The organism is Micromonospora trifolii (genome assembly GCF_050516465.1).
In the GTDB taxonomy this organism is placed as follows: Bacteria; Actinomycetota; Actinomycetes; order Mycobacteriales; family Micromonosporaceae; genus Micromonospora; species Micromonospora trifolii.
The window spans coordinates 1,368,105-1,598,790 of the sequence record NZ_CP191526.1 but is presented as its reverse complement, the minus strand read 5'-3'; the positions used below and the strand labels follow the sequence as shown (position 1 = coordinate 1,598,790).

The 230,686-nt window shown below is 70.0% G+C and carries 195 protein-coding genes, 1 tRNA gene, 3 rRNA genes, 2 pseudogenes and 1 riboswitch (2 of these 202 only partly in view); of the genes and pseudogenes, 77 read left to right on the top strand and 124 right to left on the bottom strand.

Going from position 1 to position 230,686, the window contains the following annotated elements:
• The 3 genes in view from ACQRWP_RS07260 to ACQRWP_RS07250 are tightly spaced (each overlapping or abutting the next) and all read right to left on the bottom strand, a layout consistent with a single transcriptional unit that may run on beyond the window.
• Positions 1–677 carry the 5' portion of an ABC transporter permease gene (locus tag ACQRWP_RS07260; RefSeq protein WP_430501373.1) on the bottom strand. Its footprint begins 223 nt before the window's first position, so only the first 677 of its 900 coding nucleotides appear in the window; its start codon is at positions 675–677; its stop codon lies beyond the left edge, outside the window.
• On the bottom strand, positions 674–1,786 hold the full coding sequence (locus tag ACQRWP_RS07255) for an ABC transporter ATP-binding protein (RefSeq protein ID WP_430501372.1): 1,113 nt from the start codon (positions 1,784–1,786) through the stop codon (positions 674–676). The genes ACQRWP_RS07260 and ACQRWP_RS07255 overlap by 4 nt, the downstream gene beginning before the upstream one ends.
• Positions 1,783–3,003 carry an ABC transporter substrate-binding protein gene (locus ACQRWP_RS07250; RefSeq protein WP_430501371.1) on the bottom strand — a complete coding sequence of 407 codons (1,221 nt, stop codon included), beginning with the start codon at positions 3,001–3,003 and terminating at the stop codon, positions 1,783–1,785. Before ACQRWP_RS07250 ends, ACQRWP_RS07255 begins: the two co-directional genes overlap by 4 nt.
• A 184-nt stretch (positions 3,004–3,187) precedes the next feature.
• On the opposite strand from ACQRWP_RS07250, the gene ACQRWP_RS07245 reads away from it, so the two are divergent.
• Entirely contained in the window at positions 3,188–4,270 is a 1,083-nt protein-coding gene (locus ACQRWP_RS07245; protein WP_430501370.1) for a LacI family DNA-binding transcriptional regulator, read from the top strand.
• 148 nt (positions 4,271–4,418) lie between these two features.
• Positions 4,419–7,880 (top strand): alpha-glucuronidase family glycosyl hydrolase, encoded by a 3,462-nt coding sequence (locus tag ACQRWP_RS07240; RefSeq protein ID WP_430501369.1) that lies wholly within the window; start codon positions 4,419–4,421, stop codon positions 7,878–7,880.
• 245 nt (positions 7,881–8,125) lie between these two features.
• Here the strand turns inward: ACQRWP_RS07240 and ACQRWP_RS07235 are convergent, their stop codons facing one another.
• Positions 8,126–11,122 (bottom strand): glycoside hydrolase family 95 protein, encoded by a 2,997-nt coding sequence (locus ACQRWP_RS07235; protein WP_430501368.1) that lies wholly within the window; start codon positions 11,120–11,122, stop codon positions 8,126–8,128.
• A gap of 294 nt (positions 11,123–11,416) precedes the next feature.
• Here ACQRWP_RS07235 and ACQRWP_RS07230 point away from each other — a divergent pair, with 294 nt between their 5' ends.
• Both ACQRWP_RS07230 and ACQRWP_RS07225 read left to right on the top strand, forming a co-directional pair.
• Entirely contained in the window at positions 11,417–11,722 is a 306-nt protein-coding gene (locus tag ACQRWP_RS07230) for a hypothetical protein (protein WP_430501367.1), read from the top strand.
• A gap of 78 nt (positions 11,723–11,800) precedes the next feature.
• Complete coding sequence (locus tag ACQRWP_RS07225; protein ID WP_430501366.1) at positions 11,801–12,808, top strand: DUF3800 domain-containing protein; 1,008 nt, start codon at positions 11,801–11,803, stop codon at positions 12,806–12,808.
• Here the strand turns inward: ACQRWP_RS07225 and ACQRWP_RS07220 are convergent.
• On the bottom strand, positions 12,781–13,623 hold the full coding sequence (locus ACQRWP_RS07220) for a helix-turn-helix domain-containing protein (RefSeq protein WP_430503149.1): 843 nt from the start codon (positions 13,621–13,623) through the stop codon (positions 12,781–12,783). The two genes, ACQRWP_RS07225 and ACQRWP_RS07220, sit on opposite strands and share 28 nt — an antisense overlap.
• Before the next feature lie 183 nt (positions 13,624–13,806).
• Here ACQRWP_RS07220 and ACQRWP_RS07215 point away from each other — a divergent pair, with 183 nt between their 5' ends.
• From ACQRWP_RS07215 to ACQRWP_RS07205, 3 genes are all read left to right on the top strand, one after another.
• Positions 13,807–14,151 carry a DUF1330 domain-containing protein gene (locus tag ACQRWP_RS07215; protein ID WP_430501365.1) on the top strand — a complete coding sequence of 115 codons (345 nt, stop codon included), beginning with the start codon at positions 13,807–13,809 and terminating at the stop codon, positions 14,149–14,151.
• A gap of 112 nt (positions 14,152–14,263) precedes the next feature.
• On the top strand, positions 14,264–15,139 hold the full coding sequence (locus ACQRWP_RS07210; RefSeq protein ID WP_430501364.1) for an alpha/beta fold hydrolase: 876 nt from the start codon (positions 14,264–14,266) through the stop codon (positions 15,137–15,139).
• Positions 15,140–15,280: 141 nt separating this feature from the next.
• A complete protein-coding gene (locus tag ACQRWP_RS07205) occupies positions 15,281–15,679 on the top strand; it encodes a hypothetical protein (RefSeq protein ID WP_430501363.1) in 399 nt (132 codons plus the stop codon).
• Between the two features lie 6 nt (positions 15,680–15,685).
• Here the strand turns inward: ACQRWP_RS07205 and ACQRWP_RS07200 are convergent, their stop codons facing one another.
• The 5 genes from ACQRWP_RS07200 to ACQRWP_RS07180 all read right to left on the bottom strand — a co-directional run bounded on the left by ACQRWP_RS07200 (position 15,686) and on the right by ACQRWP_RS07180 (position 22,602).
• On the bottom strand, positions 15,686–16,855 hold the full coding sequence (locus ACQRWP_RS07200; RefSeq protein ID WP_430501362.1) for a hypothetical protein: 1,170 nt from the start codon (positions 16,853–16,855) through the stop codon (positions 15,686–15,688).
• Positions 16,852–17,367 carry a SigE family RNA polymerase sigma factor gene (locus ACQRWP_RS07195; RefSeq protein ID WP_430501361.1) on the bottom strand — a complete coding sequence of 172 codons (516 nt, stop codon included), beginning with the start codon at positions 17,365–17,367 and terminating at the stop codon, positions 16,852–16,854. Before ACQRWP_RS07195 ends, ACQRWP_RS07200 begins: the two co-directional genes overlap by 4 nt.
• A gap of 147 nt (positions 17,368–17,514) precedes the next feature.
• The gene (locus tag ACQRWP_RS07190; RefSeq protein WP_430501360.1) at positions 17,515–20,061 is read right to left on the bottom strand and encodes a hypothetical protein; all 2,547 of its coding nucleotides are present in this window, start codon (positions 20,059–20,061) and stop codon (positions 17,515–17,517) included.
• Positions 20,058–21,383, bottom strand: coding sequence for an SWIM zinc finger family protein (locus tag ACQRWP_RS07185; RefSeq protein ID WP_430501359.1), 1,326 nt, complete (start codon positions 21,381–21,383; stop codon positions 20,058–20,060). The genes ACQRWP_RS07190 and ACQRWP_RS07185 overlap by 4 nt, the downstream gene beginning before the upstream one ends.
• A 40-nt stretch (positions 21,384–21,423) precedes the next feature.
• Positions 21,424–22,602, bottom strand: a complete 1,179-nt coding sequence (locus ACQRWP_RS07180) for a MalY/PatB family protein (protein WP_430501358.1) — start codon at positions 22,600–22,602, stop codon at positions 21,424–21,426.
• Positions 22,603–22,884: 282 nt separating this feature from the next.
• On the opposite strand from ACQRWP_RS07180, the gene ACQRWP_RS07175 reads away from it, so the two are divergent.
• A complete protein-coding gene (locus ACQRWP_RS07175; protein WP_430501357.1) occupies positions 22,885–23,931 on the top strand; it encodes an SMP-30/gluconolactonase/LRE family protein in 1,047 nt (348 codons plus the stop codon).
• A gap of 51 nt (positions 23,932–23,982) precedes the next feature.
• Here the strand turns inward: ACQRWP_RS07175 and ACQRWP_RS07170 are convergent, their stop codons facing one another.
• On the bottom strand, positions 23,983–24,621 hold the full coding sequence (locus ACQRWP_RS07170; protein WP_430501356.1) for a hypothetical protein: 639 nt from the start codon (positions 24,619–24,621) through the stop codon (positions 23,983–23,985).
• Entirely contained in the window at positions 24,618–24,779 is a 162-nt protein-coding gene (locus ACQRWP_RS07165) for a hypothetical protein (RefSeq protein WP_354947746.1), read from the bottom strand. The genes ACQRWP_RS07170 and ACQRWP_RS07165 overlap by 4 nt, the downstream gene beginning before the upstream one ends.
• A 73-nt stretch (positions 24,780–24,852) precedes the next feature.
• On the opposite strand from ACQRWP_RS07165, the gene ACQRWP_RS07160 reads away from it, so the two are divergent.
• The 5 genes from ACQRWP_RS07160 to ACQRWP_RS07140 all read left to right on the top strand — a co-directional run bounded on the left by ACQRWP_RS07160 (position 24,853) and on the right by ACQRWP_RS07140 (position 32,968).
• A complete protein-coding gene (locus ACQRWP_RS07160) occupies positions 24,853–28,935 on the top strand; it encodes a tetratricopeptide repeat protein (protein ID WP_430501355.1) in 4,083 nt (1,360 codons plus the stop codon).
• Positions 28,936–29,774: 839 nt separating this feature from the next.
• Positions 29,775–30,290, top strand: coding sequence for a hypothetical protein (locus tag ACQRWP_RS07155; RefSeq protein ID WP_430501354.1), 516 nt, complete (start codon positions 29,775–29,777; stop codon positions 30,288–30,290).
• A gap of 2 nt (positions 30,291–30,292) precedes the next feature.
• On the top strand, positions 30,293–30,865 hold the full coding sequence (locus ACQRWP_RS07150) for a hypothetical protein (protein WP_430501353.1): 573 nt from the start codon (positions 30,293–30,295) through the stop codon (positions 30,863–30,865).
• A gap of 7 nt (positions 30,866–30,872) precedes the next feature.
• Positions 30,873–32,111 carry an MAB_1171c family putative transporter gene (locus ACQRWP_RS07145; protein WP_430501352.1) on the top strand — a complete coding sequence of 413 codons (1,239 nt, stop codon included), beginning with the start codon at positions 30,873–30,875 and terminating at the stop codon, positions 32,109–32,111.
• Positions 32,108–32,968: an oxygenase MpaB family protein gene (locus tag ACQRWP_RS07140; protein ID WP_430501351.1), complete on the top strand. Its 861-nt coding sequence runs from the start codon at positions 32,108–32,110 to the stop codon at positions 32,966–32,968. The genes ACQRWP_RS07145 and ACQRWP_RS07140 overlap by 4 nt, the downstream gene beginning before the upstream one ends.
• Positions 32,969–33,007: 39 nt before the next feature.
• Here the strand turns inward: ACQRWP_RS07140 and ACQRWP_RS07135 are convergent, their stop codons facing one another.
• On the bottom strand, positions 33,008–33,385 hold the full coding sequence (locus tag ACQRWP_RS07135) for an Imm32 family immunity protein (protein ID WP_430501350.1): 378 nt from the start codon (positions 33,383–33,385) through the stop codon (positions 33,008–33,010).
• A gap of 165 nt (positions 33,386–33,550) precedes the next feature.
• Between ACQRWP_RS07135 and ACQRWP_RS07130 the strand changes: the two genes are divergently transcribed.
• Both ACQRWP_RS07130 and ACQRWP_RS07125 read left to right on the top strand, forming a co-directional pair.
• Positions 33,551–33,892, top strand: coding sequence for a hypothetical protein (locus ACQRWP_RS07130; protein ID WP_430501349.1), 342 nt, complete (start codon positions 33,551–33,553; stop codon positions 33,890–33,892).
• Between the two features lie 23 nt (positions 33,893–33,915).
• Positions 33,916–34,581: a hypothetical protein gene (locus ACQRWP_RS07125; protein ID WP_430501348.1), complete on the top strand. Its 666-nt coding sequence runs from the start codon at positions 33,916–33,918 to the stop codon at positions 34,579–34,581.
• A gap of 41 nt (positions 34,582–34,622) precedes the next feature.
• On the opposite strand, the gene ACQRWP_RS07120 is transcribed toward ACQRWP_RS07125, so the two are convergent.
• The 5 genes from ACQRWP_RS07120 to ACQRWP_RS07100 all read right to left on the bottom strand — a co-directional run bounded on the left by ACQRWP_RS07120 (position 34,623) and on the right by ACQRWP_RS07100 (position 44,006).
• Complete coding sequence (locus ACQRWP_RS07120; RefSeq protein ID WP_430501347.1) at positions 34,623–38,426, bottom strand: eIF2A-related protein; 3,804 nt, start codon at positions 38,424–38,426, stop codon at positions 34,623–34,625.
• A 174-nt stretch (positions 38,427–38,600) separates the two neighbouring features.
• Positions 38,601–40,925 (bottom strand): glycoside hydrolase family 3 N-terminal domain-containing protein, encoded by a 2,325-nt coding sequence (locus ACQRWP_RS07115; RefSeq protein ID WP_430501346.1) that lies wholly within the window; start codon positions 40,923–40,925, stop codon positions 38,601–38,603.
• Positions 40,926–40,963: 38 nt separating this feature from the next.
• Entirely contained in the window at positions 40,964–41,830 is an 867-nt protein-coding gene (locus tag ACQRWP_RS07110) for a carbohydrate ABC transporter permease (RefSeq protein ID WP_430501345.1), read from the bottom strand.
• Entirely contained in the window at positions 41,827–42,825 is a 999-nt protein-coding gene (locus ACQRWP_RS07105) for a carbohydrate ABC transporter permease (protein ID WP_430501344.1), read from the bottom strand. Before ACQRWP_RS07105 ends, ACQRWP_RS07110 begins: the two co-directional genes overlap by 4 nt.
• Positions 42,822–44,006, bottom strand: a complete 1,185-nt coding sequence (locus ACQRWP_RS07100; protein WP_430501343.1) for an extracellular solute-binding protein — start codon at positions 44,004–44,006, stop codon at positions 42,822–42,824. The genes ACQRWP_RS07105 and ACQRWP_RS07100 overlap by 4 nt, the downstream gene beginning before the upstream one ends.
• A 262-nt stretch (positions 44,007–44,268) precedes the next feature.
• Between ACQRWP_RS07100 and ACQRWP_RS07095 the strand changes: the two genes are divergently transcribed.
• From ACQRWP_RS07095 to ACQRWP_RS07085, 3 genes are all read left to right on the top strand, one after another.
• Positions 44,269–45,273 (top strand): LacI family DNA-binding transcriptional regulator, encoded by a 1,005-nt coding sequence (locus ACQRWP_RS07095; RefSeq protein ID WP_430501342.1) that lies wholly within the window; start codon positions 44,269–44,271, stop codon positions 45,271–45,273.
• Positions 45,274–45,418: 145 nt separating this feature from the next.
• Positions 45,419–47,266, top strand: coding sequence for a glycoside hydrolase family 15 protein (locus ACQRWP_RS07090; protein WP_430501341.1), 1,848 nt, complete (start codon positions 45,419–45,421; stop codon positions 47,264–47,266).
• A gap of 128 nt (positions 47,267–47,394) precedes the next feature.
• Positions 47,395–47,949: a hypothetical protein gene (locus ACQRWP_RS07085; RefSeq protein WP_430501340.1), complete on the top strand. Its 555-nt coding sequence runs from the start codon at positions 47,395–47,397 to the stop codon at positions 47,947–47,949.
• A gap of 80 nt (positions 47,950–48,029) precedes the next feature.
• Here the strand turns inward: ACQRWP_RS07085 and ACQRWP_RS07080 are convergent, their stop codons facing one another.
• Complete coding sequence (locus ACQRWP_RS07080) at positions 48,030–48,797, bottom strand: hypothetical protein (RefSeq protein WP_430501339.1); 768 nt, start codon at positions 48,795–48,797, stop codon at positions 48,030–48,032.
• Positions 48,798–48,995: 198 nt separating this feature from the next.
• Here ACQRWP_RS07080 and ACQRWP_RS07075 point away from each other — a divergent pair, with 198 nt between their 5' ends.
• Positions 48,996–51,251: a HelD family protein gene (locus ACQRWP_RS07075; protein ID WP_430501338.1), complete on the top strand. Its 2,256-nt coding sequence runs from the start codon at positions 48,996–48,998 to the stop codon at positions 51,249–51,251.
• A gap of 961 nt (positions 51,252–52,212) precedes the next feature.
• Entirely contained in the window at positions 52,213–53,205 is a 993-nt protein-coding gene (locus tag ACQRWP_RS07070; RefSeq protein ID WP_430503148.1) for a DUF1152 domain-containing protein, read from the top strand.
• Between the two features lie 106 nt (positions 53,206–53,311).
• Here the strand turns inward: ACQRWP_RS07070 and ACQRWP_RS07065 are convergent, their stop codons facing one another.
• Positions 53,312–54,085, bottom strand: a complete 774-nt coding sequence (locus ACQRWP_RS07065; RefSeq protein ID WP_430501337.1) for an alpha/beta fold hydrolase — start codon at positions 54,083–54,085, stop codon at positions 53,312–53,314.
• A gap of 329 nt (positions 54,086–54,414) precedes the next feature.
• On the opposite strand from ACQRWP_RS07065, the gene ACQRWP_RS07060 reads away from it, so the two are divergent.
• Complete coding sequence (locus ACQRWP_RS07060) at positions 54,415–55,023, top strand: TetR/AcrR family transcriptional regulator (RefSeq protein WP_430501336.1); 609 nt, start codon at positions 54,415–54,417, stop codon at positions 55,021–55,023.
• A 177-nt stretch (positions 55,024–55,200) separates the two neighbouring features.
• Here ACQRWP_RS07060 and ACQRWP_RS07055 read toward each other — a convergent pair whose 3' ends face one another.
• From ACQRWP_RS07055 to ACQRWP_RS07035, 5 genes are all read right to left on the bottom strand, one after another.
• Positions 55,201–56,640 carry a dihydrolipoyl dehydrogenase family protein gene (locus ACQRWP_RS07055; RefSeq protein WP_430501335.1) on the bottom strand — a complete coding sequence of 480 codons (1,440 nt, stop codon included), beginning with the start codon at positions 56,638–56,640 and terminating at the stop codon, positions 55,201–55,203.
• A 1-nt stretch (position 56,641) separates the two neighbouring features.
• A complete protein-coding gene (locus ACQRWP_RS07050) occupies positions 56,642–57,199 on the bottom strand; it encodes a hypothetical protein (protein WP_430501334.1) in 558 nt (185 codons plus the stop codon).
• 77 nt (positions 57,200–57,276) lie between these two features.
• Entirely contained in the window at positions 57,277–57,576 is a 300-nt protein-coding gene (locus ACQRWP_RS07045) for a hypothetical protein (RefSeq protein ID WP_430501333.1), read from the bottom strand.
• 278 nt (positions 57,577–57,854) lie between these two features.
• Positions 57,855–59,090, bottom strand: a complete 1,236-nt coding sequence (locus ACQRWP_RS07040) for a low temperature requirement protein A (RefSeq protein WP_430501332.1) — start codon at positions 59,088–59,090, stop codon at positions 57,855–57,857.
• 412 nt (positions 59,091–59,502) lie between these two features.
• Entirely contained in the window at positions 59,503–60,012 is a 510-nt protein-coding gene (locus ACQRWP_RS07035) for a hypothetical protein (RefSeq protein WP_430501331.1), read from the bottom strand.
• Positions 60,013–60,226: 214 nt separating this feature from the next.
• Between ACQRWP_RS07035 and ACQRWP_RS07030 the strand changes: the two genes are divergently transcribed.
• Entirely contained in the window at positions 60,227–61,504 is a 1,278-nt protein-coding gene (locus ACQRWP_RS07030; RefSeq protein ID WP_430501330.1) for a PQQ-dependent sugar dehydrogenase, read from the top strand.
• Positions 61,505–61,828: 324 nt separating this feature from the next.
• On the opposite strand, the gene ACQRWP_RS07025 is transcribed toward ACQRWP_RS07030, so the two are convergent.
• A complete protein-coding gene (locus tag ACQRWP_RS07025; RefSeq protein ID WP_430501329.1) occupies positions 61,829–63,061 on the bottom strand; it encodes an RNA-guided endonuclease InsQ/TnpB family protein in 1,233 nt (410 codons plus the stop codon).
• Between the two features lie 25 nt (positions 63,062–63,086).
• On the opposite strand from ACQRWP_RS07025, the gene tnpA reads away from it, so the two are divergent.
• Positions 63,087–63,503 (top strand): IS200/IS605 family transposase, encoded by a 417-nt coding sequence (gene tnpA / locus ACQRWP_RS07020; protein WP_112625638.1) that lies wholly within the window; start codon positions 63,087–63,089, stop codon positions 63,501–63,503.
• A 281-nt stretch (positions 63,504–63,784) separates the two neighbouring features.
• Positions 63,785–64,318 carry a hypothetical protein gene (locus tag ACQRWP_RS07015; RefSeq protein ID WP_430501328.1) on the top strand — a complete coding sequence of 178 codons (534 nt, stop codon included), beginning with the start codon at positions 63,785–63,787 and terminating at the stop codon, positions 64,316–64,318.
• A 275-nt stretch (positions 64,319–64,593) separates the two neighbouring features.
• Here ACQRWP_RS07015 and ACQRWP_RS07010 read toward each other — a convergent pair whose 3' ends face one another.
• Both ACQRWP_RS07010 and ACQRWP_RS07005 read right to left on the bottom strand, forming a co-directional pair.
• The gene (locus ACQRWP_RS07010; protein ID WP_430501327.1) at positions 64,594–65,169 is read right to left on the bottom strand and encodes a hypothetical protein; all 576 of its coding nucleotides are present in this window, start codon (positions 65,167–65,169) and stop codon (positions 64,594–64,596) included.
• Between the two features lie 170 nt (positions 65,170–65,339).
• Complete coding sequence (locus ACQRWP_RS07005; RefSeq protein WP_430501326.1) at positions 65,340–65,822, bottom strand: GNAT family N-acetyltransferase; 483 nt, start codon at positions 65,820–65,822, stop codon at positions 65,340–65,342.
• A gap of 172 nt (positions 65,823–65,994) precedes the next feature.
• Between ACQRWP_RS07005 and ACQRWP_RS07000 the strand changes: the two genes are divergently transcribed.
• Both ACQRWP_RS07000 and ACQRWP_RS06995 read left to right on the top strand, forming a co-directional pair.
• A complete protein-coding gene (locus ACQRWP_RS07000; RefSeq protein ID WP_430501325.1) occupies positions 65,995–66,597 on the top strand; it encodes a DinB family protein in 603 nt (200 codons plus the stop codon).
• Entirely contained in the window at positions 66,594–67,256 is a 663-nt protein-coding gene (locus ACQRWP_RS06995) for a class I SAM-dependent methyltransferase (RefSeq protein WP_430501324.1), read from the top strand. Before ACQRWP_RS07000 ends, ACQRWP_RS06995 begins: the two co-directional genes overlap by 4 nt.
• Here the strand turns inward: ACQRWP_RS06995 and ACQRWP_RS06990 are convergent.
• The 3 genes from ACQRWP_RS06990 to ACQRWP_RS06980 all read right to left on the bottom strand — a co-directional run bounded on the left by ACQRWP_RS06990 (position 67,250) and on the right by ACQRWP_RS06980 (position 69,493).
• Positions 67,250–68,071 carry an alpha/beta fold hydrolase gene (locus ACQRWP_RS06990; RefSeq protein WP_430501323.1) on the bottom strand — a complete coding sequence of 274 codons (822 nt, stop codon included), beginning with the start codon at positions 68,069–68,071 and terminating at the stop codon, positions 67,250–67,252. The two genes, ACQRWP_RS06995 and ACQRWP_RS06990, sit on opposite strands and share 7 nt — an antisense overlap.
• A 19-nt stretch (positions 68,072–68,090) precedes the next feature.
• Entirely contained in the window at positions 68,091–68,660 is a 570-nt protein-coding gene (locus tag ACQRWP_RS06985) for a DJ-1/PfpI family protein (RefSeq protein ID WP_430501322.1), read from the bottom strand.
• 89 nt (positions 68,661–68,749) lie between these two features.
• The gene (locus ACQRWP_RS06980; protein ID WP_430501321.1) at positions 68,750–69,493 is read right to left on the bottom strand and encodes a GntR family transcriptional regulator; all 744 of its coding nucleotides are present in this window, start codon (positions 69,491–69,493) and stop codon (positions 68,750–68,752) included.
• Positions 69,494–69,886: 393 nt separating this feature from the next.
• Between ACQRWP_RS06980 and ACQRWP_RS06975 the strand changes: the two genes are divergently transcribed.
• The 9 genes from ACQRWP_RS06975 (at position 69,887) to ACQRWP_RS06935 (ending at position 79,991) form a co-directional block, all read left to right on the top strand.
• Positions 69,887–71,251: an extracellular solute-binding protein gene (locus ACQRWP_RS06975; protein ID WP_430503147.1), complete on the top strand. Its 1,365-nt coding sequence runs from the start codon at positions 69,887–69,889 to the stop codon at positions 71,249–71,251.
• A 101-nt stretch (positions 71,252–71,352) separates the two neighbouring features.
• Positions 71,353–72,198, top strand: a complete 846-nt coding sequence (locus ACQRWP_RS06970; protein ID WP_430501320.1) for a carbohydrate ABC transporter permease — start codon at positions 71,353–71,355, stop codon at positions 72,196–72,198.
• Positions 72,198–73,109, top strand: a complete 912-nt coding sequence (locus tag ACQRWP_RS06965) for a carbohydrate ABC transporter permease (protein WP_430501319.1) — start codon at positions 72,198–72,200, stop codon at positions 73,107–73,109. The genes ACQRWP_RS06970 and ACQRWP_RS06965 overlap by 1 nt, the downstream gene beginning before the upstream one ends.
• Positions 73,109–74,176 (top strand): ABC transporter ATP-binding protein, encoded by a 1,068-nt coding sequence (locus ACQRWP_RS06960; RefSeq protein ID WP_430501318.1) that lies wholly within the window; start codon positions 73,109–73,111, stop codon positions 74,174–74,176. Before ACQRWP_RS06965 ends, ACQRWP_RS06960 begins: the two co-directional genes overlap by 1 nt.
• Complete coding sequence (locus ACQRWP_RS06955) at positions 74,176–75,252, top strand: ABC transporter ATP-binding protein (RefSeq protein WP_430501317.1); 1,077 nt, start codon at positions 74,176–74,178, stop codon at positions 75,250–75,252. Before ACQRWP_RS06960 ends, ACQRWP_RS06955 begins: the two co-directional genes overlap by 1 nt.
• A 277-nt stretch (positions 75,253–75,529) precedes the next feature.
• Positions 75,530–76,990: an NAD-dependent succinate-semialdehyde dehydrogenase gene (locus tag ACQRWP_RS06950; RefSeq protein WP_430501316.1), complete on the top strand. Its 1,461-nt coding sequence runs from the start codon at positions 75,530–75,532 to the stop codon at positions 76,988–76,990.
• A 266-nt stretch (positions 76,991–77,256) separates the two neighbouring features.
• Entirely contained in the window at positions 77,257–78,510 is a 1,254-nt protein-coding gene (locus ACQRWP_RS06945; protein WP_430501315.1) for an iron-containing alcohol dehydrogenase, read from the top strand.
• 442 nt (positions 78,511–78,952) lie between these two features.
• Positions 78,953–79,189, top strand: a complete 237-nt coding sequence (locus ACQRWP_RS06940; RefSeq protein ID WP_430501314.1) for a hypothetical protein — start codon at positions 78,953–78,955, stop codon at positions 79,187–79,189.
• A gap of 433 nt (positions 79,190–79,622) precedes the next feature.
• On the top strand, positions 79,623–79,991 hold the full coding sequence (locus tag ACQRWP_RS06935; RefSeq protein ID WP_430501313.1) for a nuclear transport factor 2 family protein: 369 nt from the start codon (positions 79,623–79,625) through the stop codon (positions 79,989–79,991).
• A 288-nt stretch (positions 79,992–80,279) separates the two neighbouring features.
• Here the strand turns inward: ACQRWP_RS06935 and ACQRWP_RS06930 are convergent, their stop codons facing one another.
• Both ACQRWP_RS06930 and ACQRWP_RS06925 read right to left on the bottom strand, forming a co-directional pair.
• Positions 80,280–82,499: an NB-ARC domain-containing protein gene (locus ACQRWP_RS06930; protein WP_430501312.1), complete on the bottom strand. Its 2,220-nt coding sequence runs from the start codon at positions 82,497–82,499 to the stop codon at positions 80,280–80,282.
• Positions 82,500–82,576: 77 nt separating this feature from the next.
• A complete protein-coding gene (locus tag ACQRWP_RS06925; protein ID WP_430501311.1) occupies positions 82,577–83,044 on the bottom strand; it encodes a hypothetical protein in 468 nt (155 codons plus the stop codon).
• Positions 83,045–83,186: 142 nt separating this feature from the next.
• Between ACQRWP_RS06925 and ACQRWP_RS06920 the strand changes: the two genes are divergently transcribed.
• Positions 83,187–83,330, top strand: a complete 144-nt coding sequence (locus ACQRWP_RS06920) for a hypothetical protein (protein ID WP_430501310.1) — start codon at positions 83,187–83,189, stop codon at positions 83,328–83,330.
• A 134-nt stretch (positions 83,331–83,464) separates the two neighbouring features.
• On the opposite strand, the gene ACQRWP_RS06915 is transcribed toward ACQRWP_RS06920, so the two are convergent.
• Complete coding sequence (locus ACQRWP_RS06915; protein ID WP_430501309.1) at positions 83,465–84,529, bottom strand: trypsin-like serine peptidase; 1,065 nt, start codon at positions 84,527–84,529, stop codon at positions 83,465–83,467.
• 296 nt (positions 84,530–84,825) lie between these two features.
• Between ACQRWP_RS06915 and ACQRWP_RS06910 the strand changes: the two genes are divergently transcribed.
• Positions 84,826–85,383 carry a trypco2 family protein gene (locus tag ACQRWP_RS06910; protein WP_430503146.1) on the top strand — a complete coding sequence of 186 codons (558 nt, stop codon included), beginning with the start codon at positions 84,826–84,828 and terminating at the stop codon, positions 85,381–85,383.
• On the opposite strand, the gene ACQRWP_RS06905 is transcribed toward ACQRWP_RS06910, so the two are convergent.
• Positions 85,346–85,708, bottom strand: coding sequence for a hypothetical protein (locus ACQRWP_RS06905; protein ID WP_430501308.1), 363 nt, complete (start codon positions 85,706–85,708; stop codon positions 85,346–85,348). The two genes, ACQRWP_RS06910 and ACQRWP_RS06905, sit on opposite strands and share 38 nt — an antisense overlap.
• A gap of 662 nt (positions 85,709–86,370) precedes the next feature.
• On the opposite strand from ACQRWP_RS06905, the gene zwf reads away from it, so the two are divergent.
• Complete coding sequence (zwf, locus tag ACQRWP_RS06900; protein ID WP_430501307.1) at positions 86,371–87,864, top strand: glucose-6-phosphate dehydrogenase; 1,494 nt, start codon at positions 86,371–86,373, stop codon at positions 87,862–87,864.
• Between the two features lie 1,557 nt (positions 87,865–89,421).
• Here the strand turns inward: zwf and ACQRWP_RS06895 are convergent.
• From ACQRWP_RS06895 to ACQRWP_RS06885, 3 genes are all read right to left on the bottom strand, one after another.
• Positions 89,422–89,961 (bottom strand): DinB family protein, encoded by a 540-nt coding sequence (locus ACQRWP_RS06895; protein WP_430501306.1) that lies wholly within the window; start codon positions 89,959–89,961, stop codon positions 89,422–89,424.
• 478 nt (positions 89,962–90,439) lie between these two features.
• Positions 90,440–91,024: a LuxR C-terminal-related transcriptional regulator gene (locus ACQRWP_RS06890; protein ID WP_430501305.1), complete on the bottom strand. Its 585-nt coding sequence runs from the start codon at positions 91,022–91,024 to the stop codon at positions 90,440–90,442.
• A gap of 47 nt (positions 91,025–91,071) precedes the next feature.
• Positions 91,072–92,457, bottom strand: a complete 1,386-nt coding sequence (locus tag ACQRWP_RS06885; RefSeq protein ID WP_430501304.1) for a sensor histidine kinase — start codon at positions 92,455–92,457, stop codon at positions 91,072–91,074.
• Positions 92,458–92,605: 148 nt separating this feature from the next.
• Here ACQRWP_RS06885 and ACQRWP_RS06880 point away from each other — a divergent pair, with 148 nt between their 5' ends.
• Complete coding sequence (locus tag ACQRWP_RS06880) at positions 92,606–93,343, top strand: ABC transporter ATP-binding protein (protein WP_430501303.1); 738 nt, start codon at positions 92,606–92,608, stop codon at positions 93,341–93,343.
• The gene (locus ACQRWP_RS06875) at positions 93,337–95,811 is read left to right on the top strand and encodes an FtsX-like permease family protein (RefSeq protein ID WP_430501302.1); all 2,475 of its coding nucleotides are present in this window, start codon (positions 93,337–93,339) and stop codon (positions 95,809–95,811) included. Before ACQRWP_RS06880 ends, ACQRWP_RS06875 begins: the two co-directional genes overlap by 7 nt.
• A 358-nt stretch (positions 95,812–96,169) precedes the next feature.
• On the opposite strand, the gene ACQRWP_RS06870 is transcribed toward ACQRWP_RS06875, so the two are convergent.
• Positions 96,170–96,457: a hypothetical protein gene (locus ACQRWP_RS06870; RefSeq protein ID WP_430501301.1), complete on the bottom strand. Its 288-nt coding sequence runs from the start codon at positions 96,455–96,457 to the stop codon at positions 96,170–96,172.
• 1,054 nt (positions 96,458–97,511) lie between these two features.
• Complete coding sequence (locus tag ACQRWP_RS06865) at positions 97,512–98,123, bottom strand: hypothetical protein (protein WP_430501300.1); 612 nt, start codon at positions 98,121–98,123, stop codon at positions 97,512–97,514.
• 45 nt (positions 98,124–98,168) lie between these two features.
• On the opposite strand from ACQRWP_RS06865, the gene ACQRWP_RS06860 reads away from it, so the two are divergent.
• The gene (locus tag ACQRWP_RS06860; protein WP_430501299.1) at positions 98,169–98,300 is read left to right on the top strand and encodes a hypothetical protein; all 132 of its coding nucleotides are present in this window, start codon (positions 98,169–98,171) and stop codon (positions 98,298–98,300) included.
• Positions 98,301–98,381: 81 nt separating this feature from the next.
• Positions 98,382–99,008 (top strand): TetR/AcrR family transcriptional regulator, encoded by a 627-nt coding sequence (locus ACQRWP_RS06855; RefSeq protein WP_430501298.1) that lies wholly within the window; start codon positions 98,382–98,384, stop codon positions 99,006–99,008.
• Between the two features lie 241 nt (positions 99,009–99,249).
• Here ACQRWP_RS06855 and ACQRWP_RS06850 read toward each other — a convergent pair whose 3' ends face one another.
• Positions 99,250–99,705: a DUF1772 domain-containing protein gene (locus ACQRWP_RS06850; protein WP_196926089.1), complete on the bottom strand. Its 456-nt coding sequence runs from the start codon at positions 99,703–99,705 to the stop codon at positions 99,250–99,252.
• Positions 99,706–99,900: 195 nt separating this feature from the next.
• Between ACQRWP_RS06850 and ACQRWP_RS06845 the strand changes: the two genes are divergently transcribed.
• The 4 genes from ACQRWP_RS06845 to ACQRWP_RS06830 all read left to right on the top strand — a co-directional run bounded on the left by ACQRWP_RS06845 (position 99,901) and on the right by ACQRWP_RS06830 (position 103,585).
• Positions 99,901–100,521: a TetR/AcrR family transcriptional regulator gene (locus tag ACQRWP_RS06845; RefSeq protein WP_430501297.1), complete on the top strand. Its 621-nt coding sequence runs from the start codon at positions 99,901–99,903 to the stop codon at positions 100,519–100,521.
• Positions 100,484–100,996 carry a KAP family P-loop NTPase fold protein gene (locus ACQRWP_RS06840; protein ID WP_430501296.1) on the top strand — a complete coding sequence of 171 codons (513 nt, stop codon included), beginning with the start codon at positions 100,484–100,486 and terminating at the stop codon, positions 100,994–100,996. The genes ACQRWP_RS06845 and ACQRWP_RS06840 overlap by 38 nt, the downstream gene beginning before the upstream one ends.
• Positions 100,996–102,153, top strand: a complete 1,158-nt coding sequence (locus ACQRWP_RS06835; RefSeq protein WP_430501295.1) for a TIR domain-containing protein — start codon at positions 100,996–100,998, stop codon at positions 102,151–102,153. Before ACQRWP_RS06840 ends, ACQRWP_RS06835 begins: the two co-directional genes overlap by 1 nt.
• Before the next feature lie 676 nt (positions 102,154–102,829).
• Complete coding sequence (locus tag ACQRWP_RS06830) at positions 102,830–103,585, top strand: formylglycine-generating enzyme family protein (RefSeq protein ID WP_430501294.1); 756 nt, start codon at positions 102,830–102,832, stop codon at positions 103,583–103,585.
• A 712-nt stretch (positions 103,586–104,297) separates the two neighbouring features.
• On the opposite strand, the gene ACQRWP_RS06825 is transcribed toward ACQRWP_RS06830, so the two are convergent.
• From ACQRWP_RS06825 to ACQRWP_RS06815, 3 genes are all read right to left on the bottom strand, one after another.
• Positions 104,298–104,708, bottom strand: a complete 411-nt coding sequence (locus ACQRWP_RS06825; protein ID WP_430501293.1) for a hypothetical protein — start codon at positions 104,706–104,708, stop codon at positions 104,298–104,300.
• Positions 104,709–105,356: 648 nt separating this feature from the next.
• Positions 105,357–105,515 (bottom strand): hypothetical protein, encoded by a 159-nt coding sequence (locus ACQRWP_RS06820; protein ID WP_430501292.1) that lies wholly within the window; start codon positions 105,513–105,515, stop codon positions 105,357–105,359.
• On the bottom strand, positions 105,509–106,099 hold the full coding sequence (locus tag ACQRWP_RS06815; RefSeq protein ID WP_430501291.1) for a transposase family protein: 591 nt from the start codon (positions 106,097–106,099) through the stop codon (positions 105,509–105,511). Before ACQRWP_RS06815 ends, ACQRWP_RS06820 begins: the two co-directional genes overlap by 7 nt.
• Positions 106,100–106,400: 301 nt before the next feature.
• Between ACQRWP_RS06815 and ACQRWP_RS06810 the strand changes: the two genes are divergently transcribed.
• The 4 genes and pseudogenes from ACQRWP_RS06810 (at position 106,401) to ACQRWP_RS06795 (ending at position 110,956) form a co-directional block, all read left to right on the top strand.
• Positions 106,401–108,089, top strand: coding sequence for a hypothetical protein (locus ACQRWP_RS06810; RefSeq protein WP_430501290.1), 1,689 nt, complete (start codon positions 106,401–106,403; stop codon positions 108,087–108,089).
• A gap of 51 nt (positions 108,090–108,140) precedes the next feature.
• Positions 108,141–108,767 (top strand): annotated as a pseudogene (locus tag ACQRWP_RS06805) (IS5 family transposase); the annotation flags it as partial.
• A gap of 1,341 nt (positions 108,768–110,108) precedes the next feature.
• Positions 110,109–110,522 carry a PH domain-containing protein gene (locus ACQRWP_RS06800; protein ID WP_430501289.1) on the top strand — a complete coding sequence of 138 codons (414 nt, stop codon included), beginning with the start codon at positions 110,109–110,111 and terminating at the stop codon, positions 110,520–110,522.
• Positions 110,523–110,683: 161 nt separating this feature from the next.
• Positions 110,684–110,956: a hypothetical protein gene (locus ACQRWP_RS06795; RefSeq protein WP_430501288.1), complete on the top strand. Its 273-nt coding sequence runs from the start codon at positions 110,684–110,686 to the stop codon at positions 110,954–110,956.
• 11 nt (positions 110,957–110,967) lie between these two features.
• Here the strand turns inward: ACQRWP_RS06795 and ACQRWP_RS06790 are convergent, their stop codons facing one another.
• Entirely contained in the window at positions 110,968–111,489 is a 522-nt protein-coding gene (locus ACQRWP_RS06790; protein WP_430501287.1) for a DUF2716 domain-containing protein, read from the bottom strand.
• 751 nt (positions 111,490–112,240) lie between these two features.
• The gene (locus ACQRWP_RS06785) at positions 112,241–116,113 is read right to left on the bottom strand and encodes a ThuA domain-containing protein (RefSeq protein WP_430501286.1); all 3,873 of its coding nucleotides are present in this window, start codon (positions 116,111–116,113) and stop codon (positions 112,241–112,243) included.
• A 913-nt stretch (positions 116,114–117,026) separates the two neighbouring features.
• Here ACQRWP_RS06785 and ACQRWP_RS06780 point away from each other — a divergent pair.
• The 3 genes from ACQRWP_RS06780 to ACQRWP_RS06770 all read left to right on the top strand — a co-directional run bounded on the left by ACQRWP_RS06780 (position 117,027) and on the right by ACQRWP_RS06770 (position 118,646).
• The gene (locus tag ACQRWP_RS06780; RefSeq protein WP_430501285.1) at positions 117,027–117,422 is read left to right on the top strand and encodes a hypothetical protein; all 396 of its coding nucleotides are present in this window, start codon (positions 117,027–117,029) and stop codon (positions 117,420–117,422) included.
• 229 nt (positions 117,423–117,651) lie between these two features.
• Positions 117,652–117,858: a hypothetical protein gene (locus ACQRWP_RS06775; RefSeq protein ID WP_430501284.1), complete on the top strand. Its 207-nt coding sequence runs from the start codon at positions 117,652–117,654 to the stop codon at positions 117,856–117,858.
• A 425-nt stretch (positions 117,859–118,283) separates the two neighbouring features.
• Positions 118,284–118,646 (top strand): VOC family protein, encoded by a 363-nt coding sequence (locus ACQRWP_RS06770; RefSeq protein ID WP_430501283.1) that lies wholly within the window; start codon positions 118,284–118,286, stop codon positions 118,644–118,646.
• A gap of 1,078 nt (positions 118,647–119,724) precedes the next feature.
• On the opposite strand, the pseudogene ACQRWP_RS06765 reads toward ACQRWP_RS06770, so the two are convergent.
• From ACQRWP_RS06765 to ACQRWP_RS06740, 6 genes and pseudogenes are all read right to left on the bottom strand, one after another.
• Positions 119,725–120,021, bottom strand: a pseudogene (locus ACQRWP_RS06765) (LuxR C-terminal-related transcriptional regulator); the annotation flags it as partial.
• A 173-nt stretch (positions 120,022–120,194) separates the two neighbouring features.
• Positions 120,195–120,578 carry an NB-ARC domain-containing protein gene (locus ACQRWP_RS06760; RefSeq protein ID WP_430501282.1) on the bottom strand — a complete coding sequence of 128 codons (384 nt, stop codon included), beginning with the start codon at positions 120,576–120,578 and terminating at the stop codon, positions 120,195–120,197.
• Positions 120,579–120,981: 403 nt separating this feature from the next.
• The gene (locus ACQRWP_RS06755) at positions 120,982–125,013 is read right to left on the bottom strand and encodes a hypothetical protein (RefSeq protein ID WP_430501281.1); all 4,032 of its coding nucleotides are present in this window, start codon (positions 125,011–125,013) and stop codon (positions 120,982–120,984) included.
• Positions 125,010–125,627, bottom strand: coding sequence for a hypothetical protein (locus tag ACQRWP_RS06750; protein WP_430501280.1), 618 nt, complete (start codon positions 125,625–125,627; stop codon positions 125,010–125,012). Before ACQRWP_RS06750 ends, ACQRWP_RS06755 begins: the two co-directional genes overlap by 4 nt.
• Positions 125,620–125,910 carry a hypothetical protein gene (locus ACQRWP_RS06745; RefSeq protein ID WP_430501279.1) on the bottom strand — a complete coding sequence of 97 codons (291 nt, stop codon included), beginning with the start codon at positions 125,908–125,910 and terminating at the stop codon, positions 125,620–125,622. Before ACQRWP_RS06745 ends, ACQRWP_RS06750 begins: the two co-directional genes overlap by 8 nt.
• Positions 125,907–126,896: a hypothetical protein gene (locus ACQRWP_RS06740; protein ID WP_430501278.1), complete on the bottom strand. Its 990-nt coding sequence runs from the start codon at positions 126,894–126,896 to the stop codon at positions 125,907–125,909. The genes ACQRWP_RS06745 and ACQRWP_RS06740 overlap by 4 nt, the downstream gene beginning before the upstream one ends.
• A gap of 1,044 nt (positions 126,897–127,940) precedes the next feature.
• On the opposite strand from ACQRWP_RS06740, the gene ACQRWP_RS06735 reads away from it, so the two are divergent.
• Positions 127,941–128,522, top strand: coding sequence for a tyrosine-type recombinase/integrase (locus ACQRWP_RS06735; protein WP_430501277.1), 582 nt, complete (start codon positions 127,941–127,943; stop codon positions 128,520–128,522).
• 1,212 nt (positions 128,523–129,734) lie between these two features.
• Here the strand turns inward: ACQRWP_RS06735 and ACQRWP_RS06730 are convergent.
• The 3 genes from ACQRWP_RS06730 to ACQRWP_RS06720 form a co-directional block, all read right to left on the bottom strand.
• Entirely contained in the window at positions 129,735–130,520 is a 786-nt protein-coding gene (locus tag ACQRWP_RS06730; protein ID WP_430501276.1) for a hypothetical protein, read from the bottom strand.
• A 265-nt stretch (positions 130,521–130,785) separates the two neighbouring features.
• Complete coding sequence (locus tag ACQRWP_RS06725) at positions 130,786–131,955, bottom strand: hypothetical protein (RefSeq protein WP_430501275.1); 1,170 nt, start codon at positions 131,953–131,955, stop codon at positions 130,786–130,788.
• A gap of 555 nt (positions 131,956–132,510) precedes the next feature.
• Positions 132,511–133,767 carry an XRE family transcriptional regulator gene (locus ACQRWP_RS06720; RefSeq protein ID WP_430501274.1) on the bottom strand — a complete coding sequence of 419 codons (1,257 nt, stop codon included), beginning with the start codon at positions 133,765–133,767 and terminating at the stop codon, positions 132,511–132,513.
• 219 nt (positions 133,768–133,986) lie between these two features.
• On the opposite strand from ACQRWP_RS06720, the gene ACQRWP_RS06715 reads away from it, so the two are divergent.
• The 10 genes from ACQRWP_RS06715 to ACQRWP_RS06670 all read left to right on the top strand — a co-directional run bounded on the left by ACQRWP_RS06715 (position 133,987) and on the right by ACQRWP_RS06670 (position 141,823).
• The gene (locus ACQRWP_RS06715; RefSeq protein WP_430501273.1) at positions 133,987–134,835 is read left to right on the top strand and encodes a hypothetical protein; all 849 of its coding nucleotides are present in this window, start codon (positions 133,987–133,989) and stop codon (positions 134,833–134,835) included.
• 90 nt (positions 134,836–134,925) lie between these two features.
• A complete protein-coding gene (locus ACQRWP_RS06710; RefSeq protein WP_430501272.1) occupies positions 134,926–135,372 on the top strand; it encodes a single-stranded DNA-binding protein in 447 nt (148 codons plus the stop codon).
• A gap of 11 nt (positions 135,373–135,383) precedes the next feature.
• Complete coding sequence (locus ACQRWP_RS06705) at positions 135,384–136,223, top strand: FtsK/SpoIIIE domain-containing protein (protein WP_430501271.1); 840 nt, start codon at positions 135,384–135,386, stop codon at positions 136,221–136,223.
• The gene (locus tag ACQRWP_RS06700) at positions 136,220–136,546 is read left to right on the top strand and encodes a hypothetical protein (protein ID WP_430501270.1); all 327 of its coding nucleotides are present in this window, start codon (positions 136,220–136,222) and stop codon (positions 136,544–136,546) included. The genes ACQRWP_RS06705 and ACQRWP_RS06700 overlap by 4 nt, the downstream gene beginning before the upstream one ends.
• A gap of 90 nt (positions 136,547–136,636) precedes the next feature.
• Positions 136,637–137,041, top strand: a complete 405-nt coding sequence (locus ACQRWP_RS06695) for a DUF6197 family protein (RefSeq protein ID WP_430501269.1) — start codon at positions 136,637–136,639, stop codon at positions 137,039–137,041.
• Entirely contained in the window at positions 137,038–137,718 is a 681-nt protein-coding gene (locus ACQRWP_RS06690) for a hypothetical protein (RefSeq protein WP_430501268.1), read from the top strand. Before ACQRWP_RS06695 ends, ACQRWP_RS06690 begins: the two co-directional genes overlap by 4 nt.
• Entirely contained in the window at positions 137,715–138,779 is a 1,065-nt protein-coding gene (locus ACQRWP_RS06685; protein ID WP_430501267.1) for a hypothetical protein, read from the top strand. The genes ACQRWP_RS06690 and ACQRWP_RS06685 overlap by 4 nt, the downstream gene beginning before the upstream one ends.
• The gene (locus ACQRWP_RS06680; protein ID WP_430501266.1) at positions 138,776–140,344 is read left to right on the top strand and encodes a replication initiator; all 1,569 of its coding nucleotides are present in this window, start codon (positions 138,776–138,778) and stop codon (positions 140,342–140,344) included. The genes ACQRWP_RS06685 and ACQRWP_RS06680 overlap by 4 nt, the downstream gene beginning before the upstream one ends.
• A gap of 55 nt (positions 140,345–140,399) precedes the next feature.
• Positions 140,400–140,624: a helix-turn-helix transcriptional regulator gene (locus tag ACQRWP_RS06675; protein WP_430501265.1), complete on the top strand. Its 225-nt coding sequence runs from the start codon at positions 140,400–140,402 to the stop codon at positions 140,622–140,624.
• A gap of 173 nt (positions 140,625–140,797) precedes the next feature.
• Positions 140,798–141,823 (top strand): tyrosine-type recombinase/integrase, encoded by a 1,026-nt coding sequence (locus ACQRWP_RS06670; RefSeq protein WP_430503145.1) that lies wholly within the window; start codon positions 140,798–140,800, stop codon positions 141,821–141,823.
• Between the two features lie 26 nt (positions 141,824–141,849).
• On the opposite strand, the gene ACQRWP_RS06665 is transcribed toward ACQRWP_RS06670, so the two are convergent.
• The 9 genes from ACQRWP_RS06665 to ald all read right to left on the bottom strand — a co-directional run bounded on the left by ACQRWP_RS06665 (position 141,850) and on the right by ald (position 150,536).
• Positions 141,850–141,923: transfer RNA gene (locus ACQRWP_RS06665), tRNA-Pro, on the bottom strand.
• A 212-nt stretch (positions 141,924–142,135) separates the two neighbouring features.
• Positions 142,136–143,548: a ribosome biogenesis GTPase Der gene (gene der / locus ACQRWP_RS06660; protein WP_430501264.1), complete on the bottom strand. Its 1,413-nt coding sequence runs from the start codon at positions 143,546–143,548 to the stop codon at positions 142,136–142,138.
• Complete coding sequence (gene cmk / locus ACQRWP_RS06655; RefSeq protein WP_430501263.1) at positions 143,545–144,225, bottom strand: (d)CMP kinase; 681 nt, start codon at positions 144,223–144,225, stop codon at positions 143,545–143,547. The genes der and cmk overlap by 4 nt, the downstream gene beginning before the upstream one ends.
• 195 nt (positions 144,226–144,420) lie before the next feature.
• Positions 144,421–145,191, bottom strand: coding sequence for a pseudouridine synthase (locus tag ACQRWP_RS06650; RefSeq protein WP_430501262.1), 771 nt, complete (start codon positions 145,189–145,191; stop codon positions 144,421–144,423).
• Positions 145,178–146,254, bottom strand: a complete 1,077-nt coding sequence (gene scpB, locus ACQRWP_RS06645; RefSeq protein ID WP_430501261.1) for an SMC-Scp complex subunit ScpB — start codon at positions 146,252–146,254, stop codon at positions 145,178–145,180. The genes ACQRWP_RS06650 and scpB overlap by 14 nt, the downstream gene beginning before the upstream one ends.
• Positions 146,247–147,272: a segregation and condensation protein A gene (locus ACQRWP_RS06640; protein WP_430501260.1), complete on the bottom strand. Its 1,026-nt coding sequence runs from the start codon at positions 147,270–147,272 to the stop codon at positions 146,247–146,249. Before ACQRWP_RS06640 ends, scpB begins: the two co-directional genes overlap by 8 nt.
• A 41-nt stretch (positions 147,273–147,313) precedes the next feature.
• Positions 147,314–148,237 (bottom strand): ParA family protein, encoded by a 924-nt coding sequence (locus ACQRWP_RS06635; RefSeq protein WP_410819150.1) that lies wholly within the window; start codon positions 148,235–148,237, stop codon positions 147,314–147,316.
• Between the two features lie 179 nt (positions 148,238–148,416).
• Positions 148,417–149,382: a site-specific tyrosine recombinase XerD gene (locus ACQRWP_RS06630; RefSeq protein WP_430501259.1), complete on the bottom strand. Its 966-nt coding sequence runs from the start codon at positions 149,380–149,382 to the stop codon at positions 148,417–148,419.
• Between the two features lie 38 nt (positions 149,383–149,420).
• Complete coding sequence (gene ald, locus ACQRWP_RS06625; RefSeq protein WP_354947341.1) at positions 149,421–150,536, bottom strand: alanine dehydrogenase; 1,116 nt, start codon at positions 150,534–150,536, stop codon at positions 149,421–149,423.
• Between the two features lie 292 nt (positions 150,537–150,828).
• Here ald and ACQRWP_RS06620 point away from each other — a divergent pair, with 292 nt between their 5' ends.
• Complete coding sequence (locus ACQRWP_RS06620; protein ID WP_238687158.1) at positions 150,829–151,104, top strand: TM2 domain-containing protein; 276 nt, start codon at positions 150,829–150,831, stop codon at positions 151,102–151,104.
• An 83-nt stretch (positions 151,105–151,187) separates the two neighbouring features.
• On the opposite strand, the gene ACQRWP_RS06615 is transcribed toward ACQRWP_RS06620, so the two are convergent.
• The 9 genes from ACQRWP_RS06615 to recN form a co-directional block, all read right to left on the bottom strand.
• On the bottom strand, positions 151,188–151,793 hold the full coding sequence (locus ACQRWP_RS06615; RefSeq protein WP_430501258.1) for an NUDIX domain-containing protein: 606 nt from the start codon (positions 151,791–151,793) through the stop codon (positions 151,188–151,190).
• A gap of 73 nt (positions 151,794–151,866) precedes the next feature.
• Positions 151,867–153,618: a CTP synthase gene (locus ACQRWP_RS06610; RefSeq protein WP_430501257.1), complete on the bottom strand. Its 1,752-nt coding sequence runs from the start codon at positions 153,616–153,618 to the stop codon at positions 151,867–151,869.
• A 163-nt stretch (positions 153,619–153,781) separates the two neighbouring features.
• On the bottom strand, positions 153,782–156,205 hold the full coding sequence (locus ACQRWP_RS06605) for a hypothetical protein (protein ID WP_430501256.1): 2,424 nt from the start codon (positions 156,203–156,205) through the stop codon (positions 153,782–153,784).
• A complete protein-coding gene (locus tag ACQRWP_RS06600) occupies positions 156,205–157,374 on the bottom strand; it encodes a glycosyltransferase family 4 protein (RefSeq protein WP_430501255.1) in 1,170 nt (389 codons plus the stop codon). The genes ACQRWP_RS06605 and ACQRWP_RS06600 overlap by 1 nt, the downstream gene beginning before the upstream one ends.
• Positions 157,371–159,059, bottom strand: coding sequence for a murein biosynthesis integral membrane protein MurJ (gene murJ / locus ACQRWP_RS06595; protein WP_430501254.1), 1,689 nt, complete (start codon positions 159,057–159,059; stop codon positions 157,371–157,373). Before murJ ends, ACQRWP_RS06600 begins: the two co-directional genes overlap by 4 nt.
• Before the next feature lies 1 nt (position 159,060).
• Positions 159,061–159,927 carry a hypothetical protein gene (locus ACQRWP_RS06590; RefSeq protein ID WP_430501253.1) on the bottom strand — a complete coding sequence of 289 codons (867 nt, stop codon included), beginning with the start codon at positions 159,925–159,927 and terminating at the stop codon, positions 159,061–159,063.
• 67 nt (positions 159,928–159,994) lie between these two features.
• The gene (locus ACQRWP_RS06585; protein WP_430501252.1) at positions 159,995–160,936 is read right to left on the bottom strand and encodes a copper transporter; all 942 of its coding nucleotides are present in this window, start codon (positions 160,934–160,936) and stop codon (positions 159,995–159,997) included.
• 27 nt (positions 160,937–160,963) lie between these two features.
• Positions 160,964–162,142 carry a putative cytokinetic ring protein SteA gene (steA, locus tag ACQRWP_RS06580; RefSeq protein ID WP_430501251.1) on the bottom strand — a complete coding sequence of 393 codons (1,179 nt, stop codon included), beginning with the start codon at positions 162,140–162,142 and terminating at the stop codon, positions 160,964–160,966.
• Between the two features lie 119 nt (positions 162,143–162,261).
• Positions 162,262–164,019 carry a DNA repair protein RecN gene (recN, locus tag ACQRWP_RS06575; protein ID WP_430503144.1) on the bottom strand — a complete coding sequence of 586 codons (1,758 nt, stop codon included), beginning with the start codon at positions 164,017–164,019 and terminating at the stop codon, positions 162,262–162,264.
• A gap of 89 nt (positions 164,020–164,108) precedes the next feature.
• Here recN and ACQRWP_RS06570 point away from each other — a divergent pair, with 89 nt between their 5' ends.
• A complete protein-coding gene (locus ACQRWP_RS06570) occupies positions 164,109–165,128 on the top strand; it encodes a helix-turn-helix domain-containing protein (RefSeq protein ID WP_430501250.1) in 1,020 nt (339 codons plus the stop codon).
• 92 nt (positions 165,129–165,220) lie between these two features.
• On the opposite strand, the gene ACQRWP_RS06565 is transcribed toward ACQRWP_RS06570, so the two are convergent.
• From ACQRWP_RS06565 to ACQRWP_RS06545, 5 genes are all read right to left on the bottom strand, one after another.
• Positions 165,221–168,940: a S8 family serine peptidase gene (locus ACQRWP_RS06565; RefSeq protein WP_430501249.1), complete on the bottom strand. Its 3,720-nt coding sequence runs from the start codon at positions 168,938–168,940 to the stop codon at positions 165,221–165,223.
• 158 nt (positions 168,941–169,098) lie between these two features.
• Positions 169,099–169,983: an NAD kinase gene (locus ACQRWP_RS06560; RefSeq protein ID WP_091407282.1), complete on the bottom strand. Its 885-nt coding sequence runs from the start codon at positions 169,981–169,983 to the stop codon at positions 169,099–169,101.
• A gap of 109 nt (positions 169,984–170,092) precedes the next feature.
• Entirely contained in the window at positions 170,093–170,953 is an 861-nt protein-coding gene (locus tag ACQRWP_RS06555; protein WP_410819171.1) for a TlyA family RNA methyltransferase, read from the bottom strand.
• Between the two features lie 37 nt (positions 170,954–170,990).
• The gene (locus ACQRWP_RS06550) at positions 170,991–171,173 is read right to left on the bottom strand and encodes a hypothetical protein (RefSeq protein WP_430501248.1); all 183 of its coding nucleotides are present in this window, start codon (positions 171,171–171,173) and stop codon (positions 170,991–170,993) included.
• A 125-nt stretch (positions 171,174–171,298) separates the two neighbouring features.
• On the bottom strand, positions 171,299–171,874 hold the full coding sequence (locus ACQRWP_RS06545; protein ID WP_430501247.1) for a phasin family protein: 576 nt from the start codon (positions 171,872–171,874) through the stop codon (positions 171,299–171,301).
• 111 nt (positions 171,875–171,985) lie between these two features.
• Here ACQRWP_RS06545 and ACQRWP_RS06540 point away from each other — a divergent pair, with 111 nt between their 5' ends.
• Positions 171,986–172,324: an SCP2 sterol-binding domain-containing protein gene (locus tag ACQRWP_RS06540; RefSeq protein ID WP_430501246.1), complete on the top strand. Its 339-nt coding sequence runs from the start codon at positions 171,986–171,988 to the stop codon at positions 172,322–172,324.
• A gap of 13 nt (positions 172,325–172,337) precedes the next feature.
• On the opposite strand, the gene ACQRWP_RS06535 is transcribed toward ACQRWP_RS06540, so the two are convergent.
• Together ACQRWP_RS06535 and ACQRWP_RS06530 are read right to left on the bottom strand one after the other, a co-directional pair.
• Complete coding sequence (locus tag ACQRWP_RS06535; RefSeq protein WP_430501245.1) at positions 172,338–173,369, bottom strand: HAD-IIA family hydrolase; 1,032 nt, start codon at positions 173,367–173,369, stop codon at positions 172,338–172,340.
• Positions 173,366–174,361, bottom strand: coding sequence for a tetratricopeptide repeat protein (locus ACQRWP_RS06530; RefSeq protein ID WP_430501244.1), 996 nt, complete (start codon positions 174,359–174,361; stop codon positions 173,366–173,368). Before ACQRWP_RS06530 ends, ACQRWP_RS06535 begins: the two co-directional genes overlap by 4 nt.
• A gap of 210 nt (positions 174,362–174,571) precedes the next feature.
• Between ACQRWP_RS06530 and ACQRWP_RS06525 the strand changes: the two genes are divergently transcribed.
• Complete coding sequence (locus ACQRWP_RS06525) at positions 174,572–176,047, top strand: hypothetical protein (protein WP_430501243.1); 1,476 nt, start codon at positions 174,572–174,574, stop codon at positions 176,045–176,047.
• Between the two features lie 423 nt (positions 176,048–176,470).
• Here ACQRWP_RS06525 and rrf read toward each other — a convergent pair.
• From rrf to tyrS, 4 genes are all read right to left on the bottom strand, one after another.
• Positions 176,471–176,587 (bottom strand): 5S ribosomal RNA (gene rrf / locus ACQRWP_RS06520).
• An 85-nt stretch (positions 176,588–176,672) separates the two neighbouring features.
• A 23S ribosomal RNA gene (locus ACQRWP_RS06515) occupies positions 176,673–179,782 on the bottom strand.
• A 379-nt stretch (positions 179,783–180,161) separates the two neighbouring features.
• A 16S ribosomal RNA gene (locus ACQRWP_RS06510) occupies positions 180,162–181,676 on the bottom strand.
• Together the 16S, 23S and 5S rRNA genes form the textbook arrangement of a ribosomal RNA operon.
• A gap of 643 nt (positions 181,677–182,319) precedes the next feature.
• A complete protein-coding gene (gene tyrS, locus ACQRWP_RS06505) occupies positions 182,320–183,612 on the bottom strand; it encodes a tyrosine--tRNA ligase (protein WP_430503143.1) in 1,293 nt (430 codons plus the stop codon).
• Between the two features lie 100 nt (positions 183,613–183,712).
• Between tyrS and ACQRWP_RS06500 the strand changes: the two genes are divergently transcribed.
• On the top strand, positions 183,713–184,102 hold the full coding sequence (locus tag ACQRWP_RS06500; RefSeq protein WP_430501242.1) for a PaaI family thioesterase: 390 nt from the start codon (positions 183,713–183,715) through the stop codon (positions 184,100–184,102).
• 22 nt (positions 184,103–184,124) lie between these two features.
• Here the strand turns inward: ACQRWP_RS06500 and ACQRWP_RS06495 are convergent, their stop codons facing one another.
• The 5 genes from ACQRWP_RS06495 to ACQRWP_RS06475 form a co-directional block, all read right to left on the bottom strand.
• Positions 184,125–185,462 (bottom strand): hemolysin family protein, encoded by a 1,338-nt coding sequence (locus ACQRWP_RS06495; RefSeq protein WP_430501241.1) that lies wholly within the window; start codon positions 185,460–185,462, stop codon positions 184,125–184,127.
• A gap of 203 nt (positions 185,463–185,665) precedes the next feature.
• Positions 185,666–186,307, bottom strand: a complete 642-nt coding sequence (locus ACQRWP_RS06490) for a hypothetical protein (RefSeq protein WP_430501240.1) — start codon at positions 186,305–186,307, stop codon at positions 185,666–185,668.
• A gap of 9 nt (positions 186,308–186,316) precedes the next feature.
• Positions 186,317–186,817: a GNAT family N-acetyltransferase gene (locus tag ACQRWP_RS06485; protein WP_430501239.1), complete on the bottom strand. Its 501-nt coding sequence runs from the start codon at positions 186,815–186,817 to the stop codon at positions 186,317–186,319.
• A gap of 46 nt (positions 186,818–186,863) precedes the next feature.
• Positions 186,864–188,339, bottom strand: coding sequence for a serine hydrolase domain-containing protein (locus ACQRWP_RS06480; RefSeq protein ID WP_430501238.1), 1,476 nt, complete (start codon positions 188,337–188,339; stop codon positions 186,864–186,866).
• 50 nt (positions 188,340–188,389) lie between these two features.
• The gene (locus tag ACQRWP_RS06475; protein ID WP_430501237.1) at positions 188,390–188,893 is read right to left on the bottom strand and encodes an ArsR/SmtB family transcription factor; all 504 of its coding nucleotides are present in this window, start codon (positions 188,891–188,893) and stop codon (positions 188,390–188,392) included.
• Positions 188,894–189,020: 127 nt separating this feature from the next.
• On the opposite strand from ACQRWP_RS06475, the gene ACQRWP_RS06470 reads away from it, so the two are divergent.
• Positions 189,021–189,893, top strand: a complete 873-nt coding sequence (locus tag ACQRWP_RS06470) for a universal stress protein (protein ID WP_430501236.1) — start codon at positions 189,021–189,023, stop codon at positions 189,891–189,893.
• Here ACQRWP_RS06470 and ACQRWP_RS06465 read toward each other — a convergent pair.
• The 5 genes from ACQRWP_RS06465 to ACQRWP_RS06445 all read right to left on the bottom strand — a co-directional run bounded on the left by ACQRWP_RS06465 (position 189,886) and on the right by ACQRWP_RS06445 (position 193,915).
• Positions 189,886–190,521, bottom strand: coding sequence for an FMN reductase (locus tag ACQRWP_RS06465; RefSeq protein ID WP_430501235.1), 636 nt, complete (start codon positions 190,519–190,521; stop codon positions 189,886–189,888). The genes ACQRWP_RS06470 and ACQRWP_RS06465 overlap by 8 nt on opposite strands.
• Positions 190,518–191,660 carry an LLM class flavin-dependent oxidoreductase gene (locus ACQRWP_RS06460; RefSeq protein WP_124771200.1) on the bottom strand — a complete coding sequence of 381 codons (1,143 nt, stop codon included), beginning with the start codon at positions 191,658–191,660 and terminating at the stop codon, positions 190,518–190,520. The genes ACQRWP_RS06465 and ACQRWP_RS06460 overlap by 4 nt, the downstream gene beginning before the upstream one ends.
• Positions 191,661–191,822: 162 nt before the next feature.
• Positions 191,823–192,098: a ubiquitin-like small modifier protein 1 gene (locus ACQRWP_RS06455; protein ID WP_430501234.1), complete on the bottom strand. Its 276-nt coding sequence runs from the start codon at positions 192,096–192,098 to the stop codon at positions 191,823–191,825.
• Between the two features lie 2 nt (positions 192,099–192,100).
• Entirely contained in the window at positions 192,101–193,186 is a 1,086-nt protein-coding gene (locus ACQRWP_RS06450) for a WD40/YVTN/BNR-like repeat-containing protein (RefSeq protein WP_430501233.1), read from the bottom strand.
• A gap of 87 nt (positions 193,187–193,273) precedes the next feature.
• A complete protein-coding gene (locus ACQRWP_RS06445; RefSeq protein ID WP_430501232.1) occupies positions 193,274–193,915 on the bottom strand; it encodes a DNA-3-methyladenine glycosylase in 642 nt (213 codons plus the stop codon).
• A 101-nt stretch (positions 193,916–194,016) separates the two neighbouring features.
• On the opposite strand from ACQRWP_RS06445, the gene ACQRWP_RS06440 reads away from it, so the two are divergent.
• Both ACQRWP_RS06440 and ACQRWP_RS06435 read left to right on the top strand, forming a co-directional pair.
• Complete coding sequence (locus ACQRWP_RS06440) at positions 194,017–194,442, top strand: DNA-binding protein (RefSeq protein ID WP_430501231.1); 426 nt, start codon at positions 194,017–194,019, stop codon at positions 194,440–194,442.
• A 77-nt stretch (positions 194,443–194,519) separates the two neighbouring features.
• Positions 194,520–194,873 carry an MmcQ/YjbR family DNA-binding protein gene (locus ACQRWP_RS06435; protein WP_124818781.1) on the top strand — a complete coding sequence of 118 codons (354 nt, stop codon included), beginning with the start codon at positions 194,520–194,522 and terminating at the stop codon, positions 194,871–194,873.
• A 43-nt stretch (positions 194,874–194,916) separates the two neighbouring features.
• Here ACQRWP_RS06435 and argH read toward each other — a convergent pair whose 3' ends face one another.
• The 17 genes from argH to ACQRWP_RS06350 all read right to left on the bottom strand — a co-directional run bounded on the left by argH (position 194,917) and on the right by ACQRWP_RS06350 (position 212,182).
• Entirely contained in the window at positions 194,917–196,380 is a 1,464-nt protein-coding gene (gene argH, locus ACQRWP_RS06430; RefSeq protein WP_430503142.1) for an argininosuccinate lyase, read from the bottom strand.
• A gap of 14 nt (positions 196,381–196,394) precedes the next feature.
• Positions 196,395–197,600 carry an argininosuccinate synthase gene (locus tag ACQRWP_RS06425; protein WP_430501230.1) on the bottom strand — a complete coding sequence of 402 codons (1,206 nt, stop codon included), beginning with the start codon at positions 197,598–197,600 and terminating at the stop codon, positions 196,395–196,397.
• Positions 197,597–198,112: an arginine repressor gene (locus ACQRWP_RS06420; RefSeq protein ID WP_430501229.1), complete on the bottom strand. Its 516-nt coding sequence runs from the start codon at positions 198,110–198,112 to the stop codon at positions 197,597–197,599. The genes ACQRWP_RS06425 and ACQRWP_RS06420 overlap by 4 nt, the downstream gene beginning before the upstream one ends.
• Positions 198,109–199,092, bottom strand: a complete 984-nt coding sequence (gene argF / locus ACQRWP_RS06415) for an ornithine carbamoyltransferase (RefSeq protein WP_430501228.1) — start codon at positions 199,090–199,092, stop codon at positions 198,109–198,111. Before argF ends, ACQRWP_RS06420 begins: the two co-directional genes overlap by 4 nt.
• Positions 199,089–200,318 carry an acetylornithine transaminase gene (locus ACQRWP_RS06410; RefSeq protein ID WP_430501227.1) on the bottom strand — a complete coding sequence of 410 codons (1,230 nt, stop codon included), beginning with the start codon at positions 200,316–200,318 and terminating at the stop codon, positions 199,089–199,091. Before ACQRWP_RS06410 ends, argF begins: the two co-directional genes overlap by 4 nt.
• On the bottom strand, positions 200,315–201,220 hold the full coding sequence (argB, locus tag ACQRWP_RS06405) for an acetylglutamate kinase (RefSeq protein WP_430501226.1): 906 nt from the start codon (positions 201,218–201,220) through the stop codon (positions 200,315–200,317). Before argB ends, ACQRWP_RS06410 begins: the two co-directional genes overlap by 4 nt.
• Before the next feature lie 55 nt (positions 201,221–201,275).
• The gene (argJ, locus tag ACQRWP_RS06400) at positions 201,276–202,448 is read right to left on the bottom strand and encodes a bifunctional glutamate N-acetyltransferase/amino-acid acetyltransferase ArgJ (RefSeq protein WP_430501225.1); all 1,173 of its coding nucleotides are present in this window, start codon (positions 202,446–202,448) and stop codon (positions 201,276–201,278) included.
• A 55-nt stretch (positions 202,449–202,503) separates the two neighbouring features.
• The gene (gene argC / locus ACQRWP_RS06395; RefSeq protein WP_430501224.1) at positions 202,504–203,505 is read right to left on the bottom strand and encodes an N-acetyl-gamma-glutamyl-phosphate reductase; all 1,002 of its coding nucleotides are present in this window, start codon (positions 203,503–203,505) and stop codon (positions 202,504–202,506) included.
• A gap of 185 nt (positions 203,506–203,690) precedes the next feature.
• Positions 203,691–206,237: a phenylalanine--tRNA ligase subunit beta gene (gene pheT / locus ACQRWP_RS06390; RefSeq protein ID WP_430501223.1), complete on the bottom strand. Its 2,547-nt coding sequence runs from the start codon at positions 206,235–206,237 to the stop codon at positions 203,691–203,693.
• 40 nt (positions 206,238–206,277) lie between these two features.
• Positions 206,278–207,345 carry a phenylalanine--tRNA ligase subunit alpha gene (gene pheS, locus ACQRWP_RS06385; protein WP_030335722.1) on the bottom strand — a complete coding sequence of 356 codons (1,068 nt, stop codon included), beginning with the start codon at positions 207,343–207,345 and terminating at the stop codon, positions 206,278–206,280.
• Between the two features lie 219 nt (positions 207,346–207,564).
• The gene (locus ACQRWP_RS06380) at positions 207,565–208,362 is read right to left on the bottom strand and encodes a TrmH family RNA methyltransferase (protein WP_430501222.1); all 798 of its coding nucleotides are present in this window, start codon (positions 208,360–208,362) and stop codon (positions 207,565–207,567) included.
• Between the two features lie 83 nt (positions 208,363–208,445).
• Positions 208,446–208,838, bottom strand: a complete 393-nt coding sequence (gene rplT, locus ACQRWP_RS06375) for a 50S ribosomal protein L20 (protein ID WP_030488429.1) — start codon at positions 208,836–208,838, stop codon at positions 208,446–208,448.
• A gap of 32 nt (positions 208,839–208,870) precedes the next feature.
• Positions 208,871–209,065 (bottom strand): 50S ribosomal protein L35, encoded by a 195-nt coding sequence (gene rpmI / locus ACQRWP_RS06370; protein WP_007458415.1) that lies wholly within the window; start codon positions 209,063–209,065, stop codon positions 208,871–208,873.
• A 20-nt stretch (positions 209,066–209,085) separates the two neighbouring features.
• Positions 209,086–209,736: a translation initiation factor IF-3 gene (gene infC / locus ACQRWP_RS06365; RefSeq protein ID WP_238686767.1), complete on the bottom strand. Its 651-nt coding sequence runs from the start codon at positions 209,734–209,736 to the stop codon at positions 209,086–209,088.
• Between the two features lie 544 nt (positions 209,737–210,280).
• Positions 210,281–210,754 (bottom strand): PH domain-containing protein, encoded by a 474-nt coding sequence (locus ACQRWP_RS06360; protein ID WP_430501221.1) that lies wholly within the window; start codon positions 210,752–210,754, stop codon positions 210,281–210,283.
• Between the two features lie 269 nt (positions 210,755–211,023).
• Entirely contained in the window at positions 211,024–211,869 is an 846-nt protein-coding gene (gene hisG / locus ACQRWP_RS06355; RefSeq protein WP_030488425.1) for an ATP phosphoribosyltransferase, read from the bottom strand.
• Positions 211,870–211,918: 49 nt separating this feature from the next.
• Positions 211,919–212,182: a phosphoribosyl-ATP diphosphatase gene (locus ACQRWP_RS06350; protein WP_030335709.1), complete on the bottom strand. Its 264-nt coding sequence runs from the start codon at positions 212,180–212,182 to the stop codon at positions 211,919–211,921.
• Positions 212,183–212,315: 133 nt separating this feature from the next.
• Here ACQRWP_RS06350 and ACQRWP_RS06345 point away from each other — a divergent pair, with 133 nt between their 5' ends.
• From ACQRWP_RS06345 to ACQRWP_RS06335, 3 genes are read left to right on the top strand one after another with little or no spacing between them, the layout of a single operon-like run.
• Entirely contained in the window at positions 212,316–213,179 is an 864-nt protein-coding gene (locus tag ACQRWP_RS06345; protein WP_430501220.1) for an ABC transporter substrate-binding protein, read from the top strand.
• A complete protein-coding gene (locus tag ACQRWP_RS06340) occupies positions 213,176–214,021 on the top strand; it encodes an amino acid ABC transporter permease (RefSeq protein WP_430501219.1) in 846 nt (281 codons plus the stop codon). The genes ACQRWP_RS06345 and ACQRWP_RS06340 overlap by 4 nt, the downstream gene beginning before the upstream one ends.
• Positions 214,022–214,024: 3 nt before the next feature.
• The gene (locus ACQRWP_RS06335; protein WP_430501218.1) at positions 214,025–214,768 is read left to right on the top strand and encodes an amino acid ABC transporter ATP-binding protein; all 744 of its coding nucleotides are present in this window, start codon (positions 214,025–214,027) and stop codon (positions 214,766–214,768) included.
• A 28-nt stretch (positions 214,769–214,796) separates the two neighbouring features.
• Here ACQRWP_RS06335 and ribH read toward each other — a convergent pair whose 3' ends face one another.
• From ribH to rpe, 7 genes are all read right to left on the bottom strand, one after another.
• On the bottom strand, positions 214,797–215,297 hold the full coding sequence (ribH, locus tag ACQRWP_RS06330; RefSeq protein ID WP_091401939.1) for a 6,7-dimethyl-8-ribityllumazine synthase: 501 nt from the start codon (positions 215,295–215,297) through the stop codon (positions 214,797–214,799).
• A gap of 2 nt (positions 215,298–215,299) precedes the next feature.
• Positions 215,300–216,565, bottom strand: a complete 1,266-nt coding sequence (locus tag ACQRWP_RS06325) for a bifunctional 3,4-dihydroxy-2-butanone-4-phosphate synthase/GTP cyclohydrolase II (RefSeq protein ID WP_430501217.1) — start codon at positions 216,563–216,565, stop codon at positions 215,300–215,302.
• 70 nt (positions 216,566–216,635) lie between these two features.
• Positions 216,636–217,325, bottom strand: coding sequence for a nicotinamide riboside transporter PnuC (gene pnuC / locus ACQRWP_RS06320; RefSeq protein ID WP_430501216.1), 690 nt, complete (start codon positions 217,323–217,325; stop codon positions 216,636–216,638).
• Entirely contained in the window at positions 217,325–217,969 is a 645-nt protein-coding gene (locus tag ACQRWP_RS06315; RefSeq protein WP_430501215.1) for a riboflavin synthase, read from the bottom strand. Before ACQRWP_RS06315 ends, pnuC begins: the two co-directional genes overlap by 1 nt.
• A gap of 1 nt (position 217,970) precedes the next feature.
• On the bottom strand, positions 217,971–219,032 hold the full coding sequence (gene ribD / locus ACQRWP_RS06310; RefSeq protein ID WP_430501214.1) for a bifunctional diaminohydroxyphosphoribosylaminopyrimidine deaminase/5-amino-6-(5-phosphoribosylamino)uracil reductase RibD: 1,062 nt from the start codon (positions 219,030–219,032) through the stop codon (positions 217,971–217,973).
• 165 nt (positions 219,033–219,197) lie between these two features.
• A riboswitch (FMN riboswitch) is annotated at positions 219,198–219,368 on the bottom strand.
• Between the two features lie 78 nt (positions 219,369–219,446).
• Positions 219,447–220,403 (bottom strand): response regulator, encoded by a 957-nt coding sequence (locus ACQRWP_RS06305; RefSeq protein ID WP_238679549.1) that lies wholly within the window; start codon positions 220,401–220,403, stop codon positions 219,447–219,449.
• Position 220,404: 1 nt separating this feature from the next.
• Entirely contained in the window at positions 220,405–221,085 is a 681-nt protein-coding gene (rpe, locus tag ACQRWP_RS06300) for a ribulose-phosphate 3-epimerase (RefSeq protein ID WP_238679548.1), read from the bottom strand.
• A gap of 254 nt (positions 221,086–221,339) precedes the next feature.
• Here rpe and ACQRWP_RS06295 point away from each other — a divergent pair, with 254 nt between their 5' ends.
• A complete protein-coding gene (locus ACQRWP_RS06295) occupies positions 221,340–222,230 on the top strand; it encodes a septum formation family protein (protein ID WP_430501213.1) in 891 nt (296 codons plus the stop codon).
• A gap of 82 nt (positions 222,231–222,312) precedes the next feature.
• Positions 222,313–223,203 carry a septum formation family protein gene (locus ACQRWP_RS06290; protein ID WP_430503141.1) on the top strand — a complete coding sequence of 297 codons (891 nt, stop codon included), beginning with the start codon at positions 222,313–222,315 and terminating at the stop codon, positions 223,201–223,203.
• Between the two features lie 55 nt (positions 223,204–223,258).
• Here the strand turns inward: ACQRWP_RS06290 and ACQRWP_RS06285 are convergent, their stop codons facing one another.
• The 6 genes from ACQRWP_RS06285 to ACQRWP_RS06260 all read right to left on the bottom strand — a co-directional run.
• On the bottom strand, positions 223,259–224,695 hold the full coding sequence (locus ACQRWP_RS06285; RefSeq protein WP_430501212.1) for an RsmB/NOP family class I SAM-dependent RNA methyltransferase: 1,437 nt from the start codon (positions 224,693–224,695) through the stop codon (positions 223,259–223,261).
• Entirely contained in the window at positions 224,692–225,618 is a 927-nt protein-coding gene (gene fmt / locus ACQRWP_RS06280; protein ID WP_430501211.1) for a methionyl-tRNA formyltransferase, read from the bottom strand. The genes ACQRWP_RS06285 and fmt overlap by 4 nt, the downstream gene beginning before the upstream one ends.
• A gap of 5 nt (positions 225,619–225,623) precedes the next feature.
• Entirely contained in the window at positions 225,624–226,181 is a 558-nt protein-coding gene (gene def / locus ACQRWP_RS06275) for a peptide deformylase (protein ID WP_112584591.1), read from the bottom strand.
• Between the two features lie 45 nt (positions 226,182–226,226).
• Complete coding sequence (locus ACQRWP_RS06270) at positions 226,227–227,495, bottom strand: cytochrome P450 (protein ID WP_430501210.1); 1,269 nt, start codon at positions 227,493–227,495, stop codon at positions 226,227–226,229.
• 93 nt (positions 227,496–227,588) lie between these two features.
• Positions 227,589–228,572 carry an AAA family ATPase gene (locus ACQRWP_RS06265; RefSeq protein WP_430501209.1) on the bottom strand — a complete coding sequence of 328 codons (984 nt, stop codon included), beginning with the start codon at positions 228,570–228,572 and terminating at the stop codon, positions 227,589–227,591.
• 257 nt (positions 228,573–228,829) lie between these two features.
• A protein-coding gene (locus tag ACQRWP_RS06260; protein WP_430503140.1) for a primosomal protein N' crosses the window boundary here: on the bottom strand, positions 228,830–230,686 show its 3' portion. 117 nt of this gene lie beyond the right edge of the window; the window shows 1,857 of its 1,974 coding nt (coding positions 118–1,974); its start codon lies beyond the right edge, outside the window; its stop codon occupies positions 228,830–228,832.

The window sequence follows — 230,686 nt, the reverse complement described above, 5'->3', positions numbered from 1 at the left end:
ACGAACGTCAGGCAGAAGGTCGTGGCGAGACCGGGCATCAGCAGCGGCAGGGTGATCCGGGTGAACCGACGACGCCAGTCCGCGCCCAGCGTCGCGGCCGCCCGTTCCAGGGTCGGATCGATGCCGGACAGGTACGACAGCACCAGCAGGAACGCGAACGGAAAGCCGGTGATCACCAGCGAGAAGAACACGCCCCAGTAGTTGTGGGTCAGCCGCACCGGCTCGTCGACGAGGTTGCTGGCCAACAGGATCCGGTTGAACCAGCCGGTCGGGCCGAGGAAGTTCAGCAACCCCTGCGCGGTGAGGACCGTGCCGAGCGTGATCGGCACGACCAGCAGCGTGGTGACCAGCCGCTTGCCCCGGAACCGGCCACGCATCCGGTACGCGATCGGCACCGCGGCGAGGACGTTCAGGAGCGCGGCGGGCAGCGCGATCCGCAGCGTGATCCAGATCGTGCCCCGCTCGTAGGAGTCGGAGAAGAACCGGGCGTAGTCGCTGAACGGCCCGCCGCTGGTCGGCTGGAACGAGAGCGTCAGTCCGTAGAAGAACGGGTAGAGGAACAGGGCGATGACGAACACCAGGGCCGGGACCAGCAACCAGAGCTGACGATCGACGCCCCGCTCGGCGAGACGGTGCCGCCAGTGCGCCAGTGGCCTCCCGGGCCCGGCGCCGCTCACCGCGTCGCCTCCGAGGCGTCCGGGAGGCGGTCGGGCTGCGCCGACGCGTCGGCGGGATAGACGAGCAGCCGCTGCGGGTCGACGGCGAGCTTGACCTGGTCGCCCGGCGCGATCCGCTGCTCGGTCCGCAGGTGCAGCAGCAGCCCGGTGTCGGTGCGGGCCTCGGCCGCCAACTCGCGGCCCTGGTACTCCACCACCTCGATCGTCGCCGACATGGCGTTGCGGGTCTCGCCAGGGCCGTCGACGCGGATGTCCTCGGGGCGTACCGCGACCACGACCTCGGCCCCGGTCTGGAGGCCCCCCACCACCTCGCCGAGCAGGCGATGGCCGGACGACTCGACGGTGGCCCGGGCGCCGTCGGACTGCTCCACCCGCCCCCGCCACAGGTTGCGGTAGCCCATGAAGTCGGCGACGTGCCAGTTCGCCGGCCGGGTGTGCAGCTCACGCGGCGAGCCGATCTGCTGCACCCGCCCCTCCCGCAGCACCACCAGCCGGTCGGCCAGGGAGAGCGCCTCCTCCTGGTCGTGGGTCACGTAGACGGTGGTGAGCCCCAGCGACTGGTGCAGCCGACGGATCTCGGTCCGCATCTCCAGGCGCAGCTTGGCGTCGAGGTTGCTCAACGGCTCGTCCATCAACACCAGGGACGGCTCGAACACGACGGCGCGGGCGATGGCGACGCGTTGCTGCTGGCCGCCCGAGAGTTGACCGGGCAGCTTGTCGACGTGGTCCTCCAGTCGCACCAGCCGCACCGCCTCCTCCGTACGCCGGCGCGTCTCCTCCTTGGGCAGCCGCCGCATCCGCAGCCCGAAGGCGATGTTCGCCCGGACCGTCAGGTGCGGAAAGAGGGCGTAGCTCTGGAACACCATGCCGAAGCCGCGCCGCTCCGGTGGCAGCGTGTCGATGCGGCGCTCGTCCTGCCAGATGCTTCCCGCCGTCAACGGCAGCAGCCCGGCCAGGCAGTTCAACGCCGTCGACTTGCCGCAGCCGGACGGGCCGAGCAGGGCGATGAACTCCCCCGCCTCGATCGTCAGGTCCAGCTCGGTGAGCGCGGCCTGGCCGCCGAACCGGCGGGACACCCCGTCCAGCCGCAGCTGGGTGAAGGCGCTCATCCCTGCTTGACCTTGCCGCCGCCGATCTCGCGGTCCCAGCGGCTGAACGCCGCCACCAGGCTCTTCGCGTCGAGCGGGACCTCAGTCGGGTTTCCGGCGATCAGCGCGTCGTACTCGGGGCGACCGAACTCCCGGATCGCGTCCTGGCTCTTCTGCGGCGCCGACGAGAGCTGGACCTCCTTGATCGCCGGGCCCGGGTAGAAGTAACCCTCGTCGTACGCCTTCGCCTGCTGCTCAGGGGTGAGCATGAACGCCAGCAGGGCCAGCACCGCGGCCTGGGTGTCGGTCGACACGCCCTTGGGCAGGACGGCGTAGTGCGCGTCGGTGACCCAGTGGAAGCCGTCGATCGGGGTGATCCTGGCCTCCTTGGGCACCGTGCCGAGCACCCGCGGGTTGATGTCCCAACCGGTCGTGCTGACGATCAGGTGCGCGGTGCCGTTGGCGAGGTTCTTCATCGTCTCGGTGGTGCCGGACGGGTAGTAGTCGACGTACTGGCCCAACTCCTTGAGGAAGGCCCACGTCTTGTCCCAGCCCGCGGTGGGGTCCTTCGGGTTCGAGTCGCCCAGGATGTAGGGCAGACCCATCAGGAACGTCCGGCCCGGGCCGGAGTTGGCCGGGCGGGCGTACTGGAATTTCCTGGGGTTGGCTCTGGCCCAGGCGAGCAGCGCGTCCGCGCTGGTGGGTGGCGTCGCCAGGCGGGACGGCAGATATTCGAGCAGCGGACCCGACGGGTAGTAGGTGACGGTGACGCCCGCGTTGCCGGCGAGCTTCTGCATCGCGGCGGCCGGCTCCAGGTAGTTACTCATGCCGCCGAGGCGGTCCTGGAACGTCGGCAACACGTCGATCCAGAGACCCTGCTCGATCCCGGCGGCCAGGCCGTCGACGCCGGTCAGCACGAGACCGATGTCCACCCGGTCCGCCCCCTGCTGGGCCTTGATCTTCCCGGCCAGCTCGGGCGCTGGCGCCTTCGAATAGGTCACCCGGGAGATCACGTCGGGGTTCTTCGAGACGAACTCGTCGATCATCCCCTGGGTCAGCTGGAGGTTGCCCGCCACGTCGAGGACGTTGAGCGTGACGGCCTTACCGGGCCGCTGTGGCACCTCGCCGGTGCTGTCGCCCTTGGAGTCGCCGGGGGCCTCGGGTGCCCCACACCCGACCGTGCCCACCAGGAGCGACGATGCCGTGACCAGGAGAGCGCCGCGCCGCGAGATACCCATGAGCCGTTCCCTCCGCCAGGTGTCATCCCCGCTGATTGAGACAGCCGGCCCGCCGCGGCGGCAACGGGTTGCCATGTATTGCCTCGCGCGAATGCGATCGGGCTGCTGGATTGTTGCGAGGGCATTGCCGAGTATTCACGGCCGCCATAGCATGATCACGGCGCTAGCCGGGAGGAGCATGAAGATGCCCGACCACACCAGGCCGCCGGGAAAGCGAGTCACGATCTACGACGTCGCCCTCGAGGCGGACGTCTCACCGTCCACGGTGTCCCGCGCCTTCTCCCGACCGAGTCGCGTCAACTCCGAGACCGCCGAACGGATCCGGCAGGTCGCCGAGCGGCTGGGCTACCGGACCAACCCCCTCGCTCGCGCCCTCACCACGTCCCGTACGCAGATGATCGCGCTGGTCATCGCCGACATCACCAATCCGGTGTACGCGGAGATCGTGCGCGGCGCGCAGGAGGTGGCGGCCGACGGCGAATACACCACAGTGCTGATCGACGCCCAGGAGTCCGACCGGCTCGAACGGGCGGCGGTCGAACGCACCATGTCGACCGTCGACGGCATCGTGCTGGCCAGCAGCCGGATGTCCGACTCGGCCATCCGGATGGTCGCCAAGCAGCGGCCGGTGGTGGTCCTCAACCGCGCTCTCGCCGACGTGCCGTGCGTCGTCACGGACGACCCTCGTGGGGTGCGGCGGGCCGCCGAGCACCTCGGCGAGCTGGGGCACGACCACATCATCTACGTCGCGGGGCCGCAGGCGTCCTGGCCCAATGGCGTGCGCTGGCGCTCGCTGCTCGAGGCGGGCATGGAGCTGGAGATCAAGGTTCGCCAGATCGGGCCGTTCAGTCCCACGATGGCGGGCGGTGAGCGGGCGGCGCAGGAGCTGTACGCGCGTCCCGCGACGGCGGTCCTGGCCTTCAACGACCAGATGGCCATCGGGATCATCCGCGGTCTCAGCCGGATGGGCGTCAACGTTCCGGGCGACGTCAGCGTCGTGGGCTTCGACAACATCCTCGCCGCCGACATCGTCACGCCCGGGCTCACCACTGTCGCGGCACCGCTCTACGCGGAGGGCTCGGCCGCTACCCGGCACCTGCTCACGATGATCGAGGGGGCGCCCGGGCACACCGGCCGGCCGATGGTCCTGCCGGTACGCCTCGTGGTCCGCGACTCGACGGCCGTGCGCAACCTGAGCCCCGGTCGGGCCCGACCGTCGTGGGTACGGCAGCGGCCCGTTCCCGGCCCGGCGGCCCACCTGCCGTGAGGGCCGCACGGCCCCGCGACAAGAAACGACAACTCGTTGCCGAGGCGGAGCGACGCCCGGAAGGATCGACGCGCATCCATCCAGCAACGTCGTTGCGCTCGCCGGACGGGCCGAACGGCGTCTCCAGCGGACGAACGAGGAGATGGCGATGAACCGAGCTTCGGTGCCCCGGCTACGGCGAACCCTCATCGTGCTGGGCACGGCACTGGCCACCGTCGCGGCCACCCTCACGGTCGCCACCACCACGCCGGTCGCCGCGGCCCCGTCGCCGGACGACTACAGCGGCTCCGACCTGTGGCTGCGGTACGTGCCGGTCGACGACGCGAAGCTACTGCGCGACTACCGCCGCGCGGCCACGGCGATCGTGGTCGAGAACGCCGACACCACGAAGGTCCACCGGCACACGACGGACCTCGCCATGGCCCCCGGCTCCACCGAGAAGCTCGTCGAGACCACGCTGGGCGCCGCCCGGGACGAACTGGTCCGCGGCCTGGGCGGGCTGCTCGGTCAGCCGACACCAGTGGCGACGGTCGACGGCGACGCGGTCCCCGACGGCGCGATCGTGGTGGGCACGCCGACGAGTTCTCCGCTGGTGGGCCGCACCATCGCGACCCGCGACCTGGCCAAGGTGGGCGACGAGGGTTACCTCGTCCGCTCGGTGTCGAAGGGCAGGTCACGGTTCACCGTCATCGCCGGCAACACCGACCTCGGCGCGCTGTACGGCACCTTCGCCTTCCTCCGGCTGCTACAGACCCAGAAACCCATCGACCACCTCCGCGTCGCCGAGTCACCGAAGATCAAGCATCGGTTGCTGAACAACTGGGAGACCGAGCGCCTCTACGCCGGTAACAACGCCTCCGGAATCGGCGGGCTGAACGGGGAGAGCGGGGCGATCTTCAACTTCGCCGCGACCGGTGCCAGCGCCGGCCGGAACCTGCCCGTCATCCTCGACCGCTACCTCGTCATGGCCCGCGCGTTGGCGTCCCTGGGCATCAACGGCATCACCATCAACAACGTCAACGCCGACAACGCGTACCTGACCAGCGCCCGCATCGCCCAGGAGGCCGCCCTCGCCGACGCGCTGCGTCCGTACGGCATCAGGCTGGGCCTGTCGATCCGCTACACCGCGCCCACCGACAGCCGGTTCGCGCCGGACACGCTGACCAACAGCCAACTCGATCCGTACGGCGCCGATTTCCGGGGCTGGTGGCACCGCCGGGCCCAGCAGATCCAGGCCGCGATCCCGGACTTCATGGGCCTCACCGTCAAGGCCAACTCCGAGGGCCAGCCGGGGCCACAGGACTTCGGGTACGACCACGGTGACGGCGCCAACGCCATCGCCGCCGCGGTGGCGCCGCTCGGGATGACAGTGCACTGGCGGACGTTCGTCTACAACGCCGAGGTCGACAACGACCGGCTCAAGCGGGCCTACCTGGAGTTCGGGCCGATCGACGACGAGGTCCAGCCGGACGGCAGCCGGGGACGCTTCGCCGACAACGTGTTCCTCCAGACCAAGAACGGGCCACTGGACTTCCAGGCCCGGGAGCCCATCCACCCGATGTTCGGCCGGATGGAGAACACCAACCAGGCCCTCGAACTCCAGATCACGCAGGAGTACACCGGCCAGAACTGGATGCTGGCCTACCTCGGCCCGATGTACGAGGAGATCCTCAAGACCGACACGTACGCGACCGAGGCGAACGGGAAGCTGCTCAAGAAGCGCCTGGTCGGCAACATCGTCGACGGGACCGCCCAGCACCACCCGGACACCGCCATCGTGGGTGTCGCCAACCTCGGCAACGCCGACAACCTGACCGGGCACCACTTCGCCCAGGCGAACCTGTTCGCCTTCGGTCGCCAGGCGTGGGACTGGACGCTCGACTCGACGGACATCGCGACCGACTGGACGCGGATGACCTGGAGCAACGACCGGCGCGTCGTCGACACCATCCGCGCGATGATGATGGGGTCGTGGGAGTCGCTGGTCAGCTACCAGACGCCGCTGGGCATCGGCCACCAGTTCGCCGAGGGCGTCCACTACCGCCCCGACCCCGCCGACTGGGCGGGCCGCGACGACTGGAGCCCGATCTACTACAACAAGGCCGACAGCGTCGGTCTGGGCTTCGACCGCTCCCCCACCGGCAGCAACCTGGCCGCCCAGTACTTCCCCCGGTTGCAGCAGCGCTACGGGAACATCAACTCGGTCCCGGAGAACCTGCTGATGTGGTTCCACCACGTGCCGTGGGGCCATCGGATGGACAACGGCCGGACGTTCTGGGACGAGCTGGTCTACCGCTACCAGATGGGCGTGCAGTACGTGACCTGGATGCGGGAGACCTGGGACGCGCTCCAACCCGACATCGACGCACGCCGGTTCGCTGAGGTACGCGCCAAACTGGCGGTGCACGAGGCGGACGCCGCCGACTGGCGGGACACCTCGGTGAACTACTGGAAGGAGTTCAGCGGGCGGGACGTCCCGGTCGACGACGCGCCACTGTCCGCCACGATCGTCGTGAACGGGAAGAGGTTCGGCGGCTTCAACCTCTCGGACACTTCGTACACGATCCCGGTGCCGGCCGGGGCGTCGCCGACGATCACCAAGGTGCGGACGGCCGACCGGAAGGCCCGCTACGAGATCATCCGCCAGGCGGCCGGCGTACCCGGTCAGGCGGTCGTCAAGGTCACGACGGAGAGCTTCTTCGGCCCTCTGGTGAAGAACTACGTCTTCAACCTGGTGCCCGACACGACGCTGACGGCCCTGCGCGTCGACGGCAAGCGCCTGGCGTCCTTCGCGCCGACGGTGCTGCGCTACAACGCCCTCGTGCCGGCCGGCACCACGACCGTGCCGACGGTCACCGCCAGCGCCGCCGACCCCGCCGCCACGGTCGCGGTCGAGCAGGCGACCAGCCCCACCGGGCAGGCCCGGGTCACCGTCACCAACGGCGCAGCCTCGTCGACCTACACCGTGGACCTGAACACCACCATCACCGGCAGCGACGAGTTCGGCTCGACCCAGCTCGGCCCGCAGTGGCAGTGGGTCCGGCCGGACGAGAGCAACCGACGTCTGGCCGACGGGTCCCTGGTCGTCACCGCGCAGCAGGGCGACCTCCAGGGCAACGCCAACACCGCGAGGAACCTGGCCCTCCAGGACGTCGACGGCGACTGGACGGCCGAGTCCAGGGTCGTCTTCTCCCGCCCACTCGCCACCAACAACGAGCAGGGCGGTGTGCTCGGGTACGCGGACGACAACAACTACGTGAAGCTCGCCTGGGAGATGGGCAACGCGACCGCCGCCGTCAACAAGACCCGGATCGTCTTCCTGCGCGAGCAGAACGGCACCGCGTCGACCCTGGAGATCACCGGTGCCGACGCCCAGCGGATCGTCGGGGCTGACGGCGCCATCTGGCTGCGACTGACCAAGATCGGGGACAGCTACCGCGCCTACTACTCCAACGACGGAAGCGTCTACCGCTACCTCGGCTCCCAGACGCTGAACGTCGAGCCGACGAAGGCCGGGCTGCTGGCCTTCAACCGCGCCGGCACCTCCACCGACCTGGACGTCGCCTTCGACTACTTCCGGATCGAGAGCCGCGGCGAGCGCATCCGCTAACGAGTAAGTCCTAACTGCGTGTTGGCTGGCCCGGCATGCGGATGTGCGGTTGAGCGGTATACCTCAGAGTCATATTCATACCTCTGAGGTATATCGCTCAATACCGCGTCCGCCCCGACGGAGGCGACCGACGCCGGGACCGGCCCGGCATGCGGGTGTACGCGATCGTGCCCTGACACCGCGACCGGGCCCGTCCCCGGTTGGGACGGGCCCGGTCGCGCTCCCCCGAGCAGGATCCGTTGCCGTCAGCCCCCGACCGCGATGGCGAAGATGTGCATGGTCGGCACGTTCGTGGCGGGCCGGGCGCTGATGTTGGGCAACACGACAGAGGCCACCGCCTTGCTCTGCAACGCGACACCCACGTAGTAGATGCAGGCGGCGGTGGCCTGGCGGCCGTTGTTGGGCCGGTTCTGGTACGCGGACACGATGGCCGCGGTGCCCCCGGAGTGCGGCCCGCCGTACCAGTCGGGCGTGCTCAACGTGAACGTCTGGCGGGTGCCGTCGGCGTACACCACCGTGCCGGTCCCCGACACCGCGCCGTAGGTGCCGGTCAGCAGGAAGCCGAGCGTGCTGCCGGTGCCGGTCACGCCGATGGTCTGGCCCGAGGCGATGGCGTTGTCGGCGGACCCGGAGCTGACGTTGGGCCAGCGGAAGTTGACCCCGTTGCGGCTCACCGTGCCGCCCGGGCTCGCACCGGCCTGCGCCAGGGCCTGCGCGGAGAGCGAGGCCCCGCCGCCGTCGAAGTTGCCGACGTTGGTGTTGCTGTCGCTGGTGATGCCGACGTTGCTGAAGCTCTGTTCCAAAGTCGGCGTGGTGGCGCCGGAACTGGTGACCCGGTAGGTGCGTCCGGCCTGCACCGTGACGTCGATCAGGTCGGACTCGATCCGGGTGGTCCGGGCCGCCGTACCGTCGGCGGTGTCGACCACCGTGACGGTGCCGGTCAGGATCCGCGAGCGCAGGCGGACGGTGCCGGCCCGGTCCGGTCGGACGAGGATCTCGGTGGCCAGACCGCTCGCCCAGGTGACGCCGACGGTGTGCCCACCCCGACCGCGCAGGCCGGTCACCCGCCCGCTCGGCCAGGCCGGCGGCAGTGCGGGCAGGACGTGCAGCTCGCCGGCGTGGCTCTGCAACAGCATCTCGGCGATGCCGGCGGTGGCGCCGAAGTTGCCGTCGATCTGGAACGGCGGGTGCAGGTCGAACATGTTGGGCGCGAGTCGCGCGGTGGTGGCGAGGTAGCGGATCAAGTCGTGGGCCCGCTTGCCCTCCTCCATCCGAGCCCAGAAGTTGATTTTCCAGGCCAGTGACCAGCCCGTGCCGTCGTCACCGCGCAGCGCGAGGGTCCGCCGGGCCGCCTCGAACAGCTGCGGGGTACCGCGCTTGGTGATCTGGTTGCTGGGGGCCAGCCCGTACAGGTGCGAGATGTGCCGGTGGTTGGGCTCGGTCTCCACCCAGTCGTAGAGCCACTCCATGATGTTGCCGCGCGAGCCGACCTTCATGGGCGGGAGCCGGTCCCGGGTAGCGCGAACCTGCGCCCGGAAGGTGCTGTCCACGTCGAGGATCTCGCTGGCCCGGGCGCACGCGTCGAACAGGTCCCGCAGGATCTGGTTGTCCATGGTGGGGCCGGCGCACACGCTGGCGTTCGCGTGGTGGCTGAGCTCCGGCGAGTTCGACGGGTTGGTCACCAGGTAACCGAGGGTCGGCTCGGTCACCAGGGTGTTGAGGAAGAACTGCGCCGCGCCCTTCATGGCCGGGTAGTTCGTCCGCAGGAACTCGATGTCGCCGTTGAACAGGTAGTGGTCCCAGATCAACGTGGACAGCCAGGCGCCGCCGGTCTGCCACATGCCCCAGAACGCGCCGTCCACCACCGCGGTGGCCCGCCACGCGTCGGTGTTGTGGTGGGTGACCCAGCCACCGGCCCCGTACTGCACCTGGGCGGTCCGCGCTCCGGCGACGGCGAGATCTCTGACCATGTCGAAGACCGGGCCGTGACACTCGGCCAGGTTCGTGGTGTTGGCCGGCCAGTAGTTCATCGGCAGGTTGGCGTTGATCGTGTACTTCGAGTCCCACGCCGGGGCCAGCGAGTCGTTCCAGATGCCCTGGAGGTTGGCCGGCTGGGTGCCGGGCCGCGACGACGAGATCAGCAGGTAGCGGCCGTACTGGAACAGCAGCGTGGAGAACTGCGGGTCGTTGACGCTGTTGTGTTGGGCGATCCGGACATCCGTCGTCTGGTCGGCCGCGGACGTGCGGCCCAGATCGAGAGTGACCCGGCCGAACAATGCCTGGTAGTCGGCCACGTGCCGGCTGCGCAGCTGGTCGTAGCTGCTGGCCCGCGCGGCGGTAAGGCGCTGCCGGGCGATGCCCTGGTAGTCGCCGCCGACGTTGCGGTAGTTGACGTAGCTGGAGCCGATGGAGATCAGCAGGGTCACGCTGTTGGCGTTGGTCACCCGCAGGGTGCCGCCGGAGCTGGACACGCTGCCGCCGCTGACTGTCGCGTTGGCCAGGGCGAGGAGACGGACCGCGCCGGTGACGCCCTCCATGTTCCCGGAGACGCCGTCGAGGCCGATCGTGGTGCCGTCCGGGCTGGACACCGTGGTGCGCTGCGGGCTGTCGAACGTGGCGGTGAAGCTGATCGAGCCGGCGCGGTCGGCGGTCAGTCGTATCGCGATGACCTGGTCGGGCGCGCTGGCAAGCACCTCCCGCTGGTGACGAACGCCGTTCAGCACGTACGACGTCGTGACGGTGGCGGTGGTGAGGTCGAGCGTGCGGTCGTACTGCGACGCTCCACTGGCGGAACCGAAGGCCAGCCGGAGGTTGCCGACGGTCTGGTAGGCGAGCTGACCCCCGGGGTTGCCCATCATGGTCTGGTTGATCAGATCCTGGGCCTGGGTCCACTGGTTCGCATTGACCAGCCGCCGGATCTCCGCGAGCGCTCCCGCGCCTCGGGGGTTGCTGGGGTCGTGCGGCCCACCGGCCCAGACGGTGTCCTCATTGAGCTGAAGTCGCTCGGTGTCGACGTTGCCGAAGACCATGGCCCCGAGCCGGCCGTTGCCGATCGGCAGCGCCCGCAACCAATCGGTCCCGGCCCCTTCGTCGTACCAGAGGGCGAGGTCCCCGGCGGCCAACACCTGCGGCGGCGCCGCCGAGTCCGCTCGCGCCACGGCGGTCCAAGGCACCGGCAGGAGAGCACCGCCCGCGCCGGCCGCGCCGACCTTGAGGGCCTGCCGTCGGGTCAGGTCTGACATCGATCCTCCAAACGGTGACCAGTCCGGCCACCCCGAAGCGTGACAACTATGGGACTCGACATGGGGATCCGCTTGGTGGAGCCAACCGGGACCCTGCCTGAGCAGGCCGACGCCGGGCCTTGGCGAGCCAGACATCTGATGTGTTTCGGGAAGGTTACTCCGGGGCCGCAGAATAGGCAACGGTCGATCGATGCGTGGACAGCGCGGCCCACTGGCCGGTCAGCAAGACGCACGGGCGGGTGAGCAGCGGCGCACCGACCCGGCACAACACGGTGATCCGTCAGAATCACGCCGATGATCACCCACCCGGATGGACATACATCAGATGTACGGAGGCGGACGGCCGAGTCAGCGACCCTGCAGGCCGCATCGGGATTGCCCAGCACCCACCGGATCGACCCGGATCACATCAGCTGCGCGAGGCAGTGGGCCACGGCCGGCGTGCTCGCCGTCGACCCCGGGATGCAGGGCGACGGTGTGCTGGTGTTCAAGCACTCGGACGGCAGGTGGCAGAAGCTGGGCGAAGGCAGTGCTCTCGAATGCACCCCGTTCGGCATTCCGCCGGAGATCGGCGACCAGGTCGGCTGTCGCGACCGCTGAGCAGCGGCTCCCGTACGCAATCAGGTTGTTCTCTGCCGGCGCACGGGTGACCATGGGCGGCATGGCGGGAGCTCGGGGATGAGATCGCCTCTGCAAGGTGGACTACCGCCCGGCGGCGCGGTGGTGGTCGGGGCCGTCGTGGAGATCGCCTGCGACGAGTCGGGATTCTCGGGTACGAACCTGCTGCACTCGACCGCCCCGGTGATCACGCACGCGAGCGTCGACCTGGTCGTCAACGAGGCGGTCGCGCTCATCACCGCCCTGCGGTCCGGGTTCCGGTTCGCACCGCACGAGCTCAAGTCCGGCCGGTTCCTGCGCGGCTCGGGTGCGCAGGAGGCACTGGAGTGGTTCCTGGCGGCGCTCGCCGGCCGCGCGCACGTCCACCTCATCGACAAGGAGTTCTTCCTCGTCACCCGAATCGTGGACTTCCTGCTGACCGAGCCGTCGTACGCGGCGGGCACCCGCCTGGCCCGCGAGCACCACCCGGCGGCTCTCGCCCTGCACGAGGCCGGGCGCTCGGCCGGAGGCGACTGGGGCGCCTTCCTGTCGGCGTTCGTCGATCTGGTCCGGATGAAGCGGCGGCTTCCGGTCGAGCAGACCGTGCAGCGGTTCTTCCAGACCCGGGACGCGCTGCGGCGACACGGCCTTGGCACGGTGGCCGACGCCGTCCTCGACGGGCTCAGCCCGAGCCACGTGCGAGCAGTGGTGGCCAGGCTCGACGTCGACGACCGCACGGTCCCTCCCCCGCTGGAACCGCTGCTGCCGGCGCTGGCGGAGACAGTCCTGTCCTGGAGCGGCGGCCAGCGGCAGGTGTTGGTGACCCACGACGAGCAGAGCGCCCTGACGGCCGACCGGCTGACCCGCCTCCAGCGGGTGCTGGCCGTCGATGGCCACCCACGGTCGGCCGGCGGCGACCGGGCCGGGGCGTTGCCGAACGGGGTGTCACCCCTGGCGGGGCTGGTGATGGTCGACTCCCGCGACGATCCGCGCGTGCAGGTCGCGGATCTCCTCGCCGGAGTGGCCCGGCGGATGCCCGGCATCATCGACGACGCGTTCCGTCAGCCGCCGCCCGCTCCCGCAGGGTGACGGGCAGCAGCCGAGTCACGATCGGCACGGGCTCGGAGGGCTTGCGTGGTCGCCGAGTCGGCGGGAAAGAACGCCTCGACGGCCAGCCCGGCGACTGTGACATCCCGCGGCGTACCGAAGAGGGTCGTGGTGCTGACGAAGGACAGCTCCTGGTCGCCGTGCCGGTATCGCAGCGGCACGAGAACACGGGAGAGGGCATCGCTGACCGGTGTCGTGGCGACGTCGTCACCGGGGTAGCCGCGAAGCTCCTCGTGCAGGTCGTACAGGATCGGGTCGTTGGTTGACGCCGCCTGCTGGTGCAGCCGTTTCAGCAGGTGGGCGCGCCACTCGGGCAGGTTGACGATGCGCGGTGCCAGACCGTCGGGGTGCAGGCTGAGGCGCAGCACGTTGATCGGTGGGGTGAGCAGGTGCGGCTGCGCGTCCATGGTGAACAGGGCGACGGCAGGGTTGGCGTCGACGAGGTGCCAGTGCTGGTCCACGAGCAGCGCGGGGTACGGGCGGTGACCGTCGAGGATCTGCCGTACGGCGGCACGTACCGGCGCCAGCTCGGGGTCGCTCAGTTCGTGGCGCGGGTAGGCGGGCGCGTACCCGCCGGCCAGCAGCATCGTGTTGCGCTCGGCCAGCGGCATCTCCAGGTGTTCGGCCAGCCGCAGGATGAGGTCGGGGCTCGGCCGGGATCGCCCGGTCTCGACGAAGCTCAGATGCCGGGTCGACACTCCCGCCTCGATCGACAGGTCGAGCTGGCTCATTCCGCGAGTTCGGCGCCAGTCACGCAGCAGCTCCCCCACTGGTCGCCCCGGCCGGGTCGAGATCATCACTCAGCGACCCTAGTTCCGCGCCGGCACCCGGGCCATTACCTGCGAGGTAATCGACAGCCCACCAGGACAGCGGAGATAGTTCTTCCGGCACGACCGATCCGGTGCCGTGACGTGGCGGCCCACGCCGCCCGCCACCACCGCGACCCAGGGCAGAAGACCGGACGCAAAGGACAGGCAATCATGACCGCGTACGCACTCGCACACCTCCGCAAGGCACCCGTCCACGCCGAGGTGCTGACGTACCTGGAGCGAATCGACGCCACCCTCGCGCCCTTCGCGGGCCGGTTCATCGTCCACGGCGGCGCCATCGACGTCCTGGAGGGCGACTGGCCCGGCGATGTGATCGTCATCGAGTTTCCCGACCTGACCCAGGCCCGCTCCTGGTACCAGTCCAGCGACTATCAGGAGATCAAGCCCTTGCGGACGAGGCACCTCACCGGCGAGGTGATTCTCGTCGACGGAGTCGAGCCCGGCCACGACTCGTCGCAGGTGGCCGCGGCCATCCGCCGCGCCACCGATCGGTAGCCCCAGACCCTCGCCCCGCGCGGGCCGACACACGAGCGCCGTCCCGAAGAACCGGGTGGCTCGCCGTCCTCAAGGCACCCCGACTCAGGTCAGCCGGCCGTAGTCTCATCGGATGCAGGACATCCAGACGCACACCCTCGTCATTCCCGGCGTCGACCTAGTCTACGACGTCCGCGGCCCGCTTCCCCCCGCTGGCACCCATCGTGCACTACTCATGATCGGCCAGCCGATGACGGCGGAGGGCTTCACCGCGCTCGCCCCGCACTTCACGGACCGCACGGTCCTCACCTACGACCCGCGTGGCCTGGGCCGCAGCGTCCGCAAGGACGGTCGGTCCGACCACACGCCCCAGCAGCAGGCCGCCGACCTGCACGCGCTCGTCCAGGCGCTCGACGTCGGTCCGGTCGACGTGTTCGCCAGCAGCGGCGGCGCGGTGACCGCGCTCGAGCTGGTCGCCACCCACCCCGACGACGTCGCCACCCTGGTGGCGCACGAACCGCCGATCAACGCTGTGCTCCCCGACGCCCCGGCCGCCGAGCGCGCCCGAGCCGGCTTCTATGAGGCGTACCAGGCGAAGGGCTCGGGTGCGGGGATGGCCGCGTTCATCGCCATGACGTCCTGGCAGGGCGAGTTCACCGATGCCTACTTCGCCCAGCCCGTTCCCGACCCGGCGATGTTCGGCATGGCCGCCGACGACGATGGCCGCCGCGACGATCCACTGCTGTCGCAGAACTCATGGGCGATCACCGACTACCGTCCCGACGCGAGCGTGCTCACCGCCGCGCCCACCCGGATCCTGGTCGCGGTCGGCGAGGAGTCCGCCGGCACGTACACCGCTCGCACCGCCCTGGGCCTCGCGGCGCTGCTCGGCCAGGAGGCCGTGGTGTTCCCGAGCCACCACGGCGGGTTCCTCGGCGGCGAGTTCGGCTACGCGGGCAAGCCCGAGGAGTTCGCCGCGCGGCTGCGGGAGGTGCTGGACGCCGGCTGACGTCCGCTCAACGGGTCGTGTCGGGGTAGACGCTGGACGTCGGATCTCGTGCGGCTGTCCGACCAGCCGTATCGTGAGACGCGGAGACGGCGATCCGCCGCCTTCGATTGAACGCCACCTGCGGCGGTCGAGGAGAACGAGATGACTGGTCTGGCGACCGTCGGCGCAATCGTGGGCGTCCTGCTCGTCGGTCTCGTGGTCCTGGTCGGCAAGCCGGCCGACAGCCGGTCGGTGCTCAGATGGTCGGCCCTGGCGATCACCGCCCTGGTGGCCGCCGCGCTGGCTCCCTTCACCGTGGACGACTCGGGCGCCGCGGCCAGCTATCTGCTCGGCGTTCCCGTCGTCGCGGCGCTGCTGCCCGTTCTCGCGCAGCGGGTCGGTCGGCTGACCCTGGTCGCCGATCTGGTGGCCGCGCTCGTCCTCACCGGATGGGGTCTGCTGCTCGGGCTGGGCATCGGTGTCGCGTTCCTACCAGCGGTGATACTCCTGATCGCCAGCGCCGCGGGCACCTGGGCGCCGCGACCGTCCACCACCACGTGAAGCCCCTCAGCGTGTGCACCGCCAGACCAGCGGCCGGTATGCCTGGTTCTCGTAGACGGCCCCGACCACCGTCAGACCGTCGTCGCTGATCCCCTCGGCCATGTACGTGCCCGCCTCGGTCGCCCGGACCTCGGGTCGGCCCGGCAACCAGCGGGAGGTGCCGTCCGGGGCCACGACCAGCGGCGCACCGTCGGCGACCAGCACATCACCATTGCCGGCGATGCCGCTCGCCCCCGGGAAGGGCAACAGGCTCACCGCTCCGGTGGCGAGATTCCACCGCACCGGCAGCATCTGCACGGCGCCGTTCCGCCGGCCGCCGGGAACCATGCCGATCGCCCATTCGCCCCGCGCCGAGTCGACCGACGCCCGCGGGTAGCCGTCGGGCACCGTCAGCGCCGCCCCGACGCCCTGCGGCGTCCACCGGTAGGGCCGTTCGCCTACGTTGCCGACGATCGTGCCGTCCTCGGTGATCCCGGTCGCGGACGACCCCCGCTGGCCGACCAGCCGGTGCTTCTCGGGGTGGTCCGTCGACCACAGCACAGCCTGGTGGGAGTCGTCGGACCTGCGCGCGGTGCCGACGATGTCGCCCCGGCCGTTGACCGCGTGCACGAGCACCGCCTCGTAGCCGGGCGGGGTGTCCAGGAAACGCAGCTTCCCGTCCCGGTACAGCCAGCCGGCGCCGTCGCCGTTGGTGCCGACCACGTCGCCGCTGGCGTTGACCGCCGCCGCGTGCCGCGCGGCAGCCGGCAGGACTACCGGCCGGCCGTCGGTCCACAGCACGACCCGTCCGTCCTCCCGCCCGGTTCCGATGTCGCCGACGATGTGCCGCCCGGTGGGGTCGACTCGGTTGGCCACCGCTACCGGACCGCCGACCGGCTGCGGCAACCACGACGCCTGGCAGGTGACCGGTGGGCGCGGGGCGGCCGACCCGGTCCCCGCCGGTGACACCGCGAGCGGCGGCGTGGTGGGAATCGGCGGGCTGGCGGTCCCGCCGACCTGGACGGCACCCACGACACCGATCCCGGCCAGCACCGTCAGCGCGGCGATCCCGCCGACGCGCCGACGCTGACGGCGCCGCCGGCCGTCGCGGACCGCCCGGCTCAGGTCGACCCGCGGCTCCGGTACCGGCACCGACCGGAGCAGCTCGGCGATCCGCTGATCGTCTTCCATGGTCATCTCGGACTCCTCACTGACATCTCGGTGACGTCGAGCATCTGGCGGACGGCCGCCAACGCCCGAGCCGTCTGCGACTTCACGTTGCCTTCGGAGCAGCCCATCGCGGCGGCCGTGTCGGTCAGCGACAGGTCGCACAGGAAGCGCAGGACCAGCACGGTGCGCTGGCCGCGCGGGAGGCGGGCGAGCGCGGCGAGCAGGCTGTCCCGCTCGGCCAGGTCGTCGTGCGGCGTCACCGGCGAGCGCTCCGGCTCCGGCACCGCCCCCAGCAGCCGAACCTTCGCCCAGCTCAACCGCTTCTCATCGACGAGCTTGTGCACCAGCATCCGATGTACGTACGCGTCGACGTTGTCGGCCCGGCTGACCCGGCGCCAGTTCACGAAGAGCGCCGTGACCGTCTGCTGCACCACGTCGTCGGCCAGATGGGCGTCGCCGCACATCAGGAACGCGGTCCGATGCAGGCTCGGCAGTCGCGCGGAGACGTACTCCACGAACTCACCCTCGGCATCCACCATCGAGGCTCCCTCCTCCGCAAGCTCGACGGGACCGGACGACCATCAGGTTGCGTCCCCGCCGAAGAACGCTGGGGAGCCCTGCCGCTCGGCCGCCGCGGCCGGGCTGGGGGTGTCCCGCCCGGCCGCGGCGGCGAACGGATCAGCGGGTCAGGCGGCCAGTGCGGTAGCGAGTCGGCGAGCTTCGGTCGCCAACCGACTCGTGCCGCCGCGGGCCACCACGTCCGCCAGCCCCGGCACCTCGATGCGCACACCTGTGGCCCTGGCCGTCTCGGCTCCCAGGGCCAGCAGGTCGGGCGTGCCGCGAGGCGGGGCGGGTGCCGCCAGCATCGGTGGCAGCGCGGCGGCGAGCAATCGCCATACGCTCAGCCGGGCCCCGGCGGCGATCGCGTCGCGAAGTGGTGTGACCACCCGGGTCGGCGTCACCTGGCCGTCGGCCGCCAGCGCGCCCAACTGGCCGCCGACGCCCGGCGGATCGAGGTCACCCGCGGCCGCCAGCATCAGCAGGGCGTCGAGGGCGGCCACCCGGTCCACCTCGTGCCGGGCGCACAGCCCGTAGGCCAGCGCCAGGTCGAGCGCCGGACCGCCCGATCCGGCGCACTCGGCGAGTACCGGCAGGATCGTGGCGGCATCCTGGGCGTCCTGCTGTGCCGCGCTGGCGAACTCGGGCAGCAGGTGGGCCGCGACCAGCCCCCGGTGCCCCGGTAGCAGCGCCGGCCACAGGTTGCTCGAGTCGCCCGGCCCTCGTCCGATCGGTTGCGCGCGGACGGTGAGTAGCCCGAGCGGATCCGCCGCGCCTTCGGGCGGGGCTGTGGTGACGAGGGTGCGCCGCACGGGTAGTTGGTCGTAGCCGAAGTCGTAGGTGTGTCTGCGCTCGCGCCGAGCGACAGTGACCACCTGGTGAACCGTTGCCGGTAGGGCGTCGCCGCGCAGCCAGCCGGCCAGTTCGTCACCGGCGGGGGTGCCGAGCGCGGCGGCCCGGCTCGCCAGCGCCTCGTCCACGCCGACGGGCAGTCGCAGCAGGGCCTGGGTGAGATCCCATCGCCACACCGGGCGGTCACCGAGGGCGGCCAACCGTTCGTAGACCGCGGCGGGTTCGAGGGCCCCGGTGGCGCAGGTCGGGGCGGCCAGCAGCCCGGGGTCGTCCCGCCCGTCCAGGCGCTGGCCGATCTCCGCGAGCCGGGCGCTGTAGACCAGCGTGAGCGGGGACTGGTGGGGCGGGTCGACGGCCGACCGGCCGCGGAACGGGCGCAACGTCCGGGTCAGTAACTGGCTGAGGACGCTGGACCACTGGTCGCGGCGGCTGGCCGCCTCGGGCGGCGCGGCGGCGGCCAGCAGGACGCCGTTGAGTTGGACCGTCACGTTGAACTGGGACCACATGTGGTCCCAGGAACCCACCTGGCCCCGCCGCAGCACCGGCAGCAGGGCGGTGGCCAGCCGGTCCCGATCGGTGGTGGTCAACCGGACCAGCCCGTCGAGGACCCGCTCCAGAGTCGCCGCGGGCCAGCGCGGGGTGAGCAGCCCGAAGACCTCCTCGACCAGCTCGTCCACGTCGGTGATCGGCGGCGCGGCGAGCGCGGGCGACACCGGCGGGGGCAGCTCGTCGCCGGCCACCTTCACGGTGACCGTGGCGACCGGTCGATGGCCGTACCGCTGCGCCAACGCCGTCGCGCGGTCGCGCAGGTCGGCGGCCGGGTGTTCGGCGCCCGAGGCGAGGACCTCGGCGATGTCGGCCGCCCGCTCGGGGTTCTGCCGGGCCAACCGGTCCAGCCAGGACAGTTGCGCCCGCACCAGCGCCTTCTCCGGCCGACCCAGCACGACCCGAGAGGTGTCCAGCAACGACTCGAACTCCACCGGCCGGCCCGTGTCGCGTAGCGCTCGCTGCGCGACGCCGGCCACCGGCCCGGGCCCGTCGGCGAGCAACCGCAGGTACCCGCTTGCCCGCGCGGCCACCTCGTCCGGGCCGGGTCGGAGCTCTTCGTGCAGGGCGAGGAACGGACGCAGCGCGCCCGGCCGGTCGCCGCGCAGCAGCCGGCCGAGCACCCCGTCCACCAGCATGGCCCGGTCGAGCCGCCCCTCCGCCGCCAGCGCGGCCAACGTCGCGGGCACCGGCTGCCCGGCGCCGCTGAACCCCAGGTCGACACCGACCCCGTCGACCTCGAACAGGCGCGGCAACAGCACGTCCAGGAACGGGTCGGCGCGCAGTCGGTCGAGCAGCGGCCCCTGGCGGAGCCCGCCGGATGACCGTTGCCACCACATCGACTGCGCCCAGCCGACGACGAACGCGTCCCCGCTCGGCGGCGGCACCTTCTCCGCCAGCAGAAGCTCCGCGATGAAGTGCCAACCGTCCCACGCTCGACTGCGGGGCAGCCGCTCGGCCAGCCGGTACGCCAGGTCGGCCAGCCAGGGCACGCCCCGCTGTCGTGCTGCGGCGACCACCGGCTCGGGGTCGGCATCCGCCAACATGATCGACCGACGACCGAGCAGGGCCGCGGTCTTCGTCGCGGTGCTCAGCGTGCCCACTGCGGCCACCGCCAGCGCGGTCGCCGTGCTCCCCCACCACACCTCGTCCCGCCGACGGACGTGGGCGGTCAGTTCGTCACCGAGCGCCCGTCGAGCCGGATCGTCCAGGGTGTGCAGCATCGCCCCGACGGTCGTCACATCACCGCGGCCCAGTGCCCTGAAGAAGTCCGTCACACCGTCACCTCCGCGAGCATGGACACCGCGAGGGCATGCTTGCACGGGCCGCGCTGCCCCCGGTACTTCGCCCACCACCGACAGGTGCAGGTGAGGTTCCCGTCGGGGAGCCGGCGAACGCGGTACTCGTCGTCGTCGCTGCGTACCGTGGCGTGATCGCCGTCCCGGCGGACCGCGCCCTGCTCGACCAGCGTGCGCGCGCCGACCAGCCGGGGGTTGTCCCGCTCGGCCCGACCGGCGTCGTGCGGCATGACCCGGTGGAAGTACCCGGCGTCAGCAACGTCGTAGCCGACCCGCCCGGCGGTGCCGAGCTGGGCCAGGGCCGCGCGAACCCGGTCGTCGGACAGGCCGGTCGCGTCGGCCAGCGCGGCGACGTCGATGGTCGGATCCCAGGAGAGCAGGGCACCGACCAGCTCCGCGTCGTCGATCACCTCGTCACCGGCGAGCGCGAGCAACGCCGCCCCCTCGCCGGAGAAGCCCCGGTACGGCTCGGGCGAGAGGGTCAGCGACAGCCGCAGCGACCCGGTGTCCAGTTCCCACGTGCTCGGCACGGCCGGTGAGCCGGCGCGCACCGCCGGCCCGTACACCCGCAGGGTGCGGGCGTGCCGGAGCAGCCCGCGCAGCGCAGCGAGCCGCCCCGCACCGGCCAGACAGACCGCCCCCGGCGTCGGGCGCGAGGTCAGCCGGAGGGTACGACCGGCCGGCACCGCCCAGAGCACCGAGCGGTCGCTGCTCCCGGGCAGCCGGCGCAGGAACGCCGTGGCCTCGGCGGCCGGCACCTCAGCGCGGGGCTCGAACCCGGCGGTGAGCACGTGCACCTCGGCGAAACCGCGCATCCAACGCCCCGGCAGCGGGACCTTCCGTTCCACCACCGCACCTTCCATGGTGGAGACGGTGAGGTCGTCCGGGCCGACGGCCAGGTGCAGTGGCTCGATCCCACCCACCCGGGCGAGGGCTTCGCGCAGCGGCGGGTTGACGTCGACGTTTGTGGTGCCGTGCCCGGCGATCTCCCCGTCGAAGCCGGCCGGGACCACGTCCATGCGGGCGTACACCCCGCAACAGCCGGAAAAGGACTCGAAGCGCAGCCGCTCCCGGCTGCCGGTCACCACCGGATCGAGGCTCGCCGGGCTGACCGGCTGGTGGTAACGGGTGCGGGCCACCTCGGCCACGGCGAGCAGCCCGGCCGCCGCGGACGCCGGGGTGGTGAGAAACCCGGAGAAGAAGCGCGGATTGGCCGCCGGGCCGCCGCTGGTCTGGAGGTCGAGACCGGCGGCACGCAGAGTGGACGGCTGGAGATATCGGTACGTCTGGACGGCGTTCACGGGCACACCGTAGAGCCACCGACCGACACCCGTGCCGGTCTCAGCCGACGGCGCTGGTCATCCGGCGTACCGCCTCGGTGATGAGCTCCGGCGCGGTGGCCAGGTTCAATCGGACGTGCCCGACGCCGCCGGTGCCGAACGCCAGTCCGGAGTTGAGCGCCACCCGGCCACGGTCGAGGAACACTGTGGCCGGGTCGTCGCCGAGGCCCAGAGCGCGGCAGTCCAGCCAGGCCAGATAGGTGGCCTGACCGGGCTGGTAGCGGATGGCCGGCAGGTGCTCGGCGAGCAGCGCGGCTAGGAGCCGACGGTTGTCGTCCAGGCCGGTCAACACCGCGTCGAGCCACTCGCCGCCGTCGCGGAAGGCGGCGGTGTGGGCGATCACGCCGAGGTGGCTGGTGCTGACGCTGACCCCGAACGGGACGCGGGCGAGGTCCTCGGCGGCGGCCGGGCCGGCGACGAGGAGCCCACCGCGCAGGCCGGCCAGGTTCCACCCCTTGGAGGCGGACATCAGCGACAGGCCGTTCTCCGCGCCGGGCACCGAGAGGTACGGCACGAACCGCGCTTCCGCAGCCACCACCGGAGCGTGGATCTCGTCGGCGACCACCCGTACCCCGTGCCGCTGGGCCAGACCGGCGACGGCGGTCAACTCGGCCGCGCTGTGCACGACACCGGTCGGGTTGTGCGGGTTGCAGAGCAGGTACGCCGCCGGCCGTCCGTCGGCGCGAGCCCGCCGGAACGCATCCTCCACCGTGCCGAGGTCGATTCGCAGGTCCTCGCCGAGCGGCGCCTCCACGATCCGGCGGTCGGCGTGCGCCACGGACTCGTAGAACGGCGGGTAGACCGGGCAGTTGACGATCACCGCGTCCCCCGGCTCGGTGACCAGTCGCAGCGCCTCGACGACGCCGTGCATGACGTCGGGCACCAGCGCGGTGCGCTCCACGGCCAGCCCGTCCCAACCCCACCGCCGCGCAGCGAACTCGGCCACTGCCTGCGGGTACGCCGTGCCGGCGGTGTAGCCGGTGTCGCCGCGCGCGACGGCGTCGGTGATCGCCCGTGCGACCGGCTCGGCCAGCGGCACGTCCATCTCGGCCACCCAGAGCGGCAGCACGTCGTCGGGGTACTCCCGCCACTTGAGGCTGGTCCGCTGCCGGAGCTGGTCGATGGTGAGCTGGCGGAGGGGGTTGACGGCGGTTGGGGCACCACTGAGCAGGCCAGTCATGACCCGAGCCTATTCCCCGCGTCCGGCCCGGCGACCCGGGCCACCGCTGCTCTGTCCACTGTGGTCGTACCGGAAGGATTTTCCGACGCTCTTTGGCATTGACCAGCGTCTTTGTGTGTGAGCCCGGATCCGTTTCGGAATCAACGGCGAAAGATTGCTGCGGGCCGCCAGTTCATAACCTAGGCTCCCGAATGCCCACACCGACGGCCCGCCCTCACGCCGTGCCAGCCACCGACCTCGCACGCCGGCCATCGCAACCCTCGACGCCGATTGGAGTATTCGATGACCTGGCGTCCAACCATTGCCGCACTGGCCGGCCTGTGCCTGGCGGTCAGCGCCACCCCATTGCCCGCCGGTGCTGCCGCCGACGCTGCGCCTGTTAGCGCTCACGCCGCGCTCGCCGGTCCGCCCGGCGCACCGCCCGGGGCCTGCCCGACGGGGGCCAGTTACGGCTCACCGCTGCCGGCCAGCACCGTGACGGCCCCGCGAATCCAGGGTGGGTTCACGTTCCTCGAGGGGCCGGTCTGGGTCGCCGACGGCGGCTACCTGCTGCTGTCCGACATGGCCGCCGGCACCGGGCCGTACAACGTCCAGCCGTCGACGATCCGCCGGTTCACCCCGCCGGCGACCTTCGACACGTTCATCGCCGACGCCGGCAGCAACGGCCTGGCACTCAGCGCCGACGGCCAGCAGCTCGTCGCGGCCACCCACGACCAGCGGAGCGTGTCCGCGTACCGGCTGAGCGACCGGGCCCGCAGCACCATCGCGGCGAACTACCAGGGCCGGGCGTTCAATTCGCCGAACGACGTCGCGGTCCGATCCGACGGCGTCGTCTACTTCACCGACCCCAACTTCCAGCGCGGCAACCGCCCGGACCAGATGAGCGGGCGTACCAGCGTCTTCCGCGTCTCCAACGGGCAGGTGTCGCTGGTCGACGACCGGTTGCGCCAGCCCAACGGCATCTCGCTCTCGCCGGACGGGTCCGCGCTGTACGTGGGCGCCTACTCCGAGAACAAGATCTACAAGTACGCGGTCCAGCCCGACGGCAGCATCGGCGCCCGCAGTGTCTTCGTGAACTACATCGGCGGCCCGGACGGCGGCACGATCGACTGCGCCGGCAACGTGTACTGGACCTCGGGCGGGGATTCCCTGGTCCACGTCTACTCCCCCACGGGCACCCAGCTCGGCACGATCCGGTCCGGCAGCTCCGGCACGACCAATGTGGCGTTCGGCGGCCCCGACCGGCAGACCCTCTTCGTCACGTCGGGTCGGTGGGGCGACTCCGGGCTCTACAGCGTGCGACTCAACATCCCCGGATATCCGTACTGACCGACGGCTGGATGGCGCGCCGCTTCCGTCGTAACCCGACGTGGCGGCGCGCTATCCAGCCGTCGCGGCGATGAACACCACTGCCCCGACCACCACCAGCGCGGCGGCCAGGAAGGTCTGCCGGCGGGCCCGGCGCAACGCCTCCCGGACCTGCCAGGCGTGCGCGGTGGCGAGCAGCCAGCGCAGGTACGGGTCGGTCCGGGCGATGTTGCGATGCGCGGTGGCGAGCCCCGCCCGGAGGGCGGCCCGCTCCTGTGGAGGGGCCGTCGACAGGCGGCCGGTGATCTCTGCGGCGATCCGGCGATGCCGCAGCAGACCGTCGACGTCACCGGCGTACCCGCCGAAGTGGTACCAGGGCTCGGCCTCCAGCCGCTCGCGCAGGCCGCGCAGCTCCGGCCCTCTGAGCGACGCCGGCGTGGTCATCGGCGGGACGAGCACCTCGCTGGTTCGCCAGATCGCCCAGGCCACGCCGAGCAGCGTCACCAGCAGACCGCCGCCCGCCCACGCCGCGTGAACCCAGTCGGTGACCTTGCCGGCGGCGATCAGCGGGCCACCGCCGAGCAGCAGCGCGCCCACCGCGCCGGCCGAGGAGATGATCCACCGTGCCGCGGCCCGGCTGTCCGCGACCGAGTCCAACGGGGACGGCAGCGCGTCCAGCCCCGCGCCGCTCGTCGGCGACTCCCCGATCATCGGTGGTCGTCGCGGAAGACGACACCCAGCGGGCCGTGCTCGTCGTCGGGCAGATCGGTGTACGGCACCCAGCGCTGGCCGTCGAAGAACTCCAGCTCGCCGCTGTCGTTGATCCGCACGGCGTTGACTTGCGCAAGCTCCTCAGGATCGTCAGCCATGGATACAGTATCGGTCAGTCCGGCAATCCGCCCCGGCGTCGGGTCGTCCGCCGGGCGACCGCAGGGGGCGTCTGTGATCCGGTTGACCGTCAGCGCGACCGACGTGGTCCTGGCTGTTCGGGGCGACCGGCGCCGGCACCCGGTGGGCCCGGCCGATCAACGCACCGCCGACCTGCTCTGGAGGCTGCGCGGCGGCCCCTCGGTGGAGCTGTCGTACGAGGTGGGCGTCGCGCTCGGCCGCCGCTTCCTCGCCGCCCCCGGCCCGGCCCTGCGCGCTGAGCTGGCCCGGCCCGGCCGCCACCGGCTCGGCATCGAGGTCGTCGACCCGGCCCTGGCCGACCTGCCCTGGGAGACCCTGGTGCTGCCCGGCGAGGAGCTGCCGCTGGCGCTGCACCCCGACATCGACGTCTGCCGGACCGGTCCCGACGCACCGGCACCCACGGTCCGGGTGGACGGCCCGCTGCGGATGCTCGCGGCGATCGCGAGCCCGGACGACTCCACCCAGCCACTGCTGGACCACGAGCGGGAACTCGGGCGGATCCTCGGCGCGGTGGAACCCGGTCACCGGCACGGGGTGCGGGTGCGCGTCCTGGAGTGGGGCAGCGCCGCCGCGATCCGGGCCGCCCTCGCCGAGGAGCCGTTCCACGTCCTGCACGTCTCCAGCCACGCGCGCCCCGGCGCGCTGCTGCTGGAGACCCCCACCGGCACGGAGGATCGCGTGGACGCCGCGCGGTTCCTGGCCGAGGTGCTGCCGCCGGGCCGGACCGTGCCGTTGATAGTGCTGGCCGGCTGCTCCACGGCCCGGCAGGATCAACGGGAGCTGCCCGGTCTGGCCGGCGCGCTGCTGGCCCACGGTGCGCCGTCGGTGCTGGCGATGAACGGAACGGTCAGCGACGAATACACCATCGAGTTCTGCGCTCGGCTCTACGAGCGGTTGGCCGCCCGCGGCGAGCCGGAGCTGCTGGCGGAGGTTTCCGCCGTACGCCGCGAGCTGGCCCCGACCGCCGCCGAGTGGTGGATGCCCACGCTGTTCGTGGCCGACCCCGGGCTTCGACTGGCCGGCGGACGCGACGGCGCTGCCGTCGCCGCGCCGCCCGGCCAGTCGCTCGTCAGGGAAGGCGTGGTCCGCGCACCCACGGACTTCGTGGGCCGCCGGGAGATCCTGCGCCGGCTGTCCCGGGGAAAGCTACGGGTGCTCGTCCACGGCATCGGCGGGATCGGCAAGACGAGCCTCGCCGCGGAACTCGGGCAGCGGTTCCGCGACGCGGGCGGCACCGTCGTGGCGACCCACGGCGACGCCACCGTCGACGGGATCCTCGACGAGCTGCGCCGCCAGGTGGAGGGCCGATGCGCGGGGGCGGCCCCGGACGACCCGCTGCGGCGATGGCTCGTCGCCCTCGCCGAGCCGGGCCAGGACTGGCGGCGACGGCTGGACGCGATCGGCACCGGCGGCCCGCCGCTGCTGCTCGTCCTCGACAACGCCGAGGACGCCCTGGACGCCGAGCACCGGTTGGCCGACACGGACCTGGCCGCGTTCCTCGCCGCCTGGGCGTCCCGCCACGAGCTGGTCGTGACCAGCCGGCACCCCTTCGCGGTCGCCGGTCTCGAAACCTGTCACCTCGGTCCGCTCACCTGGCAGGAGACCCGCAAGCTGCTCTGGCGACTGCCGGGCGTCGGCCAGCTGACGCCGACGGAACAGCAACGGATGTGGCACCGGCTGGGTGGCCACCCGCGCGCGCTGGAATACCTCGACGGCCTGCTGCGCGGTGGCAGCACCCGATCCGACGAGGTTGCCAGCCGGCTGGCCGCAGCCGGCGGTGGCCGGGACGCCGGGCCGGCGGAGGTCGGCACGCCGCTGGCCGAGGCCGGCGCGCTGGCCGCCGAGGATGTGCTGCTGCCCCGGCTGCTCGCCCGCCTGGAGGCCGTCCCGGCGGCCCGTCGGTTGCTGCTCGGCGCGGCGGTGTACCGCACCCCGGTAGACCGGAACGGCCTCGCCTGGCAGCTCGCCGATCCGGCGGACGGCGGCGACCCACCACCGGAGCCCACGGGGCTGGACGAGTCGGTCGAGACGCTGTCCCAACTGGGGCTGCTCGCCCCGGTGACCGGAGGCCACCTGGTGCACCGGTGGACAGCGGCGAGTGTGCTGCGGATCGCTGGCCGCGACGCGGTGGTGGACGCGCATCGCCGGGCGGGTCGTTACTGGGGCTGGCGGGCCCGGTCCAGCACCGACCAGCACGACTTCATCCGCCGGGCGGTCGAGGCGCGGTACCACCACCTGGCCGCTGGTGACACCGACGACGTCGTCACCTACTCCGAGCTGGCCTGCCAGGAGTTGCACGCGGCCGGGCACTGGGCCTGGGAGGAGAAGATCTGGCGGGAACTGCTGCCGATGGTGCCCCCGGGCTCGGCGCGCTCGGCGAGCTTCCTCAAGGGACTCGGCGACGTGCACCTCAGCCGGGGCGAGTACCCGCAGGCGACGCGGCGCTACGAGGCGGCGCTGGCCGTCTACCGGGATCTCGGCGACGACAGCGGGGTCGGCAAACTCCTGCACCAGTTGGGCCTGGTCGCCGACAACCGGGGTGACCGGGCGACCGCGGACCGGCTGTTCCAGGAGGCGTTGACGATCCTGAGCCGGCTCGACGACCGCTCGGCGGTCTCCCGGACCCTGCACCAGCTCGCCGGCATCGCCCGCGGCAACGGCGACGCCGAGCTGGCCATGTCGCGTTACCTGGAGGAGCTGGCGATCGCCCGGGACCTCGACGACCTGGACGGGATCGCGGCGAGCCACCACCAGATCGGCATGCTCGCCTTCGAAGCCCGGGACCTCGTGAAGGCGGAGCAGTGCATCCGGGTGGCCATCGCCACCTACGCGCGGATGGGCGTCCGGGTCGAGCAGGGCAGCGGACTGGTGATGCTCGGGCGGATCGCCCTCGCCCGCTTCGCGTACGACACTGCCGAGTCCCGGGTCCGGGCCGCCCTGGAGATCTTCGAGGAGGTCGGCAGCAACGGCCGCATCGCGGAGTGCACGCTGCTGCTCGGTCACCTCTCCCGCGACCTCGGCGACCTCGAATTCGCCGAGAGCTGCTTCGCCCGCGCCCGGACGATCGTCGCGGCCCTCGGCGAGGACCCGCTGCTGCGCCGCTGCGACGAGCTGCTCGGCCACGTCCGGACCGTCCTCGGGCGCGCCGCCGAGGCGGTGCCACACACCCTGAACGTGAGCGGCGGGAACGACGTACCGCCGTACCCGTCAGCCCTGGAATGGCTGGGCGTGCAGCGCCTGGAACTGGGCGCGCCGGCCTTCGCCGACCTACTGGCCCGGCACCTCGACCCGGCGCAGGCGGCGCACCGGGCCGAGCGGGTCGAGGCGTACCTTCGGTTCCGGTTTTCGGATTCCCACCCCACTCCGCTCGGCAGCGGATACGTCCTGCTCGCCATCGCCGCCGCCCAGGCGGGCGAGTTCGGCACCGCCCGGATGTGCCTCCTGCGGGCGTTGCCGATCTGTGCCGCCGCCGGCTACCGGGCAGGCGTCGCCAAATGCCACGAGGACCTCGGCATGGTGGCACTGGAGACCCGCCAACTGGCCGAGGCCCGGTCCCGCTACGAGCAGGCGCTGGAGGTCTACCGCGCGCTGCGCCACGAGCCCAATCAGGCCATCGTCCTGCACCAGCTCGGCCGGGCCTGCGAGGAGCAGGAGGATCTCGCCGGCGCGGACGGGTTCTACCGCCGCTCCATCGCGATCAAGAAGCGGCTCGGAAACCAGTCGGGCGTCTCCAACAGCACCTTCCACCTCGGCCGGGTCGCCGGCCTGCGCGGCGACCGGGCCCTGGCCGAGCGGTGCTACCGGACCTGCCTGCGGATCGACCGCGAGCAGGGCAACTGGGAGGAGGTGGCACTGGACCAGGTGGCGCTCGGGCAGCTGCGCGTCGAGCAGGGCCACCCGGCGGAGGGCATCCCGCTGATCGTCGAGGCACTGAGCATCGACCGGCAGATCGGGTCGACGAACGCGGCGCTCGACCTCAACGCGCTGCGCGAACTGCGGGCCGGGCTCGGCGACGAGGCGTTCACGGCCATCCTCACCGACGCCTTCGGCCCGTCCCGCGCCGCCGAGGTGCTCGACCTGATCGCGGTGCTACCGACCACGGCCGAGCCGGCCTGAACCCACCCGGCCACCCGTACACTCGGCTGATGGCGAACCGCCCGCGGCATCGGGGTCGGTAGATCGATGAGGGCGTCGAGCCCAGGCACCGTGATCTGCGATTTTGACGGTGTACTGCTGCGCGGGGACGCACTCGGGCTGTTCCTGCGACGCACTGCTTTCGCGGGCGCTCGGCTGCCGCTCGCCGTCGCCGCGCTCGCACTCCTCGCGCCCGCCGCGGGGTGACCAAGATGGCGCAGCTCGCCGCCCAGGGGGTTGCGCCACCGTGGCGGGTGGCCTACAGCGACTCGCTGTCGGATCTGCCCATCCTTCGCGCCGCCGAGCAGCCCGTGCTGGTAGACGGGAACGCGCGTCAGGTCGCCCGGGCGCGCCGGTTACTCGGCGCCCGGCGGACCACCGTCACCTGGACGGGTGGCCGGGCACCGGGGAAGAATCTGACGCCGTCAGCCTGCCGGGGTGACGCCTTCCGGCACTGTCGCTGGGCCGCTGGCAGACAACGTCATCTGCCGGAGCGGCCCAGCGACCCCCCACCAACAAGCGACGGCCGGGCAGGGGGCGGTCTGCCGCCACCGGCCCAACACGCGAGCCATGCCGCGGGAGGAGCCCCCGTTGTGCTCCCCGCGGAGCTGACCCCTCCCACCGATGGCCCCCCGGGTTCGGTCGGCCGGACCACATGCTCATCCGGCGCGCAACGGGTGTTGAGCCACTTGAGATCACGCTTAACGCCCGTTGCTCCAAACAGGAGCGAGCATACGCTCACGTTCCGTGCACGTGTCAACATCTGTTTGCCGCACCGCACATCTGCGACACTGTCGTTTAGCGGCTGGAGGGTGAAGATCATGGTTGACGATTGGCACGCAGAGCAGGAGCTGCCACCCCTCGACACGCTGGCCGCGAGGCTGGAATACCTGTTCGACAAGATCCGCCCGACGCCCGACGAGCTCAGCGACTCCGACGAGCCCGGGCGCAGGTACACCAACAGGGAGATCGCCGACAAGATCAACGTGGTGGCCGCCGAGACGGGCGTGACGATCAGCGCCGCCTACATCGGAGAGTTGCGCCGCGGTGTGGCCAGCGATCCCCGTACTTCACACGTCCGCGCCCTGGCCGCCGCCTTCGGGGTCAACTCGGGCTACTTCGTCGACGACGCGGCAGCACGACGAACAGCGGACCAGCTCACGCTGCTCAACGAGCTACGCCAGATGGATGTCAAGCAGGTGGCGCTGCGCCAGGTGCTCGCCGACAACGGGCTCTCCGCCACGGACACGCAGCTCATCGAGCAGATGGTGGCCCGATTGCGAGCCGTGGCGGCCAGCACTGGCACGACCAGTTCCGCGCCGGCCGATCGCGGCTAGCCGTGCAGATCCTTCGGTGGCAGTACACCGACGAGCGGGAGAACGCTGACGTGAAGTTGCACCGACTACGTAGGCGCTGCGAGCAGATGGTCGCCGAGCTTGAGGTGCCCGAACCCTTCGACATCCAGAAGCTCTGCGACGCCCTCGGCGAGCGGCGCGGTCGGCCCATCCACCTGGTGCCGATCAAGCTGCCGGCACACACCGTGTGCGGGATGTGCGTGCCGACCGGCGACTTCGACGCCATCTTCTTCGAGCAGGACACCTCGCCGCTGCACCAGATGCTGATCATCGGCCACGAGTTGGGTCACCTGCTCGCCGGCCACCAGGCCACCGAGGTGCTGGACGCGGACGCCTCCCGGCTGCTGCTACCGGACCTCGACCCGCAGCTGGTCCAGCGCAGTCTCGGCCGCAGCAACTACGCCGCAGCCGAGGAACGCGAAGCCGAAATGATCGGTTCCCTGCTCCTGCGGCGGGCCCGCGGCAGGAGCAGCGACGTGGACGACGCGCCGCTGACCGACCAGGACGTCGAGCTGTACGGCCGGCTGCGGCACTCACTCGAACATCCCCACTGGTAGCGGCGCGATGGACACCGTCCTCTACGCCGTCTGCGCCGCAGCCGGCTGGATCGCCCTCGGGTACATGGTGCGACTCCAGCGCCGGCACCCCAGCCACGCCCGCCGGGCGATCTGCTTCGGTCTCGGCGCCTTCGCGGCCGGGATCACGGTCGCCATCCCACCCATCGCGACGGCGATCGACCAGATGTCGGGGCTACCCAACCTGGCCAAGGTCATGGCCCACGCCGGCGCGCTGACCATCTCGGCGAACGCCGAGATCATGCTCCTGCACTTCGCGCTTCCGCCGGCGACGGCCAAAGCCCGGGCCCGCAAGTGGATCTGGGTCACCGCGTGCGCGTTCCTCGTCATGGTCGGCCTGTTCGCCTACACCCTCACCTACGACGACCCGGTGCTCCTGACGGTCGAGTACGCGACGGACCCCGTCGTCACCGCCTACCTGCTGATCTTCCTGTTGCTCGGCTTCTTCGCCTACTGCTACGACATCACCCGGCTGTGCTGGGGCTTCGCGAAGATCTGCGGGCGACCCTGGTTGCGCCGTGGCCTGCGCATCACCGCGGTCGGCGCCGCCTTCGCGCTGCTCTACAGCACCAACAAGATCGGGTATCTCGTCGGCTACTGGGCCGGCTACCAACCGGCCGGGGAACGACAGATCGCCGCAGTCCTGGTGACCATCGGCGCTCTGCTCATCACGATCGGCCTCACCATGCCGGCGTGGGGGCCCACCCTCAAGATCACGCGACGGTGGGAGGACTACCACTCCTACCGACGACTCGAACCACTCTGGCGCGACCTCGTCGCGGCATTCCCCGAACTCGAACTCGAACCCGCCCTGCGCCGACGCCGCACGGCCGTCCGCGACACCGACTACGCGCTGACCCGCCGGGTGGCCGAGATCCGCGACGGCCGCCTGGCGCTGCGCCCGTACACGGAGATCGGTGTGACAGCGCTGGCCGCACAGTTCGCCGAGCAGGCCGGGCTGACCGACGACGAGCGGCAAGCGTCCATTGAGGCCGCCCACCTGGCCTGCGCCCTGCATCGCCACGGCGCCGGTCTGGTAGCCACGGCCCCGCAACCGGCCGACCAACTACACCGCCCGGACGGCGGCTACGCCGGTGAGGTCGCCTGGCTGACGCTCGTCACCGAGGTCTACGCCCGCTCGACGGTGGTGGCGCAGACGATCGCCGCGACCCGAGAACTCACCGCCCCGGGCACCCCCCATCACAGCGCTGGAGACGCCCGCCGATGAGACGCCGTTACGACAACCTGACCCGTACCCGTGCTCTCGACCCCGAGCGCGACTACCTGCACATCTACCAGACCATGCTGCGCTACGAGTTTCCGTGGGACATGAAGCTCGGGCTCAACCTCGCCTTCAACCGGTCGTTCTCCATCCCCGCCATCGCCGCGGTGCACACCGCCACCGGCGAGCTGACCGAACGCACCCAGAAGCGGATCGACGACACCGGCCTGCTGATGTACGAGATGGTGCTCAACGGCTTCGAGCAGCCTCGGGGCCGCGACGCGTTGCGGCGCGTCAACCAGATCCACCGCCCGTACGACATCAGCAACGACGACTTCCGCTATGTCCTCGGCTGCCTGGTCGTGATCCCCACCCGCTGGTTGCAGGAGTACGGCTGGCGCCAACCCTGCTGCCACGAACGTCACGCCACGTACCTGTTCTACCGGGAACTCGGCCGACGGATGGGCATCACCGACATCCCCGGGTCGTACGACGAGTTCGAGACCTGGTTCGACGCGCACGACGCAGCTCACCTTCAGCCCAACGACGACGCCGCGGCCATCGAACGTGCCACCCGCATGCTGATGCTCACCCGGATCCCCCGGATCTTCGCGCCACTGGGAAACGCACTGGTCAGCGCCCTGTACGACGCGCCGCTGCGGCGCGCAACGCGGGTCGACACACCGGCCTGGCCGGTCCGGGCGGGGTTGCACCTGGCCTTGCGGACGCGCTCGCGGTTGCAGCGGTGGTTCGGGGCGCCACGGACGACCGCGTTGTTCGCCGACGGGATCAAGGCCAAGAGCTACCCCGACGGGTACGAGATCAGCCAGCTCGGCCCACACCAGGACCGCGTGCGCGGGTAGCACGTCGCTAGTGCTGCGTTCCGGTGTGGCCTCGCTTGGTCAGCGGCGAGGCATCCCGCCGTGCGGACTGTTGACGATGAGCGGCACGTTCTCCGGCACCAGGAACTCGTGGCCCTCGACGTACTCCAGATGAACGTGACCGCCGTCATCCATGTTCGCCACGTCGCGTAGCAGCTCGGCGAGGAGCGACCGGCCTTCCGCGCCACCGCGGATGGTGAGGTAGCTGCTCTCCTCGACACCGATGGCGACGCCGCCCTGCGCCTCGTCAACGCGGACACCCCGCAGGTGCCGGGGGTGGGCGGACGACTCGAGGCTCAATTCACCTCCGCCTGCGACCAGGTCAGCGAGGTGACGAAGGTCTGCCTGGGCACTCGCGATGTCGACGCCTTCGGCGGTCGAGTGGTACTCGAGCCTCATCGCGCAACCGTACTTGGGCCAGCCGTAGACGACTCCGCCGCCCGGGAGTTGTCCGACGTTGTTTGTCCGACCCCTCGATGACCTACCGGCCAACCAGCCGGCACCCCACGGTGGTCGTGGCACGAACCCAGTGCACGAGCCCAATGAAGCACCGAGGGAGTTCTCATGAGACGACGGTTCGCAGGAGCATGTCTGGCGGTGGTGGCGGCGGCCACGCTGTCGGTCACCGCCGGCGCCACGGCCGCGTACGCGGACCAGGGCTGGATCGGCCAGTGCTACCCGCACGCGTACGGCGGCTGGTGTGACGGCAACGGCCCGGGCTGGACCTACGAGGGGTACGTCCGGTGCGCCGCCCAGTCCAGCGGGAGCATCGACTACCCCGGCCCGTCCCGTTGGGCCGGCGACCGTCGGGGCTCCACCGCCAAGTGCTCGCTGGGCACCTCGTACAAGTCCGGTGGCGTCAAGGTCTTCTACCGCGGCGTCCTCGTGAACACCCACCCGAACTGACCCTCCAACGGAAGGAGTCCCCGGTGGGGACCAGAAAGAGAATGCTTCGTGGCCTGCTCGCCGTGGCTGTCGCGGCGGTGTTCGGCTTCGCCGCGCAACCGGCGGCACCTGCTGCGGCAGCGGCACCGAAGGGCAACTGCTACCTGGCTGGTGACCAGCAGTTCGCGCAGTTCAGGGCGCAGATCAATGCCTTCGAGAAGGAGGGCAGGCTGAGCCGCGACGTGGCCGACGCAGTGACGTGCGACCCGCGCACCGCCCAGCAGTACTACACCTATGACGTCAAGGTCGAGCAGGTCGCGGCGCCGATGTGGCTTTCGGGCTGCAAGCAGAGCACCAAGTGGACCATCACCTGGAGCCTGGGCGGCGAACTCGGCGGGCACAGCCAGAGCTTGAATTGGTGCTGGAGCCAGGTCACCCACAAGGTGTCCGACTGGAATGGCATCTGCAGCGGCTACACCACCGGTTGGGGCACGACGAACGGGTGGCGGTGGGAGGGCTGTAGCCGCGACACCTTCAACCCGTACACGATGGACGGCTACTACCCGGCCGGCATCCACCACTCGACACAGGGTCACTGGTCGAACCTCGTGCCATGGACCACCGACAAGTACCTCAACCTCGATATCTGGGGTCACTGGGACGGCACCTGCGACACCAAGTACAACTCCACCATCCGGAACTACTGCTGAGGTGTGGGTGGTGCCCCGACATCGGGGCACCACCTCGCGGTTCAGCGCCGCGACGACGGGTCACACGACGGCCGGTAGGGCGCCGACGGCAGGTTGGCCGCCCACTCCCGCGTGGTCAGGGTGCGGCCGGCCGCCTCGCAGACGTGCGCCCTGGCCGCTCGGACGTCCAGCGCCCAGGTGATGATCCGACCGTCCTCGGCCCCGGAGATGAGCGTTTCGGGGGCGAGGAAGGCCAGGCCCCGGACCCGGGCGGTGTGTCCGGTGAGGGTCGCGATCCGCTGCCGGGTGACGACGTCCCAGAGGACGACCGTGTGGTCGTCGCCGGCCGAGGCGAGCGTGCGGCCGTCGCCGCCGAAGGCGAGGACCTGGACGGGGGCGGTGTGGCTGTCCAGTAGCGCCGTCTGACGGTAGGTGGCGGCGTCCCACACCTTGACGGTGCGGCTGTCCCCCGCGGTGGCGAGCAGGCGACCGTCGCCGCTGACCGCGACATCCTGGATGGCGCCCTGCTCGGTGTCGATCCGCTCCAGCAGCTCCCCGGTCGCGACGTCCCAGACGTTGAGGAAGCCGCCCACGCTCGCCCCGACGAGCCGGCGCCCGTCCGGCGTGAAGAGCAACGAGGTGACGATGCGCGACGGGTACGCCGAGGTCAGCTCGGCCGGCCGTGCTGGATCCCGCACGTTCCAGACGTACGGTCGGAGCGCGGCCGTCGCGACGAGGCTTCCGCCGGGGTCGAACGCGACGTCCGTCGAGGCGGCGCTGGTCCTCGACTGGAAGGGCCGCATCGCGTGGCGCCGACGCTCGACGTTCCAGATGACCACCATGTTGTTGCGGGTGACCGCCGCGATGAGGCGTCCGTTCGGGCTGAAGGCGATGGCCTCGACCTGGTCGGGGTGCCCGCCCAGGGTGGCGGTCCACCGCCCGCGCCGGTCCCACAGCCGGACTGCCCGGTCCTGGTGCGCGGACGCCACCGTGTTGCCGTCCGGGCTGACCCGGACATCCTTCACCTGAGCGGTGAAGCCCCCGAACGCGGCGTCCGGCACCTCGTGGACCACGATCGTGCCGTTGAACCCCGCCGAGGCGAGCATCGTCCCGTCCGCATTGAGCGCGACGGCGACCGTCTCGGTACGGCCCCGGTCCTGGTATCTCTGGACCGGCTCGCGGCGGTGCAGATCCCAGACCGTTACCGTGCCGCTCTCATCCGCCACGGCCAGCTTGCCGCCGGCCGGCGCCGATACGGCCCAGGCATAGTCTCCGGGCGGCGGCAGCGGCGCAAGGGCGACAGCTCGGCCACCGTCGAGGTTCCACAGCTGCGCACCGTGCCCGTCCGCGGCTCCCGCGAGAAGACGTCCGGTGGAGCCGAAGGCGACCGAAGCCACCCCCTCGCCCCGCAGATGAGCCGTCGGCCTGGCGGTGGCCACGTCCCACACGATCGGGTGCTCGTCGGCATTGGTGGAGGCGAGGAGCCCGCCGTCGTGGCTGAAGCTCAGGGACGTGACCGGGATCCGATGCCCGCGCAGCAGTGTCCGCGACCCGGTCGGCAGGTCGTAGAGCGCGACGTCACCGGCTCTGGTGCCGGTGCCGTTCGGGTCGGCGCCGAGTGCGACAGCGATCTTCGTGCCGTCGGTGCTGACGGCCATGCCGGCTGCGGCGCTCTTCTCCGCGAAGGAGGTCACCTGCTGCCGGGTACGGGTGTCCCACACGATGACGGAACCACTGGCACCGTCGAGGCCGAGCGTCACGAGCAGTTTTCCGTCGTCGGCGAAGGCGACCCGGGCGGCGCGGCCGGCATGACCGGCGAGCGTGGCGATCCGCTCTCCCCGCGTCGGGTCCCACAGGCCGATGGTGCCGTCGCCGGCGGCGGCCGCGAGCAGCGAGCGGTCCGGGCTGAACGCGACCGCGTAGATCGACGGTCCGCCGACGTTGAGCGCACGCCGCCGGGGCGCCGCCGAGGCGCTGAGCACGGCGCCCCGGGTGTCGGCGTCCGGGTGCAGCTCGTGCGCCTCGACGGCCAGCAGCCCGGCCAGGTCGGGGTCGGTGACGAGCAGCGAGCGGGCGCGCAGCGCCAGTTCACCGGAGAGCGTGACCTGCTGCTGACGGCGGGCGTCCTGGCGCTCCCGGACCGCCTGACCACCGGCGAGCACCGCGACCACGAGCAGCACGGACACGCCCACGACGAGTCGCTTCAGCACCCGACTCTGGCGGCGGGCGCGGTCCTCCTCGGCCGCCGCCAGGGTCGTGCTGGCCTGGAGGAAGGAGGCTTCGAGCAGGTTCAGCTCCTCGGGGTGGTCGTCGGCCCAGGCCCGGGCGGCCAGCAGTTGCGCGCCCCGAAACAGCGCGCCGGTGTCCCGCCGCAGCGCAGACCAGGTGTGGGCGGCATCGGTGATGCGCCGGTGGAGGAACAGGTTGGCCCGGTCGTCGGTGAGCCAACGATGCAGCCGGGGCCAACCCCGGATCAGCGCCTCATGGGCCACCTGGACGGTGCCGTCGCCGAGGACGACGAGACGGGCCTGGGCCAACCGGTCGAGGACCGTGTCGATGACGTTCTCGTCGGCGATGCCGTCCAGCTCTATCCGGGAAATGGGCCGCCGGGTGTCGTCGGTACCCTCGCCCAGCGCCGTGAGCCGGAGAAACATCCGGCGTGCGGCCTGGCGCTCCGGCCGTCCGAACTCGTCGTACACCCGCTCTGCGGTCTGGGCTATCGCCCCGTGTACCCCGCCGCTCGCGTGGTACGCGGCCAACGTCAGCGTCGCCGCGCTTCGGCGGTGCCAGACTTCCTGGAGGACGTGCGAGACGAGCGGCAGCCCGCCCGGCTCCCCGTCGGCGTCGGCCAGGATCGTGGTGAGCAGTTCCGGTTCGACGCTCATCCCGGCCAGCGCCGCCGGACGGGTGACGATCTCCCGCAGGTCGGTCGCGCTCACCGGCCCCACCAGCACCTGCGCGTCCGCCCCCACCGCGTCCGCCAGTCCCGGGTACCGCGTGAGCTGGGCCAGGAAGTCGGCGCGCAGGCCGATCACCACCGTGGCGCGGCGGTCCTCGCCACGGCTCGCGTCAAGCAACGCCGCGACGAACCGAGCGCGCTCGCCCTCGTCGGCGCAGAGCGTGAAGACCTCCTCGAACTGGTCGACCACCAGCAGGACCCGCGCATCACCGGGCCCGGCGGCCAACACCGTGCGCAGCGCGATGTCCAGGGCACCCGGCTCGTTGGCGAGGTCCTCGAGTACGAGGTGGACATCCCTGCCGGACAACTTCGCCACCTGCTCGGACAACGCCCTGAGCGGGTGCTCGGTCGGCGTCATCAACATGGCCCGCCACCGTCGCGCCGCCTGCGGGTCGCTGGCGATCGTGCCGAGCAGCCCGGCGCGCAGCAACGACGACTTGCCGCTCCCGGACGCCCCGAACACGCCGATCAGCGATCCCCGCTCGACGTGCCGCAGGAGTCGGTCGACCAGGCGAGCGCGGCCGAAGAACCACTCGGCCTGCTCGGGCTGGAACGAGGTCAGGCCCTGGTAGGGGCAGCGCTGCTCCACGTCCGCTGGCCCATCCGACACGTTCGTCGCTGCCGCGATCGCCGTCCATCGCGAACGCCACTCGTCGATGTCACCGTCGCACGCCGCCACGTACGCCAGGGTCACTTCCAGGGTGGCCAGCCGGTCGCCCTTGGCCGCCTCCGCCAAGGTGCTGGCCGAATAGTGGGCCCGCTGCGCGAGTAGGCGGTAACTGGGGTTGCCCGCCCGTTCCCGCAGTTGGCGTAGTTGCCAGGCCAGCTTCTGGATCGGCCCCGACGCGGGATCGAGGGGCTTCTCGGGACGACCCAACGCCGGCACCTCCGGGTCTGATGTCCGCACGACGTGCGGATCCGGACCAGAGGCCGCGCGCCCGTGGTTCCGCACTGGATTCTAGGAACCCATCGAACGGTCTGATCGCCTCGGTCGGGCGGGATCAGCAGCACCGTCGGGAACCGGCACGCGAGTGCAGCCGGCCCGCCGACTGTCCGCTGGGGACGATCGGCGGGCCGGCTCTCAGCGCACGTCGGTGGTGGTCCAGCGTGGGGAGGCGTTGGTGACCGGGACGGTGTCACCGACCAGCGTGGTCAACGCCTGGGCGTCCCGCCGCGCGCTGGTGCCGACCCAGAGTTCGACGTCGCCAGGCTCCACGACGCGGGTGAACGTGCGGTCGGAGAAGGCCAGGCGGGTGGTGGGCACCGTCAGCTCGACCGTGACGGACTGGCCCGGTTCCAGGTGGACTCGCCGGTAGCCGAGTAGCTGCGCCACCGGTCGGGTCACCGAGGCGACCAGGTCGCGACCGTAGAGTTGGACCACGTCGTCGCCGGCGACCGCGCCGGTGTTCGTCACTCGCACGGTCACCTCGACCGCCCCGTCGACGGGCACCGTGGTGGGCACGGTGAGGTCGCCGTACGCGAATGTCGTGTAGGACAGGCCGTGGCCGAACGGCGCCACGGGCGTCGCCGGCAGGCTGGTCACCTCGTTGCCCGCACCGAGGGTGGGGTGCAGGTAGGAGTACGGCTGCGCGCCGGCCGACCCGGGCAGGCTGACCGGCAGCCGGCCCGACGGGTTGACCCGCCCGGAGAGCACCCCCGTGATCGCTCCGGCGCCCTCCTCGCCCGGGAAGAACGCCTGCACCACCGCCGCGCAGCGCGAGAGCGCCCAACCGATCGCGTACGGCCGGCCGGTGAGCAGCACGAGGACGACGGGGGTGCCGGTTTCCAGCACCGCCTCGACCAGTTCGCGCTGGACGCCGGGCAACTCCAGGTCGTCCCGGTCGCAGCCTTCGCCGACCGTCCCGCGCCCGAAGAGGCCGGCGTGGTCGCCGACGACAAGGACGGCCACGTCCGCGCCGGAGGCGGCGACGACGGCCTCGTCGAAGCCGGATCGGTCGTCGTTGTCCACGTCGCAGCCGCGTGCCCAGGTGACGAGGTCGCCGCCGAACTCGGCCCGCACGGCGTCGAGCACCGTCGGCACCTCGATGCCGGTCTCCACGCCGGGGTGCTGGACGAGGACGTGGTTGAGGAACGAGTAGCACCCGAAGAGCGCACTCTGCCGGTCGGCGTTCGGGCCGATGAGAGCCATCCGTCGCCCCGCGGGCAGCGGCAGCGCGTCCCGGTTGGCGACCAGCACTATCGATTCCTCGGCGAGCCGGCGGGCGATCGACCGGTGCTCGGGCGAGTCGAGGTCGATCGTCTGGGGCGGCTCGTCGCTGAAGGTCGCGTCGAGCAGACCCAGGTCCTGCTTCTGGCGCAGCACCCGCAGCACCGCGCGGTCGATGAGCGCCTCGTCCAGCTTGCCCGCCCGCACCGACTCCCCCAGGGTCAGATAGGCGTCGCCGGTCGGCAGTTCGACATCGAGCCCGGCAGTCAACGCCTGCCCTGCCGCGTCCGCGTGATCGCTCGCCACGTGGTGCAGCAGGTTCAGGAACGCCACCCCGTAGTAGTCGGCCACCACCGTGCCGTCGAAGCCCCACTGGTCGCGCAGGATGCCGGTCAGCATCGTCGGGTCGGCGGCGACGGGCACCCCGTCGATCTCGGCGTACGAGTGCATGACACTGCGGGCGTCGCCGTCGATGATCGCCATCTCGAACGGGAGGAGCAGCACGTCGGCCAGTTCCCGGCGGCCGATGTGCACCGGCGCGAAGTTACGCCCGGCGCGCGAGGCGGAGTAGCCGGCGAAGTGCTTGAGAGTGGCGTGCACCCCCTGCGACTGCAGGCCGCGCACGTACGACGTGCCGATGGTGCCGACCAGGTACGGGTCTTCGGCGATGCACTCGTCCACCCGACCCCAGCGGGGGTCACGGATCACGTCGAGCACCGGAGAGAGCCCCTGGTGCACGCCCAGAGCCCGCATCGAGGCGCCGATCGCCGCGGCCATCTCGGTGACCAGGTCGGGGTCGAACGCGGCACCCCAGGCCAGCGGGGTGGGGAACGTGGCCGCCTTCCACGCGGACAGCCCGGTGAGGCACTCCTCGTGGACGATCGCCGGGATGCCGAGCCGGGTGCCGGTCACCAGGTCCCGTTGGAACTTCCACAACCACGACGCGCGTTCCGCCGCGTCCACCGGGCGGGTGCCGTAGGCGCGGGTGAGGTGACCGAGCCCGTGCCGGGAGAAGTCCTCGAGCTTGAAGGCGTCGCCGAACTCCCCCTGCAACGGTGCGACCGCCTCGCCGTCCTCCTTCTCCCAGAAGCCGACGAGCTGGGCGATCTTCTCCTCGATCGTCATCCGGCCGAGGAGGTCGCGTACCCGGGCCTCGCCGTCCTGCCCGTCCGGTCGTCCGTGCGCCGTACCTGCCTGAGCCGGTGCCGGCCCGCCCACCACCGCGTGGACCTCAGTCATGCTGTGCCTTCCTGTGGTTGTGCTCGTGCCGCTGCCGCTCAGCCCTTGACCGCACCTTGCAGGCCACCGACGATCTGCTTCTCCGCGAGCGTGAAGAAGAGCAGTGCCGGCAGCATCGCCAGCGAGGTGAAGGCGAGTACGCCGGCCGTGTCGGTGGTGTACTGGCTGGAGAAGTTCTGCACGCCCAGCGGCAGGGTGTGCAGGTTGACGTCGCTGAGCACGAGCAGCGGCAGCAGGAACGAGTTCCAGCTCGCCACGAACGCCAGGACGCCAACGGTGACGAGCGCGGGCCGCGACAGCGGCATCGCGACGCGCCAGAGGAAGCCGAGCCGACTCGCACCGTCGATGGCGGCGGCGTCCTCCAACTCTCGCGGGATGGCCGAGAGGAAGGGACGCAGGATCACGATCGTCAGTGGCAGTGAGAAGGCGACCTGCGGCAGGATCACCGCGTAGTAGGAGTTGATCAGATTCAGGTCACGCAGCATGAGGTAGAGCGGCAGGATCGCCGCCCCGGCCGGAAACAGCAGACCGAGGGTGAAGAAGGTGTAGAGCCCTTCCCGCCCGCGGAAGCTGTAGCGGGCGAGCACGAAGGCGGCGGCCAGTCCGAGTACGACCACGGCCAGCGTGGTGCCGAGGGCGATGACCGCGCTGTTGAACGCCTGTTGCCAGAAGTTGCTCTGGGTCAGCACCCTGGCGTAGTTGTCCCAGACGAACGGGTCGGGCAGGCCGGCCGGGTCCGCGACGATCTGCGGTGTGGTGCGGAAACCGCCGATGACCACGTAGAGGACCGGGGCGATCGACACGGCCGCGATCGCGAGGGCGAGCGCGTAGGTGAGCGGTGTGCCCCAGGAAACCTGACGACGCCCGGTGGACGGGGGGAGAACCGAGTTCACGGCCATCGTCACTTCGCCCTTCCGGTGATGGCGCCCTGGATGTCGCGGCGGAGCAGGAACCGCTGGAACAGCAGCGCCGCCACGAAGGAGATGACGAACAGGATTACCGCCACCGCGTTGCCGTAGCCCCACAGCCGGGCGAAGAACCCGTTGTCCACCATGTATGTCGCCATCGTCGCCGATGCGCCGAGGGACCGCACCGCGGGCACCGAGGTCACCCAGATCATGTCGAAGATCTGCAGCGAGCCGATCATGGACAGGAACATCCAGATCCGGATCGTCGGGCCGAGCAGCGGGATCGTGACGTGCCGTTGGATCTGCCACCAGCTCGCGCCGTCGATGGCGGCCGCCTCGGTCAGCTCGTCGGGCACATTGGACAGTCCGGCGAGGAGCAGGATGATGGCGAAGCCGACGTACTTCCAGGTCAGGACGGCCAGCAGGGTCCAGATGACCACATCCAGGTCCGCCAGCCAGGCCTGCACCAGGCCGCCCATTCCGAGGGAACGCAGCAGCGCGTCGACAGTGCCGTCGCCGGTCAGCAGCAGCTTCCACATGATGCCGACGGTGACCTCTGCCAGCACGTACGGCACGAACACCAGCAGGCGGAACACGGCCCGCCCACGGAAGCGACGGTTGAGCAGCAGGGCGACGCCCAGGGCGATCGGGCCCTGGATCAGCAGCGACCCGAACACGATGATCGCGTTGTTGCGCAAGGCGTCGAGGAAGATCGGGTCCTGGAAGGCGAGGGTGTAGTTCCGCAGGCCGACGAACTCGGTGGGAGGGCCGACCCCGCGCCACCGGAACAGGCTGTAGTAGACCGCGAAGCCCATCGGCACCAGTACGAACATCACGTAGATCAGAACGGCCGGCGTGGTGAGCCCGATGATCTCGTACCACTTGCGGCGGTTGTCGGCTCGGCGGGCGGACTCTCGCCCGGCCCTGTGGGGGCCCGCCGGCGACGCGGAAGCGCCGCCGGCGGGCATACGGATCTGGTTGGCGGAGGTCACTTGCTTGCGGCCGCCTTCATTGCCGAGACGACCTTCTCAGGCGTCCCGTTGCCGGCGAAGATGGCGACGATCGCGTCGTTCATCGCGTTGCCGACGGTGCTGCCGTAAGCCGTGTCCAGCCAGAGCTGGACGTAGCTCGCCCCGGAGGTGGCCTCCAGGATGGACTTCAGCGCGGGGTCCTTCACGGCGTCCGCCGCGCCCTTGGCGACAGGCAGGCCGGTGCCGGTCTCGGCATAGCCCTTCTGCACCTCGGGGCTCACGAGGTACTTGAGGAACTCGACGCACTCGGCCGGGGCGTTCTTGGCGCAGGAGAACCCGTCGCCACCGCCGAGAGCCGCCTTCGGGTCACCCGGGGAGCCGGAGATCGCCGGCACCGGGAACCAGCCGAGGAACGACGCGAGCTTCGCCTTGTCCGTGGTGACGGTGTCCAGCGTGCCGCGGTTCCAGTCACCCATGAGCTCCATCGCGGCCTTGCCGTTGGCGAGCATGCCGTTGGCGCTGGTCGGGTCGTTCTGGCCCGGCGTGGCAATGAAGTTGGGCTGGAACGGCTTGGTGTCGATGAACGCCTTCAGGTCCTGGCCGGCCTTCACGAAGCACGGGTCGTCGAAGTTCTTCTCCGCCGATGCCTTCTTGAGGGCGTCGACCGAGCAGGCGCGCAGCGCCATGTTGTACCACCAGTGCGCGGCCGGCCACTTGTCACCGGCACCCACGGCGATCGGAATGACGTTGGTCGCCTTGAGCTTGGTGACCGCGGTGTTGAGCTCCTCGAAGGTGGTCGGCGGAGCCGCGATGCCCGCCGCGGCGAACATCTCCTTGTTGTACCAGATGCCCTCGATGCCCATCCGGAACGGCAGGCCGTACTGCTTGCCCTTGACCTGCCAGATCTCCGCGGCGCTGCCGATGTCACCGACCTCGGTCTTGGTCTGGTCGGTGATCTCCTTGAGGTAGTCGGCCTCCACCTGCTCGCTCATCTCGCCGCCGCCCCAGGCCTGGAAGATGTCCGGCGGGTCGCTGCTCAGCAGCGCGGCAGGGAGCCGGGTGCGCTGGAGCTGGTTCGTCTCGATCGCCTCGATCTCGATCTTGACGGTGGGGTGTAGTGCGGAGAAGTCCTTGGCGACCTTCTCCCAGTAGGTCTTGCCGGGCCCGTCCTGTGAGGCGTTGTGCCACCAGCTCAGGGTCACCGGGTCCTTGTACAGCTCGCTCTGAGGGGCCGCCTCTTCGCCGCCGCCGGAACACCCGGCGAGGACGACAACACTTGTCATTAACAGTGCCAGGACGGCACTCGCACGCCGCTTCGTTGCCATCGATGTCTCCTCGACTAGTCAGTCGCGGTACTCGGCCTGCGGCGAAGTTTTACAGTCATGTAACTTGATGTCAATCGGTATCGATAACGTTTTCGAGTCGCTGGCGACGCACCCCCGGCGGGGCCCTATCATCATCGACGTGGTGTTTCAGCAGCGCGTCAAGATGTCGGATGTGGCACGTACTGCCGGCGTCTCGGTCGCGACCGTGTCGAAGGTTGTCAACGGCCGCTACGGCGTGGCCCAGGCAACCGTGGAGCGCGTCCAGCAGGTCATCCACGAGCTCGGCTACGAGGCGAGCCTGGGAGCGCAGAGCCTGCGCAGCCACCGCACCAACGTGCTCGGCATCCTGGTCGCCGAGTTCGAGCCGTTCTCTACCGAACTGCTCAAGGGGGCGTCGCAGGAGGTCGCCGGGAGCGGATACCAGCTGCTGGCCTACTCCAGCGGTGACGGCGAGGGTGCCGCCGTGGGGTGGGAGCGGCGCTCACTCGCCCGGCTCTCCGGCACTCTCATCGACGGCGCCGTGATCGTCACGCCGACCGTGGTCGAGACCGAACACAGCTTCCACGTCGTGGCCGTCGACCCACATACCGGGCCGTCCGACCTGCCCACCGTCGATTCGGACAACTTCGCCGGCGCCGTGCTGGCGACCAACTACCTGCTGTCCCTCGGCCACAAGCGGATCGGGCACATCAGTGGACGCACCGACCTGAAGTCGGCGCAGCTGCGCGAGGCCGGCTTCCGCAGTGCGATGGGCGACGCGGGCGTGCCGGTGGACGAGCGGCTCGTTCGCGTCGGCGGGTTCCGGATCGAGAGCGCCGCCGGCACGGCCGCGGAGCTTCTCGCCCTCAGCGACCGGCCGAGCGCGATCTTCGCGGGTAACGACCTCTCCGCGATCTCCACGATGACCGTGGCCCGCGACATGGGCCTGTCGGTGCCCGACGACCTGTCGGTGATCGGCTTCGACAACGTACCGGAGTCGGCGCTGGTCAACCCGCCGCTGACGACCATCATGCAGCCGCTGCAGCGGATGGGCGCCGAGGCGTTGCGCCTGCTCATCGACCTGATCGCCGGCGTCGAGCGTGACACCCACATCCGGCTCCCCACCGAGCTGGTCATCCGTTCCTCCTGCCGCCCGCTCCACTGACGCCCAAGGCCAGACAGCGCGGCACCCCGGCCGTCGCCGTGGCACGTGGGGGCACGCGACAGGGTGGCGGAACGTGAATCTCACCTAAGCCAACAATTCCTCCCCTAGGTTCGGTGCGCAGGACGCAGCCGAACCGGGGAGAGACGTGGACAGCTATCCGGCGATCGAGGATCACGGGCTCATCGGCGACCTGCAGACCGCCGCGCTGGTGACGTGTGACGGGACGGTCGACTGGTTCTGCGCGCCGCGGTTCGACTCGCCGAGCATCTTCGCCGCCCTGTTGGACAAGGAGAAGGGCGGCTACTTCCAGATCGCACCGCACGACGTGCGGTACGTGACCAAGCAGCTCTACCTCCCCGGCACACCCATCCTGATCACCCGGTTCATCAGCGCCGACGGGGTGGCCGAGGTGATGGACTTCATGCCGGTCACCGGCGAGCGGGCTACCGACGCGCACCGGCTGGTCCGCACCGTCACCATGGTCCGAGGCAGCATGCGCTTCCGGGTGGAGTGCCGGCCGCGCTTCGACTACGCCCGCGAAGAGCATCAGCTGGAGCGCCACCACAACGGTTACGTCTTCCGCAGCCGGTCGGCGACGCTGACGTTCAACCCGGTCGACCCCGTGCGGCGGTTGATCTCCGAACAGGGTGACGTCCACCTTGAGGGCGGCGACCTGGTCGCGTACGGCACGCTGAACGAGGGCGACACCGGCGGGGTGGTCCTGGAGACGGGCGGCGCCGAACCGCGCATCTTCGCGCCGGAAGAGATCCAGGGCATGTTCGAGTGGACCCGGGACTACTGGCGGCGCTGGCTCGAACGTTCCCGCTACACCGGCCGCTGGCGGGAGATGGTCGAGCGCTCGGCCATCACGCTGAAACTCATGACGTACGCGCCGACCGGCGCGATGATCGCCGCGCCCACCGCCGCGCTGCCCGAACTGGTCGGCGGAACCCGCAACTGGGACTACCGCTACACCTGGGTACGCGACACGTCGTTCTCGGTGCACGCGCTGCTCGGCCTGGGCTTCACCGAGGAGGTCAGCCGGTACATGAACTGGCTGGACGAGCGGATCCGCGAGGCCGGCGACCACCAGGACCCACTGAAGATCATGTACCGGGTGGACGGCTCCTCCGACCTGCACGAGGAGGTGCTGGACCATCTGGAGGGCTACCGCGGCTCCCGCCCGGTGCGGATCGGCAACGGCGCCGCCGACCAGCTCCAGCTCGACATCCACGGCGAGGCGCTCTACGCCATGCACCTCGCCGACGAGCAGGGCATCCGCGTCTCGCACCAGGTGTGGAAGAGCACCGTCCGGCTGGTCGACTGGCTTTGCCGCAACTGGGACCAGCCCGACGCCGGCATCTGGGAGAGCCGCCACCACCCCCGCAACTACACCTTCGGTCGGGTGATGTCCTGGGTCGCGCTGGACCGGGCCATCCGGCTGGCCACCCGCACCGGCCGCCCCGGTGACATGGCCTGCTGGACCGAGCAGCGCAACCGCATCTACAACCAGGTCATGGCGCGCGGATACGACCGGGCCCGCGGCACCTTCGTGCAGGCGTACGACGAGAACGTGCTGGACGCGGCACTGCTCGCCATGCCGGCGGTCGGTTTCGTCACGCCGAGCGACCCACTGTGGCAGTCCACCCTGCAGGCGATCGAACGCGAGCTGGTCTCCGACAGCCTGGTCCACCGGTACGACCCGGTCCACTCCCCCGACGGTCTCCCCGGCCACGAGGGGACCTTCAACATGTGCACCTTCTGGTACGTCGAGGCGCTGGCCCGTTCGGGTCGCCTCGACGACGCCCGACTCACCTTCGAGAAGATGTTCACCTTCAGCAACCACCTCGGCCTCTACGCCGAGGAGATCGCCGCAACCGGGGAGCAGATCGGCAACTATCCCCAGGCGTTCAGCCACCTCTCATTGATCAACTCAGCGCTGACGCTCAACGACCTGCTCGACACCGAGGCCGACGCCCGCCGCCGCCGGTAGCGCCAGCATCTTCCGACCAGCCGCCGCCAACGCGGAGCCGACGGCGGGAAGAGCTTGACGTGCCCACGTCCATCGCGCATGGTCGACATGCATCGACTATCTCGAATGTATTGACGCGGGGAGAACCGATGAAGGCCTTCATCACCACCGTCTCGGCTGCGACCCTGCTGCTCCTGGCCACGGGCGGCGCATCCCACGGGCAGCCGGCGGCCGACCCGCCCTGCTCCGGGCAGATCCACCCGAACCCGGGGTTCGAGCGCGGCACCACCGGCTGGACGGCCGGCCCCCGCATCGTCGTGGTCGGCGACGAGACCCGGCCCGCGCACACCGGCCGCGCGTACGCCACCTTCGCCGGGCTGGACGTGACCCGTGCCGACCTGCTGCGCACCACCGTCACCGTGCCGGCCAACTGCGACCTGACGGTCCGTTTCTGGGTGCGGACCACCACCACGGAGACCAACCGCGGCGACTACCTGAACGTCGGAATGGCAGTCACCGGGATACCCCCGAAGACGAGATTCTCGCTGGCCTTCGACGGCGGGGCGCAGTGGCGGCAGTACGTCATGTCGAGCGGCATCGCGACGACCGAACGCACCGCGACGGTCAGCTTCCTCGCCAGCGAGACGGCCGGCAACGGCGCCACGACCTTCGACGTCGACGACGCGTCCTTCACGTTGAGCTGACCTGCGCGGGCCACCCGTCCGCCGCCGCGGTGATCGTCCTCGCGCCGCACGACCTCGGCCAACGTCCGCCGCAGGTCGGCTCAGCGGGGTTGAGCGGGCCACACCACCGTCTCGAGAACGGTGTGGCTCTTGACCGCCTCGACCAGTTGCTCGGACCCGCTGACCTTGGTGCCGAACAGGTCGTAGTCCGTCCAGATGAACCAGGACCGGTCCGTGGGCCACAGATTCGTCGGTGAGAACGGGTAGGGCCCTCCACGTTCTTCGATCAGTTCGGGGACTGCCGACAACGGTCCCCGCCACACGTGCGGGTCGTCGAAGTCACCGGCCGGCAAGGACGCGTAGAAGGCGACGCAGTCGGTCCCGGGGCCGTCGAGCGAAAAACGGCTCAGGGTGTCCAGTAGGGCGTCAAGGCTCTCCTCGTCGAGGGACCCTTCGGGCGGTGGCTGGACGGCGACGGGCCAACTGCGGTGTGGGAACCAGCGGTGGCATGGCGGGTAACTCCGATCCGATGCCTGCCCCTCGGTGAGATGCTGCGACCAGAGCGCCCGTCGCCAAGGGTTCTCCGGTCGGACAACGAAGCCCAGGGGAATACCGGTGTTGGTGGTGTCCTCGTCGAGGTTTATGCCTCCGATGATCTCCGGCGCGAGGTCGCCGGATTCGAGCCGGTGGCGATGCAGCTCGTCGTGAGTACCCAGACCCGCAAGGCCGGGGTTCTCGTACATCGCATGAAGAACCCAGGTCGACGATTGCCAACCAGCGGCGTCGTAGCCGGTGGTCGCCTCCCGAACAGGACGGTCTGCAAGCCAGGTCAGCAGCGTGGCCGGAGCCTCAACGCGTTTCATCGACACGCCGCCATCGTGCCGCACCCAAGGCCCCGAGGCCGAAGGGCACCCACACTGCTCGGAACGCCCCCGCAGAACAGATGAAGACTGAACTGTCAATATGCGAATCAAGATTGCGAGGTCACAAGCAACCCCGGAACTGCAAGGCATTGAGATTCCGATCTCTGCCGGCGAATCTTCTGGCCGGTGAGGGAAACCAACTCTATGCTTGCCGCCGGATGCGCTGCGGCTCGTCCGAGCCGAGGTTTACCCCGATACAAGGATTTGCGAATGCACCGGAAGTCTGCTCTGAGCAACGGCACTGCTGGCCCCGGCGAAGTAGCACCTGACGGCCAACTGCCGGCCTCTACCGCCGAGGGTGCCGCGCGCCGATCCGCGGTCGCCGAGGAACAGGCATTTCTGGATTTGGCCACGGCCCGGCGCGACAGGCTGGCCGATCACCTGCAGGTCGAGCTTTCGACAGAGGCAGTGGACGCGTTGGAACGGGCCCGGCAGCGCATGCTCCGGCAGCAGTACGACGAGCTACGGCGAGCCGAGGAAGGGTTGGTCTTCGGCCGCCTCGACGGCCTTGATGGCACCGTGCGCCACGTGGGCCGTATCGGTCTTCGTAACGACGGCGAGGGCGCTGAGCCACTGCTGGTGGACTGGCGCGCTCCCGCAGCTCGGCCGTTCTACACCGCGACGGCTGTCGACCCCCAGGGTCAGGCACGGCGCCGGCACATCCGTACGACGGGATCGGCCGTCGTCGGCGTGGACGACGAGCCTCTGGACGGGACCGCAACTGCGGAACTCGTCGGCGAAGGCGCCCTACTGGCCGCCCTCGACCAGCGGCGCACCGGTCACATGTCGACGGCGATCTCCACCCTGCAACGCGAGCAGGACGACATCATCCGGGCTGAGGCGACCGGCCCGCTGGTCGTCCAGGGCGGTCCCGGCACGGGCAAGACCGTGGTTGCCCTGCATCGCGTCGCGTACCTGCTGTTCACCCACCGAAAGCTGGCGGACCAGGCGGTCCTGGTTCTGGGCCCCTCGCCGCGGTTCCTCCAGTACATCGCCCAGGTGCTGCCCGCGCTCGGTGAGACCGCCGTCGTCTCGGCGACCTGCGACACCCTGCTGGCCGACGTCCACGTGGGCCGCGACGAGAGCCGGCTTCTCGCCGAAATCAAGGGCCGCGCCCTCTGGCAGCCCGCGCTCGAAGGCTACGTCGCATCGCTGCTCCCCCGGCCGCGCGAGCTGAAGCTGCGCTGGGAGGGCGATTTCTACGTCATTCCGGCCGCGACGGTGGCGCAGGCGCTCGCCTCGGCGGTGCAGGGACGCACGTACCACCGCGCCCGCGCAGCGTTCGCCGAGCAGTTGCACCACCTCCTGGCCGATGTCGTCGCCGAGCAGCGCGAGACGCTGATGGAGGAGATGGAGGAAGGTTTCGAGGACATCCTCGCCCGCGTCGACAGGGGCATGGGGCAGGACCACCCCTCCACCCGGACGTCCACCGGCAGCGACATCGACGGGTTGCTCTCCGAGGAGGAAGTCGAGCAGCTTCGTTGTCGTATCGCCGAGAACGCCACCATCGCCCGGTTCATCGAGGCATGGTGGCCCACCCTCGACTCCGAAACCCTGCTGGGTGATCTCCTGACCGACAGCACCCTGCTGGCCCGGTTCGCCCCGCAGCTGTCCCCCGAGGAGATCGCCGCCGTCGCGGCCGAGCCCGCCCCATGGGCATCAAGCGACATCCCGCTGCTCGACGCCCTCGCCGACCTGCTCGGCGAGGTCGACACCCCGCAACCACAGGGCGAGTTCCTCGCCGAACGCGCGCGCCGCCAGCGCGGCTGGGTGTACGGCCACGTCGTCATCGACGAGGCGCAGGAGCTGTCCGAGATGCAGTGGCAGATGATTCTCCGGCGTTGTCCCAGTCGCTCCATCACCGCCGTCGGCGACATCGACCAGGCAGAGGCAGCCCACCGGCACACCTCGTGGGCACAAGCGGTGCAGGCTGCCTTCGGAGACCGCTGGACCGGCGCGGAACTCACCATCTGCTACCGGACCCCGCGCGAGGTCATGGACCTCACCGAACCGGTCTTGAAGAAGGCTGGCAGCCACAACACGCCGCCACGAGCGGTACGCTCCTCCGGCATCGCCCCCTGGGAGCTCGCGATCACACCCGCTGAGCTCGCGGGCGCCGCGGTGGAAGCGGTGCGGCAGTTGCAGCAACGGTGGCACGGCGGCACGGTCGGCGTCGTCGCCCCCGCGGACCGCATCGCCACACTCCAAGCCGTGCTGAGTGATGTGCCGGTGCTCACCGCGACCCAGTCCAAGGGACTGGAATGGGACGCGACGCTCCTCATCGACCCTCAGGGCATCGCCGCCGAACCGCGCGGCTGGAACGGCCTCTACGTCGCGCTCACCCGATGCACCCAGGAACTCGGGCAGCTGACACTCACGCAGCAATCGTCCCACCCGTGACGTCTGTGACCGCTGGTAACCGTCGCCGACGTCATGACGCGTATTCGAACAAGCCCGAACAAGCCCGTGAGCAGCCCGGACAGGCGCGCTTGTGTTCGGGACAGCCATCGACGGTAGCGACCGCCCATTCAGCGCCCATACGCTGAACTCCAATCACCCGTGGCGCTGGCGAATAGAAGTTGGGAAAGAATTTCGCCCACACGGGTGCGGACCTCGGACATGTTCGGCCAGCCGTCATCGCTGCCGACTTGTTCAAATGGCAGCCGCGCAGAAAGTGAGGCAAGATCTTGAGGAGATCACTGCTAGCGATGGCAGCAGCCATCGTACTTCCGCTGAGTACGCTGGCCGTGCCAACTCCCGCGCTTGCTGCGGGTTGCACGACTACCGGGTACATACAAATGCGGTTCGCGGAGGCCCCCTGGCGCTACGGCTACAGCAGTTCGTCCAAAGTGGCAGGTTACGCTTATCCCGAATACACCTACACGATGGACGGACGCTGCATCAGCGCAGCCGGTCTCTTGTGGTACCGAAGGGCAGCCGATCCTGTCGTGGTCTACATCTACAGCGCGCACCGAATCGACTAGTCGCGCGCCTTCGGGGAACGCCTCGGTGATGTGGTCACTGCGTCGAAGCGCCCTTCGTGCCGGGATGATTGGCCTTTCGCGGGTCGTATCGTTCCGCTACGCGGGGCGCTTTCCCGACGCACTGCTTGGGCGCGGGGTAACCGCTTGAGCACTGAACCACGGCTTCGACGGTGATCCCACCCTGCTCGACCCTCCTTTCGTTCCCGTCATCCAGCAGCGTCGCCGGTGTCCACCGCGGCGCTCCACTGCCCGAACGTTCGGCGCACCACGCCTCGTAGAGTCGGCGGCCCCCGGTCAGCGGCAGGTGCGTAGAGCCGATCGGTCTCGGCGGGCCAGGGCTGCTTGGTTGCACGAGCATCAGTGATCATTGACCGGTGATGACCCCTGCGGCGCCGCCGGCCGACTCCAGTGCGTTCTCGTTGGCCGTTCCGCCACTGTTCGCCGCGTTGGCTCCGGCGCGGAGCATCCTCATCGCCGGAGCGGGCGGGGGTTTCGACGTGTACGCGGGCCTGCCCCTGGCGTTCGCCTTGTGGCGCGCCGGCGCGCAGGTGCACCTGGCCAACCTCTCCTTCTCGGAACTCGAGTTGATCGACCGGGACGCGTGGGTGGTGGAGCACGTCGCAGCGGTTCAGCCGGATACCACCAGCTCCGACTGGTACTTCCCGGAGCGAACGCTCGCCCGATGGTTGGCGTCTCAGCAACTGCCGTCGACGGTGTACGCCCTTCCGCCGCTGGGTGTCCAGCCGCTGCGGACGGCGTACCGGCACCTGGTGGAACACCTCGACATCGACGCGGTGGTGCTGGTCGACGGTGGCACCGATGTGCTGCTGCGTGGCGATGAAAGCAACCTCGGCACTCCGGTGGAGGACATGACCAGCCTGGCCGCCGTGGCCGCGCTGGACGTACCGGTCAAGCTGGTGACCAGTCTGGGCTTCGGCATCGACGCCTACGACGGCGTCAACCATGTTGAGGTGCTGGAGAACCTCGCCGCGCTCGACCGCGACGGTGGCTACCTCGGCGCCCTGTCCATCCCCGGTTCCAGCCGGGAGGCGGAGCTCTACCGCGCTGCCGTCGCTGACGCCCAGGCCGCCACCCCGCAGCGGCCGAGCATCGTTCAGGGACAGATCGCCGCCGCCACCAGCGGCGAGTTCGGGGACGTCCGATTCACCCGACGCACCGGCGGCGGCGATCTGTTCGTCAACCCGCTGATGGCGATCTACTTCACAGTCGAACTCGACAAACTCGCGGCCCGATGCCTCTACCTCGACCGCATCGAGAACACCATCGGTAGACGGCAGGTCATCACACGCATCCAGGCGTTCCGCGACGAACTTCTCGGCGCGCGCATCCCCCGCGCCTTTCCGCACTGATCCGACACCGCGCCCAGCCGGCCCGGCATGCCCGCCCGGCGCGGTGTCACCCGGTCGGCACCGTCAGTGGTGGAATGATCCGGACCGCTGCTTCGGCGAGCCCTCGTCAACCTTGACGGCTCTTGGACATCTGCATCGAGCGTGCGGTAGCGCGGGCGGCGGTGTCGATGAGGTCTGCGACCGGGCCGGGTTGCGAGACTGCCACAGCGTGGGAAGCGGCGATCTCAACTGTCGTGGAACCCGCCCTCTGGGCCAGGAAGCGCTGCAGGTCTGGTGGGATGCCCTGGTCCTGGGTGGTGATCAGGGTCCAGGAGGGGATCGTCTTCCAGGCGACCTTGGTCACGCCCTCCTCTTGGGCGCTCGCCGAGGCGGGTCGCTGCGTCGCCGCCATGATTTTGGCGGTTTCGGGGTCGACATCGGCGGCGAACACCTCGGGGAACTTGTCCTGCAGGAGGTACTGATCCATCGTCGTGCCACCGTCATCGGAGGGGATCGGCACCATGCTGATGCTGGAGGGGAGCTGACTTCCGGGGTACTTGCCGACCAACTCGATCACACTTTCGCCTACGTCCGGGCTCACGCTGGCGACGTACACCAGGGCCTTGACATTGGAGGCACCGGCCGCGGCTTCGGTCATGACCAGCCCGCCGTAGGAGTGGGCGGCCATCACGACCGGTCCGGGCACGCTGTCCAGAAGAGCCCGGACGTAAGCGGCGTCCTTCTGCACACCGCGCAGCGGGTTGGCGACGGCAACGACCGGGTAACCCCGACGCTTGAGGTTGGCAATCACCCCATTCCAACTCGACGAGCCGGCGAATGCCCCGTGGATCAGCACAACTGTCGGCATCTCCTGGGCAGACATGTCAGGAGCAGCGCTCATCTCGAGTTCCTTTCGAGAGGCCTCGCCGCCCGCTGGCTGCGGTATGCAGACCGGACCGACGAGGACGGTCGACTGAGCATTTCCCCGGCAGCACGCGTCAGCCCGCGCGATCCCGGCTCCGGTGGGTTGCACCATCCAGAATCCAGCATTGATCAGGGCACTGTCAGCGAGATCGAAGAACGAAGCGCCTCGCCAAACGCCAGGCCGGCATCTGACTCGGACACGAGATGAGCTGCCGGTCACTGTCCGCACGCTGCACGGCCATTGGGGGCCACGCCTAATGCCGCAGGTACGGATCAGACCGAACGTTCTGTCGCTAAGATGGTTGGATGGCGAGCGACGAACCCCATGCCCGGCCCTCTGAGGCACGCCTCAAGCTTCTCCGCACGGCGACCAGGATCTTCTACGCAGAGGGCATTCACTCCGTTGGCGTCGACCGGATCATCGCCGAGGCGAAGGTGACCAGGGCTACTTTCTACCGCCACTTCCCCAGCAAGGACGACCTCATCCTGGCCTACCTGCGTGAGGTACATCAACTGGAGCGCGGCATGGTCGACGAGGCCCTCGCCGCCAACCGATCGCCGGTCGATCCGCTCCTGGCCATCGCCAATTCCATCGCTCAGAACATCCAGTCCCCCGGGTTCCGCGGGTGCGCGTTCCTGAACGCAGCGGCGGAATATCCCGACACGAACCATCCCGTGCACCAAGAACTCATGGCCCACCGGCAATGGTTCCTGGACACCATCACCACGCTCATGGCACAGGTCCACGAAGGAACGGCGGATCCCGCAGCGCGCCACTTCGTCATGCTCCGGGACGGCGCCATGGCAGCCGGATGCCTCTCCGACCCCACGTTGGTGTCCGAGACCTTCCTGCGCGGTATCGAAGGGCTCCTCAGGATCAACTCAGAGCGTCAGTCGGCAGAGTCGGCTCGTTAGCCCCCGCGCGACCGCCGCCGCACGACCTCTGGCTGGGCCACCCCCCGGTAAGAGGATGACCCAGCTCCTGGGTGCTGCCGCTCTTAATTGAGCCCGCCCTCGCTCGGCGGGCTTCGTCTTCTTCTCGTCGCAGCGGGCGCTCGGCCGGCGATGGCACGGACGGCCGCACGGCTCAGGTCAGCGGCCGTACGCCTCCAGCAGGCGCAGCCAGACCTCGCTGACGGTCGGGTACGCGGGCACGGCGTGCCACAACCGCTCCAGTGGGACCTCACCGACGATGGCGATCGTCGCGGCATGGATCAGTTCCGCGACGTCCGGGCCGACGAGGGTGAGGCCGACGATCACCCGTCGATCCTCGTCCACGACCATCCGGGCATGCCCCTGGTAGCCGTCGGCGTGCAGCGCGGCCCCGGCGACCGCGGCCAGGTCGTGGTCGACGACCCGGATCCGCAGTCCGGCGGCCTCGGCGGCGGCGGCGGTCAGCCCCACCGACGCGATCTCCGGGTCGGTGAAGACGACCTGCGGCACGGCGCGCTCGTCGGCGGTGGCGACGTGCCGGCCCCACGGGCGGTCGTCTGCCGCTTCGCCCCTGGCCCGCGCCACGATCACGTCGCCCACCGCGCGAGCCTGGTACTTGCCCTGGTGGGTCAGGAGCACACGCCGGTTGACGTCCCCGGCCGCGTACAGCCATCCGTCGCCGACCAACGCGCCGGCACCGTCGACCACCCGCAGGGTGTCGTCGACCGTGAGCCAGGCGCCCGGCTTCAGGCCGATCCGGTCGAGGCCGACGTCGTGCGTGTTCGGCGTACGGCCGATCGCGACGAGGATCTCGTCGGTCTCGACCTGTTCGCCGTCGGTGAGCGTGATGTGCACCGTGCCGTCGCCGTCGCGGCTTACCGACGCGGCCTCGGCGCCGAGTTGGACCGATACGCCGGCTTGCCGCAGAGACTGGGTGACCCGCTCGCCGACGAACGGCTCCGCCTGAGTGAGCACTCCGTCGCGCGCGAGCATCGTCACCGCCGATCCGAGGCCGGCGTACGCGGTCGCCATCTCCGCGGCCACCACGCCACCGCCGATGATGGCGAGCCGGCCGGGAACCTCGCTCGCGGCGGCTGCCTCACGGCTGGTCCACGGTGCCGCCTCGCGCAGACCGGCGATGTCCGGCACCAGTGCGCTACTTCCGGTCGCGATGACGACCGCGTGTCGGGCGGTGATCGAAGTGGTGGCGCCGTCCGCGCCGGTCACCTCGACGATCCGGTCGGCGCCGATCCGCCCCTGGCCCCGATACAGCGCGATCCCCGCCGAGTTCAGCCAGGACACCTGTCCGTCGTCCTTCCAGTGCGAGGCGAAGGAGTCCCGGCGGCGCAGCACGGCCGCCGCGTCCAGCTCGCCGGTCACCGCCTCGCGCGCACCGGGCAGCTGACGAGCCGCCCGGAGCGCGCTCTGGCTGCGCAGCAACGCCTTGGTCGGCATGCAGGCCCAGTACGAGCATTCACCACCCACCAGTTCCCGCTCGACGATCGCGGCGGTCAGGCCGCCCTGCACAGCGCGGTCGGCGACGTTCTCCCCCACCGGCCCCGCGCCGATCACAATGACGTCGTACGTGGCGTTCTGCACGTCAGTTTCCCTTCGCTGCGCGGCCGAGCCGGATGGCCGCGATGAGGAAGAAGATGGCGCCGGGAATGGCGTAGCCGATCGCATTGGTCAGCGCCGGGTTGTCCACGGAGGCGGCCGCGAAGAACGATCCACCGGCGATGACGGAGATGCCACCGCTGATGATCATCGGCCACTGGCCACCCATCCTGCGGCGGGTGACGCCCACGATGAGCTGAACCAGCCCGGCCACGACCGCCCAGGCGCCCCAGACGCGCAGGACCGCCGGGATGCCGGACGCGCCGGCGATGCCCAGGCCCACCGCGGCGAGCAGGCTGATCGCGACGTTCACGTACAGCAGGGTGGGCGATCCGGTGGCCCGCGACGCGCGGACATCGACGATGGCGGCGGCCACGTCGAACAGGGGGTAGATCACGAGCAGCGCGGCGGTGAGGGGGTTGAGGTGCTTGGCGAGGGGGAACGTCACGGCAGCCCAGACGATTGCGAAGGCGAAGCGACCGAAGTACAACCGCCGCAGGGCGGCGGCCGTCGTCGAGATGCCGGGAACGGCAACGGTGGTCATGGTCATCCTCTCGGTGGTTCCGGAGCGAAGGGGACGCCCAGCGGGGTGCGGGCCACCGCCGGGACGAGACGGCGGTGCTACTCGATGTTTGAGAACAGCCCCGTGATCTCCACCTGAGCGCCCTGGAGCCCACCGAAGACGGCACCGGCAGCGGGCGTCGCCACTGCGGCAGAGGCGTCCTCGTAGCTGGCGAAGTACAGGTCGAGCGTCCGGTAGGCGGGAGTGGGCGTGCCGTCCTCCTTCGGCCACACCTTGGCCGACTCGACCCGCTGAAGCTTCGGGAAGGTCTCCGCGGCCCGGCGTACGTCGGCGTAGACCTTCTCGAACTCGTCGGGGTCGGCGGGGTGACCGATGACAAGGGTGATCTTGGTTGGCATGGCGCTCTCCTTCAGGCACAGCCGCACACCCGGCCAGTGCCAGGTGGAACGAACGTTCTGTCTGTGAGAACCATACCGATCCAGACCCCCACCGTCAAGACCGACCGTTCTATCTAGTGGCAGGCGCTCGCGGTTACACGGATGAGAAGCACCGGTTCGACATCACCGGGCGGTCCGTCCCTGGCCGGGCGGTTACGCACCGACACGGGTGATCGCGGCGATCGACCGGTCCACGTCCGCTTCGGCGTGCCGGCATTGGACACGGAAATCCGGCCGCGTCACGCCTCGGAGTCGCGATCTCCGGACGCCTCACGTCCGATCGGCGAGGCGGGAACCTCCAGCGGCTGGCCCCGGCGTCGCAGCGCACCGAGGAGCGCGACCAGGGCCAGCACTGCGGCCACCACGCTCATCCCGACCATCGGCGCCCAACGGGCCAACACCGGTATGAGCAGCACCAGGGCGGCCAAGCCGATGATCTGGGGTCGGGAGGCCTTACCGAAGATCTCGTACTCCAGCCGCATACGGGCGACGAGGAAGAGCATCGGACCGCCCACCACGAACAGCAGCCAACTGGGCCGCGGCTGCCCGAACGGATGATCGATCACCAACTCGTAGCCGACCGCCGTGACGAGCACGCTGAGCACGATCAACAGATGCGTCCGCTCCGACACCGCGCCCAGCCGGCCGGGCATACCCGCCCGGCCGAACGTCTCCGTCAACAGCAGACCGGCGCGGTAGAAGTAGATGCGCCAGAGCAGCGCGCTGGTGGCGAACGCGACCGTGAAGGCGGCTGCCCGCTCCGCGGAGTAGTCCGCGCCGCTGAAAACCACGCCGACAACCAGAATCGACTCACCGAGCGCGATGAGGAACATCTGCTGATAACGGTCCGCGAGATGCGTTCCCGCGATCCGCCACCGACCTACCTTCGAGACCCCGAGCCACGGCAGCGGCCAGCCCAATGTCCAGGCGAGGTAGTCGACAGCGAGGGCGACAACCCACAGCGGCAGGCGGAGGTGATCCGGGCCCAACGCGCCGGCCAGCCACAACGGGGCGCTCGCCAAAGCCCACACGACAAGCCGGAACGGCACCAGCCGTCGCGGATGGCCACGCAGCGCGACGGCGATCACCAGCGGCCGCAGCACCATGACCATCAGGTACGCAACCGCGAACGGCAGCGCACGCTCCTCCATGGCGCGTGGCAGCGTCACCGCCATGATCAGGCCGGCGAACATGGTGCCGACCACGACGGCCTGAATGATCGGCTGTTCCGGTTCGTACCGACTGGTGATCCAGGCGGTGTGCGACCAGATCAACCAGAGCGCCAGAAAAAGCAGCAGGGTACGCCCGAACCCCGTGACGAGCGCCCAGCCGGTGTCGTCGCCCAACCCGGCGAATCGTTGCGAGACCCGGGTGAGGGCCACAACGAAGGCCAGATCGAAGAACAGCTCCAGGAACGTCGCCCGACCCGAACTCACTGGAGGGCGCAGCAGCTCGGCACCCCGCCCCGCCGCCATCGTCAACCTCCGTCCGCCCCTCGCTACCAACGAGCCGGCCACCAGCGGAGTTGCGTCAAGCTCACCTGGTGTCTGGCGTGGCACCCACGCTGCTGTCTGCGAGGCGCAGATCGTGCGGCTGAGCGCCGTTGACGTGTGCCTGCCGCGGGGAGGGTTGCCTGTTCGATACCCTGCGTCGGTGCTCCGACCTCCACCTCGTGACACAAACCGAGCTGCTAGCAGACGTCACCGAGCACGGCCTGGACGGTGACCACGCCGATTCCCGGAACGACGACCTGGAGACCCTCCTCTGTCCCCGAGACGAGGCCCTAGCGACTGCCTTCAGAGTCAGAGCTGCCGACGGCCCCGCCGATTTCGGCCTGGAATGACGGCGGTGCGTCTGGCGTGACTGCGACGGGCGGGCAGTCACCGGTCATGGCACGAACGCGGAGGGCAGGCCGAGTTCGGCCCGGGCCATCTCGATGAATCGGCGCTCGGCCTCCCACAGGGCGTCGAACCGATCGGCGGGCAACGCCTCGGCCTCGCTGCCCGCCCGTGCGGTAGCCAGGAGCCGGGCCTGGCGCACCAGCTCCGACGAGCCGCTCACCACCTCGACGTTGCCGGCCACCAGCCGAAGCGCGGTCTTGGTGCTCTCCAGCCGCTCCCGGTAGCGGCCGCCCTCGTCGTCGAAGAACGGCATGAGATCACCCGGATCACGTGGGCGCGGTACCGCGGTGATCCGTGCGGCCGGGTTGAGGACGTGGGCCACGTACTCCCGGACCGCGCCGATGAACTCGGCGTACGCGTTCAGCCGGATGTCCCGCCACTGTCGATCCTGGTCGCGCCGCCACAGCCGGTCCTGAGCCCGGACGGTGAGCCACCCACCGATCAGGACCGCCAGCATTGTCGTGGTCGCGGTGACACCCGCCTGGACCAGACTCACCGGCACCACCGTTCGTATTGATCGGTGGCTCACCTTACCGTCCTATGTCACCCGCCCCGGAAGTCCGGCGTGCATCGCCGACGGAATCCGTGCCATCCTCCGCTCGCCGCTTCCCAGGCCGTAGTGCAGGACGCAGTCGCAAGCTCGAACGGAACACGCAGACATTGGTTGGATATCGATCTCAACCAATGTATCGTGGGAACGCTCCCAGACCGTGTCCACCACCCACCTGTTCGAGGAGCTGAACATGTCACGACGGCGTTATCGCTCGGCCACCATGCTGGCCGGGCTGCTCGTTCTGACCCTGGCAGCGTCCCTGTCGCCACCGGCGCCGGTGACCGGCACCGCCGCAGCCGCCCCATCCAAACCCCGCGCTGTAGCACTCGCTGAGCTGACCGTGGTATCCGAACAGGTGGCTTTCGGTCTCCAGCGTCCGATCGCGATCACCGGGCTGCCGGACGGCCGGATGCTGATCGCGGAGAAGAACGGCACCGTCCGCGCCTACCACCCCGACACCGGCCTGGCACCCGACCCAGTGATCGACCTGAGCGCCCGGATCGACCCGTCGGACAACGAGCGCGGCCTTCTCGGCATCACTCCGGCGCCGAACTTCGCGCGGACCGGGATGCTCTACGTGGCCTACACGAGCCTGCCGGCCGGCGCGCTGACCCTGGCGCGAGTGCCCATCAACGCTCCCGATCGGGTGCAGGTGCTACTCACCCAGGAGCACGCCGAATACGGCAACCACAACGGCGGACAGGTGGCCTTCGGCCGCGACGGCTACCTCTACTGGTCCCTCGGCGACGGTGGCTACGCGAACGACCCCTACAAGAGCGGCCAGAACCTCGGCACCCTGCTCGGCAAGATTCTGCGGATCGACGTCAACCGCAGCTGCGGGGGAAAGCCCTACTGCGTGCCCTACGACAACCCGTTCGTCCGCACGCCGGGCGCGCGGCCGGAAATCTGGGTCTACGGGCTGCGCAACCCGTGGAAGTTCTCCATCGACCCGGCCGACAACTCGCTGTGGATCGGTGACGTCGGCCAGGGTCTGATCGAGGAGATCAACCACGTCCGCCCGTCGCAGCGTGGCGCGAACCTCGGCTGGTCCTGTCGAGAGGGCACGCCGGTCTTCGACGAGACGCAGTGCCGGCCGGGCGTGCGGCTCACCGACCCGATCGTCGAGTACGACCACTACATGACGGAGAACTGCTCCATCATCGGCGGCCTGGTGTACCGGGGGTCCGTCACCCCGGAGGCGCGGGGCACCTACATCGCTAGCGACTACTGCTCTACCCGCGCTTTCGCCGTGCGTCCCAAGTCCACGGGTGGCTACGAGTCCGCCGAGATCGGCACCTTCCCCACCCAGCCGACGGCGTTCGGCGCCGACGTCAACGGCGAGCTGTATGTGCTCAGTGACCTCCCGGGATGGCTGAGCAAGGTGCGGTTCGAGCGGGTCCAACCGACCCCCACCGGCGGGGCGACGATCCGCTGAACCTCGGGACACGCCCTTGACACCAGCACTACCTCTGGGGACGGCCGCGTTCGACGGCCGTCCCCGGACTGCTGCGCGGCAGCGATCACCCGCCTTCGACGGCGGGCGACTACCGACGCGTTCGGCCCGCCTCGGCTTGGAAGAGGGTCGGCTGTGACGGATCGACGAACTCTGGATCAGGCTGACGGCGTCTCCGCTCGGAGTTGGTCGCGCCCCACCAATTCGTACGGTCGGGATCAAGGTGCGGCGGCTCAAGGCATCCGTTGAGCCACCCGTCGAGCCAATCCACAAGCGAAATCCCTTCCGATTGACATCCTCTCCGCCCTAAAGGACGGAGATTCCCTCCACGCTGCGCGTGGAACACGCGGCGTCCGGGTGGGTTCCCGCTTCCCTGCGCGCCGCCGGCACGAGTGCCGGTCTTACATGCGCTCCACGGGCGTTGAGGTCCGCCAGTCCAGCGGCCCTGACGTTCCTGGCGGCGTTCACGTCCCGGTCGTGGGCTGCTCCGCACGGGCAATCCCACGATCGGACGTTGAGCGGCATCTTCTCGTTGATCCGGCCACACGCCGAGCACATGCGGGTGGACGGGAAGAACCGGTCCACCCGGCCAAAGGTGCGTCCGTACCGGGCGGCCTTGTACTCCAGCATGCCCGTGAATGACGCCCAACCGGCATCGTGCACCGACTTGGCGAGCCGGGTCCGGCCGAGACCGACGACGCACAGATCCTCGACGTATACCGCTTGGTTCTCGCGGATGATCTGCGTCGAGAGCTTGTGCTGCCAGTCCCGCCGGGTGTCGGCCACCCGGGCGTGGGCACGCGCGACCTTGACGACGGCCGTCTTACGCCTGTTCGAGTCCTTCTGCTTGCGCGAGAGGTCCTGCTGCAACCGCTTGAGCTTGCGGGCTGCGCGGCGCAGGAACGTCGGCGCGGCCACCTTCGTGCCGTCTGACAGCACCGCGAAATGCGTCAGGCCCAGGTCGATGCCGACCTCGGCATCGACCGGCGGCAACGTCTCGTGCGCGTCGACCGTGACGACGAACGAGGCGAAGTACCGCCCGGCCGCGTCCCGGATGATCGCCACGGACGAAGGGTCCGACGGCAGTGTCCGGGACCAGCGGACCGCGAGGTCGCCGACCTTCGGCAGTCGCAGCCGGCGGTTGTCGAGGACCTTGAACCGGCTGTTCCTGGTGAACCGGATGCTCTGCCGGTTGTCCTTGCGGGACCGGAACCTGGGCGGGGCGACCTTGCGGCCCTTGCGCTTGCCCGTGACCGAGGCGAAGAAGTTGCGGTACGCGGTGTTCAGGTCCGCCAGGGCTTGTTGAAGCACGACCGCCGACGCCTCACCCAGCCAGGCGCGGGCCGCGGTCTTCTTCGCCTCCGTGATGACCCGTTTGGACAACTCGCCGTCGGAGACGTACGGCAGTCCGGCCTCGCGGGCTTCCTGCCGTGCGCGCAGCCCGTCGTTGAACACCACCCGCGCACACCCGAACGTCCGAGCCAGCTCCATCTGCTGGCCCGGCGTCGGATAGACGCGGAACTGGTAACGGAGCTGCACGAAAAGCACCGTATCATATTGGTTTATGGCAGAACTTGAAGGCATCCGCACAGGTAGACACTGTATTTTTGCGATGCACGTTCACTTGGTCTTCGTGACGAAGTTCCGGCACAAGGTGTTCGGCGACCGGCACCTGTCCCGGATGGAACAGATCATGCGAGACGTGTGCCGCGACTTCGAGGCCGAGCTGGTCGAGTTCAACGGCGAGAACAACCATGTGCATCTGCTGGTCAACTACCCGCCCAAAGTAGCCGTGGCCCGGCTGGTCAACAGCCTCAAGGGCGTGTCCTCGCGCCGCCTGCGGCAGGAGTTCCCCGACCTCGTACGCCACTACTACCGGGCCAACAAACTCTGGTCGGGCTCGTACTTCGCGGGCTCCGTGGGAGGGGCACCGCTGAGTGTCGTCAAGCAGTACATCGAGCAGCAGAACCGTCCGGCTTAAGGCACTGCTCGGGCCTGACGGCCCTCCCAGCGCGGGCCTTCACCCCCGCCCTGAAGGGCGGAGCACTGGCCCGCATACCGGTAGCAGCCAACGCACATTAACGACCGGCTTCCCAGCCCAGACGTCGTGCATCACCTAGGTCGGATCTGTCAATCATGTGGTGGGACCAGACACGCCGCGGCCCGGCTCTCCAGCTACGGGAGATGCTTGACGTGATCCGCATCGGCCGGGCGGGTGGCTTGCTGAACCGGGGAAATGGTTACTGCGGAAGGGTTAGAGACATGGAGGCGCTCGACGTCTTGGCAGCGTTCGGCTCAACTGGCCGGGTCGGCCTTCTTCATCCCGGCGCCCGCCTCCGGACTGTCGTCGGTGACTACGGCATGCCGTGGGACATCGGACGGATCAACCTACGCCACAGGTGGCCGCGCCTGTACTCCTACGGTGACGTCGAACTGGTCGTGTGCCGCTGTCGGATCGTCACGTCAGTGACGGTCCAGACCTGGCGACGGACGGTTGAGCTGCCAAGCCACGCACAGTCTGACAAGGCTATCGTCCTGCCCGCGCGACTGACCTTCACTCAGGTGACCGGCGCCCTGGCCGCCTTGGGCTGCCAGTGGGAACTGCTCAAGCCGATCGAGGGACAGTCGGCTTTGCGCACCCTGCCGCAACGCGTCGAATTCACCTTCGAAACCGACGACGGACCTGACCCCGTGCTGCACGTTGCGGGCACTTGGGCCCACGATCACGAGTGCATGCCCCCGGAAGTCGTCGACGCTGCGTTCGCCGACGACTTCCCACCCGAGCAGGCCGACTGACCGTCGCGTCGAGTAGATGGACTCGCCCATTTCTCTAGGTCAACCGTCAAGCATGTCCTGGGACAGTTTCGTCAATCACCTGGTGGGACTAGGCACTGGCTCATACCGGTGTCCGGCCTCGAGACCTGCAGCACAGCGAGGCTCCCGGTTGGGGCACCGGATCTTGCTCGACTGCCTTCTTACGGGAGCCTCGCTCGATGTCCACATCAGACTGTCGGACCGACCGTGACCTGCGCCTTCTTCGACCAGCCTATCCGTCCCGGCCGGGGCCGGCCTCAGTCACCGGAGATCCAGAGATATCCGCGCGCCCGGGTCGCCTCCTCGATGAGCGCCCCCAGCGCCTGCACGTCGACGCGGAGCTCCGGTTTGCGGCTCGCGATCTCGTCCAGCTCCGCGGTCAGCTGCGGCAGCTGGATCAGGTTGATCATGGTGTCGCCGTAGGAATCGATCCTCGACACCAGGTGGTGCCGCTCCCGGTCGCTCGCCGCCACCAGGCGTTGCAGCGAGGAGCCCGCTTCCACGCCGGCATAGCGTTGCTCGTGCACCTGGTTCTCGACATACACATCGAGCCCCACCGCCGCGCCTCCTTCACGAAATGGCCGGCCAGGGCATTGCACACCCCGGCCGGCCAACCTTACGGTCGTCAGTCCTTGCAGGGAATCGGGTACCTCGTTCGCACGCCGCCCACCTGTCCTGAACCACCTGTAACAACTCGTGATCTGTGCGCCACTGTCCTTCGACGTCCGGCCGACCGGCTTGTCGGCCTTCGCCTCACACTCGTAGTCGCCGTCCTTGTTCGGTCTGTTGCACGGGCACTTGTTCGCCTCGTCGACGAGATCGTCGAGATCCACCGTGTCGTCGAAGACGCCCTTGCTGTCCTCGATCTTCGACCGCGACCTCCACCGTCACGATGAAAATGGCTCAATATCAGGATCTGCGTGACACTCCGCCGAGTGTTGGTGGAGATGCGTGATGGAAAACCTCACTGGGCGCCGCCCTAGCGGTGCCATCCAGCACCAGCTCAAGCAGACGGCGTGACCGGGGAGCGCAGACCGAGCCACTGCTCGGCGTCCCAGGCATGGAAACGCTCTACCTCCGCGAACCCGAGCTTTGCCGCAAGGCGCATCGAGCCGACGTTGGCGGTTTGGGTGGTGAGCACCACCGGCTCGCCGGGGAAGACGCCGTCGAACCAGTCGAGTGCCGCCGCGCACGCCTCGGTGGCGTACCCGAATCCCCACGCCTGCGGCAGGAACAGGTAACCGAGGTCGGCCTTCCCCGTGGCAGCCGGGCGACGGCACCCCGTCGCTCTCCTGAGCAGGATCTGGCCGATCATCGCCCCGTCGAGGTCGACGACGAAGCTTCCGGGCCACCGCTCGGGCACTTCGGGCATCTCGCGCTCAAGCTCGCCAGGCAGGCGGGGACCACCGAGGTAGGTGTTCACCTCTGGCGACGCCAGCAGCTCGATGAACGCAGCACGGTCCCGGGCCTCGGGCTCGCGGAGCACGAGTCTCTCGGTCCTGATCGGGGCAGGCGGCCAGTCCACGGCTCCCAGGTCTGACACGCGCGTCGTTGGTCGAGGCTGGCACATCCCTGCGCGCCGCGCCCTCTCGGCCCACGGCCGGCGACGGCGTCCGCGAGGGTCACAGCCAGGTCTCCGCTTTAGGTAGTGTGCGGAAGTGACAAGAAGCGAGCGGATCGCGGACCAGTTGGACCGGCACTGGCACAAGAACCTGCGGCCGCGGTTGCACGGTCTTGCCGACGAGGAGTACTTCTGGGAGCCGGTGCGTGGCTGCTGGAGCATCCGTCCACGGGGCACGTCGGCCGCACCGATGTCGGCAGGTTCAGGGGAATGGACGATGGACTGCGGGTCCCCTGACCCGGTGCCGGCGCCGGTGACGACGATTGCCTGGCGGCTGGCGCACATCATCGTCTCCTGCCTCGGCTATCGGGTCGGGTGGCACTTCGGCGGCCAGGACGTCGACGACCAGACATTCGCCTACGCGGGGACAGCTGACGAGGCGCTGAACCAGCTTGATGAGATGTACGGGAGATGGAACGCGGGGGTCCGCGAGCTCTCGGACGCCGACCTGGAGAATCCGCCCGCGGCGGGTCCCGAGCGGTTTCCCATGGAGGGCATCGTCCTGCACGTCAACAGGGAGCTGATCCATCACGGTGCGGAGATTTCCCTGCTGCGCGACCTCTATCGCTGGCAGGACGAGGCCGCACCGCAATCAGTCAATCGGCAAGGGGCACCGAGCCTCGTAGCGTTCCCGGAATGAGCAGGAGCGACGAGCGTGACATGGTTCGACGCGGGTACGACGCGCTCTCCTACCACTATCGACCGGACGACGCTGACGACGGCCAGTACGCACCCTGGCTCGCCGGCTTACACCAGCGCCTACCTGCCTCAGCGGCAGTCCTCGACCTCGGCTGCGGCTGTGGGTTGCCGGTCGCCCGCTTCCTCGCCAACGCGGGACACCACGTCACCGGCGTGGACATCAGCGACGTGCAGATTGAGCGGGCGCGCCGCCTGGTGCCCAACGGCACGTTTCTCCGCGCCGACGCCGCCCGGCTCGACCTGCCGCCGGCCTCGTTCGACGCCGTGGTCTGCCTGTACGCCTTCATTCACATGCCACTGGCCGACCAGCCGCAGCTCATCAAGAGCATCGGCACCTGGTTACGCCCCGGCGGCTGGCTGCTCACCACCGTCGGCGACAGTGCCTGGACGGGCACGGAGGACAATTGGCTCGGTGGCCCCGCCAGCATGTGGTGGAGCCAGGCCGACGCCTCCAGTTACCGCTCGTGGCTGCAACAGGCGGGCCTGACAATCATGGCCGAGGATTTCGTCCCGGACGGCAGCAGCGGGCACGCCCTCTTCTGGGCACAGCGCCTACCGGTGCGGCCAGGCCCATCGTCAGGCAGCCGCAGCGATCAGTGACCGCGGTCCCGGCGGAGGAAGCACGACAGCAGTTCTCTGAACTCGTGCGGGTGCTCGATCGCCGGCACGTGCCCGCATCGGCCGAGCACGTGCAGACGGACATCGGCCAGGTGTGCGAGCAGGGGCTGGGTTGCCGTCCCGAGCGGGGTGACTCGGTCCTCGGCGCCGTGAACGAGCAGCACGGGCGCGCGGACCGCTGCCAGCGTCTGCGCCGAGAGGGTGAGGTCGTCGACCCATCGTGCCCTGGGTGGAGGGAACAACGACGCGAATGCGGTTTCCCCCGCTCGCATCGCAGCCGCACGGGCCTCGACGGCCGAATCGGTCACGAGCGCCTGGTCGAGGACGAGGCGGCTCAGCATGTCCCGTGCCCCGAGCGGGCCGGCGGGGGCGGCCCAGACCGCGTCGAGGTCGGCGGACAGCGGCGCCCCGGGGGCGCCCATCGTCGAGACCGCCACGACACGGGTCACCTGCTGGGGGCGCGCGGCCGCCAACGCCAGCGCCACGGCACCGCCCATGGAGTGACCCACCACGGCGTAGTGCTCGATACCGAGAGCATCCATCAGGCCCGCGGCCTGCTCTGTCCACAGCCGGAGGCCACCCCTGGAGCCCGCCGGGACAGGTGTACGGCCGAACCCCGCCTGGTCTGGAGCCACGATGTGCCAGGACGTGCCCAGTGCCTGCGCCGTCGTCGCCCAGGCTCCGAACCCGGTAGTGCCGGGTCCGGAGCCGTGCAGCATCAGCACCGCGGGTCCGGTGCCGCTCTCCAGGACGTGGACGGGGAAGCCGTCGACTGTGACGGTCCGAAGTGCTGTCACCGGGGCAGGCCAGGTGTGCTCATGCCGATGCGGGGCTGACAGACTTCGAGAAGAGCTCCATCATCGCCTTGCCGAATTGCGGCATGTCGGGCCACCCCCGGCAGGAGACGAGGTTGCCGTCCACGACGTCGGGAGCGTCGATGACCGTCGCGCCGGCGTTCTCCATGTCACCGGTGATGGGGGGAAAGCACGCCGTCTTTCGACCCTTCAGCAGCCCGTACACCGCTGGCACCTGCGCGCCGTGGCATACCAGCGCGATGGGGAGGTTGCGCGCGAAGAAGTGCTCGGTGATGCGCCTGACGTCGGCGTCGACCCGGATCCACTCGGGGGCACGTCCCCCGGGGATGATGAGGGCGTCATAGCGCTCGACGTCGACCTCGGCCCAGGGCACGTCGACCGGCAGCTTCCGGCCGTTCTTCTCCACGTAGGCGTCGGAGTTGGGGTCGAACTCGTGGATGACCAGTTGCACGTCACGCAACGTCCGTGACGAGACGTCGACGTCCCAGCCGCCCTCCTGCACGCGGTAGTAGGGATACATGGTGTCGAGCTCCTCGGCGGCGTCGCCGGTCAGGAGCAGCGCTCTGGGCACCTGCTTCTCCTCGCATCTGGGGGCGGGTGAGGTGGATCCAATCCGATCCGATCAGGATTGAGTTAGCATTCCTGGGCCCAGCGCGCCCGTCAAGCCTCTACCGCCAGTGCGTCCGCGTCCTCGATCTCGTCGAACAATCGCCGGAAACGCTCGCCGGAGCGCAGGATGTGCCGACGCATCGAGTAGGCGGCGGCGTCGGGATCACGCGCGGCGATCGCTGCCACAACTTCCTCGTGCTCGGCCATGGCCAGGTGAGTGACCTGGGTGTCGTGGTGGAGCCGGAAGAGGTGCACGTGGCTGTGCAGGCGAGCCAGTGCTTCACGGATGACCTGGTTCTCCGCGCTCAGGGCGACGAGATCGTGAAAGGCGGCGTCGCGTAGCCCGAAGGCGCCGTAGGCCGAGGGCCCGTTGCCCCCCTCCAGCTCCGCCATCTCCTCCAGCATTCGTCGCAGACCGGCCACCTGCTCCGAGGACGCGCGTTCGGCGGACCTGCGCGCCGCCGCCGGCTCGAGGAGCAGGCGGACCTCGAGCATGTCCTCGAATCGGTGACGGGTGATCTGAGGGGGAATGCGGTAGCCGGCATGGGGCACACGCACGACCAGGCCCTCGGCCTCCATGCGGTTCAGAGCGTCTCGGATCGGCGTCTGCGAGACCCCCAGCTCTCGCGCCAGGACGTCGATCGTGACGCGGGAGCCAGGCTCGATCCGTAGCGACATCAGCTGTCCGAGCAGCGTGTCGTACACCTCGTCGGCAAGCCGGCCGCCTGACCTTCCCGGCGGCGTTCCGCCCGTCACGGCCCTACGGCCCCGCGCGATCATCGCTTCGTCGTCCATCGTGACGTGAGGTCCTCTCTTGCGTCCTCGCGAGCCTATTGACATCAGTCACAACGCTGCGACATGCTGACGCCCCCAACTCGATCGTATAGGAAAAGTGCACGATGCTCGCCATCCTGCACCGTCGCGGAGCCGCCCGCCATCGCTCCACTCCGATCACCGGGAGCTCCCATGAGGGACCCAGTACATCGCGGCGCACTCGTGACGCCGGTCCGCGGGTCGGCTCCCGCGTCTGCCCGGCGACACGCCTGAACAACCCAGCAACTGCTCGGCGAGACACATAGCGAGGCCCTAGAAGTCCCCATCCAGAAAGCAGGCAGAAATATGCGGCATCCAAAGCGAATAGGACGAATATCCGCTTCCGGGCGAAAGGCGCAGTTGGCGACGGTGGCCATGCTGCTGGTGGCCACGACCGCGGCGGCTTGCGGCGATGGCAAGGACGACGACGCGAAGGCGAGCGCCCCCAAGGCACCGGCGACCATCCCGGAGCTCACCAAGGACCCGCTGACCCTCAGCTTCATCTGGTTCGACTGGCCGCCCGCCAAGGCACTGGAAGACTTCGCGAACGCGGAGTACAAAAAGGAGCGGCCGAACGCGACCATCAAGGTCAACACCGTGCCGAATGCGAACTGGCACGACGCGATGTTCACCCAGTTCGCCGCGCGCAAGACTGACTTCGACATCGCGATCCTGGACTCGCAACACATCGGCGAGGCCGTGACGAACGGCAACATCCTCGACCTCACCGACTTCGTCAAGAAGAACATCGACGTCACGGCCTACAACCCGTACCTGCTGGCGGCCTACGGCCAGTACCCCCAGGCGGAGACCGGCAAGCGCGACGAAAACGCCAGCCTGTACGGACTGCCGCTGCTCGGCGACACCTGGACGATGATCTACCGCAAGGACCTGATCGGCGACAAGCCACCGCAGACCTGGGACCAGATGATCGCAGCCGCCGAGAAATGCCAGGCGGACAACCCTGGCGTCAGCGGGCTGGCCTTCCACCAGGCCAACGGCTCCGACGCCGCGGCCGTCACCTACAACACGGTCAACGGCGTCTACGGCGGCAACCTCTGGGACTCCAAGACGCGCAAGATCGAGGGCGTCCTCAACGACGCTGCGGGCCAGGAAGCGATGGACGTCCTGGTCAACAAGATGAAGCCGCTGACCGCCAAGGGCTCCGGCAACTGGTTCATCGACGAGGTGAACGCGGCGGTCGCCCAGGGCAAGGCCTGCATCGCGTTCAACTGGATCGCCGCGAGCGGCGGCCTGCTCGATCCGAAGCAGTCGACGCTCGGCACCACGCGGGAGCAGATTCTCGACAAGCTGGGCTTTGCCACCCTGCCGAGCCAGAAGACGAACCTGGTCCCTCTCGGCGGTATGGGGATGCACGTGTCGGCCTACTCCGCTGCGGCGAACCAGGCGGAAGCCCTGAACTTCATGGAGTGGTTCGAGCGGGCTGACGTCCAGAAGAAGTGGGCCGCGGCTGGTGGCGTGCCATCGCGTACGGACGCCCTGGAGTCGCCTGAGTTCCTCAATGCCGGGCCGTTCAACCAGGTGTACACCGACTCGGTTCCGCGGATGCGGGACATGTGGAACGTGCCCGAGTACGCGCGCCTCGTCGACATCGAGAACACCAACGTGAACGCGGCTCTCAACGGCGCGAAGAAGCCGAAGGATGCGCTCGACGACATCGCCAAGGAGCAGCAGGGCGTGCTCGACTCGAGCAAGCGCAAGGGTGGCGGCGGGCTGTGAGTGACCCCGTCCCTCTGACGACCGACGGTTCCGGGCAGGTGGCGTCCGCGAGGCCGCCTGCCCGGGGTCGGTCCCCTCGGCTGAGCGACCGCGGGCTCGCCGTGGCCTTCATCTCCCCCGCGATGCTGCTGTTGCTCGCCATGTCGGTGTTTCCGTTGCTGTGGGCGTTGTACCTGTCTTTCACCGACTACTCGGCCACCCGCGGGGGGCCCGCCAATTTCATCGGTTTCGGGAACTACACCGCCATCCTGACGTCGGCGCAGGTCCACACGAGGGCCCTGACGACGTTGATCTACGTGGTCGGCGCAGTCGGCCTGCAGACCGTGCTCGGATTCGGCATCGCCTACCTGATCTCACGGCGCACCCATGGGCGAGGAGTGCTGACCACGCTGTTCCTGGTCCCGATGATGCTGTCGCCGGTCGTGGTCGGGCTGTTCTGGCGGTTCATGCTCGACGCGCAGTTCGGCGTGGTCAACAGCATGCTCGGCTCGATCGGCCTGGGGCAGGTGGAGTGGCTCACTCGCCAGCGAACGGCACTGATTTCCCTGATCGTTGTCGACACCTGGCAATGGACGCCGTTCATCATGCTCATCGCGCTTGCGGGCCTCACCGCGGTTCCCAAGTACCTGTACGAGGCCGCCTCGATCGACAGGGCGTCCGAGTGGTTCAAGTTCCGCACCATCACCCTTCCGCTGGTGTGGCCGCTGCTCCTCATAGCCGTGATGTTCCGGGCCATCGAGGCGTTCCGGCTGTTCGACCTCGTCTACATCCTCACCAACGGGGGTCCGGGTGTCTCCACCGAGACGCTGTCGTTCCACATCTACAAGGTCGCGTTCCTGGGCTTCAACACCGGAACCGCCTCGGCGTACGGAATCCTCATGGTCCTCGTCGTCATCGTCCTCACGCAGCTCTACCTGCGCTATCTGAACAAGCTCAAGGAGGGCTGATGGCCGTCTCCGTCGACGAGGCCGTGTCCACGGGTCCCGCCCGGGACCACACGCCCCCCGCGCGCCGCCTGGGCAGCCGAGGCCGCTCGGTGCTGGAGGTCACGCTGCTGACCGTGCTGGCCGTCGTGATGCTCTTTCCGGTGCTCTGGATGATCGAGACGTCCATCAAGGAGAACCGGGACGTCTACGCCATCCCGGCCAGATTCTTCGACTTCAAAGTCACCCTGGCCCACTACAAGGACGTGTTCGTCGACCCCGACGGTGGTCGCTCGGCACTGTCCGTCTCGTTCCTCAACTCCGTCGTGGTCGCCGGAGTCTCCACGGTGCTGGCCACCGTGCTGGGGGTCCCGGCGGCCTGGGCCTACTCACGCTTCGCCGTGAAGGCCAAGAAGGACCAACTGTTCTTCATCCTGTCCACGCGTTTCATGCCGCCCGTGGTGGTCGTGATCCCGATCTTCCTCATGTACCGCCAGGTCGGACTCATCGACAACAAACTCGGCCTGATCCTCATCTACGCCGCGTTCAACGTCCCGTTCACGATCTGGATGATGAAGGGGTTCGTCGACGAGGTGCCCGCGGAGTACGAGGATGCCGCGATGCTCGACGGTTACACCCGATTGCAGGCGTTCCGGCGATTCACCCTCCCCCTGCTCGTGCCCGGCATCGCCGCGACGGCGGTCTTCGCCCTCATCTTCTCGTGGAACGAGTTCGTGTTCGCCACCTTCCTCACCTCCAGCGACAGCGTCCGGACGGCCCCACCCGCCATCGCCGGCCTCATCGGCGGCACCACCACGGACTGGGGTCTCGTGGCAGCCGCCTCCGTGGTGTTCGCCCTACCGGTGCTCGTCTTCGCGTACCTGGTGCGCAAGCACCTCATCGCCGGCGTGACGCTCGGGGCGGTGCGACGCTGATGGCGGGCATCGAGGTGACCGCGCTGCACAAGCGCTACCCGGACGGGACGGTCGCGGTTGATCACGTGGACCTGTCGATCGGCGACGGCGAGCTGTTCGTGATGCTCGGCCCTTCGGGTTGCGGCAAGACGACCACGCTGCGGGCCATAGCCGGCCTGGAGAGGCAGACGACAGGCGACATCCGCATCGGCGACACGCTGGTCAACGACCTGCCGCCCGCCGAGCGCGACATCGCCATGGTGTTCCAGTTCTACGCTCTCTACCCGCATCTGAAGACCCGCGACAACCTGGCGTTCCCACTGCGGGCCGAGGGACTGCCCAAGCCGGAGGTGCACGAGCGGGTCGAGGAGGCCGCCCGGCTGATGCGGCTTGGTCCGCTCCTGGACCGGCGACCGCGCCAGTTGTCCGGCGGGGAGCAGCAGCGCGTCGCGCTTGCTCGCGCCCTGGTGCGACGACCGCGCGCATTCCTCATGGACGAACCTCTCACCAATCTGGACGCGGAGCTGAGGGCGGACATGCGCACGGAAATCAAGCACCTGCAGGGCGAACTGGGGGCGACGATGGTCTACGTCACCCACGACCAGGTCGAGGCGATGTCGCTCGGTCACAGAATCGCCATCCTCAACAGGGGCCGTGTCGAGCAGATCGGCACGCCGCTGGAGGTCTACGACCGTCCGGCGAGTCTTTTCTGCGCCGCATTCATCGGCTCCCCGCCGATGAACCTCATTGAGGTGGAGGTGGCGGACGGGAAGCTGCGCGGTCAGGGCGGACTGGCCCTCGCGCCACCGCCAGGCCTGTCGCGCGACCGTCGCCTCATCGCCGGCGTCCGGCCGGAGGCGCTGGAAGTCACCGCACCAGGGGAGGACCGTTCGGTCCCGGCCCGCGTGGTCTCGGCGGAGTGGCTGGGCGACGAAATCATCTACGTGGTTGACCACGGCGGCCAACGCGACGTACGGGTTCGGATGCCACCGACTGTCCGTTTCTCCGCTGACGAAACGGTCGGGCTGCGGCACACCGGCGGAACCCCGGCGGTCTACGACGTGAGCACGGAAGAGCTGGTGGCCTGATGGGAACCGTGGCAGCGCACGGGCTGCGCAAGTCCTTCGGGAAAGTCCAGGCCCTGGACGGGGTGACGCTGGACGTGCCGGACGGCTCGTTCTTCGTCGTACTCGGGCCCTCCGGGGCAGGCAAGACGACGACCCTGCGGGCGATCGCCGGCCTTGACAAGCTTGACGCCGGGTCCGTGCATCTGGACGGCAGGGACGCGACCGGTGACACGCCGGCCGCACGCGACCTGGCCATGGTCTTCCAGAGCTACGCCCTCTACCCGCGGCACACGGTGTACGAGAACATCGCGTCGCCGCTGCGGGCACGCCGCTGTTCTTCGAGTGAGATCGCCGCTGCCGTCGAGCAGATGTCGAGCCTGCTGCACATCGAACGTCTGCTGCAGCGTCGTCCCGCGCAGTTGTCGGGCGGTGAGATGCAGCGTGTCGCCCTGGCCCGGGCGCTGGTCCGTCGCCCGCGCGCGTTTCTCATGGACGAGCCGCTGACGAACCTCGACCTCAAGCTCCGCGTCGAGATGCGCACCGAGCTCGCCCGCATCCACCGGAGCCTCGGAGCGACCTTCGTCTACGTGACCAACGACCAGGTCGAGGCCCTGTCCATGGCCGACCAGGTCGCGGTCCTCAGGGAGGGGAAGGTGCAACAGGTCGGAACGCCCACCGAGGTGTACGAGCGTCCAGCCAACAAGTGGGTCGCAGGATTCGTCGGGAGCCCCCCGATCAGCCTGCTCGCCTGCCGAGCCGAGGGCGATCGTCTGGTCGGTGCGGAAGGCTGGACGTTACCGCGACCCCGCTGGACCACGGCTGAGGACGGTCGTGCGCTGCTGCTGGGCCTGCGCGCGGAGGACCTGTCCGTCGAGCAGCGTGGGAACGCGTCGCTGTCGGGGGAGCTCTACGGGCTCGAGCCGCTCGGTGACCGAACGGTGGTCGACGTCCGGGTGGGGACGGAGATCCTCAAGGTCAAGGCGAGACCCACCGTCACCGGTACGCCGGGCGAGCGGCTGCTTGTCACGGTCGACCTGGACCGTGCGCACCTGTTCGATGCGGGCACCGGGCTGTCGCTGTCCGAGGCTGGACGGTAACCACGCCGGGCGGCGACGGCACCATGCGCCCGCACATGGCAACCGAGCCTCGGCGGACCGCCACCGGTGAGCACGGCCTGACGACGCTGGGACGGCCATGGCCCGAGACGGCGATCGGTGGCGCGGGGCGTCGCGCCCTGCGGACAGGTCCAAGGCCACATTCGACCCGCTCGGCAACCTCGCCCCCGACGAGGGCGTGTGACCCGTCCGTCTACGCGCACAGCGCGACCGCTGCGGCACGCCGGACATCACCACGAAGATCACAGGAGGCGACGCGATGAGTGACCCGATGAACGTCCTGGCCCCCGAGCACCGGCGGCTCCGGATCGGCGACGCCTGGCGCGAAGCCGCAAGCGGAGCCACCTTTGCCGTCGAGGACCCGGCCACCGGCAAGACCATCGCCGAGGTGGCCGACGCCGGCGTCGTTGACGGGCTCGCCGCTCTGGACGTGGCGACCACGGCAATGGCGCAGTGGGCGGCGACCCCACCGCGGAAACGGTCAGAGTTGTTGACCGCGACGTACCGGGCACTGACCGAGCGATCCGAGCAGGTCGCCCGGCTGATCACGCTCGAGATGGGCAAGCCGCTCGCCGAGGCTCGCGGAGAGGTGGCCTACGGCGCCGAGTTCTTCCGTTGGTTCGCCGAGGAGGCGGTGCGCGTCGAGGGGCGCTACAGCACCGCTCCCGCCGGCGGATATCGCATCCTCACCGTGCCGAAGCCGGTCGGACCGTGCGTCTTCGTGACGCCCTGGAACTTCCCATTGGCCATGGGCGCCCGCAAGATCGCTCCTGCGCTGGCTGCGGGCTGCACGACGATCACCAAGCCAGCGGCCCAGACGCCACTCACCATGCTGTTCCTGGCCCGCATCATGGAGGAGGTCGGCGTCCCCCCGGGCGTCGTCAACGTGGTGACCACCAAGCGTCCCGGCGAGGTGGTGTCAGCGCTGCTAGCCGACAGTCGGACCCGCAAGCTCTCGTTCACCGGGTCGACCGAGGTCGGGCGCGTACTGCTGCGGCAGGCTGCGGACAACGTGCTGCGCACCTCCATGGAACTGGGCGGCAACGCGGCCCTGATCGTGTGTGCCGACGCTGACCTGGACGTCGCGCTCGACGGTGCCATGGTGGCCAAGATGCGCAACATCGGGGAGTCCTGCATCGCGGCCAACCGGATCTACGTCGAGGAGCCGGTACGCGAAGAGTTCACGGCGCGCTTCGCCGAGCGGATGGGCGCGCTTTCGGTGGGCCATGGTCTCGACGACGGCGTCGACGTCGGGGCATTGATCGACGAGGCCTCGGTCACCAAAATCGACGAACTCGTCGCCGACGCGGTCGATCGCGGCGCCCAGGTCCTGGTGGGCGGTGAGCGTCCGGATGGGCCGGGCCACTTCTACCCACCAACGGTCCTCGTCGACGTGCCGGAAGACGCGCGGATGCTGCAGGCGGAGATCTTCGGCCCGGTGGCGCCGATCATCTCGTTCACGTCCGACGACGAGGTGATGGCGAAGGCCAACGACACCGAGCACGGCCTGGCCGGATACATCTTCACCCGTGACCTCCAGCGGGCGCTCCGGTTCGCCGAAGGGCTGGATACGGGGATGCTCGGTGTCAACCGCGGTCTGATATCGGACCCGTCAGCTCCGTTCGGAGGCGTGAAGCAGTCCGGGATCGGCAAGGAGGGGTCGCACGAGGGCATCCTTGAGTACCTCGACCTCACCTACGTGGCGATCGACCTACCGTGACCGGCCTGCTGCTCCGGGCGCCCGCCGAGGATCACCGCGCCCTGCGCGCACACGACCAGGCCGGCCTCCACCCGGCCCAGTGGTCCACCAAGGGCGACGTCCTCACCGCGATGGAGCCGAGGGCGACCGGGCCCGATCGAGTCCGGGCGCCCGGCGCGCGCGCCTCGCCACCCGGGTGGCCAACCTTGCCGACGCCGTCCCGGTCTCGCAGGTGACCTGGACGTCCGCCCAGCACATCGTCGCCGACGTTCCGGAGAGGCACCGACATGCTTGAGACCGTCCGCGGACCACGCCAGCTGATAGTGGGCGAAGGGGTCGCGCAGAACATCCCACGAGTGGTGGCCGAGAGTGGCTCGCGAGTCCTCATCGTGACCGACCAGGTTCTTCTGGGGCAGCCGGGCGTGGCCGAGATCGTGGCCGCCGTGCGGGAGAAGGTCACTGTCGTCGAGGTGTTCTCCGACGCGACGCCAGACGTGCCACTCGCCGATGTCGCCCTGGCCGTCTCGGTCGCCGCCGAAGTGGACGCCGACGTGATCCTCGCCATCGGGGGTGGCACGGTGATCGACCTCGCCAAAATCGTCGGCGTCATCCGGCGCCACGGTGGGACACCGCGCGACTTCTACGGCGAGTCGAAGGTGCCGGGGCCGACGATCCCTCTCGTCGCGGTCCCGACGACGTCAGGCACCGGCTCCGAGCTCACCCCCGTCTCAGTGCTGACCGACCCGGACCGCGAGCTGAAGGTGGGGGTGTCCAGCGTCCACATCGTCCCCGACTTCGCCATCGTCGACCCCGAACTCACCTACACCTGCCCTGCGACCGTCACCGCCCACTCCGGCATCGACGCGTTCTGTCACGCGGTGGAGAGCTACACCGCGCGCCCCCGGGCCCACGGACCGCGCGACCCGGTGGAGCAGGTTTTCCTCGGCCGCAACCCGATCACCGACCACTACGCGCTCCTGGCCGCGGAGCGGATCGCCCGTAGCTTGCGTCGTGCTGTCAGGGACGGAGGCGACACGGACGCGCGCGCGGACATGTCCTACGGGTCCATGCTCGCCGGGCTCGCCTTTTCCCACGCGGGCAACGCGGCCCCGCACGCTCTCCAGTACCCCATCGGCGCAGCCACGCACACGCCGCACGGCGTGGGCGTCGGGCTGCTGCTGCCCTACGCGCTGGACGCGGCCAGAGATGCAATCGGCGACCGGTTGGCCATCCTCGCCCGGGTGTGCGGGCTCGACGTGACCGACGCCTCCGATGCCGAGGCCGCAGACACGTTCCTCACCTGGCTCGACGGGCTCCTCGCCGACATCGGCATCCCTCGCACCTTGGCGGACATCGGCGTGGCACGCGCCGACCTCCCCCGCTTTGCGGAGATGGCCAGTGGCGTCACCCGCTTGATCCAGAACCATCCAGGCCCGACCGACACCGCCAGCCTGACCGCGATCCTCGAAGCGGCCTGGACCGGGGACCGGACCCGACACGTCCTGACCTCGAGCAGAGATAGTGACCGGCCCTTCACATGACGACGAGTTCCCTGCCCCACCCTGGGTGTCGGAACGCTCGGCTACACCATCGCGCCCGACGTCTCAGCCTCCTCGGGTCACTCACCCCGACCAGGCAGTAATGCTGAGCCGCCGCGGATGATCGTTCGTCGGATCATGCCGCCCTGTCGGCTCAAGTCGGTGACGGATACAGGCACACCTTGTGAGCCCTTCAGTTCGATGCTCCAATTTCAGAGGGTGTGCTGTCGGGACGGCCGCATGGTAAACGGGGCAGACCTACAGGCCGTCGCCGTAGCCCACTCCCCCACCATGGGACCGACGGTCACCAAGAAAACGACCCGTCGCGACCCGCCTACCGTAGGGATGGGGCTCGTGTCGGTGGGCGACACGATCTATTGCCCCACCACCGGCGACGCACTTCCCAACGTCGGCAAGAGCTGAAACAGCGTAGGGTCGGCGTGCAGTGAAGGACTTCGCGACCGCCGCGGGTCTTCCGTCACCTGCACGCCGCGATCAGGCGAGTACCACGCTGCACGTTCACCGACCTGCTCCAGGAGGTTCGATCATGTCCAAGGACTCGACGAGCAAGGCGAACGTCAAGAAGAAGGGTAAGACGATCAAGGAGAAGCAGACTGCGAAGCGCCTGAAGCGCGACGAGCAGAGCGGCAAATCCTCAAACATCGTGTCCACCGGGCGCTGACGCCGGCAGCATCGCCCAATTGTCTGAATGCGGCGATGAAGGTGGGGGCTGACGATCGTCGGATCCCCACCTGCCGCTGCTGCCTTGGTGCTTCAGTTCGTAAGTCCTTCGGGGGTTGACGGTTCGGCGGCTGGTCGCGGCCAGTCCGGTGATGGGGGCGATGAGGACGTCACAGAAAAGAGCAGAACCCCCAGCAACCCGCCGGCAGCGACAATTAGCCTAACGCACGCGCCCTGGCCGCATAACCCCCGAAAAATTTACGGCCTCAAGCATTTAGTAGCGCGGGAACCCACGACATTTGATCTCCCGATTCACACTCTCGTCGACGCGGCTACGGTCGGGTAGAAACCGACCGGTTGCGCACCAATACCGGACACCGGTCTTCGAACGCCATCGCGGTTTTCTTCTGTCCAACGCCAGTAGGGTTGAGGGTATGAGCGCCCTCACCGACTACATCAACGCCTGGAACAGCAACGACACGGAGAGCATCGTCGCAACGGTCACACCTGATGCCGTCGTGACCGAAAGCTACGGACCCGTGTACCACGGGCAGGAGCGCATCCGAGAGTGGGCGGACAAGTGGTTCGGCCGGGGCAGCCGTGTTCTGAACTGGGTCATCACGAACGAGTTCACCTCTGGCGACACGACCGTCGCTGAGTGGCGCTTCGACCACCGCGAGGAGAACGAAAATCGGTCCTTCGAGGGCTTGACGATCGCCACCGAACGGGATGGGAAGATTGCGGCGCTGCGCGAGTACGCCACGACCGCTGACTTGTACACATGGGAAGGGGAGTGGAAGTAGGCCGCACTTCCCGGCCGCGTCCACGATCGGAATGAAACCGATCGGTTTCGCGCCACCGGCCCGCTCCGTTGCTCGTCTCCCAGTACACATCGGACGCCAAGCGGCGCGAGAACCACGACATTCGACCTCGCGATTCACAGGCTGAACCAGATCGAAATCTACTTCTCGATCGACGCCCTGGCCGCATAACCCCGAAGGACTTACGGAGTGGGCCACTTAGAGCCGACGCCCTGCCGGCACCGCGGAACGCCCATGGACGCGCCGGGGCGGTATGGCCCGGGGTATTGGTCACGATCGCCGGGGGGAATCCAGCGCGGACAGGGAACTCCGGGCCTCGTCGGCGAGCTTCCTGTTTCCCAGCCTTTCGTATTCGTTGATCGCCGCCCGGAGCGCCTGGACCGCCTCGTCCCGACGACCCTGAGCTGCAGCGACTGATCCGAGGGCTTGGTGCGCTGCGCCTACCCCGGCGCCATGCCGGATCCGCAGGAAGATCTCCAGCATGGCGCGGAAGTCCTTTTCGGCGTCACGGTGCCGATCGTCCTCCACGGCGAGCCAGCCACGCTCGTGGAGGCAGTATCCGCGGAGGAACTCGTCGTCCAGACGGTCGGCGATGCTGAAGGCCCGCGTCGTCAGGGCAAACGCCTCCGTCGGGTGGCCGGCGAGCTTGTGTCCTGCGGCCAACCCCAGGAGCACGTAGCCGTGCAAGGCCGTCTCCGGCGCCGAAAGGAGCGCTGCCGCTCGTTCCAGCGTCGGAATGCTGCGCTCGGGACGACGAAGGGTGTTGTAGAGGACGCCCAGGGCGGAGCGAACCTCGATCTCCTCCTCGACCGTGTGCGACCGTTGGAACAGTCGCAGGGCCCGGAGCAGCTGCCCTTCCGCCTCATCCGGACGGCCGTGCGCCCGCAGCGCCTCGCCCAGCCGGCGCGTGGTCTGTGCCAGCTCTCCCGGATCGCCGAGTCGCTCGGCGACTGCGACGGCCTCCCGCGCTGTGGTCAGCTCGCGCTCGACCTCGCCGGCCAGTCCGTAGGAATGCGAAATCCATCGCAAAGCCCGCACTCTTCTCCGGTCATCGGCTGCCGCCCGCTCTGCCGACCGCCACAGCTGTAGCCGGTAACTGTGGTCGTCGGCTGCGGTCAGCAGCGGGTGCACCGCCTCCACCAGTGCCCACGCCTGATCGGTGAGTCCCTCCGCAACCGCGGTCCGCAGCACGGCCAGGATGTTGTCGCGTTCAAACGCGACGTCGCCGCCGGATGCGGCCAGGTCCCGCAGCCACTCCAGCTGCCGGATCAGGCAGGCAACACGGTCGCCGGGCGTCTCTTCCCGCTCCAGCATCTCAGCAGCGAACAACCGCAGGAGGTCGTGCAGCCGATAACTCGACGGTGTCGGCGCCTCGATCAGGAAGGCGTCCACCAGTCGGTCCAGGGCATCCTGCACCACCCGTCGATCAAGTCCGCACCGACGGGCCGCCGACTCGACACCGAACACCACACCCGGATGCGCCCCGGCTCGCCGGAACACCAGCCGGTCCACGTCGCTGAACTCGTCGTACGTGGACTGGAAGGTAGACCTGATTGCCCGGTCGCCCAGCCGCAGCTCGTCGAGCCGACGGTCCTCGTCCGACAAGCGGTCGGCGAGGGCGGACGGAGTCCATCTGGGTCGGGCCCGGAGCCGAGATCCGACGATGCGCACCGCAAGCGGTAGCCCCGCGCAGATCTCGACCAGCCGTCGTGCGCCCGAGGGGTCGGCCGCGACCCGGTCCGCTCCGATCGTGGCGGTCAACAGTTTCAGTGCCTGCCCGGGCGATAGCGCGTCGAGGGTCAGGACTGCGGCTCCCGGCAGATCGGCGATGAGCCGGCGACTCGTGACCAGGGTGAGACAACCCGCGCCCGCGGGGATCAGCGGTCGCACCTGCGCCGCGTCGAAGACATCGTCGAGCAGGACGAGAAGCCGTCGGTCGGCGACCGCTGACCGGAAGCGCGAGGACAACTCGTCGAGCGTGCCCCGCCGTTCCTCAGCGTCGCGGCCGACCGCCCGGAGCAACCGGATCAGGGCTTCCCGTGGTGGCACGGGAGTCGCACTGGCGCCGCCCAGAGCGACGTACAACTGGCCGTCCGGGAAGTGCTCGCGGACTCCATGGGCGTACGACAGCGCCAGCGCGGACTTTCCCGTGCCCCCCGCCGCGGAGACAACGACGACCTGCGCTCCCGCCCCGACCAGCTCCTCGACAGCAGCCAGCTCCGCCTCGCGGCCGACGAGTCGGGGCGCGACCGGTAGTTCACTCTGCGGAGCCGGGTCGTCCGCAGGCGGGGGAACCGGTGCCACCGAAGGCTGGCTGGCCTGTCCCAGCCGGTGCTGCCACAGGGCGAGACCGACCCCGGTGAGGGCCAGGACGGCGACCGTGGGCCAGGCCAGCCATCCGTACGCCGCGACCGGCTCGGGCAGTTCACCGCCGGTCGCGACGTTGACCACGACAGCCAGCACGACTGAGAGCAGACTCGATACCGTCACCAGCAGCAGCGTCACATGTCGGCCAGGACCTCCGTCTCCGGTGACACGACGCGGGCCACCACGCCCTCTGACGCCACTCAACCGACAGCCACCCTCGCCGCGTCGAGGAATGCCAGGCGGTTCGCTTCGAGATAGTCCCGGACGCTTTCCCCGTCCGGCAGCCCCTCCCAGACGACGAGGTTGAGATCGAAAAAGTAGGCCCGCGCCGCCTCATGCACCGCGAGCGGGAACGTCAGCCGGATCAGCCGCTCCGCGACCCAGACCCGGTTCATCACAGCCTGCGTCTCGACGAGCCATTCGTCGCCGACGGTCCAGCTCGCCGGGCGGTTGAACGCGCACCGCTCCGCCTCAGCCGTCACCTCGATGAACCTCTCAAGCTGGGCGAACCGTTCCGCGCGACGGCCCTCCGCCAGAGCGAGACCCCGCCGCCGCTCCTCGGCCCGCTCCGCCGAGCGCTGGGTCTGATGCTGCACGCCGAAGGACAGGGCACCGCCGAGGACCACGCCACCCAGGGAGACCATCGACACCCAGAGATCGCTCGGCATGCGGCCATGATGCCAGTTCCGCTCCACGCGGAACTTCCCATGCAAAGCAGCCACCGCTCGGCGGCACGGGAGGTGAACGACGCAGTACGGAGCCGACGTTGACACGCTGGCCGCCCGGGCCGTGACTCGTACCCTGGCGAGCGTGACGCTGACCGCCGTCATCGCCGCCCAGCAGGACGACCGCAAAGTCGTGACCACGCTTTGCGCAGCTGCAGGCTTGTCTTGTCGGGATCTGCGCGCCAGACGCCGCGACGCGTCGGTCCCTACCGACCTACGTGGCAAGTGAAAGAACGGCCAACTGAAGCCCGTGTTCGACGTCATCGACGTGCGGCGTCGTCCGGCGACGCCGTTACCGAGGTCGAGCGGCGAGGATGCCGATGGGCCGCCAAGGCGCAGAGCGCGCATCGGCGGCCCACCGTCTCAGCCGTTGTCGATCAGGCTGGCGATCTCGTTGTAGATCAGGTGCGCCTTCGCGCCCTGGTTCGACGGACAACCGCCGAGGTGATGCAGGGCGATCACACGGTGGCTGGCGTTCAGCACGGGTGAACCCGAGTTGCCGCCGGAGGTGTCACAGCTGTAACTGATGTTCCAGGTGTTGTAGTTCGCGTTCCGGACGGCGCAGGTCGCGCCGTTCTGGGTGTCCTCGTAGATCGACAGCCGCTTCGGGCTGCCGTCGCCGTGCCCGGGGACATAGATCCGGGTGCCGTTGCTGGTGGCGGTAGTTGCCAGGTACAGCGTGCCGAATCCCTGGATGGCGGCGAAGTTGTTGACCGAGAACAGGGTGTAATCCAGCTGGTTGGAGCCGCCGCTGCTCACCCTGTAGAGGGTGGCACCGCTGACCTTGGTGCCGGCGCCGGGATTCGCGCCGCCGCAGGTGGCGCACTGGTAGTTGAACTGCATCTCGCTGCCGCTCACGGCGGACTGCGTCGAGAAGCAGTGCTTGTTCGTCAGCATCCGGTTGGTGTTGCCGACCCGCCAGGTGGTGCACAGTCCACCGCCGCTGATCAGCAGGCGCGCCACCGCCCTGCCGCGGGCGTACTCGGTGGGGTGGCTGTTCTGGTAGCAGACCACGTCCCGGCGGGCGTCGGTGCTGCACACGGACTGGGTGGAGAAGTTGTGCGCGGCGATTTCCGTGCGGTCGTATCCGCGCCAGAACCGGTCGATGGTGGCGGCGCTGCCACGTGAGGGGCGGCTGCTGTGCAGTGTCACCACGGCGGTGTCGCCCTCCACCGACATCGCCCAGAAACCCGGCTGTCCGTCGGTGGTGTAGTCCGAACTGGTCGCCCGGTTCAGGTGGCGGTCGTACCGGTAGCTCTCCTTGCCGTCGCGGCTCGACACGGTGACGTAGTCGCCTTGGGCCAGTCGCAGTGAGCTGAAGTGCACCTTGACGTAGGTGGCACCGGGGTGGTGAATGATCTGTGTCCCACCGGTCGGGGCGTAGGACAGGGAGCTGTCGACGGTGCGGAGTTCACCGATCGTGGTCACACCCTCAGCCGAAAACTGGTTCGATTCCGGCGCCCGCTCGGATTGTGGCGCGAGAGGGGCAACCGAGTACGCCTCGGCGGCGGGTACCGACAGTAGGCTCAGCCCAAGTGTGCAGGCAGCGAGCGCGACTGCCCCCGTTCGTAGGCGGCGCAGGGCATGTTTCATCTGTCGCTCCTTCTCAGGAATCAGCACCGAGACGTGCCTTCGGCCTTCATACCTGAGATCATGCAAGACATGTAATCCCATCTATGTCATAGCTGCCTGCCGTGCCGCTCCATCCGCTTCGTTTCCGTGGGATGCGCCCCCATGTGTGGAGGTCACGCCGCACCGCTCGACCGCAGCAACGCAGGTCAGGGCCAACCAGCGGCTCCCCCTGCCGCACACGGCTCCCGTCGGGGCTCCAAATCTCGGCGTCGGCGCCGCTGCGGATGCGCCCTCTGATGAGCAGGATGCTGCCGCCGGGCAGCGGCTGCACGAACGAGGGTTCCAAACAGCCGTCGAGTCGAACGGACCGGACCGGTTGGGCGGTCGCGACGGCAAAGGGCGGAGCACCCGCGGGCGCCGGTATCTGCAAGGTCATCACGATCGGCGGCAGCGGCGAATACAGCAAGAGCGACACCCACCGCGTCAAAGTGACCTTGCGGCCGGTGGTTGGCACGGACGAGGCCGCCCTCAAGGTGAACGACGACCTACCGAAGCGCTACTTGCGGCGAAAACGTACCGGGCCGCGCAGATCGGACCTACGCCGAACCGTCGATCGACCGGAACCAGGTCGTTCGTCGCGAGTGCGAGCCCTGGTCCCGGCCGATCGGCCGATCAGCAGTTCTCGGTGGTGTACTGGACCCACGGGTTGAGGTACGCCCCGCTGATGAAGCCGGACCCACCGGTGCTGAAGCGCACGTGCCACCAGACGGCGATGCCGTTGACCGTGTCGCCGCGCGTGGCGCAGTCCAGGTACGCCGTCACGCCGCGATTCACCTGGCCATAGGCGGTGCAGGATGTGTGCGGCCCGGTACGGTAGCGGACGCCGTTCGCCGTCACCACGGCTGTACGGCCACTCCGGTCCGACCAGCCCTGCCCACACGCCGCCGACGCCGGTGTCGCGGGCACAACGTAGGTCACCGCCGCCGCGAGCAGCGCGATACCTGCCAGCCGAGCACTCATTCGTCGCGTGGTCATCAGCATCCCTCCACAAAGGTGAATTCCAGCCCAGCATATATCGATAGATATCCTCGGCCTTGCTTCTCGTAGACATCGGCCGCCACGGACTGCGCCGGGCCCACCGTCACCAACCTCGAGATCTGCGCGCCGGCCGCGAGTGACGATGACCGTGGGGGCCGGAGGCGCCGAACGTCCCCGCCCGCCGTCGTCGCGGCTCGGGTGACGGCGAAGAGCAGCGCGCAGTGCAGGCCAGTCTGAACTTGTCAGGCTGAGGCAGCACGAGGTTTTATCGGCCGCCTAAGCCTGTAGCGGGCGCCCCCAACCAAACACACCGACGGGCATGGGATGGGACCGTGGTCCCGTCGAACACACCCCATCACCACCGGACCAGCGCCACTCCGCAGCCGCACCCTGGCGGTCCCCGGCAGCGGCGTCGGCGAGCCCGTCGATCTCCGCGGGCTGCCCGGCCACGATCATTCGTACCACCACCTCGTACGCCGACAGACCGCACGAATCGCCACCGAGTCTCCTACCCGTCAGCCCGGCATGCGACGCTCAAGCTCCGCGACCAACGGGCCACGCCGCGCGGCCCCGGACACTACTGCCATAGCCACACAAATCCTGGCATGACAGCACGGCACCCCAACCCCACACCCCTTGTGCCCGGAGGAACGCAGACCATGGACCACGCATCTCAGCTCATCCAGGAGCGGAGTGCCCCGCCGGCCACGCTGGTGATCTTCGGTGCCTCCGGTGACCTGACCCGCCGTAAGCTGCTGCCCGCAGTCGAGAGCCTGGCTCGGCACGAGCGGCTCCCGGACCAGTTCGCACTGGTCGGCGTCGCGCGCACATCGATGACCGACGAGCAGTTCGCCGAGAGCGCCCTCGGCGAACGCACCCTCGCCAGCAAGCGCCAACTCCTGGGCGGCGTGCGGTACGTGGCCGGCGGCTACGACGACCCGGAGACCTACAAGCAGCTCGTGGAGACCCTCGACGAGCTGGACGCACAGCGGGGCACGTCCGGCAACCGGCTCTTCTACCTGTCCACTCCGGCCGCGGCCTTCGCGCCGGTGATCAACGGACTGGCCGGTGTCGGGCTCAACCAACCACGCGAAGGCTCCTTCTCCCGCCTGGTCATCGAGAAGCCGTACGGGCGCGACTTGGTCACGGCCCGCGAGCTCGACGGCGTCGTGCACAGCGCGTTCGACGAGCACCAGGTCTTTCGTATCGATCACTATCTGGGCAAGGACACCGTCCAGAACGTGCTGGCGCTGCGCTTCGCGAACTCGATTTTCCAGCCCATCTGGGATCGCTCCTGGGTCGACCATGTGCAGATCACCGTCGCCGAGACCCTCGGCGTCGGCAGCCGCGGCGGCTTCTACGAAGACGCCGGCGCGATGCGGGACATCGTGCAGAACCACGTGCTCCAGGTCCTCGCGCTGGCACTGATGGAGCCACCGGCCTCATTCGAGGCTGAGGGCCTGCGCAACGAGAAGGTCAAGCTGCTGCAGGCGATCCGGCTCCCCACCGACCGGGACATCGCCGAGGCCGCGGTCCGGGGACAGTACACCCGGGGTGGCACCCGCGAGGAGCTGATGGCCGGCTACCGCGAGGAGACTGGCGTCGACCCCCTGTCGCGGACCGAGACCTACGCCGCGATGCGGCTCAACGTGGACAACTGGCGCTGGGCCGGGGTGCCGTTCTACGTACGTACCGGCAAGCGCCTGCCGGCCCGGCTCACCGAGGTGGCACTGCAGTTCCAGCGGCCGCCGCACCTGCCGATCCCGACCGACCAGCTCACCGGCCTCGATGCTGACGCGCTGATCCTGCGAATCCAGCCGAACGAGGGCATCTCGCTGCGCTTCGGTGCCAAAGTGCCGGGCCACTCCTTCCGGGTCCGAACCGCCACGATGGAGTTCTCCTACGACCAGACGTTCGCCGAGGAGTCCCCGGAGGCGTACGAGCGTCTGCTCCTGGACGCGCTGATCGGTGACGCGTCGCTGTTCATCCGCAGCGACGAGGTGCAGCAGTGCTGGCGGATCGTCGACCCGATCATCGACAACTGGGAGAAGGACAACTCGCCGATCCCCACCTACGAGGCCGCCTCCTGGGGCCCGACCGACGCCGACCGGCTCATCGGCCGGCACGGCCGCAAGTGGCGCAACTCCGCGTGACCCTGTCACAAGGAGGCAACCCCACCCTGGACAACGCCGACCCGACTGCCGAACGCCGCTACGGCGGGTGCGAGCGATAACGCCGACGACGGTGCGGGCACTGCCTCCAGCCCTGGAGTCCCCGGGTCGTCCGGACAACCAGCTGATCGGCTGCCCGGCCCGGCCGCGGTCCGGGCACGGCGCACCCGGGCGCGCCCGCACCGCCAATTGGGAAGGACGACGATCACCGTCCCGAGACGCCTGCTGGCGGCAGGCGAGCGGGTCACGGCTCCTGCCCGCTCGTGCCCGCCCGGGGCACCGGCTACTGGCTCGTAGCTGGCACCCCGCCGCCATCTGATCCATAGGAGCGTCCCGCGTCCGCCGACACCGGCGTCGTCTTCCGGCTAGCTCGTGGCCAACGTTCATCTAGTGGCAGCCGTTGGCGTCATGCGGGGTCAGGCTGGGGTCAGCGATCTCTGCCAGAATCGACCGATGCCCATGATTCCAGGCTATGAAGACGACCCCCTGGTCGATGGTGCGTACCTGGTAGACGAGCCACTGTTCTGGGCGAGCCACTTGTTGCAATGCACCAACGGCGTCGAAGAGCCGCTGTGTGCGGGATTCGGAGTCAGCAAGGCCGACCTGTTGCAGTTTTTCGAACGGGTCAGCGCTGAGCGCCAGTGGCCAGCGCTGTCAGTCCCGCTCTCGGCAGGGCACATGCTTCATGTCTTGTACCGCAACCATCCCGGGGAAGGGGGGTACGACTATCTGCTGCACCATCCTGACTGGAAGACGACGGTTCCCTTGGCAAGGGTCGAAGGTTGCTTCAGGGGCCTGGGCTGTGCTGGCCAGAGTTGCTCGCCGTCGCGCATAAGGCGGCCGAAGCCGGATCGGCCCCGAGCCTTGACCCTCACACCTTCCTTCTGTTGTTGCCGATCATGAGCGACGCGGACCTCCCCCTAGACGCGAACGACGTCCTCGCTGCGATGTTGACCGCCTGCGGCGCCGCCGGAGAGACCCGGGCGCTGGCTCGGATACTCCTTGCGGAGCAGGGCTGCTGGGGTCCGCAGCAATGGACTCTGACGCCGGCCGGGCGGATCAGCGAGACTAGGCACGCGTTCCGCCGCCCTGGGGCTATGTCGTCAGACATGCTGGCTCAGGTCAGTTTGCTGCTGGGGCCCGGTGGCAACGCTTGACAACCGCGCTGCTCGCTGAAGCTTGACCGACGGCCAAGCAGCGCAAGGCCAACTCCAACCTGACTGATCTTGGTCTCGAACGGCGAAAGAGCCGACCCGATTTACGGATCAGCCCTCTGGCCTGCGTCGGGACGGCCGGATTCGAACCGACGGCCCCTTGACCCCCAGGCAACCAACACGGCCCTCCGAACTGCCCTGAAGCATCGGCTGAACTGCTGAGACGATCCGACTTCGTCCCGACGCGTCCACGCGTGATCGTCGTGATCGTCACCCAGTCTGTCACTCACTGGCTCCGGGCCGCCCCGGTTCTGCTGTCCGGCGTTCCTCACGGTGAGGTTGCATCCTGACGGCGGTCCTTATGCCGACCCACCGCCCCGGTGGGTCACAGACCGGTTCGCCCGTCGATGCACTCGCGCAGGAGGTCGGCGTGGCCAGCGTGCCGCGCATACTCCTCGATCACGTGGACAAGCACGTCGCGCATGGCGTGGCTGCCACCGTCGACCGGCACCTGGCGGCCCAGGTCGGCCTCCTCGAGGGCGTCGAGCCATTCGTCCGCCCTGGCGATCTCGGCCTTCCAGGTTGCGAAGACGTCCTTCACCACCGCTGGGTCGGGGACCCGGCCCCCGAAGTCCCAATCCGGGTCGTCCTCGTGCTTGTCAAGGCGTGATGCGTCGGTCCGCCCTTGCAACACGCGCTGGAACCAGTGGTTCTCCATCTGAGCCAGGTGGCGGACCAGGCCGAGCAAGCTCAGGGTGCTGGGCGGTACCGAGCGTCGGCCGAGCTGCTCGGCGTCCAGTCCGTCGCACTTCATCTCGATGGTCAGACGGTAGTTGCCGAGGTACTCCCGGTAGGTCGCCTTTTCGCCGACGGGCTCGCCGAAGGTCCTGGGGTCGTCCTCGGGGGCGGTCCACAGTTTGCTCACGGCGCCACCCAATCGCGGGCGGACCGCACCAGTCAAGCAAGCTGCGGTGCTCCAACTTCGACGGCCGCCAGGAGGAATTCGATCGCCGCTCGCTCATCGGCTAGAAGCGAATGTTGCCGCATCCGCGTCTTCGGCCAGAGGTTCATCGTCGGTAGCCAGCGGATCGGGGACCGCGTAATCCATCAAGCGGAGTCAACGTGTACCGCATCAACCGCGTGCACCATGTATGCGGAGCCAGCCTTCTCCTCGCGCACGAGCGCCGGCATGCGGCCGGGGTCGATCAGCAGAGCACCATCGTCTGCGTCTCCGAGGTCAGCGCCCGCAACATGACGTGGAGGGTCACGCCGTGTCCGGATTGTGAGGAGGCGGTGACAGCGAGCTGTCATGGCCGGGAGATGCCCCGGGCCGCAGGACGGCGCGGGTGGGCCTTGCTGCTGCGTTCGGGCCGCCTCGCTAAGGGGAAAAGCGCAGGCCAGGGTCAGGAGCGGAGGAACGTGAGCACCGCCAGCACTCGCCGGTGGTTCTCCTCGGCCTGCGGCAGGTCCAGCTTCTGAAAGATGTTACGGATGTGTTTTGCGATCGCCGCCTCGGTTACCACCAGTCTGGCGGCGATCGCGGCGTTGGAGCGGCCCTCCGCGACCAGCGCCAGCACCTCGCGCTCGCGAGCGGTGAGCGGTCCTAAGGGGTTCCGCCGCCGGCGCAGCATCTGCCGCACGACCTCGGGATCCACGATGGTGCCCCCTCCCACGACCCGGTTGAGGGCGTCGAGAAACTCTTCCACCTGCCCGATGCGGTCCTTCAACAGGTAACCGAGGCTTGTCCCGTCACCGACGTTGAGCAGTTCCGTGGCGTACACCGTCTCGACGTACTGACTGAGCACCAGGATCGGCAGGCCGGGGCGGGTGCGGCGCAATTCCACGGCGACACGCAGCCCTTCGTCCCTGAATCCCGGTGGCATGCGCACATCGGTCACGACCACGTCGGGATCGTGCGTCTGCACCGCTTCGTGCAGGCTGTCGGCCTCGGACACCGCGGCCACGACCCGGTGCCCGAACCGCGCCATCAGGCCGATCAGGCCCTCCCGCAGCAGAACGCTGTCCTCGGCGAGGACTATTCGGAGTCCGGTAGTGGCTGGCAAGAAATCTCCACGACTATCTGGGTGGGTCCACCCAGCGGGCTGGACAGCGACAGTCTGCCATCGACGACAGAAACCCGGTCGCCGAGACCGAGCAGGCCCGTCCCCGCGCCGACGTCGGCACCACCGCGGCCGTTGTCGCAGATGGTTACCACCAAGCGGCCATGCGAATAGCCGCCGAAGATCTCGCCGTGGTCAGCGCCGGAGTGCTTGGCCATGTTCGACAGCACCTCCGAAACAACGAAATAGACCGTCGACTCGATCGGCCGGGAGAATCGCTGCGGCAGGGCGAGGTGAACGTCCACCGGAATCGCGGATCGAGCCGCCAGATCAACGAGTGCCGCATCGAGGCCGTGATCGGTGAGGACCGGTGGATGGATGCCGCGAATCAGTTCCCGCAACTCCACGAGAGCCCGTTCGGCCTCGTTCTGCGCGCGGGTCAACTGCTCAGCTAGCGGTCCGGCGGGCGCGTCCAGCCGGGCCATGCCGAGCATCATCGTGAGCGCCACGAGGCGTTGCTGTGCGCCGTCGTGCAGGTCTCGCTCGATGCGCCCGCGCTCGGCCTCGAACGCGTCGACCAGGCGGAGCCGGGAGCGGGTGAGCTCGGTGATCCGGTCGCCCAGCGGACTGATCGGCGAGGCGATGAGGAATCGGGCCAGCGCCGCACGGGAACCGGCCAGCAGACCCAACCCGTACGCGCAGGCAACCAGAGCGACGAGCCCCGCCGCGCAGACGGCGAAGGCAGCAGGCCAGGAGGTGACCGGGTACGCCTTCAGCACGTTGACCTGCTGTCCTTCGCCCACGGTGGCAAGCAGGAGCGGGGTGGCGAGCAACGCGAGGGGCACGGTCACCGCCAGGAGCACGGCAAGCAGGTCGATCGGCCAGAGCACCAGCATGAGCAGCGCCGCGAATCCCAGCTCGCGCCACGTGACCGGCTCGGTGAAGCGGGTCCGCAGCCACGAGGCGAGGCCCGGGTGCGGCGGGGTCCGGTGCGCGTTCGGCACCGGACGGGCGCCGATCAGTCGCAACGACCAGCGCTCGATGCCGGCAACAGGCAGGCCCAGCAGGGGGATCGCGCCGAGCAGCGGGATCCCGATGACCACCACCGCCAGCAGGCCCCCGACCGAGAGCAGAAGCAGCGTGACGACCAGCGTCAGGAATCCCGTCAACCCGCTGGCGATCAGATAGCCCACCGAGCGCAAGGGCCAGCCGGACCGCAAGAAACCGGGCCGGGCTAATGCGTGCCACACATTCTGCGCGCTCACCCGAACAACCGTAGGCGGCGCGTGATCGCGTTTCCAGCCAGCAGGTGCGACCGGGGAAGGTAGCGCCTGCGTTACCAACAGGATCGCTGCCAGCACTCTCCTTCATCGGCCTTCTCGCGCCGGGACAGAGCATGGTGATCTCCGGCTGCATGCTCGCCTCGCACCGCGTCGTATCGCTAGCACTACCGCAAAGACTCACTCCTGCGAGCCTGTGCGCGGCCTCGCCGTACGCCAACGTTTAACCGTGACCCGTGACGCGATCCGGCTCCGCTCCGTCACCCGCGCCTATGGCGCGGGTGACGGAGCGGTGGCCGCTCTGAACAAACTGTCGCTGTCCTTCTCCGAGAGCACCTTCACCGCCATCATGGGTCCCTCCGGCTCGGGCAAGTCGACGCTGCTGCAGTGCGCGGCCGGCCTCGACCGCCCGACGTCCGGCTCGGTGCTGCTCGGTGAGACGGACCTGACGACGCTCAACGAGACGAAGCTGACCCTGCTGCGCCGCGAGCGCATCGGCTTCGTGTTCCAATCCTTCAATCTCCTGCCAGCCCTGACGGCCGAGCAGAACGTGGCGCTGCCGTTGCGCCTGGCTGGGCGGCGTCCGGGCCGCTCCCAGATCCAGGACGCCCTTGCCCAGGTGGGGCTGGCCGGCCGCGCCAAGCACCGCCCCGGCGAGATGTCCGGCGGCCAACAGCAGCGGGTCGCCATCGCCCGGGCACTGATCACCCAACCCGAGGTGCTCTTCGCCGACGAGCCCACCGGCGCGCTGGACTCCACCACAAGTAGCGAGGTGCTCACGATGCTGCGAACCATGGTGGACGAACAGCGGCAGACCATCGTCATGGTCACCCACGACCCGGTCGCCGCGTCGTACGCCGACCGCGTCGTCTTCCTCGCCGACGGCCACCTCAACGGCGAGTTGAAGTCGCCGACCGCCGCGGCTGTCGCGGCCCGCATGACCCGGATGGAGATTGTCGCGTGCTGACCGTGATCCTCAGCACGCTGCGGACCCGATGGGTGACGCTCATCGGCACGTTCGTCGCACTGGCACTGGGAGTGGCCCTGATCGCCACGATGGGCCTCGGGCTGGCCTCGACACTGGACGCACCGCAGCAGAAGCCCGAGCGCTTCGCCACGGCGCCGGTAGTGGTGCGGGGCCCCGACGAGCTGCGGGTGCCCTCCCCGATCGGGGACCGCACCCAGCCGCTCGCGCAGCCGCGGGGTGTCGCGCCCGAGATCGCCACGGCGCTCGCCGTGAAGATGACCACCATCGCCGACCGGTCGTTCCCGGTCCGGATGGCCACGGGCGACAACCACGGCCTGGTCGGGCATCCGTGGTCGATCGCCGCCTTCGGCGGGTACCGGCTGACCGGTGGGCGCGATCCGCGCAAGCCCGGCGAGGTCGTGCTGGCCGGCGACCCTTCGCTGGTCGGCACGACGCTGCCGGTGCGTACGTCGGCGGGGCTGAGCAACCGTCTGGTCTCCGGCGTGGTCGCGCCGGCCCGCTTCGAGGAGGCGATGTTCTTCACCGACGAGGAGGCGGCGAAGCTGTCGCCTCGGATCGACAACCTCGTCGTGCAGGCGGCGCCCGATGCGGTCCGTAGGCTCGTCGGCCCGAGCGCTAACATGCAGGTGCTCACCGGCGACGACCGGCACCGGGCCGATCCGGAGCCCAACCGCGACCGGGACGCCCTCATCGCCATGAACGCGCTGCTGGGCACCGCCGGCGGCGTCACCACGTTCGTCTCCGTCTTCGTGGTCGGGTCCACGTTCGCCTTCGCCGTCGCCCAGCGGCGCCGCGAGATCGGGCTGATACGTACTGCTGGGGCCACCCCGAGGCAGGTCCGCTCGATGATGTTCATGGAGGCGGCGGCGGTGGGCGTACTCGCCTCGACCGCCGGGTGCGTGCTCGGCTCGTACGGCGCCCCTTGGCTCGCGAGCCTGCTCGTCGACGAACAGCTCGCCCCGCCGTGGTTCACCATCGGCGCCCATTCGTGGCCGTACCATGTGGCCTTTGGGACCGGACTGCTCGTGGCGCTGGCCGGCGTCACGGTAGCGACGGTCCGGGCCGGACGGATCCGTCCGGTCGAGGCGCTGCGCGAGGCGTCGGTGGACAGCAGGGCGATGACGCTCGGGCGCTGGATATTCGGCGCCGGGCTGCTCGCCGCCGGGCTCGGCACGCTCTCTTGGCGGATGCTGTCCGACCCCGCCGACGCCCTGCACCGCAAGACGTACACCACCCAGCCGATGCTGTTGATCACCGCGGTGGCACTGCTCGCGCCGATCCTCGTCCAGCCGCTCACCCGGCTGCTCGCCTGGCTTCCCGCGCAACTACCCGGTGCCACCGGCATGCTGGTGCGAGAGAACGCCGCCGCCGGGGTCCGGCGTACCGCGGCGATCGCCGCCCCGGTGCTGGTGACCGTGGCACTGGCCGGATCGCTGCTGGGGGCGACGGCGACCATCAGCGAGGCAAAAGTGGCCGAGATCCGCGGCCAGACCCGCGCCGACCTGATCGTGCAGGCGGACGACGCGGCCGCGGGCCTCGACAGCCGTACGGTCATGCAGGTCCGGCAGGTGCCCGGCGCCACGGTGACAGCCAGCGCCACCACCGCCGTGTACACCCTGGAGGAGGGCACCGCCCTGATCCGCTCGGACGCGCACGCCGTCGATCCCCGCGAGCTCGCCGTCGCCCGCAAGCTGCCGGTGCGCTCCGGCGACCTGGCCGACCTGGCCGACAGCAGCATCGTCGTCAACGACGAGTGGGCGCAGCGCACCGTCGGCGAGCGGGTCGGCGTCTGGCTCGGCGACGGCACGAAGGTATCCCTGCGGATCGCCGCCGTCATCGCTGCCGGTACGGGCAACAACGGCGTCTTCGTGACCCCCCGCAACGCCCCCGGGGTGGCACCGGACCGGCTGGACGTCACGTGGGCCGTCGGCGCCGACACGATCGCCGGTGCCGCGGCAGTGCGGGCCGCCCTGCAGCCGACCGGGGCCGAAGTGCAGAGCCGGGCGGAGTGGATCCAGTCGGAGTACCCGAGCAGCAGCCGCCAGACCCGCGTCGGCTACCTCGTGGTCCTCGGCATCGCGCTGATCTACACCGGTATCGCGCTGGGGAACACGATGGTGATGGCCACCTCGGACCGGGTACGCGACCTCGCCGTGCTGCGGCTCGTCGGCGCGACGAACCGGCAGATCCTCGTCCTGGTCGGCGTCGAGGCGCTGACGGTCGTCGTGGTCGGCGCAGTGCTCGGCACGATCGTGACGGCGTTCAACGTGCTCGGCATCTGGGGCTCGCTGGCCGCGCTGTCGGTCCGGTCGACAGTGGTCCTGCCCTGGCAAACCCTCGCGGCGGCGCTGGGGGCGTGCGCGGTGGTGGCCGTCGTAGCTTCCGTGCTGCCCACGATCAGTGCCCTCCGCACGCGCCCGGTGGAGCTGACCAACGCGCGCGGATGAACGCCGCGCGGCGACGTGAACCCGAGGTGGCCCAGTTCGGCGAAGGCCGACCCCCTCGTGCTGGAGCTGGCAGGTTCCCGCGACCCAGACAGCGACACCTGCAAGGCGCAGGAACGCCTCGACATGTCCAGCACGCCAAGCACATCCGGGCCTCGTTCCCGACGGACGTACCTGTTGTCCGGGGCGGTCACGGCGACGTCTGAGCCTTGGGCCCTGGTCGAGCACCGGCGGTCAGCCCAATGGCTCAGCGGGTCGTCGACCCTCGTCAGCAAGCAGTACCTCGGTGAGCCACTTCGACCTGGCCACACACATTGCAGACGCACCGCTTCGCCATCGCCCGTGGCGTTCGAAGATCTACTCAAGGTGAAGTCAGGCGTCGCTGGTCGGATGCGGCGACCTCTTCGGTGCTGCTGACAGTCCAACGTTCGGTACGGGGGTCATACAGGATGATGCTGCCGTCGTTCAGAACGATCCGGTCGCGGTAGCTGTCCGGGTCGGCGGCAGTCGTGGCCTCCTGGTCGAACTCAGCGAGCGCCGGGATGACGTCGGCGAGCAGGATCGTCATCGTCATGGATGGCTCGTCGAACGCCCGGTTCAATGTCTCGGCAACTTCGTGGGCGGTAGCGGTCATCATGAAGTCCTTCATCGTGCGCTCGTGGTACTACCGCCGAAGTAGCAGTGGTGCCGGCGGCTGAGGTCTTGTGGTTTCGGACCGTCCGCTGCCTTGTGCCCGCGTCACGCCCCGCTTATGCGTCTTATCCGCATTCGACAGTGCTGACACTGCGAATCTCCTCGTCGCGCAGTCGTAGACCGTCCAGCCTCCCCGGACGGGGACAAGGTGGAGCGCCCTACCGTACGAACGACCTTGTCCCCGTCCGGGGAGGCTGGTAGCCCTTGTGGTGATCCGCCCCCAGCTGATCTCTGAGGGCCGGGGTTCGGGGAGGAGCCCTGAGGTCTTCCGATCGTGTCGTCCCTTAGCGTGGCCGGCCGGCCCGGCCGATGCCGGCCGGAGGTCGCCAGCAGGCCGGGGCCTGGCGGCGCGGCCCGCTTGCGGGCCGCCTTGATTCAGCAAGAAAAAGAATCCGGCAATCAACCGCACTGGTCGCTGAAGCTTGACCGACGGTCAAGCAGCGCCAGGCCAACTCCAACTTGACTGATCTTGGTCCCCAAGACGGCGAAAGGGCCGACCCGATTCCGGATCAGCCCCTTGACCTGCGTCGGGACGGCCGGATTCGAACCGACGACCCCTTGTTACCATCCGTAACGAAATCGAGCTTGTCATTGATTGCCAAAAATAGGCGCTGAGCTGCACAGACACGATCAAACGCTGGTCGCTCCTTGTCACTGATTGTCAACGGCAGACGGGGGTTTTCGGGGGGTAACCGGGGGGCCCGGCAGACATGACAGTGCTGGGTCCCACCGCGCCCCGCTCCCCCGCCATCGGGGACGTGCCGTCACCAGAAACAGCGTGCGCCCGCCCGTCGCGACTCGCCTACCCCGGGCAAGGGGTTCATCTCGGTGGACCGCTACGGACCGATGCCGACGTGGGATACGCCTTATCGGCGCCATCCCGCTCAGCTGAAGATCAGCCCACCTAGGTCCCGCGCCAGGCGTTCGGAACCCGTCTTTCTCACGAGCCCTCTCAGCCGACGCGCCTCCACGACCCGACGCGGTGCGCGCTCATGCCGATGAGCGGATGTCTATGCCTGCGCGCTCTCCGGCGGTTCGACGCGCTGCTGTGCTGGATGGCGACGCTGGCCGTCGGGTAGATCGGCCTGCCGATGGTCTGATCGAAATGACTCAACGGGACCGGTGCGTCGATTGTTCGGTAACGCCTGGATGGGAACGGATGTCAGGCGGATCAGGGTGATGCTGTAGGCGACGATCCACACGACCCAGATCAGCCAACCGACAAGGCCGAGGAGACCGACTGGACCGGGGTCGTCGATGACCAGGGGACTCAGCACGGCCGAGCCGAACTGGAGTGCGGCGGCCAGCAGGCCGATCCCGCCGTGCCAGCGGCGGATCAGGTCGGCGCTTCGGCCGCTGATGGACAGGCCGGTCATGGCCAGTGCCAAGAAGGTGCCGTTGAAGATGAACAGCGCGTTGTGCAGTGCCCAGAGTCCGGCGATCGTGCTGCTGTCGTGCGCGGTCGTTGACGCGAGCGCGAGCCGGGTGGCCATCACGCCGGTGAAGGTTATGTTCTGCAGGATCACCCCGGCGAATCCGACCAGGGACCAGGCTGTGCCTTGCTCGCGGTCGGTTCGCCACAGCACGGAGACCGCGCCGGCGCCGAAGAGGGTGGCCAGCACCCAGGCGATCGGTGCGAGTGCTGACGCGAGGCCGACGGTGTTCTGTTGGGTGGTGAAGAACTGGACAACGGCGTTGGTCTCCGCACCGGTGTGGGGCAGGCCGGCTGGTACCAGGAAGGCGTTGATGGAGACGATCAGGATGGCGAAGCCGAGTCCGGCGAGTCCGGCGATCCGTGAGAACGTCCAGGTGATTCGTTCGACGCGGAGTTTACGTGACATCTATTCAATATAAGGTCCGGAAACCGAAGGGGGCGAGTCATGACCGCCGAGGCAGGCAGGCGCAGGTACGAGTCGCTGCGCCGGGCGGCGCAAGCGGCAGAGACCAGGGGTGAGATCGCCAGCGCCGCTCGTCGGCTGTTCCTCTCCCGGGGCTGGGCGGCGACCACGGTACGTGACGTGGCGCGGGAGGCCGGGGTCTCGGTGCCGACCGTCTACGCGGTGTACGGGAACAAGACCGGGCTGATCCAGGCCCTGGCCGACGCGGCAGACATCGCCGCGGATCCATCGCAGTCGCTCGCCGAACTGGAAGGGGCCGAGAACGATCCGGTGCGGCAACTCGCGGCGATGGCCGGCTACGACCGGCGCCTCTTCGAGCGCGCCGGTGACGTCATCACGCTCGTGCGCGAGGCGGGCCGCACCGAGCCCGAGCTGGCGAGCGTCTACCGCGACGGCCGTCAGCGGGGGGACGAGACCAGGATCCAGGTGTTCTCGTCCTGGCCGGGCGGCGTTCTCCGGCAAGGATTGGACATTCCGTCGGCCGTCGATATCTACGCGGCGATCTGCAACATCGACGTCTACACCACACTGACCGACGAACGCGGCTGGCAACCCGATCAAGTCGAACGCTGGTGGACCGGGGCCCTGGCCCGCGAACTCCTGACCTGAAGTGTCATGAGGCGCCTCATGACAGGCTGTCCTGGTACGGAAGATTACGAGGTAGACGACGGCCACGAAGGCCACGCCACCTCGTCCCACGGGCACCGCATCCAAAGCCAGGCGGGTACTGGCCGCGACTGACCGTCGGCAAGCCGGTCGCACTGATCCGGTATCCGCTTCTGCAATCCCGGACACCACAACGGATCCCGTCAACTCACTTCACGTGGTCAACGGGTAACCCAACACTCTCTCAGCCGACCGTGGCGACCGAGAGGGCGACGAGCAGGAAGGCCGCGAGATAGGCCCACGAACGGTATCCCTGAAACCACTCCCAGCGGTTACGGCGCTCTTGCCAGCGCTCCGGAGGGAAATCCTTGTCCCAGCGCAGTGTGGACAGGTTGATCGGCACGTTCACGACCACGGTCGTGACGATGCCCGTGGCCCAGGTCGCGGCCGCGACCCAACGCAACACCTCGGGCAACCCGGCCCCATCAGGGCGGGCCGCGTAGCTGATAGCCAGCACGAGCGAAGCCGTCATCAGCACCGGCATCACAATCCCGAAGGTACGCAGCAGACCCTGTTCGACCAGGATGTGGTCACGCGGCGCCAGACGCTTGACCACCGGATGCACAAAAGCATAGGAGCCGAACTCGGCGCACGCCGTGAACCCCAGCACCGCGACGGTGGCGAACATCAGCACGTCCATACCCGGTCCTCTCATCGTGCCCGGACTGCGCAGTGTTACGCCCCATCGGCGAGCTGTGCCGCAGCATCCGCGACGTGACACCGCACATGAGAAAGCACGGCTGGAGCCGATCGCCGCGATCGCCGGTGCTCCCGCCGAGGTGGCCGATCGGCAGCGCATCGCAAAGGTTATTGATTGATTGATAACATGTCAACCATGGGTCAGAAACGAATCTCCTCGCCCCAGCGACGCGCTTCCGTGCTCGCAGCGGCGATCCGGATCTTCGGCAGCAAGGGCTTCGCCGCAACCACCACGGCAGACATCGCCCGCGAGGCCGCCGTGAGCCAGCCCTACGTGGTGTCACTCTTCGGAAGCAAAGACGCGCTCATCCGAGCCGCGATCGAGCACGCGCTCGACAGAGTGGTCGAGGTGTTCGAGCAGACGATCGACGACGACGCACCTGGCGACCTCGCACCGCGTATCGGTGTCGCCTACCTTCAACTGTTCAAGGAGCAGGGATTGCAACTCTGCCTCGCGCACGCCTTCACCGCCGGCACCGATCCGGAGATCGGGCCACTCGCCAGAGACGGCTTCCTCCGCGTCTACCGAGTGCTCGTCAACCGCGGCGATCTCACACCCGAACAAGCCAGTCAGACCCTCGCCGCCGGCATGATGGCCAACGTCATCCTCGGCTTACGTCTGGCCGACGACTATGACCGTGAACCCGAAATACGCGAACTCCTCTCGGCGACCTACCCGAGCAATGTCGAGCTCCTCAGGACCGTCACCGGTGCCTACGATGGCGTCGCCCCTCTACAAGGTGGGGCCGGCGTTTGATCCGCTGGTGGGTCAGGTCAACGACGGGACGGTCGGATCGTTGGGCTGCAACTGCGAGGGTCTCGGCTTCGACACCTACTCCCGGATCGTGGCCAGCGCCGCGACCAACACGCGTGGCCCGTTCACGATCGGCGTCTTCGGCGAGTGGGGCACCGGCAAGACAAGCCTCATGCGCCTGATCGAGCGACGCCTCGACGACGACCCGAACGTGGTGACCGTGTGGTTCAACGCCTGGCGCTACGAGCAAGAAGAGCACCCAATCATCCCGCTCGTCGGTACGATTGTGCAGGCGCTGGAGCAGCACCAAGGAATTGCCGCCACCTTCGGAGCGGCCGGCAAGCGCCTCGTCCGGTCATTGCGAGCGATCGCGTACGGCTTTTCAGCCAAGTCGAAGGTCAAGGTACTGGGCTTCGCCGAGGTGGAGCCTTCAACAGCCTCGACAAGACGAAACTCAAGGACACGCTGCGGGTCGTAGTGCTCATCGACGACCTCGACCGCTGCTTTCCAGACCAGGCAATCCGGCTGCTCGAGAGCATCAAGCTGGTTCTTGCCCAGCCCGGCTTCATCTTCGTCCTCGGCGTCGCCCGCAAGGTGATCGAGGGCTATCTGCAGCACCGTTACACCAAGCAGTACGGCATCGCGGACTTCAAGGGCGAACTCTACCTTGACAAGATCGTCCAACTGCCGTTCCACATCCCGCCGTCCACGGGGCGGATGGGCCACTTCTGCAAGCTGCTGCTGGCCGACCAACCGGCGACGGTCGCCGCAGAGCTCGACCCGGTGCTGCCGGTGGTGGCACAAGCGCTGGGAGGCAACCCACGTGCGCTGATCCGGTTCGTCAACAACATCCTCATCGACCATGCGATCAGCCAGGACCTCGCAGGCTCCGTCGAACGAGGCGGCATTCCGATCCGATTCTTCACCGTGACCCGTTGTCTGGAGCACCGCTGGCCAGAGGTCTTCGACGCACTGACCACCTCGGACGACGTCGCCAAGGCAGTAGATGCCTGGACGCCCGACACCTACGCGACACACGCGGGAGGCGCCGGCCCGGCCGCGACGGTGGCGACCCAACTGCTGTCCGATCCCGAGCTGCGGCTGTTGCTGAAGGGCGCGCACGGCCACGAGTGGCTGACTGATCCGGTGCCAAGAGGAGCAAGCGTCAGCTTTCTCTTCACCCAGCAACGCCTCTCTCAGCTGGACACCTCCGAGGTCAGCGTCAAGTACGACGCCTTCGTGTCCTACCAGGCCGACAACCGCCGCGAGGCCATCCAGATCGTCGACGGGCTTTCCCAGGCCGGCCTGCGAATCTTCTTCGACCAACACATCAGTCCCGGCACAGACTGGCAGGAGACGCTGAACAACGCCCTAAGTTCGTCGAGTGTCCTGCTCCTCTGCGTCGGGGCGCGCACCGGCGAGTCGCAATGGCAGACGCGGGAGTTGGACCTCGCACTCGATCGGGCGGAAACGCTAATCATCCCCGTCCTACTCCCCGGCACAGACCTCTCCACCGCTCCCGACTTCGTTCGGCGCCGGCAGGGGGTTGACATGCGCGACGGCGTCTCCGAGGAGGCCGTAACCCTGCTAATCCGAGCTATTGAATCTCGGCGCCGGCGCCCCTCCTCCTCGTAGGCGGCAGACAAGGAATCGCGGCGGCAGGCCGCCCTGTTTCGACGTACCCGTCGGCTTGATGGTCCGCCTCGACATGGGGTTCATCGTCCTGTGGTGTTGCAGCCTCCCTGACGACGACCTGCTGCGGGATCGGGCACGGCTGGCTGACGGATCCCGCGCGCCGGCCTGCCGGTCTTCGACCAAACACCAACGGGGCCTCCGGCACCTAGCTCTCTGTCCAAACCTTCCTATGCAAGTCGGCTAACGTCACGGCGAGATACTTGCCCAGGCAGCCCTCGTGGGGAACGAGGAGACTTGAACCGACAAGAACCTCATGTCGAGCCTCGTTCAAGGCTTGTCATTACTTGTCAAACCCCTTGCTACCGACAGTAGCCGGAACAAGCTTGTCATTGCTTGCCGAAAGTGGTCGTTTAGCTGCGAAGACACAGCCAGGCGCTCATCGCCCCTTGTCACCCTTCGTCAATGATTTGGCGGGGTTTTCGGGGGTGCACGGGGGTGAGTTGTTGGTGCGATGCGTGCGTCCGCCAGCCAGTTGGTCGCCGGGCGACGCTGCCAGGCCCAGTTCAATGGTGCTGCCAGCTTTCGGCCTGAAGCTTCGACAGGCCGTTGATCTGTGCGCAAGCTGCGGGGCATCGGGAGAGACCACCGGACGACTTGGCTGCTAGCGTTCGCTGCCATGTGGACCGAGGAGATCGTGGCCGGGCGACCGGCTTGGCGGCACATCCCGTCGGGGGTCGTGTTTCGCGAGGTCCCGGGCGGCGCGTTCCGGATGGGGCTGTCCGAGGCGGAGCTCGACGCGGTACGCGCCATCGAGCGCAGCGGCGCTGTCGAAGACACCATCGACCCGTTCCTTGCCAGTGCCAAGGACGCACAACCGGTACGCGAGGTGCACGTCGAGTCGTTCCTGCTCGCTCGGCACCCGCTGACCGTGGCGCAGGTCCAGTACTGGCTGCCCGAGTACGAAGACGACTACGCCGAGGCGACCACCGGCACGGCTCGGCTCGAAGGCGACCTGAAGGGCCTGCTCGAGTTGTTGCCGTTCGACCTGCCCAGCGAGGCGCAGTGGGAATACGCAGCCCGGGCCGGCACCACCACGCTGACCTTCCACGGTGACGGGAAACCCGACGAGGACCAGCTTCTCGACGATTTCGGCGACGAGACGCGGACGGCCGCCGGCGAGAACGCGTTCGGGCTGGCGGCGATGGGCTCGGCGAACGAGCTCTGCGCCGACGTGTGGATCCCCGGGTTCGACGGCGCACCGTCGACCGCGCGACCGCGGACCGGAGACGGGCCCCGGACCGTACGCGGCGGAGCCGCCGATTTACACCCATGGCAGGGCTGTGACGAGTGGCTGCTACTGCTTTCCGCCACCCGGTACGAACACGCCAACTTCACAGCCGTACGCCCGGCCGCACCACTGCCACCCCACTGAGGCTGGTGGGAGTGGATCTGTCGCGAGCCGGCAAGCAGGCTCGATGGACGCCGAGCAGGGATGCGGCACCGCCCTTCGGCCTCACCGCTCGCACAGCCCGCTTGGTCCCCCGGCAGCACGGTAGTCCGGTCCAAACCTGCCGGCCGGACACGACGCTGCGCGACGAGTCAGGGCGATCGAGGCGTATCCCAACCTCGACGGGGTCCTCGATACGCGGCCTCAACGAGCGACGTTCCATCGAGCGTGAGGAGATTGACGCGCCGAGGTCGAGAGGACGGCGTCGCGGCGTCGTGCGGCCTCGTAGACCAATTGGTCAACGGAGGTCCTCACCGGCTGCTGGCAGGAGAGCCGTGACTTCTTCACTGTCAGCGTCGGGGGTTAGCAAGCGATGTGCCCGGCTCCTGACACAGCTTCACGAGAGGGTCGTGCCGCTCGCATACCGCCTGCACCGCCGGAGCGAGACGTGTCGCAGATCAGTGAGCTGACGGCCGCTGGCTGCTTGCCGGGAGGCCGCTTGCCGCAGACACGTCGCGATGATGCCACTGCCCGCGGCCATGGTTGTCAAACCCATGAGGTAGAGCGTCGGCATCCCCTGGGAGAGGGCGTAGAAAATGAGCGGAACGCCGGTTTTCGGGGGGTAGACGAGGGTGCCACACAGAATCCCGCCAGGTCTGTTCGCCCCCGCTGGCCCTGCCGCCGTCTGGCGCCTGCCTCAAGGCATGGGTGCTGACCGAATCTGTGGCAGCCCTTCCTCGGTCAGCACAACCGTCAGCGGAACCGCACGCGACGGTGCGCTCTCGATGCTGTCCCGCAACGACCGGTGCACAGGGCACTCGCACGATGGATGCAGCGGATCCGGACACTGGGCAAGAGCAGCGTGCAACTGTTGAACTCCGTCAACGGCGATCGGCCACGACCAGTCCATGTCCCACGGCTCCTCCCAGGGCTGGTGGAAACAATCATGATCGAAGTAAACGAGAAGCCCGGCCTCGCACAATGGACAAGCGGACAGGCTGGTCCAGCGGTAGTTGACCTCGTGCCCGGGAGTACCGTGCGGCACGCCCCAACTGCCGATACGAACAACGGTGCGCTGGTCCACTCGGCAGGCGACGCAGATACGCATGGCTAACCCTCCTCCGCCATCTGGCGACAGCCACCGCAGGGATCGACGCAATCACGGACGCCGTCAACGCAGCAGCGCACAGCGTGTCAAGGGAGGCAAGAAATCGACGCGACCATCCACCGATACGGGTACCAGTAGCAGGCGGTCGCCAAGATGCCGACCCCGGCCTCGATGAGGTGAATCCAGTACAACCTTGAGGAGACTCGACCCCGAATCCATGACCGCCGTTCGGCGGTGGGCATGGCTCCCCGTGATGCATCTCCAAAAGTCTATTGCTGGCCCGCCTTCTGCACCGTGGTCACCGACCGTCAGCCTGGGCCCGCGCAGCACAGCGGTGACGGTCTTCAGCTCTCGAATCGAGGGACGGCTGTTGGCTGTCGGGGGCCTTCCGCTCGGATGAGAGTGCTGAGGTGGCGGCTTGCTTCGATGGTGTTGATGGGTTGTCCGGCGAGGCGACTGAACAGGGTGTCGAGCGAGTAGTGGGCCAGCAAGTGATAGCGGGCCAGGTACATGGCAATTGCGGTGGCCGGGTAGCCGCAGAGGTGCGAGCAGAGCGTAGGTCAGAACTTGGTCGACCGAGTCAGGTAGAGCCCGAGGTCATCCCTTCGGCACGATGCCCGGATGATGTTGCTGGTCCCTGCGAACCCCCTACAGCCACGCCGGCCCGACGACCACTTCGCGCCCGAAGCCCACGCGGCCCGTGCCGCCGGGATCGACGTCGCGGTGATCGACCACGACGCGCTGACCCGCGACGAGCCGCAACGCGCGATCGCGGCCGTGCCCGCCGACGGCGCCGCGGTCTACCACGGGTGGATGCTCTGCAGCGACCAGTACGCGGCCTCCGACGACGCCATCGCCGCTCGTGGCGTAACCCTCCGCACCAGCGGCGATGAATACCGCCGCGCTTCATCCCCGACCTCACCGACCCGACCACCGCCTGCCTGGTTTAGTGCGGCCAGCAGGTGCACCTGGGCCCCGGTCGGCCCACTGCCGCGCAGTGTCCTGCCGTCGACCGCGATCACTCGTCTGCCGGCCCCGGTCAGACCCGCCCGGCTGAGCAGCCAGCGGCACACCGCAGCATCGAGGGCGTCCGCGTCGATACCGGTCAGTACCCGGGACAGGGTGCTGTCGTCAGGCACCCGCCGGACACCGGTGAACGCGTCGCGGGTTGCACCGAGACGATCCCACGCCGCGTCCGGCAGGTCGGCGGCCCATTTGACGATCTCCACGACGTGGCTCGATCCCGAAACCACCGCCGCGATCGCGATCGCGAGCAGTCCCGGCAGCGGATGGATCCGGTCGCCAGCGTCCCGTGGGTCCGGAACCCGGGCGAGGGCCTGCAGCAACCCTGGCGTGTCCTGTTCCGACAGCGGCAAAATTCGCCGCTGCAACGATCGCGACTCCTGCGTGACAAGGCGCCTTTGATAGACAGCGTAAGGCCCCGCTACCGGAACGACATTGATAGATGTCTTGACTCTATGCGCCGCCCTGCTCATGATTTACTGCGGCGGTTCAACAGTGAGGGTCAATGTGATGACGCAGGTAGAGCCACCGGCAGGAGGCCCCACATCAGCCGTCGCTCTCAGCGAGCTTGGAAAAAATGGCCGACTCGCGCGTGCCAGTTCAGGCACGAGGGATTGGCTGACACGTGGGGCCCATCGGCGGGAACTGAGTATCGCGAGCCTCGGTTCGGTGCTCCTCGCCGTCGCGATGATCTGGCTGATTCCGCCGTACGCGGTTCGCGTGGTGACTGCCGGCGCCAAGACTGTGCCGATCGCCGACCCGGCCCACACCATCGTCGGTGACGTGGGTGACCCGACGGCCCAAGCATGGCTGGTGGGATGGGGTGGCCACGCTCTCACCCACGGTCTGCGTGGCCTGTGGGATACCAACGCTTTCTATCCCGACACGTACGGCCTAGCCCTGAACGACAGCCTGCTCGGCTATGCCCCGGCAGGGCTGATAGGCAACGGTGTAGTCGGCGCCGTGCTGCGCTACAACATCCTGTTCGTGCTGGCTTTCGCGCTCGCCTTCCTCGGCGGCTACGCGCTCCTGCGCCAGCTTGGCGCGAATAAGGTCGCCGCCGCGGTAGCCGGGGCCGCCCTCGCCTACGCGCCCTGGCGCTACGGCCACGACGGCCATTTGAATATTCTCTCCACCGGTGGTATCACTCTGGCCCTGGCGATGCTGGCGCGCGGCCACGGACTCTCGTTCACCCGCGGCTACCTTGCCGAACGAGTCCGGCCGGGATGGGCGTTCGCTGGCTGGCTGGTCGCGGCCTGGCAGGTCAGCCTAGGCTTCGGCGTGGGGCTGGGATTCGTATACGTCCTCGCCGCCCTCTGCCTGATCACACTGATAGCCTGGCTGATCCACCGCCCACGCCTTAGCCTCCGGCTGATCGTCGGTGATCTGATCGGCGGGCTGGTCTTCACCGCGGTGACCGGATACTTCGCGTACGCGTACCAACACGTGCGCGAGCTCAACCCAAATGTCACCCGGGACTGGGACTACGTCGCGCACTTCTCCCCGACACTGCGCGGACTTCTCGTGGCGCCGCAGTCCTCGCTGCCCTGGGGCACCCTGCACAACGACGCCCGCACCGCTCTTGGTGGCGTACCAACTGAGAAAGTGCTGCTATGCGGGTATGCACTGTATCTACTGGCCTTCGCCGGCCTGTTCCTATCCCGCTGGTCGCCGGTGCAACGGCTTCTGCTGCTGTTTGGGGTGGTCGTCGGAGTGTTGCTCGCGCTGGGCACGAACGGGCCGATCTACCGCCTGCTCTATCTGTACGTGCCCGGGTTCGATGGATCCCGTACACCAGGCCGGTTGATCTTGTGGCCCACTCTCTGCCTGGCCATCCTCGCGGCCGGCCTCGTTACCCACCTGGCCGAGGTGGCTCGCAGGGGCGCCAAGCCGAAATGGTCGGTGGAAGCGGCACGGCTACTGACCGTTCCGTTGCTGGTCCTCGTGCTAGCTGAGGGCCTGCCTGACCTGCACCACCCTCAAACCCCAGCCAAACCGGCCGCGATGGCGCTAGCCTCCGCGCACGCTCCGATCATGGTATTGCCGTCCGACGACGGCATCGACCTCAACGTCCTACTTTGGTCGACCGACGGTTTTCCCGCCATGGTCAACGGTGCGGCCAGCTACACCACACCCAACCGTCAGGCGATCCGCGACGTTATGGCGACCTTCCCCAGCGAGCCGGCCTTGGATCGGTTGCACCAGCTCGGCATCCGCAGCGTCGTCCTGCTGCGCAACCGGGTCCAAGGCACCCCATACGAACCACTGCTTAACATCCCCGACGTACCCGGCATCACCCGCCATGACGTCGGGCCAGACGTGGTTTACACCATCGACACCAACACCAAGAACCCCTAACGAAACGATGTTGGGCGTGTCCTCGGGACACGAGGATCGTTCTGTCCGAACGTGAGGAGGGGTGAGCAGCCGCCGTGGATCGTCTCGGACGAACTCTGGGCCGAGATCGAACCACTGTTGCCACCCCGACCACCACGCCGGCACCGGTTCCCCGGCCGCAAGCCCCTCGACGACCCCAGAGTGTTGTGCGGGATCCTGTTCGTGCTTCACACCGCGATTCCGTGGGAGTACCTGCCCCAGGAATTGGGGTTCGGCTCTGGAATGACCTGCTGGCGCAGGTTGCGGGACTGGAACGACGTCGGCGTGTGGCAACGACTGCACGAGATCCTGCTCGGCAAGCTGCCGGCCACCGATCAGCTGGACATGTCGCGGGCGGTGATCGACGGCTCCCACATCCGAGCGCTCAAGGGCCGCCCAAAACCGGTCCGAGCCCGGTCGACCGCCGCAAGCCAGGCTCGAAACACCACGTCATCACCGACGCGGGCGGCATCCCCCTCGCCGCGTCCCTGACCGGCGGCAACCGTCACGACGTCACCCATCTACTGCCCCTGATAGAGGATCTACGCCGACCGGGGCTACGACTACGATTGCTACCGACGCCAGCTACGCGCCAAGGGCATCACCCCGGTCATCGCCCGACGCGGCGCCGACCACGAGTCCGGACTCGGCACCCGACGCGAGTACGGCGACACGGACCCGGTCGCTGCGGCCCTCGCCGGCACCACCGCGGTGCTGATGGTCTCTGCCGCGCAGAGCGACGTCCCGTTGACCGTCCCACCGTCGAGTGCGCTGGTGCTCGTGCTTGAGGCCACCGCATGGGCTGCGGCCTGCCCGGCAAGCTTCACAGGAGAAGAACTTGCTCCTGGCTGATCCGCCACGGCACCAGCAAGCAGCAGCCGACGACGAGTTCCTCCAGGTCCTCAACGCTGGCGCACGCCATTTACGAACCCGACACCGGTCGGCGTCGTGCCATCGAAGCCGGTCTGCAAGCCACTCCGAACCATCGCCGTCCGCGCGGAGGTACGGGTCAGCCCAGGCGGTCCCAGCGGCCACGATCCGCCGGTGCGGGGTGCTGGCGAAGACCCAGATGCCGTCCCCGGCCCGGATCTGATGGAAGCAGGAGGAGAGGTGCCAGTCGTCGTAGGCGCCGTCGGCCGGCAGACTCCCAAACATCTCCAGCACGTCCTGGTCGTAGCCCCACACTTCGGTCCGGTCGTTCACCGGATAGATCCACTCGGCGGCCGGGCGCACGGCCCAGCACCTCATCGACAAGCCGGTGGCTGTGCCCAGCGCCCTACACGGTCCGCGCGGTGAGGAGAGCGGAGGTCAGGTGCCGGACTGCGGCAGCCAAGCGCTCATCGGCGAACGCCGCAACCAACTGGTCGTACGGGCCGCGCACCCGAGCCTGGTCCGGTCCCGCGTCTCGGTAGTCCGACCGCTCCTCGGTGAGGCCCGGAAACTCCCGGGCCAGGGCTCGGCCGGCCGGCCAGTGCCGGCGGAGCACGGACCGCCGGACGACGACGAACCCCTCGACTATGTCCTGGTTCTCCGGATCGGCGCCTGCACGGCGAACTGCTGGTGCTCGGCGTGCACATAGCCGCATCCACGGTGTGGCTGACCTCGGCCGGCCGGATAGTCACACCTCGATCACGCTGTGGAACAGCAGCAGGGCGCTGCCAGCGGCACCGCCGCCCCACAACAGCGCTGTCGGGACAGAATGTTCGGCCAAGTACGACAGTGCGCCGGCAAGTCCTCGGTCTACCTGGCCGAATCCCACATGACCTGCCCATACGCCTCTCGGCATCTCTCAGTGTCGGTGGTCGCGGTCCGACCTCTTGAGGACTTGATGAAGACTGCTGCAGATCGCCCGTGCGACCACCTGATCCGTAGCCTCGGCGAGGCTGTTGTCCAGCACCGTGCAGCTCGGTCGGTACCAGCGTCCCGGCCCGCAACAATGGGTGCGACATGCCTCAGCCGGCGCAGCCTAAGGCTGCTCGATACCCCGTATGATCCCGGCTCGTGTATCAGGTCTGGAAGGTTTCACCGCTTGGGCGGTTCGGCGTACTTGCTCTCATTGCCCTGCTGGGCACCTTTACGTGGCTGGCTTGGGGCAACGTGTTCGTGAGTCTTCTCGCGGGCCTCGGCGGGCTGGTCAGTTGGTTCCGATTCGCCTTCCGCCCCGCAGTGACCCTGACGGACACTGACGTGATCGTGCGGAACCCCAACGGCTCGCAACAGGTCAGCCTCAGCGACGTGGCGAAGGTCGAGCCTGGATATGGCGGTTTGACCATCACGACCTCGACGGGTGAACACGTCGTCGCGTGGGCGGTGCAGAAGTCCAACCTCGCCAAGTGGACGGGCAGGCATACTCGGGCGGACGAGGTAGCGGCCTCGATCACTGCGGCCAGCCGAAGTCGCGCTGTGACTCGGTAAGGAATCTGCCACTGCTACTGCCACCCGACGGCCCATGGCGGCGATATCTGCTGGCTTGGCTGCGCGAGCTGCTGCCCGACCGCTGTGAGGGTGTCCACGGAGACGGTCCTCCGGAGCTTCCCGGGTTAGGGTGACCGTCAGTGTTGTGGGAGCCTGTCGCGATGTCGCGTGCACGCCTGCTGACGGTCGTCGGGGTCCTCCTGATGCTGACCTCGTGTCTGCTTCCCTGCCTTACGATCGTGAACGGGATGACCCTGCCTGACCAGGACCCGACGCCTGAGGCCATCCAGCAGCAGGACGCGGACGCCCTTGCGTTCGAGCAGAGGTTCGAGGTGGTTGCCTGGATCGCTGCCGCTCTGGCGATCCTTGGCCTCGCAGCCTTCATCTACGCGTGGAAACACCGCCGGCGGTCAACCAACCTCCTTAGGCAGTAGACCTCGGACGATTACAGGCGTGAACGCTTGACCGGCATCCAGCTTGTGAGCAGGGGCTGCAGCTGTGGCATCAGGCGGGGGCCGAAGATGCAGAGGGTCTGTTCCCAGGGGTGGCCGAAGGTGCCTTCGGTCATGTCCTCCGTGAGGAAGGCGTAGTAGTCGCCGTCGGGAAACACCTCGACCGGCCACGCCTGCCTCGCCGGCCACATCTGGTCGTCGCCTGTGGCCTGGCGGTGGGGCCAGAACCAGTAGCTGGGATGTTGCCAGTCCAGCACGAGGAGCCGCTCGGAGGCGGGGAAGGCCTGCGTCATGGCCAGTAGCGCGAGGGCGTTAATCGCCGCTTGGCCGGCCGCGAACGTGGGGCGCGGGCTGGCGAACAGTGGACCGAGGTCGATGGTGACCGAGGGCCGGGGCTCGACGACCGCGGAACCCGGTTCGGTGTAGCGAGGAGTGAAGTCGAACCTGGCCTCGAATGGCGCCCAGAAGTCCTCGTAGCGCTCGCTTGAGATCTCTTCCCAGGCAGGTGCTATCACCGGAGGAACCTACCCCAGGTGCGGATCTCCTCGTCGGGCAGTCGTAGACCGTCCAGCCTCCCCGGGACGGGGCCAAGGTGGAGCGCCCTACCGGACGAACGACCTTGGCCCCGTCCGGAGAGGCTGGTAGCCCTTGGGGTGCACGATGAGAGGATCCGCAGGCGGCATCTCTGAGGAGGGTCGGGGTTCGGGGCAGAGCCCCGAGGTTTCAGAGTCTTGTCGTCCGTCAGCGTGGCCGGCAGGCCCGGCCGATGCCCGCCGGAGGTCGCCAGCAGGCCGGGGCGGGCCGGCGCGGCCCGCTTGCGGGCCGCCTTGATACAGCAAGAGAAGAATCCGGCAATCAACCACACTGGCCGCTGAAGCTTGACCGTTGGTCAAGCAGCGCTAGGCACGCTTCAACTTGACTGATCTTGGTCCCCAGAACGGCGAAAGGGCCGACCCGATTTCCGGATCAGCCCTCTGACCTGCGTCGGGACGGCCGGATTCGAACCGACGACCCCTTGACCCCCAGAGATCCAGCCCACCTATTGGCACCCGCCGGAAAGTGCCACACGGTGGCGAATGGGCAGGTCAACGGTCAGGCAACCAACGACGTCTGCCGGTCCATGCCCGACCGTCCGTCCTTGAGACGGTTGTGAGAGATCGAAGCGGCACCGGCCACCGCCGCCCGTCATGTGGCGGTGGCCGGGACAGACCAGGGGCGCAGGGACCTTCGAGGGTCCCTGCGCCCCATCGTGCGCGGTCTACCCGATCAGCTGTAGACCTCGAACTCGAACAGCGAATATCCCCAGGCTGTGGCGCGGGCCGTACCGTTGATCCGCACGTAACGACCCGTGGCGGCCAGCGCGGTGTTGTCGTCCACCCCACCGTCGCCACCGGCGATCGTCCGGGCTGTGGTCCAGGTTGTCCCGTTGGCCGACGTCTGGATCTGGTACCCCGAGCCGTACGCCCCCTCCCAGGTCAACTTGACCCGGTTGACGGGGTACGACTGACCGAGATCCACCTGGATCCACTGCGGGTCGGCGAAGGCACTCGCCCACCTGCTGGTCAGCGAACCGTCCACCGCGGCGGAGGCCGGGTAGGCGACCGCCTCGGTGCTCGACGCGGTCGCCGGCTTGTTCAACGCCAGGTTGCCCGCAGGCGGCTGTGTGACGCCACCCCCGTAGACCTCGAACTCGAACAGCGAATATCCCCAGGCCGTGGCGCGGGCCGTACCGTTGATCCGCACGTAACGACCCGTGGCGGCCAGCGCGGTGATGTCGTCCACCCCACCGTCGCCACCGGTGACTGTCCGGACCGTGGTCCACGTCGTCCCGTTGGCTGACGTCTGGATCTGGTACCCCGAGCCGTACGCCGCTTCCCAGGTCAGCTTGACCCGGTCGATGGAGGTCGACTGGCCGAGGTCCACCTGGATCCACTGCGGATCGCTGAAGGTGCTCGCCCACCTGGTGGTCAGCGAACCGTCGACCGCAGCCGAGGCCGGGAATGTGCCGGACTCCGTGCTCGACGCCGTCACCGGCTTGTTCAACGCCAGGTTCCCCGATGGCGGTTGCGTGGTGCCGGAGGTGAACGTGAAGTCGTCGATGTCGAACAGCGATCCCGCGCCGCCGGTGAACACCAGGTACAGCTGGTGCGTTCCGGCCGGTGGGCTGATCGTCCCGGTGACGTCGGCCCACGTCTCCCAGCCACCGGTCGGGGCGACCTGCACCGTGCCGGCCACCGGGCCGGTCGGTGAGTCGACCCGCACGGTCAGCGTGCCACCGACGCCGGCCGAGGCGACCCGCGCCTTGATACCGGTGACGCCGGCCAGGTTGTACGGCGTGAAGGAAATCCAGTCACCGTTCTCGATGTACCCGATCGCGTTGCCGCCGTGGGCGCTGGGCTTGGCGGCGAGCTGGACGCCGTTCATGGTGCCGAAGTGCTCGGCCTGCCGGGTCCGCGGCTGCAGCACGTGCTGGTCCTGGACCGCGACCCCGCTGACCGGGGTGTACACCGCGGCGAGCACCCCGAAGATGTTCGCCGACGCGTCGTGTTCACCATCCACCGTGGTCTGGATCGACCCGGTGCAGCCGTTCTTGCTGGTGATCGGGTGACCGTGACTGTCGTGGCCGAGGATGTAGTTGAGCTGGACCCGGTTGCAGTCGATGGTGCCGGCGTTCGGATCGGTGACCCTCACCTCGTACGGCACCAGGTCGCCGAACTGGAACACCGATCCGTCGGCCGGTGTGATCAATTGGATGGACGGTCGGCCGACCCCGATGACGGTACTGGCCGTCGAGGTTCTGCCGCCGGGGTCCCGTACCGTCAGCGTCGCGGTGTACTCGCCGTTCGCCGGGTAGGTGAACGTCGGGTTGGCCGCCGTGGAGTCGGTGCTGCCGTTACTGGTGAAGTCCCAGGCGTACGTGATCGGGTCGCCGTCCGGGTCGTTGCTACCCGCCGAGCTGAACTGCACGGCCAGCGGCGCCGCGCCGGAGGACGGGGCGGCGCTGATCTGCGCGATCGGTGCCCGGTTGCCGCCGGTGTTGTACTCGATCCGGTAGAGGGCCGAGTTGGCGTCGCCGCCGAACCAGGTGGTGCCGTAGTCGAGCACGTACAGGGCGCCGTCAGGCCCGAACTCCATGTCCATGATCGCGGTCCCGGACCACGGGATCGGCTCGATCGCGCCGGCCGTGCCGTTGGCGTTCAAGGTGACCGCCTTGATCCAGCGACTGGTGAACTCCCCGAGGAAGACCTTCCCGTTGTACGACGCCGGGAACTTCACGTCGGAGGCCAGCGCCGGGTTGAAGGTGTAGACCGGACCGCCCATGGGCCCGCCCCCACCCAACTCGGGCCGCCAGGGCCCCTGCCCGCCGTAGGGCAGCCAGGCCGCCTGCGACGGCGGCAGCGTGGTGATGCCGGTGTTGTTCCGGGAGTTGTTCGTCGGCCCACCGGCACAGTTGTACGGGCCGGACGACGGCCCGCTGGGGAACGTGAACTCCTGGTAGGGGGTGTTGTAGTTGGAGCAGTACGGCCAGCCGTAGAAGCCCGGCTGGGTGATCCGCTCGAACGAGACGGTGCCCGCCGGCCCGCGCTGCGGGTCGGCAGAGCCGGCGTCGGGGCCGTAGTCACCGAGGTAGACGATCCCGGTTGCCTTGTCCACGCTCATCCGGAACGGGTTGCGGAAGCCCATGGCGTACACCTCGGGCCTGGTGTTCGCCGTGCCCGGGGCGAACATGTTGCCGGCCGGGATGGTGTAGCCGCCCGTCGCACCCGGCTTGATCCGCAGCACCTTGCCGCGCAGGTCGTTGCTGTTGGCCGAGGTGCGCTGCGCGTCGTAGGCGGGGTTGCGGTCGGCCCGCTCGTCGATCGGCGCGGAACCGGCCGAATCGAACGGGTTGGTGTCGTCACCGGTGGACAGGTACAGGTTGCCGGCGGCGTCGAAGTCGATGTCACCGCCGACGTGGCAGCACAGCCCGCGGCTGGTCGGCACGTCGAGGATCGTCACCAGCGAGGCCGGGTCGATCGTGTTGTCGTCCCGCACGGTGAGCCGGGCCAGCTTGTTGGAGCCGTTGAATGGGGCGAACTGCGCCGCTGTGCCGGTGGACGGAGCGTCGCCGCCCGGCGTGCTGAGCGGCGGCGCGTAGTAGACGTACACCCAGCGGTTGCTGGCGAAGTTCGGGTCGGCCTTGATGCTCTGCAGACCCTCCTCGTCGTGGCTGTAGACCGGCAGCGTCAGAGCGATCTTGGTGTTGCCGTTGACGTCGGTGTACCGGATGACGCCGTTCCGCGAGGTGTGCAGCACACCCCGGTTGGGCAGCACGGTGAGGCCCATCGGTTCACCGGTCTCCGCCACGCCCTTGGCCAGGTTCACCTGGTTGAACGTGCCGACGGGAGCCTGCACCGAGCAGTTGCCGATGTTCTGCGCGGCGTACCTGATGCCGCCGAGCAGGTGGGTGCGGAAGTTGGCCTCGGTGTAGCTCTCCTGGGTGTGGCCGAGGCCGGTGTACCAGGAGCGGCCGCCGTCGTAGGGCCGGCACCACGAGATCGGGTGGTCGCCGTTCATGGTGCCGCCGGTGTACGTGGCCTCGTTGAGATTCGCGAGGACGTGCACCTGCGAGCGGGGGTTGGTGCGGTAGTTGTACAACTCGTCGGTGCGGTTCCAGTTCACCGGGATGCCCGCGTTCGAAGGGTGGGCGGTGTCCTCGATGCGGACGGTGGCCGGCTGGATCGCGGGGTGGCTGGAGAAGTAGGCACCGACGAGGTTGCCGTACCAGGGCCAGTCGTATTCGGTGTCGGAGGCGGCGTGCACGCCGACATAACCGCCGCCGGCGCGGATGTACCGCTCGAACGCGGCCTGCTGGGTCGAGTCGAGCACGTCGGCGGTCGTGGACAGCCAGATGACCGCTCTGAACCTGGCCAGGTTCGTGTCGGTGAACTGGGCGGCGTCCTCGGTCGCCTCGACCGTGAAGTTGCCCTGCGTGCCCAGTTGCTGGATCGCAGTGATCCCTGCGGGGATCGCGTCATGCCGGAACCCCGCGGTCTTGCTGAAGATCAGCACCGAGAAGTCGGCCGCGAATGCCGGGGCGACGTTGACGCCCATCCCGGCCAGTACAAGAGCGACGATTAGCAGCACTCTGCGAATCATGATCGGTTGGTTACCTCTCGTGAGGAAGCAGCCGAAACGTGCGCCGATCACGTCTCGAACGTGGCCGCGGTAGGCGGCCCCGCGCGGGTAGGTCCCGGGACGCGCGCATAGCGGTGCCGCGCTTGTCCCGGCGATGGAGGGTCGTCGGCGCGTCGCGCCTATGTGGTGGTCGCGCGGCGCCGTGATGGGGGATGGGGTGGGGTCGGGTGGACGTGGGCGGCTGTTGACGACGCCTGGTCGGGGGTGCAGCGCCGTCATCTTCTTTGACCTCTACCCTCGGGAGAGCGCTCTCTCATCGAGGTTTGGAAAAGCTAACAGATTCGTCATCGCCCAACAACGGTTTCATCGACCGCCGTGAAATCCGACTGCCGAAGTCCGCCCCGGTCGGGTAGGTGGCAGCGACGAGATGATCCACGCGCTCGGGCGCAACGAGATCGAGACCGACTGTTTCCCGACAGACTGGATCCGGTCGTCGCCGCTGCCCTGCGGGGCGAGGGGCGTGGCGGAGATGCCCGGCAGCAGGCCGCTGGCGCTCGAGCGACTGGGCACCGACCACGGGAAGCGGCAACCTCCCGCACCCGCCCTGTCCAACGATGCGCATGGATGACAAACCTGGTTGCCGACCCCGGCAATCGGGGGTTTTCGGGGGCGGTTCAAAAACCCCATAGACAAACTTAAAGCCCTGACCAGCATTTCCGCTGGTCAGGGCTTTTGTCCGTCGGGACGGCCGGATTCGAACCGACGACCCCTTGATCCCCAGGTAACCAACACAACTGCCCGACCTGCTCCCCTACGGCAGGTGAGCGGCGAGAGAAGTCTTCAGGCGTCCACGGCTGTCCGCCGATGTCGGTGCCGGTCGTCACTCAGCTAGTCACCCAGCTCGACTCCTGCGCAGCCGGGATAGCCTCCCAGCATGCGTCACCTCACCCGGCCGTTCGTCCTCGGCGCACTCGCCCGCAGGAAAGGCGTTGAGCAGTTCGTCGGACCCATCACCCTGGGGCGCGAGCGAGGCATCCGCTGGGTTGCGGTCTGGCCTTGGCAGGACGGCTACAACGTGTCCGTCCATGACGTACAGGACCTGGACGACGAGGACTACCACGACTTGTCCGTGTTCCCGCCCCTCGACCCCGAAGACGAAGACGACACGGGCTACGGCCGCGCGATCGGCCACTTTCAAGACCCGGCCGAGGCACTGTGGCTGGCAGAGCAGGACACCGGGGCGAACCCAAATCGGTGGGTCAACCACGGGGTTGCCGGGGATGACTATGCGGACTTCGTCTTGGCGAGGCGAGCCCAGCAGCAGCCCTGACCGCTGGTGGGACGGTAGAGCACTAGCTTGGGAAGCGCCTTGATTCGTACGGTGGGTAGTCACGTCACGCGAGACACAGCTACAGGGCGTCGACTGCAGGACCGGCTGGGTAACGGTGTGGCCCCATGTTGGCCGCTGCGTCGGGCACGGACCGGGCACGCCAATCGCACGCACGTTTCTCGGCGGGCGACGCTAGCCCTCCGCTGGCCGGGACATCATTATGGTGGGTATGAGGAGAAGCCTCCCGCTGGTCGGCCTGGTCCTGGGAGCGCTCGGTGGGGTGCTCTGGGGCTGGTTGGGCGGCGACGGGTACGAGGCAGGAGACTCGGCGCTGGGCACCGGCCTGATGGGAGCCATCGTCGGGCTGCTGATCGGGGCCGTCGCGTACGGCCTGGCAGGTCGCGGCAACCGGGACAGCCCCAGCCGGGACCGCTGAGAGAGGAGCATCATCGACTGCATCCGGCGGCTCCACGGACGGACTCATGTTGCGGTCGGGTGCGGCTGAGACATGCGGTTCAACAACTACAGGTAAAAGCCCTTGGCCATCGCTGGTCGAAACGATGTGACGCTGCGCCAGCGGAGTGACGGACGCGCGCCTAGGCGGCGGCGCGTGCGGCCCGTTGCGGGCCGCCTTGAAGACGTACAGAAACTTTGCCGGCGGCTCGTTGTCCTGCGCTGTCGTGCTCCGCTTGATGCTCTACACGGTGACTTCAGTTGCTGGGTTACACAGGGCCTTGAGCATGCCGGATACGGACCGTGACGCCGACTGTCCACGACGGCTGGTGTGCCAGGCATCCGCTTCTGCCGAGATGAGTGCGTCCCAGTGGGAGCGGGCTGCACATCGTCGCTATGGTCGGTGTCGTGGAGACACTGGGCCGACTTGCCGGAGTCACGGTCGACTGCCGGGATCCGCAGCGACTGGCTGACTTCTGGTCCGTGGTGCTTGGAGGACGCGTGACGGAGTCTCTTCCCGGCTGGCGGCGCGTCACTGTCGCCGCGGGCGGCCCGGTGCTGACATTCCAGCCGGTCCCGGAGCCCAAGGCCGGCAAGACGCGACTACACCTCGACATCGCCGTTACCGACGTTGACGAAGCGGTCGATCGGATCGGGATGTTGGGCGGGCGGTGGACAGGTGAACGGCATGACTACCAAGAGGGCGCAGTCCTCGTCATGACCGACCCGGAGGACAACGAGTTCTGCGTCGTGCAGTACTACCGGGTGTGATCTGGTTAGGCTTTCGACCGAGCATCCGAGACCTGCTGACGGCGTCGTACGCATCGTCGTCGTTGCACACTGATCACAAGCGGCCGCGAGAGTGTGGAGCCGTCGACACACTCTTCTGCCGCTGATCGCGCGTCTCGACCGGTGTCGAGGATCGCATGCCCTAGCGATAAGCGGCACGCCAGTTGCGCACCGTGACAGCCGAGCCCGGAGAGAGCCGGCCAACTGTCACCCTTCAAGTGAAGTTGATGTGTAACGGATCAAGTGGAGCCCGGCACTCGGTGTCCTGCGCCGGGTAACGCTTGACGTCGTAGCCTCGGACGACGCTTGATGATCGCGAGGCGACAACCGCGCGACGCGGCATGTCAGTGCATTGCGGGACGCCAGGAGGAGACGCGCCCAGTTGAGCATTACGGCCTGAAGCGCGTGGGGCCAGTGGCGCAGAAGGACGTAGTTGCCGCTTCCCCGCCAGCCAGACACCGGCCATCCACCAACGCTCTGTCCTGCAGAGGCTCACCGAGATCGACCGCGTAGGGAATCTGATCATTGGCGGGGCACGCTGCAAAACGCGGCCGCATCGTAGCGACGCTGAAAGTCACGACGACCTCGAACTCACTCATGTGGATTTCCGGTGCCAAGACCTCCCCCGTGATCCCGTTGTTGCAGTCCAGTCGCGAGACGAGCGCAGTGAACCTTGTGGACGATCTCTGAAGGCGCTGGTCCGGACCGAGACCCCAGACAGCAGCATCGCCACCCGTGCTCGCCTGTCTCGATGTAGTCGGCTCGGGCTCAGAGGCCAGACCTGACCTTGCAGTAGGTGGTTCTGTGGCGGCCCCACATGCCACCGTCAGGGCCGCCAGGGACGTCCACACCAACACCGAGACAAATCGAACTCGCGTCACCACGTCTATAAGACCTCATCTCGCCTCCGTCGGTTCCACCCCAACCTAGGAACGCACGATCTCCACACTCGGCATGTGCGGACGTCTCGCCAGCGCGGCCCCGCAGGCAAGCGCTGGCGGTCAAGCGCCTTGCTGCTGCGTTCGGGCCGCCTCGCTGAAGGAAAGGGCGCAGGCCAGGGTCAGGAGCGGAGGAACGTGAGCACCGCCAGCACACGCCGGTGGTTCTCCTCGGCCTGCGGCAGGTCCAGCTTCTGAAAGATGTTACGGATGTGTTTCGCGATCGCCGCCTCGGTTACCACCAGTCTGGCGGCGATCGCGGCGTTGGAGCGGCCCTCCGCGACCAGCGCCAGCACCTCGCGCTCGCGAGCGGTGAGCGGTCCCAAGGGGTTCCGCCGCCGGCGCAGCATCTGCCGCACGACCTCGGGATCCACGACGGTGCCCCCTCCCACGACCCGGTTGAGGGCGTCGAGAAACTGGTCGAGCCCGGTGCCGAGGACATTGAGCGCCTCGCCAGTGGTCATGGCGTCCACGAGGATGTGAGTTCCGGTCGCGGGGACGGTGCTGCGATCGCGGGTGGTGATCAGTAGACGGACGCCCCGAGCGGCGGCGGCGAGGAACGGACGCAGCTGCGAGGAACGCCAGATGTCGTCTACCACGAGCAGCGTCGAGGGCCCGCGCACAGGTCATTGAGCCGTTCGGCGAGCGCCGGCCCGGTGGTTTCCTCTCCGAGAGTTGTCCAGAGGACGCCGCCAGGAATCTGCCGCTCGATTCCGGAGAGCCGACAGACCTGGACCGCGATCGTCGTCTTGCCGAATCCGCCGCCGCCGACCAGGGCCACGACCACTCCGGCTGGCCCGGCGGAGGGCTGCGTGAGCGCGGCCGCAACAGCGGCCTGTGTTCTGGGCCGGTCGATGATCCGGAAGAGCGGCGCCGGCAGCGCGGCCAGCCGATCAGTGCGCGACTCGGGCCGGGATCTGCCACCACTGCCGAACCACCAGGCCAGGACCGAGATCGGCAGCATAACGACGGTCACCACCCAGCTGGCGGTTTCCACAGCGCCGCTGCCGTTACCAACCGTAGCCGCCCCGACCCTGTTATTGACTCTCAGAAATGGCCGATGAGCTGCACAGACACGATCCAGTAATGATCGCATCTTGGCACTGGTTGTCATCCGCAGGTGGGGTTTTCGGGGGTGTTAACGGGGGGCAGGCCGACAGGCCGTCACCAGGACCCCGCCGCACCCCACTCCCCCACCAAGGGACCTACAGTCATCAAGAAAACGACCATCGGGAACCGCGTACCGTAGGGACGGGGTTCGTGTCGGTGGGGCGACAGAATCTATTGCCCCACCACCGGCGATGCACTTTCCAACGTCGGCAAGAGCTGCGGTCACCGTCCCCGGTATTCGCAGCACAGTTGTCCCACTTCAGTAGTGGTCAAGGGCTGACCTCGACCATCACCACCCGGGCCGCGACGATCAGACACAGCAGGCCCGGCGCCGGCGATACGACGTCGTTCACCTGACCGAGGAACGGGATCGCGAGGGCGACCGAACCGTCCTCGGGGCGCACGAGCAGCACGCGGTCCTTGTCCGGCAGGGCGAACAACCGGTGGTCGCCGACATGGACCACGGCAACTCGCTGCTCGTATGCGCTCGGTGCCACGTAGCGGCTCGCCCCGGCGGAGTCGAACCAGTGCACGCCGTCGCGAGGCATCGCGACGAGTGCCGCCGCGTGCGTCTGATCAGCGATCGCGGCCAACGGCCGCCCCTCCGCATGTATCCGGGCGCGGGGCCTACCGTCGAACGGATCATGCACGCTGAGACTGCCGTCGGGCGACTGCACCAAGACGAGGTCGGTGTCGCCGCCGTCCGCGGCCATCCGCGGCGAGCTGCCCTCGGGACACCGCAGCCAGCACTGGAGGCCGCCGGTGATCCGGAAGACACCGATCGGATGCTTGGCACCCCCGCCCGTGACGAGCAGCGCCCCGGCGGTGGTGTGCAGCAGCGCGCGGGACTCGTGGACGCTGGGGGCGCCCGGCGTGGGCAGGGCGTAGTTGGCGCGGTCGTGGACACCCCACAGCTCCTGGGAACCGCCATCCTGCCCGGCGACCGCGACGGACTCCTCGCCTAGCATGGCGACCGCCCAGACCTCGAAACGATCCAGATCGGATTTCATGCTCTCGCCCCGGCTCCGGGCGCGCTTCTTGTCGAACCGCTGGAGGAACTCCCCGTCGTCCTGATCGAGGAGCACCCAGGACAGCACGTCCTCGACGAGGATGGCCGCCCGCCCGCCTACCCGGGCAGGGAAGACCCGGTAGAAGTGGCCGACCGGCGGCTCGGACTGCCACTTGTCCCAGTGCAGCGTCTTGGTGTCGGTCCAGACCCGCAGCGAGCCGTCCTCCGCCGCGCTGGCCAGATAGTGGTGGTCGGTGTAGTCGCGGACCATTCCGAGACCGGTGATCTCGGCGGCGTGACCCAGGTAGCGGTAAATTCGCTTGAACGGCTGCGTCCCCCACACCGAGACCTCGTCCCCGGCCGCCACGGCGACTGACGATCCCACCCCGACCATGCGAGCGGCGATGTAACCCAGGTCGTCCTCCGACACGGCCACGGAACGGCCGTCGGCGGTGGCGCGTAGCTCGAGGCGCCCGTCGGTGCGGCCCCCCGCGATCATCGGGCCCGAAGGATGGGTGACGACGGTCGCGGCACTCCAGGACTGATCGAGGCGGATCCGGCCGAGGTTGCGCAGGCTCGGTGCGCCCCAGAGAGTCAGCTCCCAGTCGGTCACCACACAGAGCACGTCGGCCGCTCCGATCCGGAAGCCGATCACCGACTTCGGATAGCCGCCCTCGCCGCTGATCGTGCCAAGCGGATGGCCGTCGGCGGCACGAAACAGCCGTATGCCGCCGGAGTGGTTGTTGGCGGCGAACGCCCAGCAGTCACCCGCCCACACGCACGACAGCTCGTATGCCTCGACCTCGCTACGGGTCCACAACACCCGGTCACCGCCGATCAGGCGCGCCTCGATGAGGTTCTGCCCCACCCCGTACGCGATTCCGAGAATTTCATCCTCGCCCTCGTGCGGCGCCGAAGCCATCGCGGTGAGGTGTCGTCCCGCACGGCCGCCGAGCACCTGCATCGGCTCGATGAACGCCGGATCCCAGACCTCGATGCCGGACTGCGCCGGAGTGCCGTCCGGCTCGGGACGCTCGGCGGCAGTGACCAGGCGCGTGCCGCTCGCGGTGCGGATCGCCGTGAACTGGTCCAGTTTTTCGGGGCCGATGCGGATGAGCCGGTGCCCTGACGGTTTCGACGCGGTGGTCCACCTGGTGCGGCACGGCGCCTTGACGGAGAAATTCCGCTCATGCGGCGCGGCAGCCCGCATGCCCTCCCGGCTCAGCGACTGGAGCAGGAACACCCGCATGTCGACGGGGTTGTCGGCGAGCCGGGCCGCGGCACGCAGGTAGAGATCCAGGGTGGGCGACTGGTGGTTGCTGCGCTCCGCCCTGGTGACCGCGATGAGCGTGCGGCGCGGCTCGGAGAACACCATGAAGTCCGGATCGGCGAACAGGTCGAGCATCGTTCCGCCCTGATCGGCGTGCTCGGCGAGATGGTCGAGCACATACGGCGGCGCGGCGGGCCAGCCGCCCATCTCCGGCGTCAGCGCTGCGGCGAGCAGCCGGTGAACCTCCAGCTCGGTTCGGCCGGATCGTGTCCGCAGGAAGTCGGCGATGGCCTGATGCCGGACCCGGTAGAACGGCCCGCCGCTCACAAACTCGCTGATCTCGCTGAAAGCCTGCCGGATGTCGTCCGCGGTCAGGGGCATGCCGTCACTCGTCCGCAGCGCATTTGCCATCGCTGCCCAGCCGCCGTCAATCGGCACACCCGTCCCCAGCACCCAGGCGAGCGGAGTCAGGATGTCAAGCAGCTGGTCCGCGTCGACGGCGCGTTCCCGGAAATCCCGGGCGATGGCGCCGCCGATGCCTTCGGTCAGCATCTCCGCGAGTTCCCCGTCGCCCGGCTCGTAGATCGACGACTCCCGGGCGATTCCATGGGCAACCTGCGCGGCGAGGTAGAACATTCCGCCGCTGCGCGCGGCGATCACCGCGGCGACCTGGCGTGCGAGTTCCGGCTGCTTCCGGTACGGCGAAAGCGGCGTGGCCTCGAGAATCCGCGTTACCAGTCGCCGGATCCCCCGCTCCGCAGCCGGGTCGGCGTCGAGGTCGGTGCTTCCGGTCGCCGCTGCCTTGAGTTCAGCCACCTCGTCCAGGTCGACCGCATGAGCCGCCGCGGAGCGATGCGCGACGAGGACGTGGACGCCGGGCTGCGCTGCCAGCGGCAACAGGAGCCGACGCACAATTTCCAGTCGGCTCTCGGTCACCGCCTCGTCCAGCGCGTCGAAGGCCAGGTTCCAAGCATTTCTGGCGGCAGCGACCACTTCCTCCGGCGAGAGCGCGCCCTCCAGCCGCAGGCGGCGAGCGAGGTCGGCGGCGGCCGCCCGCAGGTCCAGTCTGGTCAGCGTCACCTTCGTCCAGGCGGCGCCGTCCGCAGCCGGCTCGTTCACCAGCTGGTTGACGGCCGTCGACTTGCCAGTGCCAAGTGACCCAGTGAGCAGGAACAGCCCGTTCCCGGTCTTCCCGGACGCTCGATGCCATGCCCGCACCTCGTCGAGCACGGTGCCGCGCCGGATCGACAGGTCCGCCTCGAGCAGGACGTCACGGGCGTTCGGGTCATAGGCCGGGTTGGCGAAGAACCCGGTGCCGGAGTGGACACCCACGCTGCGGGCGCGCTGGCTGCGGGAGGCCAGGTTGGTCCGCAGCCAGACGGAGGCGGCCTCGGCCAGTTCCTGCGGCGAGACCTCGGCCTTCTGGGCGGGCCACAGCATCGACGGTGGTCCGCTGGTCAGCGCGTCGGCGACCGCGTTGGCGAAGAGCATCGGCCGTGCCTCGGCCGCGCCGTAGGTGGCGCTGATCAGCGAGATCGCTGGCGGCGCCTGGTGTGCGGGAAGGCTGGGTGGTGGGGCGAGCGTCACCGCCGTGGCGACGTCCAGCGCGGTGTCCCCTGAGCCGCAGCAGTCGATCAGCATCAGGACTTGGGTGGCCTGACAGAGGCCGCCGAGCACGGCGGCCACCGCGGCGGGGTCCACGGCGCCGGTGCCGCCGGGGTCGGCCGGGTCGGTCTCGCTGGTGAACAGCCACGATCCGGTCTCGTCCGAGACCCCGTGACCGCTCCAGTAGAGCAGCAGCCGCCTTGCTGGCTGATCGAGCCGGGTCAGATAACCGGTGATCGCCATGCGTCCCACTCGGCCGGTCAGCGGCTCCGGGTCGACATCGAACCCGCCGGCGGCCAGCGCGTCGAAGACCCGCCGGATCTCCCGCTCGCCGGAGGGCAGGTCGGCGACGTCCGGGTTGTCGTACGCCGTGACGCCGATTGCGAAAGCCAGGTCGCGACGCTGGGGCACGGTCAACAGTTCACCACCCGGTCCATACGGCTGACGTCGGGCAACGGTGATGACCACGGCACCTTGCGGCCGCCCAGCTCGATCAGTAGGACCAGCCGGCCGTTCTCGACGCCGACCAGATCGCCGCAGGCCTCCCCGCTCGCGCTGCGCACCGCGTATCGCCGGTCCGGCTCGTTGGCGGGCGCGAACCAGGTCAGGCCGACCGCGACCGCGGTGAGGACGACGCCCAGGGCGGCGCACAGAACGGCGACCGGCACCAGCCGGCCGATCTGCCGGGCCCGGTCGGCACTCCACCGGCGGAAGGAGGCGCCGTTGGCGCGCACCACGACACCGGGTCGGCCGAACGACGCGTAAGCGGCAAGCGCGAAGCCCCCGAGCAGCATGAAAAACGCGGCGGCCAGCACGGTCGCGGTCGCGATCCGCCAGCCCGGCGGGATCGTGGTGAGATCGTTGCGGCCGCGGACCAGGGCGGCGAAGCCCAGCAGCGCGGTCAGGCCCCCGATCGCATTGCGCCACTGCTCGGCCTGCCGGCGAACGGCATCCAGCTCGGCAAACGGCAGCTCCCGGGCCAGCCGCGCCCAGCGGAGATCATCACTGCTGGGCAGGTCGGGCTCAGCCATCGAACTCATTCCAGAAACCGCCGCATCCCCACGCCGGCGCGTTCTCCGGGCGCCCCGCGTGCGGCTGCCCGCACTGGCACTCGACGAGATTGGGCAGCGCCGGCTGCGGACCCGCGCCCTTGGCCGGGGCGGCCTCCACCTCCAGTTGGGCGGTCGTGCCCTGGCACCGGGGACAGTGAAAACGTGCAATGGTGTCGCCGTCGCGCATGGTGCGCTCGGCCGGCTGCGGGGGGAACGGCGTGATCGCGTAGGCCACGGTCCGGTGGGCCAGTTTTCTCCTCACTCGAACCATCCGCCGAACTGTTGCTGCGCCTGTGCGACCGTGAGGACCTTCTCGCGGGCATACCGTTCCTGCTGGTCCGGACTCAGCCGGACGGCCTCCTCTGCCGCGGTGACCGCCTCGCGGATGACCGCCGGATCTTCCGTCCTACGGTGCAGCAGCACGAGCAGACCGGACAGATAGAGCAGGTACTTGCCGCGCTGCTGCGGGTCTCGAGTGGACCCCACCGCGTACCGGGCGGGGGCGACAGCTTGCTCGAGCAGCCCGGCGTCGGCGAGCTTCTCGCCTTTGATGTTGAGGCACATCGAAAGGCCGAGGTATGCCTGAGCCTGTTTCGGTGACTTAACTGCGGAACACAGGCTATACCAATGGATCGCCTCGTCGACGAGCTCCAGACGACCCGACTGGTTGGCGAGCTCCCGCAGGGCGGTGCCGAGCTTGACCAGGGCATGCGGTCGCATCCGGTGCCCCGGTGGGAGATTCTGCCCGACGCTGCGGAGCACCTCGACTGATTCGGCCAGCGCGCCCTGGTCATTGGTCGCCAGATTCCGCGACATCAGGGCCTGACCGAGCATGATTGCAAAGTTGCGCCAGGCCTCCACGTCCTGTTCGGCGCGAACGAGTGCACGGCCCTCGGCAATGGCCCGATCAAGAACTGCGAGATCTTTCGTCTGGTCGTATTGCTGCAAGCCGCGGACGAAGCTCGCCACCGAATCGCGGATGACCGGCAGATGCGGTGGTTGTTGCGGCCCGTATTGCCCAGTGGCCGGGGCGGCCTTGTTGTTGCGCCGGGCGATGAACGCAACCAGCCCTCCGCCGATGATCAGCACGAACAGCAGGCAGGCCGCGTCCGCGCCGATCGCGAACGACAGGCTCAGAAGCAGGATCAGCGAGAAGACACCGAGGAGGCGGTAGAGCCACGAGTTAAGTGGTCTCGTCTCGTTGCCGGTCGCCAACATGATCCCCTTGTGCACCAGCATCGCCGCCATGCTGGGCACCTCTACGAAGATGAAGAACAAGATCGGAAATGGCGCCATGGTTTTCGAGACCCCGTTCCACAGTGGGCTGTCTCCGCACGCCAGGGCACCATACACACGAGAAGCGCGCCACCGGCAGGTCTTTAAGGCCAATACCGGCAGGCCAATTCCGGCGAAAGTCCGCAACAGTCGGTGGAGAGCCGAAGCCGCCGAGCAGCAGCAGCGCTAGATCATTGCGCCGCAACGCGCGATATATTGCCTCGAATTTAGAGTTTATGCCCTAGTTTAGGACAACCCGAATGAAGCATCTGGGGCGCTGACCAAAGCCCAGACAGCGATGGCGGATCCAGCAACTATTCACTCACCGCAGCACAGACGGCCTTGGTACCAGCCGATCTCCTGTCGATCGTCATCGTCCCAAGCATCGCAACCTGCCGCCAAGACGTGGAAACAGGCAAAGTCGCGAGCCTATTTCCGCAGCCAACTATCTAGCTGCAAAGGGAGGCGCTGGGCCCAGATAAGCAATGAGGTGTCGGAATAATGGGGTGCATAGCGAACCGGTTAGGTTAGGGGGTTGACCCTCGTGATCCTCGTGGTGTACGGCGGGCTGCCGTCGGCGACGGTTGCTCTAGAGGCTCATTCACACACGCGCGCCCATCGCGACCTGGCGTTCACCGATGCTCCACGACTTCAGGAGTTCGGCACGCGCACAACTGTTGTCCGCAGTCCAGCGCGCTGGACTGCCTGTTGGCCCACAGGACGCCGCTCTTCGCAGGAGCCCACACGGAGGTCGCCAACGGGGTGCGCCCAGCTCTCGTTGCGGAGATCGGCGCCTCCGCCGGTCACCCGGCCTGAGGTAGCGAACCGAGCGGATCGATCCCCACCAACCCCGTACGCGACACCGGCCGGCTCCGCAAACCCCGCCGCACGGTCGTCGCCGCCCTCACCGATGAGAATCTCCAGGCCGTCCGGACGGCGATCCGCGACTGGCAGCGACCCACCCCCGGCAAGCCTGGACCACGGCACAGCGGCGACCTGGCGGACGTCGTCGACCTGATGCTCGCCACCGGCGCCCGCATCGGCGAGATCCTCGCCCTGCGATGGGAGGACCTCGACCTCGCCGCCGAACGCCCCACCCTGACGATCTGCGGCACGCTCGTCTTCGTCAAAGGCCAGGGCTTCTTCCGCCAACCCTGGGTCAAGAGCGACGCCGGCTGGCGAATGGTCGTGCTGCCCCGGTTCGCCGTCGGCATGATCATGGCCCGCAAGCTCGCCGCTGCCGGCAACCCCCACGACGCGATCTTCGCCTCCCGACGCGGCACCTGGCTCTCGCCCAACAACGTCCGCCGCCAGTGGCGTGAGGATCGCGCCGACACCGACCTCGCCTGGGTCACCCCACACACCTTCCGCAAGACCGTGGCCACCCTCATCAAGGAAGAGACCGACACGAAAAGCGCCGCAGCACAGCTTGGACACTCCAGCGAGGAATCACCGCCACGTACTACATCGCCAAACCCGCCCAAGCCCCGGACGTCTCGGACATCCTCGAGCGACTCGGTGCCGACCGCGGGCGAAGTCCCACACACGCATTGCCCAACGATGCGCAGGGGTGACGAACCTGGTCGCCGACTCCGGTAAATGGGGGGTTTCGGGGGGCGGTTCAAAACCCCATAGACAAACTTAAAGCCCTGACCAGCGTTTCCGCTGGTCAGGGCTTCTTCTCTGTCGGGACGGCCGGATTCGAACCGACGACCCCTTGACCCCCAGGACGTCGCGTCAGACAACCCCGCACGTCGGCCACGGTGGGACGGTTCGCGCGACGTACGCAGCAATGCCAGTCGTGGGCGTCGGTTCCTGACGTGTGGTCCCCATCTGGTCCCCATAGGGTTGGGCCGGATCATTAGGGCCGCTAGCCGGGAACCAACGACCTCTTCGTCCCAAACCAGGTCAAGGTCGGCCGCTCGCTTGGCCACTTCGGATTGGGCGCTGGTCAAGCTGTTGGTTGCTGTCAGCATGAGGGAGTGCGAGTGGCGACGGATTGAAAGATCATCTCCCAGGTTTCGCCTAGGTTTGCTATCCCGCCTCGGCGCCTGGCTCGTCCTCCTCCGGGTCCGCCTTTCCACTCGCAGGGCCTGTGTAGCCCAAGGCGAGAAGGTGGCTGTCGAGGATCTCATAAAGGAAGTGACTTTCGCCCACCCAAAGCCGGCGTGTGCTCCCATCGGCGCGCCTCACGATGAAGTGAATGCGGTCCGGTTGGTTCTTGTGCCGCCATGCCCTCAGCACAACTCGGTCGGCGATTACAGGCACTATGGACCCCTCTCGAACAGCGGCGGACAGGCTTTCACAACACCACATTTGATCGGCATCGTCCACAGGGACATCGCCGCGTGGCCGGACAGTGGGACGTGCTCCGGACCTCGTCGGCCGCGCAGTGGTACATCTCGAACCAAGCGGGGCAGCGCCCGGGCCTCCGGCGATGGCCGGAAACTTGACGCCGAGCAGGACATATCGTTCGGGTTCGTTGTCATCGTTCTTCGGCTCTTTGTGGCGGCGGTTGCGCCCTCGTTGGGCCGCGTGATCTTAAAGGGTGTCCGGCTCTTGATTGTCAAGACGGCGGGTGGCTCGTGTGCCGGTGTGGCATCCCGTCGCGCAAGCTTCGCTCGGCCGGGCCGTGCCTGCCCGGTCAAGGTGGAGCGCCCCACCGGACGAACGACCTTGACCGGGCAGGCACGGGCTGGCTGCCTCCGGTGTGCGACGGGCCGCCGGGGATCGGACATCCCAGAGCCGCCCAGGGTCCGGGGGCGGAGCCCCGGCCGCCGGAGGCCCTCCCGGGTTGTAGGGCCGGAGGCCCTACCCGCCGGAGGCTGCGGGACGTTCTGGCGATTCGTCGGCCAAGGAGGCCCGGGGTTCGTCCAGATCAGTACCGAGTTTGGCAAGCCACCAGCACACGACGAAACCAAGGTCGGTCATCTTGTATGTGGCAGTTCCGCGATCCCGCAACTCGGCTTCCTTGAGAAATCCTTGGTCGCGAAGATCACGCCACAACAGGACTGCGGAAGGTCCGATTCTCTGGTCGGCTTCGAGAACCCCCTGAGTAGTGGTAGTGGTACGAGCGCCCTTTGGGTCAGGCCCGGTGAAGATCTTGTGAGCAGCCGCGAGGAAGCGCGCGTGAGGGACTTCAATGTTCCGGGTCGCTGCTATGAACATCTCCGTCTCATCGATGAGGTCGCCGTCTATTGCGCCTCTAACGAACGCGCGAGCGAGCACGCGCGTCTTCCAGTCGGATTGTGCTGCTGTCGCGGCGTCCACTACGCGACCCAAGAACTCGCGTTCTCTTGCACTTGTGACGTGCTTGTCGATGAAGTCCTCGATGGGTTCCGCAGCCTCTTCGCTTACGGCGTCTGCGAACTGCCCGACGCGCTCTGCAGGGTTCAGGAGCGCCCTCGTGACGAGAAGGATGCCCTGCTCCGTCATCGCGTCGGCCAGTGCGCCAGCTGGTACGGACAGCGCGATCAAGTCGGGGTTATGCGTCACTGCGGCCGCGGTCGCCATCAGCGCTGTCACCGTCGGTCCCACCGTTCCGCCTGCTGCACTTGCAGCAACATCGATCGCAGTCCGCTTCGTAAGATCGCTCACGGCGTCCATTGTGACCGCGTCCTCCAATGAGTGTCGGCCTTGGCGGGCATACGAGACGTAAGGGCGTTCCGGAGGGGCCGTAGACGGGAAGCTTGAAGCCCTGGCTGCCGCCGGTGACGGTCGGCCGGGGCTTCGGCGCGTCCGCCGGGACTCGCAGTATCCACTGCCAGCCCGCGCCGGAAGCGAAGCGGCAAGGCGCGGGCGGCCGGCGAGTGGCCCGGCGCGGCGGCCCGCAGGGCCGCCCTTGAAGATGTATGGAAAGTTCTCACCGCCGGTCACTATGGGACAGTTTCTTGAGAGAAGACTGAAGTTCTCGCCACATCCTGTCGGCCTTTCGTTGAACAACGGGAGCCCACGTCCACCACAGAGCATGCGCTTTTTCGTTCGAAAGCAAGACAAGAGGTTCGACGCTGGCAAGGTTGTCGTCCACAAAGTCTTTAAGATTCACTCGCCCGATCTGCACGTCCCTCATGATGGACGGCATGTTCTTGACTAAAACATCCTCGCCGGGTCCGGAAACAATTGCGTCCACCGACAGCTTTTCGCCAGCTTTCAGCGGAGCCGGAGTGATCTCTAGGTTGTGCTGATTCCATCTGAGGAAACGGGACATCTGGTCCTTGCTCAGAGATCGATCGCCCAGCTTCGCCCTCACGCACTTCAGTTCGGAAGTGGGCCAATCAAGGGAAAGCGGGCCATCAAGGTGGTTCCGGCGGACCGGCCTTCCATCCTTCGCCTCGAAGACCACGAGATAGCGATGCGCGTTCGGCACCGAAACACCGTCTACCATAAGTTCAACGTGCTGGTGGAGGCTGCCTATCGGATCAACGACGGCCGGGATAACGAAAAATGTGGGGTCAAGTCTGCCGGGGACTTGGGGCCACTCTTCGGTCGTTTTGTAGATCAGCGACGTGCCGTCGAGCTTCATCTGGATGCCCTCACGCCTCGGAGGCAGGTAGGCAACTTCCTCCACCCCAGCGATGCGGGCCTCCACGAAGGGCTTAGAGGGCACCCCATCAACTACAATAATCACCTCGATCCGATCTCGCGGGTTGAGGAGAACGGGCTTAATGAGAAGGTCGCCGCCAGTTGCTTCGAGATGTGTGCTGGTCTCCAAAATTCTCGGACGGTTCCATTGCACTAGGCCAACCATGATTTGAGCTGGCTTGCCGAAGTGGATCCGGACTGGACCGGAGAAGTCGTTGATTACAATGGGTGCATTGCCGGTGTGCTCCAACCTGAACACATAGATGCTTGGGTAGATCAGAGTATGTCCATTTACTCGCGCTGCGACGGTCTCATCTTGCCAGAGCAGGAATTCATAGCGATTCACAGTGTAGTGAAGGCGTTTGAGCGCCTGCCTTCTGCCCATCCTATAAGCAGCAATCCCGGCCACCATCGAAATCGCTGCAATGACCGTCGTAACGAAAAATTCCATCGACTCCCCATCGCCCAGCTGCCGCTCGTTGGGGCCGACGGTACGCCGCGAGTGGTGGATGTTCAGACCCAGTTTTGTCAGATATCTGGCTGCGGGAACGCTGGTCCTAGGCTGCCTGCGTGTTACTACCTACAAGCAGCCGTCCGGCATCTGCCGGCAAGAAGGTGCACCAACGGCCGAGGACCGGTGACATATCTCGGAGGGCGATGCTGGCACTGGGAGCCACCTGTGCGCTGGCGCAGGCGTCCAGGTCCGAGCCATGGCATAGGTGCGCTGAACGCTTAGCGCAGGCAGAATGGCGGACGTGACGAACCCTGATGCCGACGCGGAGTGGTGGACGACCTCGGACGTCGCCGCATACCTCGGGGTGCGGGTCGGCACGGTGGCGACGTACCGGAAGCGGGGGCAGATGCCTCCGCCCGACCTGACTGTTGGGCGGACGCACGTGTGGCGGCCGGCGCACATTGTCGGCTGGCATGAGGCGCGACCCCGGCCCGGTGTCGGCGGCAGAGCGCGGACGGAGGTTCAATCGCCCTCAGGCGAGGACGCTGAACGCTAGGCGCTCGGGGCGGCCTTGACTGCCCGCAGTTCGTCCGCGAAGTCCCGCGTCTCTGGCGCGTCCGGGTACTGCTTGGCCAGCACTGACGACAGGTCCGTGGCCACCATGGCGAGCGATGGCAGCGACCGCCGGTTCCCGCTGAGCGCCTGGCGGCCGAGGTCGACGGCGCGATCCAAGTCGCCCGCTCGTGCGGCCACGACCCCAAGGGTGATCTGTGCTTCCGCCACTCTCATGGGCTTGCGCACGATGCCGCTGCTGTCCGTGGACGAGCGGATCACCTCGTCCGCGTAGACCTCAGCAAGCCCGTTCTCGCCGACGATTCGGTAGCAGTCCATCGCGTAGAAGTCGAACTTGGCCGGGTCGACGACGAAGTGGTGATCCAGGTTCTCCGGGTACGGCAGTCCTTCAAGGATGCGGCGGCCCTGGTCTAGGGCAAGCTCGACTTGACGCCGGTCGCCCATTCGCGCCCATGCTTTCGCCCGCTGGGCAGCTAGTTGGACTGCCACGCTTTGGCGCGGCGCGGCTGCCTCGCCTGCTTCGGCGGCAGCGACTACGCCGCGAAAATCACCTGCGGTCAGCGCATACCACGCCCGCATCTCCTGCGCCCAACCGACGACGTTCACGTCCCCGGACTCTTCCCCGAGCTGCAACGCCGCCCTACGGGTCGCCTCGGCTTCGGTGCGTCGACCCATGTCGTACTCGACGCAACCCACCAGGAGGGCGACCGTTCCCGCCAAGGTAAGCAGCTCTCTGTGCTGGGCGAGCGTGAGACGAGCGTCGAGAAGTGCCGTCATGCGGCGCAGCCACGTGTGTCCCTCGACTCGCAGGTCTGCCGAGTCGGCGTAGGGATACTCGCTGCACAGCCTGTCGGCGGTGATCCTCAGCCCTTCGAGGGTCGCTTGGGACACATCCGACGCGCGCATGCGAGTGACGATTTCGAGGGTGTCCAGGCCAGTGCCAGCCATCAAAGTCTTGTCGACGTCGTCGCGGCCACGTCGTGGGAAGAACGCAGCGGTGACGGTGCCGAACGTAACCGCGATGAGGCCCTTGTAGAAGTCGTCCGGCTCGGCGTCGCCCGCCTCCCAACGCTTCCAGTTTCGGAGAAGGCTGCCGTTCGACGGCAGCTCAGATGAGGCGTGCGCCCGGAGGGCTTCGACCGCCTCAGCTTGCGACCACCCTCGGGCGGCCCGTTCGTTTCGGATGCGCCGAGCCCACAGAGGCCGGCCCTCGCCCGCGCTGCCCGTGTCTCCCATGAGCCCAGTATGGCCCCGCTACGGGGGTGACAGGGAAGGGGACAGCGGCCTGACCCCGCAGTGACACCTGTCGTTCGACGAGTACCTGAGTGATCGTCATATCTACAAGTTCCGCTGCCGAGACTCGCCGACCCGGAGGGGCTGGCGATCAAGGACGCGGTGTCGTAGCGTCCGAAGTACTAACTCGGTTAGTACTTGGGTCATGGAGGGAGTCGAAGCATGGCCAAACGGTTGTTCGGTGAGCGCCCGGTGGGCGCGGTGACGTTGGTGGAAACGCCGGTGTCGCGGTCGTACGCGCAGAAGGCTCGGGTGGCGTTCCTCGTCGTGGCGGCGTCCGTCGCCCTGGTGGTGGCCGCTACCGCGTCGGTGACGGTGCCCCTGGTGCTTGCGGTGGTGATCGGGCTGTTGTCCGGCGCGGTGTGTGGCCTGGTGGTCGCCTCCGTGGTCCGGGTGTGGCCGGCGCTACGGGTGCTGTGGTGGTGGGCGTTCGAGATCGTCGCTGCGGTCACGCTCTTCGTCGGCATGGCGTACCTGTCCCGGGCGACGCACCCGGCGGTGCCGCTGGTGCTCCTGGTCCTGGTGCTCGGCGTGGTCTTCGGTGTCGGCCGGGTCCGTCGCCGGGTGTCGGCGTGGGTGTGGTGCGTGGTGGTGCGGCATCGGCTGCGGCTGTGCTTCGCGGAGTTCATCCGCTCGGCGTCTCGGCTGCACCCGGGTCGGTTGCCGCTGATCTTGTGGGCGCGGCCGACGCCGGCCGGGGAGCGGGTGTGGGTGTGGCTGCGGCCAGGCCTGGACCTGATGGACCTGGACGGCAAGGCGGACAAGCTCGCGGTGGCCTGCTGGGCGGGCGAGGCGCGAATGGTTCGTGCGTCGGCCAAGCATGCAGCCCTGGTGCGGGTCGACATCACCCGTCGTGACCCGCTGACTGGCCTGGTGGCCTCGCCGCTGTCGGCCTGGGTGGCGTGGATGCGCGACGAGAACGCCCCGGTATCGCCGGCCATGCCGCCGCTGGGCTTGGACCTACTGGACGTGCCGGAGCCGGCACCGGAGCAGCGCAACTCGCGCCGCTGATTCATGCAAGTTGCACAAGTTGTTCAACAGATGCGCGGTGTCCGTTCTCTACTGGCTCACCGCACGGAACTGATCCAAGGAGGATCTGCAATGGCAAACGACACGACCGTGACGGTGGTCGGCAACCTGACCGCCGACCCGGAGCTGCGGTTCACCCCGGCCGGGGTGGCGCTGGTGAAGTTCACCGTGGCGTCCACGCCTCGGGTGTTCGACCGCGCCTCGGGCGAGTACCGCGACGGTGACCCGCTGTTCCTGACCTGCACCGCGTGGCGGGACCTGGCGGAGCACATCGCCGAGTCCCTCGCCAAGGGCACCCGCGTGGTGGTGGCCGGTCGGCTGCGGCTGTCGCGGTGGGAAAACGAGGAGGGCGAGAAGCGCTCCGCGTACGGCCTGGACGTGGACGAGGTCGGCCCGTCGCTGCGGTTCGCCACGGCGACGGTGAAGAAGATGTCCCGGACCCGCTCCGGTGGGGACGGATTCACCCCGGAAGCGCCGGCGGATGACCCCTGGTCGACCGCTGCGCCAGCGGCGGCCTGAGCGGGCCGGCGATGTCGACGCTGACCGCTCCTCCCGTACCGGGTGGCATGCCCGCCGACCCGACCGTGTCGATCTTCGACCCGGTGCATGTCGGGGTGGACGAGTTCGGCCACCCGGTGCAGGTCCCGCTGATCTACCGCAACTTGTTGATCGGTGGGGAACCGGGCGGCGGCAAGTCGACCCTGCTGAACCTGATCGTGGCTCACGCCGCCCTGTCGCTGGACTGCCGGCTGTGCCTGCTGGACGGCAAGCAGGTCGAGTTGGGCCAGTGGAAGAGCTGCGCCGACGTATTCGTCGGCCCGGACATCATGCATGCCCTGGCCACGCTGCGGCGGATGCAGATCGTGATGGACAACCGGTACGCCTACCTGGAAGTTGAGGGCCGCCGGAAGACCCAACGCGATGACGTGTTCAGCCCGATCCTGGTCGCCATCGATGAGATCGCCTACTTCTCGGCCACGGTCGGGGACAAGAAGACCCGGGAGGACTTCGCGGGTCTGCTGCGGGACCTGGTGGCTCGGGGCCGGGCGGTCGGCATCATCGTCGTCGCGGCGACGCAACGCCCGTCGTCCGACATCATCCCGACGAGTCTGCGGGACCTGTTCGCCTGGCGGTGCGCCTTCCGGTGCACCACTAACGTGTCCTCCGACATCGTATTGGGGCACGGGTGGGCAGACCGCGGCTGGTCGTCCAACACGATCAGCCCAACCAATCCCGGCGTGGGACTGCTCATCGCCGAGGGTGGCATCCCGCAACTGATCAAAGCCGCGTACCTGGATGACGCGGCCTGCGCCCGGATCGCGACCTACGCCGCCCGCATGCGGGCTGACCGCAAGGGGCGTGCGGCATGAGTATCCGTATCCGACCCCGGCCGGCCACTTCGTCAACCTGGCCGACCACCGACGACCACCTTCACCCGGACTGGTGCGCCCGAGGGCACGCCTGCGGCCTGGGCGAGCACCGGGCACAGCCGGTCACGCTCCGGGTTCCCGGTCACGGTGTGGTGGTCCTGACCCGGGTGCTGGCCGCCGATGGCAGCCAGCACGCCGAGATCCGAACCCGGATCAGCCTCGCGGCCGGCGACACCAACGCCCGGTCGCACCTGATGCGGATCGTCAGCGAGTTCGACGCGGCCCTGCGGCGGATGGTCCGCCCTCAGCGCCGAACCCCATAGAAACGGGCCGGCAGCACCGGGATTCGCCCTGAGAAAGCACCCCGGACACAGCCGACCCGCCCCATCAACAGCCCGGAAGGAGCTGCCGTCATGCACGCTACCCAAAACACGGTCGCCGAGCAGGTGACCACCCCGGCCCGCACGCTGCGGGACGCCGCCCTGTACCTGTCCCGCCACGGCTGGACGCAGGGCGCCTACTACGACGCCACGTCGGGGTCGTTCACGCCCCCGGCCTGTCTGGTCGGCGCAGTCGGCATGGTCTGCTACGGCGGACCTGTCGACGCTCCGGCGCTCAACCACGCCGACCCCGGCTACCTGGACTTCGCCATCGCGCTCGACGTGGTCGAGGCTCAGATCGGCTACACCGACCCTGACCCCGAGCACTGCGACGCGTACGGGTTCAACGACGCCAAGGACCGCACCGCCGATCAGGTGATCGCGCTCCTGCGGGCGGCTGCGGACCAGTGGGACCGTACCAACGGCGGTGCGGCATGAACAAGAACACCGTCAAGCCCGGCTTGACGCGCACCCGCACCAAGCGCGCCAAGCAGTCGGTGGAGACCACCGAGTTCGACGCATTCGTGCGGCGCATCCTGCGGGCGTATGCCCGTCGGGTCGCTGCCGGCGACATCGAGGCGCTGCGGTCACTCGCGACCCTGTCCACTGACGTGGACGCCGTGACCCGGCTCGCCGTCGCTGGTCTGCGGCAGGCTCCGTACCGGTACTCCTGGGCGGAGATCGCCGACCGGCTGGGCGTGTCCCGGCAGGCGGTGCAGATGCGCTACGGCGACCGGTCCGACCGCGTCGCCCTGGACGAGCGGCTCATCCGCGCCGGCCTCGGCGTCACGGTGGCGATCCTCGCGCAGGTGTTCGCCGATCACTACCCCGGTAGCCCGGCACCGTCACTGTGCCCCGGCTGCGGCTTCCGCTACCCCGACGGGGTGACGGACTGCCCGACCAACGCCACGGTTCGTCCGCTGCTGTATCGACGGCGCGGCGAAGACAAGCAGGCGCTGTCCGTGCTGACGCCTGACCAGTTCGCCGACCTGCACAACCTCAAGACCGCCCGGACCAACCGGACGGCATCCCGCAGGGCGGCCCAACCCACTTCGCTGCCTTCCGGTGAGGAACCGACCCTGTTCGGCCTCGCTGACGGGAGGGCCACGGCGTGACCACCAACCCGAATCCAACCTCTACCCGGCTGGTGGCCGGTGAGCCCCGGCTGGCGTCGATCGCCTCGTGGGCGGTGCTGGCCGCGTCGTTCGGCCTGTCCTCCTCCACCTGGATCGCGCTGGCCGAACTCGCCGGCTTCACCGCCCGCATCACGGTCCCCGGCACCTCGGTCAGCCTCGCCCTGGCCTGGCTGATGCCCATCGCGGTCGACGGCTACGTGGTCGTCGCCCTGGTGCTGTGGATGGCCCCCGTACCCGCACAGGTCGCCGCATTCGCCAAGAAGAACACCTACGGTGCTGCCGGCATCGGCATCGCTGCCCAGTCGGCGTACCACCTGCTGTCCACCTTCTCCACCGGAGTCGAGGTGTGGCGCGTGGTCCTGGCCGCGATCGTCGGGGCACTGCCCCCGGCCGTCGCCGGCCTGGCAGTGCACATGCGCGCCCTGCTCCGCCGGGGAAGCGGTCGAACTCTGACCGCCGCCACTGGCACCGCACCAGCGTCCCCGGCACCCGCCAAGACGCCAGCCCCAACCGTCACCGTTCCCGCCGTCCCGGCACCGACGCCCGGCCGGCCCGAGCTGCCCATCATGCCCACCATCGACCCCGCCGAACCGGCACCGACGCCGGCCCAGCCCGAGATCCCGACCCCGGCCCAGATCGCCACCCGGATCACCGCACCGCGACCGGCCCCCACCCCGGAGCCGTCGACGCCCGCACCCGATGCGACTGCCCGCCCCGCCCGTCCCCGACCGAGCAAGCCCGAAGACACTTCGGCACCGATGTTGGCACCGTCCACCACTGACACTCCTGTCACCGCGTCTGACGCTGCCCAACTTCCCCTGCCGATCGTGGCCCCGGACCTGCTCGCCCGAGCGAACCGCGTCGCGAAGCAGTACCGCACCGAACACGGCACGCCGATCACCCCGGGCCAACTGGCTGTCCGCCTCAAGGTGACCTCCGATGAGGCCACGCAAGCCCTCGCGGTCCTGGACCTCGATCCGAACACCAACAACCGACCCGTCCAGCCCGCCAACGGACGCCCCGTGAAGGCGACCCGTTGACCGTCTCGACGCTGACCGTCGTACCCGAAGCACCTGCTTCGGGTACGGCCCCGTGCGCCGAGCCGACCGCTCAACCCTGGTACGCCACGTCCGCCGATATCCGGCTCCAGGCCGCTGCCCGGCTGACGCAACCCGACTTCGCCGGTTGGCTGCGCCACGTCCGCCCGGCCGCTGGCTGCACCCGCCCGATCCGCCTGGTCGGCACCATGGCCACCGTCGAGGCCGCCACCGGCCGCCTCCTGTCCGAGCGGTCAACAGCCGACATGCCCGACGGCGTCATCTACAAGCCGTGCGGCAACCGCCGCGCCGCCGTCTGCCCGACCTGCTCCAAGCTCTACCAACGCGACGCCTACCAGGTCGTGCGCGCTGGCCTCGTCGGCGGTAAGGGCGTGCCCGAGCAGGTCGCGCACCACCCGGCGGTGTTCCCGACCTTCACCGCGCCGTCCTTCGGCGAGGTGCACACCCGCTACGTCAAGCGGCACACCTGCACCCGCCGGACCGCCTGCGACTGCCGACCGGAGCCGTGCCACGCTCGCCGAGAGCTGAAGGTCTGCCCGCACGGCGTGCGACTGGTCTGCTTCGCCCGCCACGAGGAGACGGACGCCCGGCTGGGCACGCCGCTGTGCCTCGACTGCTACGACCACGACGCGCAGGCGGTCTGGAACCTCTCGGCCGGGGAGCTGTGGCGGCGCACCACCATCGCCATCAACCGCTACATGCACCGGCTGGCCACCGCACGCGGCATCCCCGACATCCCCGTGACCTCACCGCGTACCGGTAAGACCCGGTGGGTGTCCCCGGTCCGGCTGTCGTTCGGCAAGGCCGCCGAGATGCAACGGCGCGGCGTCGTGCACTTCCATGCCATCATCCGGCTGGACGGCCGGAACCCCGACGACCCGGACGCCATCGTGCCGGCCCCGCCGCAGCTCGACGCCGCCGACCTGGTGGCCGCCGTTGACCACGCCACCGCCACCGTCGGCTTCACCACCGCCGACCACCCCGCCCGCCCCGGCGGCTGGCCGATCACCTGGGGCAGCCAGGTGCTGACCAAGGTGATCACGGTGGCTGGCCGGGGCGAGGTGACCGACGCCCAAGTTGCCGCGTACCTGGCCAAGTACGCCACCAAGTCGACCGAGGTAACCGGCCACGCCTCGAATCGGCTGACCGGCGACACCATCGACATCTACGCCGACCCGGCCGGCAGCCACTCCGAGCGCCTGATAGACGCGTGCTGGATGCTCGGCACGCCCCGCGATTGGCGGAGGCTGCGCCGCTGGGCGCACATGCTCGGCTTCGGCGGCCACTTCCTCACCAAGTCCCGCCGCTACTCGATCACCTTCGCCCTGCTGCGCAACCAACGCGTCGTGTTCCGCCGCACCCAGAGCAGCGGGCCGCAGGAAGCCGCGGACGGCACCGAGCCGACGACGCTGGTGGTCAACTTCCTGCAATTCGTGGGCGCCGGCTGGCACACCACCGCTGACGCGCTGCTCGCCAACGCCTCCGCCGCAATGGCCCGAGAGCACCAAGACGCGGCACGCGAATACCTACAGACCCTCGTCGCCTGACGCGCATCCGGCGTCAAGCCCACCTTGACAGTAGAACCGACAACATGGGGATCCGATGAGCATTGACGTACCGGCAGCGCCCGGCGCGCTGCTGACCACAGAGGAGCTTGCCCGGCTCGTGAAGGTCGACCCGTCCACCGTCCGGCGGTGGCGCACCGCCAACCCCGTCCAGGGGCCGGCGTTCATCCGGCTGTCCGCCCGGGTCGTCAAGTACGACCCAGAGGACGTCCGGGCGTGGCTGGGTCGACACCGCACCGATCCCGAGGAACCGGCTCGGTGACCACTCCCCTGCTCCCGATCGGCGTCGCCGTCTCCACCGACGTCGAGCACCGTCCCGGCCGGCCGCACCCGTACCGCGCCCGGGTCCGGTGGGTCGATCCGGCGTCGGGACGACGCCGCTCCAAGTCGCAGGCGTTCGGTGATGCCGAGCAGGCGCAAGCCTGGCTCGTCACCATGCAGCGCGCGGCGAGGGGCGGCGTCAACCCCGACGCGGCGTCGATGCGCCTGGAGCAGTACGGCGAGAGCGTGATGCGGCTGGCGCTGCGCGGCCTGGAGGGCAAGACGCTCGATCCGTACCTAGCGGGATGGCGCAAGCGGGTCGTACCGACGCTCGGGCACCTGCCCGTGCGGCTGATCACCAATGGGGCGGTGGACCGGGCCGCGCACGGCTGGATCTCGGAGGGTTGCGGACGCTCGACGGTCAAGAACAGCCTCGCCGTCCTGGTGCGGGTCCTGGAACAGGCGGTGCGTGACGGACTGATCGACCGCAACCCGGGGCGGCTGACCGGGTGGCAGCGGGAGTACCAACGGGCCGAGGACGAGTTGGACAACCCCCGTTCCCTGGCACTTCCGAACTGGACCGCGCTCGCCACCCTGGCGGCGGCGCTGGTCGAGCGCTCGCACGGTCGCTACCCCGGCTGGGGTGAGGTCGTGATGTTCGCGGCCGGCACGGCGGCCCGGATCGGCGAGGTGTCGGGGGTACGCAAGGGCGACATCGACCGGGACACCTGGCTGTGGACGGTGCGCCGGCAGACCACCACCGGGCCCGGCGGCCTGGTCGACAAGGGCACCAAGGGCAAGCGGGCGCGGCAGGTGCCCATCATCGAAGAACTGCGGCCGATGGTGGCCGCGAAGCTCGACCGGATCACGGAGGATGACGGCCGCCTCTTCGTCGGTCCTCGCGGCGGCCGGATCAGCACGGCGGTGCTGCGCGACGCGACGCACTGGGATGAGGTGGTCGGCGCACTGGGCTTCGAATACCTGCGCCGTCACGACCTACGGCACACCGGGCTGACGTGGATGGCGGATGCCGGCGTGCCGGTGCACGTCCTACGGAAGATTGCCGGCCACGGCTCGCTGATGACGACTCAGCGGTATCTGCATCCGGATCGGCAGTCAATCCACGCGGCCGGCGAGGCGCTGACCTTGCACCTCGCCGGGCTGAGGTCCCCAAATGGTCCCCAGCGGGGCATCGCATGATTGCGAGCAATGCCCCTCTACCTCTGTCGGGACGGCCGGATTCGAACCGACGACCCCTTGACCCCCAGTCAAGTGCGCTACCAAGCTGCGCCACGTCCCGCCCCCGCGTGGTTTCCCCTGCGGCAGCCGGTACAGCTTAGCGCAGCAGCTCCGGCCCGTCCGCACAGGCCCCACCGGCGTCGCGACGTAGCCGAACCACCCCACAAGAAGCCACCGCACAACCCCTAAAGCGTCCTAGGAGGGTGGGGATGGATACGGAAATGCCGGATGGGCGGGATCGCCCATCCGGCATTCGGGGATTACTGGACCGCGTCAGCCGTGCGCCTTGCCTCGGCCGCCGGGGCCGAGCTTCTTGCGCGGGCGGACCGAGATCTCGATCGGGCTGCCCTCGTACCCGAATTCCTCGCGGAGCTTGCGCTCGACGAAGCGCTGGTAGCCGGCGTCCAGCGGGCCGGTGGTGAAGAGCACGAACCGTGGCGGTGCCACACCGGCCTGCGTCGCGAACAGGATCCGCGGCGCCCGCCCACCACGCACCGGGTGCGGGGTGGCCTGCACCAGCGCGGTCAGCCACTGGTTGAGATGCGCGGTCGGCACGCGGGTTTCCCAGCTGGCCAGCGCCTTGTTCAGGGCCGGGGCCAGCTTGTCCACGGCACGGCCGGTCATCGCCGACAGGTTCAGCCGGATCGCCCAGGGGATGCGGCGCAGCTCCCGGTCGATCTCCTTGTCCAGGTAGTACCGACGGTCGGCGTCGACCAGGTCCCACTTGTTGAACGCGATGACCAGCGCCCGGCCCGACTCCGTCACCATCGACAGGATCCGCTGGTCCTGCTCGCTGATCGGCTCGCTGGAGTCCAGCAGCACCACGGCCACCTCGGCGGCCTCGATCGCGCCGGCGGTACGCAGGCTGGCGTAGTACTCGGTGCCGCTGGCCTTGCCGACCCGCTTGCGCAGCCCGGCCGTGTCCACCAGCTGCCAGGTCTGACCGCCGATTTCGACCAGGCTGTCCACCGGGTCCACAGTGGTGCCCGCCACCGAGTCGACGACCGCCCGCTCCTCGCCGGAGAACCGGTTGAGCAGGCTGGACTTGCCGACGTTCGGCCGCCCGACCAGCGCCACCCGGCGCGGTCCACGCGGACGGTTCTCGACGATCGCCGGTGCCTCCGGCAGCGCGGCGAGGATGGCGTCCAACAGGTCGCCGGAGCCCCGTCCGTGCAGCGCGGACACCGGGAACGGCTCACCGAGGCCGAGCGACCACAGCGAGGTGGCCTCCATCTCGATGGAGTTGTTGTCGGCCTTGTTGGCCACCAGGATCACCGGCTTGGCGCTGCGCCGCAGCATCTTCACCGCGGCCTCGTCCACGTCGGTGGAGCCCACCATCGCGTCGACCACGAAGAGCACCACGTCGGCGGTGACGACCGCCGTCTCGGCCTGCGCCGCGATGGCCGCGGCCCGGTCCTTCGCGTCCGGTTCCCAACCGCCGGTGTCCACCACTGTGAACGCCCGGCCGTTCCACTGCGCGTCGTACGGAACCCGGTCCCGGGTCACGCCAGGAACGTCCTCGACGACCGCCTGCCGGCGGCCGATGATCCGGTTGACCAACGTCGACTTGCCCACGTTGGGGCGGCCGACCACGGCCACCACCGGCTGCGGGCCGCTCGGTTCCTCGAGGACGACCTCGGGCTCACGCAGCTCGACCCACCCCGCACCCTCGCTACGCTCGCTCATGCCACGCCCCGCTCGGTGAGCAGGTCGCGCATCCGCGCGACGACCTCGTCGATGCCCAGCTCGGTGGTGTCCAGCACCACCGCGTCGGGCGCCTGGGCCAGCGGGTTGACCTTGCGGGTCGAGTCGAGACGGTCCCGCCGGGCCAGGTCGGCGGCCGTGGCCGCCACGTCGGCGGCGTCCTCGGCGCTGCGCCGGGCGGCACGGGCCGCCTCGGAGGCGGTCAGGAAGACCTTCAGGTCGGCGTCCGGCGCCACGACCGAGCCGATGTCACGACCCTCGACCACCATCCGACCGGCGTTGGCGATCATCTCGCGCTGCCGGGCGACGAGCAGCTCACGGACGGCCGGCATCGCGGCGACGGCGGAAACCGCGCCGGTCACCTCCGGGCCACGGATATCGGCGTCCACGCCGACCCCGTCGATGGTCACTGCGTACCCCTGCGGGTGGGTGCCGATGCGCAGGTTGACCTCGCCGGCGACCTTTGCCACCGACGCGGCGTCGGTGAGGTCTACGCCGGAGCGCAGCACGGCCCACGTGATCGCCCGGTACATCGCGCCGGTGTCCAGGTAGCGCGCACCGATGCTCGCGGCGAGCCGCCGCGACACGGTGGACTTACCCGAACCTGACGGCCCGTCCACAGCGACCACACATCGCCCGACCCGTACGTTTTCCTCCACCGTGTCCTCCTCAGCCCGTACCTCACGGATCGCCCGGTGATCTGGCGCCGCAAGCGGTTGTCAATCGTCATCAATCATGCCCAGGTCCGCTAGCGGACCCGCGCGCGACGCCGCCGGAGGCGATCCACGCCACCCGGGCGGCCGCGTCCCGGCCATCGGTGGAGCCTACCGGCTGCCGTACCCCGAACTCGGGGGTCAGTCACCCACCACGTTGAACAGGGCGGCGACCTCGGCGTTGGTCAACCTCCGGATCCGCCCGGTCCGCAGGTCACCGAGCCGGATCGGCCCGATCGAGGTACGCACCAGCCGGGTGACCGGGTGGCCGACCTCCTCCATAAGCCGCCGGACGATGTGCTTGCGGCCCTCGTGCAGGCTCAGCTCCACCTGGGCGCTTTTGCCCAGGGTGTCCACCACCTTGAACGAGTCGACCTTGACCGGCCCGTCCTCCAGCTCGACGCCGGCGAGCAGCCGCTTGCTCAGGTTGCGCGGGATCGGCCCGACCACCTCGGCGAGGTAGGTCTTCAGCACCTGGTACGAGGGGTGCATGAGCTTGTGCGCGAGGGTGCCGTCGTTGGTGAGCAGCAGCAGGCCCTCGCTGTCCGCGTCGAGCCGCCCGACGTGGTAGACCCGCTGCTCCAGCCGGGCGCCGATGAAGTCGGCCAGCTCGTTGCGTCCCTTTTCGTCCGCCATGGTGGTAACGACCCCGCGCGGCTTGTTCATCGCCACGTAGACCAGGCGAATGTCGACCTGGAGGCGCTCCCCGTCCACGTGGATCACGGAGGTGGCCGGGTCGACCTTGTCGCCGAGCTTGGCGACCCGCCCGTCCACCGTGACCCGGCGGCGGAAGATCAGGTCTTCGCAGGCACGCCGGGAACCCACGCCGGCGGCGGCGAGCACCTTCTGCAGGCGCTCAGCCCCCTCGTAGACGGGCGCGTCGGCTTTGGGGGAACGGTTATCGGGTCGCATCAGCAAGCTCTTCTACGTCGTCGGGCAGGAAGGGTGCGAGGGGCGGCAGCTCGTCGACGGTGTTCAGCCCGAGCTTCTCCAGGAACAACGTGGTGGTCCGGTAGAGGAACGCCCCGCTGTCCTGTTCGGTGCCGCACTCCTCGATGAGGCCACGGGTGACCAGCGTACGGATGACCCCGTCGCAGTTCACACCCCGGATGGCTGAGATTCGCGAACGGGTCACCGGCTGCTTGTACGCAACCACGGCGAGCGTCTCCAGCGCCGCCTGGGTCAGCCGCACGGACTGCCCGTCCAACACGAACCGCTCAACGTACGTAGCGTATTCCGGCCGGGTGTACAGCCGCCACCCGCCGGCCGCCCGCCGCAGCTCGAACCCGTGCCCGGCCGCGGTGTAACCGGCGGCGATCTCGTCGAGCATCGGCCCCACCCGCTCGGCGGGCTGCTCCAGCACCTGGGCCAGCACCAGCTCGCTGACCGGCTCGTCGACGACCAGCAGGATCGCCTCCAACGCGCCGCGCAGCTCGGCGTCGGACAGCTCGGGCGCGGGCTCCGGCGCGACAGTCGCCCGCCGCCGCCCCGCCGGCTGCCGCCGGGGTACGTCCCCAGCGCCACCCGACTCCCCCACCGTGGCCTCCGTCACCCCACCGAGGTCCGGCCCCGCCGAGCCCACCTCGTCCGCAGCCGCTCCAACGCGATCTGGCTCACCCGGGCCCACCTCGTCCGAGGCCACCTCAAGAGGATCGGACCCACCCGGGGCGACCTCAACAGGGCCTGGCCCACCCGGCTCAACAGGGCCTGGCCCACCCGAGCCCACGTCGACCGGGACCGGCCCATCCGGGTCAGCCTGAGCGGGGCCCGACGCGACCACGTCCGGCTCGGCGGAATTGGCGGCGGCGTCTGGCTCCGGTCGGGGCGGTGCCGCTTCAGGTTCGTCGGTGTCCGGTGCTGTGGCTGTCTCGTCCGGCGGCCCGGGGGTGTCGGCGGGCGGGCGGGGGCGGTCCCACGGGGGGACCCAGGCGGCGGCCTGGTCGGCCAGCGAGTCCCGGCGTTGCTCGTCACTCATCCCGCGCACCCTCCGTCGTTCCCGTCCCGTCCGGCCCGCCGGCCTCCCCCACCGGCTCAGGCTCAGCCCTCGCCGGCCCAGGCTCAATCGCCGCCAGCGCAGGCTCAGTCCCCGCCAGCGCGGGCCCAGTCCCCACAGGCTCAGCCCCCGAAGGCTCAGGCTCCGGCGAATCCGGGTCGGCTGGGGTGCCGGCGTACTCGTCGACGTGCAGCTCGGTGTCGCCGTCGACCGGGCCGGTCCAGCGCACTGTCAACTCCTCCAGGGCCTGCTCCTGCACGAAGGAGACCAGGCCCTCCCGGTACAGCTCCAGCAGCGCGAGGAACCGGGCCACCACCTCCAGGGTGGCCTCGCAGTCCGCGCAGAGCAGCGAGAACGTGGCGATGCCGGCCCGGCGCAGCCGGGCGGTGAGAATCGCCGCGTGTTCTCGGACACTGACCCGGACCATGTGCACGTGGGCGATGGAGACCTCCGGCACCGGCCTCGGGGTCATCGCCTTCACGGCCAGCTTCAGCAGCCGCTGGGGGCCGATGCCGAGCACCAGGTCGGGCAGCGCCTCGGCGTAGCGGGCCTCCAGGCTGACGGCGCGCGGATAGCGTCGACCGCCGACGGCCTCCAGCTCGGCGATGTGCGCCGCCGCCTCCTTGTACGCCTTGTACTGCAACAGCCGGGCGAAGAGCAGGTCCCGTGCCTCCAGCAGGGCGAGGTCGGCCTCGTCCTCCACCTCGGCGGCGGGCAGCAGCCGGGCCGCCTTCAGGTCGAGCAGGGTCGCGGCGATGAGTAAAAACTCGCTGGCCTCGTCCAGGTCCCAGTTGTCGCCCATCGCCCTGATGTAGGCGATGAACTCGTCGGTGACCGTGTGCAGGGCCACCTCGGTGACGTCGAGTTTGTGCTTGCCGATCAGTTGCAGCAGCAGGTCGAACGGGCCGGTGAAGTTGGCCAGCCGGACCGTGAACCCGGCGGGCTGCACACCGTCGACCACGGCCGCGGTCTCGGGTGGGTCGAGGGGTGGCGCGGTCACCGGACGACCGTAGTCCACGAGGCGGGCACCGGGCGTTCCGGCTACCGCTCCGACTGGGCGGCGATCACCTCGCGGGCCAGCTGACGGTAGTTACGTGCCCCTGAGGAGGCCGGGTCCATCGTCGTGATGGGGGCACCGGCCACGGTGGACTCGGGGAACTTCACCGTCTTGGTGATGACCGTCTGGTAGACCTTGTCACCGAACGCCTCCACCACCCGCTGGAGGACCTGGCGGCAGTGCGTGGTGCGGCTGTCGTACATGGTCGCGAGGATGCCTTCGAGCTCCAGGTCGAAGTTGAGTCGCTCGCGCACCTTGTCGATGGTGTCCAGCAGCAGTGCCACACCACGCAGGCTGAAGAACTCGCACTCCAGCGGGATGAGCACACCGTGCGCGACGGTCAACGCGTTGATCGCCAGCAGGCCGAGTGACGGCTGGCAGTCGATCAGGATGTAGTCGTACTCCTTGCGGACCGTGCGCAGGACCCGGGCCAGGGCCATCTCCCGGGCGACCTCGTTGACGAGCTGGATCTCGGCAGCGGAGAGGTCGATGTTGGCCGGCAGCAGATGCAGCCCCGCGACGTCGGTCTTGATGACGACGTCCTCGGCCATGATGTCGTCCTGCATGAGCAGGTTGTAGATGGACAGGTCGAGGTTGTGCGGGTTGACACCCAGCCCCACTGAGAGGGCGCCCTGCGGGTCGAAGTCGACGAGCAGCACCTTGCGGCCGTACTCGGCGAGCGCGGCGCCCAGGTTGATGGTGGTGGTGGTCTTGCCGACGCCACCCTTCTGGTTGGCCATCGCGATGATGCGCGCGGGGCCGTGCCGGTCGGTGGGCATCGGCTCAGGAATGGGCTTGCGCATCGTGTAGGCAGCCGGGTCCGCAGGACCCAGGTCCGCGCCGAGCGTGGCCTGCTGCTCCCGGAGCTCCGACGTCCAGGTCTCGGCACGGTCACCGTTGCCAGCCATGTGCTCGTTGCCCCCTCCCGACGACCCACCCGGCGTCGGAGCCGTCCGACGTCCTTCGCGGCGCCGCTGCGCACCCCGGTCGTGTCGCTCCAGGAGGTCCGCGCCGATGCCGACTGTACGCCACCGACCAGCAGGGGGTTCGGCACCGGCCCGGCGTGTCGGCGTCGACCGCGACCGGTTCAGCCCTGGGCGCGTGGGTGGGTGGTCGCGTACACCTCGCGCAGCCGCTCCACGGTGACCAACGTGTAGACCTGGGTGGTGGTCACCGAGGCGTGGCCGAGCAGCTCCTGGACCACCCGGACGTCGGCGCCGCCGTCGAGCAGATGGGTGGCGTAGGAGTGGCGCAGGGTGTGCGGGGAGACGGCGGCGGGCCCGTCGACGGGCAGCCCGGCCCGGTCGGCGGCGCGGCGCAGGATGCCCCAGGCGCCCTGGCGGGACAGCGCGCCGCCACGGGCGTTGAGGAACACCGCCGGGGTGCCCCGGCCGGCGGCGGCGAGCCCGGGGCGGGCCCGGACCAGGTAGGCGCGGACGGCGTCGACGGCGTACCCGCCGATGGGCACCAGCCGCACCCGGCCGCCCTTGCCGCGCAGCAGCACCGTGCCGTCGTCGGTGTCGAGGTCGTCCACGGCGGCGCCGACCGCTTCGGAGATGCGCGCGCCGGTGCCGTACAGGAACTCCAGCAGCGCCCGGTCGCGCAGCGCGAGGGGCGCGTCGTCGCCGGTCGCGGTGATCGGGCCGGCGGTCTCCAGCAGCCGGACCACGTCGTCGACAGGCAGCGCCCGGGGCAGCCGCCGGGGCGGCGTGGGCGGGCGGACGTCGCGGCTCGGATCGGCGCCGGCCAGGCCCTCGCGCAGCGCGAAGCGGTGCAGGCCACGTACCGCGCTGGCCGCGCGGGCGGCGGAGGAGACCGCCAGCGGCGGGTGCGCGTCGTCGCCGGCGCGCAGCCGCGCCAGGTGCGACTCGACGAGACCGGCGCCGACCGACGCGAGGTCGGTGACGCCGGCATCGGCCAGGGTGGCCAGATAGCGGTCCAGATCCCGACGGTACGAGGCGAGCGTGTTCGCGGCGAGGCCACGTTCGACGGTCAGGTGGTCGAGGTAACCGCGAACGGCACGGCGCAGCGCCGGCGTGGGTGGTCTGCCCACGCCGGCGGAGTCCGTGCCGCTGGTCAGCCCGCCACCGTTCAGGCCAGCGCGTCGGCCAGCGGGAGCACGTCCATGCCGTGCGCCTCGGCGACCGGGCCGTAGGTGACCTGACCGGCGTGGGTGTTGAGGCCCAGCGCCAGCGCCGGGTCGTTGCGCAGCGCCTCGCGCCAGCCCTGGTTGGCCAGCTCCAGGGCGTACGGCAGGGTGACGTTGGTCAGCGCGTAGGTGCTGGTGTTCGGCACCGCGCCGGGCATGTTCGCGACGCAGTAGAAGATCGACTCGTGCACCTTGTAGACCGGGTCGGCGTGCGTGGTGGGACGCGAGTCCTCGAAGCAGCCGCCCTGGTCGATGGCGATGTCGACGAGCACGCTGCCCGGCTTCATCCGGGAGACCAGCTCGTTGGAGATCAGCGTCGGGGCCTTCGCGCCGGGCACCAGCACCGCGCCGATGACCAGGTCGGCGTCGAGCACGGCGCGCTCGACCTCGTACGCGTTGGAGGCGACGGTCTGCAGGTGGCCCCGGTAGATCGCGTCGGCCTGCCGCAGCCGGGCGACGTTCTTGTCCAGCAGCAGCACCTCGGACTGCAGGCCCAGCGCGATCGCGGCGGCGTTCATGCCGGAGACGCCGGCGCCGATGACCACGGTCTTGGCCGCGTACACGCCGGAGACACCGCCGGGCAGCACGCCGCGCCCACCGCCGGTACGCATCATGTAGAAGGCGCCCACCTGCGGGGCGAGCCGGCCGGCCACCTCGGACATCGGGGCGAGCAGCGGCAGCGACCGGTCGGGCAGCTCGACGGTCTCGTACGCGATGCCGGTGACCCCGCGGTCGATCAGCGCGTCGGTGCACTCCTTGGAGGCGGCCAGGTGCAGGTAGGTGAAGAGCACCTGCCCCTCGCGCATCCGGTGGTACTCCTCGGCGATCGGCTCCTTGACCTTGAGCACCAGCTCGGCGGACTCCCACACCTCGTCGGCGGTGGCGAGGATCTTCGCGCCGGCGGCGGCGAACTCCTCGTCGGTGATGCTGGAGCCAACCCCGGCGCCGGACTCGACGAAGACCTGGTGGCCGCTGCGGGTGAACTCGTTGACACCCGCTGGCGTGATCGCCACGCGGTACTCGTGGTTCTTGACCTCGCGTGGGATTCCGACCTTCACGATGCAGACACCTCTCTTCGGGGCTGCTCTCCCCCGACTGCTCGGTGCCACGACGGCCCCTTTGCCATCGCGGTACACCGGTCCTGCGGCGGCAGTCTAGGCGCGCCCGGTGCCGCCGAGAGCCAGCACAGTGGCATCCGGTGCCCGGGTGTCCTGACGATGTGTCAGGGCACCGCCGGGATTCAGCGGTCGAGCGTCACCTCAGCCGACAGGACAGTGTTTCACCATTATCGTCCCATCTGTCGGACGGCGGTGCGGACAGCCGGCGAGTGGATCACTAGTGTGTCCGCCCATGACCACTCCTCCTTACCAGCCCGGTTACCCCCAGCCGGGGTACCCCCAGGGCGTCTCCGACAAGAGCAAGATCGTCGCGGGCATCCTCGGCATCCTGCTCGGCACCTTCGGTGCCGGTCGGTTCTACACCGGACACACCAAGATTGCCGTTCTCCAGCTCGTCGTGAGCCTGGTGACCTGCGGCGTCGGCGCTCTCTGGGGCCTCGTCGACGGCATCCTCATCCTGGTCAACGGCGGCACGGACGCGCAGGGCCGTCCGCTGCGCGACTCCTAGACCAGCAAGCGAAAGGGGCCCCGCGGCTGACCGCGGGGCCCCTTTGGCGCGTACTCCCTCGCCGGCTGGACCGGCGGCGTCGCTCAGCGCGGCAGCGGCGCGTCCGCCCGACGCAGCTGCGTGAAGCCGGTGTCCCGGGCGCGGGCCGCGGCCAGCAGCCCGGCCACCGCGGACGCGTTGGTGATCTCACCGGCCAGGACCATGGCGACCGCCTCGTCCAGGTCGATCCGGACGACCTGGAGGTCGGCCTCCTCGTCGTGGCGCTCGTGCCGCTCGTCGGCCGGCACGTCGGCGAGGTCGCGGGCCAGGAACACCCGGACGATCTCGTTGGTGAACCCCGGCGAGCTGTGCAGGTCCACCAGCACGTCGACCCGCCCGGCGGTGAGGTCGGCCTCCTCGGCCAACTCCCGCAGCGCGGCCACCGGCAGCTCCTCACCGGAGACGTCCATCAGACCGGCCGGCAGCTCCCACAGGTGCCGCCCGACCGGGTGCCGGTACTGCCGGATCAGCACCACCTGGCCGGCGTCGTCGAGCGCCACCACGGCCACCGCCCCGACGTGCCGGACGAGGTCACGCAGACCGGTCCCACCGCCCGGCATGGTCACCTCCTCGGTGACCACGTCGAAGATCCGCCCCCGGTACCGCTCCTCCCGGGAACGCACCTCGTAGCGGTGCTCAAGGTTGCTCACGCCGCCGCCTCGCTGCGCTCGACGACGGCGCGAGACGCCCCACTGAGCCTGCTGGTTCGCTCGCTGCGCTCGCTCACGAGGCCGACGACGCCTTCGTCGCGGCGCCGTTGCGGGCGGCCTTGCGCGTCGTCGGGGCCTCCGCCGCCGCGTCCAGGTCGACCGGCAGCTGGTCGGCCTGCGAGTACGCCACCGCGGCCTTGACGAACGAGGCGAACAGCGGGTGCGGGCGGGTCGGGCGGCTCTTCAACTCGGGGTGCGCCTGGGTGGCCACGAAGAACGGGTGCAGGCTCCGGTCCAGTTCGATGAACTCGACCAGCCGGCCGTCCGGCGAGGTGCCGGAAATGTGCAGGCCCGCCTTGGTCAGCGCGTCCCGGTAGGCGTTGTTCACCTCGTACCGGTGCCGGTGCCGCTCGCTGATCTCGGTGCTGCCGTACGCCTCGGCGACGATCGAGCCCTCGGTCAACGTCGCCGGGTACGCGCCCAGCCGCATGGTGCCACCCAGGTCGCCCCGGCCGGCGACGATGTCCTCCTGGTCGGCCATCGTGGCGATGACCGGGTGGGCCGCCTGCTCGTCGAACTCCAACGAGTTGGCGCCGTCCAGGTCGGCCAGGTGCCGGGCCACCTCGATGGTCATGCACTGCAGGCCGAGACAGAGGCCCAGCAGCGGGATGCCGGCCTCGCGGGCGTACCGGGCGGTGCCGATCTTGCCCTCGATACCGCGCACGCCGAAGCCGCCGGGGATGAGGATGCCGTCCACACCGGCCAACGCCGCGGCGGCGCCGGCCGGGGTGACGCACTCGTCGCTGGGCACCCAGCGCAGCTGCACCCGGGCCCGGTGGCCGAAGCCCGCCGCCCGGATCGCCTCACTCACCGACAGGTACGCGTCGGGCAGGTCGACGTACTTGCCGACCACCGCGACGGTCACGGTGTGCCGGGGGCGGTGCACCCGCTCCAGCAGGTCGTCCCAGCTGGTCCAGTCCACGTCCCGGAAGGAGAGGCCGAGCCGGCGCACCACGTACGCGTCGAGCCCCTCCCGGTGCAGCACCTTCGGGATGTCGTAGATGCTCGGGGCGTCCGGGGCGGCGACGACCGCCTCGGCGTCCACGTCGCAGTAGAGCGACAGCTTCTCCTTGAGCTTGACCGGGATCTCCCGGTCACAGCGCAGCACGATCGCGTCCGGCTGGATACCGATGTTGCGCAGCTGCGCCACCGAGTGCTGGGTCGGCTTGGTCTTCAACTCACCCGAGGGCGCCAGGTACGGCACCAGCGAGACGTGCAGGTAGAAGCAGTTGTCGCGGCCCAGATCGTGGCGGACCTGGCGGATCGCCTCCAGGAACGGCAGCGACTCGATGTCGCCGACAGTGCCACCGACCTCGGTGATCACCACGTCGGGAAGCTGGCCGTCCTCGTCCGGGTCGGCCATCGCCAGGATCCGCGACTTGATCTCGTTGGTGATGTGCGGGATGACCTGAACGGTGTCGCCCAGGTACTCGCCGCGCCGCTCCTTGGCGATCACGTCGGAGTAGATCTGCCCGGTGGTGACGTTCGCCTTTCCGGACAGCGCCCGGTCGAGGAACCGCTCGTAGTGCCCGACGTCGAGGTCGGTCTCGGCGCCGTCCTCGGTGACGAAGACCTCACCGTGCTGGAACGGGTTCATCGTCCCCGGGTCGACGTTCAGGTAGGGGTCGAGCTTCTGCATCACCACGCGCAGCCCGCGCGCGGTCAGCAGGTTGCCGAGGCTGGAGGCGGTGAGGCCCTTACCCAGCGAGGAGGCGACGCCCCCGGTGACGAAAATGTGCCTGGTCGTCCGTGCTGATGGGGCCAAGGCCTGCTCCCGTGTCGTCTGTCGCGGTCATGCAGACCGCCGTGCTTGATCAGCAAAGTGATCACGCGATCCACGGGATTCGACGGTAACACCTCCCGGGCGGGTACCCGCAGGCCGCACCCCGGCTGCGACACCTCCGGGCCATCCGGACGAGGCCCGGCGCTCAGGACGCGGCAACCTCCGTCGATGACCGGGAGACCTGCCGGGGCGCTACGGGCACCGTCGGCGCGGCGTCCGGCGTCGACCCGCTCCCGGTCGGCTCGGCCGGTTCGTCGGCGTCCCCGCGGCGCTCGCCCGGGGTGTCCGACGCCGGTTGGGCGACCTTCGCCGGTGCGCTCGCGGGCGGGCCGCTGATCGGACGGGGGTGCACGGCACCCAGCGGCCCACCGCCGCCGGTCGGACCGTCACCCCCACCGACCGGGCCGACCCCGCCGGACCCCGAGTCGTCGTCGGCGCCGTCGGCGCCGTTGGCCCGGGAGCGGCCCGCTACCGGGCGGGTCCGGTCCGCTGCATGCCCGAGCACCCGCAGCGACGCCAGGGCCGCCATCGGCACCACCAGGGCGGCGGCAGCGCCCATCAGATCCAGAGCCGCGCCGTCGAGCACACCACCGAGCACCGCGGCGACCACAGTGCCCGCGAACGCGGCCCGAACGGCCGGGTAGATGCCGAACAGCCGCATCAGCCCACCCCACGGCTGCAACAGGGCGAACCACACCAGCAACCCGCCGGCCAGCGCCAGCACGGTCAGCGGGCTGTTGACCAACGTCTCGAAGTTCTCCGTGCTGGACCGGTGCACGGCGAACCCGCCGGTGCCGTCACCGAGCGCGGAGAGGAACCGGCCCAGGCTGCCCCGTTCCGCCGCAGGACGCCGCAGGTCCACCACGGCGAACCCGATACCGACCGCCAGTGCGGCCATGGTGGCCCAGGCCAACCGGCTGATCGTCAACCAGCCACCGGCGCTGATCACGGCGGCGACGCTCACCCCGGCGGTGAGCGCGATCGCGCCGACCGGGTCGGCGCCCAGGTACGGGCTGCCGACCACCACCACGGCGAGGCCACCCACCGCCACCATCACCGCCGGCCGCCAGCCCCGGTGCACCCGTTGGGCGAACCAGCCCCCGGTGACCAGCGCGCCGGCGAGGAACACTCCCAACCCCACAGTGCTCAGCCCGGCGTACCGGCCGCCCTGCAACGCGGAGTAGCCGACCACGCTGTTGAGCTGGAGGCGGGCCCCGGTGAGCACGTCCAGCCCGACCACGAGCGTGGTGAGGCCGGCCACCGCGCCGAGCGGCCCGAGGGTGTTCGCGTACCCGGGAACGAACCGCACCGCCGCGGTGCCGGCGGCCACCAGCAGCGCGGTCACCCCGGCGAAGATCCACCCGGGGTGCTCGCCACGCCACCAGGGCACCGCGTCGGCCAGCAGCGCCGCCGGCACTGTCAACGCCGCGGCGACCAGCAACAGCTCCATCACCGCCACGATCCGCCCGGAGACAGGCGTCGGACCGGCCGGGCCGGCGTGCGGACGGGCCCGGCGCAGCAGCGGCAGGATCGCGATCGCCAACAGCACCTGCACCCCGGCGAGCAGCGCGAAGAACACCCCGGAGACGGAGCGCTGGGCGGCCGCCTCCCGGTCGGCGTTCGCCGGCGCGTTGATGGCCTCGGTCAGGTCGGCGGGACGGCCGCCGGTGCTGATCGCCGGACGGCCGAGGAAGAGCCGCTCAGGCATGGGCCGGCCCAACGCCGCGAGGGCGGTCGGGGCGAGGTCGACAAGTTGCAGATACCCGTCCCGGCCGGTGCTGGCCGAGGTGAGCCACCCCCGCTCCCAGCCCGGCCCGTCGGCGACCGCCACGTGCAGCCGGGCCGGCTGGGTGGTGTCGGAGATCCCCGCGACCAGCACCAACGACCGTGGGGGTCGCGCCGCCAGCACCCGGGCCAGCTCGGCGTCCGCCGCGCGGGCCTCCTCGGCGCGGGTGGCCGGGTCGGCCCCCTCCACCGTGCCGAGGTCGACGATGCTCAGCACACACGAGCCGAGCAGCGGCCGCGGGTCGGCCGGCAGGCCCGAGGCGTACCGGTCGACGCGGCCGAACGGTCGGGCGGCGGCCACGGCCGCGCCGGGGCCCACGGCGACGGAGCACCGCACCGACTCGGACAACGAGCCGGGCATGGCGCCCCAGGGCAGCCGCTGCTGGTTGTACTGGACCACGCTCTCCTGGTCGGGCAGGTTCGCGCCGATGCCGTCCGGTTGTTCCACTGTCACCGCCGCCGACGGGCAACCGTCGACCGACCGGCTGCCGTTCCACGCGGCGAAACTGCCCGCGCCCAGGGTCAACCAGCCGTCCACCGGGCAGGTGGGCCGGTGCGCGGAACGCACCGACAGTGAGCCGATCGAGCCGTCCTGGGCCATCCGCCACAACGTCGGGGTGCTCTGCGGATCCACGTCCTCCCAGCGCAGCCCGGCGATCCCGGCGAGCACCACGAAGTCGGCGGTGCGTTGCGGGGTGCCCTGGGGTGGGCGGGCCGCGAGCGCGGTGACGCCCAGCGCCACCACGAGCACTGTCAACAGGGCGGGGGCGATTCGGCGCAGCATCACCGGTGTCCCGTTCTCGGGGCGTCGGAGCCCGGGGCGGCCGCCGGACCGCCGGGGTTCCCGGCCAACTCGGCGTAGAGAGCGGCGAGCGTGGCGACGGTGTCCGCCTCGGTCGGCCACGTCGCCGCCCGTTCGGCGCCACGCCGGCCCAACTCCGCCCGCGCCGCCGGGTCGTCCAGCAACGCGCGTACGGCCGCGTCGACCGCGTCCACGTCACCGGCGGGGACCAGCGTGGCGGCATCACCGACCAGGTCCGGGAGACCGCCGACCGCGGTGGCCACCAGCGGCACGCCGGCGCGCAGCGCCTCCTGGGCGAAGAGCTGTCGCGCCTCCCAGTCGCTGGTCACCACCGCCAGGTCGGCGCCGGCGAGCAGGTCGGCCACGTCGGTGCGGTGCCCCAGCAGGGTCACCGGGGCGCGGGCGGCGGAGGTCCGCGCGGCGAGCGGCAGGTACGCCGGCCCGCTGCCCGCGATCACCACGACCGGCGGCGGGGTACGCGTACGCCAGCGGGCCGCCGCGTCGATCAGCACGTCGTAACGCTTCTGCGGGTGCAACCGCCCGACCGAGAGAATCAATGGCTGGTCCGGGCGGACACCGAACTCGGCGCGTACCGCCGCCGGGCGTCGACGCGGCGGGGGCAGCGTCGGCGCGGCAACCGGGGCGAGCCGGGCGTCGGCGGCGCCCACCTCGGCGGCCCGTCGCACCAGGTCCGCGGAGGCGCCGAGCGCCACCCGCACGCCCCGGGCCACCACCCGTTCGACGAGCCGGGACACCCCGCCCCGCAGTCCCCCCGCAAGCACCGCGTTGTGCCAGGTGACGATCAGCGGGGCGGCCGGACGGGCCAGCACGGCGACCAACCCGGCCCGCAGGCCGTGCGCGTGCACCACGTCGACGCTGGCGGCGGCAAGCACCCGGCGCAGCGCGAGCACCGCCCGCGCGTCGGCCGGAGTCGGGCTGGCCGGGATCTCCACCGGCTGGAACCGGGCACCGACACCGGTGAAGTCGAACTGCTCCTGAGTGGCGGCGGGCCCGCAGACCAGGACGGTGGCGCCACCCGCGACGAGGCCACGGGCCACCGAACGGACGTGCTGGCCGACCCCGCCGGTGCTGGACGCGAGCACCAACGCGACGGTGCCCGACCAGCCGGCAGGCAGAGCTGGCTCAGTCATCGCGTCGCCGTCTCCTTCCCGTCGCCCCGCTCCGCGGAGCCCGCGCCCGGTGTCGGCGCACCGCCGGACGGCCCCCGCCGGCCCAGACGCCGCAGCACCCCGGCGAGCAGTGGCGCTACGTCCCGCCGGTCGACGAACCAGACCACGGCGAGGAACACAACCCCAACCAGAACCCCGGACAGCATGCCCTGACCGAACGCCGCCGCCGTCGTCGGGGTGCCGCCGTCCGACTGGTCGAGCCAACGGCTGAGGCCCCACCCGGCGAGCCCGGCGAGCACACCGGCGACGCCTCCGGCCGCTGCGGCCCGCGCCGCACCCGCGAGGGCGGGACGGCCGGCGCTGCGCAGCACCGCCAGGAGCAGCAGCGCGCCGAGCACCAGCATCCCCACCGAGTTCGCGGACGTCACCGCGAGCACCCGGTCGCGCAATGGCAGCACCGCGCCGAGCAGCAGGACGACGGCCGGCACCACCAGGAAGCCGACCGCCGTGGCGAGCGTCGCCGCCCGGGTCTCGCCCCTGGCGTAGAGCGCCCGGGTGAGCACCGCGAAGAGGCCGTAGCCGACCAGACCGGGGGCGTACCCGATGATCGCGGCGGCGGCGGTCGACGCGGTGTCCGACGGGAAGAAGAAGTGCCCGACCGGCCCGGCGGTCCCGATCAACGCGGCCGTGCCGAGGCAACTGAACAGGAGCACACCGCGGACGGCCGGTGCCAGGGTCGCGCGGTAGGTGTGCTCGTCGCCGGCGGCCCGCGCCGCCGCCAGGGTCGGGTAGGCCGCGATGGCCAGCGGCACCGCCAGCACCGCCCACGGCAACAGGTAGACGGTCTGCGCCAGGTTGTAGACGCCCGGGTTGCTCCGCGCGCCGGCGGTGACCTGGTTCAGGCTGACGATCAGAGCGATCTGCTGGGTGGTGACGGTGACCGCGCCGGCCACCGCCAACCCGCCGACCCGGGCCCGCGCGTCGGCGGGGAACCCGAACCCGGGCCGCAGCCCGAGGTGCAACCGGCGGACCGGAATCAGCAACGACAACGACAGCACCACCACGCCGAGGGTGGTGCCGCCGGAGAGCAGCAACTCGCCGCCGGGGCTCACCCCGCCGACGGTGGCGTACCGGCCCTGCGTAGCGGTGAACCCCAGGTACACGAGGATGACGGTGAGGCTGGACAGCAACGGGGCGAGCACCGGCCAGGCGAAACGGCGGTGTGCCTGGAGCACCCCGGTGAGCACGATGCCGACCCCGTAGAGCGGTAGTTGCGGCGCGAAGACCCGCAGCATCCGCACGCCGCTCTGCTGCTGGGCGGTGGTCAGGTGGTGGCCCAGCGACTCGACCACCGGGCCGGCGAGCAGCACCACGAGCAGCGCGAGCGGGACGAGCAGGGCCAGCGTCCAGGTCAGCAGCGCTCCGGTGGTCCGGGCCACGGCCGTCCGGTCGCCCGCCGCGACCGCGCCGGCGAGCAGCGGTACGACGAGGCTGGCCAGCGCTCCCCCGGCGACGATCTCGAAGATGAAGTTCGGCACCGCATTGGCCACCACGTAGGTGCCGCCGAGGTCGGTGGGCGCCAGGCTCCAGGTGAACACGGCGGTGCGGCCGAAGCCGGCGAGTCGGCTGGCCACGGTGAGGACGGCGATGAGCGCGGCTGCCCCGGCCAGCCGGCCGGCGCCGGCGAGGGGTGCCGGTCTGTTCACGTCAGTCGGCGCGTCGGCCCAGTGCGTCGAGTTCGCGGAGCCCCGGGGTCCGCTGGATCACCGCCGTGAAGCTGACCTTCTCGCTGGCGGCGGTGAGCCCGGCGAGGACGGCGAGCAGACCGGCCCGGCCGAGTGGGCCGGTACGGGCGGCCAGCGCGACGCCGAGCAGCGCCCCGAGCGCGTTCGCGCCACTGTCGCCGAGCATCACGTCCTCGGCCAGGTCGTCGCGGAGCAGGCCGGCGGCGGCGCCGGCCGCGCCGGCGGCGATCCCGCCCTGCGGGCCGCCGGTCAGCGGCGCCGCGAGCAGCAGCCCGGACTTGAGGGCGCGGCCCGGCCGCAGGTCGAGCAGGTTGAGCAGGTTGGCCGTGCCGGCGATCACGCCGGCGCCGAGCAGCACGTCGACACCCCGGCCGATCGCGCCGTGCCTCTGCCTGCGCGGGTGCGCGGCGACCCGGGGGTCGGCGGCGAGCAGCGCGGCGGCGCCCAGCCCGGCGGCACCCACCCCGACGACCTTGACCAGGCCGGCGGTGACCCGCCCCTCACGCAGCGCGGCGAGGTGCCCGGCGAAGCCCTTGGCCGCCTTCTGCTCCGGCCGCGCGCCGACCACGTCGTCGTAGAGGCCGACGCCGCCCGCGCCGAGACCGGCGACCAGGGCGGCCCCACCAGCGGCGCCGCCGGTGGCACCGAACGCGCCGGCGGCGGCCGCGCCGGCGGCGAGCGCCGGCCCGGCGGCCAGGCTCACCGTGCGGCCACGGAAGTTGGTGCGCTCCAACGCGGGCCCGGCCGGGGAGGTACGCGCCTCACGCAGCGCGTACCGGGCCGCCGCGGCGCCCGCACCGGCGATCAGCAGCCGGCCCAGCGCGCTCACGCCGTCACCTCGCTGGCTCGGTCACGCGCCACCTGGTCGGTTCCGGACACGGGGGTACGTCGTTCGCTCACTGGGGCAGTCTAGGCAGCAGCGACGGCGCGTTGTCGCCGACGCCGTACTGCCCGGCCTTCTTCTCGGTGAGTTGCTGCACCAGGGCCAGGGTGGTGACCACCTGACCCTGCACGGTGTTGGCGTTGTCGACCGTGGAGATGGTCTGGGCGAGCACCGGGTCGCCGCGCACCACGCCGACCAGGTTGCCGCCGACGGAACCGTTGCCGCCCACCACGATCGCTCCGGTGCGGTCGAACTGCTCGGCGATCTTGACCACCGACTCGTCCCGCTTGTCGGAGTCCTTGTCGACGTACGGCTGACCGCTGACCACGACGACCGCCTCCGCCGAGGCGGTGACCTTGTTGCTGTCGGTGGTCAGGTAGCCGGAGTTGTTGTAGGCGGCGAGCACCGCCCGCCGGTCGGCGTCACTGACCGGCGCGACGCCCTGGGGCCGGTCCAGCAGGACGCTGGCCAGCAGCGCGCTGGAGGTCTCCACACCGTGCCCGTTGCCCGGCAGGCCGGTGGTCTGCGCGGTCGGGCGGGCGGCGGTGACGGCCAACTCCAGCAGGTTGGAGTTGTTGTCCGGGTTGATGAACTTGTCCTGCAGGTCGACCTGACCGGTGATGGTGGCCCCGGCCTGCTGGAGCTTCTTGAGCACGCCCTCGGTGTGGTCGCGCCCGTTGGGCAGGCTCAGCACCACGACCCGACGCCCGGTGAGGGTGCCGGGCAGGACGACCTGGGAGATCTCCTCGGCGAACTCCTCTTCCAGCGCGAGTTGCTTCTCCATGTTGCTGACCGTCTGGCGCCACTGCTGGTTGTCCTTGCGTAGCCCGGTGACCTGCTCCTTGAGCGAGTCGGCGACCGGGCCGTTGAGGGCGGCTGTGCCGACCACCAGGCCGATCGCCAGAGCCAGGAAGACCGCGGTGAGGGACACCACGTGGTAGCGGAAGTTGATCACGCTTGCAGCCTCTTGATCGGTCGGGAACTAGAAGAGCCGGTACAGCTGGAACACGAAATTGTCCCACCACTCGGCGACCACGCCCAGGTACGCCTTCCCGACGGTCGACACGGCCACCGCGGACGCCATCGCCGCGATCGCCGACAGCACCAGCAGCAGCAGCGACGAGCCGGAGATGCTCTGCCGGTAGAGCCGGCTCACCCCCTTGGCGTCGACCAGCTTGCCGCCGACCTTCAGCCGGGTCAGGAACGTCGAGGCCATCCCGCCGCGGCCCTTGTCGAGGAACTCGACGAGGGTGGCGTGGGTGCCGACCGCGACCAGCAGCGAGGCGCCCTTCTCGTCGGCGAGCAGCATGGCCAGATCCTCGCTGGTCGCCGCGGCCGGGAAGGTGATCGCCGGCACACCGAGGCCGTTGACCCGGGGCAGGCCGGGCGCACGCCCGTCCGGGTACGCGTGCACGATCACCTCGGCGCCGCAGCGCAGCACGTCGTCGGTGACCGAATCCATGTCCCCGATGATCATGTCGGGGGTGTAGCCGGCCTCGACCAGGGCGTCCGCGCCGCCGTCGACGCCGATGAGCACCGGCTTGAACTCCCGGATGTACGGGCGCAGCACGTCCAGGTCGGCCTTGTAGTCATAGCCGCGCACCACGATCAGACAGTGCCGACCCTGCATCTGGGTCTCGATGTCCGGCACCCCGACACCGTCGAGCAGCAGGTCGCGTTCCTGACGCAGGTAGTCCATCGTGTTGGCGGCGAACGCCTCCAACTGCACCGACAGACCCTCCCGGGCGTCCGCCATCGCCTTACCGACCGACTCGGCGTCCTGAAGGGTGCCGTGCGCCACCGGCTCGTCACCGGCGAAGACCGTGTTGCCCTCGATGCGCACCAGGTCGCCCTCGCGGATGCGCTCGAAGACGCCCTCCCCCAGGTCGTCGAGGAGCGGAATGCCGGCGGCGATCAACACCTCCGGGCCGAGGTTCGGGTAACGGCCGGAGACCGAGGGCTTGGCGTTGAGCACCGCCGCGACCCCGACGGCGACGAGCGAGTCGGCCGCCACCCGGTCCAGGTCGACGTGGTCGATGACCGCAATGTCACCGGGGCGCAGCCGACCGACCAGGCGTTTCGTCCGGCGATCAAGGCGCGCGGTGCCGAGGACTCTGCCCGGTTCGGAGTTCCGGTTCCGGCGCAACGTGGGTAGACGCATCGTGACCATCCTGGCATGTGAGGCAGGCTTTTCTGTCGCGACATGCCTGAGCAGGGCCGCCTACCCAGGGAAGCACACACCGGCACAAGCCGGTGTGCTTGCGCTCACAATACGCGGCGTCACAACCGCCTTTCCTTGGCGGCCACTGCCAAAAGCTCCTCGGCATGGGCGATACCCAGATCCGAATCGGGCAAACCCGCCAGCATGCGCGCCAACTCCCGAGCCCGCTCGGTGTCCTCCACCACGCGCACCCCGCTGGTCGTCACCGCGCCGCCGATGTCCTTCGCCACCACCAGATGCCGGTCGGCGAACGCCGCCACCTGCGGCAGGTGCGTGACCACCAGCACCTGGTGGCTGCGGGCCAGCCGGGCCAACCGGCGGCCGATCTCCACCGCCGCCTGCCCGCCGACCCCCGCGTCGACCTCGTCGAAGACCAACGTGGGCGGGCCACCGGAGCCGGCGAACACCACCTCGATGGCGAGCATCACCCGGGACAGCTCACCGCCGGAGGCGCCGCGCTGCAACGGCAGCGACGGCGCGCCCGGGTGGGCCAGCAACCGCAACTCCACCTCGTCACCGCCGTCCGGAGTGACACCCACCTCGACGCCGTTGACCGCAAGCGTCGGCTCGGCACGCCCGGCCGGACGGGGCAGCACCGCCACCTCGATCCGCGCGTGCGGCATGGCCAGCCCGGCCAACTCGACGGTGACCTGATCGGCGAAGCGGATCGCCGCCTCCTGCCGGGAGGTGGACACCCGCCCGGCCAGATCGGCCACCTCGACGGCGAGCCGCTGGCCCTCGCGCTCCAACTCGTCGAGCACGTCGTCGGACATGTCCAGGTCGGACAGTCGGGTACGCGCCCGATCGGCCCAGGCGATCACCCCGTCGACGTCGTCGGCGTACTTGCGGGTCAACGCGCGCAGCGCCGCCCGCCGCTCGTAGACGTGCTGCAACCGGGCCGGGTCCGCGTCCAGCGTCGCCAGGTACGCCGACAGCTCCGCGGACACGTCGGTGACCAGCGTGGCCGCCTCCTCCAGGCGGGCCGCCAGCTCACCGAGCGCCGGATCGGTGCCGGACTGCGCCTCCAGGGTCCGCCGGGCGGTGCCGAGCAGCACCGCCGCGTCCGGGGTCTCCTCGGCGGCCTCCGCGCCACCGGCCACGCACTGCTGGGCGATCTGCGCGGCCGTCCGCAGGCCCTCGGCGTGCTCCAACCGCTGCGCCTCGGTCTTCAGCTCGTCGTCCTCACCGGGCTGCGGATCGACCCGGGTGATCTCGTCGAGGCCCAGCCGCAGCAGGTCGGCCTCCTGGTTGCGCTCGCGGGCGTTGCGCCGCCGGTCGGCCAGGTCGTCGACGACCCGACGCCACCCCGTGTACGCCTCGCGCAGCGCGTCGAGCAGCTTCTCGTGCGCGGGGCCGGCGAACCGGTCCAGTGCGGCCCGCTGCTCGGCCGGGCGCAGCAACCGCAGCTGGTCGGACTGGCCGTGCACGGCGACCGCCTGCTCGCCGACCTCACCGAGCATCGACACCGGCATGCTCCGACCGCCGACGTGGGCGCGCGAGCGCCCCTCCACCGTCACCGTGCGGCTCAGCAGCACCGAGCCGTCCTCGTCGGGTTCACCACCGGCCTCGATGATGCGCGCGTGCACGGCGTCGGCGACCCGCCCCTGCAGCCGCAGCCGCCCCTCCACCACGGCACGGCCGGGTTGGGCGCGGACCCGCCCGGCGTCGGCCCGGCCGCCGAAGAGCAGGCCGAGGCCGGTGACCACCATCGTCTTGCCCGCACCGGTCTCGCCGGTGATGACGTTCATGCCGCCGGTCAACGGCAGCGTGGTGTCTTCGATGACGCCCAGTCCGGTGATGCGCAGCTCTTCCAGCACAGCCACCGACAGTAGACGCGAGGCCCGACAATTGACCAGCCGACGGGCCCGGGTACGGCCCGTACCGGGCCGACGTACAGTTCTGCCCCGTGTTGGACGTGATCGGCCTGACCTCGGCTGAGGAGGAGCTCTACCGCTGCCTGCTCCAGCTCACCACGGCCCGCATCGACGAGTTGGCCGGTCGCCTGCACCGGCCCCGTGAGCAGGTCGTCGCCCAGGTCGAGGCGCTGCGCGGCAAGGGCCTCGTGCAGCGCAGCGACAACGAACCGGACGCCCCGCTGCGCCCGACCGCCCCGGACGTCGCCCTCGGCGGGACGCTGCTGCGCCGTCAGGAGGACCTGGAGTCGGCCCGCCGACTGGTCACCCAACTGGCCGAGGAGTACCGCTCCGGGCTGCGCCGACACCACGTCGACCACCTGGTCGAGGTGATCACCGGCGCCCGGGTTCTGCGGGACCGCCTGCGCGACCTGCAGAACTCGGCGCGTACCGAGGTGCTCTGGTTCTGCCGGGCCAATCCCCTCGCCATGGCCGGCCCGGAGAATGTCGAGGAGTTCGACGCGCTGGCCCGTGGGGTGAGCTACCGGGCCATCTACGAGCGTGACCTGCTGCTGGAGCCGGGCGCGTTGGCCGACCTGGCCAAGGGGGTCGCCGCCGGGGAGCAGGCCCGCGTCCTGGACCGGCTGCCGGTCCGACTGGCCATCGTGGACGCCCGCACGGCCATCTGCCCGTTGGTGCCCGACCGCGACGGCGGCGAACCGAGCGCCGCGGTGATCGGCCGCAGTCAACTGCTCGACGCGCTGCTCGCCCTGTTCGAGAGTCACTGGCGGGTGGCCACCCGGCTGCGCCTCGACGACCCCCTCGCCGTCGCGGCCCCCGAGGCTCGACGGCCGGAGCCCGAGGACCGCCCGGGCGACGGTTACCAGCCCGACGCCGACGAGGCCCGGCTGCTGTCGCTGTTCGTGGCGGGCGTACCGGACAAGTCCATCGCCTCCCAGCTCGGGGTGAGCCGGCGGACCGTGCAACGGCGGATCGCCGACCTGATGGCCGCCGCCGGCGTGGACACCCGGCCCGGGTTGGCGTTCCAGGTGGCCCGACGCGGCTGGCTCTGACGCGGAAGGGCCCGCCGTCGACCGACGGCGGACCCTCAACCGGCGGGGGGGGGGGGGGCCCCCCCGCCCCCGCCCCGCCCCGCCCCGCCCGATCAGCGCAGCCCGTACGCCTGGAGCACCGTCTGGTCGACGGTGTTCCCGGCCCGGTCGGCGGCGTGCACCCGCAGCGACACCGATCCGCGCCCCGCCGGCACGGTCGCGGTGAACCGGGTGCCCGACCCCGTGGTCGGCGCGTTGCGCCAGGTCACGCCCCCGTCGAAGGAGACCTGCACGCGGACGCTGGCACCGGTCGGCGCCGGCACCCCGGCCGGCTGCCGCAGGGTCAGCCCCACCTGGTGCGGCCGGTTGCCGCGTACCGTGCCGAGCAGGTCGGCCGGCACCCGGTAGTCCACCTGCAGCAGCGACAACGGCTTGGCCTTGTCGCCCGCCGGTCGGGCCGAGGTGAACTCCCAGGCCGTGTCGGTCCGCGTGCCGTAACGCCACTCGGCCGAGGACCGCTGGGTGCTCACGTCCAGGCGGTAGCGGGCGGCCCCGGCGGTCGTGGGCACCGACGCCCAGCCGTCGGAGAGGTCGGCGATCTGCTGCCCGTTGCGGCTGACCCGCGCCGCGACGGTGTCCGACTCCTCGCTCTCGCCGGCCACGCTGTAGTGCCCGTCGGCGTCGACGAACTCGGGCACCCGCAGCTCCAGGTTGTCACCGGTGCGGGTGGGCACCGGCGCCCCGCTGGCCGGGACGGCCGGGCGCAGCACCGGCGCGTGCCAGGTCTCGGTCACCCGGTCGTCGGCGGCGTAGCGCCGGGGCTGCTGCGTCAGACCACCGGCCAGCTGCCCCCACTGCATGAACATCTGCTTGTGCAGCACCCGTTGCTGCCACCAGGAGTCCCCGGCGCTGACGAACTCCTGCCGGGTGGTGCCGTTGCGGACCATGCGCTGGTCGTCGTTCCAGGCGTACTCCTGCCACGGACGCCAGCCGAACCGCTCCTCGGTGGCCCAGCCCGCACCCATGTCGCCGTAGCTCGCGGTCACCTCGGCGGTGTTCTTGGCGGTCACCGTGTGCACGACACGCTCCGGCACCCGACCCTTCGACACCTGCCACACGTCGTACAGGTAGGGGCTGTCCACGGTCAGCGTCAGGTCCAGCGTCGCCCGGCCCTTGCGCGCCGCCGCGATCAGCCGCTGCCCGTCGTCGTACGCGACCACCATCGACGGGATCGGCAGCGGCTCTCCGGTGGGCCGCCAGACCGTCCACGCGCTCTGGTCCTCCGGCCGGACGATCAGCACCGCGGCGGCGCCGGCTGCCGCGGCGGCGGCCACCTGCTCCTCCTCCGAGCGGTTCGGGTCGGCGCCGAGCAGCACGGCGGCGCCCCGCACCCGGGTCAGCTCGGCGGGGGTGCCGGTGCCGGCCCAGACCAGCGGCAGCTTCCGCCGACCGGTCGGCGCCGGCGACGTGCCCAGCAGGTTGATGTCCGACGGACCGGACACCCCGCTGATCTTCGCGTCCACCATGGGCGCGACGAGCTGCCACCGCGAGGCGAACTCGAACTCGCCCTGGCGCACCTGCCGAGTCGGCGTGACGTTGACCTGCTGAACGGTGCTGTAGGCCATCACACCGTGGTCGATCTGCCGGCCATTGCCCAGCACTCGGTGCACGTAGTAGCTGAGCGTGGCCCGCTGCTCGCTGGGCTTCGGCGTCTCAATCCGCACCGGCGTGCCCTTGCGCGCGTCGAGCACCACGGTCAGGTCCCGGTCGACGGTCACCTCCGGCTCGATGATCTGGGTCATCTGCTCGTCCAGGGGGACGCCGTGCGTGACCAGCGCGGTCAGCACGTACGCGCCCTCCTCGACCTCCAGGGTGCCCTCGCCACCCCACATGCCCCAGAAGTCCGACTCGGGCTGTTCACCGAAGACGGTCAACCCCGGCGAGAGGCCCGGCTGCCCCTGCCGGTCCAGCAGCTTGATGGTGAGTTGGTGCACGGGACCGCTGACGGTGAGCCCGACCGGGGTGCGCACGGCGACGCCGTCCGTGCCTGTCGCCACCAGCCAGCCACCGTGCGGGCCCCGGCCCAGCTTCGCCGGGTCGGCGCGCAGCGGCACGCCCACGCTGCCGCCCGCCGGCACGGTCACCTCGCCGGAGGTCACGGCGACCCCGTCGGGCTCGGCCGCGCCGGTGTCCAGGTTGCGCAGTTCCAGGGCCAGTCGCAGGGTCTGCGCGGTCTTCGTGCCGTTGGTGTACGTCACGGTCCGCTCGACCGCCGCACCGCCGGTGGAGATCCGGCCGAAGTCTGCGGTGGCCGAGGCGTACACCTGCTGCCCGAGCGCCCGCGCCACGTCGACCCGACCGCCACCCTGCTCGAAGACGGTCAGCGCCGGGTTCGCCTTCGTGGTGCTGACCAGCGCGTCCTTGAGCTTCGCCGCGGGCCAGTCGGGGTATTCCTGAGCGAGGATCGCCGCCGCCCCGGCCACGTGCGGGGTGGCCATCGAGGTGCCGGACGCGGTCGTGTACGCGTCGTCCACCGGCGTACCCATGGCGGTGCCGGCGGCCCGGGCGGCGACGATGCCGACGCCCGGCGCGGTGATCTCGGGCTTGAGGCCGTTGTCGCCGAGGCGCGGGCCCCGGCTGGAGAACTCCGCCAGGTTGTCGGCACGGTCCACCGCGCCGACGGTGAGCGCCGCCGCGGCCGCGCCGGGCGCGCCGACGGTACGCGCGGCACCCGAGTTGCCGGCGGCGACCACGAACAGCGCGCCGGTCTCGGCGGTCAGGTCGTTCACCGCCTGGCTCATCGGGTCGGTGCCGTCGGTCGGGTCGCCACCGAGGCTCATGCTGACCACCTTCGCGCCGGAGTGGGCGGCCCACTCCATGCCCGCGATGATGGACGAGCTGTAGCCGGAGCCACCGTCGTCGAGCACCTTGCCAACCAGCAACCGCGCACCCGGGGCAACGCCCTTGCGGAGCCCGTCGGACGCCGCCCCGCTGCCGGCGATGGTGGCGGCCACGTGGGTGCCGTGGCCGTGCCCGTCGCGGGCGCTGCCGCTGCCGGAAAAGTCCTGCGCCTCGGCGATCCGACCGGCCAGGTCGGGGTGGGTGGCATCGACGCCGGTGTCGAGCACCGCCACCTTCACACCGGCACCGTCGCGCCCGGCCGCCCAGGCGGTCGGGGCGCCGATCTGCGGCACGGAGTGCTCCAGCGCCGGGCGGACTCGCCCGTCCAGCCAGATACGGGCGATGCCAGCACCCAGCCGGGGCGCGGCGGCAGTCGTGGTCCGGCTGGCCGGCGTACCGGCGAGCGTGGTCCACAGGCTGCCGAGGGCGCCCTTGCCGACCCGCAGCGCCGCGCCGTTGATGCTCTCCAGCGGCCGGGCATCGGTGGCACCGGCAAGCGGCTTGACCCGCCCGGCCGCCTGCTCCTGATAGCGCACGATCAGTGGCAACGCGCCCTGCGCGGCGTCGCCGTATCCGTCGGCGGCCAACTCCTGCACGTCGAACAGGTTGGCGTCGAGGACCCCGCTCGAAACGTAGGGCAGGGCGTCGCTGGGCAGCACCCGCAGCCGGCCGTCGACCTCCAGGGTCTGGAAGATGACCCGCTCGCGCCCGGGTCCCGGGCGGACAGTGGCGGCGACCCGGCCCGGCGCCGCGGGCGCGAGCTCGACCTGGTCGCCGGTAATCAGGGTGATGCGGACAGGTGCGTGCTGGGCGGGCGTGCCCGACGTCGGGCCGGTGGGCCGGGCGGGCGGGTCGGCGGACGCCGGTGCGGCGACGCCGACCACCAACGCGCCGACCGCGCCGACGGCGAGCCAGCGTGGGGACCAGTGCATGCGATGGGCTCCTCTACTCCTCCAGGCCCGCCATCCGTAGACGAGGGCCGATCGGAGTCTGCGTCGGAGCGTGTCACCAGGTCACTAGTCGCCCGCCGCCGCAGCGGCGACATGTCGTCAGGTGGACACCCGACATCCACTGACCGTGTGCGCCACGGTCACCGGCGGCTGCCGCGCCAGCCGTGCACGGGGAGGCCGAACTTGGCCACCAGCCGGTCGGTGAACGGGCGGGGGCGCAGCCGCACGATGCGCACCGGCAGGGCGCCCCGGCGCACCGTCACCCGCGCGCCGGGCGGCAGGTCGTAGACGCGCCGGCCGTCGCAGGAGAGCACGGCGAGGGTGGTGAACGGGTCGACGGTGATCACGAAGGTGGACGTCGGGGCCGTCACCAACGGGCGGCTGAACAACGCGTGCGCGCTGATCGGCACCAGCAGCAACGCCTCCACCTCCGGCCAGACCACCGGGCCGCCACCGGAGAACGCGTACGCGGTGGAGCCGGTGGGGGTGGCGCAGACGACACCGTCACAGCCATAGCGCGACAGCGGCCGGCCGTCCACGTCGACGAGCAGCTCGAGCATCTGGGCCCGCTCGCCCTTCTCGATGCTGATCTCGTTGAGCGCCCAGGACTCGATGGTCGGCCCGCCGTCGAACTCGGCCGTGACGTCCAGGGTCAGCCGCTCGTCGACCGTGTAGTTGCGGCCGACGACATCCCGGACCGCCGTGTCCAGGTCGTCGATCTCCGCCTCCGCCAGGAAGCCCACCTTGCCGAGGTTGATGCCGAGCAGCGGCGCCTTCGCGGGCCGGGCCAGCTCGGCGGCACGCAGGAAGGTGCCGTCCCCACCGAGCGCGAAGACGATCTCGGCGCCCTCGGCGGCCTGCGGGCCGGCGACCGGCACCACACCGGGCAGGTCGAGGTCATCGGCCTCGTCGGCGACCACCCGTACTTCGAAACCGGCGTCGATCAGGTCGGCGGCGACCGACCGGGCGTGCTCCGTGCTGCGCCGACGGCCGGTGTGGGTCACCAGCAGCGCGGTCCGGCTCATCGGGCCGCCCACCCACGCCGGACCGGTCGGCGTCGCGCCACCGGCGCCGTCGCCTCGGCACGGCCGCGTGTCACCGCGCGGCCCGTTGCGGCGCCCTCACTGCGCACGTTCACCCTGCGACCTCCTCCGCCGCCACGTCCGGCACGTCGCCGGCCGTCGTCGAGCCGTCCGGCCCGGCCGCCACCACGGCCCGCACCCGCTCCGGGTCGGCCGCTGGTGCGCCCCGGCGCAACCATACGAAGAACTCCACGTTGCCGCTCGGCCCGGGCAGCGGGCTGGCCGCCACGTCGGCCAGTCCGAGGCCGAGCCGCGCGGCCGCCGCGGCAACGTCCAGCACCGCTTCGGCGCGCAGCTCCGGATCGCGGACCACACCGCCGGCACCGACCCGGTCCTTGCCGACCTCGAACTGCGGCTTGACCATCAATGCCAGGTCACCGTCGTCGCGGGTGCAGCCGGCCAGCGCCGGCAGCACCAGTCGCAGCGAGATGAACGACAGGTCGGCCACCGTGAGGTCGACCGGGCCACCGATCGTGTCAGCATCGAGGGTACGGACATTCGTGCGCTCCAGGACGCGGACCCGCTCGTTCGTGCGCAGCGGCCAGGCGAGCTGCCCGTAGCCGACGTCCACGGCCACCACCTCGGCCGCGTCGGCGCGCAGCAGCACGTCGGTGAACCCACCGGTCGACGCTCCCGCGTCCAGGCAACGCCGCCCGGCCACGTGCAGCCCACCGGGGGCGAACGCGGCCAGCGCGCCGGCGAGCTTGTGCCCGCCTCGGGAGACGTACTCCTCGGCCGGGTCAGCCCCGGTCACCAGGAGCGGGTCGGCGGGGTCGACCATCGCGGCCGCCTTGCGGGCGACCACACCCCGCAGTTGGACCCGGCCGGCCTCCACCAACGCGGCGGCCTGCTCACGCGAGCGGGCCAGACCGCGGCGGACGAGTTCGGCGTCCAGCCGGTTACGACGTGCCATGGGTGGTTCTCCGGTCTGCTCAGGCCTGTCGTCCCGCTCAGGTCTGGTCGATGGTGGCGAGGGTTTCCCGCAGCGTCTCGTAGGCCGCCTCGTACTGGGCGATCTGGTCAGCGGGAGCGAGCGTCGCCGCGTTGGCGATGGCCAGCACGGCGGCGTCCACCGCCGGATGCCGCGTCTCGTCGTCCCCGAGATCCGGCGGCGGCCCGGGGCGGGCACCCACCGGCGGACCGGGACGGGCCGGAAAGGACCCGCCAGCCGGCGGAGCGGGACGGGCCGGGAACGAGCCGCCAGCCGGCGGGCCTGGACGGGCCGGGAAGGACCCGCCCGGCGGTGGACCGGGCCGGGTCATTCGGCGTCGTCCGGCCGCTGCTTGCGGACCGCCTTCTTCGCGGGCATCACGGCCGGCGTCGGGACGTCCTCGTCGGCGGTCCGGCTGATCGTCGCCGGCGGCTTCTTGGCGATGGCCTTCTTGGCGACCGCCTTCTTCGCGACGGCCTTCTTCGCCACCGGCGCGGAGACCGGGGCACCGGCCGAGGCGTCGGACGGCACGAGACCGGTGCCGGGCCGCGCGGCGACGGTCGGGTCGGGCTGTGGCGTGGGGCCGGCGGCCGGCTCGGTGGACCGCGCCTCCCGCAGCTGCCGTTCCAGGTCGTGCACCCGCCGGGTCAGCTCGGCCACCTCGTCGGCGGTGGCCAGACCGACCGCGCCGAGGGCCCGGTCGACCTCGAAGCGGACCAGCTTGGTCAGCGCCTCCCGGTTGGCGGCGCCGGTGGTGACCAGTTCCTCGCCGAGGGCCTGGAGCTGGGCGGCGGTCGCGCCGCCGGAGCCGACGAGGCGACGTGCCACGTCCTGGGCCTTCTTCCGGGGCGCCTCCGCAAGGCCCATGGCCAGTTCGAGGTAGGCGCGCCACGCGTCCTGCATGCCTGAGTCCTTCCACGGGGCGGGGTGTGCAGGTGTCACGCTACCGGGCACCCCGGACTGACCCGTGCGGTACGGTGCCGAGGACGGCGTGGCGATCAGCTAGGGGGAGATGTGGCCAGCGTGGACGAGTGCCGGCAGGCGTTGCAGGAGCTCGCCGCCCGGTTGGATCGCAACGCCGAGACGGTACGCGATCGGATCGACCTGGACCGGACGCTGGCCTGCCGGATCACCGACCTGGACACCGCGTTCCACGGCCGGATCACCGGCGGCCGACTGGTCGAGCTGACCGACGGCGACGACCCCAAGGCCAAGATCGCGCTGAGCACGTCCAGCGACGACCTGCTCGCCCTGGTCCGTGGCGACCTGGACGTCACCAGCGCGGTGACCTCCCGCCGGGTGTCGATCAAGGCCAACCCGTTCGACCTGCTCAAGTTGCGCAAGCTGCTCTGACGACCGCCCCGGCTCACGCCGCCGCGGTCAGACCGAAACTCTCCACCGCGTGGGCCGCGTCCGGGCCCACCGGGCGGATCTTCGGCAGCGCCGGCACCGGCGCCGACCAGGCCACCGCGCAGAGCGCGGCCAGGGCGTCCAGCGGCCGACCGGTCCCGGCCAGCTCCAGCGTGCCGTTCCGGTCGGTCACGGACCAGCCGCCGGCCTCCGCCGGGCCCGGGACCCGCACGGCGGCAGCCGGATCGAAGAGCCCCGCCAGGTCTTTCGCGACGTACGTGGGACGTCGCTGCGGCTCGGCGGCCAGCAGCTCCGGTACGCCGCTGACGCCGGTGAGCACGAGCAGGCTGTCCAGCCCGGCCCGGCGGGCGCCCTCGATGTCGGTGTCCAGCCGGTCACCCACCACCAGGCTCCGCCCACCGCCACTGCGCCGGGCGGCGGTCTCGAACAGCGCCGGCTCCGGCTTGCCGACCACCACGTCGGGGTCTCGCTCCAGTGCCGTACGCAGCACGGCGACCAGCGAACCGTTCCCGGGCAATGGCCCCCGCCCACTGGGCAGGGTCCGATCGGTGTTGGTGGCGATCCAGATCGCACCCGCCCGCACCGCGACCGACGCTTCGGCCAGCTCGGCCCAGCCCACCTGCGGGCCGTACCCCTGCACCACCGCCGCCGGCTTCTCATCGGCCTGGGTGACCGGGTTCAGACCGACCGCGCGCAGCTCCGCGCGCAGCGCCTCCGCGCCGACCACCAGCACCGACGCGCCGGCGGGCAGCCGGTCGCGCAGCAACTCGGCCGAGGCGGCGGCGGAGGTGAGGACCTCCTCCGGCCGGGCCGGCACGCCCATCCCGGTCAGCAGGTCCGCGACCTCGCTGGACCGGCGGGACGCGTTGTTGGTGGCGTACGCCACCGCCCGTCCCTCGGCGTGCAGCCGGGCCACCGTCTCGACGGCGCCGGGGATCGGCCGGTCGATCAGGTAGATCACGCCGTCCAGGTCGAAGACGACCAGGGTGTACCCGTCGACCAGCCGCTCCCCCACGCCCGCGCTCACCGCTGCGTCGACCCCGACTCGTCGTCCCGGGCCGACACGGTTTCGTCGGCGTTCGCCGCGCCCCCGTTCGCCGCGCCCCCGTTCGTCACGGCGCTGTCGCCAGTGGTGGCCGTGTCGGCGTTGCCGCTCTCGGTGGGGTGACGGTCCTCGTCCTCGCCGTCGAAGCCTTCGTCGTCGGCGGGACGGCCGACGGCGTCGTCCTCCTCGTCGTCGTCGAAGTCCTCGTCTTCTTCGTCGTCGTCGTCCTCGTCGGCGTCGTCGTCGGCGTCGTCGTCTTCGTCGTCGTCTTCGTCGGCGTCGTCGTCTTCGTCGTCGTTCTCGTCACCGGCCAGGTCGGCGTCGGGTCGGGCCGGCACCGCGCCGGGAGCACCCGGGCCTGCGGCGATCTCCTCGGCGGCCTCTTCCTCGTCGTCACCCTCGATGACCACGCCGTCGAGCTCGAGCAGCCGCTCGGCGGCGTCGGTCTCGCCCTCGGTGTCCACGTCGGCGGCGCGGGAGAACCATTCGCGGGCCTCCTCGCGCCGGCCCACCGCGAGCAGCGCGTCGGCGTACGCGTACCGCAGCCGGGCCGTCCACGGCACGGTGGCCTCGTTGGTGAGGTCCGGGACCTGGAGCATCGCGACCGCGGCGTCCTTCTGCCCGAGGTCACCCCGCGCGCCGGCGGCGACGATCAGCAGTTCGATCGCCACGGCCTGGTCCAGCTTCTCCCGGTCCGCGCCACGGAACAGGTCGATGGCCCGCTCCGGCCGGCCGAGAGCCCGCTCGCAGTCCGCGAGCACGGCCAGGTGGCTCTGCAACCCGCTCATCCGGTGGTACGTGCGCAGCTCGGCGATCGCCGACTGCCACTCCCCTGCACGGTAAGCGGCCAGACCGACCGCCTCACGGACAGCGGAGATGCGCGACGCGAGCCGCCGGGCGGCCAGCGCGTGTGCCAACGCCTCGGCCGGGTCCTCGTCGATCAGCTGCCCAGTGGCGACCAGGTGCCGGGCCACCGTCTCGGCGACCGGCTTGTTCAGCGAGAGCAGCTCAGCGCGGACGTCCTTGTCGAGGTCGGTCGCGACGATGTCGTCCGGCAGCGCCGGGGCCGAGTTACGCCCGCTCTCGGACGACTCGGAGCCACCCGCGCGGTCATCGCGACGGAACTCCCCGTCGCGACGCGGCCGATCGTCGGACCGGAAACCCCCGGTACGCTCTCCGCCCCGGTGGCCGCCCTCGCGGTCACCGCCACGGAAACCGCCCTCGCGGGGGGCACTGGAACGCGAGCTGTCCCGGTCGCCGCCACGGAAGCCGCCTTCGCGACGGTCGCCGCCACGGAAGCCACCCTCACGGGGAGCGCTGGAACGCGAACCGTCACGGTCCCCGCCCCGAAAACCGCCCTCACGGGGAGCGCTGGAACGCGAACCGTCACGGTCGCCGCCGCGGAAGCCGCCCTCACGGGGGGCACTGGAACGCGAGCTGTCCCGGTCTCCGCCACGGAAGCCGCCTTCGCGACGGTCGCCGCCACGGAAACCGCCCTCGCGGTCACCGCCACGGAAGCCACCTTCGCGCGGCGGGCCGGAGCGAGTGCGGTCGCCGCCCTGGTAACCGCCCTCACGACGGTCACCACCACGGAAACCACCCTCGCGGTCACCGCCACGGAAGCCACCCTCGCGGGGAGCACTGGAACGCGAGCTGTCCCGGTCGCCGCCACGGAAGCCGCCCTCGCGGTCACCGCCACGGAAGCCACCTTCGCGCGGCGGGCCGGAGCGAGTGCGGTCGCCGCCCTGGTAACCGCCCTCACGACGGTCACCACCACGGAAACCACCCTCGCGGTCCCCACCGCGGAAGCCACCCTCGCGGGGAGCACTGGAACGCGAACCGTCGCGGTCGCCGCCACGGAAGCCACCCTCACGGGGAGCACTGGAACGCGATCCATCGCGGTCTCCGCCACGGAAGCCACCCTCGCGGCGGTCGCCGCCCCGGAAACCACCGTCGCGGTCGCCGCCACGGAAGCCACCCTCACGGGGAGCGCTGGAACGCGATCCATCGCGGTCGCCGCCACGGAAACCACCCTCGCGGTCACCACCGCGGAAACCACCCTCGCGACGGTCGCCGCCACGGAAACCGCCCTCACGGGGGGCACTGGAACGCGAGCCGTCGCGGTCGCCGCCCCGGTAGCCGCCCTCACGGGGAGCGCTGGAACGCGAGCCGTCGCGGTCGCCGCCCCGGTAGCCGCCCTCACGGGGAGCGCTGGAACGCGAGCCGTCACGGTCGCCGCCACGGAAGCCGCCTTCGCGACGGTCGCCGCCACGGAAACCGCCCTCGCGGTCACCGCCACGGAAGCCACCTTCGCGCGGCGGGCCGGAGCGAGTGCGGTCGCCACCCTGGTAACCGCCCTCACGACGGTCACCACCACGGAAACCACCCTCGCGCGGAGCGCTGGAACGCGAACCGTCACGGTCGCCGCCCCGGAAACCGCCCTCACGGGGAGCACCCGAGCGCGAACCGTCACGGTCGCCGCCCCGGAAGCCGCCTTCGCGGCGGTCGCCGCCACGGAAACCACCGTCGCGGTCGCCGCCACGGTAGCCACCTTCGCGCGGAGCGCTGGAACGCGAACCGTCACGGTCGCCGCCCCGGAAACCACCCTCACGGGGAGCGCCGGACCGGAAACCGCCCTCACGCGGGGCACCCGAGCGTGACCCATCACGGTCGCCGCCACGGTAGCCACCTTCGCGGGGAGCGCTGGAGCGCGAGCCGTCGCGGTCGCCGCCCCGGAAACCACCCTCGCGGCGGTCGCCGCCACGGTAGCCGCCCTCACGGGGGGCGCTGGAGCGAGAGCTGTCCCGGTCACCACCACGGGAGCCAGAGTCGCGGCCGCCGGCGTATCCGCCTCGGGCGCCGCCGCCGCTGTCGCGGTCTCCCCGGTACGGGGGCCGGCCTTGGTCATCGCGGCGCGGGCCGCGGTCGCTTCCGCCCGCACCGTCAGTACGGTCTTCGTAACGACGGGGACGGTCTCCGCCCTGCGGTCCTGAACTCACAGGTACATCCTTCCTGATTGCGCCACCAATGGCGCTACGCAGTCGAGGGCCGACCCGGATGGGGCGGCCCTCGACTGGAAGATTGTCCGGCGGCGTCCTACTCTCCCACACCCTCACGAGTGCAGTACCATCGGCGCTGGAGGGCTTAGCTTCCGGGTTCGGAATGTAACCGGGCGTTTCCCCTCCGCCATGACCGCCGTAACTCTATGAACATATCAAACAACCCCGGCACCAATACACGGGTGTTCGCTTGTTCAGAGTTGCACAGTGGACGCGTAGCAGCTTAGTAGTCAAGTCCTCGGCCTATTAGTACCGGTCAACTGAACCCGTTACCGGGCTTACATTTCCGGCCTATCAACCCAGTCGTCTAGCTGGGGGCCTTACCCCACCAAGGTGGGTGGGATACCTCATCTTGAAGCAGGCTTCCCGCTTAGATGCTTTCAGCGGTTATCCCTTCCGAACGTAGCTAACCAGCCGTGCCCTTGGCAGGACAACTGGCACACCAGAGGTTCGTCCGTCCCGGTCCTCTCGTACTAGGGACAGCCCTTCTCAAGTATCCTACGCGCACGGCGGATAGGGACCGAACTGTCTCACGACGTTCTAAACCCAGCTCGCGTACCGCTTTAATGGGCGAACAGCCCAACCCTTGGGACCTGCTACAGCCCCAGGATGCGACGAGCCGACATCGAGGTGCCAAACCATCCCGTCGATATGGACTCTTGGGGAAGATCAGCCTGTTATCCCCGGGGTACCTTTTATCCGTTGAGCGACACCGCTTCCACTCGCAAGTGCCGGATCACTAGTCCCGACTTTCGTCCCTGCTCGACCTGTCAGTCTCACAGTCAAGCTCCCTTGTGTACTTGCACTCAACACCTGATTGCCAACCAGGCTGAGGGAACCTTTGGGCGCCTCCGTTACCTTTTAGGAGGCAACCGCCCCAGTTAAACTACCCACCAGACACTGTCCCTGAACCGGATAACGGTCCGAAGTTAGATACCCAAATCAACCAGAGTGGTATTTCAAGATTGCCTCCACCCATACTGGCGTATGGACTTCACCGGCTCCCACCTATCCTACACAAGCTAATTCGAGTACCAATGTCAAGCTATAGTAAAGGTCCCGGGGTCTTTCCGTCCTGCCGCGCGTAACGAGCATCTTTACTCGTACTGCAATTTCGCCGGGCCTGTGGTTGAGACAGTGGGGAAGTCGTTACGCCATTCGTGCAGGTCGGAACTTACCCGACAAGGAATTTCGCTACCTTAGGATGGTTATAGTTACCACCGCCGTTTACTGGCGCTTAAGTTCTCCGCTTCGCCCCGAAGAGCTAACAGGTCCCCTTAACGTTCCAGCACCGGGCAGGCGTCAGTCCATATACATCGAATTACTTCTTCGCATGGACCTGTGTTTTTAGTAAACAGTCGCTTCCCCCTGCTCTCTGCGGCCATACAACGCTCCACCCGCGCGGGGCTTCACGTCTCCGGCCCCCCTTCTCCCTAAGTTACGGGGGCAATTTGCCGAGTTCCTTAACCACAGTTCGCCCGATCGCCTCGGTATTCTCTACCTGACCACCTGTGTCGGTTTGGGGTACGGGCCGCTAAGAACTCGCTAGAGGCTTTTCTCGGCAGCATAGGATCACTGACTTCACCTGAATCGGCTCGGCATCACGTCTCAGCCTTCATGTGTTGCGGATTTGCCTACAACACGGCCTACACGCTTACCCCGGCACAACCACCGGCCGGGCTCAGCTACCTTCCTGCGTCACCCCATCGCTTGACTACTACCCATCAGGTTCCCACGCTCCCCACCCTCAACCCGAAGGTCTTGGATGGTTTGGGTGGTTAGCACAACGAGGTTCATCAGGGACGCTCTTTCGCGGGTACGGGAATATCAACCCGTTGTCCATCGACTACGCCTCTCGGCCTCGCCTTAGGTCCCGACTCACCCAGGGCGGATTAGCCTGGCCCTGGAACCCTTGGTCATCCGGCGGAAGGGTTTCTCACCCTTCTTTCGCTACTCATGCCTGCATTCTCACTCGTGCCGCGTCCACAACTGGGTCACCCCGCTGCTTCACTCGCGGCACGACGCTCCCCTACCCATCCACACACCTGCACAAGGAATCAAGTCCAAGCGAGGATAAAATGTGAATGCCACAGCTTCGGCGGTGTGCTTGAGCCCCGCTACATTGTCGGCGCGGAACCACTTGACCAGTGAGCTATTACGCACTCTTTAAAGGGTGGCTGCTTCTAAGCCAACCTCCTGGTTGTCTATGCGACCCCACATCCTTTTCCACTTAGCACACGCTTAGGGGCCTTAGCTGGTGATCTGGGCTGTTTCCCTCTCGACTACGAAGCTTATCCCCCGCAGTCTCACTGCCGCGCTCTCACTTACCGGCATTCGGAGTTTGGCTGATTTCGGTAAGCTTGTGGGCCCCCTAGACCATCCAGTGCTCTACCTCCGGCAAGAAACACGCGACGCTGCACCTAAATGCATTTCGGGGAGAACCAGCTATCACGGAGTTTGATTGGCCTTTCACCCCTAACCACAGGTCATCCCCCAATTTTTCAACATTGGTGGGTTCGGCCCTCCACGCGGTCTTACCCGCGCTTCAGCCTGCCCATGGCTAGATCACTCCGCTTCGGGTCTAGGACACGCGACTGAATCGCCCTATTCAGACTCGCTTTCGCTACGGCTCCCCCACACGGGTTAACCTCGCCACATGCCACTAACTCGCAGGCTCATTCTTCAAAAGGCACGCCGTCACCCCGCAAGGCTCCGACGGATTGTAGGCGAACGGTTTCAGGTACTATTTCACTCCCCTCCCGGGGTACTTTTCACCATTCCCTCACGGTACTTGTCCGCTATCGGTCACCAGGAAGTATTTAGGCTTACCAGGTGGTCCTGGCAGATTCACGGCAGATTTCAGGGGTCCGCCGCTACTCGGGAACACCCACAGAAGGTCAGCAACTTTCACCTACCGGACTTTCACCGTCTACGGTCAGCCATTCCAGACTGTTCGACTAGCCACTGACTTTGTAACTTCTCGAACAAGTGTCAGCTTGTTCAGCAGGGTCCCACAACCCCGACCACGCAACCCCTGACAGGTATCACACGCAGCCGGTTTAGCCTCGATCCGCTTTCGCTCGCCACTACTCACGGAATCACTAAATTGTTTTCTCTTCCTACGGGTACTGAGATGTTTCACTTCCCCGCGTTCCCTCCACACACCCTATGTGTTCAGGTGTGGGTGACACCACATGACTGGTGCCAGGTTTCCCCATTCGGACACCCTGGGATCACAGCTTGGTTGACAGCTCCCCCAGGCCTATCGCGGCCTCCCACGTCCTTCATCGGCTCCTGGTGCCAAGGCATTCACCGTTCGCCCTTGACAACTTGACCACAAAGATGCTCGCGTCCACTGTGCAATTCTCAACAAACGACCAACCCACAACCCGATCCGCCCCACACCAAACCCAACAAACTGTTGGCGGTATGTGGGGCCAGGCCATGCCTGGCAGACTTCCAGCCCCCACACAGGAGGCTGGCCAAGTCTCTGAAACAACAACACGATGGTTGTTCCTTCAGGACCCAACAGGGTGCTCACATTCTTTCTCAGCCGCACCAGGGACTTCGTTCCCACCACCGAAGTGGCTGTACTAGAAGGAACCCGGCCGTTGCCGAGGAAAAACTTGCCAGTGTCTCCGCCATCTGAGCACCCCGACCCAACATTCGTGGGCCGCGGGCTCCTTGCACCCTTTCAGGTGAAGGTGCTCCTTAGAAAGGAGGTGATCCAGCCGCACCTTCCGGTACGGCTACCTTGTTACGACTTCGTCCCAATCGCCAGCCCCACCTTCGACGGCTCCCTCCACAAGGGTTGGGCCACCGGCTTCGGGTGTTGCCGACTTTCGTGACGTGACGGGCGGTGTGTACAAGGCCCGGGAACGTATTCACCGCAGCGTTGCTGATCTGCGATTACTAGCGACTCCGACTTCACGGGGTCGAGTTGCAGACCCCGATCCGAACTGAGACCGGCTTTTTGGGATTCGCTCCACCTCGCGGTATCGCAGCCCATTGTACCGGCCATTGTAGCATGCGTGAAGCCCTGGACATAAGGGGCATGATGACTTGACGTCATCCCCACCTTCCTCCGAGTTGACCCCGGCAGTCTTCGATGAGTCCCCGCCATAACGCGCTGGCAACATCGAACGAGGGTTGCGCTCGTTGCGGGACTTAACCCAACATCTCACGACACGAGCTGACGACAGCCATGCACCACCTGTGACCGCCCCCGAAGGACCTCACATCTCTGTGAGTTTTGCGGCCATGTCAAACCCAGGTAAGGTTCTTCGCGTTGCATCGAATTAATCCGCATGCTCCGCCGCTTGTGCGGGCCCCCGTCAATTCCTTTGAGTTTTAGCCTTGCGGCCGTACTCCCCAGGCGGGGCGCTTAATGCGTTAGCTGCGGCACAGGGAACCGGAGAGGCCCCCCACACCTAGCGCCCAACGTTTACAGCGTGGACTACCAGGGTATCTAATCCTGTTCGCTCCCCACGCTTTCGCTCCTCAGCGTCAGTATCGGCCCAGAGACCCGCCTTCGCCACCGGTGTTCCTCCTGATATCTGCGCATTTCACCGCTACACCAGGAATTCCAGTCTCCCCTACCGAACTCTAGCCTGCCCGTATCGACCGCAGGCTTGGGGTTGAGCCCCAAGTTTTCACGGTCGACGCGACAAGCCGCCTACGAGCTCTTTACGCCCAATAAATCCGGACAACGCTCGCACCCTACGTCTTACCGCGGCTGCTGGCACGTAGTTGGCCGGTGCTTCTTCTGCAGGTACCGTCACTCTCGCTTCGTCCCTGCTGAAAGAGGTTTACAACCCGAAGGCCGTCATCCCTCACGCGGCGTCGCTGCATCAGGCTTCCGCCCATTGTGCAATATTCCCCACTGCTGCCTCCCGTAGGAGTCTGGGCCGTGTCTCAGTCCCAGTGTGGCCGGTCGCCCTCTCAGGCCGGCTACCCGTCGTCGCCTTGGTAGGCCATCACCCCACCAACAAGCTGATAGGCCGCGAGCCCATCCCAAGCCGAAAAACTTTCCACCACCAGCCATGCGGCCAGAAGTAATATTCGGTATTAGCCCCCGTTTCCGAGGGTTATCCCAAAGCTTGGGGCAGGTTGCTCACGTGTTACTCACCCGTTCGCCGCTCGAGTACCCCGAAGGGCCTTTCCGCTCGACTTGCATGTGTTAAGCACGCCGCCAGCGTTCGTCCTGAGCCAGGATCAAACTCTCCAACAAAAAATTAGTTGAACAGCATCCTGACAACAAACAAATGTTGCCAAAGGAATCCCAACCAGCCAGCAAAAACTGACCAGTCCGGGGTATAAATCATAATTGGCACTGGCTTTACAAGCACCCTGTTGAGTTCTCAAAGAACAACCACACACCGACCAGAAGCCCCACCACAGTGGAACCCCAACCCGGGGCTATCCGAACCAAATCCCTAACGCTTTCCAGCGCCAGGCACTTTTACTACGTTACCCGCTCGTTTCCGCCGTGTCAAACCGGTGTTTCACGGTTCGTCGTGCTTCACCCGATAATGCGGGCACCATGTCGCAACCGGCTTGTGCCGCTCTCGTCATGGATTCGGTAGGCCGGCCGTCACGGTTTCCCGCGACCCGCCCGGTGCCCTACCGGTTCGTAACCATACCCGGTCGGTTTCGCCGCGCCAAATCCGCCTCGCGGCGTTTCTGGTGGCACCTCCCGGTAGGGGCTCCGGTGGGCGCGCCCACCGGACCCCCAGGCCGTTGACCTGCGCTCCGGCCGTTTTCGGCTTTCGCCTGTTTCGTCCGTTCCGCGCTGGCAGAGAGAAAGTTACGCGTCCGGCGGGATGATCGTCAAATCCGCCGGACGCGTCCCCCGTCACATCGTCGACAGGTGGCTATTCGCCCAGCTCAACGCCCGCGAACGAACGTTTTCCCCGGCGCAGCACCAGGTATCGCCCGTGCAGCAGGTCGGCCGGGGACACCCCGGCGTCCACCTCGGTCACCCGGTTGTTGTTGACGTAGGCGCCGCCCTCGGCGATCACCCGACGGGCCTCCTTGAGGCCGCTCACCAACCCGGAGTCGCGCAGCAGACCCGCCACATCCGGCAATTCGCCGGAGAGGCGTACGAGACCCGCCTCGGTCAGGGCGGCGCGCAGGGTCTCCGGCGCCAGCTCGTCCAACGATCCGCGGCCGAAGAGCGCCTGGCTGGCGGCGATCGCCTGTCGGGTCTCCTCGGCGCCGTGCACCAGGGTGGTCAGCTCCTCGGCGAGCGCCCGCTGCGCCAACCGGGCCGCCGGCCGTTCGGCGGTCGCCTTGGCCAGCTCTTCCAGCTCATCGCGGTTCCGGAAGCTGAAGTACCGCAGGTAGCGGTCCACCTCCTGGTCCTCGACGTTGAGCCAGAACTGGTAGAACGCGTACGGGCTGGTCATCGTGGGGTCGAGCCAGACGGCGCCCCCCTCGCTTTTGCCGAACTTCGTGCCGTCAGCCTTGGTGACGAGCGGCGTCGTGAACGCCTGCACCGGCCCCGCGCCCCGCCGGCGCACGTAGTCGACGCCGGCGGTGATGTTGCCCCACTGGTCGGAGCCGCCGAACTGGAGCTGACAGCCGTGCCGGCGGTGCAGCTCGAAGAAGTCGTTGCCCTGGAGCAGTTGGTAACTGAACTCGGTGAAGCTGATGCCGGTCTCCAGCCGGGCCCGCACCACCTCCCGCGCGAGCATCTTGTTCACCGGGAAGTGTTTGCCCACGTCGCGGAGGAACTCGACGATCGACATCTCGCCGGTCCAGTCCAGGTTGTTGACCAACTGGGCCCCGTTCTCGCCGGAGTACGACACGAAAGGCGCGAGCTGTTCACGGATGCGCTCGACCCAGCCGGCGATCACCTCGGGCGGGTTGAGCGTCCGCTCGGCGCTCTCCTTCGGGTCACCGATCTGCCCGGTCGCCCCACCGACCAGCAGCAGCGGGCGGTGGCCGGCGAGTTGCAGCCGGCGGGCCGTGGTGACCTGCATGAGGTTGCCGACGTGCAGGCTCGGGGCGGTGGGGTCGAAGCCCACGTAATAGGTGGTGGCCGTCCCGCCGTCGAGCAGCTCGCGCAGCTCGTCGAGGCCGGTCGAGTCCTGTATCAGGCCACGCCAGAGCAGGTCGTCGGTCAGGGAGTCCCGCCCGGGCGGCGGAGGGCTGCTGTCGGTCACGGTCACCGATTCTCCCCCATCGCCGGCACTGACCCGTACCGGGTTTGGCGCAACCCGCCCCGGCTAGGCTTGCGCCCCGTTGATCGAGGAGGGCTTTGCCATGGAGATTCCGGATCTGACGGGCGGTTTCGTCGCCCTGCTCGGCCTCAAGTTCGAGGAGGCGAGCGCCGACCGGGTGGTCATCAGCTGGCAGGTCCGCCCGGAGCTGCACCAGCCGTTCGGCATCCAGCACGGCGGGGTGTACTGCGCCGTCGTGGAGTCCGCGGCCAGCGTGGGTGGCGCCCTCTGGCTGGCCGACCGGGGCACGGTGGTCGGGGTGTCGAACCAGACCGACTTCCTGCGGGCCGTCCGGGACGGCGAGCTGAGGGCGGTCGGCACGCCGGTGCACCGGGGCCGCAGCCAGCAGCTCTGGCAGGTGGAGATCACCGACGCCGACGAGCGGCTGGTGGCCCGTGGTCAGGTCCGGTTGCAGAACCTCTCACCCGCCTGAGCGACGGCATTCGCCGGACGGGTCAGCTGCGAGCCTCGTCCAGCACCGGCTCCGCGGCCTGGTCGGTGTCGGCGTCGCCGTCGGCTTCGTCGGGTACGCGGCTGAGCCGTACCTCGGTGATCGCCCGGTGGTCGATGCCGGCCACCACCAGCACCCAACCGTCCAGCGTGACGTCCTCACCGGCGACGGTGGGGATGTGCCCGAGCCGGGCCAGCACCAGCCCGGCGACGGTGGTGTAGTCACCGGCCGGGCGCGACGGCAGCTCCACGCCGATGTCCGGGAGGTCGTGCACCGGGAAGGTGCCGGGCAGCAGCAGCGCGCCGTCGGGGTCGCGGCGCACCGAGCGCACATCCCGGTCGGTCTCGTCGTAGATCTCGCCGACGATCTCCTCCAGGATGTCCTCCAGCGTCACGATGCCGTCGACGGCGCCGCGCTCGTCCACGACGAGCGCGATGTGCTGACGTTCGGCCTTGAACTGGCGCAGCGCGTCCACCACCGGTAGCGAGTCGGGCAGCAGCATCGGCGGTCGGGCGATCTCGTCGACCGGGCGGTCGTCGGGCACGCCCACCAGGTCACGCAGGTGGATCACTCCGGCCGTGTCGTCCAGGCCGCCGTGGCGCACGACCGGGGCCCGGGAGTGCCCGGTGGCGGCCAGCACGAGCCGGGCGGCCTCCGCGGTGGTCCCGCTGTCGAGCGTGAAGACCTGCAACCGGGGTACGAGGACAGCCCGCAACCGCCGGTCGGCGATCTCCACGGCGCCCGCGATGATGGTGCGCTGCTCCTTGGTGAAGCCGTGGTTGCCGGCGACGATGTCGCGCAGCTCGTCCGGGCCGATCTCCTCCGGCTCGTGTTTGGGGTTGAGCCCGGCCAGGCGGACCACCACGTCGCTGGTGGCGCCGAGCGCCCAGACGGCTGGCCGGGTGAGGCTGGCGAGCAGGTCGAGTGGGCGGGCCACCAACAGCGCCCAGCGCTCGGCGGACTGCATGGCGATCCGCTTGGGCGCCAGCTCACCGAAGACCAGGGTGACGAAGGTCAGCGCGAGGGTGACCACCACGATCGCCACCGTCTCGGCGGCACCGCCAAACACCCTGAGCAGCGGCACCAGGGGTTTGGCCAGCGAGACCGCCGCGGCGGCGGAGGCCAGGAAACCGGCGAGGGTGATGCCGATCTGGATGGTGGCCAGGAAGCGGTTCGGGTCCTTGGCGAGCCGGGCCAGCACCCGCCCGGCCCGGCTGGTGCGCTCCAACCGCTGGATCTGGCTGTCTCGCAGCGACACCAACGCCATCTCGCTGCCCGCGAAGAGCGCGTTGATCACGACCAGGACTCCGACCAGGGCCAGTTGGCTCCCGTAGCTCTGCACGCCCGGTTCGCTCCCTCGTGGTGGTGGCACCGGCCGCTACGCGCGGCGCCCGCCGGTCGGCGAGCCCGCCCGGCGTAGGCGTGTCTTTGCCCCGTCCGGCGCCGGCCGAATCCTGCCCCGGCGACGCTACGCCGAATCGGGCGGAGTGAGGCTACGCCGAATCGGACGACGGTGACGCTACGCCGACTGGAGCGACGGTGAGGCTACGCCGACTGGGACGTCGGTGACGCCGGCAGGTCGAGGACGTACGAGTCGCCCTCCGGGCGGAAGCCGAGCCGGTGGTAGTAGGGGGCGACCATCCGGGGCGGGCTGACCACCCGGTGGAAGCCCCGTTCGGTGAACAGGTGGCTGCGCCGGTAGACGAACTCGCCCGGGGTGAAGTCACGAAACTTCGGGGTCACGTAGTCCAGGTCGATCTGGGCGACGCCGGGCGTCTCGGCGTGCGACAGCACCACCCCGACCACCTCGTCGGCCGTGACCACGAGGAACGCCGAGCGCCCCGACGCGTCCGGGTTCCAGTGGAAGCCGGGGTTGAACCGGGCGATGTCGGCGGCGTGCACCCGCAGCGTGTGCGCGAGGAACTGGTCGCCGACGCCGACCTCCACGACCTGGTAGGTCTTCTCGTCGTGCCGGGTGGCGAGCATCCCGCGCAGGTACCAGATGTTGATCACCGCGAGCACGACGTTGAGCCCGACGCCGGGCCAGACCTCGATCGCGGCGTTGTAGCCGATCAGCACGAAGCAGCCGATGAGGTTGAGCGCCCGCAACCGCAGGATGCGCGACTGCAGCAGCGACCAGACCAGCACCGCGGAGCCGGCCCAGCCGACGAGATCCAACCAGTTCACGCCGCGAGACTAGTGCCCGCCCAGGTCAGGGCCGTCGGCGGGCAGCTCGAGCAGCCACTCCTCGACGTCTTCGCCGCGGCCGTTGGCGTACCCCGAGTCTTCACCGACCACAGCGAACCCGCACTTGCGGAGCACCGCGAGGGAGGCGGCGTTGTCCTTGGCGGCGCGGGCGTGCACCGGGCGGGGCAGCTCGCGCAGCAGGGCGGCCAGGGCCGCCGTGGCGTGACCCCGACCCCAGCGCGCCGGGTCGATCCAGTAGCTGACCTCGGTCTGCCCCTCGGCCGGGAAGGCGCTCACGTAGCCGACCACCTCGCCGTCGACCTCGACGGTGCGGACCAGGTTCGCCGGGTTGGTGAGCACCCGGGCCCAGTGTGCGGCGAACTCACGACGGTCGGACGGGTCCTTGGGGCCGAACGCGGCCATCCGGTTGGCCTCCGGGTCCTGCTGGTGCAGGAAGAACTCGACGAGGTCGTCCTCACGGACCGGGCGCAGTAGCAGATCGGAGGTCACCGGCCGAGGGTACGCAACGGCTGTGACGCGAGGCGGCGGCGCGGAGTCAGCCGGCGACGGCGACGACCGCCAGCACGGCGGCGCCCAGGGAACTCGCCACCGACAACAGTCGACGCCACGGCACCTGCGCGTCGACCACCGGCAGGGCACGCCACCGGGTCGCCGCCAGAGCCACCCCCGCCGCCGACAGGCCGGCCCCGAGCGGCCACAGCCAGGCCGGCACCACCGACCAGTCCCCCAACCGGTGCCCCAACCCCAGATAGGCGAACGCCCAGACCGCCGCCGCCAGCAGCGTCACCTGGTCCAGTTGGCGACGGCGGGCGGTGCCGAGCAGGGAGAGGCCGCCGAGGAAGGTGAAGGCCACCGCGAGACCGGCGCCGACCCACGGCAGCACCATCGACGCCGCCGAATCGGCCTCCTTCTGCGGCATCCCGAGCAGCCGCAGCCCGATCGGCTCGACGCCCTTGTCGGTGTTGCCGAGCACCACCACCGCCCGGCCGGTGGCCCGCTCGAAGCCGACGTAGGACCGGAACCCGCCGGTAGCGCCGTTGTGCCAGACCACCTCGCGGTCGCCGCGCCGCGTGGTGAACCAGCCGTACCCGATGCGGGTGTCGTCGTCCTCGCGGAAGCGGGCGGTGGCGGCGTCGGCGCCGGGCGCGGTGCCGGCGAGGGTCGCGGCGAGCAGCCGGCCGAGGTCCTCCGCCGTGGACCAGGGGCCGGCGCCGGCCGGCGCGTAACCGGCTCCCGCCCACGGATCGAGCGGCCGGCCGCCGGCCCGGCTGCCCTGGGCGCGACCGGCCGGCAGCTCGTCATCGCGGGTGGCGACGACGGTGGCCGTCATGCCGAGCGGCCGTAGCAGCCGGTCGTGCAACAGCTCGGGGTACGCGACGCCGGCCTTCGCGGCGAGCGCGTGGCCGAGCACTGACGGGCCGAGGTTGGAGTAGTGGACCTCGCCGCGCTCGTCGTCGTCGGTGCTGACCCGGTCGGCGGCGCTGCGGATGGTGTCGACGCCCTGCCCGGCGTAGGGATTTCCGCCGGAGACGTTGGACCAGAGGACTCGTGCCCACCCCAACGGGGAGCCGGGGGCGAGCCGGGGCAGGCCGGCGCGGTGGCTGGCGAGTTCGGCGAGCGTGATGTCGCGGGCGGGGCCGGTGACCTCGGGCCAGGCGCTGCCGAGCCGGTCGTCGGGGCCGACGACACCGGCGGCGACCTGGTCGGCGAGGAGCATGCCGGTGAGCGCCTTGGTGACCGAGCCGATCTCGAACGGGGTGCCGGGCTCGACGGGCCGACCGGCGAGGTCCCGGTCACCCAGCCCGGCGGTGCGGATCCGGCCGTTCTCGACCAGGGCGACGGCGAGCCCGCGGCGCCCCGACGGGTCGGGCGTGGCCGACCGTGCGGCAGCGGCCAGGTCGCGATCGCCGGTGGTCTGCGCGCCGAGTCGGGGCACCCGGGGCATCAACGCCACCCCGACCAGGCCGGCGATCAGCGCGACGAGGAGGGTGGTGACAGTCGTCCGGCGCATGGTGGCTCCTGGGGTGGGGGTCGTCGGATGGGCGGCCGAGCCGCGTCTGGTCAGCGGCCAGCGGCGGTGAGGATGGCCAGCAGCGGCACCACGCGTTCGGCGGGAATCGCGTACCGACCTCGGCCGGCGCTGCGCAGCCAACCGGCGGCGGTGATCTGGCGCAGGTGGTGATGCAGTTGGCCGGTGGTGCCCAACTCCTCGATCTCGGCCAGCTCGCTGGTGCTCTGCCGGCCGCCGATGATCTCCCGTAGTAGCCGCAGCCGCACCGGGTGGGCCAACGCGGAGAGGGTGCTGGCCAGCTCCGTCCAGTCGGCGGCGAGCAGGTCGTCGACGGTGCGGCCGTACTGCCAGTCGTAGTGCTGGCCGGCGACGTGGACGGTGCCGGTGTAGAGCACCGCGCCCGACCCGTCGGGTGGCAGGCGCTGTTTGAGGCCGTCGAGTGCCCAGAAGGTGCCCTCGGGCGCGGGTGGCGTTGGCGGTGCGGCGGTGAGCCGTTCGCTCAACGCGGCAACCTGTGCCTCCAGCGCGGCGAGCCGATCTTCCACGGTGTCCACACGTCGATACTACGAACATACGTAATTACGTGCAAGTGCGAATCGACTCGCCGCCGGGACCGGCGCGTCCGGTCCTTCCGGCGCCGCCGAGCGGTCGACAATGACCTGACCGACCCAGGGAGCGCCGATGAACCGACCTGTCGTGGTGGGCGTGGACGGATCGCCGTCCAGCCTCGTCGCCGCCGATCACGCGGCGCGGGCCGCACTACTCCGGTCCCGACCGCTGCTCCTGGCGCACGGCTACCTGCATCCGTCCGGCTACGGCGTGCCCCTCAACCCGTACGACCTCGGGGTGCCGGCGCCCTCTGAGGAGGCGCAGCAGATGTTGGAGCGCACGGCGGCCGAGCTGACCGGCCGGTGGCCCGGCCTCGCCGTCGAGGTGCGCCAGGTCCTCGGCGGCCCGGGGGCCACCATGATCGAGGAGTCCCGCCGGGCCGAGCTGGTCGTGGTGGGCAGCCGTGGCCTGGGCGGGTTCGCCGGGCTGCTGCTCGGCTCGGTCGGCGCGCAGGTGGCGGCGCACGCGCACTGCCCGGTCCTGGTGGTCCGCCCGGACGAGCAGCCGATGCCGGTGGACGGCCCGGTGCTGGTCGGTGTGGACGGGTCTGAGTCGTCCCGACTCGCCGTGGGCCTCGGCGCCGACGAGGCGGCGCGGCGGGACGTGCCGCTGGTGCTGGTGCACGTCGGGCCTCCGGACGGTGCCCGGACGGTGCCCGAGGAGATCGAGGAATCGCAGGCCGCGTACCAGGCCGAGGCGGTGCGACTCCTGGCCGACGCCTCCGCCGTGGTGCGCGCCGAACACCCCGACCTGGTGGTGCGCGAGCATCCGGTCCGGGCGGCCGGCGCGGCCCAGGGGCTCATCGAGGCCAGCGGCACGGCGTCGCTGCTGGTCGTGGGCACCCGGGGCCGGGCCGGGTTCGCCGGTCTGCTGCTCGGGTCGGTCAGTCAGGCGGCGATCCAGCACGCGCACTGCCCGGTGCTGGTCGCCCACCCGGTCAGCTGACCGGCGTGCCGTCACCTCGGCCGAGCATCTGTAGGAAATCGGTGGTGAGGGCGAACGGGTCGGCCGGCCCGGTGGCCGGTGGCCGGCGCTCGACCTGGTCGGCCAACTCCCCGGCGGCGCGCCGGATCCGAGCGCGCAACGCGCCGTCGGCGGTGCCGTCGGACCAGTCCTCCGGGGCGGCGAAGACCGCGGTCGGGACGACCACCGACCGGAGGTAGGCGAACATCGGGCGGACGGCGTGCTCCAGTGCCAACGAGTGCCGGGCGGTACCGCCGGTCGCGCCGATCAGCACCGGCCGGTCGACCAGCGACTCGGAATCCAACATGTCGAAGAAGGACTTGAACAGCCCGTTGTACGAGGCGCTGAAGATCGGGGTGACGGCGATGAGCCCGTCCGCCCCGGTCACCGTGTCGACGACCTCGCGCAGCGCTGCCGGGGCGAACCCGGTGAGCATGTTGTTCACCACGTCGTGGGCGTACTCGCGCAGGTCGACGACGTGCAGCTCCACCTCGGAGCCGCGCCGGACCAACTCGTCGCGGGTGGCCGCGGCGAGCTGGTCGGCGAGCAGCCGGGTCGACGAGGGCTGGCTCAGCCCCGCCGAGACGACGGCCAGGGTGCGGCGGGTCATCGGGTCGCCCCCTCCGGCGCCTTGCCCGTCACGTCGTCGACGGCGTGCACTGTGCTGTCCTTGGCGCCGCCCGCGGCGGCGACCAGCGAGGCGTGCGTCGGCGCCGCCGGCACGTGCGCCGGACGCAGCGCGTCGAACTCCTTGCGCAGCACCGGCACGACCTCCTCGCCGAGCAGGTCGAGCTGCTCCAGCACGGTCTTCAGCGGCAACCCGGCGTGGTCCATCAGGAACAACTGCCGCTGGTAGTCACCGACGTACTCGCGGAAGCCGAGCGTGCGGTCGATGACCTGCTGCGGGCTGCCCACGGTCAGCGGAGTCTCCCGGGTGAACTCCTCCAGCGACGGCCCGTGCCCGTAGACCGGGGCGTTGTCGAAGTACGGCCGGAACTCCCGGACCGCGTCCTGCGAGTTGCGGCGCATGAACACCTGCCCACCGAGGCCGACGATCGCCTGGTCGGCGGAGCCGTGACCGTAGTGCGCGTACCTCTGGCGGTACAGCGCGATCATCCGCTGGGTGTGCTCCTTGGGCCAGAAGATGTGGTTGGCGAAGAAGCCGTCGCCGTAGTACGCGGCCTGCTCGGCGATCTCCGGGCTGCGGATCGAGCCGTGCCAGACGAACGGGGGCACGCCGTCGAGCGGGCGCGGCGTCGAGGTGAACGACTGCAACGGGGTGCGGTACTTGCCCTTCCAGTCGACCACGTCCTCGCGCCACAGCCGGTGCAGCAGGTCGTAGTTCTCGATGGCCAGGGGGATGCCGGCGCGGATGTCCTTGCCGAACCACGGGTAGACCGGGCCGGTGTTGCCGCGGCCCATCATGAGGTCCACCCGGCCGCCGGAGAGGTGCTGGAGCATCGCGTAGTCCTCGGCGATCTTCACCGGGTCGTTGGTGGTGATCAGCGTGGTGGCGGTGGACAGCAGCAGCCGCTCGGTGCGCGCCGCGATGTAGCCGAGCATGGTGGTCGGTGACGACGGCACGAACGGCGGGTTGTGGTGCTCGCCGGTGGCGAAGACGTCCAGACCGACCTCCTCGGCCTTCAACGCGATCGCGACCATCGCCTTGATCCGCTCATGCTCGGTCGGCTCCCGACCGGTGGTCGGATCGACCGTGACGTCACCGACGGTGAAGATTCCGAACTGCATGACCAGCTCCTCGCGTGTCAACCGGGTGCCGTCGTGGTACCCGGACGCAGCTCACAACTTATTTGACGACGCAACTATTCCGTCGGCGGGACGCCTCGCAGTGGCGCCGGTCACCCCCGAAACCGGACGTCGGGTCGGAGAATCCCCTCGGTGTCGGCCCGGTCAGCCGCCCGCCACCGAGGGCAGCACCTGCACCTCCGCGCCGTCCTTGACCGGGGTGGCCAGACCGCCGGAGTGCCGGCAGTCTTCCCCGTCGACGAAGACGTTGACGTAGCGGCGCAGCTCGCCACGCTCGTCGCGGATGCGCCGGGCCAGGCGGGGGTGCGCGACGGCCATCTCGTCCAGGACCGCCCGCAGCGTCCCGGCGACGGTGACGTTCAGCCGACTCGCTCCCCCGGCCTCGCCGCGCAGCGGGCCGGGCAGCAGCACGGTGACCACGCTCAGACCTCCGCGGCGCGAACGCAGAGCACGTCGGGCAGGTGTGCCGCGACCGACGACCAGGAGTCACCCTCGTCGCGGCTGGCGAAGACCGAGCCGGAGCGGGTGCCGAAGTAGACCCCACCGGGGCTGGCGTCGTCGGCGCACATCGCGTCCCGTAGAACCGCCGGATAGAACGGGCCCTCGGGCAGCCCGACCGACAGCGGCTCCCACTTGCCGCCGGCGTCGGCGGAACGGAACACCCGGCAGCGGTGGTCGGTCGGGAACCGCTCGCCGTCGGCCACCAACGGGAAGGTCCACACCATGCCGCCGCGCCCCGGGTGAGCCACCATCGGGAAGCCGAAGTCGCTGGGCAGCCCATCGGCGATCGACGACCAGGTGCGGCCGTCGTCATCGGAGCGGTAGACGCCGTGGTGGTTCTGCGCGTACAGCCGCTCGGGGTTGCCGGCGTCCCGGGCGACCTTGTGCACGCACTGGCCGAACTCCGGCCACTCGTCCGGCATGAAGTAGGCGCGGATGCCGGTGTTGCCCGGTGCCCAACTCGCCCCGGCGTCCTCCGAGCGGTAGACCCCACCGGTGGACATGGCAACCAGCAGCCGAGACGGGTCACGCGGGTGGGGCAGCACGGTGTGCACGGCCTGACCACCGAAGCCGGCCTCCCACTGGGGCCGGTGCGGGTGGTCCCAGAGGGAACGGACCAGCTCGAAGCTGCGGCCACCGTCGGTGGACTTGAACAGCGCCGAGGGCTCGGTGCCGGCCCAGACGACGTCCGGCTCGTCGGGGCCGGCCGGCATCAGCTGCCAGACCCGCCCGAGGGAGACGCCGGTGTCGGCCGGGAACGCGACCGGCGCCTGGTCGGGCTCGTCCCAGGAGGCGCCGAGGTCGTCGCTGGTGGCGACGCTGGGGCCGAAGTGTGAGCTGGTCATGCCGGCGAGCAGCCGCGGGGTGGAACGACGGGTGTCGACCGCGACCGCGTAGACACCGGTCATCGGGAAGTGCGGACCGGTGATCTCCCAACTGCGCCGGTCGTCGGTGCTGGTGGCGAGAAACAATCCCTTGGCTGTGCCGATCGCGAGCAGCGTTGCCATGACGTCCTCCGAACCGTCGGTGAGCAGGTCCGGTGATTATGGCCACACCCCCCGACAACCTCCGCCGCCCACACGCCGGGGGCGCGCTCAGCGCCGGATGCGGGGCACGTGCCGGCGGTACGCGCTGACCGTGGGGTCGCCGTCGAGCCAGAACCGCCACGGCAGATCGTGCGCGCCGGTCACGCCGACCCGGGGACCCGCCACCACCGTCTCCGGCGGCACCGGCCGGGCCGGGGGGCGCAGGCGGACCGGACCGTCGCCGAGCAGGTACGCCCCGTACGCCTCGCGGTCGATGCCGAGCGCGGAGCAGAGCCGGGCGGGCCCACGGGCCAGGTCCACGTCCCGCCGGATGGCCGGCCGGCGCTCCCGTGCCGTGGCCAGCCCGTCGACCACCTCACCGGCGCGCAGCAGCACGGCGGAGGCCTCCCCCTCGACCCCGGTGACCACGTTCATGCACCAGTGCATCCCGTAGGTGAAGTAGACGTAGGCGTACCCGGCGGGGCCGAACATCACGGCGTTGCGCGGGGTGCGGCCTCGATGGGCGTGCGAGGCGGGATCGCCGCCGCTTCCCGCGTACGCCTCGACCTCGGTGATCCGGGCGGTGACCCCGCCGGCGTGCAGCCGGCAGCCCAGCAGCCCGCGCGCCGCCGGCAGCAGTGGGCCGGCGAGCAGGTCCGCCAGCGCCGCCAGGTCGGCGTCGGTGGTGGGGTCACCGGACGACAGGGCCATGTCCCCGACCGTACCCATCCCACCGCCCCGGCACCCGTCCGGCACGACGGGGATTTGAACAAACTGTTGACAAGCATTCGTTGATGGGGTGTGCTCGGGGTATGACGACCGAGGACATCTTCACCGCGCCGGACCCGGGCCGAGCCCGCGCCCACCGGACGTACGAGGCGTTACAGCGGATCAGCGAGCGGCACGCCGGCACCGACACCCAGCGGGGTCGCTGGGCCCACCCGTACGTGCTGGACCCGTGGGAGGCGGTCGCCCTGGTCACCGCGCTCGCCGCCGGCGGGGCCGAACGCGAACCCGCTGAGGAGCCGATCGACGCCGCCGACCTGACCGCCGCGCTGACCCTGCTCCCACACGTCCGCGCCGAGCTGGACGCCCTGGAGGCCGGCCTGCTGACGCTGGCCCGCGACCGGGGGCTGACCTGGCAGGCGATCGCGTACGGGCTGGGTCTGGGCAGCGCACAGGCGGCCCGACAGCGCTACGAGCGGGTCGCCGCCCGCTCGTCCGAGCAGACCGCCTGATCCGGCGCCCGGATCGGCACGCCGCGCCTGCGACGGCGGTTGGACGGGCACACTGTGCGCACGACGAGGAGGCACCCATGGAGCGCGCGGAGATGCTGGCGTACTGCCTGGCCAAGCCGGGAGCGTGGCTGGACCAGCCGTGGGAGGGCGACGAGGTGGTGAAGGTGGGCGGCCGGATCTTCGCGTTCCTCGGCAGCGACAGCGGCAAGCCGACGGTCGGCATCAAGTGCGGGCCGACCCGGGAGGTGGCCGACGAGTGGCTGCACCGGCACCCCGACGACGCCAGCGTGATGGCCTACATCGGCCGGTCCGGGTGGAACACGCTGCGCCTGGACGGCGGCATCGACGACGAGGAGCTGACCGAGGCGGTCGACTCGTCGTACGACATGGTGGTGGCCAAGCTCCCCAAACGGGAGCGCCCGACGGCCTGAACCGCCGCGGCGCCGGCGGCCAGCGCCGACGCCACGGCACAGCTCAGCGCGGAACGACCCGCTCGGCGGCCCACTCCCGCCAGTTGGTAAGCCGGTCCGCCGCGGCGGCGAGCTGGTCGGCGACCGGGCCGGGGCCGGTGGAACCGGGGGTGGTCCGGGCCGCGAGAGCCGAACGGACCGAGAGCACGTCCCGCACCGACGGGTCCAGGTGCCCGCTGACCGCGGCCAGGTCCTCGTCGGAGACGTCGTTCAGCTCGCACTCCCGAGCTGCGCAGAGCGCCACCAGCTGGCCGGTGATCTCGTGCGCGTCGCGGAACGGCACGTTGCGTCGGACCAGCCAGTCGGCGACCTCCGTGGCGAGGGAGAAACCCACCGGGGCGGCGGCGACGAGGCGGTCCACCCGGACCGTCATCGTGGAGATCATTCCCGCCAGGGCCGGAAGCAGCAGCTCCAGGGTGTCGACCGCGTCGAAGGCCGGCTCCTTGTCCTCCTGCATGTCCCGGTCGTAGGTCATCGGCAGGCCCTTGAGCATGGTGAGCACTGTCATCAGGCCGCCGACCAGACGCCCGGACTTGCCCCGGGCCAGCTCGGCGATGTCCGCGTTCTTCTTCTGCGGCATGATCGACGAGCCGGTGGCGAACGAGTCGTCCAGCTCCACCCAACCGAACTCGTGCGAGGTCCAGAGCACCACCTCCTCGCCGAGCCGGGACAGGTGCACCCCGATCAGGGCGGTGGTGAAGAGGAACTCGGCCACGAAGTCCCGGTCGGCGACAGCGTCCATCGAGTTGGCGAACGACGTGCGGAAGCCCAACTCCTTGGCCACGGCCACCGGGTCCAGTGGAAGCCCGGAACCGGCCAGGGCACCCGCGCCGAGCGGGCTGATCGCCGCCCGGTGGTCCCAGTCGCGCAGCCGCTCCAGATCGCGCAGCAGCGGCTGCACGTGGGCGAGCAGCCAGTGCCCGAAGGTGACCGGCTGGGCGTGCTGAAGGTGGGTCATGCCCGGCGCGGCGGTGTCGATGTGCCGCTCGGCCTGCTCGACCAGCGCCTCCGCCAGCTCGACCAGGCGGCTGGCCACGCCCCGGGCGTGGTCGCGCAGGTAGAGCCGCAGGTCGGTGGCGACCTGGTCGTTGCGGGACCGGCCGGCGCGCAGCTTGCCACCGAGGCTGCCGAGACGCTCCAGCAGACCCCGCTCCAGCGCGGTGTGCACGTCCTCGTCGTCGATGGTGGGGCGGAACGTTCCGGAGGCGCAGGCGGCCTCAAGGTCGTCCAGCGCGGCCAGCATCCGGCCCAGCTCCTCCGGATCGAGCAGGCCGGCGCCGGCGAGGACCCGGGCGTGCGCCCGGGAACCGGCGATGTCGTACGGGGCCAGGCGCCAGTCGAACTGCACGCTCACCGACAGTCGGGCGAGCGCCTCGGCGGGGCCGCCCGCGAACCGGCCACCCCAGAGGCTCGTCCGGTTGGTGGCGGCGCTGTTCTCGGTCAGGCTCTTGTCGTCCACCCCGCCCATTGTGGTCCCCATGGTCAGTGGCCTCCCAGCCGGGCGTCCCGAGCGGCGGCCATCCGACTCGGCAGCCCCCACAGCTGCACGAAGCCCTTGGCCAGAGACTGGTCGAAGGTGTCGCCGGTGTCGTAGGTCGCCATTCCGAAGTCGTAGAGGCTCGCCTCGGAGCGCCGGCCGGTCACCGTGGCCCGGCCGCCGTGCAGGATCATCCGCACCTCGCCGCTCACGTGCCGCTGCGCGTCGTCGATGAACGCGTCCAGCGACGCCTTCAGCGGCGAGAACCACAGCCCGTCGTAGACGAGTTCGCCCCAGCGCTGGTCGACGCCCTTCTTGAACCGGGCCAGGTCCCGCTCGACGGTCACCGCCTCCAACTCCTGGTGGGCGGTGATCAGCGCGATCGCGCCGGGCGCCTCGTACACCTCGCGGCTCTTGATGCCGACCAGGCGGTCCTCGACCATGTCGAGCCGGCCCACGCCCTGAGCGCCGGCGCGCCGGTTGAGCTCCAGGATCGCCTGGTACGGGGTGACCGTCTCACCGTCGATCGCCACCGGCACGCCGCCGTCGAAGGTGATCACGACCTCGTCGGGGTCGCGCTCCTGGGTCGGGGCGGAGGTGTACGAGTAGAGATCCTCGACGGGCGCGTTCCAGATGTCCTCCAGGAAGCCGGTCTCCACCGCGCGACCCCACAGGTTCTGGTCGATCGAGTAGGGGGACTTGGCCGACACGTCGATCGGCAGCCCCTTCTCCTCGGCGAAGGCGATCGCCTTGTCCCGGGTCCAGGCGAAGTCCCGGGCCGGCGCGATGATCTTCAGGTCGGGGGCGAGCGCGTTCAGGCCCACCTCGAACCGGACCTGGTCGTTGCCCTTGCCGGTGCAGCCGTGCGACACGATCGTGCCGCCGTGCTTGCGCGCCGCCGCCACCAGATGCTTAGCGATCAGCGGCCGGGACAGCGCCGACACCAGGGGGTAGCGATCCATGTAGAGCGCGTTGGCCCGGATGGCCGGCAGGCAGTAGTCGGCGGCGAACTCGTCGCGCGCGTCCACCACCTCGGACTCGGCGGCGCCGCAGTCCAGGGCACGCTGCCGGATGGCGTCGAGGTCCTCACCGCCCTGCCCGACGTCGACGGCGACCGCGATCACCTCGGCGCCGGTCTGCTCGGACAGGTACGGAATGGCGACGGAGGTGTCCAACCCGCCGGAGTACGCGAGCACGACCCGCTCGGTCATGACGTGGTGTTCCCTTCAACTGTTTCGTCCCGGCGGGCCCAGCCGGCGAGCTTGTCTCCGAGTGCGGCCCCGCCGACGGCCTCACGCGCCACGACGAGGATGGTGTCGTCGCCGGCGATGGTGCCCACGATCTCGGGCAGGCCCGCTCGGTCCAACGCGCTGGCCAGGTACTGGGCTGCGCCCGGCGGTGTCCGCAGCACGGCGATGTTGCCGCTGGAGTCGACCCCGTTGAGCAGTTCGCGCAGCAGCCGTACCAGCCGGGCCGGCGCGGCCTCGGCGTCGCGCAACGGTCGCTGCCCGTCCTCGGGGATCAGGTAGACGGCCGGGCCGTCGCCGCCGCGCACCTTGACCGCGCCCAACTCCTCCAGGTCCCGCGAGAGGGTGGCCTGGGTGACGCCCACGCCGTCGGCGGCGAGCAGGTCGGCCAGCTCGGTCTGCGACCGGATCGCCCGGTCGCGAATCAGCTCCACGATCCGGGCGTGCCGGGCCGCGCGAGTCAGCGGGGCGGTCATCGGGACCCCCCGGCGACGGCATCGCCGATCGCGGCGCTCTCCGTCGCGGCGCCCTCCGTCGCGGTGCCCAGCAGGAACGTCAGCAGTGCCTTCTGCACGTGCAGCCGGTTCTCCGCCTGATCGAAGACCGCGCTCTGCGGACCGTCGAGCACCTCGTCGGTGATCTCCTCACCACGGTGTGCGGGGAGGCAGTGCAGCACGATCGCGTCCGGCGCTGCCTGGCCGAGCAGCTCCTTGTTGACCTGGTACGGCAGGAACGGGGTGATCCGGTCCAACCCGTCGGACTCCTGCCCCATCGACGTCCAGGTGTCGGTGGCCAGCACGTCGGCGTCGCGTACCGCCTGGGCCGGGTCGGTCAGCACCCGCACCGACCCGCCGGTCTCCGCGGCGATCTGGGCGGCCCGTTCCACAACGGCAGCGTCCGGCGCGAACCCGGCCGGGCCGGCGATCCGCACGTGCATCCCGGCCGTCGCCCCGGCCAGCAGGTACGACTGCGCCATGTTGTTCGCGCCGTCCCCCACGTACGCCAGGGTCCGGCCGGCCGTGCCACCGCACCGCTCCCGGATGGTGAGCAGGTCGGCCAGCAGCTGGCACGGGTGGAAACCGTCGGTGAGCGCGTTGACCACCGGCACGGTGGCGCCCGCCGCCACCTCGGCGATCCGCTCGTCACCGTGGGTTCGCAGCACGATCGCCGCGACGTAGCGGGACAGCACCCGCCCCGCGTCGGCGAGCGACTCACCGCGACCGAAGTGGGTGACCTGCGTGTCCACCACCAAGGGGTGCCCGCCCAGCTCGGCGATCCCGGCGTCGAACGAGATCCTGGTCCGCAGGCTCTGCTTGTCGAAGAGCACCGCCACCGAGCGGGGGCCGACCAGCGGCCGGTGGCCGAACCGGTCCGCCTTCATCCGCGCCGCCAGGTCGAGGACCGTGGACTGTTCGGCGGGCGAGAGGTCGTCGTCGCGCAGGAAGTGCCGGGTCATCGAGTCGTCCCCGTCGTGGTGGTCAGGGTGGCTGGTGCGATCTGCGCGCCGGCGGCCGCCGGGGCGGTCGCGTCCAGTGCGGCGGGCAGCGCCGCGAGGAAGGTGTCCGCCTGGGCGGCGGTGAGGATCAACGGCGGCGCCAGCCGGATCACACCCGGCTGCACCGGGTTGACCAGGAAGCCGGCTTCCCGCAGGGCCTCGGCCAGCACCGACGCCACCGGCGCGGTGAGCGCCACGCCGAGCAGCAGACCGGCGCCGCGTACCCCGGCGATCAGCGGGTGCTCCAGCGCCTCGATGCCGCGACGCAGCCGCTCACCGACCCGCTTGACGTTGTCGAGCAGGCCCTCGTTGGCGATGGTCGCCACCACGGCGAGCGCCGCCGCGCAACTGACCGGGTTGCCGCCGAACGTGGTGCCGTGCGAGCCCGGGGTGAGCAGGTCCGCGGCCGGGCCGAAGGCCAACGTCGCGCCGATGGGCAGCCCGCCACCCAGCCCCTTGGCCAGGGTGACCACGTCCGGCTCCACACCCTCGGCCTGGTGGGCGAACCAGTGCCCGGTACGCCCCACGCCGGTCTGCACCTCGTCGAGGACCAGCAGCGCGCCGTGCCGGGCGGTGATCCGCCGGGCCGCGGCGAGATAGCCGGCCGGCGGGACGAGCACGCCGTTCTCACCCTGGACGGGTTCCAGGATCACCATGGCGGTGGCGTCCGACACGGCCGCGTCGAGGGCGGCGACGTCGCCGTAGTCGACGTGGGTCACCTCGCCGGGCAGCGGCCGGAACGGGTCAGCCTTGGCCGGTTGGCCGGTCAGCGCGAGGGCGCCCATGGTCCGGCCGTGGAAGCCGCCCCTGGTGGCCACCACGTGGGTGCGGCCGGTGCGCCGGGAAAGCTTGAACGCCGCCTCATTCGCCTCCGCGCCCGAGTTGGCGAAGAACACCCGGCCCGGCCGGCCGGCGAGCGCCAACAGCAGCTCGGCGAGGGCGACCGGCGGCTCGGCCACATAGAGGTTGGAGACGTGCCCAAGGGTCGCGACCTGCTTCGAGACCGCCGCCACCACCGCCGGGTGGGCGTGACCGAGGGCGTTTACCGCGATGCCACCCACCAGGTCGAGGTACTCCCGGCCGGCGTCGTCGACCACGACGGCACCGGCGCCGGAGACCAACGCCATCGGCGGCGTGCCGTAGTTGTCCATCATGGACTGCTTCCACCGCTGCGCCAACGTGCTCATGTCGCGTCCGTCCCGTCTCCCGGCACCACCATCGTTCCGAACCCTTCCGAGGTGAACACCTCAAGCAACGTGGAGTGCGCCACCCGACCGTCGACGACGTGCGCGGCGGGCACTCCCCCACGCACCGCCCGCAGGCAGGCCTCCATCTTCGGCACCATCCCCGACTCCAGGCTGGGCAGCAGCTTGGCCAAGTCGTCCGCGGCGATCTCGGAGACCAGGCTCGAGGTGTCCGGCCAGTCCGCGTACAGGCCGGCCACGTCGGTGAGCACGACCAGCTTGCGGGCCCGCAACGCGATGGCCAACGCGGCGGCGGCGGTGTCCGCGTTGAGGTTGTGCAGCACCCCGTCCACGTCCGGCGCCACCGTGGAGATCACCGGAATCCGACCAGCCTCGATCAGGTCGGTCACCGCTGACACGTCGACCGACTCGACGTCCCCGACCTGGCCCACGTCGACCGGCAGCCCGTCCACGTACGCCGGACGCCGCACCGCCGTGAACAGCCGGGCGTCCTCGCCGGAGAGGCCGACGGCGTACGGACCGTGCGAGTTGATCAGACCCACCAGCTCCCGGCCGACCTGACCGACCAGCACCATCCGGACCACGTCCATCGCCTCGGCGGTGGTCACCCGCAGACCACCCCGGAACTCGCTGGCGATGCCGAGGCGACCCAGCATGGCGGAGATCTGCGGACCACCGCCGTGCACCACCACAGGCTTCAGGCCGGCGTAGCGCAGGAAGACCATGTCGGCCGCGAACGCCCGCTGCAGCTCCGGATCGGTCATCGCGTTGCCGCCGTACTTGACCACCACCGTCGAGCCGGAGAAGCGTGCCAACCAGGGCAGCGCCTCGATCAGAGTCTCCGCCTTGACCTGGGCGCGAGCCAAATCGCTGCTGAGACTCACCGCGCCGGCCTTCCGTTCGCGACTGCGGGACTCCGCTGCGCTGCGTTCCTCGCGCTCACGTGGAGTACGCCGAGTTCTCGTGCACGTACGCGTGGGACAGATCGTTGGTCCAGATCGTGGCGGCCGACGTCCCCGCGTGCAGGTCGATCCGGATGGTCACGTCCCGCCCGGTCAGGTCGACCTTCGAGCGGTCCTCGGCGGCGGCGCCGCCCCGGCACACCCACACCCCGTTGACCGCCACGTCCACCTCGTCCGGGTCGAACGCGGCGGCGGTCGTGCCGACGGCGGCGAGGATCCGACCCCAGTTGGGGTCGTTGCCGAACAGTGCCGTCTTGACCAGGTTGTTGCGGGCCACCGTACGGCCCACCTCGACCGCCTCGTCCTCGTCCGCCGCGCCGACCACGTCGATGGCGATCTGCTTGGTGGCGCCCTCTGCGTCGGCCACCAACTGCTGGGCCAGGTCGTGACAGGCCGCGGTGACGGCCGCTGCCAACTCGGCCGGCGTCGGCTCGATGCCGCTCGCCCCGCTGGCCAGCAGCAGCACCGTGTCGTTGGTGGACATGCAGCCGTCCGAGTCGACCCGGTCGAAACTGACCCGGGTGGCCGCCCGCAACGCCTCGTCCAGCGTCGCCGGCCCGGCCACCGCGTCGGTGGTCAGCACGCAGAGCATGGTGGCCATCCCCGGCGCGAGCATCCCGGCGCCCTTGGCCATGCCGCCGACCGTCCAGCCGCTCCCCCGGGCCACAGTGGTCTTCGGCCGGGTGTCCGTGGTCATGATCGCCTCGGCGGCGGCCGGGCCACCATCGCGGGACAGCCCACGGATCGCCGAGCGGACGCCCGGCAGCAGCTTCGGCATCGGCAGCCGCTCACCGATCAGGCCGGTCGAGCAGACCGCGACCTCACCGGCACCGAGGATCAACCGGGGGCTGACCGAGGTCAGCGCGACGGCGGTGTGCTCGGCGGTGGCGTGCGTGTCCTGGAAGCCGGCCGGCCCGGTGCAGGCGTTGGCGCCACCGGAGTTGAGCACCACGGCGCGGACCACACCGCCCTGCACGACCTGCTGGGTCCAGAGCACCGGCGCGGCCTTGACCCGGTTGGTGGTGAAGACACCGGCCACTCCGGCGTCCGGGCCGTCGTTGACCACCAGGGCGACGTCCGCGCCGCCGCTGGTCTTGAGGCCGGCGGCCACACCGGCCGCCCGGAACCCCCGAGGGGTGGTGACACTCACGGCGCCTGCCTCTCGTTCGCGACTGCGGGGCTCCGCTGCGCTGCACTCCTCGCGCTCACGGCGTGACTCCCCAGATCGACAGGCCCGTCGTCTCCGGCAGGCCGAGCATCAGGTTGGCGTTCTGTACGGCCTGACCGGCCGCGCCCTTGCCCAGGTTGTCCAACGCGCTGAGCACGATCAGACGACCCGAGTCGACGTCGACGGTGGCCTGTAGGTGACACGAGTTGGAGCCCACTGTGGCGGCGGTGTGCGGCCAGCGGCCCTCCGGCAGCACGTGCACGAACGGCGCGTCCGCGTACGCCCGCGCCAGCACCTCCTGCGGGTCGACGCCGCGCGCCGGCACCGCGGTGACCGTGGCCAGGATGCCGCGCGGCATCGGTGCCAGGACCGGGGTGAACGACAGGCCGGTCGCGCCGGTGGCCTGCTTGATCTCCGGGACGTGCTGGTGGGTGCCCACCCGGTACGGCGACAGGTCGCCCATCACCTCGCTGGCCAACAGGTGCGGCTTGGCCGCCCGGCCGGCGCCGGAGGTGCCGGAGGCGGCGACCACCACCACGTCGGCGGGGTTCGCCGCGCCGTCGGCGATCAGCGGCGCGAGCGCCAGGGTGATAGCTGCGGCGTAGCAGCCGGTGTTCGCCACCCGGGTGGAGCCGGCGATCAGCTCCCGCTGACCGGGCAGCTCGGGCAGACCGTAGGTCCACTGCCCGGCGTGCGTGCCGCCGTAGTACTGCGCCCAGGCGTACGGGTCGGCCAGCCGGTGGTCGGCACCCAGGTCGACGATCCGCACCTCGGCCGGGAGCTGGGCCGCCAGGGCAGCCGACTGGCCGTGCGGCAGGGCCAGGAAGACCAGGTCCGCGTCGGCCAGGACGGTCGAATCGGTCTCGCCGAGCACCAGGTCGAGCCCGGTGAGCTGCGGGTGCACCACATCGACGCGGTGCCCGGCCTGGCTGTGCGCGGTGGCGGCGACCAGGTCGAACTCCGGGTGCCCGGCGATCAGGCGCAGCAGCTCACCCCCGGCGTACCCGCTCGCTCCGGCGACCGCGACTCGGATCCCCATACTCACCTCCGCATGACTATGCAGCGAAGATTAACAAGGACGACTCACGAGTGCAAGTTCATGCAGTCCCCTGCATGATGATGTGAATCCCACCCCACCCCCGCGATCTTGCACTTGCTGTGCTCGGATAGCCGACAGGAAGTGCATATCGGCAACACAAAGTGCAAGATCGCGGGGCGGGGCGGTTACGCGCCGCGGAGGGTGGCGCCGAGGCGCTCCGCCGCGACGGCGACCGCCGCGTCCCGTGCCGCGACCGCCTCCTCGACGGTGAGCGTCCGGTCCGGTGCCCGGAAGGTGAGCTTGTACGCCAGCGACCGGCGGCCGGCGCCGAGCTGAGCGCCGGAGTAGAGGTCGAACAGTCGCACGTCCTCCAGCAGCTCACCGGCGCCCGCCTCCAGCGCCCGGCGCACCTGCTCCGCCGGCACCGACTCGTCCACCACCAGCGCCACGTCGATCAGCGCCGGCGGGAAGCCGGAGACCGTCGGCGCGGGCGTTACCGGGGTCGGCGGCAGCGCGTCGAGGTTCAGCTCCATCGCGCAGGTGCGGCGGGGCAACTCCAACGCCGCGACCACCACCGGGTGCAGCTCGCCGGCGTGTCCGACGACCGAGCCGTCGACCCGCAGCTCGGCGCAGCGGCCAGGGTGCCACGGGGCGTACTCGGCGGCGCGCACCTCGACCCGCTCGTCGGGGATCCCGGCGGCGGCCAGCACGTCACGGGCCGCCTCGATCGCGTCCGCCCAGCCAGCCGCTCGACCCGCACCCCACCAGCCGGCCGGGTCCAGGTCGCCGGAGAGCACCACCGCGACGTGCACCGGCTGCGCCGGCACCACCGCGTCGGCGGCCGCGAACTCCGCGTCGGTGGGACGTCGGTCCACGCCCATCGCCGGCGGGCTGCCGGCGCCGACGCGCGGGTGGAAGACCGCACCGATCTCGTAGAGGGCGAGGTCGCGGTGACCCCGGCCGAGGTTGCGCTTGAGGATGCCGAGCAGCGGGCCGAGCAGCGTGGTGCGCAGCAGCGGCTCCTCCTCGGACAGGGGGTTGGCCAGCCGCACCGCGGGCCGGCGCGGGTCGTCGGCCGGCAGACCGAGCTGGTCGGCCAGCTCCGGCGACACGAACGGGTGCGCGAGCACCTCCACGTACCCCCGCTCGGCCAGCGACCCGGCGACTGCCCGGCGGCGACGCTGTCGCGGGGTCAGACCGCGCCCCGGAGGCGCGGTCGGCAGCACCGACGGCACCCGGTCGTACCCGTCGAGGCGGACGACCTCCTCGACCAGGTCGGCCGGGTCGGTCAGGTCGGGCCGCCAGGTCGGCGGGGTGACGCTCAGTACGGTCCCGACGCCGCTGGCCACGCCGACCGCGCCCGGGTCCTCGGACAGCCGGTCCGCGCCCTGCGCGACAGTGCAGCCGACCCGCTCCAGCAGGGCGACCACCCGCGCCGGCGGGTACTCGACGCCGACCCGCCGGGTCGGCAGGTCCGCCGGAAGACTGATCGGGGTACGCGGCCGGACGTGGTCGATGTCCAGGATCTCCGCGCTCGGGGTGCCCCCGCCGTGCTCGGTGAGCAGCCGCACGGCACGCTCCAGCGCGACCAGCGCCACGGCCGGGTCGACGCCCCGCTCCCAGCGCTTCGCGGCCTCGCTGAACAGCTTGTGTCGGCGGGCGGTGCGCCCGACCATCGCCGGGTCCCAGTGCGCCGCCTCGAAGAGCACTGTGGTGGTGCCGGCGACGACCTCGCTGGTCTCGCCGCCCATCACCGCGGCGAGGGAGATCGGGCCTGTGTCGTCGCAGATCACCATGTCGTCGGCGGTGAGCACCCGGTTCACCCCGTCGAGGGTGGTCAGCTTCTCCCCCGCGTCGGCGCGCCGGACCACCAGCGCCCCGGCGATCCGGTCGGCGTCGAAGGCGTGCATCGGCTGGCCCAGCTCCAACATCACGTAGTTGGTGATGTCGACGGGCAGCGAGATGCTGCGGATGCCGGCGGTGACGAGCCGCTGCTGCATCCAGGACGGCGTGGGCGCGGTCGGGTCGACCCCGCGGACCAGGCGGGCCGTGAACCGGTCGCAGCCGACCGTGTCGCGGACCTCCACCGGGTACGCCGGCGTCTCGGTGCCGCCCGGGGCCGGAGCCAGGGCCGGGTCGCGCAGCGGCACGTCGAACGCGTGCGACAGCTCCCGGGCCAGGCCGCGCAGGCTCAGCGCGTACCCCCGGTCGGGGGTGATCTCCAGATCGAGCACGACGTCGTCGAGGCCGACCACCGGGCGCGCGTCGTCGCCCGGCTTGGCCGTCACGTCCGGCCCCAGCACGATGATGCCGGAGTGGTCGTCGCCGAGGCCCAACTCCTTGGCCGAGCAGATCATGCCCGCCGAGTTGTGCCCGTACGTCTTGCGGGCGCCGATGGCGAAGCCGCCGGGCAGCACGCCGCCGGGCAGGATCACCACCACCCGGTCACCCGGGACGAAGTTACGGGCCCCGCAGACGATCTCCTGCGGCTCGCCGGTGCCGTTGGCGGCACCCACGTCGACCCGGCAGAACCGGATCGGCTTCTTGAAACCGGTGAGCTCCTCGATCTCGCGGACCTCACCGACAACCAGTTGGCCGGTGACGGTCTCGGCCAGGTCCACCACGGACTCGACCTCGATGCCGAGGTCGACCAGGGCCTGCTCAAGGTCACCGGTGGGCAGGTCGGCGGGGAGGTCGACGTACTCCCGCAGCCAACTGACAGAAACTCGCATGACTTCAGACCACCGTTCCCGTGTCTCGTACCCGCATCGCCTACGCCCCGGTCCCGAGCGCGCGGCTGAACCGCACGTCGCCCTCGAAGAGATGGCGGATGTCGCTGACCCCGTGCCGGACCATCAGGGTCCGGTCGATGCCCATGCCGAAGGCGAATCCGGAGTAGACCTCCGGGTCGACGCCGCAGGCGCGCAGCACCCGGGGGTTGACCATGCCGCAGCCACCCCACTCGACCCACTGTGGGCCGTCACGGTGCTCCGGGAACCACACGTCGAACTCGGCCGACGGCTCGGTGAACGGGAAGTAGTGCGGCCGCCACCGGGTCTTCGCCTCCGGGCCGAACATCGCCCGGGCGAAGTGGTCCAGCGTGCCCCGCAGGTGCGCCATCGTGATGCCCTTGTCGACCACCAGACCCTCGGCCTGGTGGAACACCGGGCTGTGGGTGGCGTCGATCTCGTCGGTGCGGTAGACGCGGCCCGGCACGATCACGTAGATCGGCGGCTTGCGGCTGAGCATCGTGCGGGTCTGCACCGTCGAGGTGTGCGTTCGTAGAACAAGGCCGGAACCCTCCGGTGCGATGTGGAAGGTGTCCATCAACCCCCGTGCCGGGTGGTCGGCGGGAATGTTCAACGCGTCGAAGTTGACCCACTCCAGGTCGACCTCGGGCCCCTCGGCCACCTCGTAGCCCATCCCGACGAAGAGGTCGCTGATCGACTCCATCAAGGTGCTCAACGGGTGTCGGGCGCCACGCGGACGCCGGTCGTAGGGCAGGGTGACGTCCACCCGCTCCTCGACCAGCACCCGCTCGGCCTGCTCGCGCTCCACCACCTCGGCGCGCTCGGCGTACGCGGACTCGATGGCCCGGCGGGCCTCGTTGACCCGCTTGCCGGCGTCGGACTTCGCGGCCGGCGGCAGCGCGCCGATCTCCCGGCGCGCGAGGGAGACCGGTGACCGGTCACCCAGGTGCACCGAGCGCAGCGCGGTCAGCGCGTCCGGGTCGGCGGCGGCCTCGAACGCCTTCGTGGCGTCCGCGACGGCCTCGGCCAGGGCGGCGGGGTCGAGCAGGGCGACCTGCTTCGGGTCGTACGGATCGTTGCGGTAGCTCATGGCGTACGGGCACTCCCTCACGGCGGCGCCAGCCCTCACCGGGGCGGCTAGGCGAGTCTACGGACGCGCGGCTGTGCCGCAGCCCGCCGGTAGGAGTTGCGCAGGGAGCAGGTCAGGCCCGCCGCCCGCCGACACCGGCGGGCTGGCTAAACGAACGCCGTGTCGCGTTCATGGACGGACGCTCTCCCCTGCTGTCAGTCGCGCCGGAGCAAATCACCTTCAGCGCTGCGCTCTGGCTGAAGCGTACAGGCAGACCGCGGCGGCGGCAGCCAGGTTAAGGCTCTCCGCGCGCCCGTACAGCGGCACCCGCACCGTGGCGTCGGCGGCGGCGGTCAACTCCTTGGGCAGCCCGTGCGCCTCCGAGCCGAACAGCCAGGCGGTGGGCCCCACGAGCCGACCGTAGTCGGTCAGGTCGTCCAGGTCGTTGTCGCCGTACCCGGTGGTCGCGAAGATCGACAGCCCGGCGGCGCGCAGCGCGTCGACCACCGCGACCGGGTCGGGGGCGCGCACCACGTCGACGTGAAAAAGGCTGCCGGCCGAGGCCCGCACACACTTACCGTTGTACGGGTCGACGGCGTCTCCGGCGAAGATCACCGCACCCGCACCGGCCGCGTCGGCGGTGCGCAGCACGGTGCCGGCGTTGCCCGGATCGCGGATCTCGGCGAGCACCGCCACCAGCCGGGGCGCACCCGCGAGGGCCTGCTCCAGCGACACGTCCAGGTGCCGGCAGACGGCCACCAGCCCCTGCGGGGCGACGGTCTCGGCCAGCGCCGCGATGGCGTCGTCGGTCACCTCGGAGACCGGCACGTCGGCACGGGCCGCCGTGGCGGCCAACTCCGGATACCGGTCGAGCGCGGTGGTCGTACCGAACAGTTCGGTGACCACCCCCGGCCGCGCGAGGGCCTCGCGGACCGCCTGCGGGCCCTCGGCCAGGAAACGGCCGGTGGCGTCGCGGTCCCGGCGGCGTTGCAGGCGGCGGGCGGCGACAACCCTGGGGGTACGCGGGGTGAAAGCCATGATGTGCGCTCCTCCGGCACGATTGAGGCGCCCCCCGGACGGCGGTGCCGACACGGGAGACGCCTCGTTCTGGTGCGTGGGGATCAGGCGGCCTGAGCCGCCGCGCCGCCGGTGCCCTCGGCCGTGACCGCGGCCCGGGCCAGCTCGACGATCGCCGCGAAAGAGGCGGCGTCGTTGACAGCCATGTCGGCCAGGATCTTGCGGTCGACCTCGATGCCGGCCAGACGCAGGCCCTGGATCAGACGGTTGTAGGTCATCCCGTTGGCCCGGGCGCCCGCGTTGATCCGCTGAATCCACAGCTGCCGGAAGTCGCCCTTGCGGTCGCGACGGTCCCGGTAGGCGTACTGCATCGAGTGCAGCACCTGCTCCTTGGCCTTGCGGTACAGGCGGGAGCGCTGACCGCGGTAACCACTCGCGGACTCCAGCAGGGTACGACGCTTCTTCTGGGCGTTTACAGCCCGCTTGACGCGTGCCATCTCAACTCCTAATTACGTAAAGGTGGCGCGCGTCAGCGGCCGAGCAGCTTCTTGATGCGCTTGACGTCGGCCTTGGCCAGCACGACCGTGCCGGTCAGCCGGCGGGTCTGGGTGGAGGGCTTCTTCTCCAGGTTGTGGCGCAGGCCGGCCTGCTGGGCAACGATCTTGCCCTTGCCGGTCACCTTGACCCGCTTACCCATACCCGTGTGGCTCTTCATCTTCGGCATGTGGAACGTCTTCTCCCCTGTTACTCGCTGCTGGTGTCGGCGGCGAGGCCGGTGTCACCGGCTGCTGCGGTCTCGCTGACCGCTGCGGTCTCATCGGCTTCCGGAGCGGCGGACTCGTCCCCTGCCCGGTCCCGAGGTCCGCCGCGAGACGCCGTAGCGGCGACCGCGGAGGCCTTGACGGCCCGATGCGGGGCGAGAACCATAATCATGTTTCGGCCGTCCTGCTTCGGAGCGGCCTCGACGTATCCCAGTTCCGTGATCTCGGACTCGAGCCGGCGCAGGAGCCGGTAACCCAGCTCCGGGCGGCTCTGCTCGCGACCGCGGAACATGATCGTCACCTTGACCTTGTCGCCCGCCTTGAGGAACCGCACCACGTGACCCTTTTTGGTCTCGTAGTCGTGCGGGTCGATCTTCGGCCGAAGCTTCATTTCCTTGATGACGGTCTGCTGCTGATTACGCCGCGCTTCGCGCGCCTTGAGTGCGCTCTCATACTTGAACTTGCCGAAGTCCATGAGCTTGCACACCGGCGGGCGCGCCATCGGCGCAACCTCGACCAGGTCCAGATCGACGTCCGCGGCCAGCTGAAGAGCGCGCTCCAGCGGGACGATGCCCACCTGCTCACCCTCTGGGCCGACCAGTCGGACCTCACGTGCCCGGATCTGCTCGTTCACGCGTGGTTCGACGCTGATGGGGCCTCCTCGAGTCGTTTCTGCTCGTCGCCGACCCCTGCGGCTCCCGGGAGGGAACCGACCTGAAAAGCAGAAGGCCCCGGCGCATGCCAGGGCCCGCTCGACCGGTCAGCAGCACGATCACAAGGATCGCGCATCCGGCGCCGGGACATGCCCGGAACCGGTGACCGGACCCGGCCACCGTAGCGGCGACTCGGGTGGGAGCAGGCGCTCCGCTTTCAAGGCTGCCTGCTCGCACGCGGAGACAGCCTGGTCGACTCGATAACACTACACCGGCGCCCCGGCCACCCCCAAACCGGGCACGACCTGCGTCCAGGCACCGGCGTGGCCGACCTCGGCGCCGTGCCGTCGCGCCGCCCTGTCGCCGCCGTGCCGCCGCTTGAAGATCCGCGCGCTTTCCCTGCACCTGCTGCCGCCCGGGCGCCGGGCGGCAGCAGTTACAGGGAGGTTGTCCAGATCTTGGCGAGGGGTACGTGGCCGCGCGGGTGGGCGACGACGCGAGTAGGCGGTGAGGCGGTTCGGCCGGTCAGCGGCCGACGGCGCGCTCGGCGAGGCGAATCTGGTGGGCCTCGTGCAGCCGGCGCAGCGCGCGGACCCCGTCGACGGCCAGCTCCTTGTCGGCGGCCTGCAACGCGACCATCGGCAGCAGGTCGTCGTCGTGCAGCTCCAGGCTGGCCCACGGCGCGCCCCGGTCGAAGCGGACGCCCCGGACAACCTCCCAGGGCAGCTCGTAGGAGCTGATGACGTTACGCACCCGGATGCTCCGTGCGTCCGCCTCCACCCGGGGACGGGTGAACAGCAGGAAGCCCAGCGCCCCGAAGATGCCCAGGCCGATCATGGCGATCTGGTCGCCGCGCTGGAAGCTGCCGTAACCATCGCCGGTCGGGCCACTCAGCGACGTAGCGACCAGACCGAACACCACCACCAGGGCGGCCGCCGCCGACCAGCAGACCACGCGGATGCGGCGGGGCTTCAGGCGGACCAGTTCGGTTTCACTCACCCCACCAGTCTGCCACCCGCACTCGCCCATCAAACGCACCACCCGCCGAGCCACCGCCCCGAGCCCACTCCCGAACACCGAACCCGAACCCCGGCCCCCAGGGGTCCCCGCCCGAGAACTCAAGATCGTGCGCGATCTTCCCGGTGCGGGCGCTGGCGCGACAGATCCACTCGGACTTCGTGAAACGGGGGTGTCCCTGGCGCGCGGACACCCCCGTTTTCAGCGAACCCGAGTTGATCAAGCGCCGGGCCGCGCTCTAGACGAAACGGTCAGAGGCGACAGGCGTGGATGTTGGTGACGAGGATGGCGCGGGCGCCCAGTTCGTACAGCTCGTCCATGATGCGGTGCACGTCGTCTCGGAGCACCATCGCCTGCACCGCGACCCAGCCCTCGCGGTGCAGCGGCGACACGGTGGGCGACTCGATGCCCGGGGTGAGCCCGCTGGCCCGGTCCAGCAGACCGGCCGGCACGTCGTAGGCGAGCATCACGTAGCGGCGGGCCACCAGCACACCGTGCAGGCGACGCAGCAACTGCTCGGCCTGCGGTTGCGCGGGCGCGCCGGCGCGCCGGACCAGCACCGCCGACGAGCGCAGCAGCGGCTCGCCGAAGACCACCAGGCCCGCCTGGCGCAGGGTCGCGCCGGTCTCCACCACGTCCGCGATCACGTCGGCGACGCCGAGGCGTACGGCGTTCTCCACGGCGCCGTCGAGGCGGATCACGTCGGCCTTGACGCCCACCTCGCCGAGGTGCCGCTCGACCAGCCCCGGGTACGCGGTGGCGATCCGGTGACCGCCCAGCTCCTGCACGGAGGCGATGTCGTCGGGGCGGGCGGCGAAGCGGAAGGTGGCCCGGCCGAAGGCGAGGTCGACGACCTCCTCGGCCGGCGCGGCCGAGTCGATCAGCAGGTCCCGGCCGGTGATCCCGAGGTCGAGGTCACCGGAGCCGACGTAGGTGGCGATGTCCTTCGGGCGCAGGTAGAAGAATTCGACGTCGTTGGCCTCGTCCCGGCAGACGAGGTCCTTGGGGTCGGTGCGCTGGCGGTAGCCCGCCTCGCGCAGCATCTGGGCGGCCGGCTCGGCCAGGGTGCCCTTGTTGGGAATGGCGACACGCAGCATGACGGAGTGCTCCTTCGATCCGGTTGGCGATCAACAGGGGTGGGGGCACTCACAGATGTCGGTAGACGTCCTTGAGCTCGAGCCCGCTGGCGAGCATCAGTACCTGGACCTGGTAGAGCAGCTGGGAGATCTCCTCGGCGGTGCGCTCCGGCCCCTCGTGCTCGGCGGCCATCCACGACTCGGCGGCCTCCTCGACGACCTTCTTGCCGATGAAGTGCACGCCCTTGTCCAGCGCGGCGACGGTGCCCGAGCCCGGGGTGCCGGCGGCGGCCTTGGCCTGCAGCTCGGCGAACAACTCCTCGAACGTCTTCACGGGGAACGATTCTTCCAGCCACCCGGGCGACGCCAAGCGTCCGGGTCCGCCGTAATCCAGCAAGCGGACAATTCCCTATCAACATGGTGGGACAATTGTCGATCGATGCCCATGGAGCTCTACGCTGTCCGCCATGGCCAGCAGCTCACGTCTCCTCGCGCTCACCTTCGCCGGCGCCGTCGTCGTAGCCACCGCCGGATGCGCGCCACAGGTCGAGAAACCCACCCCCACTGTCACCGCAGCGCCGTCCTGCGCCAAGGACAGCCTGCCCACGCGTACGCCGGGCAAGCTGACCATCGCCACCGACCAGCCCGCGTACGAGCCGTGGTTCGCCAAGGACAAGCCGGACAGCGGCGAGGGCTTCGAATCCGCCGTCGCGTACGCGGTGGCCGAGAAGCTCGGCTACGCCCGCGCCGACGTCACCTGGACCCGGGTCAAGTTCGACACCGCCATCGCGCCGGGGCCGAAGGACTTCGACTTCGACATCAACCAGTTCTCCATCACCGACGAGCGCAAGCAGGCGGTCGACTTCTCCGCGCCGTACTACCTGGTGCGGCAGACCGTCATCGCGTTGAAGTCCTCGAAGATCGCCGGCCGCAGGTCGCTGGCCGAGCTGCGGGACGCCCGGCTCGGCGCGCAGGTCGGCACCACCAGCTACCAGGCGATCACCGACGTGATCAAGCCGACCGCCAAGCCGCAGGTCTACAACAGCAACGACGACGCCAAGAAGGCCCTCCAGAACGGGCAGTTGGACGGTCTGGTGGTGGATCTTCCAACCGCCTTCTACATCACCGGCGCGGAGATCACCGACGCGACGATCGTCGGGCAGGTGCCGCAGGTCGGTACGCCCGAGGCGTTCGGGTTGCTGCTGGACAAGAACTCCCCCCTGACCTCCTGCGTGAGCGGGGCGGTCGGTCAGCTCACCACTGCGGGCACGCTGAAGGAGCTGGAGCAGAAGTGGCTCGCCCAGGTGGCGGGGGCGGCCGAGCTGCGGTGACGCTTCTGGATCATGTGCCGTCGGAGGCGCAGCTGCGGCGGTCGGCGTACCGGCGTCGGCAGACCGTCTACAGCGTGCTCGTCGCGGCGTCCTCGACGGCGGCGCTCGGCACGCTGCTGGTGATCGCGGTGACCGGGGCACCGGGCTGGGACCGGGTCCGGCGGTCGTTCCTGGATCCGGAGATCGCCCGCGACGCGCTGCCGACGGTGCTGAGCGGGCTCTGGCTCAACGTACGGCTGCTGGTCTGCTGTGCGGTCGGCGCGCTGCTGCTCGGGCTGGTGATCGCCGTGCTGCGGACGCTGCGCGGGCCGGTCTTCTTCCCGGTCCGCGCGCTGGCCGCCGGCTACACCTACACCTTCCGCGGCCTACCGCTGATCATCGTGCTGTACCTGCTCACTCTCGGCGTGCCGGGGCTGCGGTTGCAGGGCATGCCGCCGGTGTTGGTGCTGGGTGGGATCGCGTTGGTCCTCACCTACGGCGGCTACCTCGCCGAGGTGTTCCGGGCCGGCATCGAGTCGGTGCACTCCAGCCAACTCGCCGCGGCCCGCTCGCTGGGCCTGACCTACCGGCAGACGATGCGGCACGTGGTCCTGCCGCAGGCCGTCCGCCGGGTGGCGCCACCCCTGCTCAACGACGTGGTGGCGTTGCAGAAGGACGTCGGGCTGGTGTCGCTGGCCGGGCCGATCGACGCGGTCCGCGCCGCGCAGATCGCCACCGCACAGACGTTCAACTACACGCCGTACGTCGTGGCGGGGGTGCTCTTCGTGCTGCTCGCGATCCCGCTGATCGCGGTCACCGACTGGGTGACGCTGCGCTCGGCCCGCCGACAGTCGGGAGGCTGACCCATGGCGTTGTTGCGCTGTCGGGGCTTGCGCAAGGAGTTCGGCGGGCACGCCGTGCTCGACCAACTCGATCTGACCGTCGCCGAGCATCAGGTGGTGGCCCTGATCGGCGCGTCCGGGTCCGGCAAGTCGACCCTGCTGCGCTGCGTCAACCTGCTGGACGAACTCGACGACGGCACCATCGAGTTGGACGGCGAGGACATCTCCGATCCCCGGGTGGACCCGGACCGGGTCCGACGGCGGATCGGCATGGTGTTCCAGGCGTACAACCTGTTTCCACACCTGAGCGTGTTGGACAACATCACCCTCGCGCCGCGCCGCGTACACCGGCGGGGCCGGGCGGAGGCCGAGGCGCAGGCCCGGGAGTTGCTCGACCGGGTGGGGCTCGGCGCCAAGGCGGACGCCTACCCGGATCGGCTCTCCGGCGGGCAGCAACAGCGGGTGGCGATCGTCCGGGCGCTGGCCAACTCACCTCGACTGATGCTGCTCGACGAGGTCACCTCCGCGCTCGACCCGGAGCTGGTCGGCGAGGTGCTGGCGATGATCCGCGACCTCAAGGCCGACGGCATGACCATGGTGCTGGCCACCCACGAGATGGGCTTCGCCCGGGAGGTCGCCGACGAGGTGTGTTTCCTCGACGCCGGGCGGGTCGTCGAGAGCGGCCCGCCCGAGCAGGTGCTCGGCGAGCCGACCCAGCCTCGTACCCGGCAGTTCCTGCGCCGGATCATCGAGGCCGGTCGGCTCTGAGAACCCGCCCTCAGAGACGGCCGAGGCGTCAGCCGCCGAAGCCGACCCGCTGGGCGTTGCCCGCCGCCACCGTTCGCACGGCCAGCGCCGCGTCGAGCGCCGCCACAGTGGCGGCCCAGCCCTTGTCCTCCGCAGAGCCGGGCAGACCGGCGCGGTCGCGGGCCTGCTCGATGGTCTCCACGGTCAACACTCCGTGCGCCACCGGCTTGCCCTCGTCCAGCGCCACCCGGGTCAGCCCGTCGGTGACCGAACGGCACACGTAGTCGAAGTGGGCGGTGGACCCACGGACCACCACGCCGAGGGCGACCACCACGTCGCAGCGGCGGGCGAGGGCCTGCGCGACCACCGGCAGCTCGACCGAGCCTGCGACCCGGGCGACCACGGAACGCGCGCCGCACGCCTCGGCGGCGGCCACCGCACGCTCCAGCATGTGGTCGGTCAGCTCGCCGTGCCAGCGGGCGGCAACGACCCCGACGGTCAGCCCCGCGGCGTCGACCGCCTCGACTCCCGGCTCACCGAAACCCGCCATCGTCATGCTCCGATCTCGTCGTTGGCGACCGGACGCCCCAGCGGCGCCTCGGACACCTCGTCCAACTCGTCCAGCAGGTGACCCATCCGGTCCCGCTTGGTGCGCAGATAGCGCATGTTCTCCGGGTGCGCGCCGACCGGCAACCCCTCGCGGCCGGTGATGGTCAACCCGTACCCCTCCAGCCCGGCCCGCTTGGCCGGGTTGTTGGTCAGCAGCCGCATCGACCGCACGCCCAGGTCGTAGAGGATCTGCGCGCCGGTGCCGTAGTCGCGGGCGTCGGCCGGCAGGCCCAGGTCGAGGTTGGCGTCGACGGTGTCGCGGCCCAGGTCCTGCAACTGGTACGCCTGTAGCTTGTGCAGCAACCCGATGCCGCGCCCCTCGTGCCCACGGACGTAGAGCACCACGCCCCGGCCCTCCTGCCCGACCCGAGCCAGCGCGGCCTCCAGCTGCGGCCCACAGTCGCAGCGCAGCGAGCCGAACACGTCCCCGGTCAGGCACTCGGAGTGCACCCGGACCAGCACGTCCTGGCCGTCACCGAGGTCACCCAGCACCATCGCGACATGTTCGGCCGGGTCGTGCTCGGCGCGGTAGCCGAGCGCCCGGAACACCCCGTGCCGCGTCGGCATCCGGGCGTCGGCGACCAGCTCGACCTGCTTCTCGGTACGCCGCCGGTAGGCGACCAGGTCGGCGATGGTGACCAGCGTGAGGCCGTGCTCGGCGCAGAACTTCTCCAGGTCCGGCAGGCGCATCATGGTGCCGTCGTCGTTGACCAGCTCGCAGAGCACGCCGGCCGGACGCAGCCCGGCCAGCCGGGTCAGGTCGATCCCCGCCTCGGTGTGCCCCGGCCGGCGCAGCACCCCGCCCTCGCGAGCGCGCAGCGGCACCACGTGCCCGGGGCGGGACAGATCCGTCGGGTCGGTCGCCGCGTCGGCGAGCAGCCGGCTGGTGTGCGCGCGGTCGGCCGCCGAGATGCCGGTGCTGACCCCCTCACGGGCGTCCACGGTCACCGTGTACGCGGTGCCGCGCCGGTCCTGATTGGTGTGGTGCATCGGCGGCAGGTCGAGTCGGTCGGCTTCGCTCTCGGTCAGCGCCACGCAGACGTAGCCCGAGGTGTAGCGCACCATGAACGCCATCAGCTCCGGCGTGGCCAACTCGGCCGCGAAGATCAGGTCGCCCTCATTCTCCCGGTCCGCGTCGTCGACCACGACGACCGGCCGGCCGGCCGCGATGTCCGCGATCGCCTGCTCAATATCCCCAAAACTGGTCATGCCGCCACTCCACTTCGTTCCATGGCGTCATGACCCACCACGGCATCGATGATTCGCTCGCTGCGCTCGCTCATGCGACAGCCTCCGTGTAGATGGGCGTGCGGACGGTCGCCGGTCGCGTGGCGCGCGAGGTGCGCCACCAGGCGGCGAAGCCCCAGACGCAGAGGGCGCCGTAGATCAGGTACATGACGGCCGACGGGTAGAACCCGCCGCGCAGCAGCAGCGGCACACCGACCGCGTCCACCGCGATCCAGAGCAGCCAGAACTCCACCCAGCCGCGGGCCATGCCGTACGTGGCCAGCAGGCTGCCGGTGAGGATCCAGGCGTCGGGCAGCGGGCCCCACGAGCCAAGGGCCTTGAGCAGCGGGTACGCCGCGGCGGTGCCGATCACGGCGACCACCAGCAGCATCAGTCGCTCCCGACCGGTGGCCCAGCGCGGCACCACTGCGGCCTGCCCGGCGTCGGCGCGACGGTTGCGCTGCCAGCGCCACCAGCCGTAGACGCTGACCGCGAAGAAGAACACCTGCCGGCCGGCCTGCCCGTACAGGTCGTGCTCCTGCGGGGTGGCGAACACCCCGCCGAGGAAGACGGTGAGGAGCAGCGCGTTGCCGATCATGCCGACCGGCCACGCCCAGACCAGTCGGCGCAGCCCGAGCAGCGCCGAGACCAAACCGAACGCGTTGCCGACGATCTCCCGGGCCAGCACCGGCGAGCCGGCGACCTGCACCTGGGCGTCCAGCAGCCAGCTGAGCGGGCCCATCAGGCCACCCCGCCCGGGTTCGCGGCCAGCCCACGAGCGTCGGCGTCGGTGAGCCGGTCGCCGAGCAGCCGCTCGACGTACTTGGCCAGCACGTCGACCTCCAGGTTGACCGGGTCGCCGACGCCCTTCGCGCCGAGCGTGGTCAGCTTGAGCGTGGTCGGGATCAGCCCGACGGCGAACTCGTCCGCGCCGACGGCGGCCACTGTCAACGAGACGCCGTCGATGGTGATCGAGCCCTTCTCCACCACGTACCGGGACAGGGCGGCGGGCAGTCGGAACCGGACGGTCTCCCACTGCTCGGCCGGCTCCCGGGAGATCAGTTCACCGACGCCGTCGACGTGGCCCTGCACCAGGTGCCCGCCGAGCCGGCTACCGAGCGCGGCGGCCCGCTCCAGGTTGACCGGGTCGCCGGGGCGCAGCGCGCCCAGCGCGGAGCGGCGCAGCGTCTCCCCCATCACGTCGGCGGTGAAGACCCCGTCGGCCACCTCCACGACGGTCAGGCAGACACCGTTGACGGCGATCGAGTCGCCGTGCCGGGCGTCGGACGTGACCAGTGGGCCGCGTACACCCAGCAGCGCCGAATCGCCTGCCGTCGGCGCTACCCGGACGATCTCGCCCAATTCCTCGATAATGCCAGTGAACATGTCAGCCCTCCCGTTTGCGGGGCAAAGCGGTGATCCGGAGATCCGGACCGATCTGCGTAACGTCGACGAACTCCAGATCGATGGCCTCGGCGATGGTGGTCACTCCCGCGTCGACCAGAGCGGTCGGGCCGGCGCCGAGCAACCGCGGCGCGACGTACCCGACGATCTTGTCGACCAGGCCGGCCTTCAGGAACGCGCCGGCCAGCCGGGGGCCGCCCTCCAGCAGCACCGCGCGCACCCCGCGCTGGTGCAGCGCCGCGAGCAGCGCCGACAAATCGACCCGGCCGTCCGGGTCGGCGCCGACCTCGTCGGCGGTCGCGATCCACGTGCGCGCGGCGCCGTCGCGGACCTTGGCGTCAGCCGGGGTACGCCCCGAGCTGTCCACCACCACCCGCAGCGGCTGCCGGATGGCCAGGCTGCCGTCGCGCAGGTTGCGGGCGGTCAACCGGGGGTCGTCGGCGAGGACGGTGCCCACCCCGGCGATCACCGCGTCGACAGTGCCGCGCAGCGCGTGCACGTCGATCCGGGCCGCCTCCGAGGTGATCCACATGCTGGTGCCGTCGGTCGCCGCGGAGCGCCCGTCGAGCGTGGCGGCGTACTTCCAGATCACGTACGGCCAGCCCCGGCGCATCGAGGTCAGCCACGCGACGTTGCCGGCCTCGGCCTCCTCGCCGCGTACCCCCAGATCAACCCGGACCCCGGCGGCGCGCAAGGTGGCGGCGCCCCCGGAAGCGACCGGGTTGGGGTCGGGTACGGCGATGACGACCCGGCCCACCCCGGCCTGGACGAGCGCGGAACTACAGGGGCCGGTGCGGCCGGTGTGATCGCAGGGTTCCAGAGTGACGACAGCGGTGCCGCCCTTGGCCCGCCGCCCGGCCTGCGCCAGGGCGACGATCTCGGCGTGCGGCCCCCCGGCGTACGCGTGGAAACCCTCGCCCACGACCTCGCCGTCCTCGTCGAGGAGCACGCACCCGACCACCGGGTTGGGGCTGGTGGTGCCGAGCCCGCGCGCTGCCAACTCGATCGCACGCCGCATCGCCTCATCAACGGAGACGCTGGCCATCGCCCTGCCCCTGCCCTCTCACTCGCCGATCCGCGCGCGGCGGTCAGGGAGGCGGTGGCCATGGGGCCACGGGCAGGCGGTGGCGGATTCCGGGAACGGCACAGCCGCCCCGGGGGGTCGGCACGGCACGCTGAAGCCAGCGGCCGGCTCGGACCCGTCCGTCCCGCGCGCTGTCTCCCATCCGGACTGTCTGGGTGCGGACGAACCGCCCCCAACCGTCGGCCCCGGATTTTCACCAGGTCCACCGGACAGCAGAGCCGTCCGGGTCGCGGGCTGACCACGGTTGGACCGTGGATCACCGCCGGTTCGGAATTTCACCGAGTCCCGCCAGCGCGTGGTGGGTACACGGGAAGTCTTACACGCCGATCCGGCTCTGCCGCCACCTAGGCGAGCTACTTCACAGCGGTATCACGCTCAGGTGACGCCGCGACGCCGGTCCACGGCCACGTACGAGCCCGGTTGACTCTTGGCCACCGTCTTCATCTCCGAGGCCACCGCTATCGCTTCGAGCGGGTCGGTGAAGCGCTTGCCGGCGTCGGAGAGGGACACCCCGATGGAGAGCGTGACCAGGGCCGCCCGCCGGATGTTGCCGCGCCGATCCTTCAACTCGACGAAGCCGCGCTCCCGGTCGGTCGGGTCGTAGAGCGTGTCGGCGGCGTTCTCGAAGTCGACGACCGCCCGGGACGTCAGTGGGCGCACCTGGTCCGGGGCGCAGACGATGACGAAGTCGTCGCCGCCGACGTGACCGAGGAAGGCCGGTGGCAGCCCGACGCCCACCACCGCCCGGTGCAGGCTGCGGGCCAGCGCGGAGATGAAGTCGTCGCCACGCACGAAGCCGTACCGGTCGTTGACGCTCTTGAACCGGTCGATGTCGACGTAGCCGACGGCGTAGTCCACGCCATTTCGAACCCGGTCGCTGATCTCCCGACGGATCCGGCTGTTGCCGGGCAGCCCGGTCAGCGGGGAGACCTCTCGGAACTCCTTGTTGCGGCGCAGCGTGGACGAGACCCGGGCCACCAGCTCGGCGGTGTCGAATGGCTTGACCAGGTAGTCGTCCGCGCCGGCGCTGAGCCCGTGCACCTTGTCGACGGTCATCCCCTTGGCCGTCAGCATGATCACCGGAAGGGCGGAGGTCATCGGGTCGGCGCGCAGCCGGCGGGTCAGCTCCAGCCCGTCGATCCGGGGCATCATGAGGTCGACCACGGCCAGATCCGGCCGCTGGCGCTCGATGACCTCCAGGGCCTCCTGGCCGTCGCTGGCGTGGATCACCTCGAAGCCGTGCAGCCGCAGGTTGAACTCGACGAACCGAGCGATGTCCTCGTCGTCGTCCACGACGAGAATGATGTCCTTGCGGTCGGCCTCGGGCTCCACCTCAGGCCCCGGGCGCCGCGCGCTCCGCCAGTGCCCGCAGGTGCCGTACCGCCTCCGCCGGGTCGGCGGCCCCGTACACGGCGGTGCCGGCCACGAACGCGTCGGCGCCCGCCGCGGCCGCCTGCTCGATGGTGTCGGCGGCGATCCCGCCGTCCACCTCGATGCGCAGCTCCAGGTGCCCGGCCGACACGTGCTGCCGGGCCGTCCGCACCTTCTCCAGCAGCTGCGGAATGAACCGCTGCCCACCGAAGCCCGCCTTGATCGTCATGATCAGCAGGGTGTCGAAGCTGGGCAGCAGGTCCAGGTAGGGCTCGATCGGGGTGTCCCGGTCGATGGCCAGGCCCGCCTTCGCACCGGCCGAACGCAGGTCCTTCGCCAGCGCCACCGGGTCGTCGGACGCCTCCGCGTGGAAGGTGACGTTGTACGCACCGGCGTCGGCGTACCCGGGGGCCCACCGGCGCGGGTCCTCGATCATCAGGTGCACGTCGAAGGGCATCGCCGTGACAGCCCGCAGGCTCTGCACCACGGGCAGCCCAATGGTCAGGTTCGGCACGAAGTGGTTGTCCATCACGTCGACGTGCAACCAGTCCGCGGCGTCCTCGACGGCACGGACCTCTTCGGCGAGTCGGGCGAAATCGGCGGCCAGGATGCTCGGCGCGACGATCGGCGGCGGTACGGTCACGGGGCCAGTGTACGAACGTGGCCACCCGCCACCCGCATCGCGGCACCTTTGGGGACGCGCTGTGACCCAGCAGTGACCATTGGTGCAGAATTGGACGCTCCGGACCCCCGAATCCGGACGAACAGACATCAGCCCCTGGCCGATCGACGGAAACGCGACGACACTCCAACCGGGACGGTGCCATAGGCTGCACGCCCGCCGGGGTCTCGCCGCGGGGCGCGGCGACCGGCCGCCAGCTCCCGGGAGGGCGGACGATGCGACGGTGGCTTCCAGCGCTGGTGCTGGCCAGCGTCACGACGATGCTGCTGGCCGGCTGCGCGCCGGCGCGGGGCGCGGACGGTGACCTCACCGACGACTGGCCGACGCTGCGGGTTCCGAAGCCGTTCACCCCCGCCACCGACACCTGCCTGCCGCGAATCGCCACGGTCGTGCAGGCCAGCACGTACGAGACGGTGGACTGCGCGCGTAACCACCTGGCCGAGACCATCCACGTCGGCACCTTCGTCGGGCCAGACGCGCTGACCGAGGCCCGACCGGAACCCGGATCGTCGGCGCTGCGCACGGCTCGCGCCGAGTGCGACCAGCGGGCCCGGGAGGTGCTCGGCGGCGACTGGCACACGGCCCGACTCGCGCTGTCCCTCGCGTTGCCGTCCGCGCCCGCCTGGGCCGGCGGCGCCCGCTGGTTCCGCTGCGACCTCAGCGAGACCGGCAGCATCGACAACACCCGTGCGGTGAACCGCACCGGCAGCCTGCGCGGCGCCTTGATCGGCGACACGCCCCTGACGCACCGCTGCTTCGACCCCAAGCTGATCGGCGACAACCTCAACTACATGGCGCCGGTGCTCTGCACCGAGCCGCACCGCGCCGAGTTCGTGGGCGTCTACGAGGAGCGGGACATGAGCTGGGCGGAGTTCGCCAAGTCCGCCGAGCAGGCGCACCGGCGCTGCATGGCGCTGATCGCCGAGTATGCGGCGGTGCCCAACAACAGCGAGCTGCCGTACCGGGCCGGGTCCATCTACTACCCACCGTCGCAGCGGGAGTGGGAGGAGGGCGACCGTGGAGTGCGCTGTTTCCTGTGGAGCGACGACCGCAAACTCACCCGCTCGATGCGCGGCGCGGGCCCCGAGGGACTGCCCGCGATCTGAGCATCGTTGCCGTATGCTGCTGCGCCGTGGCGCTATCGACCGGCTGGGTCCGGTCGGGGGCCAGCAGCGGCGGGAGGTCGGGATGCGACGGTGGTTGGCGGCGTTCGCCGGGGGTGGGGCGCTGGCCCTGGCGCTGGCCGGGTGCGGCGCACCCGCCGGGGTCGACCGTGACCTCATCGACGACTGGCCGGCGCCCGTCGCGGCGCAGCAGTTCGTCCCCGCTGCCGACGTCTGTCACCAGAGCTCCCAGCAGGTCGGCTTCCTGACCGGCTACAACCCGACGGCGTGCACCGAGGCGCACCGGGTGGAGACCATGCACGTCGGCACCCTCACCGGCCCGGGCGCCGAGGGCGGCACGCCCCCGCAGCCCGGCTCGGCCGGCATGCGGGCCGCGCAGACCGGGTGCGACACGGCGGTCAACAAGGCGGTGGGAGCCGACTGGCGTTCCGGGCGGCTCGGCCTGACCGTCGTGCTGCCGTCGCCGCAGGCCTGGTCGGGCGGGGCCCGCTGGTACCGCTGCGACGTCACCGAGATCGCCAGCATCGACGACACCGCGGTCGACCTGCGCACCGGCAGCCTCCGGGGCGCGTTGTCCGGAGCGGCCCCGCTGGCGTACCGCTGCTTCAACCCGAAGATGGTCAAGGACGACATCGACGAGATGGTGCCGGTCTCCTGCACCGCCAAGCACCACGCCGAGTTCGTCGGCGTCTGGCAGGCGCCGGACACCAGCTACGCCGAGTTCACCCGCAGCACCAAGCGAACCCACCGGGCCTGCCAGACGATGATCGCCAAGTACGCCAAGGTTCCGGACAACTCCCAGCTCGACTTCCGCGCCGGCACGATCTACTACCAGCCGTACGAGGAGGAGTGGCGCAACGGGAACCGCGGCGTGCAGTGCTTCCTCTGGATCTCCGACCGGAACCTGACCCGCTCGATGAAGAACGCCGGCACCAAGGGCCTTCCGGTCACCTAGGGCGTCACCGCGTCCGGCCAGCCGGGTCACCGACCGGCCGGACGCGTGGAACGGGTCAGCCTCGGCGCAGGACGGCGAGGAACATCGCGTCGGTGCCGTGGCGGTGTGGCCAGAGCTGCACGGTCGGCCCGTCGCCGAGACCGGGCATGCCGGCCGGCAGCAGCGGGCGGGCGTCCACGAAGTCGACAGCAACCCCGCTACGGCGGGCCGCCTCGGTCACCGTCACGTGCGTCTCGACGGTGTGCGGTGAACAGGTGACATAGGCGACCAGGCCACCCGGGCGGACCGCCCGCAGCGCCGCGCCGAGCAGTTCCCGTTGCAACCGGGTCAGCGGCGGCAGGTCGGACGGTTGGCGACGCCAACGTGACTCCGGCCGACGACGCAGCGACCCGAGCCCGGTGCACGGCGCGTCCACCAGCACCCGGTCGAAGTGCTGCTCCGGCAGCTTCGGGTCGCCGCCGACCTCGCGGCCGTCCATGGTCAGCACGGCCACCGGCAGGTCCCGGGTCGCCAGGGAGACCAGCCGGGCGCGGTGCTCGGCGACCTCCACCGCTGTCACCCGGGCACCCCGCTGCGCGGCCAGCGCGCCGAGCAGCCCGGCCTTGCCGCCCGGGCCGGCGCACAGGTCCAGCCAACGCCCGTCCGGGCCGTCCAGCGGCGCGTCGGCGAGCGCGGTGGCCACCAACTGGGAGCCCTCGTCCTGGACGTGGGCCCGGCCGTCGACCACCGCCGGGATGTCGCCCGGTGACCCGCCGGGAAGATAGACGGCGTACGGCGAGAAGGCACCGGGCGCACCGCCGACCTGGTCGGCCAGCTCGACCGGGTCGATCAACCCGGGCCGGGCACACAGGTGCACCGGCGGGCGCTCATTGTCCTCGATCAGGAGGCGCTCCGTCTCACCCAGATCGCCGCCGAGCGCCTCGGAGAAGGCCCGCACGATCCACTGCGGGTGGCTGTACGCCAACGCGAGGTGCCCGACCGGGTCGGTCTCCATCGGTGGGGCGAGCTTCACCACCCAGGCGTCCGCGTCACGGCTGGACACCTCGCGCAGCACCGCGTTGGCGAAGCCGGTAGCGCCCGGTGCGACCGAACGGACCAGGTCCACCGTCGACGAGACCGCGGCGTGCGCCGGCACCCGGGTGTGCAGCAGTTGGTACGCCCCGAGCCGCAGCGCGTCGCGTACCGGCGGGTCGATCCGGGCCACGTCCCGGCCGGCCGCGTCGGTCAGGATCGCGTCCAACGTGCCCAGGTGGCGCAGGGTGCCGTAGGTCAGCTCGGTGGCGAAGGCCGCGTCCCGACCGAACAGCCCCTCCTCCCGCAGGATGATGGGCAGCACCAGGTTGGCGAACGCGTCGTCCCGGTGCACCGCCGCCACCGCCTCGTACGCGGCGCGGCGCGGCCGGTCCAGCGGTGGTCGGACCGGGCGGCGATCCCCGCCACGGCCGGTCGACGGGCCGGAGCGCGTCGGTCGGGTTCCCTCCGGTGCCGTCACGCGAAGTCCTCTCCAGTGCCGACCCGGACGCCGCGCGCCCAGTCGGTCGCGCCCATCGCCCGCTTGCCCGCGGCGCGGACCTCGCCGAGACGTACCGGCACGGTCGCCGTGCCGGCCAGCACCCGGGACTTCTCCACCAGCAACTCCCCCGGCTTCAGCTCGGGGCCGTCGGGCACCGGGACGACCGGGCCGAGCTTCACCCGCTCGTCGCGGAACGTGGTCCAGCCGCCCGGCGCGGGCGTGCAGGCCCGGATCCGCCGGTCCACGGCGAACGCCGGGTCGTTCCAGCGCACCCGCGCGTCGTCCACGGTCAGCTTCGGCGCCAGCGACACCCCGTCGGCCGGCTGCGGCTCGGCGCGGGCGGTGCCGTCGTCGATCGCGTCGAGCACCGCCACCAGCAGCCCGGCGCCGGAATCGGCGAGCCGGCCCAGCAGGTCGCCGGAGGTGTCGGCGGCGCGGATCTCGTCGGTCAGGGTGCCGTAGACCGGGCCGGTGTCCAGGCCCTCCTCCAGCTGGAAGACGCTGGCCCCGGTCAGCTCGTCACCGTGCAGCACGGCGTGCTGCACGGGTGCGGCGCCACGCCACGCGGGCAGCAGGGAGAAGTGCAGGTTGATCCAGCCGTGCCGGGGGATCTCCAGAGCCGCCGGCGGCACCAGCGCGCCGTAGGCGACCACCGGCACGCAGGCCGGCTCCAGCTCACGCAGCCGGTCGAGGAACTCCGGGTCGCGGGGGCGGGCCGGCGTGAGCACGTCGACGCCGTGCTCGTCGGCCCACGCGCCGACCGGGGAGCGGGACAGACCCCGTCCACGCCCGGCGGGCGCGTCGGGCCGGGTGACCACGGCCACCAGCTCGTGTCGGGAGGCGGCGACGGCGGCCAGGGGGGGAACGGCGACGGCCGGCGTACCGGCGAAGATCACGCGCATCCGGGTCAGCGCCCCAGACCGAAGGGGTCGCTGATGTGCGGGCTGAGTTTGACCGTGGGCGGTGCCGAGGCGTCGTACCACTCGGCCTGGCGGATCGCCTTCATGGCTTCCTTGCGCCCCTCCGGGTCCAGTCGGTCCAGGAAGAGCACTCCGTCGAGGTGGTCGGTCTCGTGCTGCACGCAGCGCGCCATCAGGCCGGTGCCGACGATCTGCATCGGGTCGCCGAACGAGCTGAAGCCCTTGGCGACGACGTTCTGCCGACGCTTGGTGTCGAAGTAGAGGCCGGGGATGGACAGGCAGCCTTCCGGGCCGTCCTGCTCCTCCTCGTCGGGGAACTCCAGCACCGGGTTGATCAGGTGCCCGAGGACGTCGTCGACGTCGAAGGTGAACACCCGCAGGCTCACACCGAGCTGCGGCGCGGCCAGGCCGGCGCCGTTCTGCTCACGCATCGTGTCGGTGAGGTCGGCGACGAGCCGACGTAGCTCGGCGTCGAAGTCGACGACCGGATCGGCCGGCGTGCGCAGCACCGGATCCCCAAACAGACGGATGGGCTGGACGGTCACGCGGGACGGCTCCTTCTTCGGGCGGACGTGCGGTGCCGTACCAGTCTACGGAGTGCCCGGCCGGGCACCGGGCGGCGCACCTCGCTCAACCACCGCGGGTGTGCCCAGCGTCACCGGCAGGCTCTCGTAGCCACGCAGGGTCAGCCGGGTCCGGTGCCGGGGCGGCTCGGCCAGAGCCAGCTCGGGCAGGCGGCGTAGCAGCATCGGAAAGGCCAGCTGCGCCTCCAGCCGGGCCAGGCCGGCGCCGAGGCAGTAGTGCGGGCCGGCGCCGAAGGACAGCGGGTGCGCCTGGCCACGGGTCGGGTCGAAACGCTGCGGGTCGGGAAACCGGCGCGGGTCCCGGTTCGCCGCGCCGAGCAGCAGCAGCGCCTGGCTGCCAGCCGGCAGGTCGAGCCCGCCGCAGCGCACCGGTGCCGTGCAGGTCCGGGTGGTCAGCTGCACCGGCGAGTCGTAGCGCAGCAGCTCCTCGACGTACGCCGGGGCGAGCGTGGGATCGGCCCGCAGCTCGGCGGCGGCGGCCGGGTGGCGCAGCAGCACGACGAGACCGTTGCCGAGCAGGTTGGTGGTGGTCTCGAAGCCCGCCACCAGCAGCACCACCAGGTTCGCCAGCAGTTCGTGGCCGGTGAGCCGGTCGCCGTCGGCGTCGTGCACCTGGACCAGCGCGGTGGTCAGGTCGTCGGCCGGTGCCCGCCGCCGGGCGACGATCAGCTCGACGAAATAGTCGCGCAGCTCGGTGGCGCCCGCGTCGGCGACCGTCAACTCCTCGGGGGTTATCTCCGGCTCCAGCACCCCGGTCAGATCACCGGCCCAGCGGCGAAACAGCGGCCGGTCGGCCGCGGGTACGCCGAGCAGCGCGCAGATCACCCCGACCGGCAGCGGGTACGCGAAGTCGGCCAGCACGTCGACCGTCGCGCCGTCCTCGGCACGGGAGACCATCGCGTCGAGCAGTTCCTCGGCCTGCGCCCGCACCACGTCGCGCATTCCGGCGATCCGACGCGGACTGAACGCCCCAGCGGCCAGCCGCCGCATCCGACTGTGGTCGGGCGGGTTGGTCCGCAGCATGGACCGGGCGATCGACGACACCGCGGGGCTCTGCCGCCAGTTCGGCCAGACCTGGTCACGCAACGCGTCGTCGAGCACCCCGAGCCGGGGATCACGCAGCAGCTCGTCGGCCTCCGGGTAGCCGGTCACCACGTACAGGCCCGGCAATGCCTGCACCACCGGCCCGTGGGCGCGCAGCCGCTCGTACGTCGGGTACGGGTCGAGGCGCCCCTGCGGTGACATGAGCAGTGTGAGCGCTTCGGCAGCCTCCATGGCCGACCTCCCCCGTCGATGCGTCGGAGGCTCCATCATCCCGGTGCGGCTGCCATCCGGCAGCCCTCGGTGCCGTGCGGTCGAGCCGACGGCTCAGGCGCCGGCGACCGGGTCCCCGGCGAGCACCGCGTCGCCGCGGAGCAGCGCGGGCTCGGGCAGCGGCAGTTGGATCTTGTGAGCCGCCTCCCAGTCGTAGATCAGGCCGGGGCGCACCTGGGCGGCGAAGTAGTCGATCGCGGTCATCCCACCCACGACCGGCTCGTCGACCTCGGCGACCAGCTGGGCGGGGACCATCGAGAACCCGTTCTGCAGGGCGGCGCTGAGGCGGCGGTGACCGTCGACGACGAAGAAGTACTCGCCGGTGAACCCGATCTTCAGCGGTTCGAGGGCCTCGTCGCCGGCCTCGGCCACCCCACCCACGAAGTCGGTGTCCCACAGACCGCGCAGGGTGGCGATGTCCTCGGTCGGGTAGACCCGGGCCGGGTCCAGCAGCAGCAGCGGCGGGGCGTCGCGCAGCACCTCGGCGCCGAGGGTGCCCTCGTACGCGGCCACGATGTGCTCGATCACCTCGGTGGCGGACGCCCGGGTGGTGTCGCAGATCAGGTCATAGTTGCGCAGCCGGGCCTTGTCCACCCCGTAGCGGATGATGAACCGGCTGCGCTCGCTCGCGCTGCGCTCCCGGAGCTTGGCCTTGGCCTCCTCCAGGGAGGCGTAGCTTTCCGCCGGCCCGGAGGGGCGGGCGAGCACCCGCCGGGCCGCCTCGCCCGGCTCGGTGATCATGTGAACCTTGAGCGCGTCGGTGAAGAAGTGCCAGGCCAGCCGGGAGTCCATGATGAGGCGCTCACCGGAGGCGGCGATGTCCCGCTGGAGCTGGTCGACGTAGCCGTCAACGGCTTGGTCAAGCTCGGCGTGCAGGTTGAGCTGCAGCGCGGTCATCTGCCGCTGCTGCGCCATCTCCCGGTAGAGGTCCCCCACGCTGACCCGGCGCATGCCGAGCCGCTTGGCGATCTCGACCGACACGGTGCTCTTGCCGCTGCCGAGGTCGCCGTTGAAGACGATCGATTGTCCAACGGTCACGACTGGTCCACCCCTGATCACCGGCTCATTGACATCATCGACCTCGCGCCCGACCGACGCGTTCCCGCCATCGTCGCGCCATCCCTCGACGGCCCCAGCTCGGCGCGGCTGACGCCCCCTCGCGACCTGGAGCCCGTCGTACGCCTTGGCATGACGGGCGATGCTACCACTCGGACGCCACCGCTTTGCCGGACGCGGTGTGCGAGGGCCCCCGGCAGCGGGCGAGGTCCGCGACCGTCGGCACCGGCCGAAACGCCTCAGAACAGGCTCAGCGGATCGACCTGGAGACGAACCGGATCGGCGGCCTTGCGAGCGGCCCGAACGCCGGCGGCCGAGTGCAACGCCTCGGCGAGCGCGGCAGCCCGGGCCCGGGGCACCCGGACCAACATCCGCTCCCGGCCCTCCTCGGCCGGCACCGGCCCGAGCACCTCGGCGTCGTCCGGCAGCCGGGCCGCGGCCAGCAGGTCCGCCACCGCCTCGGCCACTCCTGTGACGCTCGCCATCCGCACGGCCGGCGGGAAGCCCAGCTCGCGGCGCTCGGCCAACTCCCGACCGGCGAACCAGCCGGCGTCCCAGCGCAGCAGCGCCTGCACGGGGGCGAGCGCGCCGTCGGCGACCACCACCACGCGACCGGCCGGCGCCGGGCGGGCCAGCGCCGCCGCCGCCAGCCACCGGCGCAGCGCCTCCTCGCCGGCGCGCAGGTCGGCCCGGGTCAGCAGGGCCCACGAGTCGAGCAGCAGCACCGCGCCGTAGCCGCCCTCGGCGACCGGCTCGGCACCCGGGGTGGCCACCACCAGGGCCGCGCCGCCGGGCACGTCGGTCAGCACCTCCTCGCGCCCCGAGGTCCGCACCGACACGCCGGGGAACGCCCGGCCCAGTTCCTCGGCGGTCCGCCGGGCGCCGGTCACCGCGGCCCGCAACCGCCGCCCACCGCACTCCGGGCAGGCGTACGCGGCCGCCACCCGGGCGCACCACCGGCAGGCCGGGGTGCCGCCGGCCGAGGGCAGTGCGAGCGGGCCGGCGCAGTGCGCGCAGCGGGCCGGGGTGCGGCACTCGGCGCAGGAGATCGACGGCAGGTAACCACGTCGGGGCACCTGCACCAGCACCGGCAGGTCCTGCCGGAGCGCGTCGCGGGCAGCCGTCCAGGCCAGGCTGGGCAGCCGGGCGGTGGCTGCCCCGGGGTCGCGGGCCAGTTGCGGGTCGTCCCCGGTCGGCGCGATGGCCGGGATCCGCGCCCGCACGGTGGCCCGGTCGGCGACCACCTCCGGGGCCCAGCCGGTCTCCACCAGCAGCTGCGCCTCGGCCGTCCGGGCGTACCCGCCGATCAGCGCGCCGGCCTCGGCGAGGTGGGCGCGGGTGAGCAGCACGTCGCGGGCGTGCGGGTAGGGCGCCCGGGGCTCGGAGTGCAGGTCGTCACCGTCGTCCCAGACGGCGACGAGGCCGAGCTGGGCCACCGGGGCGAACATCGCCGCCCGGGTGCCGATCACCACCGGCACCTGGCCGCGGCGAGCGGCGAGGAAGGCCCGGTACCGCCTGGCCGGGCCGAGCGCGGCGGAGAGGCTGACGTGTCGCCCCGGGCCGAGCACGCCGGTGAGCGCCGCGTCGAGGCGGTCGAGGTCACGCGCGTCGGGCACCACGACCACCGCGCCGCGCCCACCGGCGACGGTGGCCGCCACCGCGTCCGCGTAGCGGGCCGCCCAGTCCTCACCGGGCAGCGCCGACCAGACCGCGCGGGGCGCCCGGCCGTCGGCGAGCGCACGCAGCAGGGCCGGGCCGGTCGGGTAGTCGCGCCACCCGCGCGGGTCGACGGCCCCGGTGGGGGCCGCCGGGATGGGCTGGTCCTCGTGGGGCTCCTTCTCCACCCGGGCGTGCCGGGGTGGCACGGCGAGCCGGAGCACGTCGGCGAGGCTGCCCGCGTACCGGTCGGCGACCGCCCGGGCCAGCCGGGCGACCTCGGGGGCCAGCACCGGCTCCGGCGAGACCACCTTCTCCAGGTACGCGAGGCGGCCGGTGTGCCCGGAATCGTCGGCGCGCGAGAGCAACCACCCGTCGACGAGTTGCCCGGCGAAGCGCACCTTCACCCGGGTACCGGGCACCGCCACCTCGTCCAGCTC

Coding starts and splice junctions, on each gene's coding strand:
- ACQRWP_RS06435 (WP_124818781.1), top strand. CDS start 194,520: ATGGAGCGCGCGGAGATGCTGGCGTACTGCCTGGCCAAGCCGGGAGCG.
- ACQRWP_RS07220 (WP_430503149.1), bottom strand. CDS start 13,623: ATGATCTCGACCCGGCCGGGGCGACCAGTGGGGGAGCTGCTGCGTGAC.
- argC (WP_430501224.1), bottom strand. CDS start 203,505: ATGGGGATCCGAGTCGCGGTCGCCGGAGCGAGCGGGTACGCCGGGGGT.
- ACQRWP_RS06785 (WP_430501286.1), bottom strand. CDS start 116,113: ATGATTCGCAGAGTGCTGCTAATCGTCGCTCTTGTACTGGCCGGGATG.
- ACQRWP_RS06725 (WP_430501275.1), bottom strand. CDS start 131,955: ATGGAATTTTTCGTTACGACGGTCATTGCAGCGATTTCGATGGTGGCC.
- ACQRWP_RS07155 (WP_430501354.1), top strand. CDS start 29,775: ATGGTTGACGATTGGCACGCAGAGCAGGAGCTGCCACCCCTCGACACG.
- ACQRWP_RS06855 (WP_430501298.1), top strand. CDS start 98,382: ATGACCGCCGAGGCAGGCAGGCGCAGGTACGAGTCGCTGCGCCGGGCG.
- scpB (WP_430501261.1), bottom strand. CDS start 146,254: ATGAGTGACGAGCAACGCCGGGACTCGCTGGCCGACCAGGCCGCCGCC.
- ACQRWP_RS07215 (WP_430501365.1), top strand. CDS start 13,807: ATGACCGCGTACGCACTCGCACACCTCCGCAAGGCACCCGTCCACGCC.
- ACQRWP_RS06850 (WP_196926089.1), bottom strand. CDS start 99,705: ATGGACGTGCTGATGTTCGCCACCGTCGCGGTGCTGGGGTTCACGGCG.
- ACQRWP_RS07180 (WP_430501358.1), bottom strand. CDS start 22,602: ATGACTGGCCTGCTCAGTGGTGCCCCAACCGCCGTCAACCCCCTCCGC.
- ACQRWP_RS07175 (WP_430501357.1), top strand. CDS start 22,885: ATGACCTGGCGTCCAACCATTGCCGCACTGGCCGGCCTGTGCCTGGCG.
- ACQRWP_RS07210 (WP_430501364.1), top strand. CDS start 14,264: ATGCAGGACATCCAGACGCACACCCTCGTCATTCCCGGCGTCGACCTA.
- ACQRWP_RS06935 (WP_430501313.1), top strand. CDS start 79,623: ATGAGCGCCCTCACCGACTACATCAACGCCTGGAACAGCAACGACACG.
- rpmI (WP_007458415.1), bottom strand. CDS start 209,065: ATGCCGAAGATGAAGAGCCACACGGGTATGGGTAAGCGGGTCAAGGTG.
- ACQRWP_RS06445 (WP_430501232.1), bottom strand. CDS start 193,915: ATGGCCCTGTCGTCCGGTGACCCCACCACCGACGCCGACCTGGCGGCG.
- ACQRWP_RS07065 (WP_430501337.1), bottom strand. CDS start 54,085: ATGAGCGCTGCTCCTGACATGTCTGCCCAGGAGATGCCGACAGTTGTG.
- ACQRWP_RS07165 (WP_354947746.1), bottom strand. CDS start 24,779: ATGGCTGACGATCCTGAGGAGCTTGCGCAAGTCAACGCCGTGCGGATC.
- rplT (WP_030488429.1), bottom strand. CDS start 208,838: ATGGCACGCGTCAAGCGGGCTGTAAACGCCCAGAAGAAGCGTCGTACC.
- ACQRWP_RS07145 (WP_430501352.1), top strand. CDS start 30,873: ATGGACACCGTCCTCTACGCCGTCTGCGCCGCAGCCGGCTGGATCGCC.
- ACQRWP_RS06380 (WP_430501222.1), bottom strand. CDS start 208,362: ATGGCTTTCACCCCGCGTACCCCCAGGGTTGTCGCCGCCCGCCGCCTG.
- ACQRWP_RS06945 (WP_430501315.1), top strand. CDS start 77,257: ATGCTTGAGACCGTCCGCGGACCACGCCAGCTGATAGTGGGCGAAGGG.
- ACQRWP_RS06825 (WP_430501293.1), bottom strand. CDS start 104,708: ATGCGTATCTGCGTCGCCTGCCGAGTGGACCAGCGCACCGTTGTTCGT.
- ACQRWP_RS06840 (WP_430501296.1), top strand. CDS start 100,484: ATGGCGTCGCCCCTCTACAAGGTGGGGCCGGCGTTTGATCCGCTGGTG.
- ACQRWP_RS07240 (WP_430501369.1), top strand. CDS start 4,419: ATGAACCGAGCTTCGGTGCCCCGGCTACGGCGAACCCTCATCGTGCTG.
- ACQRWP_RS07225 (WP_430501366.1), top strand. CDS start 11,801: ATGAGATCGCCTCTGCAAGGTGGACTACCGCCCGGCGGCGCGGTGGTG.
- ACQRWP_RS06545 (WP_430501247.1), bottom strand. CDS start 171,874: ATGCAGGACGCGTGGCGCGCCTACCTCGAACTGGCCATGGGCCTTGCG.
- ACQRWP_RS06700 (WP_430501270.1), top strand. CDS start 136,220: ATGAGTATCCGTATCCGACCCCGGCCGGCCACTTCGTCAACCTGGCCG.
- argF (WP_430501228.1), bottom strand. CDS start 199,092: ATGACCCGGCACTTCCTGCGCGACGACGACCTCTCGCCCGCCGAACAG.
- ACQRWP_RS06965 (WP_430501319.1), top strand. CDS start 72,198: ATGGCCGTCTCCGTCGACGAGGCCGTGTCCACGGGTCCCGCCCGGGAC.
- ACQRWP_RS06960 (WP_430501318.1), top strand. CDS start 73,109: ATGGCGGGCATCGAGGTGACCGCGCTGCACAAGCGCTACCCGGACGGG.
- ACQRWP_RS06830 (WP_430501294.1), top strand. CDS start 102,830: ATGTGGACCGAGGAGATCGTGGCCGGGCGACCGGCTTGGCGGCACATC.
- ACQRWP_RS07195 (WP_430501361.1), bottom strand. CDS start 17,367: ATGGTGGATGCCGAGGGTGAGTTCGTGGAGTACGTCTCCGCGCGACTG.
- ACQRWP_RS07060 (WP_430501336.1), top strand. CDS start 54,415: ATGGCGAGCGACGAACCCCATGCCCGGCCCTCTGAGGCACGCCTCAAG.
- ACQRWP_RS07200 (WP_430501362.1), bottom strand. CDS start 16,855: ATGACCATGGAAGACGATCAGCGGATCGCCGAGCTGCTCCGGTCGGTG.
- ACQRWP_RS06690 (WP_430501268.1), top strand. CDS start 137,038: ATGAACAAGAACACCGTCAAGCCCGGCTTGACGCGCACCCGCACCAAG.
- ACQRWP_RS06555 (WP_410819171.1), bottom strand. CDS start 170,953: ATGGCACGTCGTAACCGGCTGGACGCCGAACTCGTCCGCCGCGGTCTG.
- ACQRWP_RS07170 (WP_430501356.1), bottom strand. CDS start 24,621: ATGATCGGGGAGTCGCCGACGAGCGGCGCGGGGCTGGACGCGCTGCCG.
- ACQRWP_RS06465 (WP_430501235.1), bottom strand. CDS start 190,521: ATGACCCGCCGCACCCTGGCCGTCGTCTCGGCGGGGCTGAGCCAGCCC.
- ACQRWP_RS07070 (WP_430503148.1), top strand. CDS start 52,213: ATGACCCCTGCGGCGCCGCCGGCCGACTCCAGTGCGTTCTCGTTGGCC.
- ACQRWP_RS06670 (WP_430503145.1), top strand. CDS start 140,798: ATGCAGCGCGCGGCGAGGGGCGGCGTCAACCCCGACGCGGCGTCGATG.
- ribH (WP_091401939.1), bottom strand. CDS start 215,297: ATGGCGGGTTTCGGTGAGCCGGGAGTCGAGGCGGTCGACGCCGCGGGG.
- ACQRWP_RS06905 (WP_430501308.1), bottom strand. CDS start 85,708: ATGACCACGCGACGAATGAGTGCTCGGCTGGCAGGTATCGCGCTGCTC.
- tnpA (WP_112625638.1), top strand. CDS start 63,087: ATGGCAGAACTTGAAGGCATCCGCACAGGTAGACACTGTATTTTTGCG.
- ACQRWP_RS07255 (WP_430501372.1), bottom strand. CDS start 1,786: ATGAGCGCCTTCACCCAGCTGCGGCTGGACGGGGTGTCCCGCCGGTTC.
- ACQRWP_RS06775 (WP_430501284.1), top strand. CDS start 117,652: ATGAGGAGAAGCCTCCCGCTGGTCGGCCTGGTCCTGGGAGCGCTCGGT.
- ACQRWP_RS06500 (WP_430501242.1), top strand. CDS start 183,713: ATGGAGATTCCGGATCTGACGGGCGGTTTCGTCGCCCTGCTCGGCCTC.
- ACQRWP_RS07050 (WP_430501334.1), bottom strand. CDS start 57,199: ATGACCACCGTTGCCGTTCCCGGCATCTCGACGACGGCCGCCGCCCTG.
- pheT (WP_430501223.1), bottom strand. CDS start 206,237: ATGCGAGTTTCTGTCAGTTGGCTGCGGGAGTACGTCGACCTCCCCGCC.
- ACQRWP_RS06425 (WP_430501230.1), bottom strand. CDS start 197,600: ATGACCGAGCGGGTCGTGCTCGCGTACTCCGGCGGGTTGGACACCTCC.
- pnuC (WP_430501216.1), bottom strand. CDS start 217,325: ATGGGCCCGCTCAGCTGGCTGCTGGACGCCCAGGTGCAGGTCGCCGGC.
- ACQRWP_RS06460 (WP_124771200.1), bottom strand. CDS start 191,660: ATGCAGTTCGGAATCTTCACCGTCGGTGACGTCACGGTCGATCCGACC.
- ACQRWP_RS06420 (WP_430501229.1), bottom strand. CDS start 198,112: ATGACCGCCCCGCTGACTCGCGCGGCCCGGCACGCCCGGATCGTGGAG.
- ACQRWP_RS07045 (WP_430501333.1), bottom strand. CDS start 57,576: ATGCCAACCAAGATCACCCTTGTCATCGGTCACCCCGCCGACCCCGAC.
- ACQRWP_RS06295 (WP_430501213.1), top strand. CDS start 221,340: ATGCGACGGTGGCTTCCAGCGCTGGTGCTGGCCAGCGTCACGACGATG.
- ACQRWP_RS06715 (WP_430501273.1), top strand. CDS start 133,987: ATGGCCAAACGGTTGTTCGGTGAGCGCCCGGTGGGCGCGGTGACGTTG.
- ACQRWP_RS06560 (WP_091407282.1), bottom strand. CDS start 169,983: ATGAGCCGGACCGCGCTGCTGGTGACCCACACCGGCCGTCGGCGCAGC.
- der (WP_430501264.1), bottom strand. CDS start 143,548: ATGAGCGAGCGTAGCGAGGGTGCGGGGTGGGTCGAGCTGCGTGAGCCC.
- ACQRWP_RS06650 (WP_430501262.1), bottom strand. CDS start 145,191: ATGCGACCCGATAACCGTTCCCCCAAAGCCGACGCGCCCGTCTACGAG.
- zwf (WP_430501307.1), top strand. CDS start 86,371: ATGGACCACGCATCTCAGCTCATCCAGGAGCGGAGTGCCCCGCCGGCC.
- ACQRWP_RS06345 (WP_430501220.1), top strand. CDS start 212,316: ATGGCCAGCAGCTCACGTCTCCTCGCGCTCACCTTCGCCGGCGCCGTC.
- ACQRWP_RS06315 (WP_430501215.1), bottom strand. CDS start 217,969: ATGTTCACTGGCATTATCGAGGAATTGGGCGAGATCGTCCGGGTAGCG.
- ACQRWP_RS06795 (WP_430501288.1), top strand. CDS start 110,684: ATGTCGCGTGCACGCCTGCTGACGGTCGTCGGGGTCCTCCTGATGCTG.
- ACQRWP_RS06995 (WP_430501324.1), top strand. CDS start 66,594: ATGAGCAGGAGCGACGAGCGTGACATGGTTCGACGCGGGTACGACGCG.
- ACQRWP_RS07115 (WP_430501346.1), bottom strand. CDS start 40,925: ATGACTGAGGTCCACGCGGTGGTGGGCGGGCCGGCACCGGCTCAGGCA.
- ribD (WP_430501214.1), bottom strand. CDS start 219,032: ATGGCCAGCGTCTCCGTTGATGAGGCGATGCGGCGTGCGATCGAGTTG.
- ACQRWP_RS06740 (WP_430501278.1), bottom strand. CDS start 126,896: ATGGCGGCGATGCTGGTGCACAAGGGGATCATGTTGGCGACCGGCAAC.
- ACQRWP_RS07135 (WP_430501350.1), bottom strand. CDS start 33,385: ATGAGGCTCGAGTACCACTCGACCGCCGAAGGCGTCGACATCGCGAGT.
- ACQRWP_RS06955 (WP_430501317.1), top strand. CDS start 74,176: ATGGGAACCGTGGCAGCGCACGGGCTGCGCAAGTCCTTCGGGAAAGTC.
- ACQRWP_RS07015 (WP_430501328.1), top strand. CDS start 63,785: ATGGAGGCGCTCGACGTCTTGGCAGCGTTCGGCTCAACTGGCCGGGTC.
- ACQRWP_RS06910 (WP_430503146.1), top strand. CDS start 84,826: ATGCGCCCCCATGTGTGGAGGTCACGCCGCACCGCTCGACCGCAGCAA.
- ACQRWP_RS06410 (WP_430501227.1), bottom strand. CDS start 200,318: ATGAGCACGTTGGCGCAGCGGTGGAAGCAGTCCATGATGGACAACTAC.
- ACQRWP_RS06450 (WP_430501233.1), bottom strand. CDS start 193,186: ATGGCAACGCTGCTCGCGATCGGCACAGCCAAGGGATTGTTTCTCGCC.
- ACQRWP_RS06720 (WP_430501274.1), bottom strand. CDS start 133,767: ATGGGAGACACGGGCAGCGCGGGCGAGGGCCGGCCTCTGTGGGCTCGG.
- fmt (WP_430501211.1), bottom strand. CDS start 225,618: ATGCGCGTGATCTTCGCCGGTACGCCGGCCGTCGCCGTTCCCCCCCTG.
- hisG (WP_030488425.1), bottom strand. CDS start 211,869: ATGCTGCGTGTCGCCATTCCCAACAAGGGCACCCTGGCCGAGCCGGCC.
- ACQRWP_RS06950 (WP_430501316.1), top strand. CDS start 75,530: ATGAGTGACCCGATGAACGTCCTGGCCCCCGAGCACCGGCGGCTCCGG.
- ACQRWP_RS06600 (WP_430501255.1), bottom strand. CDS start 157,374: ATGACTGAGCCAGCTCTGCCTGCCGGCTGGTCGGGCACCGTCGCGTTG.
- ACQRWP_RS07230 (WP_430501367.1), top strand. CDS start 11,417: ATGATCACCCACCCGGATGGACATACATCAGATGTACGGAGGCGGACG.
- ACQRWP_RS07205 (WP_430501363.1), top strand. CDS start 15,281: ATGACTGGTCTGGCGACCGTCGGCGCAATCGTGGGCGTCCTGCTCGTC.
- ACQRWP_RS07085 (WP_430501340.1), top strand. CDS start 47,395: ATGAAGGCCTTCATCACCACCGTCTCGGCTGCGACCCTGCTGCTCCTG.
- argH (WP_430503142.1), bottom strand. CDS start 196,380: ATGGGCGGGGTGGACGACAAGAGCCTGACCGAGAACAGCGCCGCCACC.
- ACQRWP_RS07140 (WP_430501351.1), top strand. CDS start 32,108: ATGAGACGCCGTTACGACAACCTGACCCGTACCCGTGCTCTCGACCCC.
- ACQRWP_RS07245 (WP_430501370.1), top strand. CDS start 3,188: ATGCCCGACCACACCAGGCCGCCGGGAAAGCGAGTCACGATCTACGAC.
- ACQRWP_RS06470 (WP_430501236.1), top strand. CDS start 189,021: ATGAACCGACCTGTCGTGGTGGGCGTGGACGGATCGCCGTCCAGCCTC.
- ACQRWP_RS06870 (WP_430501301.1), bottom strand. CDS start 96,457: ATGAAGGACTTCATGATGACCGCTACCGCCCACGAAGTTGCCGAGACA.
- ACQRWP_RS06270 (WP_430501210.1), bottom strand. CDS start 227,495: ATGGAGGCTGCCGAAGCGCTCACACTGCTCATGTCACCGCAGGGGCGC.
- ACQRWP_RS06710 (WP_430501272.1), top strand. CDS start 134,926: ATGGCAAACGACACGACCGTGACGGTGGTCGGCAACCTGACCGCCGAC.
- ACQRWP_RS06980 (WP_430501321.1), bottom strand. CDS start 69,493: ATGGACGACGAAGCGATGATCGCGCGGGGCCGTAGGGCCGTGACGGGC.
- ACQRWP_RS07130 (WP_430501349.1), top strand. CDS start 33,551: ATGAGACGACGGTTCGCAGGAGCATGTCTGGCGGTGGTGGCGGCGGCC.
- ACQRWP_RS06705 (WP_430501271.1), top strand. CDS start 135,384: ATGTCGACGCTGACCGCTCCTCCCGTACCGGGTGGCATGCCCGCCGAC.
- ACQRWP_RS06975 (WP_430503147.1), top strand. CDS start 69,887: ATGCTGCTGGTGGCCACGACCGCGGCGGCTTGCGGCGATGGCAAGGAC.
- ACQRWP_RS06565 (WP_430501249.1), bottom strand. CDS start 168,940: ATGCACTGGTCCCCACGCTGGCTCGCCGTCGGCGCGGTCGGCGCGTTG.
- ACQRWP_RS06290 (WP_430503141.1), top strand. CDS start 222,313: ATGCGACGGTGGTTGGCGGCGTTCGCCGGGGGTGGGGCGCTGGCCCTG.
- ACQRWP_RS06750 (WP_430501280.1), bottom strand. CDS start 125,627: ATGGCTGAGCCCGACCTGCCCAGCAGTGATGATCTCCGCTGGGCGCGG.
- steA (WP_430501251.1), bottom strand. CDS start 162,142: ATGCGTCTACCCACGTTGCGCCGGAACCGGAACTCCGAACCGGGCAGA.
- ACQRWP_RS06480 (WP_430501238.1), bottom strand. CDS start 188,339: ATGCGCCGGACGACTGTCACCACCCTCCTCGTCGCGCTGATCGCCGGC.
- ACQRWP_RS06675 (WP_430501265.1), top strand. CDS start 140,400: ATGAGCATTGACGTACCGGCAGCGCCCGGCGCGCTGCTGACCACAGAG.
- ACQRWP_RS07040 (WP_430501332.1), bottom strand. CDS start 59,090: ATGGCGGCGGGGCGGGGTGCCGAGCTGCTGCGCCCTCCAGTGAGTTCG.
- ACQRWP_RS06440 (WP_430501231.1), top strand. CDS start 194,017: ATGACGACCGAGGACATCTTCACCGCGCCGGACCCGGGCCGAGCCCGC.
- ACQRWP_RS07075 (WP_430501338.1), top strand. CDS start 48,996: ATGCTTGCCGCCGGATGCGCTGCGGCTCGTCCGAGCCGAGGTTTACCC.
- ACQRWP_RS06605 (WP_430501256.1), bottom strand. CDS start 156,205: ATGCTGCGCCGAATCGCCCCCGCCCTGTTGACAGTGCTCGTGGTGGCG.
- ACQRWP_RS06695 (WP_430501269.1), top strand. CDS start 136,637: ATGCACGCTACCCAAAACACGGTCGCCGAGCAGGTGACCACCCCGGCC.
- pheS (WP_030335722.1), bottom strand. CDS start 207,345: ATGAGCTACCGCAACGATCCGTACGACCCGAAGCAGGTCGCCCTGCTC.
- ACQRWP_RS07250 (WP_430501371.1), bottom strand. CDS start 3,003: ATGGGTATCTCGCGGCGCGGCGCTCTCCTGGTCACGGCATCGTCGCTC.
- ACQRWP_RS06325 (WP_430501217.1), bottom strand. CDS start 216,565: ATGACCAGTTTTGGGGATATTGAGCAGGCGATCGCGGACATCGCGGCC.
- ACQRWP_RS06890 (WP_430501305.1), bottom strand. CDS start 91,024: ATGGCGCGGTTCGGGCACCGGGTCGTGGCCGCGGTGTCCGAGGCCGAC.
- ACQRWP_RS07235 (WP_430501368.1), bottom strand. CDS start 11,122: ATGTCAGACCTGACCCGACGGCAGGCCCTCAAGGTCGGCGCGGCCGGC.
- ACQRWP_RS06925 (WP_430501311.1), bottom strand. CDS start 83,044: ATGCCGAGCGATCTCTGGGTGTCGATGGTCTCCCTGGGTGGCGTGGTC.
- ACQRWP_RS06635 (WP_410819150.1), bottom strand. CDS start 148,237: ATGGCTGGCAACGGTGACCGTGCCGAGACCTGGACGTCGGAGCTCCGG.
- ACQRWP_RS06845 (WP_430501297.1), top strand. CDS start 99,901: ATGGGTCAGAAACGAATCTCCTCGCCCCAGCGACGCGCTTCCGTGCTC.
- ACQRWP_RS06735 (WP_430501277.1), top strand. CDS start 127,941: ATGCTCGCCACCGGCGCCCGCATCGGCGAGATCCTCGCCCTGCGATGG.
- ACQRWP_RS06620 (WP_238687158.1), top strand. CDS start 150,829: ATGACCACTCCTCCTTACCAGCCCGGTTACCCCCAGCCGGGGTACCCC.
- ACQRWP_RS06335 (WP_430501218.1), top strand. CDS start 214,025: ATGGCGTTGTTGCGCTGTCGGGGCTTGCGCAAGGAGTTCGGCGGGCAC.
- ACQRWP_RS06780 (WP_430501285.1), top strand. CDS start 117,027: ATGCGTCACCTCACCCGGCCGTTCGTCCTCGGCGCACTCGCCCGCAGG.